Annotated in this window: 204 protein-coding genes, 1 tRNA gene and 2 pseudogenes (2 of these 207 only partly in view); 121 read left to right on the top strand and 86 right to left on the bottom strand. The window is 64.7% G+C overall.

Features of this window, described 5'->3' with window-relative positions; all coding sequences use genetic code 11:
- Both GYH26_RS08970 and GYH26_RS08965 read left to right on the top strand, forming a co-directional pair.
- Positions 1–1,095: the 3' portion of a methyl-accepting chemotaxis protein gene (locus GYH26_RS08970; protein ID WP_161541355.1), read on the top strand. Its footprint begins 834 nt before the window's first position; the window shows 1,095 of its 1,929 coding nt (coding positions 835–1,929); the start codon falls outside the window, past its left edge; its stop codon occupies positions 1,093–1,095.
- Positions 1,096–1,674: 579 nt separating this feature from the next.
- Entirely contained in the window at positions 1,675–2,430 is a 756-nt protein-coding gene (locus GYH26_RS08965; RefSeq protein ID WP_242006350.1) for a 3-keto-disaccharide hydrolase, read from the top strand.
- Positions 2,431–2,513: 83 nt separating this feature from the next.
- Here GYH26_RS08965 and GYH26_RS08960 read toward each other — a convergent pair whose 3' ends face one another.
- A complete protein-coding gene (locus GYH26_RS08960) occupies positions 2,514–3,620 on the bottom strand; it encodes a M20 family metallo-hydrolase (protein ID WP_012844119.1) in 1,107 nt (368 codons plus the stop codon).
- Between the two features lie 80 nt (positions 3,621–3,700).
- On the opposite strand from GYH26_RS08960, the gene GYH26_RS08955 reads away from it, so the two are divergent.
- The 4 genes from GYH26_RS08955 to GYH26_RS08940 all read left to right on the top strand — a co-directional run bounded on the left by GYH26_RS08955 (position 3,701) and on the right by GYH26_RS08940 (position 7,641).
- Positions 3,701–4,768, top strand: a complete 1,068-nt coding sequence (locus GYH26_RS08955; RefSeq protein WP_161541353.1) for an RluA family pseudouridine synthase — start codon at positions 3,701–3,703, stop codon at positions 4,766–4,768.
- 66 nt (positions 4,769–4,834) lie between these two features.
- Positions 4,835–5,398, top strand: coding sequence for a PTS sugar transporter subunit IIA (locus GYH26_RS08950; protein WP_049772358.1), 564 nt, complete (start codon positions 4,835–4,837; stop codon positions 5,396–5,398).
- Positions 5,395–6,705, top strand: a complete 1,311-nt coding sequence (hisS, locus tag GYH26_RS08945) for a histidine--tRNA ligase (protein ID WP_161541352.1) — start codon at positions 5,395–5,397, stop codon at positions 6,703–6,705. The genes GYH26_RS08950 and hisS overlap by 4 nt, the downstream gene beginning before the upstream one ends.
- Before the next feature lie 15 nt (positions 6,706–6,720).
- Positions 6,721–7,641, top strand: coding sequence for a prolipoprotein diacylglyceryl transferase (locus GYH26_RS08940; RefSeq protein ID WP_012844115.1), 921 nt, complete (start codon positions 6,721–6,723; stop codon positions 7,639–7,641).
- On the opposite strand, the gene GYH26_RS08935 is transcribed toward GYH26_RS08940, so the two are convergent.
- Positions 7,638–8,297, bottom strand: coding sequence for a 2OG-Fe(II) oxygenase (locus GYH26_RS08935; protein WP_012844114.1), 660 nt, complete (start codon positions 8,295–8,297; stop codon positions 7,638–7,640). The two genes, GYH26_RS08940 and GYH26_RS08935, sit on opposite strands and share 4 nt — an antisense overlap.
- A gap of 124 nt (positions 8,298–8,421) precedes the next feature.
- Between GYH26_RS08935 and GYH26_RS08930 the strand changes: the two genes are divergently transcribed.
- Both GYH26_RS08930 and GYH26_RS08925 read left to right on the top strand, forming a co-directional pair.
- On the top strand, positions 8,422–9,360 hold the full coding sequence (locus tag GYH26_RS08930) for a calcium/sodium antiporter (protein WP_161541351.1): 939 nt from the start codon (positions 8,422–8,424) through the stop codon (positions 9,358–9,360).
- Positions 9,361–9,378: 18 nt separating this feature from the next.
- On the top strand, positions 9,379–11,289 hold the full coding sequence (locus GYH26_RS08925; protein WP_161541350.1) for a putative nucleotidyltransferase substrate binding domain-containing protein: 1,911 nt from the start codon (positions 9,379–9,381) through the stop codon (positions 11,287–11,289).
- Between the two features lie 245 nt (positions 11,290–11,534).
- Here the strand turns inward: GYH26_RS08925 and GYH26_RS08920 are convergent, their stop codons facing one another.
- Positions 11,535–12,200 carry an RNA polymerase sigma factor gene (locus GYH26_RS08920; RefSeq protein ID WP_012844110.1) on the bottom strand — a complete coding sequence of 222 codons (666 nt, stop codon included), beginning with the start codon at positions 12,198–12,200 and terminating at the stop codon, positions 11,535–11,537.
- Between the two features lie 217 nt (positions 12,201–12,417).
- Here GYH26_RS08920 and GYH26_RS08915 point away from each other — a divergent pair, with 217 nt between their 5' ends.
- From GYH26_RS08915 to GYH26_RS08905, 3 genes are all read left to right on the top strand, one after another.
- Positions 12,418–13,431: an isoaspartyl peptidase/L-asparaginase family protein gene (locus tag GYH26_RS08915; protein WP_161541349.1), complete on the top strand. Its 1,014-nt coding sequence runs from the start codon at positions 12,418–12,420 to the stop codon at positions 13,429–13,431.
- A gap of 114 nt (positions 13,432–13,545) precedes the next feature.
- A complete protein-coding gene (locus GYH26_RS08910; RefSeq protein WP_161541348.1) occupies positions 13,546–14,067 on the top strand; it encodes a hypothetical protein in 522 nt (173 codons plus the stop codon).
- Between the two features lie 99 nt (positions 14,068–14,166).
- On the top strand, positions 14,167–14,721 hold the full coding sequence (locus GYH26_RS08905; protein WP_161541347.1) for a superoxide dismutase family protein: 555 nt from the start codon (positions 14,167–14,169) through the stop codon (positions 14,719–14,721).
- Between the two features lie 177 nt (positions 14,722–14,898).
- Here the strand turns inward: GYH26_RS08905 and GYH26_RS08900 are convergent, their stop codons facing one another.
- The 7 genes from GYH26_RS08900 to GYH26_RS08870 are packed head-to-tail and all read right to left on the bottom strand — an operon-like array spanning position 14,899 to position 23,017.
- Positions 14,899–15,858 (bottom strand): YbgA family protein, encoded by a 960-nt coding sequence (locus GYH26_RS08900; protein ID WP_161541346.1) that lies wholly within the window; start codon positions 15,856–15,858, stop codon positions 14,899–14,901.
- Positions 15,818–16,570 carry a lycopene cyclase domain-containing protein gene (locus GYH26_RS08895; RefSeq protein ID WP_161541345.1) on the bottom strand — a complete coding sequence of 251 codons (753 nt, stop codon included), beginning with the start codon at positions 16,568–16,570 and terminating at the stop codon, positions 15,818–15,820. The genes GYH26_RS08900 and GYH26_RS08895 overlap by 41 nt, the downstream gene beginning before the upstream one ends.
- The gene (locus GYH26_RS08890; RefSeq protein WP_161541344.1) at positions 16,567–18,099 is read right to left on the bottom strand and encodes a phytoene desaturase family protein; all 1,533 of its coding nucleotides are present in this window, start codon (positions 18,097–18,099) and stop codon (positions 16,567–16,569) included. Before GYH26_RS08890 ends, GYH26_RS08895 begins: the two co-directional genes overlap by 4 nt.
- A 4-nt stretch (positions 18,100–18,103) precedes the next feature.
- Entirely contained in the window at positions 18,104–19,552 is a 1,449-nt protein-coding gene (locus GYH26_RS08885) for an SDR family oxidoreductase (protein ID WP_161541343.1), read from the bottom strand.
- Position 19,553: 1 nt separating this feature from the next.
- Positions 19,554–20,834, bottom strand: coding sequence for a protoporphyrinogen/coproporphyrinogen oxidase (locus tag GYH26_RS08880; protein ID WP_161541342.1), 1,281 nt, complete (start codon positions 20,832–20,834; stop codon positions 19,554–19,556).
- Entirely contained in the window at positions 20,815–22,275 is a 1,461-nt protein-coding gene (locus GYH26_RS08875) for a cryptochrome/photolyase family protein (RefSeq protein ID WP_161541341.1), read from the bottom strand. Before GYH26_RS08875 ends, GYH26_RS08880 begins: the two co-directional genes overlap by 20 nt.
- Positions 22,276–22,279: 4 nt before the next feature.
- Positions 22,280–23,017 (bottom strand): SDR family NAD(P)-dependent oxidoreductase, encoded by a 738-nt coding sequence (locus tag GYH26_RS08870; RefSeq protein WP_161541340.1) that lies wholly within the window; start codon positions 23,015–23,017, stop codon positions 22,280–22,282.
- A gap of 93 nt (positions 23,018–23,110) precedes the next feature.
- On the opposite strand from GYH26_RS08870, the gene GYH26_RS08865 reads away from it, so the two are divergent.
- From GYH26_RS08865 to GYH26_RS08845, 5 genes are read left to right on the top strand one after another with little or no spacing between them, the layout of a single operon-like run.
- Positions 23,111–23,998, top strand: coding sequence for a cobalamin-dependent protein (locus GYH26_RS08865; RefSeq protein WP_161541339.1), 888 nt, complete (start codon positions 23,111–23,113; stop codon positions 23,996–23,998).
- Positions 23,962–25,722 (top strand): carotenoid biosynthesis protein, encoded by a 1,761-nt coding sequence (locus GYH26_RS08860; protein WP_161541338.1) that lies wholly within the window; start codon positions 23,962–23,964, stop codon positions 25,720–25,722. Before GYH26_RS08865 ends, GYH26_RS08860 begins: the two co-directional genes overlap by 37 nt.
- A complete protein-coding gene (locus GYH26_RS08855) occupies positions 25,719–26,276 on the top strand; it encodes a hypothetical protein (protein WP_161541337.1) in 558 nt (185 codons plus the stop codon). The genes GYH26_RS08860 and GYH26_RS08855 overlap by 4 nt, the downstream gene beginning before the upstream one ends.
- On the top strand, positions 26,273–26,974 hold the full coding sequence (locus tag GYH26_RS08850; RefSeq protein WP_161541336.1) for a lysophospholipid acyltransferase family protein: 702 nt from the start codon (positions 26,273–26,275) through the stop codon (positions 26,972–26,974). Before GYH26_RS08855 ends, GYH26_RS08850 begins: the two co-directional genes overlap by 4 nt.
- Positions 26,971–28,488: a phytoene desaturase gene (locus tag GYH26_RS08845; protein ID WP_161541335.1), complete on the top strand. Its 1,518-nt coding sequence runs from the start codon at positions 26,971–26,973 to the stop codon at positions 28,486–28,488. Before GYH26_RS08850 ends, GYH26_RS08845 begins: the two co-directional genes overlap by 4 nt.
- On the opposite strand, the gene GYH26_RS08840 is transcribed toward GYH26_RS08845, so the two are convergent.
- The 7 genes from GYH26_RS08840 to GYH26_RS08810 form a co-directional block, all read right to left on the bottom strand.
- On the bottom strand, positions 28,443–29,756 hold the full coding sequence (locus GYH26_RS08840; protein ID WP_161541334.1) for a peptidoglycan DD-metalloendopeptidase family protein: 1,314 nt from the start codon (positions 29,754–29,756) through the stop codon (positions 28,443–28,445). The two genes, GYH26_RS08845 and GYH26_RS08840, sit on opposite strands and share 46 nt — an antisense overlap.
- Before the next feature lie 86 nt (positions 29,757–29,842).
- Entirely contained in the window at positions 29,843–30,793 is a 951-nt protein-coding gene (locus GYH26_RS08835; RefSeq protein WP_161541333.1) for a formimidoylglutamase, read from the bottom strand.
- Positions 30,777–32,009 carry an imidazolonepropionase gene (hutI, locus tag GYH26_RS08830; protein WP_161541332.1) on the bottom strand — a complete coding sequence of 411 codons (1,233 nt, stop codon included), beginning with the start codon at positions 32,007–32,009 and terminating at the stop codon, positions 30,777–30,779. Before hutI ends, GYH26_RS08835 begins: the two co-directional genes overlap by 17 nt.
- Positions 32,009–33,535, bottom strand: a complete 1,527-nt coding sequence (hutH, locus tag GYH26_RS08825; RefSeq protein WP_161541331.1) for a histidine ammonia-lyase — start codon at positions 33,533–33,535, stop codon at positions 32,009–32,011. The genes hutI and hutH overlap by 1 nt, the downstream gene beginning before the upstream one ends.
- A gap of 69 nt (positions 33,536–33,604) precedes the next feature.
- The gene (gene hutU / locus GYH26_RS08820) at positions 33,605–35,269 is read right to left on the bottom strand and encodes a urocanate hydratase (RefSeq protein WP_161541330.1); all 1,665 of its coding nucleotides are present in this window, start codon (positions 35,267–35,269) and stop codon (positions 33,605–33,607) included.
- Positions 35,270–35,344: 75 nt separating this feature from the next.
- A complete protein-coding gene (locus tag GYH26_RS08815) occupies positions 35,345–35,902 on the bottom strand; it encodes a cob(I)yrinic acid a,c-diamide adenosyltransferase (protein WP_161541329.1) in 558 nt (185 codons plus the stop codon).
- Complete coding sequence (locus GYH26_RS08810; RefSeq protein WP_161541328.1) at positions 35,899–36,687, bottom strand: ABC transporter ATP-binding protein; 789 nt, start codon at positions 36,685–36,687, stop codon at positions 35,899–35,901. The genes GYH26_RS08815 and GYH26_RS08810 overlap by 4 nt, the downstream gene beginning before the upstream one ends.
- Here GYH26_RS08810 and GYH26_RS08805 point away from each other — a divergent pair.
- Entirely contained in the window at positions 36,686–37,225 is a 540-nt protein-coding gene (locus GYH26_RS08805) for a hypothetical protein (RefSeq protein ID WP_242006348.1), read from the top strand. The genes GYH26_RS08810 and GYH26_RS08805 overlap by 2 nt on opposite strands.
- A 1-nt stretch (position 37,226) precedes the next feature.
- Here GYH26_RS08805 and GYH26_RS08800 read toward each other — a convergent pair whose 3' ends face one another.
- Together GYH26_RS08800 and GYH26_RS08795 are read right to left on the bottom strand one after the other, a co-directional pair.
- Positions 37,227–37,544, bottom strand: a complete 318-nt coding sequence (locus GYH26_RS08800) for a T9SS type A sorting domain-containing protein (RefSeq protein WP_161552568.1) — start codon at positions 37,542–37,544, stop codon at positions 37,227–37,229.
- Positions 37,545–37,686: 142 nt separating this feature from the next.
- Positions 37,687–38,640, bottom strand: a complete 954-nt coding sequence (locus GYH26_RS08795) for an L-threonylcarbamoyladenylate synthase (RefSeq protein ID WP_161541326.1) — start codon at positions 38,638–38,640, stop codon at positions 37,687–37,689.
- 111 nt (positions 38,641–38,751) lie between these two features.
- Between GYH26_RS08795 and GYH26_RS08790 the strand changes: the two genes are divergently transcribed.
- From GYH26_RS08790 to rlmB, 8 genes are all read left to right on the top strand, one after another.
- A complete protein-coding gene (locus GYH26_RS08790; protein ID WP_161541325.1) occupies positions 38,752–39,819 on the top strand; it encodes a nucleotidyltransferase domain-containing protein in 1,068 nt (355 codons plus the stop codon).
- Positions 39,820–39,826: 7 nt separating this feature from the next.
- Complete coding sequence (locus tag GYH26_RS08785; protein WP_161541324.1) at positions 39,827–40,369, top strand: lasso peptide biosynthesis B2 protein; 543 nt, start codon at positions 39,827–39,829, stop codon at positions 40,367–40,369.
- Positions 40,366–41,349, top strand: a complete 984-nt coding sequence (locus GYH26_RS08780) for a serine kinase (protein WP_161541323.1) — start codon at positions 40,366–40,368, stop codon at positions 41,347–41,349. Before GYH26_RS08785 ends, GYH26_RS08780 begins: the two co-directional genes overlap by 4 nt.
- A 3-nt stretch (positions 41,350–41,352) precedes the next feature.
- The gene (locus GYH26_RS08775) at positions 41,353–41,625 is read left to right on the top strand and encodes a PqqD family protein (protein ID WP_054684645.1); all 273 of its coding nucleotides are present in this window, start codon (positions 41,353–41,355) and stop codon (positions 41,623–41,625) included.
- Positions 41,626–41,897: 272 nt separating this feature from the next.
- Positions 41,898–42,398, top strand: a complete 501-nt coding sequence (locus GYH26_RS08770) for an HNH endonuclease (protein ID WP_161541322.1) — start codon at positions 41,898–41,900, stop codon at positions 42,396–42,398.
- 92 nt (positions 42,399–42,490) lie between these two features.
- Positions 42,491–42,976, top strand: a complete 486-nt coding sequence (locus tag GYH26_RS08765) for a DUF3592 domain-containing protein (protein ID WP_161541321.1) — start codon at positions 42,491–42,493, stop codon at positions 42,974–42,976.
- Between the two features lie 8 nt (positions 42,977–42,984).
- Positions 42,985–44,382, top strand: a complete 1,398-nt coding sequence (locus GYH26_RS08760) for a pyridoxal phosphate-dependent decarboxylase family protein (protein ID WP_161541320.1) — start codon at positions 42,985–42,987, stop codon at positions 44,380–44,382.
- Complete coding sequence (gene rlmB, locus GYH26_RS08755) at positions 44,379–45,137, top strand: 23S rRNA (guanosine(2251)-2'-O)-methyltransferase RlmB (RefSeq protein ID WP_161541319.1); 759 nt, start codon at positions 44,379–44,381, stop codon at positions 45,135–45,137. Before GYH26_RS08760 ends, rlmB begins: the two co-directional genes overlap by 4 nt.
- On the opposite strand, the gene GYH26_RS08750 is transcribed toward rlmB, so the two are convergent.
- The 4 genes from GYH26_RS08750 to thpR all read right to left on the bottom strand — a co-directional run bounded on the left by GYH26_RS08750 (position 45,134) and on the right by thpR (position 47,778).
- The gene (locus tag GYH26_RS08750) at positions 45,134–45,385 is read right to left on the bottom strand and encodes a hypothetical protein (RefSeq protein ID WP_054686021.1); all 252 of its coding nucleotides are present in this window, start codon (positions 45,383–45,385) and stop codon (positions 45,134–45,136) included. The genes rlmB and GYH26_RS08750 overlap by 4 nt on opposite strands.
- A gap of 151 nt (positions 45,386–45,536) precedes the next feature.
- A complete protein-coding gene (locus GYH26_RS08745; RefSeq protein WP_161541318.1) occupies positions 45,537–46,607 on the bottom strand; it encodes a lysylphosphatidylglycerol synthase transmembrane domain-containing protein in 1,071 nt (356 codons plus the stop codon).
- A gap of 3 nt (positions 46,608–46,610) precedes the next feature.
- Positions 46,611–47,273: a LolA family protein gene (locus GYH26_RS08740; protein ID WP_161541317.1), complete on the bottom strand. Its 663-nt coding sequence runs from the start codon at positions 47,271–47,273 to the stop codon at positions 46,611–46,613.
- On the bottom strand, positions 47,239–47,778 hold the full coding sequence (gene thpR / locus GYH26_RS08735; RefSeq protein ID WP_161541316.1) for an RNA 2',3'-cyclic phosphodiesterase: 540 nt from the start codon (positions 47,776–47,778) through the stop codon (positions 47,239–47,241). Before thpR ends, GYH26_RS08740 begins: the two co-directional genes overlap by 35 nt.
- Between thpR and GYH26_RS08730 the strand changes: the two genes are divergently transcribed.
- The gene (locus tag GYH26_RS08730) at positions 47,777–48,271 is read left to right on the top strand and encodes a putative molybdenum carrier protein (RefSeq protein WP_161541315.1); all 495 of its coding nucleotides are present in this window, start codon (positions 47,777–47,779) and stop codon (positions 48,269–48,271) included. The genes thpR and GYH26_RS08730 overlap by 2 nt on opposite strands.
- Here the strand turns inward: GYH26_RS08730 and GYH26_RS08725 are convergent.
- From GYH26_RS08725 to hisB, 6 genes are read right to left on the bottom strand one after another with little or no spacing between them, the layout of a single operon-like run.
- Positions 48,217–48,543, bottom strand: a complete 327-nt coding sequence (locus tag GYH26_RS08725) for an ABC transporter permease (protein ID WP_161541314.1) — start codon at positions 48,541–48,543, stop codon at positions 48,217–48,219. The two genes, GYH26_RS08730 and GYH26_RS08725, sit on opposite strands and share 55 nt — an antisense overlap.
- Positions 48,530–49,321: an imidazole glycerol phosphate synthase subunit HisF gene (gene hisF / locus GYH26_RS08720; protein WP_161541313.1), complete on the bottom strand. Its 792-nt coding sequence runs from the start codon at positions 49,319–49,321 to the stop codon at positions 48,530–48,532. Before hisF ends, GYH26_RS08725 begins: the two co-directional genes overlap by 14 nt.
- A gap of 1 nt (position 49,322) precedes the next feature.
- The gene (gene hisA / locus GYH26_RS08715) at positions 49,323–50,123 is read right to left on the bottom strand and encodes a 1-(5-phosphoribosyl)-5-[(5-phosphoribosylamino)methylideneamino]imidazole-4-carboxamide isomerase (RefSeq protein ID WP_161541312.1); all 801 of its coding nucleotides are present in this window, start codon (positions 50,121–50,123) and stop codon (positions 49,323–49,325) included.
- A 48-nt stretch (positions 50,124–50,171) separates the two neighbouring features.
- Positions 50,172–50,798: an imidazole glycerol phosphate synthase subunit HisH gene (gene hisH, locus GYH26_RS08710; protein ID WP_161541311.1), complete on the bottom strand. Its 627-nt coding sequence runs from the start codon at positions 50,796–50,798 to the stop codon at positions 50,172–50,174.
- Between the two features lie 8 nt (positions 50,799–50,806).
- Positions 50,807–51,652: a pyrroline-5-carboxylate reductase gene (gene proC / locus GYH26_RS08705; RefSeq protein ID WP_012844068.1), complete on the bottom strand. Its 846-nt coding sequence runs from the start codon at positions 51,650–51,652 to the stop codon at positions 50,807–50,809.
- The gene (hisB, locus tag GYH26_RS08700) at positions 51,649–52,257 is read right to left on the bottom strand and encodes an imidazoleglycerol-phosphate dehydratase HisB (protein ID WP_014066828.1); all 609 of its coding nucleotides are present in this window, start codon (positions 52,255–52,257) and stop codon (positions 51,649–51,651) included. Before hisB ends, proC begins: the two co-directional genes overlap by 4 nt.
- A 139-nt stretch (positions 52,258–52,396) precedes the next feature.
- Between hisB and metG the strand changes: the two genes are divergently transcribed.
- Positions 52,397–54,496 (top strand): methionine--tRNA ligase, encoded by a 2,100-nt coding sequence (gene metG / locus GYH26_RS08695; protein ID WP_161541310.1) that lies wholly within the window; start codon positions 52,397–52,399, stop codon positions 54,494–54,496.
- Positions 54,497–54,581: 85 nt separating this feature from the next.
- On the opposite strand, the gene GYH26_RS08690 is transcribed toward metG, so the two are convergent.
- A complete protein-coding gene (locus GYH26_RS08690) occupies positions 54,582–55,892 on the bottom strand; it encodes a carboxypeptidase regulatory-like domain-containing protein (protein ID WP_161541309.1) in 1,311 nt (436 codons plus the stop codon).
- Positions 55,893–56,178: 286 nt separating this feature from the next.
- Here GYH26_RS08690 and GYH26_RS08685 point away from each other — a divergent pair, with 286 nt between their 5' ends.
- The 8 genes from GYH26_RS08685 (at position 56,179) to GYH26_RS08650 (ending at position 64,854) form a co-directional block, all read left to right on the top strand.
- Complete coding sequence (locus tag GYH26_RS08685) at positions 56,179–56,376, top strand: hypothetical protein (protein WP_242006344.1); 198 nt, start codon at positions 56,179–56,181, stop codon at positions 56,374–56,376.
- A 31-nt stretch (positions 56,377–56,407) separates the two neighbouring features.
- Positions 56,408–56,551 carry a cytochrome c oxidase subunit 2A gene (locus GYH26_RS08680; protein ID WP_012844064.1) on the top strand — a complete coding sequence of 48 codons (144 nt, stop codon included), beginning with the start codon at positions 56,408–56,410 and terminating at the stop codon, positions 56,549–56,551.
- A 4-nt stretch (positions 56,552–56,555) separates the two neighbouring features.
- Positions 56,556–57,023 (top strand): cytochrome c oxidase subunit II, encoded by a 468-nt coding sequence (locus tag GYH26_RS08675; RefSeq protein ID WP_012844063.1) that lies wholly within the window; start codon positions 56,556–56,558, stop codon positions 57,021–57,023.
- Between the two features lie 3 nt (positions 57,024–57,026).
- Positions 57,027–58,712, top strand: a complete 1,686-nt coding sequence (locus GYH26_RS08670) for a cbb3-type cytochrome c oxidase subunit I (protein WP_161541308.1) — start codon at positions 57,027–57,029, stop codon at positions 58,710–58,712.
- Between the two features lie 110 nt (positions 58,713–58,822).
- Positions 58,823–59,206, top strand: a complete 384-nt coding sequence (gene mntA, locus GYH26_RS08665) for a type VII toxin-antitoxin system MntA family adenylyltransferase antitoxin (RefSeq protein ID WP_242006343.1) — start codon at positions 58,823–58,825, stop codon at positions 59,204–59,206.
- A 22-nt stretch (positions 59,207–59,228) separates the two neighbouring features.
- On the top strand, positions 59,229–60,218 hold the full coding sequence (locus GYH26_RS08660; protein WP_161541307.1) for a 6-bladed beta-propeller: 990 nt from the start codon (positions 59,229–59,231) through the stop codon (positions 60,216–60,218).
- Positions 60,219–60,542: 324 nt separating this feature from the next.
- A complete protein-coding gene (gene alaS / locus GYH26_RS08655; RefSeq protein WP_161541306.1) occupies positions 60,543–63,404 on the top strand; it encodes an alanine--tRNA ligase in 2,862 nt (953 codons plus the stop codon).
- 13 nt (positions 63,405–63,417) lie between these two features.
- Positions 63,418–64,854 (top strand): polysaccharide deacetylase family protein, encoded by a 1,437-nt coding sequence (locus GYH26_RS08650; protein ID WP_161541305.1) that lies wholly within the window; start codon positions 63,418–63,420, stop codon positions 64,852–64,854.
- On the opposite strand, the gene GYH26_RS08645 is transcribed toward GYH26_RS08650, so the two are convergent.
- The 8 genes from GYH26_RS08645 to paaG all read right to left on the bottom strand — a co-directional run bounded on the left by GYH26_RS08645 (position 64,851) and on the right by paaG (position 72,497).
- Positions 64,851–65,270, bottom strand: a complete 420-nt coding sequence (locus GYH26_RS08645) for a YbaN family protein (protein WP_161541304.1) — start codon at positions 65,268–65,270, stop codon at positions 64,851–64,853. The two genes, GYH26_RS08650 and GYH26_RS08645, sit on opposite strands and share 4 nt — an antisense overlap.
- A 77-nt stretch (positions 65,271–65,347) precedes the next feature.
- A complete protein-coding gene (locus GYH26_RS08640; protein WP_161541303.1) occupies positions 65,348–65,902 on the bottom strand; it encodes a hypothetical protein in 555 nt (184 codons plus the stop codon).
- 140 nt (positions 65,903–66,042) lie between these two features.
- Positions 66,043–68,115, bottom strand: a complete 2,073-nt coding sequence (gene paaZ, locus GYH26_RS08635; RefSeq protein ID WP_161541302.1) for a phenylacetic acid degradation bifunctional protein PaaZ — start codon at positions 68,113–68,115, stop codon at positions 66,043–66,045.
- A 35-nt stretch (positions 68,116–68,150) separates the two neighbouring features.
- A complete protein-coding gene (locus GYH26_RS08630; RefSeq protein ID WP_161541301.1) occupies positions 68,151–68,765 on the bottom strand; it encodes a transferase hexapeptide repeat family protein in 615 nt (204 codons plus the stop codon).
- A 12-nt stretch (positions 68,766–68,777) separates the two neighbouring features.
- The gene (pcaF, locus tag GYH26_RS08625) at positions 68,778–69,986 is read right to left on the bottom strand and encodes a 3-oxoadipyl-CoA thiolase (RefSeq protein WP_161541300.1); all 1,209 of its coding nucleotides are present in this window, start codon (positions 69,984–69,986) and stop codon (positions 68,778–68,780) included.
- 51 nt (positions 69,987–70,037) lie between these two features.
- On the bottom strand, positions 70,038–70,478 hold the full coding sequence (locus GYH26_RS08620) for a PaaI family thioesterase (protein ID WP_161541299.1): 441 nt from the start codon (positions 70,476–70,478) through the stop codon (positions 70,038–70,040).
- Between the two features lie 27 nt (positions 70,479–70,505).
- The gene (locus GYH26_RS08615) at positions 70,506–71,702 is read right to left on the bottom strand and encodes a 3-hydroxyacyl-CoA dehydrogenase NAD-binding domain-containing protein (RefSeq protein ID WP_161541298.1); all 1,197 of its coding nucleotides are present in this window, start codon (positions 71,700–71,702) and stop codon (positions 70,506–70,508) included.
- Positions 71,703–71,705: 3 nt separating this feature from the next.
- Positions 71,706–72,497: a 2-(1,2-epoxy-1,2-dihydrophenyl)acetyl-CoA isomerase PaaG gene (paaG, locus tag GYH26_RS08610; protein WP_161541297.1), complete on the bottom strand. Its 792-nt coding sequence runs from the start codon at positions 72,495–72,497 to the stop codon at positions 71,706–71,708.
- 182 nt (positions 72,498–72,679) lie between these two features.
- Here paaG and GYH26_RS08605 point away from each other — a divergent pair, with 182 nt between their 5' ends.
- The 5 genes from GYH26_RS08605 (at position 72,680) to GYH26_RS08585 (ending at position 77,999) form a co-directional block, all read left to right on the top strand.
- Positions 72,680–73,459: an enoyl-CoA hydratase/isomerase family protein gene (locus tag GYH26_RS08605; RefSeq protein ID WP_242006339.1), complete on the top strand. Its 780-nt coding sequence runs from the start codon at positions 72,680–72,682 to the stop codon at positions 73,457–73,459.
- 6 nt (positions 73,460–73,465) lie between these two features.
- Entirely contained in the window at positions 73,466–75,595 is a 2,130-nt protein-coding gene (locus tag GYH26_RS08600) for an alpha-ketoacid dehydrogenase subunit alpha/beta (protein WP_174238461.1), read from the top strand.
- Between the two features lie 24 nt (positions 75,596–75,619).
- Entirely contained in the window at positions 75,620–77,302 is a 1,683-nt protein-coding gene (locus GYH26_RS08595; RefSeq protein ID WP_161541296.1) for a hypothetical protein, read from the top strand.
- A gap of 98 nt (positions 77,303–77,400) precedes the next feature.
- Positions 77,401–77,604 (top strand): DNA-binding protein, encoded by a 204-nt coding sequence (locus tag GYH26_RS08590; protein WP_014066851.1) that lies wholly within the window; start codon positions 77,401–77,403, stop codon positions 77,602–77,604.
- Positions 77,605–77,609: 5 nt separating this feature from the next.
- The gene (locus tag GYH26_RS08585; RefSeq protein WP_014066852.1) at positions 77,610–77,999 is read left to right on the top strand and encodes a type II toxin-antitoxin system death-on-curing family toxin; all 390 of its coding nucleotides are present in this window, start codon (positions 77,610–77,612) and stop codon (positions 77,997–77,999) included.
- Between the two features lie 28 nt (positions 78,000–78,027).
- On the opposite strand, the gene paaD is transcribed toward GYH26_RS08585, so the two are convergent.
- The 4 genes from paaD to paaA are packed head-to-tail and all read right to left on the bottom strand — an operon-like array spanning position 78,028 to position 80,594.
- Complete coding sequence (gene paaD / locus GYH26_RS08580) at positions 78,028–78,528, bottom strand: 1,2-phenylacetyl-CoA epoxidase subunit PaaD (protein WP_161541295.1); 501 nt, start codon at positions 78,526–78,528, stop codon at positions 78,028–78,030.
- Positions 78,529–78,550: 22 nt separating this feature from the next.
- Positions 78,551–79,333 carry a 1,2-phenylacetyl-CoA epoxidase subunit PaaC gene (gene paaC, locus GYH26_RS08575; protein WP_161541294.1) on the bottom strand — a complete coding sequence of 261 codons (783 nt, stop codon included), beginning with the start codon at positions 79,331–79,333 and terminating at the stop codon, positions 78,551–78,553.
- Between the two features lie 9 nt (positions 79,334–79,342).
- Positions 79,343–79,636 (bottom strand): 1,2-phenylacetyl-CoA epoxidase subunit PaaB, encoded by a 294-nt coding sequence (paaB, locus tag GYH26_RS08570; RefSeq protein WP_161541293.1) that lies wholly within the window; start codon positions 79,634–79,636, stop codon positions 79,343–79,345.
- Positions 79,629–80,594: a 1,2-phenylacetyl-CoA epoxidase subunit PaaA gene (gene paaA, locus GYH26_RS08565; protein WP_014066856.1), complete on the bottom strand. Its 966-nt coding sequence runs from the start codon at positions 80,592–80,594 to the stop codon at positions 79,629–79,631. Before paaA ends, paaB begins: the two co-directional genes overlap by 8 nt.
- A gap of 188 nt (positions 80,595–80,782) precedes the next feature.
- Here paaA and mutS point away from each other — a divergent pair, with 188 nt between their 5' ends.
- From mutS to GYH26_RS08545, 4 genes are read left to right on the top strand one after another with little or no spacing between them, the layout of a single operon-like run.
- Positions 80,783–83,479 (top strand): DNA mismatch repair protein MutS, encoded by a 2,697-nt coding sequence (gene mutS / locus GYH26_RS08560; protein WP_161541292.1) that lies wholly within the window; start codon positions 80,783–80,785, stop codon positions 83,477–83,479.
- Positions 83,469–84,038: a gamma carbonic anhydrase family protein gene (locus GYH26_RS08555; RefSeq protein WP_012844039.1), complete on the top strand. Its 570-nt coding sequence runs from the start codon at positions 83,469–83,471 to the stop codon at positions 84,036–84,038. The genes mutS and GYH26_RS08555 overlap by 11 nt, the downstream gene beginning before the upstream one ends.
- 42 nt (positions 84,039–84,080) lie before the next feature.
- A complete protein-coding gene (gene purD / locus GYH26_RS08550; protein ID WP_014066858.1) occupies positions 84,081–85,382 on the top strand; it encodes a phosphoribosylamine--glycine ligase in 1,302 nt (433 codons plus the stop codon).
- Positions 85,330–86,202: a hypothetical protein gene (locus tag GYH26_RS08545; RefSeq protein ID WP_161541291.1), complete on the top strand. Its 873-nt coding sequence runs from the start codon at positions 85,330–85,332 to the stop codon at positions 86,200–86,202. Before purD ends, GYH26_RS08545 begins: the two co-directional genes overlap by 53 nt.
- Here the strand turns inward: GYH26_RS08545 and GYH26_RS08540 are convergent.
- On the bottom strand, positions 86,175–86,384 hold the full coding sequence (locus GYH26_RS08540) for a hypothetical protein (RefSeq protein WP_012844036.1): 210 nt from the start codon (positions 86,382–86,384) through the stop codon (positions 86,175–86,177). The genes GYH26_RS08545 and GYH26_RS08540 overlap by 28 nt on opposite strands.
- A 226-nt stretch (positions 86,385–86,610) precedes the next feature.
- Here GYH26_RS08540 and GYH26_RS08535 point away from each other — a divergent pair, with 226 nt between their 5' ends.
- Entirely contained in the window at positions 86,611–90,081 is a 3,471-nt protein-coding gene (locus GYH26_RS08535; protein ID WP_161541290.1) for a hypothetical protein, read from the top strand.
- Between the two features lie 9 nt (positions 90,082–90,090).
- Here the strand turns inward: GYH26_RS08535 and GYH26_RS08530 are convergent, their stop codons facing one another.
- From GYH26_RS08530 to GYH26_RS15230, 4 genes are all read right to left on the bottom strand, one after another.
- Positions 90,091–91,758 (bottom strand): ABC1 kinase family protein, encoded by a 1,668-nt coding sequence (locus GYH26_RS08530; protein ID WP_161541289.1) that lies wholly within the window; start codon positions 91,756–91,758, stop codon positions 90,091–90,093.
- 84 nt (positions 91,759–91,842) lie between these two features.
- Positions 91,843–93,852: a heavy metal translocating P-type ATPase gene (locus GYH26_RS08525; protein ID WP_161541288.1), complete on the bottom strand. Its 2,010-nt coding sequence runs from the start codon at positions 93,850–93,852 to the stop codon at positions 91,843–91,845.
- 12 nt (positions 93,853–93,864) lie between these two features.
- On the bottom strand, positions 93,865–94,434 hold the full coding sequence (locus tag GYH26_RS15235) for a DUF1080 domain-containing protein (RefSeq protein ID WP_242006338.1): 570 nt from the start codon (positions 94,432–94,434) through the stop codon (positions 93,865–93,867).
- Positions 94,392–94,925, bottom strand: a complete 534-nt coding sequence (locus GYH26_RS15230; protein ID WP_242006336.1) for a DUF2231 domain-containing protein — start codon at positions 94,923–94,925, stop codon at positions 94,392–94,394. The genes GYH26_RS15235 and GYH26_RS15230 overlap by 43 nt, the downstream gene beginning before the upstream one ends.
- Before the next feature lie 178 nt (positions 94,926–95,103).
- On the opposite strand from GYH26_RS15230, the gene GYH26_RS08515 reads away from it, so the two are divergent.
- Complete coding sequence (locus GYH26_RS08515; protein ID WP_161541287.1) at positions 95,104–96,297, top strand: thiolase family protein; 1,194 nt, start codon at positions 95,104–95,106, stop codon at positions 96,295–96,297.
- Position 96,298: 1 nt separating this feature from the next.
- On the opposite strand, the gene GYH26_RS08510 is transcribed toward GYH26_RS08515, so the two are convergent.
- A complete protein-coding gene (locus GYH26_RS08510; protein WP_242006334.1) occupies positions 96,299–96,862 on the bottom strand; it encodes a tetratricopeptide repeat protein in 564 nt (187 codons plus the stop codon).
- A gap of 63 nt (positions 96,863–96,925) precedes the next feature.
- Between GYH26_RS08510 and GYH26_RS08505 the strand changes: the two genes are divergently transcribed.
- Entirely contained in the window at positions 96,926–97,552 is a 627-nt protein-coding gene (locus tag GYH26_RS08505) for a DNA-3-methyladenine glycosylase (protein WP_161541285.1), read from the top strand.
- Positions 97,553–97,773: 221 nt separating this feature from the next.
- Here the strand turns inward: GYH26_RS08505 and GYH26_RS08500 are convergent.
- From GYH26_RS08500 to GYH26_RS08490, 3 genes are all read right to left on the bottom strand, one after another.
- Positions 97,774–97,846: transfer RNA gene (locus tag GYH26_RS08500), tRNA-Phe, on the bottom strand.
- 101 nt (positions 97,847–97,947) lie between these two features.
- Positions 97,948–99,507, bottom strand: a complete 1,560-nt coding sequence (locus tag GYH26_RS08495; protein WP_161541284.1) for a tagaturonate epimerase family protein — start codon at positions 99,505–99,507, stop codon at positions 97,948–97,950.
- A 1-nt stretch (position 99,508) separates the two neighbouring features.
- Positions 99,509–100,342 carry an SDR family oxidoreductase gene (locus GYH26_RS08490; RefSeq protein WP_161541283.1) on the bottom strand — a complete coding sequence of 278 codons (834 nt, stop codon included), beginning with the start codon at positions 100,340–100,342 and terminating at the stop codon, positions 99,509–99,511.
- 191 nt (positions 100,343–100,533) lie between these two features.
- On the opposite strand from GYH26_RS08490, the gene GYH26_RS08485 reads away from it, so the two are divergent.
- On the top strand, positions 100,534–101,595 hold the full coding sequence (locus GYH26_RS08485) for a LacI family DNA-binding transcriptional regulator (protein ID WP_161541282.1): 1,062 nt from the start codon (positions 100,534–100,536) through the stop codon (positions 101,593–101,595).
- Here the strand turns inward: GYH26_RS08485 and GYH26_RS08480 are convergent.
- Together GYH26_RS08480 and GYH26_RS08475 are read right to left on the bottom strand one after the other, a co-directional pair.
- The gene (locus GYH26_RS08480; protein WP_014067158.1) at positions 101,592–102,464 is read right to left on the bottom strand and encodes an NAD(+)/NADH kinase; all 873 of its coding nucleotides are present in this window, start codon (positions 102,462–102,464) and stop codon (positions 101,592–101,594) included. The two genes, GYH26_RS08485 and GYH26_RS08480, sit on opposite strands and share 4 nt — an antisense overlap.
- Positions 102,465–102,564: 100 nt before the next feature.
- Positions 102,565–103,731 carry a hypothetical protein gene (locus tag GYH26_RS08475; protein ID WP_161541281.1) on the bottom strand — a complete coding sequence of 389 codons (1,167 nt, stop codon included), beginning with the start codon at positions 103,729–103,731 and terminating at the stop codon, positions 102,565–102,567.
- A gap of 122 nt (positions 103,732–103,853) precedes the next feature.
- Here GYH26_RS08475 and GYH26_RS08470 point away from each other — a divergent pair, with 122 nt between their 5' ends.
- Positions 103,854–105,395, top strand: coding sequence for a YifB family Mg chelatase-like AAA ATPase (locus GYH26_RS08470; RefSeq protein WP_161541280.1), 1,542 nt, complete (start codon positions 103,854–103,856; stop codon positions 105,393–105,395).
- Positions 105,396–105,398: 3 nt separating this feature from the next.
- On the opposite strand, the gene GYH26_RS08465 is transcribed toward GYH26_RS08470, so the two are convergent.
- The 6 genes from GYH26_RS08465 to GYH26_RS08440 form a co-directional block, all read right to left on the bottom strand.
- Complete coding sequence (locus tag GYH26_RS08465) at positions 105,399–105,812, bottom strand: ExbD/TolR family protein (RefSeq protein ID WP_012844020.1); 414 nt, start codon at positions 105,810–105,812, stop codon at positions 105,399–105,401.
- Positions 105,813–105,823: 11 nt separating this feature from the next.
- Positions 105,824–106,540 (bottom strand): MotA/TolQ/ExbB proton channel family protein, encoded by a 717-nt coding sequence (locus GYH26_RS08460; protein WP_161541279.1) that lies wholly within the window; start codon positions 106,538–106,540, stop codon positions 105,824–105,826.
- Between the two features lie 12 nt (positions 106,541–106,552).
- Entirely contained in the window at positions 106,553–107,656 is a 1,104-nt protein-coding gene (locus GYH26_RS08455) for an SPOR domain-containing protein (RefSeq protein WP_161541278.1), read from the bottom strand.
- A gap of 24 nt (positions 107,657–107,680) precedes the next feature.
- Positions 107,681–107,887 (bottom strand): HU family DNA-binding protein, encoded by a 207-nt coding sequence (locus tag GYH26_RS08450; protein WP_012844017.1) that lies wholly within the window; start codon positions 107,885–107,887, stop codon positions 107,681–107,683.
- Positions 107,888–107,949: 62 nt separating this feature from the next.
- On the bottom strand, positions 107,950–109,683 hold the full coding sequence (locus tag GYH26_RS08445) for a TonB-dependent receptor (RefSeq protein ID WP_161541277.1): 1,734 nt from the start codon (positions 109,681–109,683) through the stop codon (positions 107,950–107,952).
- A gap of 3 nt (positions 109,684–109,686) precedes the next feature.
- A complete protein-coding gene (locus tag GYH26_RS08440; RefSeq protein WP_161541276.1) occupies positions 109,687–112,689 on the bottom strand; it encodes a tetratricopeptide repeat protein in 3,003 nt (1,000 codons plus the stop codon).
- Positions 112,690–112,884: 195 nt separating this feature from the next.
- Between GYH26_RS08440 and GYH26_RS08435 the strand changes: the two genes are divergently transcribed.
- The 5 genes from GYH26_RS08435 to GYH26_RS08415 all read left to right on the top strand — a co-directional run bounded on the left by GYH26_RS08435 (position 112,885) and on the right by GYH26_RS08415 (position 116,216).
- Positions 112,885–113,091, top strand: a complete 207-nt coding sequence (locus GYH26_RS08435) for a hypothetical protein (RefSeq protein ID WP_161541275.1) — start codon at positions 112,885–112,887, stop codon at positions 113,089–113,091.
- A gap of 36 nt (positions 113,092–113,127) precedes the next feature.
- Positions 113,128–113,826, top strand: coding sequence for a hypothetical protein (locus GYH26_RS08430; protein ID WP_161541274.1), 699 nt, complete (start codon positions 113,128–113,130; stop codon positions 113,824–113,826).
- A 125-nt stretch (positions 113,827–113,951) separates the two neighbouring features.
- Positions 113,952–114,908 carry a PfkB family carbohydrate kinase gene (locus GYH26_RS08425; protein WP_161541273.1) on the top strand — a complete coding sequence of 319 codons (957 nt, stop codon included), beginning with the start codon at positions 113,952–113,954 and terminating at the stop codon, positions 114,906–114,908.
- The gene (gene folB, locus GYH26_RS08420) at positions 114,898–115,314 is read left to right on the top strand and encodes a dihydroneopterin aldolase (RefSeq protein WP_161541272.1); all 417 of its coding nucleotides are present in this window, start codon (positions 114,898–114,900) and stop codon (positions 115,312–115,314) included. Before GYH26_RS08425 ends, folB begins: the two co-directional genes overlap by 11 nt.
- 17 nt (positions 115,315–115,331) lie before the next feature.
- Positions 115,332–116,216, top strand: coding sequence for an HDOD domain-containing protein (locus GYH26_RS08415; protein ID WP_242006326.1), 885 nt, complete (start codon positions 115,332–115,334; stop codon positions 116,214–116,216).
- A gap of 229 nt (positions 116,217–116,445) precedes the next feature.
- Here the strand turns inward: GYH26_RS08415 and GYH26_RS08410 are convergent, their stop codons facing one another.
- The 5 genes from GYH26_RS08410 to lnt all read right to left on the bottom strand — a co-directional run bounded on the left by GYH26_RS08410 (position 116,446) and on the right by lnt (position 121,275).
- Complete coding sequence (locus tag GYH26_RS08410) at positions 116,446–117,450, bottom strand: agmatine deiminase family protein (protein WP_161542400.1); 1,005 nt, start codon at positions 117,448–117,450, stop codon at positions 116,446–116,448.
- Positions 117,451–117,478: 28 nt separating this feature from the next.
- Positions 117,479–118,378, bottom strand: a complete 900-nt coding sequence (locus tag GYH26_RS08405) for a carbon-nitrogen hydrolase (RefSeq protein ID WP_014067144.1) — start codon at positions 118,376–118,378, stop codon at positions 117,479–117,481.
- A 72-nt stretch (positions 118,379–118,450) separates the two neighbouring features.
- On the bottom strand, positions 118,451–119,176 hold the full coding sequence (locus GYH26_RS08400; RefSeq protein WP_014067143.1) for a type 1 glutamine amidotransferase: 726 nt from the start codon (positions 119,174–119,176) through the stop codon (positions 118,451–118,453).
- Positions 119,177–119,179: 3 nt separating this feature from the next.
- On the bottom strand, positions 119,180–119,773 hold the full coding sequence (locus tag GYH26_RS08395; RefSeq protein WP_014067142.1) for a Maf family protein: 594 nt from the start codon (positions 119,771–119,773) through the stop codon (positions 119,180–119,182).
- On the bottom strand, positions 119,770–121,275 hold the full coding sequence (lnt, locus tag GYH26_RS08390; RefSeq protein WP_161541270.1) for an apolipoprotein N-acyltransferase: 1,506 nt from the start codon (positions 121,273–121,275) through the stop codon (positions 119,770–119,772). The genes GYH26_RS08395 and lnt overlap by 4 nt, the downstream gene beginning before the upstream one ends.
- Positions 121,276–121,306: 31 nt before the next feature.
- Here lnt and GYH26_RS08385 point away from each other — a divergent pair, with 31 nt between their 5' ends.
- On the top strand, positions 121,307–122,131 hold the full coding sequence (locus tag GYH26_RS08385; protein WP_161541269.1) for a ParA family protein: 825 nt from the start codon (positions 121,307–121,309) through the stop codon (positions 122,129–122,131).
- On the opposite strand, the gene GYH26_RS08380 is transcribed toward GYH26_RS08385, so the two are convergent.
- A complete protein-coding gene (locus tag GYH26_RS08380) occupies positions 122,113–123,963 on the bottom strand; it encodes a 3'-5' exonuclease (RefSeq protein ID WP_161541268.1) in 1,851 nt (616 codons plus the stop codon). The two genes, GYH26_RS08385 and GYH26_RS08380, sit on opposite strands and share 19 nt — an antisense overlap.
- Positions 123,964–124,043: 80 nt before the next feature.
- Between GYH26_RS08380 and GYH26_RS08375 the strand changes: the two genes are divergently transcribed.
- The 11 genes from GYH26_RS08375 (at position 124,044) to GYH26_RS08325 (ending at position 135,992) form a co-directional block, all read left to right on the top strand.
- Positions 124,044–124,376, top strand: coding sequence for an ArsR/SmtB family transcription factor (locus GYH26_RS08375; RefSeq protein WP_012844002.1), 333 nt, complete (start codon positions 124,044–124,046; stop codon positions 124,374–124,376).
- Positions 124,373–124,579 (top strand): hypothetical protein, encoded by a 207-nt coding sequence (locus GYH26_RS08370; protein WP_012844001.1) that lies wholly within the window; start codon positions 124,373–124,375, stop codon positions 124,577–124,579. Before GYH26_RS08375 ends, GYH26_RS08370 begins: the two co-directional genes overlap by 4 nt.
- Before the next feature lie 3 nt (positions 124,580–124,582).
- Positions 124,583–127,342 (top strand): sensor histidine kinase, encoded by a 2,760-nt coding sequence (locus tag GYH26_RS08365; RefSeq protein WP_161541267.1) that lies wholly within the window; start codon positions 124,583–124,585, stop codon positions 127,340–127,342.
- A 6-nt stretch (positions 127,343–127,348) separates the two neighbouring features.
- The gene (locus GYH26_RS08360) at positions 127,349–127,747 is read left to right on the top strand and encodes a response regulator transcription factor (RefSeq protein ID WP_161541266.1); all 399 of its coding nucleotides are present in this window, start codon (positions 127,349–127,351) and stop codon (positions 127,745–127,747) included.
- A complete protein-coding gene (locus GYH26_RS08355) occupies positions 127,744–128,691 on the top strand; it encodes a PAS domain-containing protein (RefSeq protein ID WP_161541265.1) in 948 nt (315 codons plus the stop codon). The genes GYH26_RS08360 and GYH26_RS08355 overlap by 4 nt, the downstream gene beginning before the upstream one ends.
- Before the next feature lie 155 nt (positions 128,692–128,846).
- Positions 128,847–130,832 carry an acetate--CoA ligase gene (gene acs, locus GYH26_RS08350; RefSeq protein WP_161541264.1) on the top strand — a complete coding sequence of 662 codons (1,986 nt, stop codon included), beginning with the start codon at positions 128,847–128,849 and terminating at the stop codon, positions 130,830–130,832.
- Between the two features lie 181 nt (positions 130,833–131,013).
- Complete coding sequence (locus GYH26_RS08345) at positions 131,014–132,243, top strand: hypothetical protein (protein WP_161541263.1); 1,230 nt, start codon at positions 131,014–131,016, stop codon at positions 132,241–132,243.
- Between the two features lie 21 nt (positions 132,244–132,264).
- The gene (locus GYH26_RS08340; protein WP_012843995.1) at positions 132,265–132,555 is read left to right on the top strand and encodes a DUF4212 domain-containing protein; all 291 of its coding nucleotides are present in this window, start codon (positions 132,265–132,267) and stop codon (positions 132,553–132,555) included.
- Between the two features lie 36 nt (positions 132,556–132,591).
- Positions 132,592–134,268, top strand: coding sequence for a sodium:solute symporter family protein (locus GYH26_RS08335; RefSeq protein WP_161541262.1), 1,677 nt, complete (start codon positions 132,592–132,594; stop codon positions 134,266–134,268).
- A gap of 84 nt (positions 134,269–134,352) precedes the next feature.
- Positions 134,353–135,525 carry a serine hydrolase gene (locus GYH26_RS08330; RefSeq protein WP_161541261.1) on the top strand — a complete coding sequence of 391 codons (1,173 nt, stop codon included), beginning with the start codon at positions 134,353–134,355 and terminating at the stop codon, positions 135,523–135,525.
- A gap of 173 nt (positions 135,526–135,698) precedes the next feature.
- Positions 135,699–135,992, top strand: coding sequence for an isoamylase early set domain-containing protein (locus GYH26_RS08325; protein WP_012843992.1), 294 nt, complete (start codon positions 135,699–135,701; stop codon positions 135,990–135,992).
- A gap of 48 nt (positions 135,993–136,040) precedes the next feature.
- On the opposite strand, the gene GYH26_RS08320 is transcribed toward GYH26_RS08325, so the two are convergent.
- Complete coding sequence (locus tag GYH26_RS08320) at positions 136,041–137,243, bottom strand: class I SAM-dependent rRNA methyltransferase (protein WP_161541260.1); 1,203 nt, start codon at positions 137,241–137,243, stop codon at positions 136,041–136,043.
- A gap of 142 nt (positions 137,244–137,385) precedes the next feature.
- Between GYH26_RS08320 and GYH26_RS08315 the strand changes: the two genes are divergently transcribed.
- Genes GYH26_RS08315 through GYH26_RS08300 form a run of 4 tightly spaced genes read left to right on the top strand, consistent with a single transcriptional unit; the run spans position 137,386 to position 140,988 of the window.
- Positions 137,386–138,522, top strand: a complete 1,137-nt coding sequence (locus GYH26_RS08315) for a PorV/PorQ family protein (RefSeq protein ID WP_161541259.1) — start codon at positions 137,386–137,388, stop codon at positions 138,520–138,522.
- Positions 138,523–138,559: 37 nt separating this feature from the next.
- On the top strand, positions 138,560–139,618 hold the full coding sequence (mtnA, locus tag GYH26_RS08310) for an S-methyl-5-thioribose-1-phosphate isomerase (protein ID WP_161541258.1): 1,059 nt from the start codon (positions 138,560–138,562) through the stop codon (positions 139,616–139,618).
- Between the two features lie 6 nt (positions 139,619–139,624).
- Positions 139,625–140,371, top strand: a complete 747-nt coding sequence (locus tag GYH26_RS08305; RefSeq protein WP_161541257.1) for a TonB family protein — start codon at positions 139,625–139,627, stop codon at positions 140,369–140,371.
- Between the two features lie 2 nt (positions 140,372–140,373).
- Positions 140,374–140,988, top strand: coding sequence for a Uma2 family endonuclease (locus GYH26_RS08300; RefSeq protein WP_161541256.1), 615 nt, complete (start codon positions 140,374–140,376; stop codon positions 140,986–140,988).
- Here GYH26_RS08300 and GYH26_RS08295 read toward each other — a convergent pair.
- Positions 140,982–141,953 carry a radical SAM protein gene (locus GYH26_RS08295; protein WP_161541255.1) on the bottom strand — a complete coding sequence of 324 codons (972 nt, stop codon included), beginning with the start codon at positions 141,951–141,953 and terminating at the stop codon, positions 140,982–140,984. The two genes, GYH26_RS08300 and GYH26_RS08295, sit on opposite strands and share 7 nt — an antisense overlap.
- 139 nt (positions 141,954–142,092) lie before the next feature.
- Here GYH26_RS08295 and GYH26_RS08290 point away from each other — a divergent pair, with 139 nt between their 5' ends.
- The 8 genes from GYH26_RS08290 to GYH26_RS08255 all read left to right on the top strand — a co-directional run bounded on the left by GYH26_RS08290 (position 142,093) and on the right by GYH26_RS08255 (position 154,055).
- Positions 142,093–143,526, top strand: coding sequence for a sugar transferase (locus tag GYH26_RS08290; protein ID WP_161541254.1), 1,434 nt, complete (start codon positions 142,093–142,095; stop codon positions 143,524–143,526).
- 162 nt (positions 143,527–143,688) lie between these two features.
- On the top strand, positions 143,689–145,662 hold the full coding sequence (locus tag GYH26_RS08285) for an alpha-ketoacid dehydrogenase subunit alpha/beta (RefSeq protein WP_161541253.1): 1,974 nt from the start codon (positions 143,689–143,691) through the stop codon (positions 145,660–145,662).
- A 74-nt stretch (positions 145,663–145,736) separates the two neighbouring features.
- On the top strand, positions 145,737–146,213 hold the full coding sequence (gene bcp / locus GYH26_RS08280) for a thioredoxin-dependent thiol peroxidase (RefSeq protein ID WP_174238078.1): 477 nt from the start codon (positions 145,737–145,739) through the stop codon (positions 146,211–146,213).
- A gap of 168 nt (positions 146,214–146,381) precedes the next feature.
- Complete coding sequence (locus tag GYH26_RS08275) at positions 146,382–147,266, top strand: FlgD immunoglobulin-like domain containing protein (RefSeq protein WP_161541252.1); 885 nt, start codon at positions 146,382–146,384, stop codon at positions 147,264–147,266.
- 10 nt (positions 147,267–147,276) lie between these two features.
- The gene (locus tag GYH26_RS08270) at positions 147,277–147,849 is read left to right on the top strand and encodes an RNA polymerase sigma factor (protein ID WP_161541251.1); all 573 of its coding nucleotides are present in this window, start codon (positions 147,277–147,279) and stop codon (positions 147,847–147,849) included.
- Between the two features lie 35 nt (positions 147,850–147,884).
- On the top strand, positions 147,885–151,040 hold the full coding sequence (locus tag GYH26_RS08265) for a SusC/RagA family TonB-linked outer membrane protein (protein WP_161541250.1): 3,156 nt from the start codon (positions 147,885–147,887) through the stop codon (positions 151,038–151,040).
- A 37-nt stretch (positions 151,041–151,077) separates the two neighbouring features.
- Complete coding sequence (locus tag GYH26_RS08260) at positions 151,078–152,577, top strand: RagB/SusD family nutrient uptake outer membrane protein (RefSeq protein WP_161541249.1); 1,500 nt, start codon at positions 151,078–151,080, stop codon at positions 152,575–152,577.
- On the top strand, positions 152,577–154,055 hold the full coding sequence (locus GYH26_RS08255; RefSeq protein WP_161541248.1) for a glycosyl hydrolase 53 family protein: 1,479 nt from the start codon (positions 152,577–152,579) through the stop codon (positions 154,053–154,055). The genes GYH26_RS08260 and GYH26_RS08255 overlap by 1 nt, the downstream gene beginning before the upstream one ends.
- A gap of 70 nt (positions 154,056–154,125) precedes the next feature.
- Here the strand turns inward: GYH26_RS08255 and GYH26_RS08250 are convergent, their stop codons facing one another.
- Entirely contained in the window at positions 154,126–156,531 is a 2,406-nt protein-coding gene (locus GYH26_RS08250) for a beta-galactosidase (RefSeq protein ID WP_161541247.1), read from the bottom strand.
- 208 nt (positions 156,532–156,739) lie between these two features.
- Here GYH26_RS08250 and gatB point away from each other — a divergent pair, with 208 nt between their 5' ends.
- From gatB to GYH26_RS08230, 4 genes are all read left to right on the top strand, one after another.
- Positions 156,740–158,254 (top strand): Asp-tRNA(Asn)/Glu-tRNA(Gln) amidotransferase subunit GatB, encoded by a 1,515-nt coding sequence (gene gatB, locus GYH26_RS08245; RefSeq protein ID WP_161541246.1) that lies wholly within the window; start codon positions 156,740–156,742, stop codon positions 158,252–158,254.
- Positions 158,255–158,267: 13 nt separating this feature from the next.
- Entirely contained in the window at positions 158,268–159,638 is a 1,371-nt protein-coding gene (locus tag GYH26_RS08240; RefSeq protein ID WP_161541245.1) for a redoxin domain-containing protein, read from the top strand.
- 21 nt (positions 159,639–159,659) lie between these two features.
- A complete protein-coding gene (gene tpiA, locus GYH26_RS08235) occupies positions 159,660–160,409 on the top strand; it encodes a triose-phosphate isomerase (protein ID WP_161541244.1) in 750 nt (249 codons plus the stop codon).
- 269 nt (positions 160,410–160,678) lie between these two features.
- A complete protein-coding gene (locus GYH26_RS08230) occupies positions 160,679–162,073 on the top strand; it encodes a GWxTD domain-containing protein (protein WP_161541243.1) in 1,395 nt (464 codons plus the stop codon).
- Here the strand turns inward: GYH26_RS08230 and GYH26_RS08225 are convergent.
- Entirely contained in the window at positions 162,070–163,422 is a 1,353-nt protein-coding gene (locus tag GYH26_RS08225) for a phosphoglycerate dehydrogenase (RefSeq protein WP_161541242.1), read from the bottom strand. The two genes, GYH26_RS08230 and GYH26_RS08225, sit on opposite strands and share 4 nt — an antisense overlap.
- A 179-nt stretch (positions 163,423–163,601) precedes the next feature.
- Here GYH26_RS08225 and GYH26_RS08220 point away from each other — a divergent pair, with 179 nt between their 5' ends.
- The 23 genes and pseudogenes from GYH26_RS08220 (at position 163,602) to GYH26_RS08110 (ending at position 185,935) form a co-directional block, all read left to right on the top strand.
- On the top strand, positions 163,602–164,225 hold the full coding sequence (locus tag GYH26_RS08220; RefSeq protein WP_161541241.1) for a TetR/AcrR family transcriptional regulator: 624 nt from the start codon (positions 163,602–163,604) through the stop codon (positions 164,223–164,225).
- Positions 164,222–165,142, top strand: coding sequence for an MBL fold metallo-hydrolase (locus GYH26_RS08215; RefSeq protein ID WP_161541240.1), 921 nt, complete (start codon positions 164,222–164,224; stop codon positions 165,140–165,142). Before GYH26_RS08220 ends, GYH26_RS08215 begins: the two co-directional genes overlap by 4 nt.
- A gap of 24 nt (positions 165,143–165,166) precedes the next feature.
- Positions 165,167–166,171 carry a quinone oxidoreductase family protein gene (locus tag GYH26_RS08210; RefSeq protein WP_014067106.1) on the top strand — a complete coding sequence of 335 codons (1,005 nt, stop codon included), beginning with the start codon at positions 165,167–165,169 and terminating at the stop codon, positions 166,169–166,171.
- A gap of 15 nt (positions 166,172–166,186) precedes the next feature.
- Positions 166,187–167,401, top strand: a complete 1,215-nt coding sequence (locus tag GYH26_RS08205) for an acetyl-CoA C-acetyltransferase (protein ID WP_054683149.1) — start codon at positions 166,187–166,189, stop codon at positions 167,399–167,401.
- A 17-nt stretch (positions 167,402–167,418) separates the two neighbouring features.
- On the top strand, positions 167,419–169,560 hold the full coding sequence (locus GYH26_RS08200; protein ID WP_174238097.1) for a 3-hydroxyacyl-CoA dehydrogenase NAD-binding domain-containing protein: 2,142 nt from the start codon (positions 167,419–167,421) through the stop codon (positions 169,558–169,560).
- 14 nt (positions 169,561–169,574) lie between these two features.
- Positions 169,575–170,012, top strand: coding sequence for a hotdog fold thioesterase (locus tag GYH26_RS08195; RefSeq protein WP_014067103.1), 438 nt, complete (start codon positions 169,575–169,577; stop codon positions 170,010–170,012).
- A 4-nt stretch (positions 170,013–170,016) separates the two neighbouring features.
- Positions 170,017–170,307 (top strand): nucleotidyltransferase domain-containing protein, encoded by a 291-nt coding sequence (locus GYH26_RS08190; RefSeq protein WP_161541238.1) that lies wholly within the window; start codon positions 170,017–170,019, stop codon positions 170,305–170,307.
- 31 nt (positions 170,308–170,338) lie between these two features.
- Positions 170,339–171,529 carry a lactate 2-monooxygenase gene (locus tag GYH26_RS08185; RefSeq protein ID WP_161541237.1) on the top strand — a complete coding sequence of 397 codons (1,191 nt, stop codon included), beginning with the start codon at positions 170,339–170,341 and terminating at the stop codon, positions 171,527–171,529.
- Positions 171,526–172,398 (top strand): alpha/beta fold hydrolase, encoded by an 873-nt coding sequence (locus tag GYH26_RS08180; RefSeq protein WP_161541236.1) that lies wholly within the window; start codon positions 171,526–171,528, stop codon positions 172,396–172,398. Before GYH26_RS08185 ends, GYH26_RS08180 begins: the two co-directional genes overlap by 4 nt.
- A complete protein-coding gene (locus tag GYH26_RS08175; RefSeq protein WP_161541235.1) occupies positions 172,395–173,741 on the top strand; it encodes a flavin-containing monooxygenase in 1,347 nt (448 codons plus the stop codon). Before GYH26_RS08180 ends, GYH26_RS08175 begins: the two co-directional genes overlap by 4 nt.
- Before the next feature lie 24 nt (positions 173,742–173,765).
- Positions 173,766–173,993, top strand: a pseudogene (locus GYH26_RS15730) (hypothetical protein); the annotation flags it as partial.
- Positions 173,994–174,008: 15 nt separating this feature from the next.
- Positions 174,009–174,233 carry a DUF2283 domain-containing protein gene (locus GYH26_RS08165; protein WP_014067097.1) on the top strand — a complete coding sequence of 75 codons (225 nt, stop codon included), beginning with the start codon at positions 174,009–174,011 and terminating at the stop codon, positions 174,231–174,233.
- Between the two features lie 58 nt (positions 174,234–174,291).
- Positions 174,292–175,092 (top strand): SDR family NAD(P)-dependent oxidoreductase, encoded by an 801-nt coding sequence (locus tag GYH26_RS08160; protein ID WP_161541234.1) that lies wholly within the window; start codon positions 174,292–174,294, stop codon positions 175,090–175,092.
- A 43-nt stretch (positions 175,093–175,135) separates the two neighbouring features.
- Positions 175,136–175,957: a UbiA family prenyltransferase gene (locus tag GYH26_RS08155; RefSeq protein ID WP_161541233.1), complete on the top strand. Its 822-nt coding sequence runs from the start codon at positions 175,136–175,138 to the stop codon at positions 175,955–175,957.
- 81 nt (positions 175,958–176,038) lie between these two features.
- Positions 176,039–177,544, top strand: a complete 1,506-nt coding sequence (locus GYH26_RS08150) for an asparagine--tRNA ligase (RefSeq protein ID WP_161541232.1) — start codon at positions 176,039–176,041, stop codon at positions 177,542–177,544.
- 356 nt (positions 177,545–177,900) lie between these two features.
- Positions 177,901–178,629: an SIMPL domain-containing protein gene (locus GYH26_RS08145; protein ID WP_161541231.1), complete on the top strand. Its 729-nt coding sequence runs from the start codon at positions 177,901–177,903 to the stop codon at positions 178,627–178,629.
- Positions 178,630–178,913: 284 nt separating this feature from the next.
- Entirely contained in the window at positions 178,914–179,465 is a 552-nt protein-coding gene (locus GYH26_RS08140) for a hypothetical protein (RefSeq protein ID WP_161541230.1), read from the top strand.
- A gap of 98 nt (positions 179,466–179,563) precedes the next feature.
- Complete coding sequence (gene secD / locus GYH26_RS08135; RefSeq protein ID WP_161541229.1) at positions 179,564–181,432, top strand: protein translocase subunit SecD; 1,869 nt, start codon at positions 179,564–179,566, stop codon at positions 181,430–181,432.
- Positions 181,433–181,453: 21 nt separating this feature from the next.
- Positions 181,454–182,374, top strand: coding sequence for a protein translocase subunit SecF (gene secF / locus GYH26_RS08130; protein ID WP_161541228.1), 921 nt, complete (start codon positions 181,454–181,456; stop codon positions 182,372–182,374).
- Between the two features lie 19 nt (positions 182,375–182,393).
- The gene (locus GYH26_RS08125; RefSeq protein ID WP_161541227.1) at positions 182,394–182,765 is read left to right on the top strand and encodes an STAS domain-containing protein; all 372 of its coding nucleotides are present in this window, start codon (positions 182,394–182,396) and stop codon (positions 182,763–182,765) included.
- A 97-nt stretch (positions 182,766–182,862) separates the two neighbouring features.
- The gene (locus tag GYH26_RS08120; RefSeq protein WP_014067088.1) at positions 182,863–184,164 is read left to right on the top strand and encodes an adenylosuccinate synthase; all 1,302 of its coding nucleotides are present in this window, start codon (positions 182,863–182,865) and stop codon (positions 184,162–184,164) included.
- Positions 184,165–184,241: 77 nt separating this feature from the next.
- Positions 184,242–184,496 (top strand): UPF0175 family protein, encoded by a 255-nt coding sequence (locus GYH26_RS08115; protein WP_161541226.1) that lies wholly within the window; start codon positions 184,242–184,244, stop codon positions 184,494–184,496.
- 98 nt (positions 184,497–184,594) lie between these two features.
- Positions 184,595–185,935, top strand: a complete 1,341-nt coding sequence (locus GYH26_RS08110; protein ID WP_161541225.1) for a sensor histidine kinase — start codon at positions 184,595–184,597, stop codon at positions 185,933–185,935.
- Between the two features lie 6 nt (positions 185,936–185,941).
- On the opposite strand, the gene GYH26_RS08105 is transcribed toward GYH26_RS08110, so the two are convergent.
- Complete coding sequence (locus GYH26_RS08105) at positions 185,942–187,117, bottom strand: hypothetical protein (protein ID WP_161541224.1); 1,176 nt, start codon at positions 187,115–187,117, stop codon at positions 185,942–185,944.
- Positions 187,114–187,935: an SAM hydrolase/SAM-dependent halogenase family protein gene (locus GYH26_RS08100; RefSeq protein ID WP_012843946.1), complete on the bottom strand. Its 822-nt coding sequence runs from the start codon at positions 187,933–187,935 to the stop codon at positions 187,114–187,116. The genes GYH26_RS08105 and GYH26_RS08100 overlap by 4 nt, the downstream gene beginning before the upstream one ends.
- A 115-nt stretch (positions 187,936–188,050) precedes the next feature.
- On the opposite strand from GYH26_RS08100, the gene GYH26_RS08095 reads away from it, so the two are divergent.
- Positions 188,051–188,434, top strand: coding sequence for a YraN family protein (locus GYH26_RS08095; RefSeq protein WP_161541223.1), 384 nt, complete (start codon positions 188,051–188,053; stop codon positions 188,432–188,434).
- Between the two features lie 5 nt (positions 188,435–188,439).
- Here the strand turns inward: GYH26_RS08095 and nth are convergent, their stop codons facing one another.
- On the bottom strand, positions 188,440–189,093 hold the full coding sequence (gene nth / locus GYH26_RS08090) for an endonuclease III (protein WP_161541222.1): 654 nt from the start codon (positions 189,091–189,093) through the stop codon (positions 188,440–188,442).
- Positions 189,094–189,173: 80 nt separating this feature from the next.
- On the opposite strand from nth, the gene GYH26_RS08085 reads away from it, so the two are divergent.
- Entirely contained in the window at positions 189,174–190,787 is a 1,614-nt protein-coding gene (locus GYH26_RS08085; protein ID WP_161541221.1) for an FAD-dependent oxidoreductase, read from the top strand.
- A gap of 19 nt (positions 190,788–190,806) precedes the next feature.
- Positions 190,807–192,552, top strand: coding sequence for a thiamine pyrophosphate-binding protein (locus GYH26_RS08080; protein WP_161541220.1), 1,746 nt, complete (start codon positions 190,807–190,809; stop codon positions 192,550–192,552).
- A gap of 59 nt (positions 192,553–192,611) precedes the next feature.
- On the opposite strand, the gene glnA is transcribed toward GYH26_RS08080, so the two are convergent.
- From glnA to GYH26_RS08065, 3 genes are all read right to left on the bottom strand, one after another.
- Entirely contained in the window at positions 192,612–194,063 is a 1,452-nt protein-coding gene (gene glnA, locus GYH26_RS08075; RefSeq protein ID WP_161541219.1) for a type I glutamate--ammonia ligase, read from the bottom strand.
- Between the two features lie 187 nt (positions 194,064–194,250).
- Positions 194,251–195,498: an ABC transporter permease gene (locus GYH26_RS08070; RefSeq protein ID WP_161541218.1), complete on the bottom strand. Its 1,248-nt coding sequence runs from the start codon at positions 195,496–195,498 to the stop codon at positions 194,251–194,253.
- 6 nt (positions 195,499–195,504) lie between these two features.
- Positions 195,505–196,629: an efflux RND transporter periplasmic adaptor subunit gene (locus tag GYH26_RS08065; RefSeq protein ID WP_161541217.1), complete on the bottom strand. Its 1,125-nt coding sequence runs from the start codon at positions 196,627–196,629 to the stop codon at positions 195,505–195,507.
- A gap of 196 nt (positions 196,630–196,825) precedes the next feature.
- Between GYH26_RS08065 and GYH26_RS08060 the strand changes: the two genes are divergently transcribed.
- The 4 genes from GYH26_RS08060 (at position 196,826) to GYH26_RS08045 (ending at position 202,170) form a co-directional block, all read left to right on the top strand.
- A complete protein-coding gene (locus GYH26_RS08060; RefSeq protein WP_161541216.1) occupies positions 196,826–198,817 on the top strand; it encodes a multiheme c-type cytochrome in 1,992 nt (663 codons plus the stop codon).
- 5 nt (positions 198,818–198,822) lie between these two features.
- Positions 198,823–200,604 carry a CRTAC1 family protein gene (locus GYH26_RS08055; protein WP_161541215.1) on the top strand — a complete coding sequence of 594 codons (1,782 nt, stop codon included), beginning with the start codon at positions 198,823–198,825 and terminating at the stop codon, positions 200,602–200,604.
- Entirely contained in the window at positions 200,601–201,464 is an 864-nt protein-coding gene (locus GYH26_RS08050) for a tetratricopeptide repeat protein (protein WP_161541214.1), read from the top strand. Before GYH26_RS08055 ends, GYH26_RS08050 begins: the two co-directional genes overlap by 4 nt.
- Positions 201,465–201,579: 115 nt before the next feature.
- Positions 201,580–202,170 carry an apolipoprotein A1/A4/E family protein gene (locus tag GYH26_RS08045; protein WP_161541213.1) on the top strand — a complete coding sequence of 197 codons (591 nt, stop codon included), beginning with the start codon at positions 201,580–201,582 and terminating at the stop codon, positions 202,168–202,170.
- Positions 202,171–202,619: 449 nt separating this feature from the next.
- Here the strand turns inward: GYH26_RS08045 and GYH26_RS08040 are convergent, their stop codons facing one another.
- Genes GYH26_RS08040 through GYH26_RS08020 form a run of 5 tightly spaced genes read right to left on the bottom strand, consistent with a single transcriptional unit; the run spans position 202,620 to position 207,276 of the window.
- Positions 202,620–203,867, bottom strand: a complete 1,248-nt coding sequence (locus GYH26_RS08040) for an acyl-CoA dehydrogenase (RefSeq protein WP_161541212.1) — start codon at positions 203,865–203,867, stop codon at positions 202,620–202,622.
- Positions 203,868–203,897: 30 nt separating this feature from the next.
- Complete coding sequence (locus GYH26_RS08035) at positions 203,898–204,191, bottom strand: ferredoxin family protein (protein WP_012843933.1); 294 nt, start codon at positions 204,189–204,191, stop codon at positions 203,898–203,900.
- 3 nt (positions 204,192–204,194) lie between these two features.
- On the bottom strand, positions 204,195–205,523 hold the full coding sequence (locus GYH26_RS08030) for an FAD-dependent oxidoreductase (protein ID WP_161541211.1): 1,329 nt from the start codon (positions 205,521–205,523) through the stop codon (positions 204,195–204,197).
- Complete coding sequence (locus GYH26_RS08025) at positions 205,523–206,506, bottom strand: electron transfer flavoprotein subunit alpha/FixB family protein (RefSeq protein WP_161541210.1); 984 nt, start codon at positions 206,504–206,506, stop codon at positions 205,523–205,525. Before GYH26_RS08025 ends, GYH26_RS08030 begins: the two co-directional genes overlap by 1 nt.
- 2 nt (positions 206,507–206,508) lie before the next feature.
- On the bottom strand, positions 206,509–207,276 hold the full coding sequence (locus tag GYH26_RS08020) for an electron transfer flavoprotein subunit beta/FixA family protein (RefSeq protein ID WP_161541209.1): 768 nt from the start codon (positions 207,274–207,276) through the stop codon (positions 206,509–206,511).
- 306 nt (positions 207,277–207,582) lie between these two features.
- On the opposite strand from GYH26_RS08020, the gene GYH26_RS08015 reads away from it, so the two are divergent.
- The 3 genes from GYH26_RS08015 (at position 207,583) to GYH26_RS08000 (ending at position 209,496) form a co-directional block, all read left to right on the top strand.
- Positions 207,583–207,843: an AbrB/MazE/SpoVT family DNA-binding domain-containing protein gene (locus GYH26_RS08015; RefSeq protein WP_161541208.1), complete on the top strand. Its 261-nt coding sequence runs from the start codon at positions 207,583–207,585 to the stop codon at positions 207,841–207,843.
- A 222-nt stretch (positions 207,844–208,065) separates the two neighbouring features.
- Positions 208,066–209,214, top strand: coding sequence for an RNA-guided endonuclease InsQ/TnpB family protein (locus tag GYH26_RS08005; protein WP_161541207.1), 1,149 nt, complete (start codon positions 208,066–208,068; stop codon positions 209,212–209,214).
- 6 nt (positions 209,215–209,220) lie between these two features.
- Positions 209,221–209,496 (top strand): PIN domain-containing protein, encoded by a 276-nt coding sequence (locus tag GYH26_RS08000; RefSeq protein ID WP_161541206.1) that lies wholly within the window; start codon positions 209,221–209,223, stop codon positions 209,494–209,496.
- Here the strand turns inward: GYH26_RS08000 and GYH26_RS07995 are convergent.
- Both GYH26_RS07995 and GYH26_RS07990 read right to left on the bottom strand, forming a co-directional pair.
- Positions 209,493–212,912: a CRTAC1 family protein gene (locus tag GYH26_RS07995; RefSeq protein ID WP_161541205.1), complete on the bottom strand. Its 3,420-nt coding sequence runs from the start codon at positions 212,910–212,912 to the stop codon at positions 209,493–209,495. The two genes, GYH26_RS08000 and GYH26_RS07995, sit on opposite strands and share 4 nt — an antisense overlap.
- A 244-nt stretch (positions 212,913–213,156) precedes the next feature.
- Positions 213,157–215,124, bottom strand: coding sequence for an AMP-binding protein (locus GYH26_RS07990; RefSeq protein WP_161541204.1), 1,968 nt, complete (start codon positions 215,122–215,124; stop codon positions 213,157–213,159).
- Between the two features lie 191 nt (positions 215,125–215,315).
- On the opposite strand from GYH26_RS07990, the pseudogene GYH26_RS15725 reads away from it, so the two are divergent.
- Together GYH26_RS15725 and GYH26_RS15080 are read left to right on the top strand one after the other, a co-directional pair.
- Positions 215,316–215,504, top strand: a pseudogene (locus GYH26_RS15725) (helix-turn-helix domain-containing protein); the annotation flags it as partial.
- 163 nt (positions 215,505–215,667) lie between these two features.
- Positions 215,668–215,964 carry a transposase gene (locus tag GYH26_RS15080; protein ID WP_262886179.1) on the top strand — a complete coding sequence of 99 codons (297 nt, stop codon included), beginning with the start codon at positions 215,668–215,670 and terminating at the stop codon, positions 215,962–215,964.
- Between the two features lie 153 nt (positions 215,965–216,117).
- Here GYH26_RS15080 and GYH26_RS07980 read toward each other — a convergent pair whose 3' ends face one another.
- Positions 216,118–218,769: a S8 family serine peptidase gene (locus GYH26_RS07980; RefSeq protein ID WP_161541202.1), complete on the bottom strand. Its 2,652-nt coding sequence runs from the start codon at positions 218,767–218,769 to the stop codon at positions 216,118–216,120.
- Positions 218,770–218,859: 90 nt separating this feature from the next.
- On the bottom strand, positions 218,860–219,948 hold the full coding sequence (locus tag GYH26_RS07975; RefSeq protein WP_161541201.1) for a PD40 domain-containing protein: 1,089 nt from the start codon (positions 219,946–219,948) through the stop codon (positions 218,860–218,862).
- A 545-nt stretch (positions 219,949–220,493) separates the two neighbouring features.
- On the opposite strand from GYH26_RS07975, the gene msrB reads away from it, so the two are divergent.
- Positions 220,494–220,904: a peptide-methionine (R)-S-oxide reductase MsrB gene (gene msrB / locus GYH26_RS07970; protein ID WP_161541200.1), complete on the top strand. Its 411-nt coding sequence runs from the start codon at positions 220,494–220,496 to the stop codon at positions 220,902–220,904.
- On the opposite strand, the gene GYH26_RS07965 is transcribed toward msrB, so the two are convergent.
- Entirely contained in the window at positions 220,892–221,356 is a 465-nt protein-coding gene (locus GYH26_RS07965; protein WP_161541199.1) for a DoxX family protein, read from the bottom strand. The genes msrB and GYH26_RS07965 overlap by 13 nt on opposite strands.
- 160 nt (positions 221,357–221,516) lie before the next feature.
- Here GYH26_RS07965 and GYH26_RS07960 point away from each other — a divergent pair, with 160 nt between their 5' ends.
- Positions 221,517–222,083, top strand: a complete 567-nt coding sequence (locus tag GYH26_RS07960; RefSeq protein WP_161541198.1) for an NUDIX hydrolase — start codon at positions 221,517–221,519, stop codon at positions 222,081–222,083.
- A 45-nt stretch (positions 222,084–222,128) separates the two neighbouring features.
- Positions 222,129–223,253 carry a hypothetical protein gene (locus GYH26_RS07955; protein ID WP_161541197.1) on the top strand — a complete coding sequence of 375 codons (1,125 nt, stop codon included), beginning with the start codon at positions 222,129–222,131 and terminating at the stop codon, positions 223,251–223,253.
- 3 nt (positions 223,254–223,256) lie between these two features.
- On the opposite strand, the gene GYH26_RS07950 is transcribed toward GYH26_RS07955, so the two are convergent.
- A complete protein-coding gene (locus tag GYH26_RS07950) occupies positions 223,257–223,973 on the bottom strand; it encodes an energy transducer TonB (RefSeq protein WP_161541196.1) in 717 nt (238 codons plus the stop codon).
- A 152-nt stretch (positions 223,974–224,125) separates the two neighbouring features.
- On the opposite strand from GYH26_RS07950, the gene GYH26_RS07945 reads away from it, so the two are divergent.
- On the top strand, positions 224,126–224,478 hold the start of the coding sequence (locus GYH26_RS07945; RefSeq protein WP_161541195.1) for an amidohydrolase family protein. It continues 937 nt past the right edge of the window; the window shows 353 of its 1,290 coding nt (coding positions 1–353); it begins with the start codon at positions 224,126–224,128; its stop codon lies off the right edge, out of view.

The following is a 224,478-nucleotide window of genomic DNA, read 5'->3' as shown; positions in this document are numbered from 1 at the left end:
GCGAGCGTCGAACAGAAAGTGCGGGAGGCCGTGGCTGAGATAGAAGCGCAGCAGCGCTACCTGGCCGAGAGCGTTGAGCACATGCTGACCCAGATGGAGCGCTTCGCCGAGGGCGACCTGACCGTGCACTTGGAAGTCCGGAAGAACGACGAGATCGGACGCCTCTACGAAGGCTTCAACCGCGCCGTCGCCAACATTCGCCAGATGTTGGTGCGCGTGACCGAAGCGATTGCCGCAACGTCCAGTTCGGCCGCCCAGATCAGCGCCTCCAGCGAGGAGCTGGCGGCCTCGGCGCAGCAGCAGGCCGCGCAGGCCAACGAAGTGGCAGCGGCCGTCGAAGAGATGGTGCGCACCATCGTTGAAAACGCCCGCAGCGCCAGCGAGACGGCCGACGTGGCCCGTGCCAACGGCGATCGGGCCCGCGAGGGCGCCCGGGTCGTGCAGGAGACGGTCGCGAAGATCCGCCAGATCGCACAGGTGGTGGGGGAGTCGGCCCGAACCGTCGAGCGGCTCGGTGCCTCCAGCGAGCGGATCGGCGAGATCGTGCAGGTCATCAACGAAATCGCCGAGCAGACGAACCTGCTGGCGCTCAACGCCGCCATCGAGGCGGCCCGGGCTGGCGAGCATGGCCGCGGCTTTGCCGTGGTGGCCGACGAGGTGCGCAAACTGGCCGAGCGTACGGCCCAGGCCACGAAAGAAATTGCCGAAATGATCGAGGGCATTCGGAGCGAGACCCGAGAGGCGGTCAAAGCCATCCAGCGCGGTAGCCAGGAGGTGGAAGAAGGGATTGCCCTGGCCGACCAGACCGGGGCCGCCCTCACGCAGATCGTCGAGGGGGCGCAGCGTGTGCTGGACCGGGTGACGCAGATTGCCGCGGCCAGCGAAGAACAGTCCACGACGAGCGATCAGATCAGCCGCAGTGTCGAGATGATCTCCAACCTGTCGCACGAGTCGGCTCGGGGTGTCGAGCAGATCGCCCGCGCGGCCGAAAACCTCAGCCGGCTCACCGACGAATTGAACGAGATGGTGCGGCGATTCCGACTGGCGCAGCGTGAAGCGGTGCGTAGCCCCGATGAAGCCGTTTCCGTAGCCTGAGCCGCACCTCCTGGCAGGGCTCCCGGCGGAAAACCGGGAGCCCTGTTTTTTACACGAGAATTCCGGGAAATCATTGTGCATGTGAAAAAGCACGGGCGCACGCTACGGTGCGCCCCTACCGGACAAACGACAACGTTTCTACCACGTAGGGGCGGACCCCTGTGTCCGCCCGATCATACCCGCCGGATCACGTTCGCCACACGGGGTGTGATACCCTCATGCACCAGTAAATCAGCGATCTCATATAAGCCAGTGCTTTGCGCTGCGGGTCAGCAGCACGGGTTTGTAGTACGCCACGAAGGCGTCAGCCGACGTGGCGTCACCCGAGACGGCACTTCGCTTCGCTCCGTGCCTGACTACAGGCGCGCTGGTCGTGCTTCATTTACAGTTCAAAAGTGAGCTTTTTTGAAACTATTTTTCGGACGATTTCTGGATTCACGCTTGATCGAAAGCGCCCTGTATCGTAGCCTGTGCCGAAAGGGGAGGGCGCACCGGGAGGATTGGAGGGCGTGCCTGAGCGCAGAAGTGCCTGCGGTTCGTCGGCATTCGAAAAAAATCTTCAACGAAATGCAACGGGCCATGCGACGGATCATCCTGCTGGCAACGCTGTGGATCATCAACGGAGGGATCACGAAAACCATGGCGCAGATCGACACGACGTGGGCTATCCACGACATGAACCGGCCGCGGCCGCCGGTGGTGACGCCGGCCCCGTTCGATCGGCCGACGGCACCGCCCTCGGACGCCATCGTGCTGTTCGATGGCACGGACCTGTCGGCCTGGGAGCGGGTCGGCGGCGGACCGGCCGGCTGGCGTGTGGTGGACGGTTACATGGAGGTGGTGCCCGGAAGTGGCAACATTCAGACCCGTCAGGCCTTCGGCGACGTACAGCTCCATCTGGAATGGTCGGTGCCCGAGGACGTGACGGGCGAAGGGCAGGGACGCGGCAACAGCGGCGTTTTCCTGATGGGACGCTACGAGGTGCAGGTGCTCGACTCCTATCAGAACGATACGTACCCCGACGGTCAGGCGGCCGCCATCTATGGCCAGTATCCGCCGCTGGTGAACGCCATGCGACCGCCCGGCCAGTGGCAGACCTACGACATCGTGTTCCGGCGGCCCCGCTTCGATGCCGAAGGGCGGCTTCTGCAGCCGGCCCGCATGACGGTCTTCCACAACGGTGTGCTTGTGCAGGACTGCGCCGTGCTCACCGGTCCCACCGCCCATCGGGCCCGGCCGCCTTACGAGCCGCATCCGGATCGGCTGCCGCTCATGCTGCAGGATCACGGCGACCGCGTGCGGTTTCGCAACATCTGGGTGCGGCCGCTGGAATAGCGGGAAGGCTGCACGGGGCCCGGACGAGACGAAGCCGCGGGCCGCGCTGCACCGGCCTCGTGATGCCGGCCGTCGTTATCCGATCAGGCCCGGCTTTCTTCGCCGAGGGCGTAGTAGTGGCGGATGATGTCGCGATAGACCCGGACGGCCCGCACCAGTTCGTCCAGTTCGATGTGTTCGCCGCCGGTGTGCGAACGCTCGCTGGGACCCGGACCGAGTTTGACGGTGGGGATGTCGTGCAGAAAGATCCAGTCCGAGGCGGTCGGCGAGCCGAAGGGGCGGCTGCCCGGATTGGCCCGCAGGCATGCCTGCACGATGCGGGCATCGACCGGGGTGGCCACCGGAATGAAGCGGTCGCTGTGCACTTCGATCTCCGATTCGACCACGCCCGCCAGCAACTGCACGATCTCGGCGTGCGTGTAGGCCGGCGTCGTGCGAATGTCGAGCGTAAAGGTGCAGTGCTCCGGCACCACGTTGTGCGCCGTACCGCCCTGGATGGTGGTGACGGTCAGCGTGGGAGCGCCCAGGAACGGATCGGCCCGGTCGAAGCGGAACCGGCTCAGGCGCTGGATGTCGCGGGCGGCCCGCAGGATAGCGTTGTCACCCAGATGGGGCCGGGCGGCGTGGGCCGTGCGGCCGCGCGCGTGCAGTTTCAGGATCAGCAATCCTTTCTGGGCCACGCAGGGCTGCAGACAGGTGGGCTCGCCCACGATGGCGGCCTGCAGTGGAGGCAGATGGGGCCGCAAGGCCTCCAGCCCGTTGTAGCCGCCGCCGGTCTCCTCGCAGGCCGTCAGCGCCACGATGACCTGTCCGTTCGGCGGCCGCCAGCCTTCCCGCGCCAGCGACAGCAGTGCCGTGGTCATGGCCGCGCCGCTGGCCTTGGCATCGACCGTGCCCCGGCCGTACAGCTTGCCATCGACCTCCACCGGTTCGAAAGGGTCGAACGGATGGTCGGCCGAGGGCGGCACCACATCCAGATGGGAGTTCAGCAGCAGCCGATCTTCCCCTTCGCCCAGCCAGAAGTAAACGTTGTTGTCCATGCGGCGGACGGGAAGCCCGGCCTGGCGTACGTAGTGCTCGACAAAGTCGGCGATCTCGGCCTCCTGATGGCTCAGCGACGGAAACCGTACGAGCGATTTGAGCAGCTCGATAACCTCGGTGGCAACAGCCTGCGCGATCGAACCTGACATGGGCAAATCCATTAAAAAGACAGCGCCGAAGAAAATGAGTCGAACGGCCGCTTTGTTTCCGCTGAACGTTCGTTAAGTGCATGGAGCTGCAGGAAGTTTGCATTCAACTCGAAGTGCCGCCGGGTTACCGTGAAGGGGGGCGGCTGGACGCCTACCTGGCGCGCTTCCTGGCACAGGCTTCACGTACGAAGATTCAGCGCGGCATCCGGGAAGGGCGGGTGACCGTGAACGGAGTCGTCGTGCAGAAGCCGTCCTACACGGTGCAGCCCGGCGACGTGATCACGCTGCGCATCCTGCGGCCGCCGCCGGTCGAGATCGTCCCCGAGCCCATTCCGTTGGACATCGTCTACGAGGACCCGTATCTGATCGTCATCAACAAGCAGGCAGGGCTGGTGGTGCATCCGGCCCGGGGCAACCGCTCGGGCACACTGGTCAACGCGCTGCTCTACCACATCGGAAGCGGTCCGGTGCGCTTCGACGAAGAAGACGACCTGCCCGAGGACGACGAGATCGGGCTCTCGATGGTCAGCACCGGTCCGACCGAAGCAAAACTGGAAGCGCCGCGGCCCGGTATCGTGCACCGACTGGACAAGGACACGACCGGGCTCATCGTGGTGGCCAAGGACGACGTGACGCACACCGGGCTGGCCCGCCAGTTCGAGCACCGGACGATCGCCCGCACCTACCTGGCGATCGTCTGGGGTGTGCCCGATCCGCCACGGGGACGTATTGAGGCGGCCATCGGACGCGACCCGCGCGACCGGCAGCGCATGGCCGTCGTGCCCGAAGACCGGGGTAAGCGGGCGGTGACGCACTACGAGGTCGTCGAGACGTTGCCGGCCGCCGCGCTCGTACGCTTCAAGTTGGAGACGGGTCGTACGCATCAGATCCGCGTGCATGCCCGACACATCGGCCATCCGGTGCTGGGCGACCCGACCTATGGCGGCCGCACGATTCGCTACGGGCCGCATACGCCCCGGCGCAAGGCCTTCTACGATCAACTGTTTGCACGGCTGACGCGGCAGGCTCTGCACGCGCACACGCTGGGCTTCCGACACCCGCGCACCGGTGAGTGGCTCGAGTTCGAGGCACCCCTGCCGGAAGATATGGCCCGCGCGCTGGAGCAGTTGCGCCAGGATCCCCTGTAGCAGCCGAAAGAACAAGGCCCCGGCTGCTTCGTTCTACGCCGTTCAGAAAGACCGCGGTGAACAACCATGATTCGCTTTCGTAAGCACCGGCGTACAGGAGAACAGACGACCCCGGCGCCGGCCGAGGTGCGACCGGAACCTGCCATGCAGACGTCAACTTCGCAGATTCATCAATTGCTGGTCCCCGAAACGATTCGCGTGGGATTGCCGGGGCATACCAAAGAAGAGGTGCTCAACCACCTGATCGACCTGCTGCGGGGGCATCCGGCCGTGCGCGACCTGGAGGCCGTCCGGCAGGCCGTGCTGGCACGTGAACGCATGATGTCGACGGGCGTCGGCAAAGGGCTGGGCCTGCCCCATGCCAAGACGCCGGCCGTGACGACCACGGTCGCCGCTTTTGCCATCACCGCCGAGCCCGTCGAGTTCGACGCCATCGACCAGCAGCCGGTGCGGCTGCTTTTTTTGCTGGTCGGACCCGAGGCGGCCAAGTCGCAGCATATCAAGCTGCTCAGCCGCATCTCGCGCCTGATGAACCGCGACGGTTTTCGGACGCGCCTGCTGGAAGCCCGCACCCCTGAGGAGGTGCTGCACCTCTTCGAAGAAGGAGAGTCGCAACTGGTTGATCAATGAGTCTGGAACCGACGTTTCGCAACATCCGGGGAACGTTCGACATCCTGCCCCAGGACGGCCGCAGCGAAGGAGCACACGATATGCCAAGCCGGGCCTGGCAGCACGTCGAACAGGTTGTCCGGGAGGTGCTCGAACGCTTCAATTTCCGGGAGATTCGCACGCCGATTCTGGAGCCCACCGAGCTGATCGCCCGGGGGGTCGGCCAGCTGACCGACATCGTCACCAAGGAGATGTTCGCCTTCCGGCGGGGCGACACCAACTACGTGCTGCGCCCCGAGGTGACGGCGCCGGTCATGCGGGCCTATCTGCAGCACCGGCTCGATCAGCAGGGCGCCGTGCAGAAGCTCTACTACATCGGCCCCTGCTTCCGGGCCGAAAATCCTCAGAAGGGCCGCTACCGGCAGTTCCACCAGTTCGGCGTCGAGCTGATCGGCGCCGAGACACCCGAGGCCGACGCCGAGGTGATCGCGGCCATGATGGCCGTCTACGAGGCGTTCGGCCTGAAAAATCTGCGGCTGCGCATCAACACACTGGGCGACGCCGAAAGCCGGCCCCGCTACCGTGAAGCGCTGCGGGCCTACCTTCAGCCGCTGGCCGATCGGCTGACGCCCACCAGCCGGCAACGCCTCGAGACGAACCCGCTCCGCATTCTCGATACGAAAGACGAGCGCGAACGCCGCCTGCTGGAAGGTGCGCCCCGGATCATCGACTTCGTGGACGAAAAAGGCCGGGCGCATTACGAAGCGGTCAAGGCGCACCTGCAGGCGCTGGGCATCGCCTTCGAGGAAGATCCCTTCCTGGTGCGGGGCCTGGATTATTACACGCACACGACGTTCGAGCTGGAGAGCCCGGACCTGGGGGCGCAGAGCGCGCTGGCCGGCGGCGGACGCTACGACCTGCTGGCCATGGATCTGGGGCACGACGCCCCGGTGCCGGCCGTGGGCTTTGCGGCGGGTATCGAGCGGCTGTTCATCGCGTTGCAGGCACAGGGATACGCTTTCCCCGAAGAGCCGCCCCTGGATGCTTACCTGGTGTCGCTGGGTGAAGCAGCCATGCGTCGGGCGCTGGTCGAAGCGCAGGCGCTGCGCCGGGCCGGCCTGCGTGTGGACCTGGATCTGAAAGGCCGTTCGATGAAGGCGCAGATGCGCGAGGCCAACCGCCAGCAGGCCCGCTATGCCGTCATCATGGGCGATCGCGAACTGGCCGAAGGGCGAGCCGTCGTGCGCGACATGCAATCCGGCCAGCAACAGGAAGTGCCGCTGGACGAGTTGGCCGACTTTCTGAAGGGAGCCGTGCGTGTTTCATAATCCTTCCAGAGCGCCATGTATCCGCGACTGAGCGACCTGTTCAAGGATCTGCTGGGCATCGAACTCCCGTTTCCCATTTACTCGTTCGGGGCCATGGTGGCTCTGGCCGTGCTGGCGGCTACCTGGCTGACGGCCCGGGAGCTGGACCGTCGCTACCGGGCCGGCGAGATCGGTCCGGTGCGCGTGCGGGAGAAGGACGAGCGCGGGCGCGTCCGCACGCGCCAGGCCAGCCCGGCGTCGCTCATCGGCACGATGACGCTGGTGGCCGTCGGCTTCGGCTTCGTAGGCGCCAAGATTTTCCACATTCTGGAGAATCTGGACGCCTTCGCGCTGGACCCGCTGGGGATGATCTTCTCGACGGGCGGCTTCACCTTCTACGGCGGACTCATCTTCGGCGCACTGGGAGTCATCTGGTATGCGCGCAAGAAGGGCATCTCGGTACCCGTGCTGGCCGATGCGGCCGCGCCCGGCCTGATGCTGGCCTACGGGATCGGGCGCATCGGGTGTCATCTGGCGGGCGACGGCGACTGGGGCATTGCCGCCAACCTGGCCGCCAAGCCGGACTGGCTGCCCATGTGGCTCTGGGCCGAAAGCTATCCGAAGGCCATCATCGGGCCGCCTCCACAGCCCGTCTATCCGACCCCGCTTTACGAATTTGCCATGGCCGCCGTGCTGTTCGGCGTGCTCTGGGCGCTCCGGAAGCACCCGTACCGGCCCGGCTGGTTGTTTTCGCTGTATCTGATTTTCAACGGGCTGGAGCGCTTTCTGATCGAGCAGATCCGGGTCAACAATCGCTTCGACCTGCTGGGACTTTCGGTGACGCAGGCCGAAGTGATCGCCGTGCTGCTAATGGTGGTCGGCCTGGTGGGATTGATCCGGTTCTGGCACCGGACCGAACCGGCCACGGTACCGACCGCCGAAGCCCAGGCGGGTTAGCGCAGCAGCGCCAGCGGATCGAACCGCCGCAGCCAGCCGGTCAGGCTGTAGCGCGCGCGGCGGGCCGGTAGCACTTCGTGGGGGATCGTATCGCTGCGGAAGCCCACCAGCAGGCCGCCTTCAGGGAGCAGGTCGATCCCTTCGTCCGGCGCTTCGGGGTCGGGATAGATTCGGAGCTGGCCGCCGTCTTCCGGTCGCCAGTCGGGGTTCAGGTACAGCACGAGCGTGATCAGACGCAACGCGCGGCCCCGGTGCTGGTCCAGGTGGCGTCGGTAGAAGCTGCCGGGCGGATAGATGGCCAGGTGCGCTTCGGCGTCGTGCAGGCTGAGGAACAGCGTTTCGTTCAGGCGCCGGCGCAGCTGGTCAACCACCTGCCAGTAGACTTCCTGGGCCGGGGTAGGATGCTCCGGATCCAGCCAGTAGATGCGGTCGCCGCGGATGTCGCGCCGCAACGTCTGTTCGGCACCGTGTCCGATGGCGGCCGGACGAAACGCGCCGACACGGTCCAGCTCCTGCGCTTCCCGGTAGAGCGCCTGGATCTGCGCAGGGGTGAACGCTTCGGTTGTGGTGGCCCATCCCTGGCGGGCCAGGGTTTCGATGAACGGGTCGATCCAGGAAGCCATACGCCTGCGGTCGATGGGTCTGGCGCGCTCCATCGCCACCTCAGCAGAAAGGTTCCCGGCTTTTCACAGCAAGGTGCAAAACTTTGACCCGGGGTTTTTCGTGGAATCGCGCGGCAAATGACCTGAAAACTGGAAAACCAGCCGGTGAAGATAGAAGATGAGCCCTCTGCTGAGTTTGCTGTTGCTGGTTGTCGGCGGCCTGCTGCTGTATCTGGGCGCGGAGGGGCTGATCCGGGGTAGCGTGGCGCTGGCATTGCGCCTGGGGCTGACGCCTCTGGTGGTGGGACTGACCGTGGTGGCCTTCGGCACGAGCAGTCCGGAGCTGGGCGTGAGCCTGCAGGCGGCGCTGAAAGGAAGCCCGGATCTGGCGGTGGGCAACGTGGTGGGCTCGAACATTGCCAACCTGGCGCTGATTCTGGGTGTGGCGGCGGCCATTCGGCCGATCCGCATTCAGCTCCAGCTGGTGCGCTTCGACGTCCCGGTGGCCATCGGCTGCACGCTGTTGCTGCTCTGGATGCTGCATGACCACCGGATCGGACGGGCCGAGGGCGCCGTGCTTTTCGGTTTGTTGATCCTGTATCTGCTGGCCAGCTTCTGGATTGCCCGCAGGACGAACCAGACGGTGGAGCTGGACGTGCCGGCGCGCCCCTCGCGGAGCGTCTGGCTGGATCTGCTTTTCACGGTGGGCGGGCTGGCGCTGCTGCTGACGGGCGCCAACCTGTTCGTGGAAGCGGCCGTGGCGCTGGCACGGGCGCTCGAGGTGAGCGAGGCGGTCATCGGGCTGAGTGTCGTGGCCGTGGGCACGAGCCTTCCGGAGCTGGCCACCACGATCGTCGCCGCCATCCGTCAGGAGTCGGATCTGGCCGTAGGCAACGTCGTGGGCTCGAATATCTTCAACATTCTGGCCATTCTGGGCCTGACCGCGCTCGTGCATCCCATTCAGAGCGACGGCCTGCGAAATCTGGACCTGGCCGTGATGACGGGCGTGACGATGTTGATCCTTCCGCTTTTCTGGAGCCGCTTTCGCATGATGCGCTGGGAAGGGGGCTTGCTTTTGATCATCTATGCGGCGTATCTCTATACGCTGGCGCCCTGAGTCCTGACCGACAAGTGTATGGCAGGTTCAACCATCCTGGAGCGATTGCGCGGGTTGCTCCGGGCAACTCCGCCGTTTGATCAACTCTCATCGGAAGAGCTGCAGGACGTCCTGGCCGATCTGACGCTGGAATATTTCAAACCCGGGGAAATCATCATCGAGCAGGGAAGTACGGCGCACAAAGGCCTGTATGTGGTGGAATCGGGGATGGTGCGCCTGATGGACGTAACCCGGCAACGCCTGGTGGACAAATGCGGGGAGGGGGATACCTTTGGCGCATTCGGATTGATCAAAGGCGGCGCAGCGCCTTACGAAGCGCGGGCGGTGGCTCCGACGGTCTGCGCGTTGATCCGGGCCGAGCGTTTTCTGAAGCTCTACGAGCAAAACGAGGCGGTGGCCACGTACTTCGACCGCCAGATCAAACAGTATCTGAACCGCCTGGGCACCGAGGTGGATGTGACGGGGGCGCGCCAGCTTTTCGGGCGGCGTCTGGGGCAGCTGGCCTATCGGCGATTGATTACCTGTACCCCGGAAAGTACCGCGCAGGAAGTAGCCCGCCAGATGATTCGCCGAGGGGTGAGTTCCGTTTTGGTATTGCGCAACGGGCGGCTGGCCGGATTGGTTACCGGCGCCGACCTGCGGCGCCTGGTGGCGCGTGGCGGTTTGCCGAACACGCCGGTGCGGCGGTTGATGAGCGCGCCGGTGCAGACCATTGCGGCGAACGCTACGCTTTTCGACGCCATGATGCAGATGCTCTCGCACGGCGTGCACCGACTGGTGGTCGTCGATGCCGATGAGCGGCCGCTGGGCGTGCTCACGGATCGGGACGTGGCGCACTGGCGCGGGCAGGATCCACTGGCCACCGTCAACCGCATGGAAAGCGCCACCAGCGTGGCCGACCTGACCAACATTCAGGAAGAAATCCACGAGCAACTGCTCCGGCTGCAGCGCCAGGGAGCAGCCCCGGAGCAGTTGGGGCGTATGCTTTCGGTGGTGGGCGATCGGATTGCCCGCCGTGTGATCCGTCTGGTAGCACGGGAGCTGCGCACGCGTGAAGATCTGGCCCGTCCGGATGTGGACTGGGCCTGGTTGCGCCTGGGAGCCACCGGCCGGCAGGAGATGACCCTCACCACCCACCAGCAGAATGCGCTGGTGTACGCCGATCCCGGAGACGCCGAAGCGGCCGAAGCCGCCTCGTACTGGTTTCGGCGCATGGCCGAGCAGGTCAACCAGGCACTTGAAGCCTGTGGCTTTCCGGCCAGCGAAACCATTGCGCGGGAAGCACAATGGCGGCAACCACTTGCGGGATGGCGTCAGTCGATCCGTCACTGGATTCTGCAGGCCAACGCGGCCGAGCTGGAGCGCGTGCTTCCCTTTTTCGACCTGAGGCCGTTATGTGGTGAAACGTCGCTGGTGCAGACGCTCTGGCAGGAAGTGGAGGATGCGCTGAACATTCAGGAGCTGGATCGCACGCGCCAGTTTTTCCGGCTGCTGGCCGAGTTAGCCCTGCGCCAGCGGCCGTCCCTGGCACCGCTGGGACGCTGGGCGACCGAACGGTCCGGTCCCGGCCGTGGACGTATCGATCTGGAGCGGCGTGGGACCCGGCTGGTGGTCGACGCCGCGCGCATCCTGGCGCTGGAGCTTCGCTATTTCGATTCGACCAACACGTTCGATCGCCTGCGCGTGGCGGCCGAGTCCCTCTCGGAGCTGGCCTCGGTGCTCCACGATGCAATTGAGGCCTACCATTACCTGATCGATGTGCGTCTGGAGCACCAGCTGCGCCAGATGGAAGCAGGGGAGCCGCCGGACAATTTCCTGAACCCTGAAACGCTTTCCCGGGTGCAGCAGAAGCTGCTCCGCGAAGCGCTGGAGGCCGTTGGAGCCCTCCAACAGGCCCTGAAGCAGCGCTACCACGTTGCAGCGGGCTGACGCGCCTTCGGGCATTTGCGTTTTTGATGCGCCTGTCGTACGATTGTAGAAGAAACGACAGGGATCACCTGATGAGGGCCGTCCCATGGCCTGGTTGAGCCGTCGTCGCCGCCGGGAACTGTTGCTGGCGCTGGGGATTTTGCTGGGCTTTACGGCGCTGATGATCCTGATCGGGATCCTGGCCGGCTGAAACAAAAAAGCGGCGTCCCGAAGCGGAACGCCGCGCTGGCTTTCAGGGGAAGTTATCAGACTTCCTCGGGGGCGTAAATGTCCTTCAGGAGCGCCTGCAGCTTCGTGCGCCCACGGTTGATGCGGCTCTTGACCGTTCCCATAGGCAGCCCGGTGATCTGGGCGATCTCCTCGTAGGTGAGCTGCTGCACGTCGCGCAGCACGACCACTTCCCGGAAGTCGGGCGGGATGCTGCTGAGCGCCTCCTGAATGTACTTGTCCTGGATGATGCTTTCGGCGTGCTTGTCCGGCGAGAACGTCTCGTCGGGCAGCGCGATTTCGTACTCCTCGTCGTCGCGATTGACCGACTGGATGGAGTAGACGCGCCGCCGCTTGCGCTTCCGGTACTCCGAGCGGGCCAGGTTGCCGGCAATCGTGTAAAGCCAGGTCGAGAACTTGGCGATCCGCTGATAGGAGTGCCGGTTGCGGTAGACGCGCAGGAAGGTTTCCTGCAGCAGGTCCTCGCAACGACGGGCGTCGCCGAGGAAGCCGTAGAGGTAGTGCATCAGGCGCTCGGAGTAGCGTTCCACCAGGATGTTGAACGCCTCGACGGTGCCCGCCTGGAACTGCTCCATCAGGTCCTCGTCGCTCATCTGCTGAAGCAGCGCCAGACGGTCCTGCTGTTCCGCTTCCTCCGAACGCGGACGCTGGGTCTTCTTGACGATGCGGGTTCTATGCAGCACGGTCGTTTCTGGCTGGGTTTGGTTTGGCAAAATTCTACAGACTCAATAATATATACGATGCTACCGAAAAAAGGTGCGAAATATTCGTTAAATCCTTTTCGCTCTGCTTTTTAAAACAGCACTTCGTAAGTTTACACAAAACGAAACACCTGAATTGTAACGATCCTACCAGACGATTCGTATCTCACAGGCTTTTTGCAAACCAGGAAGTAACGCCATGCGAGCCTTCAAGCTGTTGATTGCCGGGATGCTCCTTTTGTCAATCAGTACCACTTCAGATGCACTACGAGCGGCACCGGCCGACACGGCGCGCGTGGTGCTGGTCGTGCACGGCGGTGCCGGCACGATCACGCGCGATCGCATGACGCCCGAGCGGGAACAGCAGTACCGGGCGGCGCTCCGCGAGGCGCTGGAGGCCGGCTACCGGGTCCTGCAGGAAGGCGGTACCAGTCTGGACGCCGTGGTGGCGGCCATCCGGATTCTGGAAGACTCGCCGCTGTTCAATGCGGGACGCGGGGCCGTGCTGACCAGCGAGGGAACGGCCGAACTGGACGCGTCGATCATGGACGGCCGCACGCTGCAGGCGGGTGCCGTGGCCGGCGTGAAGACCGTCAGGAACCCGATCCTGCTGGCGCGGCGCGTGATGGAAGCCTCGCCGCACGTGATGCTGATCGGACGCGGTGCCGAGACGTTCGCGCAGGAACAGGGGCTGGAACTGGTGCCGAACGAGTACTTCATCCTGCCGGAGCGGCGGGAGCAGTTGCGTCGGATGAAAGAGCGGGGGATGGGCGCCGTGCCCGAGCTGCAGGAACACGCCTACGGAACCGTAGGCGCCGTGGCGCTGGACCGCTACGGCAACCTGGCGGCCGGCACCTCGACCGGCGGGATTATGGGCAAGCGGTTCGGACGCGTAGGCGACTCGCCCATCATCGGAGCGGGCACCTACGCGGACAATGCCGCCTGCGCCATCTCGGCCACCGGACAGGGCGAATACTTCATCCGTGCCGCCATTGCCCATGAGATCGTGGCCCTGATGAAGTATGCCGGCCTGACGGTCGAGCAGGCCGCCGCCGCCGTCATCCACGGCACACTGACGCGCATGGGCGGCACCGGCGGCGTCATCGCGCTGGACCGCAACGGCCGGGCGGCCATGGTCTTCAACACGGAGGGCATGTACCGGGGCTACGTGGACGAACACGGCCACATCACCATTAAGATTTATCGCGACTGAACGGACGGCCGTCCACTACGCTGGACAACAGGAGCGGTAAAAATACCAGAGGGCGCCACGGTGCGCCCTTTGTGTTTTTTCTGAGTGCATTCCGCAACCCAATCCCTGTGTGTCATGCGAAAAAATCGTCTGGTGCCCGTTCTGGTCGTGCTGATCGCCGCGCTGTTGCCGATGGCCTGCGAGGGACCGGCCGGACCGCCGGGACCGCCCGGCAACGCCAACGTGATTTCTTTCTCGTTCACGCTGAATCCCGAAACGCTGCGCTACAACGGCCCCGTCGCCTCCGTCGGGTACGACGTGCCGGAAATCACTCCGAGTGTGGTCGAAGGCGGCGCCGTGCTGCTTTACTTCTACGAGCAGGGCACCTGGACGGCGCTGCCCTACACGTTCGCCTACGAGTCGGCCGATCTTCCGGCCGTGGACTTTACCGTCACGCTGGGGTATGCGTTCGAGGTGGGCTTTCTGGAGGTCTTTTACGAGGCTTCGACCGACGAGATCGACCTGCGCCAGCTGGCCCTGGTGCAGACGCCCCGGCAGCTCAAGGTGGTGATCATCGACGGCTTCCCGGTCGGCAAAGCGCCCATCGATCTGCGCGATTACGAGGCCGTGAAGGCCTACTTCGGGCTGGTGGACTGACCGGAAGGATTACCTGCCTGTTACCTCCGGCGGTGGATTTTCTGCCGGCGAATGCTTTTTTTATGCACCTGAAACCACCCACCAGACCCCGATGGAATCATGCGCCGAGAAAGTCTATTGTTTGCCTTTGCGTTGCTCTGGGCGGCCTGCCAGCAACCGGCGCCGCCTCCGGCCGAGACGCCCGCCGCGCCGGAAATTTCCCGGGCCGTCGCCGTGCTGCACCCCACGGAAGGCAATCAGGTGGAGGGCGTGGTGCATTTTACCCGGACGGCCGAGGGCATTCGCATCGAGGCGACCGTTTCGGGGCTGACGCCCGGCCGTCACGGGTTTCACATTCATGAGTGGGGTGACTGCAGCGCGCCGGATGCCACCTCGGCGGGCGGCCACTTCAACCCCACCGGTCAGCCGCACGGCGCGCCCGATAGCCCGGCGCGGCACGTGGGCGACCTGGGCAACCTGGAAGCTGGCGAAGACGGGATGGCCAGCTACAGCCGCGTCGATACGGTGGTGGCCTTCAGCGGTCCGCGTTCCATCATCGGTCGGGCCGTGATCGTACACGCGGCCGAAGACGACCTGGCCTCGCAGCCCACGGGCAATGCAGGCGGCCGGCTGGCCTGCGGCGTGATCGGTATCGCCGCGCCGGCCACGGAATAACCCGGATACTCCGGCCCGCTGTCCTGCTGAAGGCGGTCGCGCGACGCGCATCCGCTACCGGTGTGCACCCTCGACACGGTCCGAACCCCGAAGCGGGCCGTCGGGCTGCAGCCCGGCGCGCCCGCTTCGGAACGCTTCCGCGCGTTGCGCCCGCGATAGAAGAAGACCGATATCGCATCAGAAATTGCGCAGCATGAGCTCCTTAGGATAAGGCTCCAGATAGACCTGCACCTTCACCCAGGGATGAACCGGAGCGCGCCGGAGGTGGTGCCGAAGCAGAATGAGTGGTGCAATCAAAGGCACCATGCCTCGCCGATAGTCTTCGATCAGCGAATGTAGCTCGGCACGGTCTTCGGCCGAGAGGTGTTCGTGGAGGTAACCGGCCAGATGCTGCAGCACGTTTGTGTGTTTTTTGCGGGTGGCCGGACGGTTCATGGCTTCCATAAACAACCGGGCGTAGCGGTCCAGAATCTCAGGAAAAGCGTCGCTTCCGGCGCGGGCCACAAGCTGCCCCAGCCGCTTGAGGTAGGCGGGGCTGTGCGAAAGCAACGTCAGTTTATGGGCCGTGTGGAAACGGACCAGGTCGGCGGGTCTGGGCTGTGATCGGAGCAGATGGCGAAGCCGGTGATAGGCAAACAGGCGATCGACAAAGTTTTCGCGGAGAAGCGGATCGTGCAGGCGCCCCTCTTCTTCCATGGGAAGCAGAGGCAGCCGGCGGACCAGTGCGTCGGCGAAGAGTCCGCGACCTTCATTCCGAGGCACTCCGTTTTGATCGTACACCTTCACGCGAAACAGGCCACAGGTAGGGGAGCGGCTTTTCAGAATGAAGCCGTCGAGATCCATTTGCGCAATCTGCTCGGCCTGGGCTTCGCTCCAGGTGCGCATGGCGTCGGTCCAGTCGCGGCCCGAGTTTGACCCCACCAGTCGGGGACGCTCGATGTCGCCCACTAGGCGCACCGCCTCGCGGGGAACGCCCATCCCCACGGCCACTTCAGGACACATGGGCACCCACTCGACAAAAGGGCCGAGCAATTCGATCAGGGAGCGATCGCGGGCGTGACCGCCGTTGAAGCGTACGGGTTCGCCCAGCAGGCAACTACTGATGCCCACGCGCAGACGATGAGGTGTTTCGGTCATGGTGATTTTCGGGTTTAAGAAGTAAAAGAAGTCCCTGAAGTACCATCAGGTTGGTCACCAGAAAAAAGAGCGCTTCTTCCACGGGCAGGTTTCCCAGAAGCAGCCCGCTGCTGGTGGCCCGATGAATGGTCCAGATTCCGTCGGCGATGGCCAGGGCATCGGCGGCCCAGAGGTAGAGGGTGCCTGCAAGGAGCGCTTCAAGAAAGGGGCGGCGGTAGGCACGTACCAGCGAGCCGCCAATCGCCCACTGGCCCATCAGTACAGGTCCGGCCCAGCTCAGGATCAGGCCGGCGTACAGCCCCTGCGGCGTGCTCAGGGCCAACCAGCCGAGCAGGGTCAGCAGCCCGTAGAGCAGCACGCCGGCCCGGTGGCTCCGGTGCCAGCGTGGTTGCGGATGGGGTGGGGCGGGCTTCGGGATTCGGAGTAGAAAGAGACTGCCTATTAGAAGCGGTTGAAACAGGAAAAACAGATATTCTTCGATCGGTACATAGCCGATCGTAAAAAGCACCCGGTCCGGACCATAACTCCAGATGCCTCGATACACCAGATAGTTATCCCAGGGGGTGGTGTAGGCGAACGCAATGAGAGCCAGCAGCCATAGAGCGCGGTGCGGATTCCGGAAAGTTTTCAGGCTGTTGCTTCGGTAAAGCGCAAGTTGCAGTAGAAGCAGCGGCACCGCAATGAACAGCGCTAGAAACGACAGGTAGCTCATAGGCTGCGGCGTTCCAAGTCGTGCAGCAGTACGTGTGCGGCATTGCGCCCCGAGGCGCCCATGATGCCACCACCGGGATGCGTGCTGGCTCCGGTAAGATAGAGGCCGCGAATCGGCGTGCGGTAACCGGACCATCCCAAGGCAGGACGGAGGGCGAACATCTGATCCGGGCTCATTTCCAGATGCATGACGTTGCCGCGGCGCAGTCCCAGTTCACGTTCGAGCCAGACGGGCGTCTGCAGCAGTTCCCCGACAATGTGCTCACGCGTACCGGGAGCGTAGCGCTCGAATTGTCGCAGCAGGATTTCGCGCACGCGCGGCGCCTCGGTATCCCAGGAGCTTCCGTGCAGCTCGTAGGGGAAGTACTGGCCCCATAGCCAGAGCACCTCGCCCCCTGGAGGCGCCAGCGTATCGTCCACGGCGCTGAATGTCATGGCAACCAGTGGTGGATCCGAGGCCGGTTGCCCCATTCGGTAGGCACCGTAGGCGCGTTCGATCTGTGCCACCGAGCGGCAGAGCAATTGCAGACCGATGCGTGCCTCGGGATGGTTCGTGGCGCGATAACGCACGGGTGCGTTCAGCGCCAGCCGTAGCATGATGCCGAATCCGTTGCCGACGCGGAGCAGGGACCGAAGCGTCTGCAGTTCGGCAATCGGAAGCAGCCGGTCGATCACTTCCAGCAGATGCGTACCGCAGAGCACGGCGCGGGCCGTATAACGGTCGCCGTCGGCCAGCTCGACCCCGGTCACGCGGCCCTGCTCATAGAGCAGGCGGCGGACCGGCGTGTCGGTGTAAACCAGTCCCCCGTGATCCACGATGCATCGCGCCAGAGCTACCGACAGCATGCCCGATCCGCCTCGTGGCCGGGCAATGCCGCCTCGATGATAGAGGGGATGCCACAGCAGAAACGGAGCGCTGAGCGGTTCTCCCGGAGGTGGTCCTGATTGAGCCGCCATCCAGCCCAGCAGCGCCTTTACCTTTTTGGAACGAAATGATTCGTCCAGAATCTGTGCGAACGGTTTGAGAATGCGTGGAAGCGTCTGGCGCCAGTTCGGCAGACGCCGCCTGCTGAACGCACGCACCATCGACCAGGGCGTCGGCGGGCGCAGGAACGTTTCGCATACCGCTTCGGCAAACGGTAGCCAGTGATTACAGAAACGCACGTAGGCTTCCCCTTCTCCGGGAAGATGCGCTTCGAGCAGTGCGGCCGTACGCTCCAGATCGCGATAAATGAAAAGCGTCTCGCCGTCTTCGAAAGGGGCCACGAAAAGCGGGTCGATTTCAAGGTACGCGAGGCCGTAGCGCTCCAGCTCCAGTTCCTCGACGACAGGCGTCAGACGAATGAGAATGTGGGCGCTACCTCCAAGGTCGAAACGATAGCCCGGCACCAGTTCCACGGTGGAAACGGCGCCGCCCACATGGCTTCGGCGTTCGAAGACCATCACGCGCCGGCCGCTTCGGGCCAGATAGGCGGCGGCCACCAGCGCATTGTGCCCGCTTCCTACAACGATGACATCGGTGTCTGGCATGAGGCTACGTGCTGGTTTCTACCTGTTGTTTGATGGCGCGGAGCATGCCCCGAAAGACGAGGCGATGGAGCGGATAGATGCTGTACCAGTAGAGCAGACCCGCCAGACCGCGCGGCTCGAAAAGCGCCTGCTGGATCAAGCGGGTCCCTTTCCCTTCCGGTTGGACGACGAACTGGAGCCAGGCACGTCCCGGCACTTTCATTTCGGCGCGGAGCAGGAGACGACGCTCGGGCTCGAGCGCTTCGACCCGCCAGAAATCAACCGCATCGCCTGCGTACAATTCCTCCGGATGACGACGGCCGCGACGATAACCAATGCCGCCCACCAGCCGATCCAGCACGCCACGCAGGCGCCAGAGTCCGTTGGCGTAGGGCCATCCTCGGGATCCTCCCAGCCGCTTGAGGTAAGCAAAGACGGCGGAGGGCGCAGCCGCTATCCAGATGGAGTAGCTGTCGCGCAGCAGGCCTTCGCGGTCCTCTAAATGGGTGGTAAGTCGCTCCGCATCCCCCGAGGAATAGGCCCCGAACCAGATGGTTTCGACATGGCCGGCGTCGAGACGCTGAAGGGCCAGTCGCATGGCGGCTTCGGCGGAAAGCGTTGTTACTTCAGGAAAAAGCCGGCGGGCCAGATCGTCGCGGCATACCGTCGGCGCTTTAAGGCTGTCGATCAACTTGCGTGCGATGCGCGCAGGCAGGGGCGTGACCAGCCCGATCCAGTACGAGGAGAGTCGGGGCGAGAGTACTGGAACAGGAACAATCCAGCGCCGCAGACCGCGCAGCCGGGCATAAAGGCGAAACAGATCGGCGTAGGTGAGCACGTCCGGTCCCCCGATATCCACAATCCGGGAGTGCTCCGGCGGGTGTTGCAACGCCGCCACCAGATAATCCAGTACGTTGCGGATAGCGATCGGCTGTGTGGGGATTTTCACCCAGCGCGGCGTGATCATCACAGGCAGGCGTTCTGTCAGGTAACGAATCAGTTCGAAGGACAGACTTCCCGACCCCAGAATGATCCCGGCGCGCAGCTCTGTAACAGGAACCGGACCGCTTCGAAGGGCCTCGCCCGTAAGCCGGCGACTTTCCAGATGGCGCGAAACAGGCTGAGGAGGCTGTAGGCCTCCCAGATAGATGATATGGCGGACTCCGGCACGCGCAGCCGCCTCTGCAAGATTACGGGCGCCGGCCTGCTCTTTCTGCATAAAATCATCGCCGCCACCCAGCGCGTGGATCAGATAAAATACGGTATGGATGCCGCTTACGGCGTCCGGAAGTGTTTCGGGGCGTAGCACGTCGGCCTCGACGATCTCGATGCGGTCGGACCAGGGGCGTCCTTCCAGGCGGCGCCGGTCACGTGCCATGGCACGGACGTGATAACCGGCTTCGAGCAGTCTCGGGATCAACCGACCGCCCACATAACCCGTTGCGCCGGTAACCAGCACGCGCATTTCAGCCATATCAGCCATAATATTGCGCAAGAATCTGCTCGGCTACACGTTCGGCATGCCAGAGGGCTCCCTGAATGGAAGCCGGTCCAAAATAATCGCCACAGCACCATACCTTATCGCTGAGTTGATACCGGCGGGGAGGTTGCCAGCCGGCGGGCTCTGCGGGCAGAGCATGGCGGATCGGATAACAGGCCAGCGCTTGCCATCGGTTCACTGTCGGCCCGAACCAGCGGCGAAGCTGGGGAAGGGCTACTTCAAAAGCCATGGCGGGCCGATCAGGCAGGAATCCAGGCATTGTGGCAGCCAGCAGGAAGGAGCCGGCAGGCGCGTAAGAGGGCGCTATGCGGTGGAGCGCTGCGGCCGTTGCCACGGGGCCGGCGTCCGGGTCGCCTTCGAGCAGCAGCGCATCGGGTACGTCCGGCGGTTCGCTGTCGGCGGCGAAATAAACGGTCGTGCTCTGATTCCAGCGCACGTCCAGCTTCCAGTCTGGCCACAGCCAGATCATTGCGGCTGCATCGACGGCCAGCACCGTAATGCGTGGGCGTAATGTCGTGCCGTCCTGAAGCTGCACGGTGCCGTCCGGCTCGACGCGCGTCACAGTGCAGCCGGTTCGGATGGTTTCGGCCGGCAGCCGCGCGGCGAGCTGGTCGGGCAGGGCCTGCATGCCTCGGGCGGGCAACGCCGCCTCACCTTCGCGAAAAGCTTTCATCACGAAGAAAAACTTGCTGGCACGCGTCTCCAGGGTCGTTTCGAGAAAGACGCCACGCAGAAACGGTTGCCAGAAACGCCGGATGAATGCCTCGGAAAAGCCCAGTGTCTCCAGCAGGGTTCGCGTGGTGGTTCGATCGGCCTCAGCATCGTCAGATTCGGCTGTCTCCATCGAGAAGGTCTCCAGTCGGCGTCCCAGTTTTAGCAGACCAAATAGATCCCGGGCACCGAAAAGACCACTGCGCAGCGTACCCCACAGGTGCTCGGGATGGCGGAGCGGATCGAAGAAAGGCTGAAAGCACCCTTCTGTAAACACGTACGCGCCGGCCGGGAAAGGGCGAAGGTCCAGCGCTTCGTAATCGAAGGCGCGTTGCGCGGCCGGATAGGCCGTTTGCAGCACCTGAAAGCCACGATCCAGTTGGAAGCCATCGATCTGGTCGGTGCGCACGCGGCCCCCTACCTGATCCTGGCGTTCGAGCAGCAGGACATCGATCCCCTGCGCATGAAGCAGTCCGGCACAGCGCAGTCCGGCCAGTCCGGCACCGACAACGATTACTTCCGGATCATTGCGAATGGATGTCATAGCGATTTTTGATGGAAGCTTTCCAGTTTTCGTACAGGGCCAGCGCCTCTTCGCGGCTGTCCATAAGCGAAACGATGGGCGAAGGGTAGCCGATCTCGCGCAGCATCTCGGCACAGGAGGGTGCCTCCCAGGGGGCGTGGATGCAGGGAGCCGGCAGGCGATCCAGTTCCGGGAGCCAGCGACGGATGTAGCGGCCTTCCGGGTCGAATTTCTTGCTTTGTAGGACTGGATTGAAGATGCGAAAGTAAGGCGCAGCGTCGGCACCGCATCCGGCTGTCCATTGCCATCCCAGCGTGTTGTTGGCCAGGTCCGCATCGACGAGCGTATCCCAGAACCACTCGGCGCCGCGCAGCCAGTGAATGCGCAGATTTTTCGTCAGCAGCGATGCGACCAGCAGCCGCGCCCGGTTGTGCATCCAGCCACTCTGCCAGAGCTGGCGCATGGCTGCGTCGATGACCGGAATGCCGGTGCGGCCGCGTTGCCAGGCTTCGAGTTCGGGGGCCTCCGTGCGCCAGGGAAAGTCGGACCATTCAGGACGCAGCGGCCGGTGCATCGTCTCGGGAAAGTGATACAGCAAATAGTAGCCGAACTCCCGCCAGGCGAGCTGGCGACGGAAGGCCTCCACGGCCTTCGACGAAATGCCTGCGCGCTGGGCTTCGCCCACGACACGCCAGAGCAGGTGGGGGCTGAGTTCGCCGTTGGCCAGATACGGCGAAAGCTTCGAGGTGACCTCCTGGTCGAGTCGGTCGCGTGCCCGATCGTAGTGGGGAAGGCCGTACGCCAGAAACGTTCGGAGTGTGCTCCAGGCGGCTGCTTCGCCGGGCAACCAGTGCTGGGCAATAGTCTCGCTGGCCCAGTCGGGTCGGGGCAGTAACTGGAGCGATTCCAGGGTGTCCGATTCGGGCCAGAAAGAAGGGGCAGGGATGCGCGCGGGCGGTAGAAATGGGGTCGGCGGGATGTACTGTCGCCGCAACGCCTTCCAGAACGGCGTAAACACGCGATAGACGTCGCCGCTCTGCGTTCGCAGTTGCTCCGGATCGAGAAGCGTCCGGCCAACGGTTTCGATCAGACGGATGGAGCGACGGCGCAGCACCGGGGCAATGCTCGAGGCCAGGCGCCGCTCGTGAGGAAGCAACGGAAGATTCCAGCAGAGGGTGGCCACCGGCAGGGTCTCCAGAAGCTGAATGAGCGCCTCGGCCGGATCTTCAGCAACGCGCAGGATAAGCCGACTCCCTCTGCGCTGCAGCTCGGCATCGAGCGCAGCCAGGCTATGATGCAACCACCAGCGTCGGGCAGCACCGGGACGCTCGAATCCCTCACCTCGGCGCGGCCAGATGAAAAGCGGTACGATGGGATGGCCTGTGCGGAGCGCCGCATCGAGCGCCGGATTTTCGGCCAGGCGCAGGTCGCCCGGCGTAAAAAGCAGGAGGGTGATCGGCATGGCGTCAGTCCAGCACTTTAAGACTTGATAGCCCCCCATCGACGGCCAGCACCTGGCCGGTAATCCAGGAAGCATCGGGGCTCAGTAAAAAGGCAATCGCGCGGGCGATATCCTCGGGTTTGCCGAGCCGGCCAAGGGCATGGTAGCGTAGCGAACGCTCAACAGCCTGCTGGCTGGCGAAAAGCGAGGCCGTCATGGGCGTTTCGGTCAGGCCCGGGGCCACGACATTGATACGGATGCCCCGGCGCGCGTAAGAGGCGGCGGCAGCGCGCGCCAGTCCCATGACGGCCGACTTGGCCGCCGCGATGGCTTCATGGTTGGGCAGGCCCTGCATGGCCACCGCCGAAGCCGTCAGTACGATGCTCCCGCCGTCTTTCATCATGGCCCGGACGCTTTCGCGCAACACGTAGAAAGCACTCCAGAAGTTTTGTGCCAGCACCTCTTCCATTTCCTCGTCCCGCGTGGCTACCAGCGACTTGAGCAGGAGCGAGCCGACCAGGTGCGCCACGCCGGCCACACGCCCGTGGTGTTGCCGGGCTGTTTCGAAAACGCGCTGGACCGCTTCAGGCTTGCGCGCGTCGGCCACGACGGCTGTTGCCCCGTAACGGGTGGCCAGTTCGTAGAGAGGATCGGCGCGCCGTCCTACCAGCACCATGGGGCCGAGGCCGCGTCGATGCACTTCGTCTACCAGCACCCTTCCAATCCCTCCCGTCGCGCCAAAAACAACAACGCATCCGTCCATGAAACAGATCAATTGCTTTTGATGATCTTTTTTATTAAAATAAGAACCGACAATACAAAAGTCAAATTCGATCATCATGGCATAAAGATCGGAATGGAGCTTTCGTCTGTAGAAGCGGCCGAGGTGCTCGAAGTGCACGTGTCATCGATCAAGCGATGGAGTCGTGCGGGAAAGCTGAAGGCGGAGCGCACGCCGGGAGGTCATCGACGCTTTGCTCTTGAAACGCTCCTTGCCTTTGCCCGGCAGCAGCAATTAGCGATCGCATTGTTGAAGTTTGCTCCGTACGAAGCACAGGTGTGGGAAGGATTGCAGCAGCTTCGCCAGGGGGTCATCCCGGAGCATCTGATCGCTTTGATGTACCGGTGGCTGCGGGAAGGGCAAAGTGGTCGGCTGATCCGGCTTGTCGTTTTTCTGTATCGACGCGGCGTTTCGGTTGCGGCGCTGGGAGATCTGTTGCTCGGGCCACTGGTAGGACGAATCGGTGTCGACTGGGAGGCGGGGCGGGTAGGCATTGGCGAAGAACACCGCATGACCCACATGCTGATCGATGCGCTTTACGCGCTGAGGCGGCCCGAGGCCGAGCGGGAGGTGCCCTTTGCGCTGGTGGCGTGTCCGGAAAGTGCGCATCATGAGCTGGGGGCACTTCTGGTGCGGCTGATTCTGGAAGAGCTGGGCTGGCGGGTGCTCTATCTCGGGGCAGATGTCCCGCCTGAAGAGGTTGGCTGGCAACAGCAGCAATGGCGGGCTGAACTGGTGGCGCTTTCGTTCGTGCCGCCGCTGACGCGTGCCGACGTGCTGCGCACGCTGCGCGTTCTGGGGCAGCTCTACGATGAAACACGCCCCTACACGCTGGTGCTGGGAGGCAGGGGAGCTGCCGAGGTAGGGGGTCTGCACGGGCCTTTCCGCAGCATTCATATTTTTCAGAAACTGAGCGATTTTGCAAGATGGCTTCGCGACTACACGACGCATCCGCACGCATGAGCCGCTTCGATCGGCTGCTGCTTTACGGGTTGTATGGTTTCACGATCATTGCCATCGCCGGCTTCGGGATTTTCGGACGCCACCCGGAATTGCTTGCCCGCTGGCCGGAGCTTACCGCGTTCTATGCCCGGTCTTTTACGCTCTTTGCGCGGTTGCATGTGCTGCTGACGGCCCTTGTCCTGTTCGTGTACATGGGTCGTCGTACCGGCGGGCGCTGGGTGCCGGCCGGGCTGGTCGTTTACGGCGTGAGCCTGCTCAGCGAGACGCTGGGGACCACGTATGGCGTGCCTTTCGGGACCTACAGCTACACCACCCTGCTCGGAGGAAAGTGGTTCGGCCGCGTGCCCTATCTGATTCCGCTCAGCTGGTTTGTGATGGCGGTGCCCTGTTACGTGCTGGCCCGCGCCGCCTTTTCGGAGCAGCGGTGGTGGCTGGCCCGGCTGCTGCTGGCAACCTATCTGCTGGTGACCTGGGATCTGAGTCTGGATCCGGCCATGAGCTACCTGACGTCGTACTGGACCTGGGGGGAGACCGGCCCTTATTACGGGATGCCGCTGATCAATCTGGCCGGATGGGCGCTGACCGGGCTGGTGATTATGGGTGTACTGGAAGCGATGCGCGCGTTTCGCTGGACCGAAGCGTTCAGCGTGCAGTGGATGACGGTGTTCTATGGAGCGGTGTTGCTGATGCCGCTCGGTATGGTGGCTGTGGCTGGTCTCTGGGGGGCCGTCGCTGCTACGGTCGCCGCACTGGGCCTGGCGGGAAGTGTCGTCTGGCTGATCCGGCGCAGACGGCCGCGCATGGATACAACGGGCACGCTTCCCGTGCGGGATGCCTTCGAGGAAGATGGTACGCGCTTTTTCGCAGCACATGCCCGTTCGTTTTCTTTTGCCGCGCGGCTGTTTCCAAAGGACCTTCGTCAGGAAGTTGTCCTGCTCTATGGTTTCTGTCGGCTTACGGACGATCTGGTAGACGGCGCATCGACGCAGGTTGCGCCCGAGGTGCTGCAGAAGCGCCTGGATCGGTGGCAACGGCAGGTATGGATGGCCTACGAAGGACGCCCCTCCGGACTCCCCTGGCTCGATCGGCTTATGCAACGCTCGCGCCTGGCCGGATTGCGCTGGGAGGTCGTGCAGGCGCTGCTGGACGGGGTGCGCCAGGACATCGGACCGGTCCGAGTGGCTTCCTATGAGGAACTGGATCGCTATGCCTACCGCGTGGGTTCGACGGTAGGTGTCTGGATGTGCTATTTGATGGGGGTGTGCACGCCCCCATTGCTTGCGCGCGCCGAAGCGCTCGGCCGCGCCATGCAGTACACGAACATCGTGCGCGACGTGGGAGAAGATCTGCGGCGTGATCGCCTCTATCTGCCCGCGGATCGGATGGCCGCCTATGGACTGGACCTCGCGGATCTGCTACGTATGCAGCAGACCGGCGTGCTCGATCCTTCCTATGTGGCGCTGCTGGAAGAACTCATGCAGCGGGCCGAACGTGACTATGAGGCCGCCTGGGAGGCCATTCCGGCACTGCCACCGCGCGTTCGCAGTGCCATTGCCGTGGCCGCCGAGGTCTATCGGGGGATTCATGAAGTGCTTCGACAGAACCACTACGACAATCTGACGCGTCGCGCCTACACGACGCTCCCTGAAAAAATCGGTCTTTCGGTGGCTGCACTGCGTCGTCTGCGCCGGGCGGTTTTGATGACAGGTATGCAGGCCCTATGATGCTCGGTTTGTTTGTGCTGTTGCTGTGGACCGGTTCGGTTACGTGCGAAGCTGTAACCGAACCCATCGAATGCGTGCGTCGCTATTACCTGCGCAGTGCCGAAGACGAGAAGGCTATTGCGGCAGGGATGGCTTTCCTGGAAACGCAACGCGCACGTTTGCCTGAAACGCTGGCCAACGCTTACCAGGCGGCGCTGACCATTTTAAAAGCGCGCTACGCTTTCTGGCCGCAGACCAAAATGCGCTACCTCCGGGAGGGGCTTCCGGTTCTGGACAGCCTCGTGGCGGCCCATCCCGATCATATGGAAATTCGATGCCTGCGACTGCTGAGCATTTACTACCTGCCTTTTTTCTTCGGGCGCAAAGAGATGGCCCGCGAAGACATGCGCCGGCTGACGCAGCAGTTGCTGGCCGGGGAGGCATCGCTGCCGGATACCTATCGGCGCATGATGGTGGAATTCCTGCTGGCCAATGCGCCCCTCGATCAGGTGGAGCGGATGCGGTTGCAGACGTTGTATCGTGAACTCCGACGCAGCGAAGCGCGCCTGCCATGAGTCGCCCTGCTTACTGGTGCCCTTCGTTGGTAACGATTTTTTTCGGGATGTTGGCACCCTATCGGCGGTTGTGCCTGCACCGCATCCTCGTTGCAGGACCGCTCGGGTTGCCTGACGACGAACGCGCCGTGTTGCTGTGCGCGAATCACACGAGCTGGTGGGACGGCTTTCTGCTGCGTGAGGTGCACCGTCGCCAGGGAGCAGGGCGTTCCCTTTATACCGTCATGCTGGCATCGCAACGAAGGCGCTTCCCCTGGTTTCGATGGATGGGCGCCCTGGGCCTTGAACCGGGACGGCCGGCTTCCCTTCGCAGGGTGTTTCGTTTCCTGTACCAGGAGCGCCGCCGTCGGCCTTACTGGCTGGCTTTTTTCCCGCAGGGGCGGATCCGCCCGTCTTTTGCCCGGCCGCTTGACTTTCGGCCCGGTGTGCGGCTCATGGTCCGGGCCATACACCCCGGATGGATCATCCCGACGGCGATTCATCTGGAGCCCTTGCGGCATCCGGCTCCCACGGCTTTCGTGGTGATGGGCGCGCCGATCGACACGGCCTGCGATCCCTCACCCGAAGCGCTCGAAACGGCTACCACATTGCTCCTGGACCGGCTACAGGGATGGCTGAGCCGCGTCGGTGAGCATGCCGCCGAAAAATGGGAGGAGTTTTTGGCTGAACATACCGCACAGAATCAGATCCGGACATGAAAGAACATCGTGCCATTGTGATCGGAAGTGGATTCGGAGGTCTGGCCGTTGCCATTCGCCTGCAGGCCATGGGCTTCAAGACGACATTGCTGGAAAAGCGAGAAAAAGTGGGCGGCCGAGCCTATCAGCTGCGAGATCGCGGCTATACGTTCGACATGGGCCCCAGTCTCATTACAGCGCCTTCGATCCTGCGGCGTCTGTTTGCCGCGGCCGGGCGACCGCTTGAAGACTACGTCGAGCTTGTCCCGCTCGATCCTTTTTATCGGGTGTACTTTCACGACGGTACGTATCTCGACTATACGGCCGATCGGGAGCGGATGCGTGCCCAGATGGCCCGCTTCAACCCGCAGGATGCCGCCCGTTACGATCGTTTCATGGAGGCGACGCGGCCCATCTATGAAGCCGTCATCAGGGAAGGACTGGGAGCCCGGCCGTTCGATACACTGGGGAAACTGCTGGCTTTTCTGCCCCGTGCGCTTCGCCTCGGTGCGATTCAGCCCGTCGCCCGATTTGCCAGCCGCTATTTCGAAGATTTTCGCCACCATTTTCTCTACAGCTTTCATCCGCTTTTTATCGGGGGCAATCCGTTCCGGGCACCGGCCGTCTACATCATGATCCCTTATCTGGAACGGGAAGAGGGCGTCTGGTTTGCCCGGGGAGGGATGTACAGCCTGGTGGAGGCAATGGCCCGTCTGTTTATGGAAATCGGGGGGCGTATCCATACCGGTACACCGGTGCAGCGGATTGTCGTGCAGAAGGGAAAGGCGGTCGGGGTAGAGGCCGCCGACGGGTTTCATCCGGCCGAGCTGGTGGTGAGCAATGCAGATCCGGGCTACACCTACCAGTATCTGGTCGATCCGGCCTGGCGCCGGCGCTGGACCGATCGGCGCATCGCGCGACTGCATTACAGCATGAGTTGCTTTCTGCTGTATCTGGGCGTCAGGCGCACCTACCCACAACTGCTCCATCACACGTTGATGCTCTCACCGCGGTATCGCGAGCTGATCGAAGACATCTTCGAACGCAAGGTGCTGGCGCCGGATTTCAGCCTCTATCTGCATGCGCCCACGCGTACCGACCCCACGATGGCGCCACCCGGTTGTGAAAGCCTCTATGTGCTGGCACCCGTGCCGCATTTGCAGGCGTCGATCAACTGGTCTGAAGAAGCACCGCGCTATGCCGAGCGCTTACTCGAATTCCTGGAGGCCTGGGGACTGGAAGGTTTACAGGAGAATCTGGAAGTGTGCCACTACTTTACGCCCGAGGATTTTGCCCGGCATTTGAATGCGCCTTACGGTAGCGCCTTCAGTATCGAACCACGCCTTACCCAGACCGCATACTTCCGGCCGCACAACCGGAGCGAAGACATCCGGGGACTCTATCTGGTCGGAGCAGGCACGCATCCCGGCGCCGGACTGCCGGGCGTGGTGCTCTCGGCCGAGGCGACCGCCTGGGCCATCGCGCAGGATTACAATGTAACGTCGCCTTCGACTGCTGCGCTCGCCTCGGCATAAGCCGGCGGCTCGAAGAGCAGGCGGGGCATCAGACGGTCGCGCAGTGCGAAAAAGGCGTCGCGCAGCGAATCGGGCACGGGCTCGCCGGGGGGCAACTGCTCGCGCAGAGGATCCACCTGGCGGCCGTTTTTCCAGAAGCGGTAGCACACGTGCGGTCCCGTGGCCAGCCCCGTGCTGCCCACGTAGCCGATCACCTGGCCCTGGCGCACGCGCACGCCGGGCCGGATGCCCTTCGCAATGCGCGAAAAGTGCAGGTAGCCGGTCGTGTAGACCGCATTGTGCCGGATTTTGACGTAATAGCCGTTGTACTGATTGTAGCCGGCCTCGATCACCACGCCGTCACCGGTGGCATAGACGGGCGTGCCGGCCGGAGCGGCATAGTCGGTGCCCAGGTGGGGCTTGTAGCGTTTCTGAACGGGGTGGAAGCGGCGCAGGCTGTAGCGCGAGGTGATGCGGCTGTAGCGGAGCGGCGCTTTCAGGAAAGCCTTGCGCAGGTTGCGGCCGGCCTCGTCGTAGTAGTCCACGCCGCCGTCGTGCTCGAAGCGAAACGCGTAGAAGTCCTCGCCCATGTGCTGAAAGCGGGCGGCCAGCACCCGTTCGATGCCTACCGGCTCACCGTCGATCAGCGTCTCTTCGTAGAGGGCCACGAAGCGGTCGCCACGCTGAATGCGGTAAAAGTCGATCTGCCAGGCGAAAATCTCCGAAAGCCGAACGGCCAGTTCCGGATCGGCGTCGGCAGCCTGAAGCGTCTCGTACAGGGAGCTTTCGATGACGCCCTGTGCGGTGCGCAGTACGCGCTCGACGGCCCGCCGACCCGTATAGACCCGCACCGGCTCGCGCAGGTCGAACACCACGTATCGCACGGGATCGGGCTGATAGACGAACACGCGGGCGCCCGTGGAGTCGCGGTAAACGTGAAGCGGACGGCCGGCCTGCAGGCGACGCACGTTGAACACGTCGCGCGCCGCTTCGGCCAGCGCCAGCACGTCGGCATAGGGTACGTCGTAGCGCGTCAGGATGTCGGCGAACGTCTCGCCCCGCCGGATGCGGTGCGTGCTACGTTCAAAGGGTCCTTCTTCGATGCCGAAGGCGTCGTACACGATGGTGACCGGGCGAAAGGCCGCAGACCGACCAGGCCTGGAGGCGGAAGGCGGGTCGATTGGGCGGCTACGGACATACCACAGCGCCATCACCGCAGCGCCCACAAGCAACAGCAGCAGGAAAAAACGAACCGGACGTTTCACTTCGACCGTGCGACGTGTTTCCATGCGGGATACAGCTTCAGGATCAGAACCACCTGCGACGCCGGAATATACGCGAAGTTGGGCAATTCATGAAGCCGGCCATGTATTTTTCAGAAGATTCGCTCGGCCAGCCCGCGAAAGAAGGTCCAGAGCGTAAGTGCCGCCAGGCGCACGGTCTGGCGGTCGCGGTCCAGGCGTGGGTTGCATTCGACGAGGTCGATAGACCGGACGGCCGGGCAGCGGCCGGCCTCGTAGGCGGCCTGCAGCCAGTGCTCGGGATCCAGGCCGTCGATGCTCGGGGCGCTGACGCCGGGTGCGAAGGCCTGATCGACGGCGTCCAGGTCGAAGCTGACCATGAGCGGCGCGTGGGCCTGATGATAGAGATCGGTGATCCGGTCGGCGGTCAATGCGTCGCGCCAGACGTAGTGGGCGTGCTGCTCATGCAGAAAGTGCAGATGCTCGGGCGCGACGCTGTGCGGCAGTAGACCGGCCACCGTGTAGCTCCGGCACCGCTTCGAGGGATGGGTGAGCGCCTGGCGAAACGGCGAGCCCGAATGGGCCTTTCCGTCCCGGAGCGGCCGCACGTCGGCATGGGCGTCCCAGTTCAGGATGTGCACGGACTGCTCGGCGTGCACGTAGGCCAGAAAGTGGGCGTAGGCGGTTTCGTGGCCGCCGCCCAGGATGACGAGCAGCTTCCCCTCGCGCAGTAACGGGGCCATGAGCCGTCCGAAATGCTCCTGGGACGCCTCCAGCGTACGCTTCAGGCGCAGGTCGCCCAGATCGAACGTGTGCGCCAGCAGTTCGGTGAAGGCCTTTCCGGAGCGGGGATCGGGCGTGAGGCGGTAGAAGGCTTCGCGGATGGCTCGGGGCGCCTCGCGGGCACCGGGGCGGCCGCCGTTGCGGCGCACGCCCGTGTCGGACGGAAAGCCGACGAGCACGATGCGGGCCGCTTCCACGCTCCGGACGGCCCGGCCGAGGAGCTGGCCCACGCGCAGGTCCGTCGGGTCCCAGGGATCGGACGGTTCAGGTGGCGGCAGAAAGGCGTCAGGCGGTAGCGTCATGGTCTTCGAGGCGCTTTCCTCCGATGAACGTGGCCTGTACAGCATTGGGACGGAAGTGATAGAGCCAGTGATCCACGTCCTCGGCGTCGATCAGGATGAAGTCGGCTTTTTTGCCGGGTTCGAGCGATCCCAGCTCGCGGTCGCGCCCGATGGCCCGGGCAGCATAGCAGGTGGCCCCCTTCAGCGCTTCGGCCGGCGTCAGGCCGCAGAGCACGCAGGCCAGCGTCATGGCCAGCGGCAGGTGGTAGGACGGGGCGCTTCCGGGATTGAAGTCGGTGGCGACGGCCACCGGCACGCCCGCTTCGACGAAGCGGCGGGCGTCCATGGGCCGCTGGCGCAGATATAGCGTGGCGATCGGGAGCGCGACGGCCACCACGCCGGCCCGTGCCATTGCCTGAATGCCTTCGTCGGAGGCGTACTCCAGATGATCGGCCGAGACGGCCCCGACCTCGGCCGCCAGGCGGGCGCCGCCACCATCGTGCAACTGGTCGGCGTGCAGCTTCGGCCGCAGCCCGAACGCTTTGCCGCGCTCCAGAATGCGCCGGGCTTCCTCCACGGTGAAGGCGGTCTCTTCCACGAACACATCGCAGCATTCGGCCAGCCGCTCGCGGGCCACGTGGGGGATCAATTCGTCCGTAATCAACTGCAGGTAGGCTTCGCGGCGGTCTGCGTACTCCGGCGGCACGATGTGGGCGGCCAGCAGAGTGGGGATCAGTCGGACCGGCTGGGTCGCCTGCAGCCGTCGATAGACGCGCAGCAGCTTCAGTTCTTCTTCGAAGGATAGCCCGTAGCCGCTTTTGGTCTCGACGGTCGTGATGCCCAGACGGGCCATCTCGCGCAGAAAGCCCAGGCAACGATGGTACAGCGCGTCTTCCGAAGCGGCCCGCGTCTGCGCGACCGTGCGCCGGATGCCGCCGCCCTGTCGGGCAATCTCCAGATAGGAGACGCCCCGGCAGCGGAGTCGGAATTCGTCGGCGCGCCAGCCCCCGAAGGCCAGGTGCGTGTGGCAATCGACCAGGCCGGGCGCCACCAGGCAGCCGCCCGCGTCGAGGCGTGGCATTTCCCGAAAGCGGACGGGCAGCTCGGCCTCGGGCCCCACCCAGCGGATTGTGTCGCCTTCCCAGGCCAGCGCCGCCCGCTCGATGGAGTGCAGCGTCTCCTGGCCGCCTTCGGCCCGGCAGGTCAGGAGCTGGCGGATGTTCGTCAGGACCGGCATCAGTGCAACGGGCGCAGCTCGCGGGCCACCAGATCGGGCAGTTCCCGGCTCCGTATCATCTCCAGACAGCGGGCGATGTCCTGCTGGTAGAAGTAATCGGCTTCGCGATGGGGCACGTGCCGGCGCACGTAGTGGTGGACAATCTCCACGCCCCGTCCGGGCCGCAGCGGCAGCCGATAGTCGAGCGCCTGGGCGGCCGTGAACAGCTCGATGGCCAGCACGTGCTCGACGTTCTCCAGCACGGTCAGCAGCTTCAGCGCGCTGATGCTGCCCATGCTCACGTGGTCTTCCTGGCCCAGGCTGGTCGGGATCGAATCGACCGAGGCCGGGTGGCAGAGCACTTTGTTTTCGGAGACGAGTGCAGCGGCCGTGTACTGGGGGATCATGAAGCCTGAGTTGATGCCGGTGTCTTTCATCAGCAGGCGGGGCAGGCCGTCGTGCCCCTCCAGCAGCAGGTAAGTGCGGCGCTCCGAGATGCTGGCCAGCTCGGCCAGCGCCATGGCGGCCAGATCGAGCGCCAGCGCCAGCGGCTGACCGTGGAAGTTGCCGCCGCTGAGGATGTCGCCGTTTTCGAAGACGAGCGGGTTGTCGGTGGCCGAATTGATCTCGATCTCCACGACGCGGCGGGCATAGTCGAGCGCGTCGCGGCTGGCCCCGTGTACCTGCGGCACGCAGCGCAGGCAGTAGGGGTCCTGCACCTTACCGCAGTGCCGGTGGGATTCGAGGATCTCGCTATCGACAAGCAACGTGCGGATGTTTTCGGCCACAAGGGCCTGGCCGGGATGCGGACGCACGGCCTGGATGCGGGGATCGAATGGCTTGATGCTTCCCTGCAGCGCTTCGAGGCTCATGGCCGCCAGGATGTCGGCCACTTTCACCAGATGCAATGCCTTTTCGAGCACGTAGGCGCCGCAGGCGCTCATGAACTGGGTGCCGTTGATGAGCGAGAGGCCGTCTTTCGGTTGCAGGCGAATCGGCGAAAGACCCGCTTCGGCCAGCACCTCGGCGGCCGGACGCACCGCAGTGCCGTCTTCGTTCCAGAAGTAGCCGTGGCCGATGAGCGGCAATGCCAGATGAGCCAGCGGGGCCAGGTCGCCCGAGGCGCCCACGCTTCCGCGGCTGGGCACGGCCGGGATCAGGTCGCGCTCGGCAAAGTCCAGCAGCCGTTCGAAGGTCGGCACCGAGATGCCCGAGTAGCCGAGGCCCAGCGCGTGGATCTTCAGCAAGAGCATCAGCCGGCACAGTTCGCGGGGCAGCCAGGGACCCACGCCCACCGCGTGGCTGATGAGCAGGTTTTCCTGAAGTTGCGCCAGTTTGTCGTCCGGGATGCGGGTGCGGGCCAGTGCACCGAAGCCGGTGTTGATGCCGTAGTAAACGCCGCCGCTCTGCAGCGCCGCCTCGACGCGGGCCCGCGAGGCGGCTACGGCCGAATGGTCCCGCCGCAGCTCCTCGACGCGCCGCTCCAGGTCTTCGTAGAGTGAATCAATCCGAACCGAAAACTCCAGCGTGGGCAGGGGATATTCCATGGTCTTTGCAATCACGTTGGCAACAACACGTAGGGGCGTACCAGCTGTGTGCGTTCGCAACCAACGGCCTTACCCGGTGATCATGGGCAGATCGAGGCCGCGTTCGCGGGCCGTCTGGATGGCCAGTTCGTAGCCGGCGTCGGCATGGCGCATGACGCCCGTGCCGGGATCGGCCGTCAGCACGCGCTCGAGGCGGAAGTCGGCCTGCTCGGTGCCGTCGGCCACGCAGACCATGCCGGCATGGATCGAATAGCCGATGCCCACGCCGCCGCCGTGGTGGATCGAAACCCAGCTGGCGCCGCAGGCCGTGTTGAGCAGGGCGTTGAGCAGCGGCCAGTCGGCGATCGCGTCGGAGCCATCCTTCATGCCCTCGGTTTCGCGGTTGGGCGAGGCCACCGAACCGGCATCCAGATGGTCGCGGCCGATCACAATGGGCGCTTCGATTTTGCCTTTGCGCACCAGCCAGTTGAACTTCAGGCCCATTTCGGCCCGCTCGCCGTACTCGAGCCAGCAGATGCGGGCGGGCAGCCCCTGGAAGCGCACCTTTTCCCGTGCTTTCTTGATCCAGCGGACCAGGCTTTCCTTGTGCGGGAAGGTTTCGATGACGGCCTGATCGGTGACGGCGATGTCGTTCGGGTTACCCGAAAGCGCCGCCCAGCGGAATGGTCCGGCACCCCGGCAGAAGAGGGGCCGGATGAAGGCGGGCACGAAGCCCGGAATGCGGAAGGCCTCCTTCATGCCGCGATGGTCGGCCACCTGGCCGCGCAGGTTGTTGCCGTAGTCGAAGACCACGGCGCCCAGCTCCTGCAGTTTCAACATGGCCTCGACGTGCCGCTGCATGGAGTCGAGTACGGCCTCCTCGTAGCCCTTCGGATCCTTTTCGCGGAAGGCGGCCGCCGACTCCACGGTGTGGCCGGACGGAATGTAGCCGTAGCGCAGGTCATGGGCGGCCGTCTGGTCGGTGACCACATCGGGCACGATGCCCCGGCGCACCAGCTCGGGCAGTACGTCGGCGATGTTGCCCAGCAGGCCCACCGAGAGCGCCTCGCCGCGCTCCCGCGCCCGGAGGACCAGCTCCAGCGCTTCGTCGAGGTCGGTGCTCATGCGGTCGAGGTAGCCCGTGCGGATGCGGCGCTGGATGCGCTCCGGATCGACCTCGACGCCCAGGAAGGCGGCTTCGTTCATGGTGGCGGCCAGTGGCTGGGCCCCGCCCATACCACCCAGGCCCGCCGTTACCACCAGTCGGCCTTTCAGCGTGCCGCCGAAGTGCTGGCGCGCACATTCGGCGAACGTCTCGTAGGTGCCCTGCAGGATGCCCTGGGTGCCGATGTAGATCCAGGAGCCGGCCGTCATCTGGCCGTACATGGTCAGGCCCAGCGCCTCCAGCCGCCGGAATTCGTCCCAGGTGGCCCAGCGGGGGACCAGGTTGCTGTTGGCGATGAGCACGCGCGGGGCCAGTTCGTGCGTGCGGAATACGCCTACCGGCTTGCCGCTCTGCACGAGCAGCGTCTCGTCGTTTTCCAGGCGCTTGAGCGTCTCGACAATCTTGTGGAAGCAGGCCCAGTTGCGGGCGGCCTTGCCGGTGCCGCCGTAGACGATGAGTTCTTCGGGTTTCTCGGCGACTTCCGGGTCCAGATTGTTCATCAGCATGCGGAGGGCGGCCTCCTGATGCCAGCCCTTGCAGTGCAACGTGGTGCCGCGCGGGGCGCGAACGGTGATCGGCGTCGTCTCCATGGCGACCGGGTGTCTTGATCAAAAGCGCTTCCGGGGTCAATTTAACAAAGCAACGTGCCGGATAAAAGTTCGGCGTCAGGTGCGTTTTTCCGGCAGCCAGGGCGTTTCGGCCACGTGCCGCCGGTGGTTGAGCCATCGAGCCAGCACGAAAAGCAGGTCGGAGAGACGGTTCAGAAAGCGCAGCACCTCGGGATTGAGCGTCTCCTGCTGCATGGCTTTGACGACGTGCCGCTCGGCCCGGCGGCAGACCGTGCGGGCCACGTGCAGCATGGCCGCAGCCGGCGCACCGCCCGGCAGGATGAACGTCTTCAGCGGGGGCAGTTGTGCTTCGAGCCGGTCGATTTCCTGTTCGAGCGCTTCCACGTGACGGGGTTCGATGCGGACGGTGCGGGCGCGGCTGTCGAGCGGAGTGGCCAGGTCGGCGCCGGTGTCGAAGAGCATGCCCTGCAGGCGCTGGAGCAGGGCGTCGAGTTCGTTTTCTTCGGGCAGCAGGTGCGCGCGCACCAGTCCGAGCCAGGAGTTCAGCTCGTCCACCGTCCCGTAGGCGGCAATGCGCGGGTGGGATTTGGGCACGCGTCCCCCGCCGAAGAGTCCGGTCGTGCCGTCGTCGCCGGTGCGGGTGTAAATCTTCATGCGGACGTTGCGTTTTCGGTGATCGGGTGGAGGTACTGAATGCAGGGCAGGCCGTCGGGCAGGTAGTGGATACGGGCGGCCATGCGGAAGACGCGGGCGATGAGCGCTTCGGCGAGCACTTCGGCCGGGGGACCGTCGGCCACGAGGCGGCCCCGATGCAGCACGAGCAGGCGATCGGCGTAGCGGGCGGCCAGCGACAGGTCGTGAAAGACGGCCACGACCGTACGGCCTTCGGCCACCAGACCGCGCACGCGGTCGAGGAATTCGAACTGGTAGTGCACGTCGAGGTGGGCCGTGGGCTCGTCGAGCAGCAGCAGGTCGGCCTCCTGGGCCAGTGCCTGGGCCAGAAAGACGCGCTGCTGCTCGCCGCCGCTGAGCGTGTGGATCAGCCGATGGGCGGCGTCGGCCAGGTCGACGGCGGCCAGCGCTTCGCGCACGCGGGCGCGGTCGGCCGCCGTGAACGGCTCGAGCCAGCCCTTGTGTGGGGCGCGGCCCAGCAGCACGATGTCCTCGACGGTGAAGTCGAACGCCAGCGTGGGGGCCTGTCGCACGACGGCCACCTGGCGGGCCAGTGCCCGGCGCGGCCAGCTTCGCAGCGGCCGTCCCCGCAGCGACAGGTGTCCCGTGTAGGGAAGGACGCCACTGATCGTGCGGATCAGCGTGGTTTTGCCGCTGCCGTTCGGTCCCAGCAGGCCTACGAAGGAACCGGCCGGGATCTCGAAGGTGAGCCCGTCCAGAATCGTACGTCCACCTAGCGCTACCCGCAATCCATTGGCCGCAACCATGCCTTCGACGACTTGCCCGCAGGATCGACGCCCCTATGCTACGACGGCCGGCCGTCTGGTGCAAGCCGCGCTGCTGCTTCTTCTGATTTTGACGGGATGCGACAACCGCCAGCAGGAAGATTTTCTGAGCGCGGCGTTTCGGCCGCCGGAAGGCTTCACGCGCACCGACGAAAACGGCCAGGTGCTCTCGGAAGACCCGGACGACTGGCGGGTGGCACCGGCCTTCCGGGGGTATCTACGCTTCGATCCGGCCTATCCGAACCCGTACACAGGAAGCGGTGAAGTGCGCGTGCCGTTTCACGTCTTTTCGTCGCTGAGCGGCTCGCTGAGCATCTGGGCCGAGGACGTGGAAGGCCGCATGCGGCTGCTGGACGAGCACCCTTCGCTCTCGCAGCCCGGCACCTACGTGTTCATCTTCGACCCCCTCATCCTGACCCCCGACCGCAATCTGGCCCGCCTACAGGGGCTGCACCGGCTTTTCATCTACCGGGGCAACGATCTGGTCTCGTATGGCGATCTGATGATTCAGACGCCATAGCTTATCGTATGAGCATCAGACGGCGTGTAACGCTGAACGTGGCGCCCTGAATGCGATACAGGTAGAGTCCACCGGGAAGATCACCGGCTTCGATCTGAAACACGTAGGGTGTATTAGCGGAAAGTACGCCCTCATAGAGGAGACGGACCCGTTGCCCCAGCAGGTTGAACAATTCGATACGTACGGGTTGCGTGGCGCTTACGGTCAATGTAAACGAGGTGCGCGTCTGAAATGGATTGGGAGCAGCTGGTACGAGCTGGTAGGTAGGCGACGGGGGCGTCGTCTGTCCGTAAACCGGGCTCCCTGCGAAGGATAGCAAGCCCCACAGCAGAAGTAAGCTGCATGTCTGTAACAATCGCCGCATGATCGTATCGGAAAGAAAGCCGTTTCGAAGAGCGAGCAACAAAAATTGTTCGCAAGGGCTTGAAAGGGTCGGGCAAGGTGTATGTTTCGAGGAGATTTCAGGAGGCGGCGCGTTCGAGGCGATCCATGAGGGCCAGGCCGAGTCCGGTTCGGGGTACACGCTGGGCGTAGATGCGCGTGCAGCCCTGCGCGTCGCAGCGGCGGAAGAAATCGAACAGTTCGTAGGCATACGTTTCCACGTCCGGGCAGATGCAGCAGGCGCCGAACGCTTCAGGGTGGGCGGGCGGGGTCAGGCCGATGTAGGCATGGCGCGGATCGGGAACGGCTTCGTCCGGGTGATCGACCAGCACCACACGGGCCTGCGGGGCATAGTGGCGGTAGCGCGTGCCCGGGCTGCGCGCTTTGAGTGACATTTCATTGCCCACCAGGCGCGTTTCGGGCACCACTTCGCGGAGCGCCTCCAGCGGTACGGCACCGGCCCGCAGTACCACCGGCTCGGGTCCGGTACAGTCCACCACGGTCGATTCCAGTCCCATGTCGCTCCGGTCACCCTGCAGAATGCAGGCGATGCGGCCGTTCAGGTCGGCATAGACGGCCTCCCAGCGGGTCGGGCTGGGGCGGCCGGAGCGGTTGGCCGACGGAGCGGCCACCGGCGTGCCACAGGCCTCCAGGAACGCCCGCGCTACCGGGTGGCGGGGCATGCGCACGCCCACCGTGGGCAACCCGGCCGTCACCTCGTCGGGCACGTCCGGGTGGCGCGGTAGCACCAGCGTCAAGGGGCCGGGAAAGAACCGTTCCATGAAGCGCCGGGCGGCTTCCGGCACGTCGCGTACCAGGCGCGCAAGCTGATCGAGATGGGCAATGTGCACGATGAGCGGGTTGTCGAGCGGTCGGCCTTTGGCTTCGAAAATTTTCCGGACGGCCTCCGGATTGAACGCATCGGCCCCGAGCCCGTAGACCGTCTCGGTGGGGAAGGCCACCAGCTCGCCCCGGCGAATCAGGGCGGCCGCCTCGTGCACGTCGGTCGTCAGCAGGGTTTCTCTGGAAGCCATACGCGTCAATCGTCGGGGGCGGCTTGCGCCAAAAGCGGATCTCGGTCGGCGGTTGTTTTCGCGTTTTTATAACGGCACGCTTCTATCCTGCTGCATCGGCACCGTTCGGTCATGAGCAACGCTGCACAGCGCTATCTTCAGGCCTGCCTGCGGGCCTACTGGCAGGGCACGCCGATGCCCGCGCCGGCGGGTCCGGCGGATCCGGCCGAAGTGGCCCGGCTGGCCGTGCAGCAGGGCGTGGGACCGCTGCTGTACCGGGCGCTGAAGGCGGCTTCCCCGGCGAAGGTTCCCGAGGCGCTGCTGGCGGCCCTGCGGCCGCATTACCTGGCGGCGGTGGCGCAGGCCGGCCTGCAGGTCCGGGAGGTGCAGCGGCTGCACCGGGCGTTCGAAGCGACGGGCGTGCCCGTCCTGTTCTACAAAGGGGTCGTGCTGGGACGGATGGCCTACGGCGATCCGGCATTGCGTCCGGCATCCGACATCGATCTGCTGGTGGCCGAGCCTGACTTCGACCGGGCCGAGGCCGTGGTGTTCGAACTGGGGTACCATCGGGACGTGCCGCATCGGGGGATGGTACGCCGGGTGTATCTGCGGCTGCAGCGCGAGCATCCGTACCGGACGCCGGACCGCCTGCTGATGGTCGATCTGCACACGGGGGTGGCTCCCTGGCGCTTTGCGCCCCAGCCGGATATCCGGGCATTGCTGGCGGAAGCGCGGCACATCGACCTGGGCGGACAGACGGTGCGGACGCTTCCGGTCGAAGCGTTGCTGCCGCTGCTCTGCCTGCACAGCGCCAAACATCAGTGGCGCAGCCTGAAATGGATGTGCGACGTGGCCGGGTTGTTGCGGCACTTTCCGGAGTTAGACTGGGAGCGCGTCTGGCAGATAGCCCGGCAATGGCAATGCCGGCGTATGGTACGGCTGGGGTTGTGGCTGGTGCACGAGGGGCTGGGCGTTGCATTGCCGGCGGAGGCGCTTCGGATCGTCCGGCAGGACCGGCGCGTGGAACGACTGGCCCGGCACGTTCTGGACGGCATCGGGCGTTCGGACGCCTGGCGATCTTTCTGGCAACGCTTTGCTTTCCATGTGCAGTGCCGGGAGCATCCGGCCGCGCGGCTGCGCTACCTGCTGCTGACGACGCTTTTTTACACGACGCGCCCGCTGCTGGGCATTCAACATTGAGGGACGTATGCTGACCCGTTTGCGCAACCTGCAAAATCAGGGGCGCGTGCGACAGGCTCCCGCCACGCCTGACATGGTGCAGCCGCCCTCGCTCCGACGGTTGCTCCGACTGAGCTGGCGGCATCGCATCTGGCGCAAATGGCAACGGGGCGATCTGCGGTGGCTCCGACAGATCTTCCGGCTGATCGTCCGGGTCGAACGAAATCAACGACGACTTCCGCTGCCGGCCCTGCTGGCGCTGTTTGAACCCGGTCCGGAGGATGCGCCCCTTGGAGAAGATGAGCTCCGGCGCGTCGAGCGTCTGACGCTGGCGGTGCTCCGACGGCTTTACGGGCGCGACTTCTGCATGAAGCAGGCGTTGCTGCTGTATCATTTCTACCGGCGGGCCGGTAAGCCTGTGTGCATTCGCTTCGGGGTAACGCGCGAAAACGGCCAGTTGCGGGGGCACGCCTGGGTGGAATGGGAAGGACGGCCGGTGGCCGAAGCCGTCGATCCGCGGCAACAATTTGCCATTACCTACACGCACCCACCCGACGGGCACCGCGCATGAAGACGAGTTACAGCTTCGAGCGATTCGTGCTGCTGCTGGAAAGTGAGCGACCCGCACTGCAACAGCAGGCCGATCGGGTGCTCCGCTACCATCGCTTCAGGCCTGGACGGCAGAACGCCACCCCGGACTGGACGCTTCGGCTTTTTCCGGCGACCCGTGACGATCCGGCCTGGCCCGTCGTATTCGAGACGGCTTCCTGCCGGTTGCTGGCGGGGGCGTCGGGCTGGTGGCTCCGGTACGGTCCGGTGGCATTCAGGGGGCAGGGTACGGAACTGGACGGCTACGTGCCCTCCGGTGCCGAGACGCGGCCCGAGTTTGCCTTCGGGCTGGTGCTGGCCGTGAGTCTGTTATTGCGCGAGAAAGGTTGGTTCGGCCTGCATGCGGCCGGGCTGGTCTGGCGCGACAGCGGCGTGCTGCTGGTGGGGCGGAGCGATTCGGGCAAATCGACACTGGCCTACAGTCTGGTCCGGCGCGGGTGGTCCTATCTGACCGACGACGCCGTACTGGTGCATCGAAGCGGGGAGGACATCGTGGCGGTTTCCTTTCGGGAGGATTTCGGGCTCGATCCGGAGAGTGCACGCTATTTTCCCGAGGTAGCTGCCTGCCCGGATCGGCAACCCACCGATCCGGCGAAGTTGCGCGTGCGGATGGACCGGCTGCATCCCGGGCGGTTTCAGCCGCGGTGTCGTCCGGTGCTGTTGATTTTTCCAGAACGTGCCGATATTCCGGAAAGTCGGCTGGTGCCGCTTCGGCGCAGCGAGGCCTTCGGGCGACTGGTGCAGGCCAGTCTGCTGCTCGGGCGCGCGGATGATCCCGCGGAACGCCGTTTGCTTGACGTGATGGGGCGGTTGGTCCGCCAGGCACCGGCTTACCTGCTGGAGGCCGGTCCGGACCTGCTCGATCGGCCCGGGCGGCTGGAGCAAATGCTGGCGGCCGCCCTCCCGGAATCATCGGTATCGGTTCACCAGACCAGCGCGTAAGGCATGGCACGCTACGAGCCGGATCCGCGCGTGAACTTTACGCGGTTCGACGAAGGCGAAGGGGTGCTGCTGCACCTGGAGACCAAATCGTACTACACGCTGAACGCGACGGGTGTATTCATCTGGGAGCAGCTGGAAGCCGGTCGCCGGACGATCGAAGAGCTGGTGGCGGCGTTGCTGGACCACTACGAGGTGACGCAGGAGGAGGCCGAACGCCAGGTGCGGGCCTTTCTGGATGAGTTGGTGCGAGAAGGGCTGGTACAGTGCCAGGAATAGGCCCGGGAACGAAAGCAATGGGGGAACGTGTACAGCACGTTTCTGATGAGGCCAGGTTAAAGGTTTGTTATTGCGCTTGGTAGTTCGGTGTTTTTGTTGTAAATTTCTGCCGGATCCCGGGGTGTCCGGGGCGTGTAATTCCGTTATGGCAACCCTGGAAAAGCCTTCCCGTATCGCAACACGCACATAGGGCCACGGCATACGGCACGCGCCTGCGGGCACACCGTGACGGTTCGGGTCGTTCGGTGCATCTCAGTCCGTGGGTGGGTGCCATGAAAGGGCAGGTACTGGTCTTGAACCAGGATTACAGCGCGCTGACCGTCTGCAGTGTAGAGCGCGCCGTCGTACTGGTGCTGCTGCGCAAGGCCGAAGTGGTGGCGGCACGTCCCGGTCGCTTTGTGCGCTCGCCCAGCGTGCAGCTTCCCTGGCCCAGCGTGGTGCGCCTCAAGTGGTACGTCCGGGTGCCCTACAAGCACATCATGTTGAACCGACGTAACATTCTGCGCCGGGATGGCTACCGGTGCCAGTACTGCGGCAGCCGGGAAAACCTGACCGTCGACCACATCATCCCGCGCTCGCGGGGTGGTCGGGACACCTGGGAGAACCTGGTTACGGCCTGTACGCGCTGTAATAATCGGAAAGGAAACCGCACGCCCGAGGAGGCCGGCATGAAGCTGCGGAGCCGGCCGTTCCGTCCCAGCCACATCATGTTCATCCGGGAGTTTGTCGGGACGATCGACGACGCCTGGAAGCCGTATCTGTTCATGGCATAGCGGGCCTGCAAAGAATCCGCAAGGCGCAAAACCGGAACGTCACCCGGACGTTTGGTTTTCCACGCCTGGATGTCTAAACGAGAGAAATCGCCTTGCGGAAACCGTCGCTTTCGTTGTGGATCGCCCGGGTGCTCTGGTTGGCACCCGGCCTGTTGTTCGCGCTGGGGCTGTACCTGGGCTGGTCGGCCTACCGGATGCTCCGCACCTGGCAGGAGGGCATTTCGGCCATGGCCGAAATCACCGAGCTGGAGATCTCGCAGCGGGTGGACGTGACGTACGATTATGTAAACCTGCGCATTCGGTTGCCGGACGGACGGGTGCTGGAACGCAACCGGTTGAGCCTGCCGCACACGCTGGCGCCATTGCTGCGCGGACGCGACTCGGTCGAGGTGCGGGTCCGGCCGGAAAACCCGGAGGACGTGGTCATCGTGGAACTGGCCCGGGCCCAGTGGCGCATGGCCCTGATTCAGGCCGTCATGAGTCTGCTGGGCGGGGTGCTTTTTGCCGTCGGCGTGGCCTGGTGGAACCGACTGCTGCGCCGGCAGGGTGACCCGGCATGGCGCACACCGGAAACCTGACGCCTGAGATGGACCTGAAGCCTTGGCTTGCGCGCGTGGTCGATGCCATTCGGGACTGGGAAGCGTCCTGGGGGCCTTACCCGCCGCATCCGTCTCTGCAGGTTGACCCGCACGAACTGGAGGCGGCGCTGAGCCGCTACCTGGAGCGCCTGCGGGGAAACTATCCCTTCTTCCATCCTCGCTATGCCGGGCAGATGCTCAAACCGCCCCATCCGGTTGCCGTGATCGGCTATCTGGCGGCCCAGCTCATCAACCCGAACAACCATGCGCTGGACGGCGGGCCGCCCACCGGGGAAATGGAAAAAGAAGTGGTGCGGGCGCTGGCCGTCATGCTGCACCTGCCCGAGACCACGCTCGGCCACCTGACCGGCGGGGGCACCATGGCCAACCTGGAGGCGCTCTGGGTGGCGCGCTGCCTGCATCCGGACCGGGGCGTGGCGTTTTCACGGGAAGCGCACTACACCCACGGCCGCATGAGCGGCGTCCTGCAACTCGAGGCCGTGGAGGTACCCACCGATGCCGAAGGGCGCATGGACCTCGAGGCGCTTGAAGCGGTGCTGCGCACTGGGCGCATCGGAACCGTCGTGCTGACGGCCGGCACGACGGGGCGTGGCGTGGTCGATCCGATCGCCGACGCACTGCCGCTCTGTCGTCGGTATGGCTGTCGGGTGCACGTCGATGCCGCCTACGGAGGCTTTTTTGCGCTGCTGGCCCATGCCGACGCGCCGGAGCTGGCCCCGGACACCCGGCGCCACCTGAGGGCCATAGCCGACTGCGACTCGGTGGCGATCGACCCGCACAAGCACGGCCTGCAGCCGTACGGCTGCGGGGCCATTCTCTTCCGGGATCCTTCGGTAGGCCGGTTCTACCGGCACGATTCGCCCTACACCTATTTCACGTCCGACGCACTGCATCTGGGCGAGATCAGCCTGGAGTGCTCGCGGGCAGGAGCGGCCGCCGGGGCGCTCTGGCTCACGCTGCAGGTGTTGCCGCTGGCGGCCGATCGCGGACTGGGGCCGATCCTGGCTGCCTGTCTGCGGGCCGCCCGCCGCTGGGCCGCGTTGCTGGAGACCTCGGAGGTACTCCGATTGGTGCAACGGCCCGAGCTGGACATCCTGACGTTCTATCCCGTGCCATTGACTTCCACGGCCTCGGCCGTGGACGCGGCCAGTCAGCGGCTTTTTCAGGAGGCCATGGAGAATCAGGAAGATCCGGTGTTTCTCAGTGTGCTGCGGCTGCGCACCGAGGCGCTTCGGCATCGCTGGCCGACGTTGCAGGCAGACCGGCCGGAAGTCCGCGTGCTACGAAGCGTGCTGATGAAGCCGGATCATGAAACGTACGTGCCCCATCTGCACGAGCGACTCGAGCATCTAGCCCGTCGTATTCAGACTTCGACAGCGGTATGAGTGAAGCGATCGATCGGCTGGTGGGACGCAATCCGGTGCGGGAGGCGCTGGAGCAGGAGGAAACCCGCGTGGAGAAGGTGCTGCTCCAGGAGGGAGTCGGCGGGCCGGCGATCGAGGCCATCCGGCGGGCGGCACGGGCGCACGGCGTTCCCGTACAGGTCGTTCCGAAAGCCCGACTGGACCGGCTGGCCGCAGGGGCCGTGCACCAGGGCGTGGTAGCCTTCGTGGCACCGGTGCACTACCGAACGCTGGAAGAGTTGCTGGAAGCGGTAGCCCCTTCACCTGAAGCCGTTCAGGAACGCCAGCCGCTGCTGGTGGCGCTGGACCAGATCGAAGACCCGCACAATTACGGCGCTATTTTGCGGACGGCTGCGGCGGCCGGCGTGGCCGGGGTGCTGGTGCCGAGGCATCACATGGCCCCGCTGAACGCTGCCGCCCTCAAAGCCAGCGCCGGTGCAGCCCTGCGCGTGCCCATCGCCCATGTAACGAACCTGGCCCGGGCGCTGGAGACGCTCAAAGCGCACGGATTCTGGGTGGCCGGCGCCAGTCCCTCCGGCGACGTTTCTGTGTGGGAGATGGACTGGCACCGGCCGCTGGTGCTTGTGCTGGGCAACGAAGGACGCGGGCTACGCTCCGGTGTGGCCCGGGCGTGCGATCTGCTCGTCTCGATCCCGCTGCGCGGCCCCGTCGAATCGCTCAACGTCTCGGTGGCCGCCGGCATTCTGCTGTTTGCGGCCACCCGCACGCGCCCTTAGCGCGTACCGTTACCCCGATAGACGATCTTCCGAATCGTATCGAATTGCAGGTAGGGGTACTCCTCCTGGATCCGCTCGATGGCGTCGTAGGCGGGCACGTTCTGAGCGCGTAATTGCCGAAAGCGTTTGCGGATCTGATAGTCGCGGACGCTCTTGGCATCCAGCAGATTGTGCTCGACCAGCAACTGGTACACCTCGTCGCTGATCAGATCGGCCAGCGGGTTGCGGTGTTTGACAAGGGCTTCCATAGGTCCGGCTGCTGATTGTGAAAGAACCCGGGTACGTGTGGCTGCGCGACTGGTAGGAAGTCTACATGAATCCGTAGCGCTTCGCAGAAGCAACTGGGTGAACGGTCGATTTCTTGAAATCAATGGAAAGGAAGCGCTACTGATCCGTTGTTCAGGGGGACGTGGAAGGGGTTCGAAATGTGGCTGGAAGCGCTTCTAAACCGGTGTCGTCCGGCGGCCGCCAGTGACCACCCTGCAGCACCAGACAGACAAAGCCGATCAGCGTGTAGAGCACCATCTGGGCACCGTGCGTCAGCACGGCATAGGTGGCGGCCGCCGCCTGAGGGACTGTCAGCAGGTGAACCATAACCTGCACCGTGATATAGTGGTAGGAGCCCAGTCCGCCGGGCGATGGAAGGGCCACGCCTACGGCGCCCAGCACCAGCAGGATCCAGGCCTCGGCCGGTCCCAGCCCGCAGGGCCGGCTCAGGTGGAGCATGACCAGCGGTAGATAGGCCATGCCCCAGTAACAGGCCCACATCAGCAGCGTGCTGAGCGTCAGAGCCACCGGCCGATGCGTGCGATGCACGGTGAACAGTCCGTGTTTGAATGCGGCAAGCGGTCCACGTAGTCGCCGACCGATGCGCCGGAGCAGGGGCGTCCGACGTCCCAGATAGACACCGAGCCCGAGAAGCAGCAGCACAAGCAGGGCACCTACCGCCAGAAGCTGCAGGGATCCGCTCTGAAACCAGGGCGCCACGAAAAGGCGATGCAGTTCCGCCCACCGATCCAGTAGCATGACCAGCACGCTGAGCAGGGCCAGCACGAGCACCAGCAGATCCAGCAGGCGCTCGGCCACCACCGTGCCCAGCACGCTGCTGAGGCGCAGTCCGGTGGTACGGCTCAGGCTGGCCGCTCGGGCCAGCTCGCCCAGCCGGGGGGCCGCATAGTTGACCATGTAGCCGATCATGAGCGCCTGAAAAGCGCGGGCGATGGTGAGACGGCGCCGGCCGTTTGCATCGGGCAGGGCTTCCAGCAGCAGCCGCCAGCGCCAGGCCCGGATCAGGTGGCTCAGCAGCGTCAGCACCACAAGAGGGGCCAGCCAGCGATAGTCGGCCTGCTTCAGATCCTCCCAGATCACCCGGAGATCGGCGCCGCGCAGGGCCAGATAGAGCAGACCGAGGCCCAGCGCAAAACTTCCGAGACGGAAAAGCAGCGGGCGAAGCTTTTCGGTTCGGGCCATGAATCACTGGCGCAGGTCCACTACTTCGACCCCTTCCGGCGGGCGAAACGTGAACAGTTCGGGCGAGAGCGCAGGGTTCAGCACCAGATCGGACAGCAGGAACGTCATGCGCGTGTCGTTCACGTCGCGCACGTCCACGCGGGTAACGAGCAGGTCCCGGTCGCGCACCCAGAGCACCACCTCCTGAAACGGCGCTTCCGGTCGGAGCGGACGCAGGCGCAATCGGTGATACGCCGTGTTCTGATAGGTAACGGCCTCTCCGCCAAGCACCTCGTAGCGATCGCTGTAGTGGAGCAGAAATTCGTTGAGCGAAAAGCCGGTCTCGTCGGGCACGTAGTCGTTGATGAGTACCTGGCGTGTGTCGGGCAGGTAGACCCAGGTGGTGCGGCCGTCGGTGACGATCGTCTGGCGCGGGGTCTCGACGCGGTAGCGGTCGCCCTGCAGCCAGAGCCGCCCGCGCAGCGTGTCGGGTCGCTCGGCATAGGGCGTCTGCAGGATCTGCACGAACGACGCCTGCAGCGCGTCGATCTGCTGGTACCGCGCACGCAGCCGCTCCATGAGCTGGCGGGCGGCATCCTGTGCCGCGGCCGCCGTCCAGCAGCTGCAACAGAGCCCCAGAAGCAGCAGGTGGTTAAGGCTGAAGCGGAAAACGGTGGAGAATTTCATAGCGTGCCCCATCAGGATGCAGATGGCTTTCGTACAGATGAAAGGCCCGCACCGGAAACGGCGTCAGCGCAAAGTCGCGATGTCGCTGCAGGAACGACCGTACGGCGGCGGTCGGAACCTGCTTCAGCCGGGCCAGCGTGATGTGCGGCCGGAACGGCCGGTCCTCCGGGGTAAAACCCAGATCGACCACGCGCCGTTCGATTTCGGCCTGCAGCGCGTGCAGTTCCGGCACCGGATCGACGGCCGCCGCCAGCACGCGCGGACGGGTCAGGGAGGGCAGGACCATCAGGCCCCGGGGCGCCAGTTCGAAGGCCGGGGCTTCGATTTTGGCCAGCGTCCGCGTGAGCTCGGGTAGCAGGTCTTCCTCGACGGGACCCAGAAAGCGCAACGTCAGGTGAAACTGGTCCGGCGTGGCCCAGCGTGCCTTCCAGGAGGGATCGCGCAGGGCATAGAGCCGGCGGCGATGATCTTCCGGCAGGTCCAGTGCAACAAACAGACGCAACATGGAAAGCTGGCAGCTCGAACGTGTCGTTTCCGGTGGGCAGACCGGGGTGGATCGTGCGGCGCTCGACGCCGCGCGGGCGGCCGGGGTTCCCATCGGCGGCTGGTGTCCGAAGGGCCGGTGGGCCGAGGATGGACCGATTCCCGAAGACTATCCGCTCCAGGAGACGCCCTCATCGGATCCCATTGTCCGCACCACCTGGAACGTCCGTGATAGCGACGGCACGCTCATCCTGCATCCGGGCGGTCCGCTTCGGGGTGGCACGGCGCAGACCGAACTGGCCGCGCGTCGCATGGGGAAGCCCTGTCTGGTACTGACGCTGGATCGTCCCGTCGAGGAGCTGGTGCGTGAAATTCGTCGCTGGCTGGAGACCGAAAACATTCGCGTGCTCAACGTGGCCGGCCCGCGCGAAAGTCAGGCGCCGGGCATCTACCGCCGGGCCTACGAGGTGCTGGCCGCGCTGTTTCGCTCGCTGGCGGGGCGCTCGGACGGATGACGACGGTGGCGTCGGGCGTAGAGGTCCTCGCCACGTGCCACGCGGGCGGCTGCCCGCAGAAACAGAAAAATGCTGGCGCCCATGCAGACCAACACGAACACGAGCATGGGAATCCAGAGGGGCGCTTCGGCACTACCCTGGCGCGCCAGGATGTGCGGGTAGCGCACGGCTTTGTCAGCCAGCCAGAGCGCAATGCTCAGCCCCAGCACGCCGAACACCAGCGCGGCGCCGCGCAGCAGCCAGACAGTCCGGCGAACTTCAGGCGACGACATCGACAGGATCGGTCAGGCGTACGGGGATTCCGGCGCGGTGCAGGTAGGCCTTGGCCTCCTGGATCGTGTAGATGCGGAAGTGAAAGATCGACGCGGCCAGCACGGCGTCGGCCTGGCCCTCGACGAACGCCTGGCGCAGGTGCTCCAGCGTGCCGGCGCCCCCGGAGGCGATGACCGGAATCGAAACGCGCGAACTGATGGCCCGCAGCAGCTCCAGATCGTACCCGTCCTTCGTACCGTCCCGGTCCATCGAAGTCACCAGCAGCTCGCCGGCGCCGCGCGCCTCGGCCTCCTGGGCCCACTCGACGGCGTCGATACCGGTAGGACGGCGGCCGCCGTGCGTGTAGACCTCCCAGCGGGGCGGATCGTCCGACACACGTCGGGCGTCGATGGCCACCACGATGCACTGGCTTCCGAACGCCTCGGCCCCGGCCGTGATCAGCTCCGGATTGCGAATCGCGGCCGAGTTGATCGATACCTTGTCGGCACCGGCCTGCAGCATGGCCCGTATGTCTTCGAGCGTGCGCAGGCCACCTCCCACCGTCAACGGGATGAAGACCTGGTCGGCCGTGCGTCGCACCACCTCGTGCATGATGGCGCGACCTTCGTGCGTGGCCGTGATGTCCAGAAAGACCAGCTCGTCGGCGCCGGCCTGATCGTAGAAGCGGGCCTGCTCGACCGGATCACCGGCATCGACCAGATCGACAAAATTTACCCCTTTGACCACGCGCCCGCGGTCAACATCCAGGCAGGGAATAATGCGACGGGCCAGCGGCATGCTATTCGGCGGTGGGTAGTTTGATTTCGCGTTTCAGGGGAGCCGTCGAAAAGCGGGTCAGGTCCACGTTCTCCTTGTCGTGCCAGCACCAGAACTGCTGGCAGGGGAATCGGTTTTCGTAGAGCGCCCGGCCGATTATGACCGAGTCGACCCGGTAGGGCTCCAGCTCCTGCAGCCGCATCAGGTCACGGTAACCGCTAACGCCGCCCGAGGCCGTAATGCGTGCTTTTTTCAGGTGCAGGCCCAGCGTGCGGTACATCTCGACGTTGGGCCCTTCGAGCGTACCGTCGCGGCTGATGTCCGTGTAGACGAAGCGGCGCACGCCGCGCCGTTCCATGTCGAGCGCCAGTTCGACGGCATCGACGCCTGTGCCCTCGGTCCAGCCCTGCACGCGCACCTCGCCGTCGCGTGCGTCGATGCCTACCACGACGCGGCTGCAGCCGTAGCGGGCGATGGCCTCCGAGACCAGCTCCGGCTCGCGGACGGCTACCGTGCCCAGCACCACCCGGTAGACGCCGACCTGCAGCAGGGCCTCGATGTCTTCGAGCGTCCGAACACCGCCGCCCACCTGGATCGGGATGTCCACCGTGCGGCAGATGGCGCCGATCACCTCGCGGTTATGGCCCTGACCGCGCGCCGCGTCGAGATCCACGACGTGGAGCACCCGGGCGTTCTGCACCCGCCACAGGCAGGCCATCTTGACCGGATCGTCGAAATAGACCGTCTCCCGCTCGTACGACCCCTGATAGAGCCGCACGCAACGCCCGCCGCGAATGTCGATGGCCGGAATGACCAGTAGCATTGCTTCTGAAAACAATCAGGTATGTGATCTATCAGGTCTAAAGCCCGTTCATGCAGATAGATCCAAAAAATTCTTCAGGATCCGGAGGCCGTGCTGCTGGCTCTTTTCGGGGTGAAACTGCACGCCGAAGACGCGGTCGCGCCCGACGATGGCCGGGAAGGTCACATCGCCGTAGGTGGTGACGGCCAGCACGTCGTCGGGGTTTTCGGCCACGGCGTGGTAGGAGTGCACGAAGTAGAAGTAGGCGCCGTCGGGGATCCCTTCGAGCAGGGGAGAAGGACGGTGATGGGCGATCGTATTCCAGCCCATGTGGGGGACTTTCAGCCGCCGGCCGTCTGCCGTGGTCTCGGGAAAGCGCACGACGCGGCCCGGCAGCAGCCCCAGCCCTTCGTGGCGGCCATGCTCTTCGCTTTCCTCGAAAAGCAACTGCAGGCCGGCGCAGACACCCAGCAGCGGAATGCCCTGGCGGACGGCTTCGTGGATCGGCGCGATCAGCCCGCGGCGGCGCAATTCCGCCATGCAGGCTCCGAAGGCTCCGACGCCTGGCAGCACCAGGCGCTCGGCCTGCAGCAGGTCGTCGGGGCGATCGGTGCGCAGTACCTCGGCGCCGACCGCCTGGAAGGCTTTCTCCAGCGAGCGCAGGTTGCCGATCCCGTAGTCGATGATTGTGACCATGCGGCCGCTCAGTCGTGGTTGTTGAGCTGGCTCAGCTCCTGGGAGCGGCGCGTGGCCGTGGCGACGGCGTTGATCAGCATGGTGCGCAGGCCATGCGCTTCGAGTTCGGCCACGGCCGCAATGGCCGTACCGCCCGGCGTGGTGACCTCGTCGCGCAGGATGGCCGGGTGGCGACCGGTTTCCAGCACGAGCTTGGCCGCGCCGTAGACGGTCTGTGCCGCCAGCCGGAAGGCGACCGGGCGAGGCAGGCCCTGCTTGACGCCCGCGTCGGTCAGCGCTTCGATGAACATGAACACGTAGGCCGGACCGCTTCCGGAAAGGCCCGTGACGGCGTCCATCAGGTACTCGGGCACGATCTCGACCTTGCCGACCGCCTCGAAAATCTGGCGGCAGAGCTCCAGGTGTTCGGGCCGGGCATGGGCGCCGGCCGCCAGCGCCGTGGCGCCTTCATCGACGAGCGCGGGCGTGTTGGGCATGGCCCGCACGATCGGCAGCGGCCGCCCGAAAAGCCGCTCAATGGTGGCCGTCGTCAGGCCCGCCAGCACCGAGAGGATCAGCGCTTCGGGCTGCACGTGCGCCCGGATTTCCTCGATCACTTCCCGGGCGTTCTGCGGCTTGACGGCCAGCACCACCAGCGTTGCGTCGCGCACGGCCAGCAGGTTGTTCGTGGTGGTCTGGATGCCCGGAAATTCCTCCTGCAGCGCTTCGAGGGCAGCCGGATTGCGCCGCGTGGCGCGGATCTGCTCGGGAGCCAGTTCGTGGCCGCGCAGCAGGCCGCCGATCAAAGCACGGCCGATGTTGCCGGCGCCGATGATGGCAATCGTCTGATTGGCCAGTTGCAGGGCTGTGCTCATAGGACCCCTTTGGTTGAGCGTACCGAACCGAATTGCACGTCGCGCCGCACGGCCTCGCGCAGTGCGCGCGCAACGGCTTTGAAAATGGCTTCGATCTTATGGTGCGTGTTCTGGCCGTAGAGCACCTGAATATGGAGGTTACAGCGCACCTGTTCCGCAAAGGAATACCAGAAGTGCGAGACCAGCTCAGTGGCCAGATCACCGACCGTGGGCCGATCGAAGTCGGCCGCAAACACAAAGTAAAAGCGGCCGGAAAGGTCCACGACGGCCCGGGCCAGCGTCTCGTCCATCGGCACGTAGGCGTGACCGTAGCGGGCAATGTAGGCCTTGTCGCCCAGCGCTTCGGCAAAGGTCTGGCCCAGCGTGATCGCCACGTCCTCAACCGAGTGGTGCTCGTCCACGTGCAGATCGCCCTGGCAGCGGACGGCAAGGTCGAAGCCGCCGTGGTGCGCCCACAGCGTCAGCATGTGGTCCAGAAACCCGACGCCGGTCTGGCAGTCGGAGCGGCCGGTACCGTCGAGCGTGAGCGAGACCTCGACATCGGTTTCGCCGGTAGTGCGGCGACGGGAAGCCGTGCGGGGCATAAAAGTCGGCGTGGCAGCCATCGAACCGAAAGGCTGATTGGGGCGTTTCGCTACGCACTGTTTGCACGCCGCGCGTGCAGTGCAAATTTCTTAAAGTTTGAAGCGCTACGCTACGGTAGATTTCGGAATTCGGCGATTTTCTCAAAAAACGAAACTTCGTATGGACGAAACCCGATTCGACCGCATTCTGGTAACGGCGGCCCTGCCTTATGCGAACGGTCCCATTCACATCGGCCATCTGGCCGGGGCCTACCTGCCGGCCGATCTGTACTGCCGCTACCAGCGCCTCAAGGGCCGCGACGTGCTGTTCATCTGCGGATCGGACGAACTGGGCGTGGCCATCCTGATGCGGGCGCTCGAAGAGGGCACCACTCCCCAGGCCATCGTGGATCGCTATCACCCGATGATCCGCGACAGCTTCGCCCGCTTCGGGATGAGCTTCGATTACTACGGGCGCACGACTTCGCCCGTGCATTTCGAAACGAGCCAGGACTTCTTCCGGCGGCTGGACGAAAAAGGCGTTTTCAAACTGAAAACCGAAAAGCAGCTCTACGACCCGGAGGCCGGCATCTTTCTGGCCGACCGGTTCGTGCGTGGCACCTGTCCGATCTGTGGCTACGAAGACGCCTACGGCGATCAGTGCGAGCGCTGCGGTTCGTCGCTGAGCCCGACCGACCTGATCAACCCACGCAGCGTGCTCTCGAACGCCACGCCCGAGCTGCGGGAGACCACGCACTGGTACCTGCCGCTGGGCGACTTTCAGCCGAAGCTCGAGGTCTGGATCGCCACGCATCCGGAGTGGAAGCCGAACGTGCTGGGACAGGTGCGGAGCTGGCTCCAGCAGGGGCTGCGCGACCGGGCCGTCACGCGCGACATCCCCTGGGGCGTGCCGGTACCCGAAGACGTGGCCCGTCGGCATGGCGTCCCGGCCGAAGGCAAGGTGCTCTACGTCTGGTTCGACGCACCCATCGGCTACATCTCGGCCACGCGCGAGTGGGCGCAGCAGAAAGGCGACCCCGAAGCCTGGCGGCGCTACTGGCAGGACGAGCGCACGCGGCTGATTCATTTCATCGGGAAAGACAACATCGTCTTTCACTGCCTGATGTTTCCCGCCATGCTCATGGCGCATGGCGAATTCGTGCTGCCCGACAACGTGCCGGCCAACGAGTTTCTGAACCTGGAAGGGCGCAAGCTCTCGACCAGCCGCGGCTGGGCCGTCTGGCTCCACGAATACCTGGAGGAGTTTCCGCCGGACCTGCTCCGCTATGCGCTGGCAACCATGCTGCCGGAGACGCGCGACGCGGACTTCAGCTGGAAGGAGTTTCAGCAGCGCGTCAATGCGGAGCTGGCCGACATCCTGGGCAACTTCGTGCACCGCACGCTGACCTTCGCGCAGCGGTTTGCCGAAGGGCGGGTGCCGCCGCTGCGCAATCCGCGATCGGTGGACGAGGAGGTGCTCCGGGAGCTGGCCACCTTCCCGGAGCGCATCGGCTCGGCCTACGAGCAGTTCCGCTTCCGGGAAGCCGTGCAGGAGACGATGAACCTGGCCCGGCTGGGCAACAAGTACTTCAACGATACCGAACCCTGGCACACGCGCAAGACCGATCCGCAGGCCTGCGCCAACACGATCCACGTCTCGCTGCAGATCTGCGCAGCGCTCGGCATTCTGATGGAGCCGGTGTTGCCGTTTGCCGCTGCGCGGCTGCGCGAAATGCTCCGGCTGGAAGGTGTGCGGCCCAGCACGCCGGATGGGGAGGGGGCGCTGGGCTGGGACGACGCCGCCCGGCCGCTTCTGCCCGAAGGCCACGAAATCGGTCGGCCGGAGATTCTGTTTACCAAGATCGAGGATGAAGTGATCGAACGGCAGATTGCCCGTCTGGAAGCGCGGGCGCAGCAGGCGGCCGCAAAGACCGACGGGCCGCCGTACGCGCCGCTCAAGCCGGAGATCGTCTACGACGACTTCGAGCGCCTGGACCTTCGGGTAGGACGCGTCGAAAAAGCCGAGCGCGTGCCAAAATCTAAAAAGCTGCTGCGACTGGAAGTGGACCTGGGCTTTGAAAAGCGCCAGATTCTGGCCGGGGTGGCCGAGCAGATGGCGCCCGAAGACCTGGAGGGGCGACGTGTGGTGGTGGTGGCCAACCTGAAACCCCGCAAGATGATGGGGCTCGAGAGCCAGGGCATGCTGCTCATGGCCGAGGATCGAGAGGGCCGCCTGGTGCCCGTCACGGCCGAGAGCGAGCCCGGCGCCGTGGTGCGGTGAAAAAGCGGCATGCAGACCAGAGAATAGAAAAAGGGGCCGGCCTTCCTTGGCCGGCCCCTTTTGGGTAGCGTCGCTGCGCGTCGGCTCAGTTGACACTGAGCAGCGTCAGAACCGTTGCTGCCAGTCCGGCGCGGGCGTTGCCCTGCAGCGAGCTGTTGATCGTGCCTTCAGCACTGCTGTAGAAGGCAACGGAGGCTTCGGCGACTGCTGTTGCTGAGCCGGCGATGGAAAGAGCCATCTGTAGTGCGTTAACAGCGGTCTGGAGCGACGCTTTCACGTTGGCCAGCGCTTCTGTGCTGATACCCAGCGAGGCGGCCAGGGCTGCTTCGACCACGCTGCTGTACTGTGCGCGGGCCTGCTCGATGGCACTGGTGGAAGCGGCAGCCCGCAGCGAAGCCAGCCATTGCATGCGCGCCTGCCGTAGCGAATCCATACGTGCCTGCGTGGCCCCTTCGGCCTCAAAAGCGGCTTCGATGGCGGCCGAGGTAGCCAGGGCGCTCAGGATTTCGGCCTGCTTACGCAGGGCAAACCGAGCGGTGGCATTGCCGCTGGCCGCCAGGTGCGTAACGGCCAGGCGCGCCGTCTGCAGCAGTTTGGCCCGGGCTTCGGCCGAGATCCCCGCTTCCGCATAGGCCTCCACAAAAGCCTGCTCAAACGCGGTCATTGCCTCGGCTTCAGCCTGAGCGCTGCCCGCCGCATAGAGTGCCTGCTGCAGGTTGAGCCAGGCGGCCTGCTGGCGCTGCCGTGCCTGCGCCAGGGCCTCCAGGGAAGCACCCGTCCGGTTGACGAATGCCGCTTCGGCGCGCGCCGCCTGCTGCATCGCAGCGGCCACCTGGGCAGCCGTGATGCCGCCGGCCTGAAGCTGAGCCGCCAGATCGGCCGTCACGTAGACCGACACCTGCGCCGGCGTCGCATCCTCTGCGTCTTCGCGCGCATTGTCGTCCTGTTCACGCACGGCCACATACACCTCCGCTTCCGCCTTCGACTCGGCCGTCATCGGCATGGCGCGAACCGTGCCGCCGCCGGCGACATTGACTGTCACGAGCACCGCCGAACGGAAGTTGTCCTTTTCAGCGCGGAGCATCAGCACGTCGCCGGTCTGGGCGGCCACGTCCAGCGTGAAATTCCCGGAAGCATCGGTCTGTACCTGCCCATCCAGGGGCTGCAGGCTACCGTTGCCCTGAACGCGCGCGGCCGTGACGACGGCCCCTTCCACAGCTGCCTGTGGGGCCGGAGCGGCCTGCTTGGACGCCTCCTGAGCACCGCCATACCCCTGATTGTCCGTGACGCGTCCCTGCACGCGTACGGTAGCCGTGCCACTATCGCCATCGCATCCGCTCAGCGCCAGCACCAGCAACAATGCCGAAAACAATGCAATGCTTTTTTTCCACCACATAGGACTTCTTTTACCGGTTTGGTTTTGGGGTGTGATTACAGGAAAGTTGTACGTCAAAGCCCATGCCAGCCTCAGAAGGAGGCCGTTAAGGGCGTTTATACAGCAGGGGTGCGCATTTTATGCACATGGTGTAAAATCTTTTCATTGTTCGCGTCGAAATAAACAGCGCGTCGCAATTTCTTTACAAAGGGAGGCTTGCTTTTTCGGATTTAAAGCCCTTCTATTAGGAAATAAAACAAACCATGTAGTTGTTATGACAGAGATTTCAAAACCCTCTGTAGGGGGCATGATGGTGCGGATGGGGCTGGTCGTGTTGCTGGGGGTGCCCGTGGTGGCCTATCTGTGGGAGACGCTCAACCAGTTGCTGGCGCTCCATGTGAATCCGACGCGCCTGCTGATCTCGCTGCCGTTGCTGGTGGTCTTCGTTGTCTGGCTGCGGTGGTTGGGACGGCAGACGCAGCGCTGGATGGAGGCAGGGAGCTGAATCCAATCAACAACAAAATGGGACGGGAGCTATGGCCGAACAGCAACCCAAAGGGAGTCAGACTGCACCGCCGGAAGAGCCTGATGTGCGGGGCACGCTCTTTCTGACCATGATCTTTCTGGCAATGGTCGTGGGTTTCTGGGTGATCGTCTACTATCTGCTGCTAAACCGGTGAGGCTATGAAAGTACACACCTACGAACGGGCCTTTATGGCGCTGGGCGGCGTGCTGCTGGTGCTGTGTATGGCCGCGCTCGTCTATGCCACGGTGGCCATGGGCATTCACCTGCCCGGACGCGCCGGCGAGATCGAGCCCGGCAAGGTTTTCACGACGCCGCCCTTCGACAATCCGGGGGTTCACCAGACCGGACCCAACCAGTACGATGTGGTCATTATCGGTCAGGCCTGGCGCTTTCATCCTACCGAGATCCGCGTGCCGGTCGGGGCCGAGCTGAACTTCATCGCGACGACCTTCGATGTGATTCACGGCTTTCACATCGAGGGCACGCGCGTCAACATGATGCTCATCCCCGGCCAGATCTCGCGCCTGACCTACCGGTTCCGCAAGCCGGGCGAGTACCTGATCATCTGCCACGAATACTGTGGCGCCGGGCATCACAACATGTACGGAAAAATCATTGTGGAATAAGCCATGGCAGAGCACATTGCAGCCTCGACGCCGGTCGTGGCCGATCCGACCCCGTTTACGCTGCCCGAAACGCAGCGCCGCCTGCTGCGCTGGACGCTGTACGTGGGCTATGCGGCGCTGACGGCCGGCATCTTTCACGGACTGGCTCAGGCCCTCTCGTACGCGGGCATCAACATTCTGAGTTTCTTTCCGGCCCTGCGCAGCTACTACCAGGGCCTGACGGCCCACGGCGTGGCCAACGCCATCATCTTCACGTTCTCTTTTGCAAACGCCTTTCTGCCGCTCATGGTGGCGCGGGCGCTCTCGCGTCGCCTGGACGAACGGCTGCTCTGGGCCAGCTTCGGCACGCTGGTGCTGGGCAACCTGCTCGTGATCTACGCGGTGGTCACGAACAAGGCCAGCGTGCTTTACACCTCGTACGCGCCGCTGCAGGCGCACTGGACCTATTACGTGGGGCTGGTTTTCGTCGTGATCAGCACCTGGCTGGCCCTGCTGAACATGCTGCTGACCTGGCGGGGCTGGAAGCGGGAAAATCCAGGTGTGCGCATGCCGCTGCTTGCCCACATCTCGATCGTCTCCTACGTGATGTGGTTTCTGGCCTCGCTTCCCATTGCCGTTGAGTTTCTGTTTTTCCTGATTCCCTGGTCGTTCGGCTGGGTAGAGCGGACCGATCCGCTGCTGACGCGTACGCTCTTCTGGTTCACCGGCCACGCCATCGTGTACGCCTGGCTGCTGCCGGCCTACGTGTCGTGGTATGCACTGGTGCCGCGCCAGGCGGGCGGTAAGGTGGTCAGCGATTCGCTCACGCGGCTGGTGTTCATTCTCTTCCTGCTGCTGTCGATCCCGACGGGCTTTCACCACCAGTACACGGACCCCGGCATCCACGAAGGGTTCAAGTTCGTCCACGCCATCCTGACCTTCGGCGTGTTCTTCCCGAGCCTGATCACGGCCTTCAGCGTGATGGCCTCGCTGGAAATGGGCGGCCGGGCGCACGGCGGCCGGGGCCTGCTGGGCTGGATTCCGAAGCTCCCCTGGGGCGATCCGTCGCTCTCGGCCCAGTTGCTGGCCATGATCACGTTCGTCTTCGGCGGCATCACGGGCCTGATCAACGCCTCGTTCACGATGAACCAGGTCGTTCACAACACGACCTGGGTGCCCGGGCACTTCCACATGACGGTCGGAAGCGCCGTCGCCATGACGTTCATGGGCGTGGCCTACTGGATGGTGCCCTACCTGACGGGCCGCAAGCTCTGGGGACGCAAGGTGGCCTTGGCTTCGAACTGGATTTACACGATCGGCCTGCTGATCTTTGCGCGTGGGATGATCTCGGCCGGTCTGGAGGGCATGCCGCGTCGGACGTTCCTTGCGCAGGCGCCCTACATGGATCCCGACTGGCTCGTGGGCCGCATCCTGACTGGCGTGGGCGGCACGCTCATGTTCGTGGGCATCGCGCTGTTCTTCGTGGTGATTGCCATGACCGTCTGGAAGGGCAGGGCCGGCGAGGCGCCGAAGGACATTCCCTGGTCTGAAACGCTCATCGAGCCGGCCAAAAACGGCTGGGCAACCCGCCTGGACCGGATCGGCTTCTGGGTGATCGTGGCGATCATCCTGATCGTGATCGCCTACGGACCGTTCTTCCTGAGCTACCTGCCACCCAATTACGTTTCGCCGGGCTTCCGGATTTTCTGAGTTGACCCGGACTTGAAAACGGCGGGGCGGGCTTCCGGGCTCGCCCCGTTTTGTTTTGAAACAGCCTTCTATACACGGGGTAAAGCAGGTATTGCAGCGTCCGAAAAGCCATGCCGGCGGTTGATTTCGAGGCGATCGGACGGGTTCTGGCCCGCGATCCGGACGTGCTGGCCGGGTGGGTGTTCGGCTCGGCCCGGGAGGGGACGGTGCGGCCGGGCGGCGACCTGGACATCGGCGTGCTGGTGGAGGATCCCTATGCCTGGGATGCACTGGCCGAGCTGCGGGCCTGTCTGCAGGAAGCTACCGGCGTGGACGCCATCGATCTGGTGGTGCTCAACGAGGCCCATCCGTTCCTGCAGTTCGAGGCGATCTCGGGCCGGGAAGTCTGGTGCCGCGACCGCGAGCGCACACTCGACTTCGTCGTGTACGTCGCCCGCGCCTACGAAGACGCCATGATCCTGCTGCAACGGGGGCTGCGGATGGGCGCGCAGTAGCACTTGCATAAGCGGTTTGTGTATGCGCAAAAGAATTTTTGCCGGGTTACTGCTGGTCGTTCTGGCCGGCCTCGTGCTGTGGTGGGTGCGGCCAGCACGGCACGAGGCTGCCCGTTCTCTTATCGCTGTAGCACAGGATACGATCGGCTGGATCGGCCACGGCGGTGATGTGGTTCTCTATGATGCCCTGCTTTTCAAGATGTATGACCATGCGCTGTACGTGGCCGATCAAGGTGACCTGTCCATCAAAAAATTCGATTCGAACGGGAAGTTCATGAAACGTTACGGGGGTGCGCGAGGCCAGGGACCGGGTGAATTGCAATCGATCGTAGATTTCTCGATCCACGAAAACAATCTCTGGATTGCCGATGTTCGTCAGCGGCGCATTTTGCATTTTGATGTAGCGACGGGACGGTATCTTGGGGAGGTTCAGGTACCGGAGATACATCCTTTGCGGATTGTGCAGGTTGGACCCTACCTTGTTGTACTCGGATTAGGGCCCTTCGAGGAGCTGTTCGCACAATACGACACCTCCGGTCGTTTTTACCGTCGTTTCGGAATCGTGACCGACCGGCAGTATGCGAAGAAGATCGGGATGTCCGGTCAGCTTGCCAGTCTGGGCGACACCGCCTTTGTTTTTGTGCCGCTGATGGCAGGATATGCGTTCATCTTTGATACGACTGGAACGCTTCGGGGCCGATTCCCATTGCTCGACGAGCGGCCTTTGCCGGCGCCACGTGTTGAAGATCGTTCGGAAGGACGGCTTTATATCGCACCTGATTCTGACACGCTGAACCGAGACATCTTTGTCGAAAAGAACCAACTCCGTGTCCATACGGCGTACAAGCAACCCGTTCGGCGGCTTTTCATCGATACCTATCTCCTGCCAGAAGGGCAATACCTGCACTCGATAGAAGTAGCCAACGCTCCTCTTGGAGCGCTGTTAGCAGGAAATCACGTATATGTGCTGGATGACACGCTTGTCACTGTGCTTCGCCTGAGACAACGTTGAGCGGGATAAAAGCTCAACGGTGGCTGTGATACGATTTCTGGAAAATCATGGTGCATGTGAGAAAGCACGGGCGCACACAGCGGTGCGCCCCTGCAGATCCCTGACGTTTTCCCCATCCCGTAGGGACGGACCACTGTGTCCGCCCGATCATACCCGTCGGATCACGTCCGTCACATGGGGTGTGGCCCCTCATGCACCAGTAAATCAGCGATCCCATATAAGGGAAGGTTGTAAGGAGCGGTGAGACCGACGGGCACTTCGGCGGAGGATGCAGCGTTTCCTTTCGGCTTGAACAATGGCCATCAGCGCGAGGAAACGCAGCCCATGAGCACCTATAAATCGTCCGAGCAGATTCGTCAGTCGTTTCTGGATTTCTTCCGGGAGAAGGGGCACGAGATCGTCCCCAGCGCGCCGCTGGTGCCGCAGAACGACCCGACGCTGCTGTTCACCAACGCGGGGATGAACCAGTTCAAGGATGTGTTTCTGGGCATCGGCACCCGGCCTTACAAGCGGGCGGCCAATACGCAGAAGTGCCTGCGCGTTTCGGGCAAGCACAACGACCTCGAAGAGGTGGGGCACGACACCTACCACCACACCTTCTTCGAGATGCTGGGCAACTGGAGCTTCGGCGACTACTTCAAGCGGGAGGCCATCCGCTGGGCCTGGGAGCTGCTCGTCGAGCGCTGGGGACTGGACCCCGACCGGCTCTACGCGACCGTCCACGAAGGGGACGAGGCGCTGGGGCTGGAGCCCGACGTCGAGGCGGCCGAACTCTGGAAATCGGAAACGTCCATCGATCCGTCGCACATCAAGTTCTGTCCGACGAAGGACAACTTCTGGATGATGGGCGACACGGGTCCGTGCGGCCCCTGCAGCGAGATCCACATCGACCTGCGGCCCGACGAGGAGCGGCGGCGTGTGCCGGGCATCGAGCTGATCAACGCCGATGATCCACGGGTGATCGAGATCTGGAACCTCGTCTTTATTCAGTACAACGCGCTCCCGGACGGTCGCCTGGAGCCGCTCAAGGCGAAGCACGTCGATACGGGCATGGGCCTGGAGCGCATCGTGGCCGTGCTCCAGGGGAAGACCTCGAACTACGACACGGACCTGTTCGCGCCGATTCTGCAGCGGGCGGCCGAACTCTCGCCGCGCGACGAGGTGCGCGGCTACGACGACATTCGCGTTGCGGACGAGCGGGAGCGTGAGCGCATCCGTGTGGCGCTGCGCGTGGTGGCCGACCACATTCGCGCCATCGCCTTTGCCATTGCCGACGGCGTGGTGCCGGGCAATACGGGCCGCGGCTACGTCATCCGGCGCATCCTGCGGCGGGCCGTTCGCTATGGCTACCAGACGCTTGGCTTTCGCGAGCCCTTCCTGCACCGGCTGGTCGAGCCGCTGGCCCACAAGATGGGCCGCGTCTTTCCGGAGATCGAACGGCACCGCGCCTACGTGGAGCGCGTCATCAAAGCCGAGGAGGAAAGCTTCCTGGCCACGCTGGGCACCGGGCTGGCCTTCTTCGAGCGTCTGCTACCCTACCTGAAGGCGGCCGCCGAGGGACGTCCGATCGAGGCGATCCGGGCCGACCTGCTGCGCGACAGCCAGGCGCTCGACCTGCTTCAGAAGGCGTACGTGGACACGTCCGACCGTGAGGCCATCGTCGAGGCGTTCCTGAAGAGTGCGGCGGAGAAGAACGTGCCCGGCGAGGTGGCCTTCCTGCTGCACGACACCTACGGCTTCCCGATCGACCTGACGCAGCTCATGGCCCGCGAGGAGGGGCTGGGCGTCGATATGGCCCGCTACGAGGAGCTGATGCAGCGCCAGCGCGAGCGGGCCCGCGCGGCCTCGACCTTCGGCGCCGCGGTGCTGACGGCCGACGAAGAGGAGGCCGGCTGGAAGCGCGTCAGCGAAGGCGAGGACTCGGTGTTCGTGGGCTACGACACGACGCGTGTCGAGGATGCCCGCATCCGGGCCGTGCGCACGGTCCAGACGCCCGAAGGGCCCCGGCACGAGCTGGTGCTCGACCAGACGCCCTTCTACGCGGAGAGCGGTGGCCAGGTGGGCGATACTGGCGTGCTACGCGTGGGCGACGAGGAGATCCGCGTGCTCGATACGCAGAAGCTCGGCGAGCACATCGTCCATTACGTGGATCGGCTTCCGAAGGAGCTGGACGCGCCGGTCGAGGCTATCGTGGATGCGGCGCGTCGCAAGCGGATCGAAAAGCACCACACGGCCACGCACCTGCTGCATGCCGCGCTGCGCGAGATCCTGGGCACGCACGTGCAGCAGAAGGGCTCGCTCGTGGCGCCCGACCGTCTGCGCTTCGACTTCAGCCACTTCGAGCGCGTGACGCCCGAGCTACTGCGCCAGATCGAAGCCCGTGTCAACGAGGTCATCCAGCGCAACGTGCCCCGCATCGAGGAGCGCGACGTGCCTTACGAGGAGGCCATCGCCCGGGGCGCCATGGCACTCTTCGGCGAAAAGTACGGCGATCGCGTGCGCGTGATCACGTTCGACCCGAACTTCTCCATGGAGCTCTGCGGCGGCACGCACGTGGCGGCCACCGGCGAGCTGGGCGTCTTCCGGATCATCTCCGAAGGGTCGGTCGCTTCGGGCATCCGGCGCGTGGAGGCGCTGGCCGGCCAGGACGCGCTCGACTGGATCAATCGCCAGCTCACCGAGCTGGAGCAGGCGCGCACGCAGTTCAAGAGCCTGCAGCGGCCGCTGGATGAGGAGATCGCGGCGCTGCTGGAGGAACAGCGGCGGCTGGAGAAGGAGCTGGCGGCGCTCCGGCGGGAGCAGCAGAAGGCCAGGCTGGCAGAGCTCGTCGAGCAGGCGCACCGCGTGAACGGCCTGCGTGTGGTGACAGGTCAGCTGGAGGCGCTCTCGATGGACGAGCTGCGCGAGCTGGCGCAGGCGCTTCGGGACCAGCTCGGCCGCGAAGGGGTGGCCGTGCTGGGCACGACCGATCCGGAAAAGCAGAAGGTCTATCTGGCGGCGGCGGTGACCGACGATGTGGTCGCGCGCGGACTGGAAGCCGGGCGGCTGGTCGGCCAGGTGGCCCGGATCGTGGGCGGTGGCGGCGGCGGGCGTCCGACGCTGGCCACGGCGGGCGGACGTCAGCCCGAAAAGCTCCGCGAGGCGCTCGAGGCCGTGCCGCGTCTGGTGCAGCAGATGGTAGGCTGAGCGCACGTCCCGTATGGCCGGTCCCGCGCCCTTCGATCCTGCTCCGACGCTCGGCTACCTGCCCTGCTGTGTGGAAGGGCCGGCGGACTGGCTCCCGAAGGCGGCCTATGCGCTCCGGATGCTGCTGCTGCCGCTGGGCTGGGCGCCGCGCTGGGTCGATCGTCCATCGCTGAAGGCGCTGGGCACGGGCATCTACTACGGGCCGGTTGCCAAGGGATGGCCAGACGGTGTGCTGGCGCTCCCGCTTCATGAGACGATACCGGCTTATTTCGCCGCCGGCGTGCCCTATGCGGCCGCGCGCGTCCGCTGGCGGTGGAACGGCACGGAGTGCTGGCCGGCGCTGTTCGGGCACCCGGACGGCTCGGCCGACGACCCGGTCGCTTCCGTTTTTTTCTGGCTGGCAGGCTGGCAGGAACACACGAACCGGGCGCGCGACGAGCACGGCCGCGCACGCTTTGCCGATTCGCTGCAGGCCAGACTGGGCATCGCCACGCAACCGCCCGTCGAGGCCACCCGCGCGGCACTGGCCCGGATGCTGGGGCAGCGAGGGGTGCCGGTGCGGCCGCGTCGCTGGCACGGACAGCCCTGGGCGCTCTGCCCGACGATCGACATCGACTACCTCCGCAAGTGGCGGCCGGGCATCCTGTATCGGGAGTTTTTTCTGTACCCGTTCCGAAACCTTTCGCGCCAATCGCCGGGCGCCCGCCTGAAGCGGCTGCTCGGGGTGACCGGCGAAATGCTCGGGCGCCCGGATCCGTTTCGTCGGGCTTTTCGGCGCATTGTCGCGCAACTCCAGCCACTCGGAACAGGCACTTTTTTCTTCAAAGCCGGGGCCACGAGCGCCCATGACGTGGGCTATCCGCTCGGGCGAACCGCGCGCCGGTGGATCGAAGCACTGCAGGCGGCCGGAATGGAAGTCGGTCTGCATCCAAGCTACCACGCCGCCCTGCATCTCGGACACCTGAGGCGCGAGCGCGATCGTCTGGCGGCCCTGCTGGACCGTCCGCCGCTGTCGGTGCGCACGCACTATCTCCGCTGGATCGAACCGACGACGCCGCGGATCCTGGCCACGGCCGGCTTCCGGATCGACAGCACGCTGGGCTGGTCCGATCACGAAGGATTCCGGCGGGGCACCTGCCTGCCGTTTCAGCTCTTCGACGTAGCGGCCAACGCGCCGCTGCCACTCTGGGAAATGCCACTGGCCGTCATGGAGTCGGTGCTGTTCGTGCGGCGCGAGCTGGGAGCGGACGAAGCGCTCCGTGCAACCGAGACGCTGCTCGAAGCCTGTCGACGCTATGGAGGCGTGTGCGTGGCGCTCTGGCACAACACGCTCTGGGACGAGCGCGACTTTCCCGGCTGGGGTGCCCACTTCGAGCGGACGCTGCAGCAGGCCAGCGCAAAGGGCGCCTTCATCGCCGATCTGCAATCGGCGATCAAAAATTGGCGTTAGCCGGGCAGGTCGGGTAGATCGTTCGGATCGCGTCGGGCCAGCACGTCTTCGCGGGTGGGGACGCGTCGGTGGATGTACCAGATGCCGATGGCGCCGAGCGCGATCACCAGCACCCGGGCGGCCGGCACGGGCAGGCGCCAGGCGCTCAGCAGAATCGAAACGACGATGATTGCCGTCGCCCACCACTTGGTGCGGCGAGGGATGCCGAGACCGGCGCGATAGGCGCGGATCGAGGGGCCAATCCGGGGCAGATCCAGCAGCCATTGCTCGAGGCGCGGGCTGCTCCGGGCAAAAAAGTAGGCGGCCAGCAGAAAGAACGGCGTGGCCGGCAGCACAGGCAGCACGATGCCCAGAAAGCCCAGGCCGGTGCAGAGCAGTCCGCCGCCGAGTCGAAGAAGCCGCATGGCCGGATACATCGCGGAATTGAGGATCGAGAGGTCCCTACGCCCTGAACAACCCGGCGTTTCCCCTCGAAGGCGCTTTTCGTTGCCGTTTAACGGGAGGGCTGGCGCGGCGAGTCGGTCGGCACGGCCACTTCGGGCGGCAGGGGCAGCAGCGTGCGCAGATCGACGGATTCAAAAGGTCGGCCATTCAGGTAAAGGGGGCAGCCGAGATGCTCCGCGTAGTCGAGCAGCGCATGGCCGAGTGCGGAAAAATCGGCGTGCCAGTTCGGGACGAGCAGGTGCCGACCGTCGAACGTTTCCACACGCAGCCCTTCGTCGGTCAGGTTCAGACGATCGACATGCACCCAGTCGATCGTCCAGGCATGGCGACCATAGTCGTACCCGGTCATTCCGGTTTCGGAAAGCCGCAGACGCCAGACCTGATGCTGGAGGCGATAGAGCCGCAGCGCTGCCCAGGCCGTCAGGCTACCCCACACCAGGCAGAGAAGTCCGGCCACGGAGAGATCCGCGATGCGATGACGACTGAACGCGCTCAGCAGCACCAGACCGCCCACGAAGCCGACCGCGGCAACGACCACCGTCCATGCCGCCCGCCGGCGAAGATGCCGGAGCATCTGCAGGTCTTCAAAAAGGAGGTCCGTCATCGCGTCGGAAGAGCTTCCACAGAAATTTACGACGCGAATCCCTCCGGGTTCAAACGGATCTTGTTACGCAACCGTCCAGATCCGAAAAATTTACCCCCGCCATGCGGGCCCTGTAGCCGCGCATGGCGGGGGATGACCTCTCAGGCTTCCGGCTCGGGGCGGCGGGCCACCAGCGTCAGGATGTCGTAGGTGGCGACCAGCTCGTCGTCCTGGTTTGTCACATCCACGTGCCAGCGGACGACGCCACTGGGTCGCTCGCCTTCGCGGGCTTCGCGCGGGATTTTCTGCTTTACCGTCAGCCGGGCCTGGATCGTATCGCCCGGGCGGACCGGCTTCGTGAAGCGCAGGTTTTCCAGGCCGTAGTTGGCCAGCACCGGACCCGGACGCGGATCGACGAACAGGCCGGCCGCGGCCGAGAGCACGAAGTAGCCGTGCGCCACGCGTCCCTGGAAGACGTCACTTTCGCGTGCGGCCAGTTCGTCCATGTGCGCATAGAAGAAGTCGCCGCTGACGCCCGCAAAGTTGACGATGTCGGCCTCGGTGACGGTGCGTCGGGCGGTCGTGTAGGTTTCGCCGATGCGCAGCTCATCGAAGTACTTGCGGAAGGGGTGTACGTCGGCCTCCGGTCGCGAAGCGCCGGGCATCCACTGGTTGCCGATGGCCGTCAGCATGTCGGGCGAGCCCTGGATTGCGGTGCGCTGCATGTAGCGATAGAGGCCGCGGATGCCGCCCATCTCTTCGCCGCCGCCCGCGCGGCCGGGTCCACCGTGTATCAGATGGGGCAGCGGCGAGCCGTGGCCGGTGTTTTCTTTTGCGCATTCCCGGTTGAGGATCAGCAGGCGGCCGTGGTAAGGTGCCGTGCCGAACACGACCGTGCGGGCCACGTCCGGATCGGCCGTCACCAGCGAGCCGACCAGGCTTCCGCGTCCCATGCGGGCCAGCCGGATGGCTTCGTCCAGGTCTCCGTAGGGCATGACCGTGTTGACCGGCCCGAAGGCCTCCACTTCGTGCGGGGCCGTATGCTCGAAGGGGTGGGCGCAGTAAAGCAGCGTCGGCGGGAAGAAGGCGCCGCGTTCGGGATCGGCATCCACCACGGTAAAGCCGTCGCGGCCGCAGACGATCTCACCGGCCGTGGCCAGCTCCTGCAGGCGCGCCTGCACCTCGGCCACCTGATCGCGGCTCACGAGCGGTCCCATCTGGACGCGCTCGTTGGCCGGGTCGCCCACCACCACTTCGCGCAGGCGGCTGATGAGCGCTTCGAGCACGGCATCGACCCGGTCGGCCGGTACCAGCGTGCGGCGAATCGCCGTGCATCGCTGGCCCGTCTTGATCGTCATTTCCCGGACCACCTCGTTGATGAACAGCTCGAACTCCGGCATGTCGGGCGTGACGTCAGGGCCGAGCATGGAGAAGTTGAGCGAGTCGGCCTCCATGTTGAAGCGCACCGCTTCGCGCAGGATGGTGGGGTGCGACTTCAGCCGCAGACCGGTTTCGGCCGATCCCGTAAAGGTCACGACGTCCTGGCCGGTCAGGTGCTCGAACAGGTCGCCCACGCCGCCGCAGATGAGCTGGAGGGCACCTTCGGGCAGGATCCCCGATTCGAGCATGAGGCGGACGACCCGCTCGGCCACGTAGGCCGTAACCGAAGCCGGCTTGACGATGGCGGGCATGCCGGCCAGGAACGTGGGGGCCAGTTTTTCCAGCATGCCCCAGCAGGGGAAGTTGAAGGCGTTGATGTGGACGGCCACACCTTCGAGCGGCACGAGCAGATGGTGGCCCAGAAAAGTCCCACCGCGCGAGATGCGTTCGGGTTCGCCTTCGAGCAGGAAGCGTTCGTCGGGCAGCTCGCGACGGCCTTTGCTGGCATAGACGAAAAACGTTCCGATGCCGCCGTCGATGTCGAGCCAGGCGTCCTGCTTCGTGGCGCCGGTAGCCCGCGACAGTTCGTACAGCTCGGCCCTGTGTTCGTTGAGATAGAGGGCTAGTGCCTTGAGCATGCGGGCGCGTTCGTGGAAGGTCATCTGGCGGAGCCCGGGGCCGCCCACGGTGCGGGCGTAGTCCAGCATGCCTTTGAAGTCCAGCCCTTCGCTGGAGATCTCGGCGATGGGTTCGCCGGTGACCGCATGGTACACAGGGCGGCCTTCGCCCGAAGGCGTGTGCCAGCGTCCCTGTGCAAAGCTCTGCACCTTGCCGAGATAGACGGTCGTTTCCATGGCATTTCTTGCGGGTTGGTTCTGAGGGAGGCGTTTCAGCGCGCTTGCTGTTCGGCCAGCGTTTCGCGAAACGTCTTGTAGATGGCTTCCATTTTCGGGCGGTCGGGCGGCACTTCACGCAGGGGCTCGCAGGGCCGCAGGCTCCGGCGCAATTGCTCCGGAAGCTGCTGATAGAGCCGGGTGCCGGCCGTCTTCCAGGCCAGGCGCTCGTCGCTCACGTCGCCCACGATGCGGGCCGGAACGCCCACGGCGATCTTGCGCTCGGGGATTTCCATGCGCTCCGGTACCAGCGTCAGCGCCCCCACGATGCTCCCCGCGCCTACCACGGCATGGTCCATGACGACAGCATTCATGCCCACCAGCGCATTGCGGCCGATCCGGGCGCCGTGGATGATGGCGCCGTGGCCGATGTGCGCGGATTCTTCCAGGTGGACGGTCACGCCGGGAAACATGTGGATGACGCAGTTTTCCTGCACGTTGCAGCCGTCCTCGATAATGATCTCGCCCCAGTCGCCCCGGATGACGGCACCGGCGGCCACGTACACGTTGCGGCCGATGATGACGTTGCCGATCACCGTCGCGTTGGGATGAATGAAGGCACTTTCGTGGATGACGGGGCGAAAGCCTTCAAATTCGAAGATGTTGGCCATGGCAGTTTTTGGTTAAGCAATGCGTTCGATCACGGTCGCCATCCCCTGTCCGACGCCCACGCAGAGCGTACAGAGCGCGTAGCGGGCCTGTCGTTGCTCCAGCTCGACGGTGGCCGTCAGGATCAGTCGGGCGCCCGACATGCCCAGCGGGTGGCCAAGTGCAATGGCGCCGCCGTTGGGATTCAGGCGCGGGTCGTCGTCGGCCAGACCCCATTGCCGCGTGCAGGCCAGCACCTGGGCGGCAAAGGCTTCGTTGAGTTCGATGACATCCAGATCGTCTAAACTCAGGCCGGCCTGTCGGAGGGCGCGGCGGGCGGCTTCGACCGGTCCAATGCCCATGATGCGCGGCTCCACACCGACGACGGCCGCGCTAACGATGCGGGCCTTCGGCTTCAGGTTGAAGCGGCGGACGGCCTCTTCCGAGGCCAGCAGCAGCGCGCAGGCGCCGTCGTTGAGGCCGGAGGAATTGCCTGCCGTCACGGTGCCCCCTTTGCGGAAGACGGGCGGTAGCTTGGCGAGCGCTTCGAGCGTGGTGTCCGGGCGAATGTGCTCGTCGTCTTTTACCAGCCGGGGCGGGCCTTTGGGCTGGGGGGCTTCGACGGGTACGATCTCCAGCGCGAAGCGCCCTTGCTCGCGGGCAGCGGCCGCCTTTTTGTGGGAGCGGTAGGCGAACAGATCCTGATCCTCACGGGCGATGCCGTACCGTTCCACGAGGTTTTCGGCGGTGCAGCCCATGGGCTCGGCGCCGTAGCGGGCTTCCATTTTCGGATGGACGAAGCGCCAGCCCAGGCTCGTGTCGTAGAGTTCGACGTCGCGCCCGAAGGGGCGGCTGGCTTTGGAGAGCACGAAGGGCGCGCGCGTCATGTGTTCGATGCCGCCGGCCAGGTAGAGGTCGCCGTCGCCTGCCCGGATGGCGCGGGCGGCTTCCACCACGGCGCTCATGCCGGAGGCGCAGAGTCGGTTGATCGTGACCCCCGGCACACTGGGGGGCAGGTCGGCCAGCAGCAGTGCCATGCGGGCCACGTTGCGGTTGTCTTCACCGGCCTGGTTGGCGCAGCCCATGTACACGTCGTCGATGGCGGCCGGGTCGAGTTCGGGGTGGCGATCCAGCAGGGCGCGCAGCACGTGGGCGGCCAGGTCGTCGGCCCGGACGGTGGCCAGGGCGCCGCCCAGGCGGCCGATGGGCGTCCGCACGCCGTCGATGATATAGGCGTCCCGCATACAACAGGGGAGGTTTTTCGATGGAATAGAAAGCGCTTCCGAAGAAACGGATCAGGCGTGGGCCTGTTTCGTGCGGTAGACGGTGCCGCGCACGAAGGCCACGCGGGTGCCGTCGGCGCGCGTGACCACCACGTCGTAGAGCGCCACGCGGTTGCCGGCCGACACCTCCTCGGCCGTGGCCGTGAGCACGTCACCGGCGCGAACGGGCGTGGCAAAAAAGATCGAGCTTTCCAGCGTCATGGTCACCAGGCCGCAGGTGTTCGAGGCGAAGGCCAGCGCACTGTCGGCCAGGGCGAAAGCGATCCCGCCATGCGCCACGGCAAAGCCGTTGAGCATTTCCGGACGCACGGTCATGCGCACGACGGCCCGGCCCGGCGCAACCTCCAGCACTTCGATGCCCAGCCACTGGCTGAAGGCATCGTGCGCCATCATCTGATCCACAATCTGGCGGGCGCGTTGCGTGGTGGTTTCGTCGTGAGTTTCGGCAGGCATACGGCGCTTACGTTTGGTTCGATTACGTCAGGAGGAGGCTTCTTCAAAAAAACGGGCCCCTCGTTCGATCATCTGGCGAAAGAGCGGGCTGGGGCGGTAGCGATCTTCCCGATAGGTATCGTAGAGTGCTTCCATCCAGCCCAGCACGGTCTCCAGGCCCAGTTCGTCGGCCCAGTGCAGCAGGCCCTTCGGATAGTTTACGCCCAGTTGCATGGCCCGGTCAATGTCGGCCGGCGAGGCCACGCGCCAGAAGACGGCATCGACGGCTTCGTTGATCAACATGGACAGAATGCGCCGGAAGATGCGCTCGCCGAGTGCCGGATCGGTGGTGGGCTCCGGGTTGGTGGCGCCTTCCCGGTAGTCGTAGAAGCCGAGACCGGTTTTGCGGCCCAGTCGTCCCGCCTCGACCATGCGCTGTTGCGTAAACGAGGGCCGGTAGCGCGGTTCGTAGAAGAAGGCTTTCCAGAGCGTTTCGGTCACCCGGAAGTTGATGTCGTTCCCGATCAGGTCCATCAGTTCGAAGGGCCCCATCCGGAAGCCGCCGATCGTGCGCATGGCCCAGTCGATGGTGGGCACGTCGGCGATCCCTTCCTCCAGGATGCGCAGCGCCTCGCCGTAGAACGGACGCGCCACCCGGTTGACAATGAAGCCCGGCGTGTCGCGGGCGACGACCGGCGATTTGCCCCAGGTCTCCATCAGGGCGCGGGCCTGCGCGACCACTTCGGCGGCGGTGGCCACCCCGGGCACCACTTCGACGAGTGGCATCAGCGGCGCCGGGTTGAAAAAGTGCAACCCGAGCACGCGCTCCGGACGCTCACAGGCGGCGGCAATGGCCGTCACCGAGAGCGACGAGGTGTTGGTGGCCAGGATGGCTTCGGGCGCCACCAGGCGCTCCAGTTGCGCAAAAAGGGTCTGTTTCGCCGCCAGCTCCTCGATAATGGCTTCGATGATCAGCCCGCAGGAGGCCAGCGGCTGCAGTTCGTCGCGTATGAACGAAATACGGCCCAGGATTTCGGCATCCCGCCCGGGGGGCAGTTTGCCTTTCTCCACGAGCCGTCCCAGAATGCGCGTCAGGTAGGCGCGGGCGTCTTCGAGTGCCCGGGGATTGCTGTCGTGAAGCAGGACCGGGTGGCCAACGGTGGCGGCCACCTGAGCAATGCCGCGTCCCATGGTGCCGGCACCGACGACGCCGATTGGCGTGGCGGTGGTGAGCGGTTGCGTCATGGCTTATCGTCCCTGAAAGACCGGAGTGCGCTTTTCCAGAAAGGCGGCCACGCCTTCCTGATAGTCGTGGGTGCGGCCGGCTTCGGCCTGCAGCTCGGCTTCCAGTTCGAGCTGGGCATCCAGATCATTCGTGAAGGTGCGGTTCAGCGCCCGTTTGATCATGCCCAGCGCCCGGGTGGGCATTGCAGCCAGGCGACGCGCCAGCGTCATCGCCTCGTCCATCAGGCGGTCGGCCGGACATACCCGGTAGATGAGTCCCATGGTGTGCGCCTCGGTGGCCGGAAGCTTTTCGGCCAGCATCATCAGGGCCGTGGCCCGGGCCAGCCCGACCAGACGGGGCAGCAGAAAGGTGCCGCCGCTGTCGGGAATCAGTCCGATGCGCGCAAACGCCTGAATAAAGGCGGCGTTTTCGGCGGCCACCACGAAGTCGCAGGCCAGCGCAATGTTGGCACCGGCCCCGGCGGCCGCGCCGTTGACGGCGGCCACAAACGGTTTCTCGGTGTGGCGGATGAGCCGGACGATCGGGTTGTACTGGGCGCGGACGATTTCGCCGAGGTCCGGCGCCGGCTCACCTTCGCGGGGCAGCACGGCCTGCAGGTCCTGTCCCGCGCAGAAGGCCCGGCCGGCGCCTGTCAGCACGACGGCGCGGACGGCCGGATCGTCGGCGGCCCGCCGGAGCGCATCGATCGTTTCATCGGCCATGGGCCGGTGGAAGCTGTTGAGCACATCCGGCCGGTTCAGCGTCAGCGTGGCAACGCCATCCGTGACTTCGTAGCGAATGAACTGGTAGTTCATGGCAGCATTCGGTTTGAAAGCGGTTCCGAAGCAAACTTATGAAAAGGCCACCCAGAACGGAAAGTCCCTCCGGGGTTCGTGCGTGTACGAATGCCGTTCGAAAATTGCCCGGCCTCTCGGATTGGCTTGAAGAAGGTCCCGGCGGTTTGGTATAATAGAAGCGCTTCCAGATGGAGATGCCTATGACCGATTCGTTTGCCACGCTGCTGGTCGAAGAGGACGACCGGGGCATCGTATGCTGCACCTTCAACCGCCCGGAGGTGCGTAATGCGCTCAACCTGGAGATGGTGCGGGAGGTGCGCCGGTTGCTCGAGCAACTGGCCGGCCGGGACGATGTGCGCGCGTTGATCTTCACCGGAGCCGGCGGACAGGCGTTCGTCAGCGGAGCCGACATTGCCGAACTCCGGGAGCGCGGACGGGCCGAAGCGCTGCAGCGCATCAACAACAGCCTGTTTCGGGAGATCGAGCAGTTTCCGGTACCGACCATTGCGGCCGTGCGGGGGTGGGCGCTGGGCGGCGGGTGCGAGCTGGCCATGGCCTGTGATCTGCGTGTGGCCGGCGAGAGCGCCCGCTTCGGTCAGCCCGAAGTCCGGCTGGGCATCATTCCGGGCGCCGGGGCCACCTACCGGCTGCCGCGTCTGGTGGGCATGGGCAAGGCGCGCGAGCTGATTTTTACCGGACGTATCCTCGATGCTTCGGAAGCACTCGCGATTGGCCTGGTCAACTACGTGGTGCCGGACGACGAGGTGCTGGCAAAAGCACGGGCGCTGGCCGCGGAGATCGCCGAGGCAAGTCCGCTGGCCGTGCGCTTCGCCAAGATGGCGCTGAACGCCACCGCCGAGATGAGCACCGACGCCGCGCTGACCCTGGAGACGCTCATGCAGGCCGTCCTCTTCGAGGATGAAGAGAAGTACCGGCGCATGACCGCCTTCCTGGAGCGTCGGCGTGCCCGTAAATCCTGAGATGTGATGCGAGGGAAAAACCGCACTGCGACCACCCGGCGCAAAACGCGCAGGAGTTCACCGGCCGCTGCGCCGGAGGCGACCTTCGACTGGCTGCGCGTGGCCCGTCTGGTGCTGACCTCACGCTATCTCGATGAACTGGAGGAGACGCGTCTGCTGCCCGAGCGCAGGGTGCGGTATCAGTTTTCGGCGAAGGGGCACGAGCTGGCGCAGGTCCTGCTCGGGCAGCTCCTGACGCACCCGAAGGACGGCGTCAGCACCTACTACCGCTCGCGGCCGCTGATGCTGGCGCTGGGCGTCTCGCCCGAAGAAGCGCTGGCCGCCTCGCTGGGCAAGGCGGGCGCCTACAGCGACGGCCGCGACGTGGGGGTGGTCTGCAACCTTCCCGGCCGCAATGGTCCCACCGTGTTGCCCATGGCGGGCGACGTGGGCTCGCAGTACACGCCGGGCGTCGGCTGGGCGCAGGCCATCTGCTACCGGCGCGACGTGCTTCAGGAGGACGCCTACCGGGGCGCGCTGGCCGTGGTGCACGGCGGCGAGGGCTCGGTGGCGACCAACGGCTTCTGGGCCGCGCTGAACATCGCCACGACGCTCCGACTTCCCGTGCTCTTCTACATCGAGGACAACGGCTACGCCATTTCGGTCCCGCGCGAACTGCAGACGCCGGGCGGCAACATCGCGAAAAATCTGGCGGCGTTCGAGAGCCTGCAGGTGCTTGACGGCGACGGCACGCAGCCGGAGGAGGCCGCCCGGCTGCTGCACGAAGCGGTGCGCCGTGTGCGGGGCGGCGACGGACCAGTGCTGTTGCGCCTGACAATGCCCCGGCTTTCGGGCCACTCCGGCCACGACAACCAGGCCTACAAGCCGCCGGAGGTGCTGGAGGCCGAACGGGCACATGATCCCCTCCCGGCACTCCGGGCGTTTCTGGTGCCTTCGCTGCTGTCGCCCGAGGCGTGGGCCGAGCTGGAGGTGGAGGTGGCCCGCGAGGTGGAGGCAGCCCTGGAGGCGGCGCTTGCTCGTCCGGACCCGGATCCGTCCCGGGTGACCCGCTACGTCTTCGCCGAGGTGGGACCCGACGGCACGCCGGAGCTTCAGCAGGCCGGCGGTATGGCCCCGGAAGGTGTGGTGCTTCCGCAGGGCACCGACCGACCCCGGCCGGAGCCGCCGCGCATCAACATGGTGGAGGCGATTCGTCGGACGCTGGCCCACGAGCTGCGCACCAATCCGCGCGTGGTGGTCTTCGGCGAAGACGTGGGCAAAAAAGGGGGCGTGCACACGGCCACGCTCGGACTGCAGGAGGAGTTCGGCGAAGCGCGCGTGTTCGACACCAGCCTGTCCGAGGAGGGCATTGTCGGACGGGCCGTCGGCATGGCGCTGGCCGGGTTGATGCCGGTGGCCGAGATTCAGTTTCGGAAATACGCCGATCCGGCCACCGAGCAGCTCAACAACTGCGGTACGATCCGCTGGCGCACGGCCAACCGCTTTGCCGCACCGATCGTGGTGCGCATGCCCGGCGGGCTTGCCCGCGTGGGCGATCCCTGGCACAGCGTTTCCGACGAAGTGCGCTGGGTACACGCAATCGGCTGGCAGGTGGCCTATCCGTCGAATGCCGAGGACGCCGTCGGGCTGCTCCGGGCCGCCATGCGGGCGCTCGATCCCACCATCTTCTTCGAGCACCGGCTGCTGCTGGACCATCCGGCCGCCCGGCGTCCCTATCCCGGCGACGACTTCGTGTTGCCGTTCGGACGTGCCCGGATCGTCCGTTCCGGCGAGGCGCTCACCGTGGTCACCTGGGGCGCCATGGTGCATCGCTGCGAAGAAGCGGCTCGGGAAACGGGCATCGACGCCGAGATCATCGACCTGCGCACGCTGCGGCCCTGGGACCGGGCGGCCGTGCTGCATTCGGTCCAGAAGACCAATCGGTGCCTGATCGTGCACGAAGACACGCTCACGGCCGGCTTCGGCGCGGAGATTGCCGCCGTGCTGGCCCGCGACGCCTTCACCTACCTGGATGCGCCCGTCGAGCGGGTGGCCGTCCCGGACATTCCGATTCCCTACAACCCCCAGCTGCTCGATGCCACCGTGCCGGGGGTGTCGCAGATTGCCGAGGCCATGCAGGCGCTGGTCACTTTTTGAGCCGTAAACAAACGAATGACCATCATGGTGCGTGACGAAAGTTTTCTTGTGCTGGGCGGAGCCGGGCTGGTCGGCTCCCAGATCGTGCGCGAGGTGAGCCGTCAGCTTCATCCCCGCAAGGTGGTGGTGGCCAGTCTCTTTCGCGAGGAGGTCGAGGAACTGCTCTCGGAAGTGCGGCAGGAGTTTCCGGAAGTGGAATTTGTGGGCGAGTGGGGCAACGTGTTCGTGCGGGAAGAATTCCGGGAGCTGTCGCGTGAGCAGTTGCTCGGCAATCCGGCCTATCGCGAGGTGCTCTACGAGGACCTGTTCGGCGACATCGACGCCGCCTACGAACGCTCGGTGCTCGTGCGGATGATCCGCACGCATCGGCCCGACGTGATCGTGGACTGCATCAACACGGCTACCGCGCTCAGCTACCAGGAAGTCGAACCGTTGAGCCTCAAGACGCATGAGGCTTTGCAGCAGCTACAGCAGACGCCCGACGATCCGTCGGTTCGTGAGACGTTGACCACCGACGTCGAGACGCTGCTCATTTCGCAGGCGGCGCTTCAGCTCATCCGGCACATCCGCCTTCTGCATCGGGCCATGTGCGAGGTGGGCACGCGCGTCTACGTGAAGATCGGCACGACGGGCACCGGTGGCATGGGGCTGAACATCCCCTACACGCACAGCGAGGACCGGCCCAGCGTGCCGCTCATGATGAAGACGGCCATGGCCTTTGCGCATACGGGCCTGCTATTCCTGATGGCGCGCACGCCCGGCGGGCCGCTGGTCAAGGAGGTGAAGCCGGCCGCCATGATCGGCTACCGGCGCGTGGCGCTGCAGCCGGTGCGTCGGCGCGGGCGTCCGCAGTTCGTCTACGAGGGCCGCCGGGAGCCGCTGCAGGATCGCCTGGTGCTGCGAGAAGACGAGTGCCGTTACCGCAAGCAGGGCGAGCTGGTGATGGCCGGGGTCGATACCGGCGAGAACGGCTTCTTCGCCCGCGGTGAGTTCGAAACGATCACGCACATCGGGCAGATGGAATTCCTCACGCCCGAGGAGATCGCCGAACAGGTGGTGCTGGAGATCAAGGGGAGCAACACCGGGCACGACATCATCGCGGGCATCGACAGCAACGTGATGGTGCCGAGCTATCGGGCCGGCGTGTTGCGACATACGGCACTCCGGCGGTTGCGCCAGCTCGAACGGGAATCCAACGGCCACAGCGTGGCGCTCGGACAGCTCGGACCACCCGAACTCTCCAAGCTGCTCTACGAAGCGCACCTGCTCCGGCTCAACTTTAAGACGCTGAAGGCCGTCTGTCAGACGCCCGCCGAAGAAGTGGCCGACACGCTCTATCGCTACCTGGAGACGGACGCGACGCTTCGCAATCAGATCATCTCGATCGGCGTGCCCATTCTGGCACCGGACGGCCAGCAACTCATCCGGGGACCGTTCATCAACATTCCCGAAAGCATTTACGACGAGGTGCCGGTCACGCCGAAAGACATCGACCGATGGGCGCGCAAGGGCTGGGTGGACCTCCGGCCGGTGAACATGCGTCGCTGGCAGGAACGCTTCGAGCGCATGATGGCCGCCAAGCCGTACCTGCACACGCAGGGCACCGCCTCGATTACCCGCACCACTTACCTGCACGACACGATCGAGATCGGTGAGGTCGTGGCCTGGATCTTCGCGAACGAAGAAGGCGGGTATCGGATTAAGTAAATTGCTTTCGGTTTGCTTTCGGTGCCAGTTAGAAACTTTTCGCATGGCAACTGCTAAGAAAAATCCTGCTTTAAGTGAGAGGCATCAAAGAGGGATAAATGGTTCGACTCACCATTACGCTCTCGGACGCAGTGTTTGCACAGTTGGAGGAAAAGGCCCGGCGCTACCAGCTTACGCCTGAGACCTTGCTGCAGAAAAGTCTCGAAGACTGGCTGGCTCTTCCTGACGAATCCTTCGAGAGGGCGATGGCACGTGTACTGGAGAAGAACGCCGAATTGTATCGGCGGTTGGCCCAGCGCTGAAATTTATGCGCTATCTGACGCTTCCTGAGGTTCTTGAGCTGTATCATCAGATCATGGCGCAGTCGGGAGGGAAAGAGGGGATTCGCGATTTAAATGCCCTGGAGTCGGCACTGGCCCAACCTCGCCTGACTTTTGAGGGACAAGAGCTTTACCCATCGCTTGCTGGAAAAGCCGCGGCCCTTGGTTACGCGCTTATTCGGAATCATCCTTTTCTGGATGGAAACAAGCGTATCGGGCATGCGGCCATGGAAGTATTTCTGGTGCTCAATGGCTTTGAAATTCGTGCTGATATTGATGAGCAAGAGGATGTTGTGATGAAAGTGGCTTCCGGGGAGTTGAGCCGAGAGGCGCTGGCTACATGGCTTCAGGAGCACCTCGTACCGATTTCTCGCTAAGTCGTTACAGCTTTGAAGGCAAAAACGATCAGATCGCCTTGAAGTATTCGAAGGACTGGCGGCAGGCTTCGCAGAAGAAGAGGGCTTTGCAGGCGGTCGATCCGAAGGCGCTGGTCTGGCGCGTCTGCTCGGAGCCGCAGAAAGGGCAGGGGACGGCGGGGCCACGCGCTACGGAGAAGGGGAGCGGGATCAGATCGGGCGCTTCGTCCGCACGAGGCGGTGGCGGAGCGATACCGTAGGCCCGAAGCTTTTCGCGGGCCTCGTCGGTCATCCAGTCTGTGGTCCAGGGCTCCCGAAACACCTTGTGCACGACCACCTGCTGAAATCCCCGACCCCGAAGCGTCTGTACGATGGCCGCTTCGATGGTGCGCATGGCCGGGCAGCCGGTGTAGGTCGGGGTGATGTCGACGTGCACCGTCTCGCCTTCAAGGCGCACGTCGCGCACGATGCCCATCTCCACGATGTTCAGGACCGGAATCTCCGGATCCCGGACTTCGGTCAGCGCTTCGAGGATTTCAGCAGGGGTCATGGTCGACAGGTTGGTTGGATGACTACCACTGAGCGCCCGGGTAGGCCCGCTGCAGGAACTGCATCTCGGCCAGCAGGTGGCCCAGATGCTCCGTATGATGGCCGCGTCGCCCGCCTGTCGCCATGTAGGGCGGATCCTCCGGAACGGTCAGGGTAGCTTCGCGGAGGACGGCTTCGACCTGCTCCCGCCACTTCAGTTGCAGGGCGGCCATATCAGGCGCAACGCGGGCTTCGATGAGCGTGCGGAGCGTGTTGTCCACCTCGAACAGCTCGCCCGTGTACATCCACAGCTCGTCAAGAGCCGTCTGCGCGCGCCGATGGCTTTCCTCGGTGCCGTCGCCCAGGCAGCGCATCCATTCGCTGCTGTGGCGCAGGTGGTAGCGCATTTCTTTGAGCGCTTTGGCCGCGATGCCGGCCAGTGGTTCGAAGGCGCTCTGCTGCAGCGCTTCGTAGAGCAGACAGGCATAGGCGGCAAACAGAAACTGGCGCGTGATCGTGAAGGCAAAGTCGCCCCGGGGCAGCTCGACCATCTGCACGTTGCGGAAGTCGTACGCATCCCGGAGAAAGGCCAGATCGTCGGCCGTGCGGCCTTTGCCTTCGACCTCGCCGGCCAGCGTCAGCAGCGCCTCGGCATGACCCAGACAGTCGAGCGCCAGGTTGGCCAGCGCAATGTCTTCTTCGAGGTACGGGCCGTGGCCGCACCACTCCGAGAGTCGATGGCCCAGAATCAGCGCATCGTCGCCCAGGCACAACAGGTATTCGAACAGCGCCGGGCGCAGCGCCGCATCGAGCGTTTCGAGATTCATAAACAGGAATCAGATGTTTTTTACACCGTGGGGTACCTTGTAAAAGAGCGGGTGGCGATAGGGCTTGTTATCGGCCGGATCGAAGAACGGTCCTTCATCTCCGGGTCTGGTAGCGTAGATCGCGTCGGTGGGAACCACCCAGATGCTGACGACCGGACCCCGGCGGGCATATACGTCGCGGGCGTGCTGGAGGGCCATCTCGGCGTGGGTAGCCCGCACGCTTCCCGCATGCTCATGGGGGGCTCCCGTGCGCGGCTGCACGAACACCTCCCACAGCCGCATGCAGTTTTCCATTTCAGCCATGGCTTACTTCGGCAGCGGTTGAGGCAGCTTGCTGTTGACGTTTGCGGGCATAGGCCTGCACGGCCTCGCGAACCCAGGCGCCCTCTTCGTGGGCTTTGCGGCGGGCCTGCAGGCGTTCGCGGTTGCAGGGACCGTGGCCGCGGATCACCCGCCAGAACTCGTCCCAGTCGATCGGCCCGATCAGCCAGTTGCCCGTCTTTTCGTCGTAGCGCAACTCCGGATCGGGAAGCGTCATGCCCAGCGCCAGCACCTGCGGCACGGTGATGTTGATGAAGTGCTGGCGCAGCTCGTCGTTCGTCTTGCGCTTGACCTGCCAGCGCAGCAGTTCGGCGCTGTTGGGCGACTGGTCATCCGGTGGACCGAACATCATCAGCGTGGGCCACCACCAGCGGTTGATGGCGTCTTGGAGCATCCGGCGCTGTTCGGGCGTGCCCCGCGCCAGCGTCACGCAGATCTCGTAGCCCTGCCGCTTGTGGAAGGCTTCCTCCTTGCAGATGCGGATCATGGCGCGGGCGTAGGGGCCGTAGGAGCTCTTGGCCAGCATGGTCTGGTTGACGATCGCCGCGCCGTCGACGAACCACCCGATGACGCCCACGTCGGCCCAGGTGAGCGTGGGGTAGTTGAATATGTTCGAGTACTTGGCGCGGCCTTCGAGCAGGTCGCGAATGAGCTGGTAGCGATCGACCCCCAGCGTTTCGGTGGCGCTGTAGAGGTAGAGGCCGTGTCCGGCCTCGTCCTGCACTTTGGCCAGCAGGGCCATCTTGCGGCGCAGCGTGGGTGCCCGCGTGATCCAGTTGCCTTCGGGCAACATGCCCACGATTTCCGAATGGGCGTGCTGCGACATCATGCGGATGAGCTGGCGCCGATAGCGCTCCGGCATCCAGTCTTTCGGTTCGATCTTTTCGCCCGCGTCGATACGCGCCTGAAATTCGGCTTCCAGGAGAGCTTCGTCTTTCATGGTGAAAACACTGGTTGGAAACGCTTCCGATTCAAACTAAAAAAACGATTGCCTGCGTTTCAAGCAATCCTCAAAAACAACCGACCGGCTGGTATCAGTGTTCCTGGAAGGCGTCGTTGCATGAGGAGGTCTGGTGTTGGTACCTTTAGCAAAATAAAGGATGCCGAACCGAACCGGCTGAAGATCCTATGGCTTCCAGGGAAGCGGAGAAACAGGTGGGGCAGACGCCGCTCATGCGGCAGTACTACAAGATCAAGTCCCGCTATCCGAACGCCATCCTGTTGTTTCGGATGGGGGACTTCTATGAGACCTTCGATGAAGACGCGCACATCGTCAGCCGGGTGCTGGGCATCACGCTGACGAAGCGGTCCAACGGCCAGGCGGCCGACGTGCCGCTGGCGGGCTTTCCGCACCACGCACTGGACAACTACCTGCCGAAGCTGGTGCGGGCCGGCTACCGGGTGGCCATCTGCGAGCAACTCGAAGATCCCAAATTCGCCCGCAAGGTCGTCAAGCGCGACGTCGTCGAGGTCGTCACGCCGGGCGTCTCGTTCCACGAACACCTGCTCGATCCCAAGCGGGCCAACTACCTGGCCGCCGTGGTCTGGGGCACCGAACGGGGCGAGCGCGACCGCATCGGCTTTGCCTTTCTGGACGCCTCGACGGGCGAGTTTTCGGTCACGGAGGCGCCGGCCCATCGCCTGGAAGATCTGCTGCAGACGATTCAGCCGGCCGAGGTGCTCGTCGATAAACGCCAGCGTGACCGGCTGCAGGGCGTGCGGGGCCTTTCGTTTGTCGTCACACCCCAGGAGGACTGGGTCTTCAACTTCGACTACGCCTACGAAGTGCTGCTCCGGCACTTCAAGACGCATTCGCTCAAGGGCTTTGGCGTCGATGACCTGCGGCTGGGGCTCCGGGCGGCCGGGGCGGCACTGCACTACCTGGGCGAGACGCAGAAAGGTCGGCTGCCCCACGTGCGTCGGTTGACGCGCTACGTCACCGACGAATACATGGTGCTCGATCCGCAGACGAAGCGCAACCTGGAGCTGGTCGCCTCGCTGCAGGACGGCACGCAGGAAGGCTCGCTCGTGCAGATCCTCGACGAGACGCTCACGCCGATGGGCGGCCGACTGCTCCGGCGCTGGCTGCTGCGGCCGCTCAAGAACGTACGCCAGATCGAAAAGCGCCTGGAGGCCGTCGAGGCGCTTGTGCGCGATCGCCGGCTCCGTGAGCGCCTGCGCGAGGAACTGCGCCAGGTGGGCGACCTGGAGCGACTGGCCGCCCGCGTCTGCACCGGACGCGCCACGCCGCGCGATCTGATGCACCTGCGACTGACGCTCGAACAGATCCCGCCCATCAAGCAGGCACTGGCCGACGTGTCCTGCGACACGCTGCGCCGACTGGCCGAACAGCTCACGCTCTGCACGCAGGTGGTCGAGCGCATCCGCCAGGCGCTCGTCGACGATCCGCCAGCCTCGCTGAGCGACGGCGGCGTGATTCGCGACGGCTTCAGCGCCGAGCTGGATGAACTGCGCGAGATCGCCCGCTCCGGTAAGGACTTCATCGCTCGCCTGCAGCAGAAAGAGATCGAGCGCACGGGCATCCCGTCGCTCAAGGTGGGCTTCAACAAGGTGTTCGGCTATTACATCGAAGTCACCAACGCCCACCGCAACAAAATCCCGCCGCATTACATCCGCAAGCAGACGCTGGTCAATGCCGAGCGCTACATCACGCCGGAGCTGAAAGAGTACGAGGAAAAAATTCTCTCGGCCGAGGAGAAGATCGCCAGCCTGGAGGCCGAGTTGTTCAACCGGTTGCGTCTGGAGGTGGCCGAGGCGACGGCCGAGCTGCAGCTCAACGCGTCGCTGCTGGCCATGCTCGATGTGTTCTGCAGCCTGGCCGAAGTGGCCGATCGTTACGGCTACACGCGACCGGAACTGCACGAGGGCACCGAGCTGCTCATCGAAGAAGGCCGCCATCCGGTGGTCGAGCGTACGCTACCGCCCGGCGAGCCGTTCATCCCGAACGACATCTACCTCGACACGCACGCGCAGCAGATCCTGATCATCACGGGACCGAACATGGCCGGCAAGAGCGTGGTGCTGCGCCAGACCGGCCTGATCGTACTGCTGGCGCAGATCGGTTCGTTCGTGCCGGCCCGCCGCGCCCGCATCGGGATCGTCGATCGCATCTTCACGCGTGTGGGCGCTTCGGACAACCTGGCCGCCGGCGAGAGTACGTTTCTCGTCGAAATGAACGAGACGGCCAACATTCTCAACAATGCCACGCCGCGCTCGCTGATCCTGCTCGACGAGGTGGGGCGGGGTACTTCGACGTTCGACGGGCTGTCGATCGCCTGGGCGCTTGTCGAGTACCTGCACGAGACGCCCTCGGTGGCCGCGCGCACGCTGTTCGCCACGCACTACCACGAACTGAACGAACTGGCCGAACGCTTCCCGCGCGTGAAGAACTTCCGCGTGCAGGTCGAGGAGCACGACGGCCGGGTGATCTTTCTGCACAAACTGGTGCCGGGCGGGGCCGACCATTCCTACGGCATCGAGGTGGCCCGCATGGCCGGATTGCCCGAGCCGGTCATTGCGCGCGCCCGTGAGATCCTGCGCCATCTGGAGGCGCAGCACCTTGTGGTCGAAGCACCGGCCGGCGACGGCGAGCCCGTGCGTCCCGTGCGGGCACGACGGGCCGAACGCATTCCCGCCGACACGTCGGCCTTCCAGCTTTCGCTCTTTGCGCAACCCGAGCCCGATCCGGTTGCCGAGGAGCTCAAAGAGCGGCTGCGCCGGATCGATCCCAACCGCATGACGCCCATCGAGGCCCTGCTCCTGCTCGACGAACTCAAGCGGCTTGTGGAACGCCATGATTCGTGATTTTCTGGGCGCCTACCCCCGATTCGACGCCACCAACTTCATCGCGCCGAACGCCGTGGTCATTGGCGACGTGACGCTGGAGCCCTACGCCAGCATCTGGTACGGCGCCGTCGTCCGGGCCGACGTGAACTGGATCCGGATCGGCGAGGCCTCGAACATCCAGGACGGCGCGATCATCCACGTAACGCGCGGGACGGCCCCTACGCTGATCGGGCCGCGCGTGACGGTGGGGCACGGCGCCGTGCTGCACGGCTGTACCGTGGAGGAAAATGTACTGATTGGAATCGGCGCCGTGGTGCTCGACGGCGCCGTCATCGGACGCGATACGATCATTGGAGCGCGGGCGCTCGTGCCGCCCGGCATGAAGGTGCCGCCGCGCTCGCTGGTGCTGGGCGTGCCGGGACGTGTGGTGCGCACGCTCACCGACGAGGAGGTGGCCGGCATCGCCCGCTACGCGCAGAACTACCTGGAATACAGCGCCATCTATCGTGGCGAGGTGCAGCCCGAGCGCAACCCGTTCTACGATCCATCGGAAACCCCCGACGGCCACTCGGGTTAGCGCCGGGCCCTGCCAGACCATCAACCCGCGAAAAAAGAAGCCATGCGAATTTTAGTGCTCGGAAGTGGCGGACGGGAGCATGCGATCACCTGGGCGCTGGCGCAGAGCCCGCAGCGTCCGGATCTGTTCATTGCGCCGGGCAACCCCGGCACGGCTGCGCTGGGCCGAAACGTCCCGATTGCGGCCAACGACGCGGCGAACCTGCGCAAGCTGGTGCGTGACGAAGGCATCGAGCTGGTCGTGGTCGGACCGGAGCAGCCGCTGGTCGAAGGGGTGGCCGACGCGCTCCGTGCCGAAGGCGCGCGCGTGGTGGGACCGTCGGCGGCCGCCGCTCGCCTGGAAGGAAGCAAGGCGTTCGCCAAAGCCTTCATGCAGCGCCACGGCATCCCGACGGCCGCCTACCGGACGTTCGCAGCCGAGCAACTGGACGAGGCGCTGGCCTACATCGACCGGCACCCGGAGCCGCTGGTCGTCAAGGCCAGCGGACTGGCGGCCGGCAAGGGCGCCGTCGTGTGCGCCACGCGGGAGGAGGCCCGCCGAACGTTGCGCTGGATGATGGAAGAAGGAGGCCTGGGTAAGGCCGGCCATGAGGTCGTAATTGAGGAGTTCATGGAGGGCGAAGAGGCCAGCGTCTTTGCGCTGACCGACGGCCGCGATTACGTGCTGCTGGCTCCGGCGCAGGACCACAAACGCATCGGGGAGGGCGACACGGGCCCCAATACGGGCGGTATGGGCGCCTACGCGCCGGCCCCGGTGGTGACCGAGGCCGTGCTGGAGCGAGTGGCCCGCGAGATCGTCGAGCCCGTGCTGGCCGGCATGGCCGATGAAGGGCATCCCTACCAGGGCGTGCTCTACTGCGGCCTGATGATCACCGACGAAGGGCCGAAGGTGGTCGAGTTCAACTGTCGCCTGGGCGATCCGGAGGCGCAGGTGGTGCTGCCGGTGGCTGAGGTGGACTGGGTGGAGGTATTCGATCGCGTGGCGTCCGGTCAGGTGGCTGGCTTTTCGGTGCCGCCCGCCCGTCGTGCGGCCGCCTGTGTGGTGCTGGCCTCCGAGGGCTACCCGGGCAGCTACCGGAAGGGGCTGCCGATCGAAGGGCTGGAGGCGGCCGAGGCCCTGCCGGACGTGATCGTCTTCCAGGCCGGCACGCGGCGTGCGGACGACGGACGGCTGGTGACGGCCGGCGGTCGCGTGCTGGGCGTGACAGCCGTGGCCGAATCGCTGGCGGCGGCCATTCGCCGCGCCTACGAGGGCGTCGAGGTCATTCAGTTCGAGGGGAAATACTTCCGTCGTGACATCGGGCAGAAAGGGCTGGCGCGACTGGCGACGGCCGGCTCGGTGTAGCCGGTGGATCTGCTGGCTGCTCGGGGCTTCGCTGGCCGCCGCGCAGACGCCCGACACGCTGCACCTGGAGCCGCGGGCGGCCTTCGTCGAAGGCCGGGCGCTGGACGTCGATCCCACCGGACGTCTCTACGTGGCCGACGCGGCCCGGCATGTGGTGGTCCGGCTGACGCCCGAGGGGCACGTCGAAGAGGAACTGGGCGGTCCGGGCGGCGCGCCGGGACGCTTCGACACGCCGGTAGCCGTCGATGCCCGGGCCGGTCTGTCGTTCTGGGTGGCCGAGGCCGGAAACCGACGCCTGCAACGGCTCACCCGGCAGGGCATGTCCCTGGAAATTGCCGCCCTTCCGGACGGCGTCAGCCCGATTGCCGTGCGCTGGCTCGGCCGGTGGCTTTTCGTGCTGGATGTGGCAGGGGGACGGCTCTGGCGACGTGGACCGGACGGAAACTGGCAGGTGGTCGGCGGCACCGGCATCGACGAACCGCTGCAGGCTCCGGTGGCGCTGGCGGTCGGCCCCGGCGATCGGCTGCTGGTCGCCGATGCGGCGCGACGCGTGGTGCTTGCCTACGACCGGCGGGGCACCTTCGAGCGGATCTGGACGCCCACGCTACCCGGCACACCCCGCGCGCTGGCCGCACAGGGCGATACGCTCTGGATGGTGCTCGATCGCAAGCTCGTGCGCTATCTGCCCGACGGACGCCTGGAAACCGTGGGCCAGCTTTCGTTCGACGTGGTGGGACTGGTATGGGAGGGCCGGCGCGGGTGGCTGCTGTCGCGGCAACGACTCTACCGCGCTCAGTTGTCGGCGCCCGGACGCAGGTAGGCCGTGGTGCTCAGGATCTCGGCCACGATCTTGTACTTGCGACGCGGCGTCAGTAGGTTGGCCTTGCGCAGCGCCCGCATGCGATCCTTCAGGCTGCGAACGTGCGCCTGGAGAAACCGGAGGTTTTCCTGAATGTGCTGCTCGGCCGCCTTCAGGGCCTGTTCACCAACATCGATCCTCATCGCGGAAAATACGGCTTTGAAGGTTCAGGGAGGTAGCCTTTCCGAAGGACAACAGGATGTGCCGACAACATGCATGCCGACCGGCACGGCTTTCAGAGTTGCTTGAAGGATCCCTTTGTAAATTACGATATTCCGCGTAAGCAGCCGCCTGAACCGACCGCCGCGTACATGGGCGCAGGGTTACGAGAAGGGTAAACCACCATTCCTGAACGAACCGGAAGTCGCCGTGCGCCGTTGGCCAGGGCTGGTCGGCTGGGTGTTGCTGCTGGGAACGATCGCACCGGCTCGCGGGCAAACTTTTCCGGGGACGGTCGCCTGGCAGGATACGCTGCAGGTGGGCACCACGCGGGTCTTCGTGCTCCGGCCCTTCATGCTGCTGCGCACGGTGCAGGTCTGGCTCGACGATCAGCCGCTCGACAGCACCGCCTATCGACTGGATGCCGCGCAGGGGGTGCTCGTGCTGGCCGACAGCCTGCAGGGCGATCGCCTTGTGGTAGCCTATCGCACGCTTCCGCTGGATGTGCCGCCCGTCTACCAGCTGTACCGGGCCCGGTCGCTGCCTCCCACCGCCGCGATCCCGGCCGATCCACCCCGCCGGAACACTTCGGCAAGCGATCCGCCGTTCGCTTCCGGACTGCAGCCGCGCGGGCGCATCACGCGCGGCATTGTGACGGGCAACCGCCAGGACGTATCCATCGCGTCGGCGCTGCAGCTTGAACTCAGCGGCGAGGTGGCCGAAGGCGTGACGCTGGAGGCGCTGCTCAGCGACGCCGACGTGCCGCTCAGTCCCGAAGGGACTACGCAACGCCTGCGGGAATTCGATCGGATCTACGTGCGCCTGCAGACCCGAAGCGGCCACGTGCAACTGGGCGACTACGACCTGAAGCTGGGCGAAGAGACGCTTTTCGGCGTGCAACGCAAGCTGCAGGGGGCGCTGCTGGCGGCGCAACTGCCGGGCGCGGGGCCGGTCCGGCGCCTGACGATCCAGGCTTCGGGCGCCGTCTCGAAGGGCATCTACCGGCGACAGACGATCGTGCCTGTCGAGGGCGTGCAGGGACCCTACCGGCTTACGGGCGCGGCCGGCGAACCGTTCGTGCTGGTGCTGCCGGGCAGCGAACGCGTCTACCTGGACGGTCGGTTGCTCGACCGCGGCACCGACTACGTGATCGATTACGCGACGGGTGAGCTGACCTTCACGCCGCGCCATCTGATCACGGCCGAGCGTCGCATTAGCGTGGAGTTCGAGTACACGACGGGCAACGGTACGCGTTCGCTGCTCGCCTCGCAGGCGCATCTGGAGCTGGGGCGTAGCCGTCCGGTGGCGTTTCTGGAAGTGGCCGCGCTCCGGGAAGCCGACGGACGGCGCTTCGGCGAGACGTTCGGCCTGACACGCGCCGACTCGCTGGCGCTCCGGCAAGCCGGCGACGGGCTGGCCGTTCGCTCCGGCGCCGAACAGGTACCCTTCGACCCGGAAGCGCCGTACGTGCTCTACACGCGCGAAGTGCGGATGCTGCCCGACGGCACGACCGACACGGTCTACGTGGCGCTGACGAGCGCGCCGCCGCCCGGCACGCCGGTCTACCGCGTCACGTTCAGCCGGGTGGGACCGGGACGCGGGCGCTACGTGCGGGCCGGGCAGACCGTCAACGGCATCGTGTATGTCTATCGGGGCCCCGGACAGGGCGACTACGAGCCCGTACGCCTGCTGCCCACGCCGGTGCGGCACGACCTGGTCGGACTGCGGGCTGGCATACACCCGCGACCGGGCTGGACGCTCGGCGGCGAATGGGCCCGCTCCCGCTACGACGCCAACCGCCTTTCGCCGCTGGACGCCGCCGACGACCTGGCCGGCGCCTATCGACTGTTCCTCCGGATCGATTCGCTCACGCTGCCGGTCGGACGCCTTGCCGCCTCGCTCCGGCGTCAGCACCTCGATGCCCACTTCGCGGCGTTTGACCGCCTGCAACCCGTCGAGTTCGCTCGTCGCTGGAACCTGAACGTGCGCGATCTGGCCGAAAACAGCGGCGCCTTCGTGCAGCCCGTGGCGGAGACGGCCGACGAAGCCGACCTGACGTGGCGGGCTGGCCGGTCCGGGGCAATCGACCTGGAACTGGGGCGCCTGCGGCGACCCGGGCAATTCCAGGGCGAGCGGCAGGCGCTCGGCCTGACGCTGGGCCGCGAAACCTCCGCGCAGCTTCGCTACGATGGCGAGCTGATTCGCAGTCGCCACGAAACGACTGGAGAGCGCGGCCGGTGGCTCCGTCAGGAAGGTCGCCTGACCGTGCCGCTTGGTGCGGGACTGACGCCCTACGTCGCGGCGCTGCACGAAGACCGCCGGCAGCAGGCGCTGCATGCCGACAGCCTGCACGCCGATTCGCCGGCCTATCTGGAAGTGCGGCCGGGTCTTGTCTGGCAACGTTCGGCACTGCAGGCCGACGTGTCGCTGGCCTGGCGGCGGGAGGCCGACGTGTGGCAGGGGCGGCGCCTGCCTTCCGGGCGTATCTGGACGCTCCAGGGGCGGCTGCAGTACACGCCCGGTCCGCATTTCGGCACGACGACCGAACTGGGCTACCGGCGGCGCCGCACGCCGCCACGCTTTGCCGCCCGATACCCCCTCGATCAGACACTGGCCCTGCACTGGGACGGCTTTTTCCGCAGTCCGGGACGACTGCTGGGCCTGAACTGGCGCTACGGCGTGCAGAGCGAGCGGGCCCCGGTGCTGCAGGAGGTGTATGTGCGCACCGGTCCCGAATTCGGGCAGTACGTCTGGGAGGATTTCAACGGCGACGGCCTGCCGCAGGTGGACGAATTCGTGCCCGAGACGTTGCCGGACGAAGGCGTCTACGAGCGGGTGCTGGTACCTTCCGACTCGCTTACGGCGGCGACCTCTGTCGAAGCGCGGCTGCAACTGGAGCTGACGCCGGGCCATCGCTGGGAGGCGCTCCGGCCGCTTTCGCTGCGCACGACCGTCACGCTGCGCGACCGCACGCAGGATCCTGCGCTCGGCCGTCTGCTGGGGCTCGATCCGGCCCACCTGCTCACCACCGCCACGCTGGACGGTCAGCTGCGCGTGACGCAGGACCTCTACCTGTGGCGGGGACATCCGGACCACAGCCTGACGCTCTCGCTGGTCGGCGTGCGCACGCTGGCCCGACGGGCCACCGGACGCGAGACGCGACGCATGCAGCAGGGGCATCTGGCCGTCCGTTACCGGGTGGCCGATCCCTGGGTGCTGGACCTGCAGGCCGAGGTGCAGCGCGACCACCAGACGAGCGAAGGGTTGAGCGGCCGCACCTACCGGCTTCGCCGGTACCGGACGCGCCTGGGCCTGGAGCGGGCGATCGGTTCTGGACGGGCGGGCGGGGCGGTGGAGGTGGCGCATGGCCGAACCGTGCCGCAGCCGTTGCGGCTATGGACGATTCGCCTGCCACTCGAAGCCGAGCTGGCACGTCCGGGCCGCGAGCGGATGCGCCTGCGCTTCGAGCCGGCGCACGTCTGGCAGCAGGGGACCGGCGGCGGCCTGGCCGCCTATCTGCTTACCGAAGGACTGTCGCCCGGATGGAACGCCACCTGGGGCGTCGAGCTGGAGCGGACGCTCTCGGGCAACCTGGAGCTGACGCTGGGCTACCACGGCCGCCTGCGCACGGCCGCGCCTTTTCGCCACACGCTGCGCGCGGAGCTGAGCGCCGTGTTCTGAACGTGCGATTCAGATTCGTCCGGAGCGCAGAATCACCCAGATCAGGTAGGCGGCCAGCAGGGCGGTCAGCAGAAAGCCCAGCCCGAAAAGGGGGCCGATCAGGGGCTCGATGCCGGGCAGGCGAAACGCCGTCATCAGCACGGCCAGGCCCACGATAAAGGCGGCCGTGATCATACCCAGCACCAGTCGGTTGGTCAGTCGCTCCAGTCGTGCGATGAGCGGCTCGAAGCCTTCGGGTCGCATGCCCAGCTGCAGGCTGCCCTGCTCCAGCGCGTGCAGCAGGCGTCGGAGCTGGCGAGGAAGCTCCAATCCGAATTCGGCCGCCTCAAGGCCTGTCCAGCTCAACCGCCGAATCCACCGCAGCGGCAGGTAGCGGTGAAGCAGCAGGCGACGAACGTAGCCGGGCAATAGCGTGGCCACCTGAAAGTCGGGGGCCAGCCGGGCCGCCAGCCCTTCGGCCATCATGACGGTTTTTGCCAGCAGCACCAGGTTGGTGGGCAGGTGCAGGTGGTGGCGGCGGACGATGGCCAGCGCTTCCTTCAGCAGCGGCTCCAGGCGCAGTTCACGCAGCGGGCGGTCGTAGTAGGACAGCACGAAATGGCGCAGGTCCTCGCGCAGGGCCAGGCGATCCACGTAGCGCCGCGCCACGCCCAGTTCCAGAAAGGCGTCCACCAGCCGATCCGGATCCTGCTGCGCGAGCGCTAGCAGCAGTTGCGCCAGTCGGTCCTGCGTGGGAGCATCCACGACACCGACCATCCCGAAGTCGATCAATCCGATGGTGCCGTCAGACTCGACGAAAAAGTTGCCGGGGTGCGGATCGGCATGAAAGAAGCCGTCCTCAAAGACCATCTGCATCAGGATGCGCGCCACGCGTTCGGCCAGTTCGGTGCGGTCGAAGCCAGCGGCGTCGAGAGCGGTCAGGTTGTCGATCTTGATGCCCCGGATGCGCTCCAGCGTGAGCACGCGCGAGGTGGTGTACTCCCAGAACACGCGAGGGATATGGACGGCCGGGTTGCCGGCGAAGTTATGGGCGAAGCGCTCGGCGTTGCGGCCTTCGCGCAGGTAGTCCAGTTCGGCCCGGAGCGTCAGCGCGAATTCCTGCACGATGCCCACGATGTCGTAGGTTTCGGCCAGCTCCCAGTGGCGGCTGGCGGTGTGAGCCAGGGTCAGCAGCAGCTCCAGGTCCTGCTCGACCTGTTCGACGACCCCAGGGCGTCGCACTTTGACGACCACCTCGGTGCCGTCGGGCAGGGTGGCCGCGTGGGCCTGGCCGATCGAGGCGGCGGCCAGTGGTTCGGGCTCGAAGCGGGCGAACAGCTCGGAGACCGGGCGTCCCAGTTCGGCCTCGATGACGGCCTGGATTTGCGCGCCCGGGACGGGGGCGGCGGCATCCTGCAGACGGGCCAGTTCGCGCTGGTAGGAAGGGGGAAGCAGGTCGGCACGGGTGGCCAGAAACTGGCCGAGCTTGATCCAGGCGGCGCCCAGCTCTTCGAGCGCCATGCGCAGGTGCTCGGGCGCGGCATAGGGTTCGGGGCGGCGCGGATGGCCCAGCAGACCCCGGTGCAGCGGTACAAACCGCTCCAGACCGAAGATGCTGACCAGGTAGCCCAGGCCGTGGCGGAGCAGCACTTCGGCGATCTGACGGGCCCGCCGCGCCCGTGTGGCAGTAGGGGGCATGGTTTCAGACACTCAGGTTCGCCCCGCATACTACAATGCCTCCCCGCGCAATTGCAAGCCAGACGAAGCGAAGCGCGTCCGTGGTTATACGATGTTGAGAAAACGTGCATTGATGGCAACGATGACGGTACTCAGGCTCATAAGGGCGGCGCCAGCAGCCGGACTTAATAGCAGGCCCAGTTTGTAGAGTACACCGGCGGCCAGCGGGATGGCGACGATGTTGTAGCCGGCCGCCCACCAGAGATTCTGCACCATCTTGCGATAGGTAGCACGGCTCAGGCGCAGGATCGACACCACGTCGCGCGGGTCGTTGCGCACAAGCACGATGTCGGCCGTCTCGATGGCCACGTCGGTGCCGGCGCCAATGGCAATGCCGACATCGGCCTGCGTCAGCGCCGGGGCGTCGTTGATACCGTCGCCTACCATGGCCACCCGCAGGCCGCGCTGCTGCACTTCTTTCACTTTGGCGGCTTTCTGGTCGGGCAATACCTCGGCGAAATAGTCGTCCAGGCCGATTTCGCGAGCGACCCAGGCGGCCACGCGGCGGTTGTCGCCGGTGAGCATCATCACCTGCAGGCCCATTGCTTTGAGCTGGCGCACGGCTTCCTTCGATTCGGGACGGATCACGTCGGCCAGGGCAATCGCGCCGACTACCCGGCCGTCGCGCACGACAAACACCACCGTTTTGCCCTGTTCGGCCAGTCGGTCTACGCGATCGTCCTGCACCTCCAGTCCGTGCTCGCGCAGGTAGCCCGGACTGACCACGCGGACCTCCTCGCCATTGACGCGGGCCCGGGCTCCTTTGCCCGGGATGGCTTCGAAATCCTCGGCGGCCGGGGGATGCGCCACCGCCTCGACGATGCCCCGGGCAATCGGGTGCTCGGAATGCTGCTCGACGGCCGCTGCCAGTTTTAGCAGTTCTTCTTCAGAGAGCCCGTCCTGAAAAACCAGCGTGTCGGTCACACCGAAGCGTCCTTCGGTGAGCGTGCCCGTCTTGTCGAAGATCACCGCCTGCAGATTGCGCGCGTTTTCAAAGGCCGTGCGGTCACGGATCAGCAGCCCGTGCTGTGCGGACAGGGCGGTCGAGACGGCCACCACCAGCGGCACAGCCAATCCCAGAGCGTGCGGGCAGGCGATCACCATGACGGTCACCATGCGCTCCAGCGCAAAGTCGAACGGCTGGCCCATGACCAGCGTCCAGACCGCCAGCGTCAGCGCGCCGCCTCCCAGTGCCACGACGGTAAGCCAGCGGGCGGTCCGGTTGGCCAGGTCCTGCGTTCGGGACTTTGTCTCCTGCGCCTGCCGGACCAGCTCGATGACTTGCGACAGGTAGCTTTCGGCGCCGGTTTTCTGCACCTCCACGACGAGCGACCCTTCGCCGTTGATGGCGCCGCCGATCACCGTGTCGCCAACCTTTTTCTCGACCGGTGCCGATTCGCCGGTGAGCAGCGCCTCGTTGACCGTGGTATGGCCTTCGACGATCACACCGTCGGCCGGAATTTTTTCGCCGGGGCGGACCAGCACGCGGTCGCCTGGCTGAAGCTGATCAAGCGGCACATCCTGGATTGAGCCGTCCGGCATCACTCTGTGGGCCTCGGTCGGCATCAGGCGGGCCAGCTCTTCCAGCGCCCGCGATGCCCCCAGTACCGAACGCATCTCGATCCAGTGCCCCAGCAGCATCACATCGATCAGCGTGGCCAGCTCCCAGAAAAAGATTTTTCCGGCCAGCCCGAAAACCACTGCGCTCGAGTAGAGATAGGCCACGCTGATGGCGATGGCGATCAGGGTCATCATGCCGGGATTGCGCTGGCGCAGCTCCTCGGCAATGCCTTTCAGGAACGGCCAGCCTCCGTAGAAGAACACGGCGGACGACAGCGCCCAGAGTACCCACAGATCCCCCGGAAAACGCAGTGCTTCGCCCAGCCCCAGAAAAGCCTGGATCATGGGCGAAAGCGCCAGAATCGGCACCGTCAGCGCCAGGGAAATCCAGAAGCGCCGCCGGAAATCCTCCACCATGTGCGCATGATGCGCGTGGTGATCGTGTTTGTGCGTGGAATGCTCGTGCTGGTTATGATGAGCGTCGTGATGAGTCATGGCCCTTTTCGTTCATGCGACAGGTTGGACGGTTATGGATTGAAGCAGTAGCACGCCCGGTCCCTGCAGATGCACTCCGGCCGGTCCGGGGCGGGCGGCCGGGCCGTGTCCGTGGGTTACAAGGCGGCCGTTCACGTAGCCCCGGAGGTGCGTGCCGTGGGCAACGATCCGCACGTCGAGCCAGCCGCTCGTTGCAAGCGGCGTCTCGTCGAAGATCCGCACCCGGCCATCTTCGAGCCGTCCCTGGCGCACCCGGTCCCGGGAAAGCTCCAGAAAGTCATAGTTCCGGGGATCCTGGACGTGGTAGACCAGACGAACGCTTCCCGCCAGGCTGTCGAGCCGCAGGCGGGCGCGCAGCTCCGTACCGGAAAGCGTGCCGGGGCCGACCAGCAGCACCGGCGTCTCGGAAAGCGTCAACCGGAGACCTTCCGGGCCCGACGCCCATGTGATGGCCGAAAGCGTGCCATCCAGCACCGTGAACGTGTCGGTCAGGGTCGGTTCGGCTCCGGGACCGGGCGTCCAGCGCCAGCCCCCTTCGGTCAGGCGTTCGAACTGTGCGGCCGCCTGCTGACGTTGCAGCACCTGTGCCAGCGAGTCGTGTTCGGCTGAAGCGTACGCACCGGCGCCACGCCCAGCCCGTGTGCATAGACCAGCTCGGCGCCGTGCTCGCCGGTTTCGTACAGCAGCCACAGGCCTCCGGCACCCAGCAAAAGCAGCAGCCCCTGCAGCCAGGCGGCACGGGCCAGCGGACGGCGCCACCAGGCCAGCGCCAGTCGAATCAGGGCAAAGATGCCGAAGAACCAGACGGTACGTTCGGCCCAGTCGGCGTGTGCGGTGACGGCCGGAATGACCGCCGTGGGCAGGTCCAGGCTGTCGGCCGCTGCCCGTCCGGTCAGAAACGCCACCAGCGCCGAAAGCGCCCCCAGTGCGTAAAGCACGGCCGTTATCCGGACCAGGGCCACCGGCCGGCGCAGCAGCCAGGTGACCAGGTCGAATCCGACGGCCAGAAAAAGCAGCGCGATGGGGAAATGCACCACCAGCGGGTGCAGGTTCGGTGCCCAGTCGGGAAGCATGGGAAGTTCAGGTTGGTTTACAGTCTGTCTGTAATCAACAGGACGGTCGCCCCGAAAATCCTGTACGCAGCCTTAAAATTCGTTAAGCTCTCGCAAAGGTGCGGGCAGGGCGAAACCCGCTTTCCGGCGGGGTCGTTTCGAGCACATCGAAACCGCTTCCAATCAATCCGAACGCACCATGCAGGACGTCTATATCGTTACCGCCGTACGCACGCCCATCGGCAAATTCGGCGGCGCGCTGAAGGACTACAGTCCGGTCGATCTGGCCGCGCATGCGATGAAGGCCGCCCTGGAGCGGGCCGGGGTGGAAGGGAAAGATCTGGACGGCTATATCTTTGGCAACGTGCTGCGTGGGGGGCATGGTCAGCTTATTCCGCGTCAGGCCGCACTGAAGGCCGGTATCCCCAAAGAGGTGGACGGGCTGGCCGTCGACATGGTCTGCTCTTCGGGCATGATCAGCGTGATGACGGCGGCCACCATGATTCGTGCTGGCGAGGCCGATCTGCTGCTGGCCGGTGGCGTCGAGTCGATGTCGCAGGCCGGGTTTTACCTGTCGGCGCGGGCGCGCTGGGGCTACAAATTCCTGCTGGGGGCGCCGGAGCAGCTTGTCGATCTATTGCTCTATGACGGCCTGACCGATCCCATGAGTGGCGAGGCGATGGGTGAGCAGACCGAACGCCTGGCCGCCGAACATGGTATCACGCGCGAAGAACTCGACGAAATCGCGCTGATGTCGCATCGTCGGGCAGCCGAGGCCACCGAGCGCTGCTACTTTGCCGACGAGATCGTACCGATCACCTACCGGGAGCGGCGTGAGACGAAAACGCTGGATCGAGACGAAGGCATCCGACCCGATACGACGCGCGAGGCGCTGGCCGCCCTGAAGCCTGCTTTCAGGAAAGACGGGGTGCTGACGGCCGGCAACAGCAGCCAGATCAGCGATGGGGCGGCCGCGCTCCTGCTGGCCAGCCGGGCGGCCGTCGAGCGTTACGGGCTCCGGCCCATCGCCCGACTTCTGGGCGGTGCCTGGGCGGCCGGCGAGCCGTGGCGGTTTCCGGAGGCGCCGGTGCCGGCCGTGCGTCGGCTACTGGATCGGCTGGACCGCCGCATCGAAGACTTCGACCTGTTCGAGAACAACGAGGCCTTTGCCATCAACAGCATCCTGTTTCACCGCATGCTGGGCGTGCCCTACGAGAAGCTGAACGTGCACGGTGGCGCCATTGCGCTGGGGCATCCGATCGGCTGCTCGGGCGCGCGGATCATCGTAACGCTCGTGCACGCGCTGCGTCGGCACAACGGCACACTGGGTTTGGCCGCCATCTGTCACGGTACGGGCGGCGGTACGGCCGTCGCGGTGGAACGCCTCGCGTAAATTACCGCTGCGCCTTTGGCGGAGGCGGAAGCTGGGCGGCCCGCGCCGCGTAGCGTCGGGCTTCGTCCGGGCGGTTCATGGCCTGATAGGCCTCGGCGAGCAGTTCCAGCGTATAGCGCAGACGGTGACTTTCGGGCCCGTAGGCCTGCTCGAAGCGGGCCAGCGCCTCCTGGAGTACCGACACCGCCTGTTCCGGCCGGCCGCGGTCCAGGTACAGACGGCCAAGGTTGTTCAGCACGCCGGCGCTCTCCGGCGACTGCGCGCCAAACCATCTGTGGTAGATGTCCAGCGCCCGTTTCAGGAACGCCTCCGCTTCGTCGTATTTTCCTTCCGCCGTGTAAAGCTGGCCCAGCAGGTTCAGCGCCAGCCCCACGCTCCGATTTTCGGGACCGTACTGCGCCTGGGCCAGCGCGAGCGCCTGCTCGGCCAGCGGAATGGCCTGGGCGTACTGCCCGGCTTCCTTCAACCGCATGGCACGCACGAAGAGCGTGGACCAGTCCGAGGGCTGGGCTTCCACCGCAAGCGCCAGCACGCTGCCGAGCAGAAGAACTGTGAACCGTCGCATGCGCATTCCTGTTGGCTTCGCTGGAGGACCCCTACAGTTTAGGGCAACGTCTTCGTTTAGTCAATGGATTTGAATAATCTCGTTCCCCTGCCGCCATCGTTTTTCGACCGGCCTACGCTGGAGGTGGCGCGTGATCTGCTGGGGCGGTGGCTGGTGCATGAGCACCCCAGCGGGGTGCGTCTGGTGGGACGCATTGTCGAAACCGAAGCCTATCGCCAGGACGATCCCGCCTTTCATGGCTGGCGGTTGGTCGATCCGGCCACCGGAAAGGTGCGCCCCGAAGGGCGCGCCTACGACCTGTTTGCGCCGCCTGGTACGGCCTACGTGTATCTGAACTACGGCATGTACTGGCTATTGAACGTGGTGACCGAGCCGGAAGGCGTGGGCGGAGCCGTGCTCATCCGAGCGGTGGAGCCGATTGCCGGGCTCGACTTTCTGCGGGCGCGTCGCCCGAAGGCTCGCCGGCCCTGCGAACTGACCGGCGGACCGGGACGGCTCACCATGGCCTTCGACATCGACGGTCGTTACCATCGAAAGCCACTCACAGCGCCGCCGCTTTACTTTGCACCCGGGAAGCCGGTGTCGGACGCCGAAGTCGCCACCTCACCCCGAATCGGCCTTTCCCGCGGAACCGACCGCCTCTGGCGCTTCTTCGTGCGCGACAATCCCTACGTGTCCCCGGGGCCGTAAGGGGAAAGGGGGGCGTGGATGATAAGCGAGCCGCAGCCCGTGTGTCTGTGTGTCTCTCGGCTTTCTGGTGGAGCAGCAACCGGAAGCGCGGAAAGGGTGGGTAGCGGTCCTGTAGAACACACAACTCGGCGTGCAGCGGAGTTTATTTACCCGTGTCGTACACGCTAATAAATAAAACCCCGCGATTCCGAGCCGAATCGCGGGGTTTTTTGATGCCTCAGTGGTCAGGGGCGGAATCGAACCGCCGACACCGGGATTTTCAGTCCCGTGCTCTACCAACTGAGCTACCTGACCATCCGCAGCGCTCAAATATACACCGATTGCGCTGCCAGAGGCAACAAACGTCGCGCCGTCGGGCGGGTTTCATGAAGGATTGAAGGTGCGGGTTGCACCGCTCAAGCTGCGTCGAACGGGGCCAGGTGGCGGTCGAAGTGCGCTTCCAGCAGTCGGTAGTAGGTCTCTTCGTTTTCCTGAAGGACTGCCAGCAGTCGGTCCCGGAAGCGCGGGCGGCCGTCTGCGTCGGTGGCCGTCAGGACCGAACCGAAGGTGACGTGCAGCACCTGCCGGGCATCGAACTGCTCCAGCAGTGCCGGCAAGGCGTCGTCGGGCACGTCGGAAGCCTTCGGGACCCGCTCCAGCAGCGCCGATACGTGGTAGGTGGCGCGGTCGGTTTCGTAGCGGGCCCGGGCAAAGTCCAGAATCTCCCGAAACAGCGGCGGATCCAGCTCGGCCACAGCCCGCAGCGCCTCCAGATAGGAAGTGCCGGCCGTCTTCAGGTGGAAGAGTTCGCCTGCATGGCGGGCAAACAGCGGATAGAGCGCAAACTTGTCGGATCCGGAATGCAGGCTCAGCTTATAGGGGCCCAGGGTGCGGGCGATCGCCACGTGGAGCTTCAGGTGGGCCTCGAACTCTTCCAGATCACCGATGTAATCGACGCCCTTTTCCAGGCGCCCCACGAAGCGGGGCGCCAGGCTGATCCAGCGTACGCCCAGCCGCTGTAGCTCGCGCGCCACGAAGAAGTGCTCCGCCGGGGAGGTGGGCACTTCGGTTTCGTCGACGGACATTTCCAGTTCGAAGGGGCGGTTGCCCATGCGGTTGGCAATATGGCGATACATGCGGGCCGTGTGGGCGATGGCGCCGCCGTACTTGGCCAGCGCCTGCATCAGCGTGCGCTCCTCGAACGACAGTTCGTAGGGACCCACCTGGAAATGCTGGCCGAGGTAGGCCCGGCGCAGATCGGCGAGCGTCGTTTCGAGGGACTCCCAGGGGAGGGCGGCCACTTTGGCTTCGAGCGTGGCCGCATCGGCCGTGTCCACCTCGTTATCGACGAAGGCGCTCGGGTCGATCGTGAAGAAGGTGAAGCCGGCCTCGATGCAGCGATCGGCGTCTTCTTCGGTCTTCAGGTGGTCGGCGTCGGCGCCGTAGCCCTGGCGCCAGCCTTCCTGGAAGACGCCCCACATGGCCTCGTCGAGCACCTGCTGGGGGGTGCGGCCGGTGCGCGTCATTTCGCGAATGGACTGCTGAGCGAAGACAGGGGCCAGCTTATGCTTGCGCACGGCCCGTACATGGCCCGGGGTGGCCAGGCCCAGGCGATCGCCGCAGCCCACCGAGGCGCGTAGCCCGAGCGGACGAGGTGCCGTCCAGGGAATGTGCCGACGCAGTGCCCGGGCATTGGCGGCCGTAAGCGGACACGACTGAAAGATCAGTGTGCGGCCGTCGAGCGAGAGCTGGTGCCGCACGCCCTCGAAATCGTGCAGGCCCGCTTCCGAGAGAATGCCCAGACGCTTTTCCCGGCCATCGCGGGCCAGGAAAAACACACCCTCCGAGGTAGGCTCCAGAGAAGTCGGATACACCTGCTGGCGAATCACGTCGGTCAGGAAGCGCGCCAGCGACGTACGGTCGATTTCGGCCAGAGGCCGAGGGCGCTGCAGGAGCGTTTGCAGTACCGTTACCATCTCAGATCCCGGTAAAGATGGAAAATCCTCCGTCAACAGGAACCACGACGCCCGTCACGAAGCGCGAAGCGTCGCTGCACAGCCAGACGAGTGTGCCGATCAGATCGTCGGCCTCGCCGAAGCGTCCCATAGGGGTATGCGCGATGATCGCCTGGCCACGCTCGGTCAGCGATCCATCCTCGCGTAGCAGCAGATGCCGGTTCTGCTCGCCCAGAAAGAAGCCCGGCGCGATCGCGTTGACACGGAGCCCTTCGCCGTAGGTACGGGCCAGTTCCACGGCCATCCAGCGCGTGAAATTCTCCACGGCGGCTTTGGCTGCACTGTAGCCCACCACGCGGGTGAGGATGCGGGTGGCGGCCATGGACGAGACGTTGACGATCACGCCGCGTCGCTGCCGGGCCATCACCTCCCCGAAGATCAGGGTGGGAAGGATGGTGCCCATCAGGTTCAGGTCGATGACCTTGCGGAAGGCCTCCTCGGTCAGCTCGAAGACGGCGTGGCCGGGTTCGAGCGTGGCTTCCCGGACGTTGCCGCCGGCGCCGTTGACCAGGATGTCGAGCCGATCCCAGCGGCGCAGCAGCGTTTCCCGGGCCTTTTCGAGCGAAGCGCGATCCAGCACGTCGCCCGGAAGGGCCAGTGCTTCACCGCCGAGTTGCTTGATTTCGGCCACGGCTTCCTGCAGGCGCTCCGGTCGGCGGGCCAGCAGGGCCACCCGGGCACCGGCCATGGCCAGGCCGCGCGCCATGGCGCGCCCGAGCGCGCCGCTTCCGCCGGTGACGAGCGCCACCCGGCCGCTCAGATCGAACTGCTGCACGAGGTCTGCATGCATGCTCATGACTCAAAAGATCGGAAAAAGTTAACGGTTACGCAACCGAGTAAAACAAAATAATCACGCCGCGCAAAACCTGCATCAGGACGAACGCGTAAGCAACACGCAATCTGCATAAAATTTTTGAACGAGAACAGGCACGGATGTTGTGTTTGCCGTAATTTTGCAAAATCTGGAGGATTAACCGGCTGAGGCTCATGGCAAAGAAACGGGTGCGACTGGCCGACATTGCCGAGCGGCTGAATCTGAGCAAGGTCAGCGTCTCGAAAGCACTCCGCGATCACCCGGACATTTCCAAGGAAACACGCGAGCTGGTCAAGAAGACGGCCGCCGAGATGGGCTACCTGCCCAATCTACTGGCCCGTTCGCTTTCGTCCCGGCGTTCCTACACGCTGGGTGTGGTCGTGCCGAAGATCGCGCACGCGTTCATGGCCACGGTGGTCGATGCCATTCAGGAGACGGCCACGCAGCGAGGCTACGGCATTGTGCTGGCCGTCTCGCAGGAGCGGGCCGATCTGGAACGGCAGCACATCGAACGACTGCTGGCCATGCGCGTCGATGGACTCCTCGTGTCCGTCTCGCAGCAGGAGCCTCATCTCGAAGTGTACGAGCGGGTGCGGCAGATGGGCGTGCCGCTCGTGTTTTTTGACCGTGCGATCGAGGGGCTGGGCTTCAGCAGTGTGATCGTGGATGACCGGGAAGGGGCCTACCGGGCCATCGAATACGTGATCCGCAAGGGGTACCGGAAGATTGCACACGTGGCGGGCACTTCGGAGGTGCTTATCGGCCGTGAGCGGCGGGCCGGCTACGAAGCCGCCCTCCGGGATGCCGGTATCCCGATCCGGCCGGAGTGGATCATCGAAGGCGGATTCGATGAATGGCATGGTTACTATGCCTTCAAGCGCCTGCTGCAGGGCAAAGAATTGCCTGAGGTGATCTTTGCCGTTACGTTTCCGGTCGAGCTGGGCATTCGCGCAGCCATGCGCGAGACCGATCCGTCACTGCTGGAGCGCATTCAGCTCATTTCGTTCAGCGAAGGCGGTCTGAACGAATTCTACGTCTACCCGCACATCTGCGTCCGGCAGCCGGCCCGAGAGATCGGCCGTCGGGCTGTGGAAATGCTGATCGAAGAGATTGAACGCGAGGATGGCATTCAGCCGCGCCAGGTCGTGCTCAAGACCGAGTTGATCACGCCGGAAGACTACCTCCGACGATTCGCCGTGCGGATGGCCACCGAGCGCTCGCTGGCGGCCGACTAACGAACGCCCCACATCAGCTTGGAGCGCAGCGTCTGGAAATAATGCTGGCCGGGCAGTTTGACGAGGTTGACCGTATGCTCGGCCCGACGGATGGTGATGCGCTGGCCTTCGCGATGGATGAGCTGGCTGCGGCCGTCGGCCGCCAGCACATAGGGCTGGCCGCCTGTGTAGACGCGGGCTTCGATTTCGACGGAAGCAGGCAGCACGATGGGACGCAGCGTCAGCGTGTGCGGAGCGATGGGGGTCAGGATTACCACCTCGCATTCGGGCGAGACGATCGGGCCGCCGGCCGATAGCGAATAGGCCGTGGAGCCGGTCGGTGTGGAGAAGATGAGCCCGTCGGCCCAGTAGCGGGTCAGCGATACGCCGTCGACCGTCACATCGATCGTGATCAGACCAGCCAGCCCGCTGCGGTCGATCACGAACTCGTTCAGGGCCCAGGGCAACTCCGGCACGGGCCCGTCTTCCAGTTCGGCCTCGAGCACCATGCGGGCTTCGAGGTGGTAGTCGCCCGCTTCGATCGTGCGGATCGCCTCGCGCACCTGTTCCACTTCCACATCGGCCAGAAAGCCCATACGGCCGATGTTGACCCCCAGCACAGGGGTACCCCGGCGACCGGCCAGGTGGGCACTCTGCAGGAGTGTGCCGTCGCCCCCGAATGAAAGCAGCAGGTCCACTTCGGCCGCCAGATCGTGCGCCGTGAGCGCGGCCGCCTCGTCTTCCGAAAGCAGGCCGCGGGCGACCAGGCCCCGTGCTACGTCCGGGTGCAGACGCACTTCCAGTCCCTGACGGGCCATCCAGCGAATCAGTTCGCTGACCGGCTCCCAGAGTTGCTCCTTCTGCGTGTTGCCCGTGATGCCGTAGATCATGACCGGATACCGATGCGCCCTGTCTTCGGAAAAGTACGATACAGGCGGCGCGAAAAAGCGGCAACTACTGCTTTTCGGGACTTTTTGAAGAAACGGCCGCTTATCGATCGGTCGTTGTGAAATGCAACGTGGCCGCATGGCGGCCGTCGAAGGCCTCCCCCGCCAGAAACGTAGCATGCAGCGCACCCAGCGGCAGCAGCATGATTCCAAGGGTGCGGCCGTCGATCAACCGCTGGAGTACAGGACGCGAGATGGTGGCAAAGACCTTTCCGCCGCGCCGCTCGGTCACGTCTACGTCGATGATCATCTGGGTGTTGAAAACTTCCTCCAGAGGCTGGCCCTGGCAGAGTGTCTGGAACGTAACGGTCTGTTGATCCCAGTTCGGATCACCTCCCAGGATTTCGACAATCCGGAGCTTTCCGAATTCCTCCAGGTCGGTATCCTGGCGTTCCACGCTCCAGGTGGTCAGTTCCAGCAGGCCGTGGTCGGCCACGCGCCGTCCGGCAAACGCCCGCAGATCCCAGCGCAGAATCGCGTACTGTGAGGCGCCAACGGCCAGGACCGGCACGCGCATGGTGTCGGTGACGGCATACCAGCCGTTGAAGTTCAGTTCGGGATAGGCCAGATCGATGGTGGCGTCGTGCGCGACCGACACGTGGTGGGCAAAAGCTGAAACCGGCGGAATGGGCGGGTGATAAGACACGGCTTCGCCCTGATCGGGGCCGGCCGTCGGAACGTGTACCACCGAAACCTTGAAATAGTCGATATCGACGCGATAGACACCCAGCCCCCAGTCCATCAGCGCCAGCTGACCGTAGACGGTATCGCCGGGTACGGCATCGAAGCCCCGGGTGGTCATGCTGATCGTATGCCAGTTCGTCGTGTCGGGGATGTCGAACTCCATCAGGTGGGTGTGAAAGTCGGTGGTGCGCTGCGTGTTCAGGTGCAGGTTGACCCGGCGGGGCGCATGGCTGACGCGGATGCGTGCTTCGATGCGGAGTTCGTAGTCGGGATGCTGTAGCAACGCCAGATCCAGGCCGGAGGTCACGTCGCGTTTGATCAGCGCCCACCAGATGTTGCGCCGGTCCTGGCGCGCATCGACGTAGATGGTGGCGTAGCCGGGGCCCGGACGGAACTCCATGTGGGCGTTGCCATCGCCGGTGAAATAGATCCAGCCGTCCAGGTCGGAATGATCAAATGTATCGATAAACTGAGCATGGAGGCCCATCGGTTGGAGCAGGAGCACAAAGAACAGCAGGCGGCGCATCTTTCAGCGAGGGTTATCCGGTCAAAACGGTAGATCAAATCAGCTCCGGAAAAATACGAACGCGTGTTGCAGGTTACACCGGGAACGCTTCGGTGTCTTTTTCAGAAAAAACGTTCCCGTCCATGCTGAGCCGGGTCTGGAGCAGCACGACGCTGGGCATCGAGGCCATTCCGGTGGAGATCGAGACGCACATCGAATCGGGCATGCCGCGCTACACGGTGGTCGGGTTGCCCGACGGGGCCGTGCGCGAAAGCCGCGATCGCATCTGGGCGGCGCTGCGCAACAGCGGGTTGCCGTTACCGCGCGGGGCCATCACGGTGAACCTGGCGCCGGCCGATCTGCGCAAGGAGGGCGCAGCGTTCGATCTGCCCATGGCGCTGGGATTGCTGGCCGCCAGCGAAGGAAGTCCGAGTCCGGAGGCGCTGGCGCCGTTCGTCATCGTGGGGGAGCTGGCGCTCGACGGCAAGGTGCGGCCGGTGCGGGGCGTGCTGCCCATTGCCATTCAGGCGCGACGCGACGGGCGCAAAGGGGTGATCGTGCCGCTGGACAATGCGGAGGAGGCCGCGCTGGTGGAGGGGTTGGAGGTGTACCCTGTGGCGTCGTTGCAGGAAGCGGTAGGGTTATTGACGGGTGCAGTGTCGCGTGAGCCGTTCCGGCGGGATCTCAAAGCGCTTTTTGCCGAGGCGCAGACCTACGACGTGGATTTTGCCGACGTGCGCGGGCAGGAGAACGTCAAACGGGCGCTGGAGGTGGCGGCCGCCGGCGGACACAACGTGCTGATGGTAGGACCGCCCGGGGCCGGCAAGACGATGCTGGCCCGGCGACTTCCCACGATTCTGCCGCCGCTGACGCCCGAGGAGGCGCTGGAGACTACCAAGATTCATTCGGTGGGGGGCAAGCTGAACGGGGTCGGATTGATCGCGCGGCGGCCTTTCCGGGCGCCGCATCACACGATCTCGGATGCCGGACTCTGCGGAGGGGGTGCGCATCCCATGCCCGGCGAGATCTCGCTGGCGCACAATGGCGTGCTGTTTCTGGACGAGCTTCCGGAGTTCAAGCGGCAGGTGCTCGAGGTGCTACGGCAGCCGCTCGAGTCGGGCCGCATCACGATCAGTCGGGCGCGTTTTTCCATCGAATATCCGGCGCGCTTCATGCTGGTGGCCAGCATGAACCCCTGTCCGTGCGGACATCTGAACGATCCACGGCGCACGTGTGTGTGCACGCCGCCGCAGGTGCAGCGTTACCTGTCGAAGATCAGCGGGCCGTTGCTGGACCGGATCGATCTGCATATCGAGGTGACGCCGGTGCCTTTCGAGGAATTGAGCCGCAGGCAGGAGGGCGAGCCGTCGGCGGCGATTCGGGCGCGGGTGGTGGCGGCGCGGGAGCGACAGGCCGAGCGGTTTCGGGACGTGCCGGGCGTCTACTGTAATGCGCAGATGCCGGCGCGCCTGGTACGCCGTTATTGCACACTGGACGCCGAGGGACAGCAGCTCATGAAACTGGCCATTCACCGACTGGGGCTGAGTGCCCGTGCCTATGATCGGATCCTGAAGGTGGCGCGCACGATTGCCGATCTGGCAGGCAGTGAGGAGATCCGGCCCGAGCACCTTTCGGAGGCGATCCAGTATCGCTCGCTGGACCGAGAGTCCTGGTTCCTGCGCTGAGACTCAGCGCCGCGGGCTCACATCGGCGCGCTCGGTGGCCATCAGGATCGTCATACCGAGCGCTTTGGCCGCGCTGGCCACGTAGGCGAACTGATCAACGGTCGCCTTGCGGTCGGCGCGAAGCACGAGCGTATTCCGGTCGCCCCTGACGGCCCGCAGCGTGCTGAGCAGGTCCTCACGGGCCACCTGCTGCTGCTCGACATAAAAGCGGCCGTCCTCGGTGATCACGACGGTGACATATCGGGCCTGCGTGGGCGCTCCGGCTTCGACGCGCGGCAGGTTGACGCGAATGCCGAACTGGGGAATGAAGCTGGAGGTGAGCAGGAAGAAAATCAGCAGCAACAGCACGATGTCGGCCAGTCCGGCCAGCGCGAACGTGGTCAGCGGCTTGCGCGAGGTGGAAAAATTCAGCGGCATGGCTTCCAGTGTCAGAGCAGGGTTTCAGGTTGACGGCGCGGGCGCGGCACCGGCTCCTGGAGCAGGTCGATGAAGTCCGTGGCGGACCGCTCCATGTCGTTGACGAGCCGGTTGATGCGCGTCAGTAGAAAGTTGTGCCCGAACAACGCCAGGATACCCACCACCAGACCGAATGCCGTGGTGAGCAGCGCCTCCCAGATGCCGCCGGCCAGCACGCTGGGATTTACGTTGCCCTGCAGGTTCTGGATCTGCTGGAAAGCTTCGATCATCCCGGTTACCGTACCGAGAAACCCCAGCATGGGAGCAATGCCCGCGATGCTGGCCAGGATGTCCATGCGCTTTTCCAGTTCGAATGCCTCGTACTTGCCGGCCGCCTCGACGGCATCGCGGATCTCTGCGATCGGGCGACCCAGCCGCTCCAGGCCCCGGCGGAGGATGCGCGTGATGGGCTTGTCCTGCGCCTCGCAGTAGGCCAGCGCGCCCCGGATGTCGCCGGCCTCCACGTAGTCGCGCACGCGGTCCATGATCTGACGGGGATCGATTTTGGCGCGCTGCACGGTGATGAGGCGCTCGACGATCAGGTAGATGGTAAGCAGCGAGAGCAGCCCGATGGGAATCATGATCCACCCGCCCTGCACCAGGATGTCGAGCAGCGACATGGAAGTGGCGGGCGGCGCCATTGCGCTCAACGTGTCGGTCGGCAACGAGACGGCTTGCAGCAGCACCATGTCGGGGTCAGATTATTGCGTGGTGGAAGGTACCCGAAACACCCAGGCATCCGGAGGCAGCACGTTGCCGAGTTGGCGTTTGGCGGCCAGCGCTTCCTCCGGTGAACCATACCGTCCAACCGCCACCCGGTATCGGGTGGTTCCGCCTGTCGTGGTGGCTACGATAGTGACCGGCAGGCCCCGTTCGGCCAGCGCGCGGCGAAAACGCTCCGCAATGCGCTCGGCGGCCGTCTGGCTGGTCACTGAGCCGACAATCAGCGCATAGTCGCCGGGAGCCGGCGGAGCAGGCGGTGGTGGGGCTTCAGCGGTCGGGGTGGACGTTTCGACAGCGGTATCGGCGGCAGGTGGGGCGGCGGCAGCGGTCGTTTCCGGCGGGGTGGTCGGCTGCACTTCGGCCTGAGACGGTGCAGGAGGAACGACCTCCGGCTCCGAGGGACGCGAAAACAGCAGGAACCAGACGGCCACGGCGCCGAGCACCACAATAAGTAATGCAGCCGGAACCCAGACGGGCAACCCGCGACGCCGCTCCTCTTCGACGCGAAAACGAGGAGGCCGTGGGGGTCTCAGCGAGGGTTCTGGCGAGGGCGGTGGCGTTGGCTCTTCCGACTCGGCCGGGGCTTCCGGTTCCGGCTCAGGTTCGGGTTCGGGAGTCGGCGCTGCCGGCGCTTCTTCCACGGCCGATGCCGCCTCTTCGACTTCTTCCGGGCTTTCTGCTTCAGGAGGAGGCACCTCGACACGGGGCGTCTCAGGCTCCACCTCGTAGAAAGGGGAGGTGGAGACCTCTTCCGCTGTTTCTAGTTCTTTGCTTGCTTCCGTTTCCTCACCCTCCGGAGGAACAACTTCCGTTTTGCGATACGCCTGCGCCGAGGGCGGCTCTACAACGACAGGCTCCAGGCCGGCGAAGCGATGGTTGACGGCTTGCACCAGGGATGCGTCCGGCTCGAACCGCAGACCTTCTTCGCTGCGGACCAGATGGCCCAGGCCGGGCAGACTGGCCCGACCCTCCCGTTCCAGTTGCTCCTGGAGGCTGGCAACGTACGCGCGAAACGCCGCCTCGGCGGCTTCAGGGGTACAGCCGAGTCGTTCGGCCAGCTGTTGAATCAGCGACGCGGGCATGCGACAGTTCCGGTTGGTGGCGGGTCAGGAAGCTTCCGGCGTAAAGGCGGGGAGATCGCGGGGCGGGTGTAGCACCACGCGGCCGTCCGGCAGCCGTTCGGTCGTGCTGCCGCGGTGGTCCACGTAGAACGTCCCGAGACCGGGCACGTGCACCGACTCGCCACGCATCAGGGCCTCCTGCACCAGTTCGGCCAGTGCCTGGGCTACCTGTTCAGGAGTGGGCGTTTCCATGGGGCCTCCGTGTTAACGGCAGGTTACCTAAAACTACAACGAAAAATGAATAGAATCCAAGCCTACCAGCGAATTCTCATGCCCGCGCCGAAGATGGCCGAAGGCTCCGGGTAATAAAGCCAGCGGGTGCGGTAACGGGCCGGTGCCAGGTTCTCCAGCCGAGCAACTACGCCGATGGCCTGTGTGAGCTGATAGGTGGCCTGCAGGTCCAGGTCCAGATAAGGCGATAGTCGATACTGGCGGTTGAACGCGGCATAGCGGACGCCCTCGTAGCGGCCCAGTAACTGAACAAAGCCGCGCTGCTGCGCAAACCGATAGCTCAGCAGCAGGTGGGCCAGCCAGGTCGGCTCGTAGGGAACGCGTTGATTGGTCTCCTGAAGATTGACCTGCTGGAACGTCAGGCCCAGCGTGCCCTGCAGGCCGGCGGACAGGGTCAGCGTGGCCTCGGTGCGAAGGTACAGACGGCGCTGCTCGGCATAGTTCAGGCGGGTGACCGAGACGACCGGCGGGAAGGACCGGCGGATCTGGTAGCGATAGCGTTCTAAGGGGGCCTGCGTGAAGCCCGCGGCCGTCTGCAGACGAAGCGCCCCCAGGAAGAAGTCTCCGCCGGCTTCCAGATCGACGCTACGCAGCGCAGGCTGAGGAATGAGCGGCTGGTCCAGCACGGGCGTTTCCTGCAGGAGCTCGTCGAGCCGGTAGGCCTCAAGCGATGGCTGCTGGCGCACGTACAGCCGCGTGCCGGAAGCCGGAAACAGCGCCAGTTCCAGCACGGGCGACAGGTAAAGCGCCCGCGTATTCGTAGGCGCGGCCTTCAGGCCCAGCAGGCGGCCGCCTACCGTCAGTTGCAGCGTGGGTCCGAAGGCAAATTGCCAGGTGGCCCCGACGGCCAGTGAGCGCACGTCGGACTCCAGAAAAGCCTGTGGATCGATGCCGGCCACGTGCCCCTGCACGTCGAACGAAAGCGTGCCGGCGGCAAACGGATAGCTGAGCGCTCCGCTCAGGTCCAGCCGACGCTCCAACAGGGCCCGTTCTACAGGGTTCTGGCTGCCGAAGAAACCGGCCGGGTAGGTGGTCGCATAGCGAATAGAGCTCAGCCGTACCTGAAAGAAGCCTTCCAGATCGTCCTGGGCCGAAGGGGCTACCCGGAGTTGCACGTAACCGCCCTGACCTTCGCGGCGCGGCGCGCTGTAGGTCAGGTCACGCACCAGGCTGTAGAGGCGGTAGCGGTGGGCAAAGCCTCCCAGCTCCAGACCCGCCTGCAGGCGGCCGGAGTAGGCCAGGCCGGTTCGGGCGTCGAGCAGATCGTACGGGGCTTCCAGGTCGGAGCGGTCAGCAAACGGCTGAAAGCCGCTGCTTCCCGTGTAGATGAGCGCGGCATAGGGCGTGAGGCCTCCGGCCAGCGGATACTCCAGATAGCCGTTGAACGAGCGGGTCAGGTAGCGCCCCAGGGTGCTTTCGAACAGGCCGTTGGCCGGGTTGCCGCGGCCGATCGTGGCAATCGCAGGCGGTTCCGGCCGCTTCAGGGAAACCGGTGCCAGAGTGGCGGCCGCCTGGCGATAGGGTTCCACGTACGGCTGGCGATCCGGAGGAATCTGGGGCACCAGCGGCGGCGGATTGAAGCCGATGAGCGGCTGGCGCTGCAACGAAGGAAACGAAATCTCCAGCGTGCCCCGGATCTCCACCTCACGGGGGGCCAGGTCCGGCAGGATGACCTGCGCCGTATCGCGCACCTGAGCCAGTGCCGGAACGGCGATCGCCCAGCTCAGAAGCAGAAAAATCCTGAAAAATCGCGGCATGGCTTACAACCGGGCTTTTTCCTGGGCGGCAATGCGTGCAAACGACGTGTTGGGAAATTCACTGATGACCAGATCGTAGAGGCGGGTAGCTTCGCCGCGCTGTCCGAGCGCAAGGAAGGCCCGCGCCTGGGCCAGATAGCCACGGGCCAGCCATTCCGGATAGCCCGGGAAGAGGGTGGGCAGGCGGCTCAGCTCTTCGATGGCCCGATGCGGGTCGCCCCGGCGCAGCAGTAGTTCCCCGAGGCGATAGAGCGCCTCGGCGCCGGCTTCGTCCTGGGCGCGGCCGACCACCGCCCGGTAGAGGCGCTCCGCTTCGTCCGGACGGCCCTCGGCTTCGGCCAGCCGTGCCTGACCGAGCAGCAGGATGGCGGGCTGACCGTCTTCTGGAAAGCGGCTCCGGGCCTGCGCCAGCGTTTGTCGCGCCTCGGAGAAGCGGCCCAGCTCCAGCAGCGCGACGCTCTGGCCGTAAAGGGCGCGGGCCAGCAGATCGGAGCGCTCCGACGCCAGCGAGGCCAGCCGTCGAAAGCTCACCAGCGCGGCTTCGTAGCGCTCCTGCTTCAATTGCACATTGCCCAGCAGGAGCAGCGCCTCGGGCACCCTTCGATGCTCGGCATAGGCGGCCAGCAGCTGTTGCAGCGTACGCTCGGCCTCGTCGTACCGCTCCTGTTCCGCGTAGAGCGTGGCCAGGTAGTAGAGCGCCTCGCCCATCAGGTCCGGCGCATGGCTTCCGCGCACGAAGGCTTCAAGCGTCCGGATGGCCTCCTCGGAGCGGCCGCTGCGGTAGAGCGCCTCGGCCCGCCGGAAGCGCAGTTCGTCGACGATACGCGAATCCGGGTAGGCCGTGGCGAACGAATCGATCAGCGCCTGGGCGCGCGCTTCGTTGCCGGCGGCGATCAGCGCGAAGTGGATGCTGGTGGCGGCGTCGGCCACGAACGGACTCTGCGGATAACGTTCCAGCACGCGTTTGTAGGCGTTGACGGCCGCTTCCAGTCGTCCCGCGTTGAAGAGTGCATCGCCGATCCCGTACTGCGCCTTGGCGGCCAGCGGATCGTTCGGGGCCAGTTCGAGCAGCCGTCGGTAGGCCGCAATGGCCTGATCGTATTCCTGGTTCAGAAAATGGATGTAGCCGATCTGGTAAAGCGCCTCCTCGCGCCAGGTGCTTTCGGGGTGTTCGTCCAGCAATCGGTTGAAGGTGCGCAGGGCTTCCTCGTAGTTGCCCGCGTTGTAGTAGGCCTGGCCGATCTGGTAGAGCGCATAGTCGCTTTCGCCTTCGGCGGCCGCCTGGCGATAGTAGCGGATGGCTTCGGGATAGCGCTTGAGCGCGTAGTAGCTGTCGGCCAGCCGGAGCAGCGCGTCGAGCCGGTAGGGGACGGCCTCTTCCGTGCGGCGATAGGCTCGCAAAAACTGCTGGAAGGCCTGAATGGCTGCTTCGTAGCGCTGCTGGCGGAAGTAGACCCAGCCCAGCGCGTAGTGGGCGGCTTCGACGTGGGCGCCGTCAGGAAAACTTCGAAGGTAGTCGCGGAAGAGCGCTTCGGCGCGGTCGAGCCGGCCCAGCTGGTAGAAGCTTTCGGCCGCCCAGAAAAGGGCATCGCCGGCTTTAGGGCCTCGGGGATCCTGACGGTACAGTTCCAGAAAGGCCTCGCTGGCGGCGGCGTAGTTCTGCTGGCGGTACTGAAGCCAGGCTTTCTGAAAAGCAATCTCGGTGCGGAGTTGCGGCGAGGCGGCCTGCAGGGCAACGGCTCGGTCGAAGCTCTCGTAGGCTTCATCGAAGCGACCGAGCGCGATGGCCGTGTAGCCGCGCATCCGGAGCGCGTCACCGAGCAGCTCGCTGTCGGGGTAGGTGCGCACGAGAAAGTCGAACGCGTCGTGTGCTTCCTCCCACCGGCGCATCTCGTAGAGCAGCAGGGCCAACTCATACTGCGCATGTGGCGCCAGCGGACTGTCGGGCCATTCGAGCACGACGGTTCGGAACAGCTCCAGCGCCTGTTGTGGCTCGCGGGCCAGCTTGCGACAGACCGCCTCGTAGTAGGTGGCCTTCATGGCGAGCGTGTCGCGCCGGCCTTCGCGCACCTGGCGGAAGTGGTCGGCCGCCCACTGGTAAACGCCCTCGAAGTAGTAATTCCAGGCCAGACCGTAGAGCGCCCGGCGGTAGTAGGGGCTGTCGGGGTCTTCCAGCACGCGGCGGTAGTAGACGATGGCGTTTTCGCTGTCGCGGAGCTGGTTGTAGGACTCGGCCAGCAGCAGCCAGGCCTGTTGCTGCGCCTCGCCTTTCAGGTCGGGCAGGCGGCGTTGTACTTCGTCGATGGCGCGGCGGTAATCGCCCAGCTCGTAGTAAACCTGTGCCAGTGCCAGGCCCAGCCCTCGGGCTTCCGGTGCATTGGGATAGCGTGCAGCCAGCACCTCGAAAGTGCGGACGGCCTCGTCGTAGGCGCCGATCTCCACCTGCGTGTAGGCCATTGCCAGCAGCGCCTGCGGGGCCAGCCGCGTGTTCGGGTACGTGTCGGCCAGCCGTCGATAGTACCCGATGGCCTCGGCCGGACGTCCCAGCCGCTGTGCCGACTCGGCCATCCAGAACAACGCCCGGGCAGCCTGTGCGGCGGGCACGCCGGGGCGCAGGGCCTGGCTGAAGGCCTGGCGGGCTTCCTCATAGCGGCCCGTGTCGAAAAAGTACTTGCCCAGGGCAAGCTGAGCCTCGTAGACCAGCGGATGGGTCGGGTAGCGGGCGGCGAAGACGCGGAGCAGGGCGGCCGCCTCGTCGGTCTGTCCCAGGGCCAGCCGCGCCTCGGCTTCGTAAAACAGCGCTTCGGGGACCCGCGGATCGTCCGGGTACGTGCTCCGAAACTGCGCGAACGTCTGGGCCGAGAGCGTGTAGAACCCGTCGCTGTGCAGCGCCAGGGCATGGGCGAACGAAACGGCCGGACCCGGCGGCGCAGGCTGCGCCTGCAGCGCCACGGGGCCGAGGAACAGCATACTCAGCGTGCAGAGCCGCCCGATGATGCGCAGCATGGTAAGTCCGGTTGGTGGCAGGGACGATTAGCAAACGCAGCACGTGCCTTCGAAATTATGCTTCCGGGCAAACGCGCCACTGTTAACAATGTTGTAATTGTCGCGGGAGCCGCGGAACGTACGGTCCAGCTCGCCGGAAAAATACAGCAAAGCGGCTATAAAAACTCAATTCAACCCCTAAAATCGGAGGAAGCAATGGTGGAACCGGCCGACAAGGTGCAGGAGCCTGAAACGAAAGCGTCGGGCGCTGCGCAGGAGCAGCCCACTCCGCTGGAAACGCTGGAGCAGACGACCGCTTCCGGACTGGAATCGGTGAAGACGTGGGTGCGGGAGAATCAGGTGGTGGCCATGGTGGCCGCCTTTGCGGTGGGGGTGTTCCTGGGAGCACTCTGGCGGCGATAATCGGAAGCATTGAACGCCAAAACCGGAGGAGTAGCCGTGGCAGAAGAGAAAAAACAAACGCAGGAAGCGCAGACCGAAGCGACGGGTGGCGGGTTGGGCGATACGTATGAAAAGGCGCGTCAGGAGCTGGTCGATGCCTACGAGAAGACGCGCCAGGAGCTGAACGAGGCGCTGCAGCGGTTGCGGGAGCAACTGGCGCGTCTGGATGCGCGGGCGGCCGCGCAGCGGGCCCGCGACTGGGTGAGCGAGAACCCCACGCTGGCGCTGCTGCTGGCGCTGGGGGCCGGCGTGCTGGCCGGGCGCCTGGTGGCTATGGCGCTGCAGCCTTCGCCGCCACCGCTGACCGAGCGGGCGCGGCGCCAGGCCGAGCGGCTGGCCCGCCAGGCCCGTAAGCAGGCACGCCGTCTCAGCCGCGAACTCGCCGAGCAGGTGGATGAACTGGGCGAAACGGTGGCCGAGCGGGCACGCGCGTTGCGGAAAGAATTGCCCGAACAGGCGGCCGAACTGAGCGAGCGCATCCGGGCGCAGGCCGAGGCGCTCAGCAAGATGCTGGCCGAGCAGGCCTCGGAAGCCGCCGAATCGCTTGAAGAAACCGCCCGCCACACGTCGAAACGCGTCAAACGGGAGGCGCGCCGCGGACTGGACGCGGCCGAGACGCTGCTGGGGGCCGCGGCAACGGCCGTGGCCGCCGCGACGCTCAAGAAGCTGAACGACTGGATGCGGCGCCTTCGCTAATTTGCCGAAAAAATCGGTCCGGTGTGCGTGCCACCGGCACAATTACTGTATCTTTGCGTAGCGTGCGAGGACAACCGACGCGTTGTCCTCGCATGCTTTTGTCGCACGCAGCTACTGGTGAAACGGTGAGCATTCTGGTCGTCGGAACCGTCGCGCTCGATTCGGTCGAAACGCCCTTTGGCGCCGCACACCGATTGCTGGGCGGAAGCGCCACGTATCTGGCGCTGGCCGCGCGCTACTTCTGGCCTGAGGTGCGCCTGGTGGCCGTCGTCGGCCGCGATTTCCCCGAAGCCTACCGGCAGGTGCTCCAGCAGGCCGGGGTCGATCTGGAAGGGCTTGTCGTCAATGCGCAGGAAGACACCTTTGCCTGGGGCGGACGCTATCATTACGATCTGAACGAACGCGACACGCTCTACACGCACCTGAACGCACTGGCCACGTTCGATCCCGTTTTGCCCGATTCTTATCGTGATAGCCAGATCGTCTGCCTGGGCAATCTCGATCCGCGGCTGCAGCAGCGCGTGCTCGATCAGGTCAAAGCGCCCGCGTTTGTGATCTGTGATACGATGAATTACTGGATCGAGCATACGCCCGAGGCGCTTCGGGCCGTGCTGCGTCGCGTCGATTGCCTGGTGGTCAACGACGCCGAGGCGCGCCAGCTGGCTGCCGAGCCCAACCTGATCCGGGCCGCCCGCAAGATCCAGGCGATGGGCCCGCGGATTGTCATTATCAAAAAAGGTGAGCACGGCGCGCTTTTGTTTTTCGAAGAAGAAATCTTCAGCGCGCCGGCCTATCCGCTCGAAGACGTGTTCGATCCCACCGGAGCAGGGGATACGTTCGCCGGAGCGATGGCGGGCTTTCTGGCCACGCAGCAGTGTTTCGACGAGGCGGCGTTGCGGCAGGCGGTTATCTACGGAAGCGCGCTGGCCTCGTTCGTCGTCGAACGCTTCGGACCGGAACGATTGCTGGCGCTCACACCGGAGGAGATCGCCCGGCGCGTGACGGCCTTCCGACGGCTTACCATGTTTCCGGAAGTGGACCTGCAGACGCTTGCGTTGCCGGGACTGAACCATGCAACCTGACCAGGCTTCGACTTCCATCATACCGGTAGCGCCGGGCCAGTCGCGCGGTATTGTGCGCCTGGTCAACGCCGTTTTCTACGCGCACCACGGGGTCACGCAAGAAGAGCACCGCATCGGCGGGCGCTACGAGGTGGATGTGGCCATGGAGTTGAACGTGGAGGAGGCGGCCCGGACCGATGCGCTGGAGAAGACCGTAGACTACGAGGGCGTCTATCGCTTAGTGCGCGAGGTGGTTACCGGGAACAAGTTCTATCTGATCGAACGGTTGGCCTACAGGATTGCGCATCAGATCCTGGAGGCCTACCCGATCGTCGAGGCCGTCGAGGTGACGGTGCGCAAGCCGAACCCCCCGGTCGGCGGGGCCTGCGATCGGGCCGAAGTGACCTACAGTTGTCGGCGGGCCTGATCCGAAAAATTATGACCATGGAAACGACGTTGACGCTGGAAGGACAACGGGCGCTGGATGTGGCGGAGACCGAGGCGTTGCTGCGCAGCGTGTTGATCCCGCCGCGTCCGACGCTGCTGGTGGCCGTGCTGGAAGAGCAGGGCAAGCCGGATCCCGACCTGGATCGCATTGCCGAACTGATCAGTGAAGACGTGGCGCTGGCCGCCAGCACGCTCAAGCTGGTGAATTCGCCGCTTTTCGGGCTGGCGCGTCCGGTAGTGGACATCCGGCACGCCGTGCGGATGCTCGGCCTGAAGAATATCTCCGGTCTGATCACCGGCCTGCTGCTGCATCAGGCGTTTCGCAACCTGCGGGGTGCCTTCATGGAACGTTTCTGGCGCCGGGCCGAAGTCATGGCCCGCACCACCGCGCTGATTGCGCGCTGGTGCCCCCGCGTCCCCCGCGAGGAAGCCTATGCGCTGGGGCTTTTCTGTGACTGTGGTGTGCCGCTCTTGCTGCAGCAATTTCCGGCCTATCCGGGCGTCTATGAAGCGGCCGAACGGGAGGCCCACCTGCGGCCGTTTATCGAGCTCGAACACGAGCGCCTGCGCACCGATCATGCGGCGGCCGGCTTTCTGCTGGCGCGTACCTGGAAGCTCCCCGCCGATCTCTGTCAGGCCATTCTGCGCCACCACGACGCGCTCGACTATTACCGGCGCGAGGAGCCTGATCCGACCGTCGATAAACTCGCCCTGCTGCTGACGGCGCAGCACGTGCTGCGGCTTTACGCCGAGCAGCCGCCCGCAGCCGAATGGCAGGCCGTGGGACAATCGGTGCTGGCCTATCTGGGACTGGAGGAAGCCACGCTGTTTCAACTGGTTCGGGATCTTCGCGAACTGAACGAGAAGGCATTCGAAAAATAATTTCCAGGGAGTTCGCGATTTCGATCTTGCATGGCGTTTCGCTGAGCTTTGAGGCACAACCAACGCGCTCGTAGTCAGGCACGGAGCGAAGCGAAGTGCCGTCTCGGGTAACGCCACTTCGGCTGGCGCCTGCGTGGCTTACTACAAACACGTGCTTCTGACACGCAGCGCGAAGCGCCGGCTTACCAGACCTCCCTTTGTTTTCCGGATAAGTTCGAGCAGGCTTGAGTCAGACAAGTGGTACCTGCTGCGTCAGACAGTGCAGGGCGCCCAGCCCACGGATAATGGCGCGGCAGTCCACGGGCACGACCGTCCGCTCCGGAAAACACCGCTGCAGGATCTCCCGGGCCGTTTCGTCGCGGGCATCGCCGTAGGCCGGCATGAGTATCAGGCCGTTGGCGATGTAGAAGTTCGCATAGGTGGCCGGCACGCGCTCGCCGGCAATCTCCAGCGGCTCCGGCATGGGCAATTCAATGATCTGCAGCGGACGGCCGTCCGGGAGCCGAAACGCCCGCAGGCGCTCCAGATTTTCCTGCAGCACGTCGTAGTTCGGGTCGTGCGGGTTCGTTTCGACGGCGGTGACCACCACGTCTTCGGCCACGAAGCGCGTCAGATCGTCCACGTGCCCGTCGGTATCGTCGCCTTCCAGGCCGCGTCCCAGCCAGAGCACCTGGCGGACGCCGAGAAAGTCCTTGAGCCGCTGCTCGATGGCCGCGCGGTCGAGATGGGGGTTGCGATTGGGGTTGAGCAGGCACTGCTCGGTGGTCAGCAGTGTGCCGGCGCCGTTCGTGTCGATGGATCCCCCTTCGAGGATCATGCCGCCGTCGAAGATCGGCACCTGAAGGGCTTCGGCCATACGCCGGGCCACCTGCGCATCCCGATCCCAGGGGGGGTATTTGCCGCCCCAGCTGTTGAAGCCCCACACGGTGGCCGCCAGCACACGCCGCTGCGGGTGCACCACGAAGATGGCGCCGTGGTCGCGGATCCAGGCGTCATCGGTCGGAATGTGAAAGAAACGCACCGGGCCGCTCACGCCGGCCTCGTCGAGCAATTGCCGGACGTGCCGCTCGTGCGCCGCGTCGTTGACGTTGATGTAAACCGCTTCGCTGTGGCTGAGCAGGCGCACGACCTCGGCCATGGTGCGCTCGACCTGCGCCAGTTCGTCGGGCCACGTTTCCCGGTTGTGCGGCCAGGAAAGCCAGGTGGCCCGGTGTGGGGCCCACTCCGGCGGCATGCGAAAGCCCTGTGCGGCGGGTACCACCTCAGTCGCGGGCGTCGAGGAAGCGGCGGGTAAGCTCGGCATAGGCGTCGATGCGTCGATCCCGGAAAAACGGCCAGGTGGTGCGGAAGCGGTCGATGAACGACAGATCCAGTTCGACCACGAGCACGGCCTCCTCGTCGACGGGGGCGCGGGCCAGTACGGTCCCGTCCGGCGCGGCCACGAAGCTCTGTCCCCAGAAACGGATGCCCCGGTAGGCCGCGCCCGGCGGCGCCGGCTCGAAGCCTGTCCGATTGACGGCCACCACATAGCAGCCGTTCGTGATGGCGTGCGCCCGCTGTACCAGCTCCCAGGCCTCGTGCTGGGCGGCGCCTTCGGACGCTTCTTCCTCGGGCAGCCAGCCGATGGCCGTGGGGTAGAAGAGAATCTGTGCGCCCTGCAGGGCCGTCAGGCGGGCCGCTTCGGGAAACCACTGATCCCAGCAGATGAGCGTGCCGATGCGCACGCCGGCCGTGTCGAACACACGGAAGCCCAGATCACCGGGCGCGAAATAGTACTTTTCTTCGAAGAGGGGATCGTGCGGGATGTGCATTTTGCGGTATTTGCCCAGGTAGCCCCGCTCTGGGTCGAGGACGGCCAGCGTGTTGTGGTAGAGTCCGTCGGCGCGTTTCTCGAACAGACTGGCCAGAATCGAGACGTTCAGTTCGGCGGCCAGCCGGGCCAGTTCTTCGGTAGTCGGACCCGGCACGGGTTCGGCCAGCTGAAAGTGGCGCGGGTCTTCGTGCTTGCAGAAATAAGGGGTGCGAAACAGCTCGGGCAGGCAGACGATCCGGGCGCCCTGGCGGGCCGCTTCGCGAATGCCCGCGACGGCCCGCTCCAGGTTCCGGGCGGGATCGTCGCCACAGCGCATCTGAACGAGTCCGACCTTCAGCGTTTCCGGCATGGTGCGACCGACGGGTGAGCGTGCGGGCTGCTCAATGCCAGATCGGGCCTGGAGTTTCGTTCTGCAGCATTTTCATCGATGGGCGGTGTAGGTGCACAGGAAGCGATAGACCAGTTCGTCGGCCTCGGGCGTGGTCGCCGCCTGCATGGCCTGGCGAAAACCTTCCGGGCCCAGCACATCGATGTAGAGATCCCGGTAGGCCTGCAGGCGCTCGCGCAGGCGACGGGCGTTCAGTTCGCTGTGAAACTGCGTGCCGTAGATCGGGCGATCGGCCAGCCGGAAGGCCTGAAAGGGCTGGGCGTTGCGGGCCAGTTCGATGCCACCGGGCGGCAGGGCCACGACGCGGTCGCGATGGCCCATGTTGACGCGGAAGCGGGCGGGCAGGTATCGAAAGACGGGATCGTGACGACCGGCTTCGGTCAGCGTCACTTCACCGGAGCCGAATTCGGCCTGGTCCGGGTCGCGTCGCACTTCGCTGCCGAAGGTGACGGCCAACGTTTGATGGCCCCAGCAGGAGCCGAACATCGGCAGGTTGCGATCGGCCGCTCCCAGAAGGAGCGTCTGAAGCGATTCGGTCCAGGGATAGCGCTCGGTGGCGGAAAACTCGCCGGAGCCGCCGAGCAGCACCGCGTCGATGCCGTCGAGCAAATTCGGCTGGAGCGCGTCGCGCGTGACGTTCACGCAGCGGAGCTGGTCGGGGCGCAGGCGGCCGCATTCCAGAAAGCATTGCTGTTCTTGCCGCTCGATTTCCGGAAGGCGGCGGGCCTGAATCAGAAGCACCCGGATCGCTGAGGGCATGTGTCAGTCCTCGATCAGGTCGGCAAAATGGTTGCGAAGCATGCGGTAGAGGCGGTGCAGCGGGAGCCCCACCACGTTGTAGTAGTCGCCCTCGATGCGGCGGATGAAGACAGCGCCGTAGTCGTCCTGGATGCCGTAGGCGCCGGCCTTGTCGAGCGGTGAGCCGGTGGCGACGTAGGCGTCGATTTCGGCGTCGGTCAGCGGGGCGAAGGTGACCTGCGTGGCCTCGTAGTCGACGACTTCGCGCTGGCTGGCCGGATGCACCAGCGCCACGCCGGTGTAGACCGTGTGCGTGCGGCCGCTCAGGCGGCGCAGCATGGCGCGGGCTTCGGCTTCGTCGGCGGGTTTATTGAGCACGTCGCCGTCGAGCACGACAATCGTATCGGCGCCCAGCGTGAGCGCCTCGGGAAAGCGGGCGGCCACGGCGCGTGCCTTTTCCAGCGCCAGTTGCTCGACCAGTTGCTCCGGCAACCGGTGGTTCGTGGCGTTCTCGTCGAGATCGCTCGGATGCACTTCGAAGTCCAGCCCGAGCTGCGCCAGCAGCTTGCGGCGCCGGGGCGAGCGGGAGGCCAGAATCAGCGGTACGCGCAGTTTCATCGTTTCAGGAAGGTCCAGCCCAGCAGCAGGAGAAGACTCAGCAGGACGGTGGGTGTCAGGAGGTCGCCGAGCCGCACGGCGGGCGTAGGCGCTTCGTGTAACGGTGCCAGGAACAGGCGCATCGCGGCCCGCCGGGGCGGCAGCTCCTGAGCGATCCGTCCGGAGGGCAGCACCAGGGCCGACAGTCCGTCGGCGCCGACCTGCACGACGGCGCGGCCCGTTTCGATGGCGCGCAGACGCGCGGCCTGCAGGTGCTGTCGATAGACCGGGCCGCGTCCCCACCAGCCGTCCTGCGTGAGCACCACCAGCAGGTTCGCCCCTTCTTCGGCCGAGCGTCGGGCCAGGTTCCCGAAAAAGCTCTCGAAGCAGATGAGTACGCCGGGGCGCAGGGGGCCGACCGCAAAGCGGGCGGGGGTTCGGCCGGAGCGGTAGCCGGCCACCCCTCCGGCCGGTACGGCCAGCACCTGCAGCGCCGGAAAAGTCTCGACGAGCGGGACCTGTTCGGCAAAGGGCACCAGCCGTTGCTTGTCGTATCGGCCGAGGGGACGGTCCGGTTGCAGCAGCAATGCACTGTTCGTGTAGGCAAAGCGCGTAGATCCCGGACCGTCGGCGGGTACGACGGCTCCCGTCAGCAGGGGAATCCGCCGGTGAGCGACCCACGCGCGGAGGCGAAAAAGCACCGAGGTGTCGGGCAGGGCCGTTTCGGGCCATAGGATCAGGGCTGGGCGCAGACGGGCCGTGTCCAGCGCCGTCTCGGTCAACGTCAACAGGTGCGCGAGGCGCTCCAGGCCGTCCATGCGGTCCCACGTGGCGGCCGGTACGCCATGTTGCACGACCAGCACGGGTACTGTGCGGAGTTCTGGATCTGATGCCGGTTCGGGAAAGCCGAGCGGTAGCAACAGCCAGCTCGCCAGCAGCAGGCTTGTCATTAGATTGCGCTGGCGGAGTAGCGCATAGGTCAGTACGTTGGTGCCCAGCACCCAGAGCGAGAGGCCCGGTGCGCCCAGCGTAGCGATCAGTCCCCGAAAGAACGACAGCGGCAGCGTAGCATAGCCGAGTTGCAACCAGGGAAAGGGGAGCGGGCCGTAGGTGAGCAGCGCTTCGAGTGCCATCCAGCTCAGCACAAACGCGGCCAGCGCGGCTGCCCGTCCCCGGCGAAGCTGCACCGCCCTGGCGATGACCGCCGGCACCGCCATGAGCAGCGTCAGGCACAGCAGGCCCACCGACGAGGCAAAAGCTGCCGTGGGCACCGCGTGGCGCAGCGCCCAGTGCAGCGTCAGCCCGACCCAGAGCAGCGTGGCCGCCACGCCGGCCAGCAGGGCCTGCAGCGGGGTGTGCGTCTGCTCCAGCGCAAGCAACAGGGGCACCAGCGCGGTCAGAACCAGCCCCGGTAGCGGCACCGGTGGAAAGCTCAGGCCCAGCAGCAGGCCGCTCAGCACGGCCGGCGTCCAGAAATGGTGGCGCAGGATTTGACAGGGGCGGGCCTGCAAGCTAACTTGCATACCTTAAACGAGGTCAGCAAACCGGTTGCGCATGATTACTCTGACCGTCTGCAACCACAAGGGCGGCACCGGTAAGACCACGACGGCCATCCACATCGCAGCGGCACTCGGGCTCAGTGGCCACCGGGTGCTGGTTATCGATCTGGATCCGCAGGGGTTTCTGACCCGGGTTATGGGCGTGCCCGAGCCCCCTGAGGAGCATTCGGTGCTGGCCCTGTTCGATCCAGCGCGTTCGCTGCGCGAGGTACGCCGGCATACAGTGGGGGGATTCGATCTGCTGCCTTCCTCGACGGCGATGACGCGTGTGATGCGCCAGCTCAATCGCCCCACGGATGTGCTCTGGGCCAAGGAGGCGCTCGAGCAGAGCGGGCTGGACTATGACGTGGTTATTTTCGATACAGCCGCCGCCATTACCGTCTACAGTCTGAATGCGCTGGTGGCCAGCCAACACGTGCTCGTGCCCGTGACGCCCGAGTATCAGCCGGTGCTCGGTGCCGAGCAGACGGCCCAGACGGTGCACCTAGTACGTGAGAAACTCAACCCGACGCTTTTCCCCCCGCTTTTCCTGTTTACCCAGGTGGATGCCCGCAAACGTGCCCATCAGCTCTACCGTCGTTACATGCGCCGCCGTTATGGCGATCGCGTCCTGGAAGCGGTCATCCGCACCAGCGCCTCGCTGGCCCGCTCCTACGAGGACGGGTCCACCGTATTCACGCGCGAACCCTACTCACGTGGAGCCCGGGACTACGCAAACGTCACGGATGAACTGATGCGCCGCATTTTGCAGGATCGGGAAGCGGGCGCGGTGCCGAACTGGAGCGCACCGGCCCCGCCGCTTCAGGAGATGCGCCCGTAGCGGTTGCGGGCCGGTCGGGACTGCTGGATCGCCTCGCGGGCCTGGCGCAGGGTGTGGATGCCGCGCTGCTCAAGCAGGGGCAGCAGACGCAGGAGCAGCTCGGCCGTAATCAGCGCGTCGCCCAGGGCCGAGTGTCGCCCCACCGGTTCGATTCCGAAAGCCGCAGCCAGCTCATCCAATCCGTAATGCTGACGTTCCGGATCGACCACGGCCGCCAGCAACATCGTATCGAGCACCGGCTGGTCGAAGTGCAGGCCCAGTGCTTTTTCTTTTTGACGGATGAATTTCAGATCGAAAGCCACGTTGTGGCCCACCAGCACGGTATCCCGGGCAAAGCGATAGAAGCGCGGGAGCACTTCTTCGATCGGTGGCTTGTCCTGAAGCAGGACGGGCTGAATGCCGTGCACGCGCACCGAATCGAGCGAGATCGGTCGACGAGGATTGACGAGTTGGTCGAAGGTTTCCTCGGGGCGGATGCGGCCGCCGACGATGCGGACGGCACCGATGGCGATGATTTCGTCGCCCTGCTCAGGATGCAGGCCGGTGGTTTCGGTATCGAAGACCGTGTAGATCAGGCTGCGCAGCGGGCGATCGTCGAGCGGCGTGGCCTCGGAGGTTTCCAGCAGGGATAGATCGGCATAAATCGGACGACGCGCGGCCGAGGGTCCGGGCAGAAAGGCCCGCGCGGCACCCGAGTGCGGGGGCGGCGAGGCCGGAAGCGTCAGGCGCAGGGCCTCGCCGTCGAGCTGCAGGGTGGCCTGATGTTCCTGAAGGAGCGCCTGCAGAGAGGGTTCCTGCACATAGGGTTGCAGCCGTTCGAGTGCTTGCGGGTGACCATCGAGCGGACGAAGCCACAGATGCACGCGGCCATTTTCCGAGGTGGTGCGAGCCAGTAGTTGCGTGCAGGAAGTTTCCTGACGTAACTCGAAGGCCAGTCGCCGGAGCGCTTCGAAGGCCTCAGGCAGGCGAACCCGGAGCCAGAGGGTGCCCGTGACGCCTTCGAGCTGGAGCGAAACGCCAGCTTCCCGGAGCTGCAGGTCCAGGGCCTGCAGCAGATCGGCCCCTCGGATGATCTCGAACGGTTCGGCTTCTGAGCGGAGCGGCTGCAGGAGCAGCATGAAGGTTTCCAGGCGGTCCGCTTCGTCGCGGATCGGGGCGGCCTGCACGCGCACAAGTTGCCCTGAAGGCAGGCAGGTGGCGAAATGGACGGTGGGACGGGGATGTTGCTGGCGCAACCGATAGGCCAGTTCGTCCAGGGCGAAGACGATCAGGTCCCGATCCAGGCTGTGAAAGATGGAGCGGCCCAGGCCAATGGCGCCCGGATGCTCGGGCGTCTCGAGCAGGCGGCGGGCCGTTTCGTTATAGAGCAGGATCTGGCCGGAGGTTCGACATACGAGCACGGCTTCGGGCAACTCGCCCAGCAGCGTGGCCAGCAGGTTGCGCTCGCGATGAAGGGGAGCGGCAGCCGGGGTTATGGACTGGAGGCGATGGCGGCGGGCCAGTTCGGTCACCGCTTCCTGCAGTTTTCGGAGTTCGCGGGTGCTGGCCTGCGGGAGGGGCGGCAGCGTGTGGCCATCCAGTACCTGATGGATCGCATCGGTGAGCTGAGCGATCGGGCGCACGTGCGTCTGGTACACATGCAGCCAGAGCGCATAGATGCCGCCCAGCACCAGCACGATGAGCACCAGCAGAAACGGATAGCGTGCCAGCAGCCAGGCCCGTTCCGAGGGCGAAGCGCTCAGCCACCAGATCAGGTTGGGCGCGGCCAGCAGCAGCAGGCCCAGCAGCGCCAGCACGGCGTAGGTTTTCCAGAAGCGAGCCGACAGCGGCATAAAGCCGTGGGCATTTGATTTTCGGCGCGTTACGCTGTAAGATAGAAACAAAACAGCAGAATCCTGAAAGGCAATCCGGGATGGGCGTGGTCGAACAGGCACCGCTGGTGCCCGAAACCCTGCTGGAACCGGCCGCACGCCGGTTACGGGTGCTGGGCGATCCGGTACGGTTGCGACTGCTGAATCTGCTGCGCACGCACGGCGAGCTGAGCGTCCAGGAGATGGTCGATGCGCTGGGCCTGCGGCAGCCGAACGTGAGCAAGCACCTGAACCAGCTGGCCCGCGAAGGACTGGTGCAGCGGCGCCGTGACGGAGTGCATGTGCGCTACCGGCTGGCCGATCCTTCGCTGGCCGGACTGTTCCTGCTGCTGTGCCGGAGCCTGGAAGCTCCACCGGACGGAACACCGCCATGACACGCGCGCGCCTCGTGGCCCTCTTTGTGCTGGGCCTGCTGCTGATGAACTTTCCGCTGCTGTCCCTCTTCAGCCGGGAGCGTCTGCTGCTGGGGATGCCCGTGCTGTACGTGTACCTTTACGGCGTGTGGGCCCTGGTGATCGGCCTGCTCATCTGGCTGATGGAGCGACGTCGGACGACCCCGCCGGAGGAAAATCCCTGAGCCATGCTCCAGGGCGGCTTCATCTTCCTCATCGCGCTGCTGTACATCGGCCTGCTGTTCGCCATTGCCACGTATGGCGATCGGCGGGCCGAGCAGGGCCGAAGCATCATCAGCAGCCCGTACATCTATGCGCTCTCGCTGGCCGTCTACTGCACGGCATGGACGTTTTACGGGAGCGTGGGACGGGCGGCCAGCAGTGGTGTGGGGTATCTGCCCATCTATCTGGGGCCCACGCTGACGGCCGTGCTCTGGTGGATGGTGCTGCGAAAGATGATCCGGATCAGCAAGGTGTACCGGATCACTTCGATCGCCGACTTTGTGGCCTCGCGCTACGGCAAAAGCAGCGGTCTGGCCGCCCTGGTGACCGTGATCGCCGTCACCGGCGGCGTGCCCTACATCGCGCTTCAGCTCAAGGCCATTTCCGTCAGCTTTCAAGTGCTCAGCGGGCGTCCCACCCCGACTCCGACCGAAAGCCTGCTGGACGACACGGCACTGTACGTGACGCTGGCGCTGGCCTTGTTTTCGATTCTGTTCGGGACGCGCCATCTGGACGCCACCGAGCGTCACGAAGGGCTGGTAGCGGCCATCGCCTTCGAGTCGCTGGTGAAGCTCCCGGCATTTGTGGCGGTCGGTCTGTTTGTGACGTTCGGGCTCTACGACGGACCGGCCGATCTGTTTGGCCGCGCGCTGGCCCGCCCGGAGTTCCGCCGGCTGCTGACCATGGAAGAGGCGCTCGGGCCGGGCGCCTACGGTCAGTGGTTCTGGATGACGCTGCTGGCCATGCTGGCCATTCTATTTCTGCCCCGCCAGTTCCAGGTGGCCGTCGTCGAGAACGTGGACGAGCGCCACCTGCGCAAGGCGATCTGGCTGTTCCCGCTGTATCTGTGGCTGATCAACCTGTTCGTGTTGCCCATTGCGCTGGCCGGATTGATGGCCTTTCCGGGCGGTCAGGTCGATGCCGACATGTTCGTGCTGGCGATTCCCCTGGCGCACGGGCAGGAGCTGCTGGCGCTGCTGGCCTTCATCGGCGGCTTTTCGGCGGCCACCAGCATGGTCATCGTGGCCACCGTGGCGCTCAGCACTATGATCAGCAACGATCTGATCATGCCCATCCTGCTGCGCATTCGCTTTCTGAGGCTGGCGCAACGTGGACGGCTCACCGGGCTGCTGCTGGGCATTCGTCGGGGAGGGATAGTCCTGGTGCTGTTGCTGAGCTATCTGTACTTCCACGCCATTGCGCATGCCTATGCGCTGGTTTCGATCGGGCTGATTTCCTTTGCCGCGGTCGCGCAGTTTGCGCCGGCGATACTGGGAGGGATGTACTGGCGGCGTGGCACGCGGGCCGGCGCGCTCTGCGGGCTGATCGCCGGCTTTTTGATCTGGGGCTACACGCTCCCGCTGCCGTCGCTGGTCGACGCCGGCCTGTTGCCGGTCTCGTTCATCGAAAACGGTCCATGGGGCGTCGGCTGGCTGCGTCCGTACCAATTGTTCGGACTGGAAGGCTTCGATCCGATCTCGCATGCGCTCTTCTGGAGCCTGCTGTTCAATGCGGGGCTGTACGTGGGCGTGTCGCTGTTCACGCAGCAGCGCGTGGAGGAGCTGCTGCAGGCGCGGGCGTTCGTGGACGTGTTTCGCCTGTCGGGGCGGCCGGGCGAGGCCACCTGGCGCGGGACCGCCTACGTGTCGGATCTGCAACAGCTGTTGCGGCGGTTTCTGGGCAAAAAGCAGGCGGACGAAGCGCTGCGTCCGGTACTGGCGCAGGGTGGGGGTACGGTGACCGCAACGGCCGAGGTGGTGCAGCACGCCGAGCGACTACTGGCCGGTGCCATCGGATCGGCCTCGGCCCGGGTGCTGATCGCTTCGGTGGTCAAGGAGGAGCCGCTGAGCCTGCGTGAGGTCATGGACATTCTAGACGAGACGCAGCAGGTGATCGCCTACAGCCACGAACTGGAACGGAAGTCGGCCGAGCTGGAACGGGCCACGCGCGAGCTGCAGGCGGCCAACGAGCGCCTCAAAGAACTGGACCGGCTCAAAGACGAGTTCATCTCGACGATCACCCACGAGCTGCGCACGCCGCTGACTTCGATCCGGGCTTTCAGCGAGATCATGCACGCCAATCCGAATCTGCCCGAAGCGCAACGCCAGGAGTTTCTGGGCATCATCATCAAAGAGGCCGAGCGGTTGACCCGGCTGATCAACCAGGTACTGACGCTCCAGAAGCTGGAGTCGGGCACCGTGGAATTGAACCTGGAGCCGGTGCGCATGCAGGAAGTGATCGAAGAGGCCGTCGAGGCCATTCAGCCGCATGTTCAGTTCAACGAAATCACGCTGACGGTTTCTGTCCCCGAGACGCCCTGCTACGTGCTGGGCGACCGCGATCAGCTGGTGCAGGTGCTGTTGAACCTGCTCTCGAACGCCGTCAAGTTCTGCAACCCGGAGGACGGGCGCATTGCCGTGCGGCTGCTGGTGGAGCCCGACCGGGTGCGTGTGGACGTGGAGGACAACGGTCCGGGCATTGCCCCCGAGGATCAGGCTACGATTTTCGATAAATTCCGGCAGGTGCACACGAGCACTGGCAGGCGGCCGCCGGGCACCGGGCTGGGACTGGCCATCGCCCAGCGCATCGTGCAGCATCACCACGGCCGTATCTGGGTCGAGAGCGATCCCGGTCACGGGGCTACCTTTTCGTTCACGCTGCCACGCCTGCCGGCGTCTGATGGTATGCCCCAACCTATGCGCGACACTTCACGGCTGAATCTGTAAAATGCAATGACCGGCCAGACACCCCGCGTATTGATCGTTGAAGACGAACCCAGTATTGCGCTGTCGCTGCGCTTTCTGATGGAGCAGGAGGGATATGAAGCCCATGTTGTGGAAGACGGCGAGGCGGCGCTGGAGGCCTGCCGGAATGTGCCGCCCGACCTGGTCTTGCTCGACGTCATGCTGCCGGGAATGAGCGGGTTTGAGGTGTGCCGGCAGCTCAAGGCGGGTCCGGACGGACAGGCCATCAAGGTGGTGCTGGTGACGGCGCGCGGGCGGGAGACCGACCTGGAAAAAGGCCGGGCCGTCGGGGCCGACGCCTACATCGTCAAGCCGTTTGCCATTCGCGAAGTGATGGAGACCGTGCGCACTCTGCTGAACCGGTCTGGAGAAGCGGAGCAGCCTTGAAGACGCCGAACGCAAGTAAACTGGCGGCCGCACTGGAGGTGCTGCCGGACGGAGTGATCCTCTGCGATGCGGCAGGACGTGTCCTGTGGGCCAATCGGCGGGCCCGGAAGTGGCTGGCGCTGCCCGCCGACGAAGGGACCGAAGCCAGATTGCCGGCCGTTTTGCCCGGATTGCCCTGGCCGCCGACGGAAGCCACCGGCCATGTGCGCAGCCCGGAAGGCCGACTGCTGTCGGTGCAGGCCTGGCCGCTGGCCGGTGGGGAGGAGTTCGTGCTGCAGGTTCGGCCGGCTTCCAGCCGATCCGACGAGTGGCAGCCGCTGCTGTTACAGCAGTTGCTGGAAGGGCTGCGGCGGCCGGTCGCCAACATCCGGGCCGCGATCGAGACGCTCGCCTCCTATCCCGATATGGCGCCAGACCTGGCGGCGCAGTTTCGGCACATCATTCTGGACCAGACGGAAGCGCTGGCCCGGCTGCTGGAGCAAACGGTTTCGGCCTACACCCGGTACCTGCAGGCTCACTGGCCGCTGGAGCGTATGCCGGCCGCCGCGTTGCTGCAACTGATGGCCGCGGCGCTGCAGCAGGACGCCCGGCGCGTGCGGATAGCGGCCGCGTGTCCCGCCGGTATCGTGCAGGCAGACCGGCGGCTCTGGTCCCGGCTCTGGGAGCTACTGGGGCGGCAACTTCACCAGGCGTTACCCCGGGGCAGAGAATGGGTGCTGCTGGCCGAAAGCGACGAAAGGCTGCTCTGGATCGATCTGTGCTGGCAGGGGCGGGGACTGCCTCCGGAGCGCCTGCAGCGCTGGCTGACGCAGACGCTGACGCTGGATGAACAGGGGCTGTCGCTGACGCTTTCGGAAGTGCTGGCCTGGCACGAAGCCGATCTCTGGGTGCAGCGTGACGCCCGGGGCGCACGCTTGCGTCTGGTACTGCCAATCTTTTCCTGAGAAAAAGATATTCCTGTACAGGAATATTATAATCCCCTCTTGCATCTCTTGCGAAAATTTTTTATAACATTAAATAAATCTTTCACAGGTAAAAAAGCGGAGCGGAAAGCCAGAGAATCAACTTATTCTTAAGTAGGAATAAATAAAGAGGAGCCATGGGTGTTCAGGAAACGATCAGAGAAACGGCGGCCTTCTCGGGACGCGGACTGGTCTTCGATCCTCCGGAAGCGTTTCGCAAAAGGGCTTTCATTAGCTCGATGGAGCAATATCGTGAGCTCTACGAGCGCTCCATCAAAGATCCGGAAGGCTTCTGGCGCGAGCAGGCCCAGCGCATCACCTGGTTCGAGCCGTTCCATACGGTTAAAAACACGTCGTACGACCCCTCGAAGCTCTACATCCGCTGGTTCGAGGGCGGCAAACTGAACGCGGCCTACAACTGCATCGACCGCCATCTGGCAAAGCGGGCCGACCAGGTGGCCTTCTACTGGGAGCCGGACGATCCGAACGAAGAGAGCAAGGCGATCACCTACCGCCAGCTCTACGAAGAGGTCTGCCGGCTGGCCAATGTGCTCAAAAAGCACGGCGTGAAGAAAGGCGACCGGGTGACGATCTACCTGCCCATGATCCCGGAAGCCATCTACGCCATGCTGGCCTGCGCACGGATCGGGGCGATCCACTCGGTGGTCTTTGCGGGCTTTTCGCCCGACTCGCTGGCCGATCGTATTCTGGACGGCGAGGCGACCTACCTGATCACGGCCGACGAGGGGCTCCGGGCCGGGCGTCGCGTGCCGCTCAAACGGAATGCCGATAAGGCGCTCGAACGTTGCCCGGACGTGAAGACCGTGCTGGTCGTGCGTCGCACGGGCGGCGACATCCCGTGGGTGGAAGGCCGCGACCGCTGGTATCATGAGGAAATCCAGACCGTTTCGGCCGAGTGCCCGCCCGAGGTGATGGATGCCGAAGATCCGCTCTTTTTCCTCTACACTTCGGGCTCGACCGGCAAGCCCAAGGGCGTGGTGCATACGACCGGCGGCTATCTGGTCTACACCTCGCTCACGCACCAGCTCGTCTTCGACTATCACGACGGCGACGTCTACTGGTGCGCGGCCGACATCGGCTGGGTGACAGGCCACAGCTACATCGTCTACGGGCCGCTGGCCAACGGCGTGACCGAAGTGCTTTTCGAGGGCACACCGAACTACCCGGATCCGTCGCGTATCTGGCAGGTGGTCGACAAATACCAGGTGAATATCCTGTACACCTCACCCACGGCCATTCGGGCGTTGATGCGCGAAGGCGACGAGTGGGTGAAGAAGACGAGCCGCAAGTCGCTCCGGCTGCTGGGCACGGTCGGGGAGCCGATCAATCCGGAAGCCTGGCTCTGGTACTACCGGGTGGTGGGCGAAGAACGCTGCCCGATCGTGGACACCTGGTGGCAGACCGAAACGGGCGGTATCATGATTACGCCGCTGCCGGGCGCCACGCCGCTCAAGCCGGGCTCGGCCACGCTGCCGTTCTTCGGCATCCAGCCGGCCATCGTGGACAACGACGGGAACATCCTGGAAGGGCCGGCCGACGGCATGCTGGTCATTCTCGATTCGTGGCCCGGCCAGATGCGCACGGTCTACAAGGCGCATGATCGCTTCGTAGAGACCTACTTCACCCGTTTTCCGGGCAAGTACTTCACCGGGGACGGCGCGCGTCGGGACGAGGACGGCTATTACTGGATCGTGGGCCGCGTCGACGACGTGATCAACGTCTCCGGTCACCGTCTGGGCACGGCCGAAATCGAAAGCGCGCTGGTGCAGCATGAGGCGGTGGCCGAGGCGGCCGTGGTGGGCTATCCGCACGAGATCAAAGGGCAGGGCATCTACGCCTTCGTGACGCTGAAGGCGGGCTTCGAGCCCAGCGACGAACTCCGCAAGGAATTGATCCAGCACGTGCGAAACTTGCTGGGGCCGATCTTCACGATCGACCTGTTGCAGTTTACGCCGGCGCTGCCCAAGACGCGTTCTGGCAAGATCATGCGCCGCATTCTGCGCAAGATCGCGGCCAACGAATATCAGGACCTGGGGGATATTTCGACGCTGGCCGATCCGTCGGTCGTCGAAGAGCTGGTGCAGAACCGACTCAACCGCTGACACCGCACACAAAACGGCGCCCGGTTGCGAGGCCGCCAACCATCGAACCGGGCGCCGTCTGGTGGGTGCACGGTCTCCGCATCCGGGTGGCCGCCCTGTGGGGGAGGGGGGCGGCCACCTGCGGAGCCCCGTGCCTTTTGGAGAGTCCCTCCCCGGGTGAACCAAACCAAGGAGGTGACTCATGAAGCACACGTTACGTCGTACGCCGGGTATGGGCCGGGGTTTCGGCCTGCTGCTGCTCTTCCTGGCTGCGCCGCTGACGCTCTGGGCTCAGTCGTTCAAGGTCAGCGGCTTCATCAAAGCAGAGTACCTGTACGACACGCGCCAGGTTGCCGCTGCACGCGACGGGGAGTTTCACCTGTTCCCGTTGCCCAAATCTGAAGCCACGGAGACGGATAACCTCGGGGCGTTTGTGTTCTTCTCGCGGCTGAGCCTGACGATCGGCGATCTGCCGGAGGCCCTCGGGGCGCAGGTGACAGGGTATTTTGAATCAGACTTCTTCGGGCCGCAGAATGGCCTGGAGAGCAGCTTCCGCCTGCGGCGCGCTTTTGTGCGGCTGATCTGGGATCAGGCCGAATTGCTCTTCGGTCAGGAGTGGTCGCCGCTGTTTACCCTGGCGGCTTTTCCGCGTACCGTAGCGACGACGACCGGTGCGCCGTTCCAGCCGTTTGCCCGCCAGCCGCAAATTCGCGCCACGCTGAAAGGCCAGGGCGTCCGTTTCATCGGAGCGCTGGCCTGGCAGCGCGACGCCTTTCAGGACATCAGCTTCAACGGTGTTTCGGGGATCAAGCAACAACAACTTTCGGCGCTTCCGGCGCTGCACACGCACCTGCAGCTCTTCAGCCAGGGCGGTAGCGTAGTAGGGGCCGGGGCCTATCTGAAGTCGCTGCGACCGGTGGTCACGGGCGACCGTTTCTTTGCCTGGGCCGTGCAGGGCTACTTCACGCTGGCCGGCAAGGGCGCGACGCTGCGGGGTAAGGTCACCTACGGCGGGGATCTGACCGATCACCTGATGACGGGCGGCTACGTCTATGCGCCCAGCGCCGATCGCCAGGGGGACTACTACGCCGGGGCCTTCAAGCCACTGCAACTGCTTTCCGGCTGGGTGGACATCGACGGCGCGGGGCGCGTGGCTCCCGGTCTGTTTGTGGGCTACCTGGTCAACCAGGGGGCCAGCGGCGACCTGGACGGGCCGGTCGTGGCCACGGCCGCCCGCGCACCGAACATCAAGCAGCTCTGGCGGCTGGCACCGCGCCTGAATCTGAACCACGGACCGGTTCGCTTCGCCTTCGAACTGGAAGTGACCTCGGCGGCCTATGCCAGCCGCTTCGACGACCGCTACAAACCGATCGGCGACACGGAGACGGCCACCAACGTTCGGGGGAATTTCACCGTGTTTCTGTTTTTCTAACAACCATCTATGGAGGAAGCCATGGCGCAAATGGACCGCAAAACGTACTGGCGGGAAGTGCGCAAGCGTACCGCCTGGCTGCTGGTCATCTGGTTCATCGTCGGGTACGTGCTGAGCATCTTTCTGGTCGAACCGCTCAACACGCTGAAGATCGCCGGCGTCCCGATGGGGTTCTGGATGGCCCAGCAGGGCAGCATTATGATCTTCATCCTGCTGATTCTGGCTTACGCCATCATGATGGGTAAGCTGGACCGGGCGGCCGGTGTCGAGGAAGACGCCGGCACGACGGCACCCCCCTCGCAGGCGCACTGAGGAGGCTCCCGTTGAACCAATCTGGAGGCACGAGCCATGAGCATCATTGGTTGGACTTTCTTCTGGGTGGCGATTACGTTCGCCGTCTACATCGGAATCGCCATCTGGAGTCGCGTGAAGGACACGGCCGGGTTCTACGTGGCCGGGCAGGGCATTCCGAGCGTTGCCAACGGCGCGGCCGTGGCCGCCGACTGGATGAGTGCGGCCAGCTTCATCTCGATGGCGGGGCTGATCTCTTTCATGGGCTATGACGGGGCCGTCTACCTGATGGGATGGACGGGCGGTTACGTGCTGCTGGCCGTGCTGCTGGCGCCGTTCCTGCGCAAGTTCGGGAAGTTCACGGTGCCCGACTTTGTGGGCGAACGCTACTACTCCAATGCGGCCCGTGTGGTGGCGGCCATCGCGGCCCTGTTCGTCTCCTTTACCTACGTGGCCGGGCAGATGCGCGGCGTGGGCGTCGTCTTCAGCCGCTTTCTACAGGTGGACATCGTCTGGGGCGTGATCATCGGTATGGCGATCGTCTCGCTCTACGCCGTGCTGGGCGGTATGAAAGGGATCACCTGGACGCAGGTGGCCCAGTACACCGTGCTGATCATCGCCTACCTGATCCCGGCCTTCGCCATTGCCTACACGCTGACGGGTATTCCGCTGCCGCAGCTGGCGCTGGGCAAAGTGCTGCCGCGGCTGGACCAGCTTCAGTACGAGCTGCTGGGCAACTTCTACAGCCAGCCCTTCAAGGGGAGCTGGGACATGTTGAACGTCTTCTGCGTGACGTTCGCCCTGATGGCCGGAACGGCCGGCCTGCCGCACGTGATCGTGCGCTTCTACACGGTGCGGCGCGTGGTGGATGCCCGCTGGTCGGCCTTCTGGGCGCTGTTCTTCATCGGATTGCTGTACCTGACGGCGCCGGCTGTGGCCATGTTCGCCCGCTACTATATCCTGAACGCGTTCAGTGAGCTGGGGCCGACGGGCATGCTCGATCTGAGCTGGGTCCAGAACTGGGCGCAGACCGGCCTGATCCGCACGAGCGAGTGGAGCGAGGGCATGACGGCGGCTGCGTTGCTCAGCACGATCGACCGCGACATTATCGTGCTGGCCACGCCGGAGATCGCCAACCTGTCGGCCTGGGTGGTCGGGCTGGTGGCGGCCGGTGGTCTGGCCGCAGCGCTATCGACGGCCTCGGGCCTGCTGCTGGTGATCGGCTCGGCCATGGCGCACGACATCTACGGCCAGATCATCAACCCGAGCGCCCCCGATCATGTGAAGCTGACGGTGGCCCGCGTGATGATTTTCCTTGGTGTGATCATTGCCGGGTTGCTGGGCATCTTCCCGCCGGGCTTCGTGGCTGAGGTGGTGGCCTTTGCCTTCGGCCTGGCCTGCTCCAGCTTCTTCCCGGTCATCGTACTGGGCGTGTTCTGGAAGCGGTGCACCAAGGAAGGGGCCATCGCCGGCATGCTGACCGGCCTGCTCTTTACGTTTACGCTGATCGTGCTGATGCGGGCCGACCGCGTGCTCGGCCTCGAGGAGCCGATCCTGAGCAGCTTCCTGGGCATCAACGCGCAGGGCGTGGGCACGATCGGTATGATCCTGAACTTCATCGTGACGATTCTGGTCTCGCTCCGCACGCCGCCGCCTCCGAAGGAGGTGCAGACGCTCGTGGAGCAGATCCGTTATCCGCGCGTGCTGCGCGCCGAAGAGCTGGAGTCGGCCTGATCGGGACCCCCGGGGCGGCGGTGCCTTCGGGTGCCGCCGCCCTTTTTTATTTTGTGAGCAAAAAACTACGGAGCGGTTGCAACCATGGCGGGGATCAACCTGAAACGCCATCTGCTGATCGCCACCGGATTGCTGGTAGTGGCGATCGTGGTCGTCGTCCTGCGCTATCGGGACACCTTCGGCGTGATGCTGGACAACCTGCGGGCCATGCGAGAGGGTCGTGCGCTGGCCGAAACGTTGCGCAGCCCGCAGGACCTGCTCGCCTATCTGCTGGATCACCCGAGGCAGGCTTCGCTGGTGGTCTTTGACGTCACGGCGCCGGACTCCGGGCTCTACTTCCAGCCGGAGGTGGCGCGGCCGGTGGCCGGACTGCCCCGACTGCTGCTGCTGGCCGGCTATGCCGAAGCGGTTGCGCAGGGCAGGCTGAACCCGGACGAACCAATCGCCCGCCAGACGCTCGACCGGTACGTGTTGCCATCGCTGGGCGCGCAGGTGCACACGCATGCCCTCTCGCTGCTGCCGGACACCGGCGATACGCTCCCCCTGCGGCAGGTCGTGCAGCTCCTGCTGGAAGGCAACGATCCGGCCGCGCACGACTACCTGCTGCTGCGCCTGGGGCAGGCTTCAGTGGCCACGCTGCCGGAGCGACTCGGTGTCCCGTTGCTGGAATCGCCGCGGCCGCTCCTGGGGCTTTTTCTGAGCTGGCATGCCATCCCGGCGCTGGAGGGTCGCCGTACCGAACCTTTTGCACTGACGCAGGCCGTCGTGCGCGATGCACGTTTGCATGACGCGCTGGCAACCCATCTGGAGCAGCAGGGCTCTGGCCTGAGTCTGTGGGACCAGCGCGATCGGGCGCAGGCTACCTACCCCCGTGGTACGGCGCAGGGCTATGCCGCATTGCTCCGGCGTATTGCGACCGACAGCTCGGCCTGGGGACGCACCATGCGTGGCTACCTGGAGCGTACGCTACCCGACACGTTGCAGACCAGCCTGAAGGTGCTGGCCGTCGAAAGCGGGTTGTTTCCGGGGCTGGTCAGTGTGGCCGCCTATGCCCGACGGCACGATCGGCCCGGGGTGCGCGTGGCGGTGCTGTTGATGGACGCCGTGCCCATGGCCGTGCTCTACCACCTGGCCCAGACACGCCTCGAACAGGGACTGGTGCTGCAACTGCTGGGGGACGACGCTTTCTTCGAACAGGCCCGTGGACGCCTGCACACGACAGCACCCCTTGCGCAGGCTACCGGGATGGGCAGGTAAATAGAAAGCGCTTTCTCAAAATCAAAGCAAGCGCTGCTTTTTTAGCTTTTCATTAGAAAAGCGCTTGTCGCGGCAGGGATAGTTGTTTTTTCAACAGTTGCCGGGCAACTTTTGCGTGCGTTTCCAATTCATGCGAAGGCGATCCCTGTTCACCAATCCCTGTTCGAGGCCCTATGATCGAGAAGAAAAAGACGAGTCGGGGTATCAGTGTTACCTTCAAGTTGCCGGCCGACGTGGCGCATGAAAGCGTGTCCGTCGTGGGCGACTTCAACAACTGGGATCCGTCGGCCCATCCCATGCGCCTCTACAAAAACAAAGGCTACTGGAGCAAGTCGATCGTGCTCAAGCCCGGTACCTATCAGTTCCGCTACTTTGTCGATGGTGAGCGCTGGGTGAACGACGATCAGGCCGACGGCTACACCGCCAGCCCGTTCTTCAGCGAGAACTGCCTGCTGCACGTGGAATGATCCCGTGCAAAAGCGGCGTCCCTCGTAGGCGCCGTTTTTTATGGATGATCACTGCCGGACCGGTGGCACTTCGTCGGCCATCTTCTGGAAGAGGAAGAACTTGAGGTAATGCGTTTCGGGCATGGCTTCGAGAACGGGATGATCGGGCGGCTGGGTGCCCCGGTAGAGCAGGCGCAGGCCGCACCCGACACGGCGGGCGCTGTAGTGAATGATTTTCAGAAACTCGTCTTCGTCGAGCGCCTGCGAGCACGAAGCCGTGGCCAGCAGGCCACCGGGCGGTAGCAGGCGCAGCGCGCTGATGTTGATGCGCTGGTAGGCCCGGCGCGCGTCGTCCAGATGCCGCTTGCTTTTGGCGAAGGCGGGCGGATCGAGCACGATCAGGTCGTACGTGGCGCCCTGCGCAACGAGTTCGCCGAGGCGGTCGAGGGCATTCGCTACGTCGAAGGTCAGGCGCGACAGGTCGAGGCCGTTCAGGCGGGCGTTTTCGCGGGCGCGTTGCATGGCCGGCTCGGAGATGTCGAGCAGGTGCACGTGGGCGGCGCCGTATGCTGCGGCCATCAGGCCGAAGCCACCATCGGCCGAAAACACATCGAGCACGCGACGGTCGCGCGCCAGGCGGGCCACCACGGGCCGGTGCAATCGCTGATCCAGAAAGAAGCCCGTCTTGAGTCCTTCGAGCACGTCCACGCGGAAACGCACGCCATCCTCGACGATCTCCACCGGTCCGTCGTAGCGGCCGCGCAGGATGCCCCGTTGCTGAGGGAGGCCGTCCTTCTCGCGGAGGTTGTTGTCGTTGCGCTCGACGATCGCGCGGGGATGCAGCAGTTCCTCCAGCAGGTCGAGGATCAGGTCCCGGCGCTGCTCCATCCCGTAGCAGAGGCAAGTCCAGGTGAGCACCTCGCCGTAGCGGTCGATGATCGTGCCGGGCAGGCCGTCGCTTTCGCTGAAGACCAGGCGGTAGTGCGTGCTGTCGCCAAAGGCGGCCTTGCGGAGTGCCAGCGCCCGCTCCAGTCGACGGCGGAAGAATTCGGCGTCGATGGTGGCTTCCGGATCGGGCGTGAGAAAGCGCACGGCAATCTGGGAGCGCTCGTGATAGAAGCCGAGTCCATAGACGGTGCCGTCGGCCGCGGCGATCTCGACCACGTCGCCGGTCTGCGGGCGTCCTTCGATGCGGTGAATCTGATTGGCGAACACCCACGGATAGCCGCGACGCAGCAGTTTGTCTTTGCCGGGTTTGAGGACAACACGCATGGTCTGGTACGAGGCAGGTCAGGGGAACGGGCCGGGCGCCTGCCGGTTGGAGTCTCGTCCCTGTAAACCAGCCGGCCGGCGCCACGAGCGTTTGCTACGCGATCTTTCGTTGCGAGCCAGAATCAACGCGAAGCGATTGCGCATGTTCGTTTCGAGAAAAAAGGCGGCCCTCTGGCTGCTGATCGGGTGGAGCGGGCTGGCCCTACCGGTCGCCGGACAACGGGTGGCCAAGTACGGCGCCGACTTTCTGGCTGGCGGCGTGGGCGGTCGGGCGCTCGGCATGGGCGGCGCCTACGTGGCGCTGGCGGCCGACGTGGACGCCACCTACTGGAATCCGGCCGGTTTGAGCCTGCTGGCCTACCCGGAGGTCGCCTACATGCACGCCGAACGCTTTGCCGGGATCGTTTCGTTCGACTACGCGGCGCTGGCCTGGCCGATCAGTGCGACCTCGACGCTGGGCATTGCATTTTTCAGAAGCGGCGTCAACGACATCAAAAACACGCTGAACGCCTGGGACCCGGTGCGCAACCGCCCGAAGCCGCACGCCGAGGAGTTCATCGAGACGTTCTCGGCGGCCGACTACGCGTTCTACTTCAGCTATGCCCGCCTGCTGGGCGAGAACCTGGCCGTGGGACTTTCGGCCAAGGTGGTGCGCCGGGCGATCGGGGACTTCGCCGAAGCCTGGGGCTACAGCGTGGACGCAGGCGCCCGTTATCGGCTGGGACGCTTCTGGCTGGGCGTGAACGTGCAGGACCTTTCGACGATGCTCCAGAGCTGGAGCATCAACCCGGATGCGTTCGCGCTGGAGACGATCAACCCGGAGACCGGTCGGCCCTACACCTTCGAGGAAGCCTTTGGACAGGAACTGCCGGAGGGGGGCACCTACCTGGTGCTGCCGGTGCTCCGGCTGGGCTCGGCCTACGAGCAGCCGCTGGGCATGCACCGGCTCGTGGTGGCCGCCGACGTGGACGTGGCCTTCGACGGCCAGCGCGCCTATGCGGTCAACGTGGGCGACGTCTCGCTGCACCCCCGGCTGGGGGCCGAGTTCTGGTACCGGGACGTGGTGGCACTGCGGGCGGGCGTCAACCGCCTGGCCTACTCCGACCGCTTCGGACTCGAACTGACGCCCACGGTGGGCGCGGGCGTGCGGCTCCGGCATCTGACCGTCGATTACAGCTTCGGCGATTTTGCCGGACTGGCCTCCGAGCTGGGCTTTGCCCACCGGCTGGCCGTGCGCTTCGTGCTGGCCCGGGAAAACTGGCACCGCCCGGACGTTTGATTCCCCGATAAAACTAACCTGAAACTAATCCCTGCCCATGATTCCACCGCTGTACTGGAACGACGAAGCCTTTCGCGTGGACCTGCTGGACCAGACGCTCCTGCCCGTCGAGGAGCGCTGGATCCCGATCGAAACGCCCGAGCAGATGGCCGAGGCCATCCGGAAGCTCCGGGTGCGCGGGGCTCCGGCCATCGGGATTGCGGCGGCCTACGGCGTGGTGCTGGCGCTCCGCGAGCCGGACAGTGGTCCGGAAGACGTGCTGCGGGCCATCGAGCTGCTGCGCGGGACGCGCCCCACGGCCGTGAACCTGTTCGGGGCGCTCCGGCGCATGAAGGCCGTGCTGGAAGCCTACCGGCACGCCGACCGCAAAACGCTCCGGGCGCGGCTTCTGGCCGAAGCCCGGGCCATCGAGGAAGAAGACCGGGAGGCCGGCCGGCGTCTGGGTGCCTACGGACTGGAGCTGCTCAAAGACGGCATGCGCGTGCTCACGCACTGCCACACGGGCGGCGTGGCGACCTCGGGCTACGGTACGGCGCTGGCGCCGTTCATTCTGGGCAAGGAGCGGGGCGTCCGGCTGGAGGCCTGGGTGGACGAGACGCGTCCGCTCCTGCAGGGAAGCCGGATCACGGCCTGGGAGCTGCTCAAGGCGGGCGTCCCGGCCACACTGATCACCGACTCGATGGCCGCGCACGTGATGCAGCAGGGCTGGGTCGATGCCGTGATCGTCGGCGCCGACCGCATTGCAGCCAACGGCGACGTGGCCAACAAGATCGGCACCTACGGGCTGGCCGTGCTGGCCCGTGCGCACGGCATCCCGTTCTACGTGTCGGCACCCGTCTCCACGATCGACTTTGAAACACCTTCCGGCAAAGAAATTGTCATTGAAGAGCGGGATCCGCGCGAGATCACGCATGGGTTCGGGCGGCAGACGGCGCCCGAGGGCATCCGCGTTTACAACCCGGCGTTCGATGTGACCCCGGCCGAGCTGATTACGGCGATCATCACGGATCGAGGCATTCTTCGTCCACCGTATCCCGAAGCGCTGGCTGCTCTTCGGGAGCAACTGGAAGCGGAGACCACGCCGAGCGCAACCTGAGCGGCCATGAAACGCAACGACTGGATCGGACTGCTGACCAGCCTGGTCATCCACGCACTGGTGCTGCTGTTGCTGGCCTTCAAGCACGTGCAGCTGACGCAGGTGCCCCCGCTGGGCTTCATCGAAGTGGAGCTGGGCCCCTGGGCCGAAGGGCGTCCCGTGCAGCAGTCCGAGCAGCCGCGGCCGAACGAGGCGGCTCCGGAGCCGCAACCGGAAACCCCACAGGAAGAGACGGCGGCCCTGCCGGAAAAGACGCGTCCGGTGGAGCTGCCCGAGACGCCGCCGGTTCAGGAAGAGGAGCGGATCAACGAGCCCGAAGAAACGCGTGTGGCGCCGGAGCCGCAGAACAACCCGGCCGAGGTCAAAAAGCCCGAGCCCGACGAAGCTGCACAACCCGTTCGGCCGCAGGGTGGCGGACAGGCCGAGGGGACGGCCGGAGCCGCTACCGGAAATGAAGGAGAAGGCCAGGAGGATCAGCGCAGCGCACCCTATCTGATCGAGGGGCTGGATCGCACGCTGGTGCAGGCGCCGCTGCCCGTCTATGCCGAGAAGGTCAACGCCATCATCCGCGTGCGCATCGTGGTCGATCCGCAGGGGCGTGTGGTGCAGGCCATTCCGCTGATCAAAGGCAACCCGGCGCTGGAGCGTGCCGTGCTGGAGGCCCTGCGGCGCTGGCGCTTCAATCCACTGCCGCCCGGCGTTCCGCCGGAAAACCAGACCGGCATCATCACCTTCCGCTTCCGGCTGGAGTGATCATGGCGACTGCTGAACAGCACGGTCATCGGCTGGCACCGGTGGCGGAGTTGTTTCCGCCGCAGGGGCACTGGACCGAGGCGGATTATTTTGCCCTGCCGGAGACAAACCGCTACGTGGAGCTTTCGGAAGGCTGTCTTGTTATGCCTCCGCATCCTACCTATACGCATCAGTCGGTATTGCAGCGGCTATTTCTGCGGCTGCAGGCGTTCGTCGAAGCCAATGGTCTGGGAATCGTACGCTTTGCGCCGTTGCCTGTGCGCCTTTGGCCGGGGAAGATTCGGGAGCCAGATCTGTTCTTTATCGACCGTGCGCATGCCGATCGGATCGGAGAGCAGGTCTGCGGCGTGCCGGATCTTGTGGCGGAAGTGCTTTCGCCCGACACGCGCGAAGTGGATCGGGGCGAGAAATTCTTTGAATACGCTCGGGCCGGCGTACGGGAATACTGGATCGTCGATCCGGAAAGTCGCGCCATTGAGGTGTATGTGCTACGAGGGCACGTCTACGAGCCACTGGGCAAATTCGGGCCGGAGGAGACGGCCCGCTCGGCATTGTTGCCGGGTTTTGAGGTGCCGGTGAATGACATTTTCGCCGAGATAAATCCGAAAGGTCAATAGAACCAGGGGCTTTTCATGAGCAGGCGGGGGTGGGGGCGGCGGCGGTCCAGCCGATGCAGGCCTAGCTCGGCGGCGATGTGCAGTGCCTCGGCGTACTCGTCAGGGCTCAGGCGACGGTTGAGTTCGGGGAAGGTCATGCCATTGACGCGTCCGGCCGGGTAGTACTGGTCCATCAGGTTGATGTAGGTGTTGGGGCCCAGCTCGCGGGCAATCCACTCCAGAATGGCCCGCGTTTCGTCCAGGCAGCCGGGCATGACCAGGTGCCGGATGAGCAGGCCGCGGCGTGCCAGTCCTTCGTCGTCCAGTTCCAGATCGCCCACCTGCCGATGCATTTCCTTGATGGCGGTGCGGGCATGCTCGGGATAGTCGGCCGCCTTCATGTAGCGTCGGCTGCGTTCCGCGCTCCAGAACTTGAAGTCCGGCATGTAGATGTCCACGATGCCTTCGAGCAGGCGCAGGCTTTCGAGGCGGTCGTAGGCGCTGGTGTTGTAAACGATGGGCAGGCGCAGGCCGTGCTCGACGGCAATTGCCAGCGCCTCGACGATCTGAGGGACGACGTGCTCGGGCGTGACCAGGTTGATGTTGTGGCAACCGAGTTCCTGCAGCTCCAGCATCATGGCTGCAATGGCTTCGGGCGGATGCCCCGGCGGCGCTTTATGCGGTTTGATGGCCTGGCTGATGTCATAGTTCTGGCAGAAGACGCAGCGCAGGTTGCAATGGGCAAAGAAGATCGTGCCCGAGCCGTTCCAGCCTCGCAGACAGTCTTCTTCGCCGAAGTGCGGAAAGTAGCTGCTCACGAGTGCATAGCGGCCCGTCTTGCAGGCGGCGTAGCGGTCTTCCAGCCGGTTGACACCGCAGTCGCGGGGACATGCCCGGCAGTCGGCCAGCATCGCGCGGGCCTGTTCAACGCGGCGCCGCCATTCTTCACGGCTCAGTGCCAGGTAGGACGGCCAGGGACGCGCCATGGTGCTGGATTTTTGCCGCGGCTTTTGTATATTGAAAACGGGAACGAACCTGAGACGAAACCGAAACGAAGCCTCTCGACGGCGCGCAGTTTGCTACCACCTCTTTTTGAATCAATGGTTTAAACCATAGCGCGTTCCCGTGTCGCGCCGCATCGAACTGATCGCCCTGCTGGCGATCGACGCCCTGATGTTCAGCCTGGCCTATGCGCTGCTGTATCTGGCCCGGTTCGAGTGGCAGTGGTTCGGGCAGCCGAAGCTGTACCCGATGATGTTCTGGCTGCCCATGCTGCTGATGACGGCCTACTGGGTGTTGCTGTTCGCCTTTTCGGGCATGTACCGGGAGCGGTACGCCGAAAGCCGTTTCGACGAGCTGGTTTCGCTGTTCAAGGTGGTCACGGTCGGCGTGCTGATCCTGGTGTTTGCCATTTTCATCGACACGCTGGAGCCCAGTTCGAGCCGGGAGGCCATCTTTTTCTACTGGGCATCGGTCTATGGCCTGGTCTCGGTGGGCCGGCTGGGCGTGCGCACCGTGCAGAAGGCATTGCTGGTGCGGGGTTATGGTGTGCACAAGGCGCTGATCGTGGGTTGGAGCGACAAAGTGGAGCAGCTCTATGACGAAGTGGCACGCTATCCGGAGGCGGGCCTGAAGATCGTGGGCGCCATTCGGCTGGCCCGGCCGGGCGAGCAGCCCCGCGTGTCCGAAAGCGAAGGGGATGGCGCCGCCGTCGCCGTTGCGCAGGTCGGCACGTCGGCCTATACGATCGAAGCGTTGCCGCGGCTGATCGACGAACTCGGCGTGCAGGATGTGCTGATCGCACTGGACGGGCGCGACCACGACGCACTGCTCGAAGTGCTCCGTCTGTGCGACGGCAAGCCGGTCAAGCTCAAGCTGGTGCCCGACTTCTACACGCTCATCGGCGGCATGGCCCGCACCGAGCACATGTACGGGCTGCCGCTCATTGAAGTGCTGCCCGAGCCCATGCCGGCCTGGGAGCAGAGCATGAAGCGGGTTATGGACGTGACCGTTTCGCTGCTGGTGCTGGTGCTGGGCATGCCACTCTGGCTCGCCATCGGCCTGCTGATCCGGCTTACGTCGCCCGGCCCGGCCATCTACAAACAGCAGCGGGTGGGACAGCACGGCCGCATCTTTACGCTGTACAAATTCCGCACGATGTACGTCGATGCCGAGGCGCGTACCGGGCCCGTCTGGGCCACGAAAGACGATCCGCGTGTGACCCCTATCGGCCGCTGGCTTCGTCGCTGGCGCCTGGACGAAGTGCCGCAGTTCTGGAACGTGCTCAAAGGCGACATGAGCCTGGTGGGGCCGCGACCCGAACGGCCCTACTTTGTCGAAAGATTCTCCCGCGAAATCCCGCTCTACAACCGCCGCCATCGTGTCAAACCCGGCATTACCGGCTGGGCGCAGGTGCGCTGGAAATACGACAGCAGCCTCGACGACGTGCGCCAGAAGGTCAAGTTCGACCTGTTCTACATCGAGAACATGAGCCTGCGCATGGACCTGAAGATCATCTTCCGGACCATCTACACCATGCTGGCCGGCAAGGGTCAGTAACGGCCTGTTCCGTGTCGTTCACAGCGGCACATGTGCTCCTTCGACGCTGTCGTAAGCCGCGAATCCCGGCGTGGCTCTTCCATGTAGCGTCCTGCTGCATTTGCATGGATGGGATTCGTAGTTTGAGGCTGTATGGACCTGGAGCAACCATCGGCGACATGTATGGGCGTTGCGGCGACGACGGATCTGAAGGCGCTCTACCGGGCGCTGTTGCTGCCCCGGGTGATCGAAGAACGTATGCTACGGCTGATTCGCCAGGGGCGCCTTTCCAAGTGGTTCAGCGGCTACGGGCAGGAAGCGATTGCCGTAGGATGCACCTGGGCGCTGGAAGAGCGCGACTACATCCTGCCCATGCACCGCAATCTGGGGGTGTGGACCACGCGGGGCGTGCCGCTGCGGCCGCTTTTCTGCCAGCTTATGGGACGGGCCGGCGGCTTCACGAAGGGGCGCGATCGCACCTTCCACTTTGGTCTGCCCGAGCGTCGCATCATCGGCATGATCTCGCACATGGCCGCCATGCTGCCCGTGGCCTGCGGGCTGGGCCTGGCCGCCCGGCTCAAGCGCGAGGACTTCGTCGTGCTGGCGTTTTCGGGTGAAGGCGGGACCCGTGAGGGCGACTTCCACGAGGCGTTGAACCTGGCGGCCGTCTGGAAGCTGCCCGTGATCTTCGTGGTGGAAAACAACGGCTACGGGCTTTCGACACCGGCGCACGAGGCGATTCCCGTCGAGGATGTGGCCGACGCGGCCGTCGGCTACGGCATGCCGGGGGAGGTCGTGGACGGCAACGACGTGCTGGCGGTGATCGACGCGGTGCGACGGGCGGCCGAGCGGGCCCGGGCCGGCGAGGGACCCACGCTGCTGGAGATGAAGACCTTCCGCATGCGGGGCCACGAAGAAGCCTCGGGCACGAAGTACGTGCCGAAAGAATTGTTCGAATACTGGCGCAAACGCGATCCTGTCGATCGCTTCGAGGCCTACCTGGAGCGTGAGGGCGTACTTTCGGCAGCAGAAAGAAAGGCCATTCAGGCGGAACTGGAGGCCGAGGTGCGGGAGGCCACCGAATACGCGCTGGCCCAGCCGGAGGTCGAGAGCACGCCCGAAGCCGAGCGGGCCGATCTGTTTGCGCCGCCCTTCCTCGCGCTGCGTGCGCCGAAGCCCACCCGGCGGGAGCTGCGCTTCGTGGACGCCATCTCCGAGGCGCTCCGGCTGGCCATGGAGCAGGACGAGCGCGTGCTGCTTATGGGCCAGGACATTGCCGAATACGGTGGCGTGTTCAAGGTGACCGAGGGGTTCGTCGAACGCTTCGGCAAAGAACGGGTGCGCAACACACCGATCATCGAGAGCGGAGCGGTGGGGGCCGCGCTGGGGCTGGCCATCGAAGGCTTCAAACCGGTGGTGGAAATCCAGTACGCGGATTTTATCTCCTGCGCCTTCAACCAGATCGTAAACAACCTGGCCACGACGCATTACCGCTGGGGCCAGCCCGTCAACGTGACGATCCGGGCGCCGTTCGGGGGCGGACTGGGCGCCGGACCGTTCCATTCCCAGTCGAAAGAAGCCTGGTTCTGTCACGTGCCCGGGCTGAAGATCGTAGTGCCCGCCACGCCGGAAGACGCCAAAGGATTGCTGCTGACGGCCATCGAGGAGCCCAACCCCGTGCTTTTCTTCGAGCACAAGCTGCTCTACCGTTCCGTACGGGGACCGGTCCCCGAGGGCATCTACCATGTGCCGCTGGGAAAGGCACGCGTCGCCCGCGCTGGCACCGACGCGACGATCGTCACCTACGGCGTGGGCGTGCACTGGGCGCTGGAGGAGGCGGCCTGGTGGGCCGAGCGAGGCGTCTCGCTGGAGGTGATCGACCTGCGCACGCTGATTCCGTGGGATCGGGAAGCCGTGCTGGCTTCGGTGCAGAAGACGAACCGGCTGCTCGTGCTGCACGAAGCGACCCGGACGGCCGGCTTCGGGGCCGAGATTGCCGCCGAGATCGCCGAGGTGGCCTTCGAGTGGCTCGATGCGCCCCCGGTGCGCGTGGCGGCCGAAGACCTGCCCGTACCGTTCGCACGCACGCTCGAAGAAAAGATCTTTTCGGCCCGGCCGCGTCTGCGCCCCGCCTTGGTGCGCCTGCTTCGTTTTTGAGGTTTTTCGATTGCCCGAGCGGCATCGGTCCGGTATCTTGCCGTCGCTTTCCTGTAACCAGTGTCAAAAGAGCGATGAGTGAGAACGCCATGCCCGAGGTGGGGCAGGAAGCCCCGGACTTTGAAGGAATCGACCAGCACGGGCGCACGATCCGCCTGCGTGACTTTCGCGGCCGGAAAGTGGCGCTCTACTTTTATCCGAAGGACGACACGCCGGGCTGCACGAAGCAGGCCTGCAGCCTGCGCGATGGCTATGCTCGGTTGCAGGAGGCCGGCATCGTGGTGCTGGGCGTGTCGGCCGACGACGCGAACAGCCACCGGCGCTTTGCCGAAAAGTATGGCCTGCCCTTTCCCCTCATTGCCGATCCCGAGGCGAAGATCTGCCAGGCCTATGGCGTCTGGGGCGAGCGCACGCTCTACGGCCGTAAGTTCATGGGCATCCGGCGCACGACGTTTCTGATCGACGAAGACGGCCGGATCCGCCAGGTCATCCGCCGCCCGAAGGTCGAGCAGCATGCCGACGAAGTGCTGAAGGGGTTCGGTCTGTCATAGCGCACATCTGTTCACCTTTATTTCACAGGCCGGAGCCATTGATTTTTGTTCAAGATCGTTGTATTCTGTTGTTGAACCGGTTTATAAGGTTTTTGCGTGAAGGAAATCGGTGTGCTATCGAATATATCCGAATTGAATCCACCATCACCATAGCAACCAGGAGGAGCGATGCGACAGCCGCTACGATTCGGAATCCTGACGCTGGCCCTGTTGCTGGCCGGCGCTGCCCCGCTTTTTGCACAGGAAGCGATTCCGCTGGAAAATCCGAGTTTCGAGCAGGCGCCGGACGGCAGCACGCCCTGCATTCGATTGACCGACTGGGACCAGATTCCGGGCTGGAACATGGACGCGCCGGCGCAGGACTCGGGCGTCTCGGAAAATGGTAATGCCACGGACGGCACCTGTGCCGCCTGGCTGGCCAGTCAGGATCCGGCCATCTGGCAGCTTACGGATTACGTGCTGCAGGAAAACGACGTGATCACGATGTACGTCGATCTGCGCAATAGCTGGATGGCCTATCAGGTTCAGATCGCCATTATCTACGAATATGACGGGGAGCGCCGGATTGCGGCGGCTGACACGGTGGAAGTGGCCGATCTGATGACGGAGTTCTCAGTCAGCTTCACGGCGAGCGACGTGCCGGAGGCGATCGGTCGGCGTGTGGGTGTTTCGATTGACAACATCGGGGATGATGGTACCTACATCGAGATCGACAACGTGCGCCTGTTCCGCTCGACGGCCACGGCGCGGGAGGAAGGCGCACGCCTTCCCGAGGCGCTGACGCTGGCGCCTGCTTATCCGAACCCGTTCCGGGACTTTACGCGGATGCAGTACACGTTGCGACAGGCGGGGCCTGTCGAACTGGTGCTGTATGATCTGCTGGGGCGTCCGGTGCGGACGCTGGTCCGGTCGTTCCAGGCGGCCGGAACTTACGTGGTGCAATGGGACGGTCGGGATGAAGGTGGACGGTTGCTCCCGGCCGGTGTGTACTTCGCCCGCCTGTCGGGGCCCGGCGCATCCGTGCAGGCGCGTCCGATCGTGCTCCGGCGCTGAAGCAAAGCGAATGGAAACCGAGACGTCCTGGATTGTGGCCATGCAACGCGGGTGCCCGCGGGCTTTCAGTCTGCTGTACCGGGCTTATTACGAGCGGTTGCTCGGAGTGGCCGCGCGCCGGCTGGGCGAAGAGGCGGCGGCGCAGGATGTCGTGCAGGACGTGTTTCTGAAACTCTGGGAGCGGCGCGCCCACTGGAAGGTGTACGGGAACGTCGAGGCCTACCTGCACCAGGCCGTCTGCAACCGGGTGCGCGACTATCAGCGCCGGGCGCGGTTGCGGAAGGGGCTGGAAGTGCCGCTGGAACCCCGGCATGACGTGATGGGGCGAAGCAGTCCGGAAAGCCGGTTGCTCCTCCGGGAACGCTACCGGCTGCTCGAAGCCGAGCTGGCACGCATGCCCCGGCGCATGCGGACGGCTTTTGTGCTTTCGCGCTGGTACGGGTATCGTCATCCGGAGATTGCCCGCCTGATGCACATCTCCCCGCGAACGGTCGAGGTGCATGTGCGGCGGGCACTTCGTCGCCTGCAACGGGCCTTGCAGGAAGATCATGAGGCGACTGGGGCGCACGCTCCGGTCGGCTAACGAACGTACGTCATCCATCTAAACAGAGGTAGGTCATGGGTCGTCAACGATTGATGGAACGTGTCCGGCAAGCGGCCGTCGTTGCCCGGCCGGGCACGATTGTGCTGGTTTTGTTGGGACTGCTCTGGCTGGGGACTGTCGGGAGTGTCTATGCCCAGGTGGTCGTGTCCGGCCAGGTAACCTCGGCCGAGGACGGCCAGCCGTTGCCCGGTGTCAACATCGTGGTGAAAGGCACAGCCATTGGCACGGCTACCGATCTGGACGGGCGCTATTCGTTGGCGGTGCCTTCGCCCAACGATACGCTGGTCTTCTCGTTTGTGGGCTTCGAGACCGTCAGCATTCCGGTAGCCGGACGCTCGGTGATCGACGTGCAACTGCAACCGGCCGTGATCACCGGCGAAGAGGTGGTGGTGATCGGCTACGGAACGGTGCGGCAGCGGGAGGTCTCCGGGGCCGTCACCACGGTCAGCGCAGAGGAACTGAATCCGCTGGCCACGCTCTCGATCAACCAGATGGTGCAGGGGAAGGTGCCGGGATTGAGCATGCAGGTGCGTACCACGCAGCCCGGCGGCGGCGTCTCGGTCAACGTGCGCGGCGCCATCTCGCCACGCGGCAACAACACGCCGCTCTACGTGATCGACGGTGTGCCCATCACCGAGTACCGCCAGTCGGATCCGGGGCTCTATGACCGGGACCTCGGGTTCTACGGGGGCGTGGATCGCGATCCACTGGCATTTCTGAATCCTGCCGACATCGAATCGATTACCGTGCTGAAGGACGCCGCGGCGGCAGCTATCTACGGTTCGGCGGCTGCCAACGGCGTGGTGCTGATCACGACGAAATCCGGGCGGGCTGGCGCCGTGCGCGTCGACTATCGCGGCAGCTACTCGGCGCAGCTCATGCAGGACTACTTCCCGCTGCTGAACGCCCGCCAGTTCATGGAGGAGCAGCGGCGGCTTTCGTACGACCGCTACCTTTTTGAAAACGGGCTCCCGCCCTACGGCACGCGCGATCCCGGTAGTGTGACGCCCTACACGCCGCTCTTTACCGACGCGGACATTCAGGCGGCCGGTAAAGGCACCGACTGGATCGACCTGATTTCCGAAAACGGGCGCATTATCGAACACAATATCGCTGTGCGTGGAGGCTCGCCCGGTACGCAATTCTACACGTCCTTCAACGTGCAGCTCAACGACGCCGTCCTGAAGAACTCCACACTCAACCGCTACAGTCTTCGGGTAAACGTCGACCAGACAATCTCTTCCCGCGTACGGCTCAAACTCCGCACGCAGGCCACGCGGCTGGAAGGCAACAACGCCTCGACGGGTGCTAATGCCGGAGGACCGGAGAAATTCAACATGATTCAGAACGCCATGACGTTCGCGCCCACGGTGCCCGTCTATGACGAGAATGGCAACTTTACGAAGTCCTACTATCGCATCCAGATGAACCCGGCCGCCTTTCTCATCATCGACGACGACAGCCGGGTAACCTCGCTGTTTGCTGCGCCCACGCTGGAGGTGGATCTGACCGACCAGTTGCAGCTTACCGTCGTCGGTCAGGTTCAGGAGGAGACCACGCTGCGTGGCTTCTATCTGCCGCGTCGGGCTGACCACGACGTGTTGCCCGAGGGCATGGCGCAGAAAAGCACGAACAGCGTTCAGAACTACAGCGCCGAGTCGTACCTGACCTACACGGGACGGCTGGGCCCGGGCGACCTGACGGCCGTCGCCGGCGCCGGCTACTACCGCGGCGGGACGGAAGGCAGCTTCATGCAGGGCGTGGGCTTTTTCACGGACGCCTTCAGCTACCACAACCTGGAGGTCAGCAGCGACCGACTGCGCAACATCGTAGACTCCTGGAAAAGCTCGCGCACGAAGCTCTCGCAGTTTGCCCGCGTGAACTATTCGCTCTATGACCGCTACGTACTGACGCTGGTAGCCCGTCGCGACGGCTCGAGCATTTTCTCCGAAAACCACAAGTGGGGCTTTTTCCCGGGTGTTTCGGCCGCCTGGCTGATTTCGGAAGAGCCCTTCATGCAGAACGTGAGCGGTCTGTCGCAGCTCAAGTTGCGCGTCAGCTACGGCGAAGCCGGCAACGAAAGCGTGCTCAGCGGCAACACGCTGCAGCTCTATAGCGCAGGCTATCCGTTCCTGATCGGCGCGACCGAATACAACGGCGTGGCCGTCTCGCAGGTGGCCAACCCGAATCTGAAGTGGGAGACGGTCCAGACCTTCAACGTCGGGCTGGACTTCGCCTTCTGGCAGTATCGGGTGCGGGGCTCGCTGGACTTCTTCGTGAAGACGGCACGGGACCTGCTGGATTTCAACCCATTGCCTGCGAACAATCCGGTGGGGCGCGTGGCCGACAATGTGGGCTCCACGCGCAGCCGGGGCTTCGAGCTGGCGCTGCACACCGACAACCTGACGGGCTCTCGCTTCCGCTGGAATACCGACCTGACGCTCTCCTACTACAAGAGCTACTGGGTGGAGCGGAACCCGCAGGTGCCGCTGCCACCTTACGTGGGCGAGCACGATCCGCTGGACGTCATCTACGGCTGGGAGACGGCCGGGATCATTCGCAGAGAGGCGGATCGTCCCGACTATATGCCCAATGCCAACCTGGGCAACCTGATCTTCGTCGACCAGAACGGCGATGGCGTGCTGGATGCGCAGGATGTGGTCATCCTGGGGAACACCACGCCGCGCTGGCAACTGGGCCTGAATAACACGATCTCGATCGGAAATTTCGATCTGAACGTGTTCGTCTACGGCTACCTGGGCTTCAAGCGGTACAACAACTTCGCGCCCAATGTCGATGCGATCTCGCAGCTTACCACGCCAATGAACACGACGATCTACGCCCGGGAGATCTGGTCGACGGACCGGCCGGACGGCACGCGGCCGGGGGTGGCGGCCAACCCCTACGCCACGAACAACCCGACGGGCAATACGGATTTCGACCTGCACGATGCCAGTTTCCTCCGGCTGAAGAGCATTACGCTGGGCTACACGATCCCCCGGCGCTGGCTGGGCGGCGTGGCTTCTACCGTGCAGCGCGCCCGGCTGTTTGTGGATCTGCAGAATCTGGGCGTGCTGACCGACTATCCGGGGTTCGATCCGGAATACACCGAGCCCAATCCCTACCCCAAATACACCACCGTGACCGTCGGGGTGGAACTGGGATTCTGAAGGGACACGCTAACGCGAAAACAACGAGTTGATCGCCATGAAACGCTTTCGTCTATCGACCGCCTGGCTCGTGGCATGGATCGGACTGACCGGCACGCTGCTGGTCGGCTGCTCCGATATGCTCGAGCCGGAAGTGTACAGCGAACTGACACCGGAGACCTTCTTCTCGTCGGAAGCCGACTTCAACAGCGCGGTCGTCGCCATCTACAATGCTTTTTCGACCGACTGGGGTACGACAGACCTGGGCGACGGCCAGTGGTATGCGGCGCTCTACAACCACGACCGCAAAACCTACTGGGCCCGCAGCGAAATCACTACCGACGAGTACGCCACCGGCTGGGACCCGACCTTCACCACGTTCTCCTGGGGACCGGCCACGTTCTCCGGCGTGGAAGCCTCCAATTACATGAAGATTCGCTACGTGGCCCGCGCTACGGACGTCATCGACAAGATCGAAAAATCCACGGCGCCGGTACCGGAGCACATCAAGGCCCGCTACATCGCCGAGGCCAAGGTGCTCCGGGCCTGGCTGATGTACATCCTGTACGACTTTTTCGGGCCGGTCAACGTCAAACTGGATCCCGCCACGCTCTACAGCACGGAAATCACGCCGCGTCCTTCCCGCGAAGAATACGTGGCGGCCATCGAGCGGGATCTCCAGGAGGCCATCCCGAACCTGCCGGACAAATACAACGACGATCCCGCCAACTGGGGACGGGTGAGCAAGGGCGTGGCCCGCATGCTGTTGCTTCGGCTTTACATGCACGAGAAACGCTGGGCCGAGGCGGAAAACGTGGCCCGTGAGCTCATGAACATGGGCTATACGCTGATGCCCGAGTACACGCAGATCTGTGAGGAGCGCAATCCCGAGCTGATCTACGCGGTGCCGGCCGACGCCTCGTCGCCCAACTGGTACTGGATGGAAATCCTCCCCAACGATTTCGCCTCGGCACAGGTCGGCGATCAGACGATCACCGGGCCGCAGGGGTGGGGTGGTTTCTGGATGCCCTGGGACTTCTACGATCAGTATGAAGCCGGCGATAAGCGACTGTATACGATCCTCGACAGTTACACGAACGTGCGCGGGCAGCTCATCACGCGCCAGCGGATGCGCGGTGCGATTCCACTCAAGTGCATTGGCGATCTGGGCACCTCGGCCGGAGCTGAGATCGACTGGCCGGTCTTCCGCTATGCCGAGGTGTTGCTGTCGCTGGCCGAGGCGATCAACGAGCAGCGCGGCCCCACAGCCGAGGCCCTTCAGTACGTGAACATGGTCCGGGAGCGGGCCGGCGTGGCGCCCTGGACGCCCGATCAGTTTACCTCGAAAGAACAATTGCGCGACTCGCTGCTGGTCGAGCGCGGCCGTGAACTCTACAGCGAGGGAGTCCGTCGCCAGGACCTGATCCGCCACGGCAAGTTCATCGAGTACGCGCAGCGTCGCGGCATCAACGCGCAGCCGCACCACGTGCTCTTCCCGATCCCGCAGTTTGTGATCGACCAGAGCGGCGGCGTCATCGAACAGAACCCGGGTTACTGATGCAGCGGCCTCGTCGTACGTGGCTGGCGCTCGGGCTGGTGTCGGTGCTGCTTGTGGGGCACGGCACCGCCCGGGCGCAGGCCTTTTATTTCGGACACGACCTCTCCTACGCGAACCAGATGGAGGATTGCGGGGCCACGTTCAAAGAAGGGGGCGTCGAAAAAGACATCTATCGGATTTTCGCCGATCACGGCACGAACCTGGTCCGGCTCCGCCTCTGGGTCGACCCCACCTGGCAGCAGCAGTTGCAGCAGCCGCCGGGCGTCAAGCCGCAGTACAGCGATCTGGCCGACGTGCGGGAGGCCATCGCCCGCGCGAAAGCGGCAGGTATGCAGGTGCTGCTGGACTTTCACTACTCCGACTTCTGGGCCGATCCCGGCCGACAGGTCATTCCAGCCCGCTGGCGCTCGGTAGCCCATAACCTGGAGGCGCTGAAAGACTCGGTCTATGCCTACACCTACGCGGTGCTGACCACACTGGACCGGGAAGGACTCATGCCCGAGATCGTCCAGGTCGGCAACGAAAACAACAGCGGAATTCTGATTCACGCCGACATGGACGAAAATTACAACGGGATTAATCCCGTTGACTGGCGCTGGTCACGCCACGCGCAGCTTTTCAATGCGGCCATTCGGGCCGTGCGCGATGCCGGGGCCGCGGGCTCGGTGATGCCAAAGATCGCACTCCACTACGCCGGCCTGAACGGCAGCGTGCAGCACTTCCAGCGGCTGATCAGTCTGGGCGTGACCGACTTCGACATCATGGGGCTTTCGTACTATTACGCCTTCCACGGCGGGAGCATTGCCGAGCTGGGCGCTACGATTCGGGAGCTGGTCGACCGCTTCCCGGATTACCAGATCATGGTGCTGGAGACCGCCTACCCCTGGACCTCGCGCAACTATGACGCACTGGGCAATCTGCTCAACACGCCGGATCCCGACTACTATCCGTTTTCGCCCGAGATGCAGCGCACCTATATGGTGGACCTGACGCGCACGGTCATCCAGGCAGGTGGGAGAGGAGTGGTATTCTGGGAACCGGACTGGGTCTCGACGCCGTGCCGCACGCCCTGGGGGCAGGGCTCTTCCTTCGAGCACGTGGCCTTCTTCGAGCCGGGCACCTACAACCTGATCGCCAACGGTGGGATCGGCTGGACGCACCGCGAGTGGTACGCCGATCTGCTGAACACCGGCGAGGCCATCACGCCCGAGACGCCGGTGCTGCTGGAAGCCGTCTATCCCGTACCCTTTCGAAATCGCCTCACCGTAACGTATCGGCTGGTCCGACCGCAGCAGGTTACCGTACAGGTGCTCGATGTACTGGGACGCATTGTAGCCACGTTGAGCACGGGGCGGCAACCGGCCGGCCTGCACCGCCTTTTCTGGCAACCCGCAGCGCTCCCGACCGGACGCTACCTGCTCCGCGTGCAGACGTCGGACCGTACGGAAAGCCGCTGGCTGTTTTACATCCCCGAATAGCCGCACCTTCCGGACGTGCACACGCGGTCCCTCCCCGTCGGTCGACGAGGAGGGACCGCGCGTTTTTGCTTCAGAAAGCCACGTAAGTTCGAAAGACCGGCACGATGCGGATGGCCCGGATCTGCAGCGTCTGCTCGGGATCGCGCAGGTTATCCGGGATGGCCTCGGGCGGTAGATCGTCCAGGAAGGGCGCGTCGGGGTACAGCGGTCGGAAGTAACAGTACATTTCGTGGCGGATAAGCCGGCTCCAGAATCGCTTCAGCCCGATACGCCAGGGCCGGCCGTAGTAGAAGTGGTCGTCCACGAGCTGGCCGTCGATGAAGGCCATGCCCGTGTCGCCTACGTAGTCGATGTCGACGAACACTTCGTGCAGCGGCTCCGGCAGGCGCTCCTGTCCGACGCGCAGCACAAGGCGATCGCGACGCACGCGCTCCACCTGCACCTCGGGGCGCACGGCCGGCACCGTGACCCGGTAGGCCGAAAGGGCCGGATGGGGCGGTGCCGTCACCGAAACGGTGCCCGGTCGCACCCGGGGCGGCCGCAGCCGCTTCGGGTACAGTGCCAGCGTGACGGCCGACGTGTCTTCAAGTTGCAGTTCGTGCAGCGCGTCGTGCGCCAGCACGGCAGCTTCCGAAAAGGCCAGGTACGAGCCGTCGTCCAGCGTGAGCCGCCAGGCGCTGAGCGCCATCTGTTTTGGAAACAGCGCGAAAACGATGGGGCGGCCGCTCCGATCGATAGCGGTGAAGGTGGCCGGACGGTCGGCCGGGCAGTGCACATAGACCGTTCCGGGTGTCGTATCGAGCCGGCAGTCGCCGGCGTTCAGCTCCTGGAGCGTGGCCTGTGCAAAGGCGAATTCGGGTGGAATGCCCTCCAGGGCGACAAAAGCGTGGTGCAGCGTGTCGCGCACGTGCAGCACGGCCAGCGGCTGGGCCGTGGCATACCGCAGCCAGAGATCACCGATCGGGAGGTTGAAAGGCAGAATGGCCGAGGCTTCCGCCTTCAGCGTGAACGTGCCCGCTCGGGGAATGACGAGCGTGTCGCGCCGGGTGTAGACGATCAGACGCAGGTCGGTCAGGTCGTGCATGGCGACGTGATCCTGAAAGTTGTGCATGAAGAGAAAGCCGCCGGTGCCATCCGAGCGGGCCGCATAGCGCAGCGTGTCGGTGGTCGTCGGACGCAGTTGCGTGGCCGTTTCGGGAAGGACGACGGCCATCGGCGCCAGCCGCGCACCGTAGTCCTGCAGAAAGAAGTGTAGCAATTTGAGATAATGGAAGGAAGGACGTAGCTGGCCGTACTGGCCGATCGGCGCCTGGAAATCGTAGTTGATGCGTGGTACGCCGATCGCTTCGTCGCTGAAGTAGAAAAAGCGGCCGCGCGGGGTGGCGCCGCCGTGGTACATGTAGTAGCCGATGCCGTTGGCACCGCTACCGAGCTGTCGTACGATCTGAGCCTCCAGGCTTCGAGGTGGAATGGTAGGGCGTCGGGTGTAGGTTACCTGAATGCCCCCGAACAGCTCGGCACCGAGCACCGGGTACAGCGAAGGATCGTAGCTGACCGGTGCATAGTCGGGCGTCTGCTGCAGGTTACGAAACAGATACAACGGCGAAGGCTGAATCGGCGCCCAGGTGGGATAGGGGTAGGCCGAATTGACGGGCAGCGTCTCCAGCGGAGCAATGGCGGCGTTGCCCCATCCCGTGGCCGTGTAGAGCGGTACGTCCATGCCGGCCTCCCGGGCCAGTTGTTTCAGCCGAAGCATGTGCTCCGAACCCGGCACGCCGGGATCGGAAGCCGAGGCGGTCCATTCGGGCGGCTGGCCCGGATACGAGAAAGCCCAGGGCGCCGCCGAATGCTCGTATTCGTTTTCGAGCTGGATGGCGATGATCGGACCACCGTCCTTGAAGTACAGCCCCTCGAGCTGACGAGCGACCTCCCGGTAGTAGCGGGCCACATAGGCCAGATATTCCGGATCGTTCGAACGCACCCGGAAAGGCCGGCCGTAGAGCCAGTCGGGAAGGCCGCCGTTGCGGATTTCCGCGTGGATGAACGGTCCCACCCGCACGATGGCCCACAGGCCGTTTTTCGCCACCAGCTCCAGAAAATGACGCAGGTTGCGGTTGCCCGTCCAGTCGAAATGCCCTTCGGTCTCCTCATGGATGATCCAGAACACGTAGGTGGCCACAACCTGAATGCCTCCGGCTTTCATCTTGCGCAGTTCCTCGTCCCACGACGCGGACGGGTAGCGGACGTAGTGGAACTCGCCGACCAGCGGAAACCACGGGCGTCCGTTGTATTCCAGGTAGAAACTGTTGACGCCGATCGTGTCGCCCCGTGGACTGGAGCCGCCCATGTGCAAATGGCCGCGGCGGATATCCACATGAGCCGGACGCACGTCCAGCGTGTAGATCTGTTGCGCACTGGCCGTACTGGCAACAGACAACAGGAACGAAATGACCGGCAGACAGAAAGCGTGACGCATGACTGCTCCGGACGGTTGATGGTGCGCAGGATGTTCACCAGTAAAGACGGACGACCGGCGCCTTTCCCGTACGGCCTTTCGCAAAAGATCGAAAAGAATGCACCGTCGGCTGGCACGGGGCGCGTCGGATGGGTTAACTTTGAAGGATCTTGCACGGAGGATTGTTCGTTTCGGCAACATCCGACGCGGACCGGAGCCATCGAAAACCATGCGGCACGACTACGAAGCGGTTATCGGCCTGGAAGTGCACTGTCAGCTCCTGACGGCCTCCAAAGCGTTCAGCCCGGAGTCCACCCAGTTCGGGGATCCGCCCAACACGAACGTCGATCCGATCAGCCTGGGACATCCGGGCACGCTCCCCGTGCTGAACGCACGCATGGTGGAATACACGATCCGCATGGGGCTGGCCACGAACTGCAAGATCGCCGAGCGCTCCATCTTTGCTCGTAAACATTACTTCTATCCGGACCTGCCCAAGGGCTATCAGATTTCACAGTACGAGACGCCCATCTGCTACGACGGCTGGGTCGAGATCGAACTGGAGCCAGAAGGCGACGGACAGGAGCCCGTGCGCAAGCGGATCGGAATCATTCGAATCCACATGGAAGAAGATGCGGGCAAGTCGCTGCACGACCAGGACCCGTACCACACGCTGCTGGACTTCAACCGCTGCGGTGTGCCGCTGATCGAGATCGTCTCGGCGCCCGACATCCGCTCGCCCCGCGAGGCGGCGCTCTACATGCAGAAGATCCGCCAGATCGTACGCTACCTGGGCATTTCCGACGGCAACATGGAGGAAGGCTCGCTGCGCTGCGACGCGAACGTGTCGGTGCGGCGACGGGGCGAGACGAAACTGGGCACGAAGACCGAGATCAAGAACCTGAACTCGTTCCGCAACGTCGAGCGGGCGCTTGAATACGAAATCCGACGCCAGATCGCCATTCTGGAGCGGGGCGGGGAGGTGGTGCAGGAAACGCGTCTCTGGGACGCCGTGCGCCAGGAGACGCGTCCCATGCGCACCAAGGAGGAGGCGCACGACTACCGCTACTTCCCGGACCCGGACCTGGTGCCCGTCGTAGTGACGGCCGACATGCTCGAGCGCATCCGGGCCGAAATGCCCGAGATGCCCGAGGTGCGGCGGCAGCGTTTCATGGAGGAGCTGAGCCTGCCGGCCTACGACGCGGGCGTGCTGACCGAAGAACGCGGCGTGGCCGACTACTACGAGGCGACGCTGGCCGCGCTGGCCCGTCTGATGCCCGAGGGCGACCGGAAGGTGCAGGCCAAGGCCGTCTCGAACTTCGTGATGACCGAGGTGCTCCGGGTGCTGAACGAGCGCTCGATCGACATCCGCGAATTTCCCATCGAGCCGGAACGCCTGGCCGAGCTGGTCCGGCTACGACTGGAAGACCGCGTCAGCTCGAGCGGCGCCCAGGAGATTTTCAACACGATGCTCGAAGACCCGCGTCGGCCTGAGGAAATCGCCGAGGCGCACAACCTGCTACAGGTCTCCGACGAAAGCGCCCTGATTCCGGTAGTGGAGGCCGTGCTGGCCGAAAATCCGGACAAGGTGCAGACCTATCTGAACGGCAAGACCGGCCTGCTGGGCTTCTTTATCGGGCAGGTCATGCGGCGCTTCGAGGGAGCGCCGGATCCCAAGCTGGTGCGGCGACTGCTGGAAGAACGGCTGGAGGCGGCCCGTGCGGCCGGCCAGGAAACGAAATAACCGGAACGGCGCAATGAAGTACCGCGCAGGTTTGCTGGCGGCCCTCGGGTTGAGTCTGCTGCTGGGTTGCCGCACCCGTACGCCGGAGCCGATGGTGCAGAGCGTGCTGACGGGGCGGCTGACCGTCCGGGCCGAGGTGGATTCCATCCCGGACTACCGTGACTTTGAGGTGCTGGTTTACCGTCAGGTGGCCGGCGAGCCCGACACGCTGGGACTGGCCGTGACCGACAGTACGGGCCACTTCGCCATGACCATCCGGGCGCCGGCACCCGGTCTCTATCCGCTCCGTATCAGCCGGCGAGGCGCGGCGCTGGCCAGCAGCGTGCTGGTAGTGGCCGACGGCGACTCGGCCACGCTCCGGGCCGAATTCCCGCTGGAAGGGCGACGCTTGCTGGTGCGCTCCCGCGAAAATGCCGCCTGGCTCGCCTACCAGAACGCCATTGCGCAGCACAATCAGGACCTGCTCCGGCAACTCCAGACGGCGCCCGACTCGGCCGCGCTGGCGCAGATCGTCGAACGCACGCTGGCACTGCTCGAAAGCGTGGAACGCACTTACCCGAACACGCTCGGGGCGCAATGGGCGGCGGCCGAGGCCGTCCGGCTCCTGGCCGGGTGGAACGACACGCTGGCGCTGGCCCGCTTCGACAGCCTTTCGCCCGACAACCCGCGCTATCTGGAGGCCGTGCAGGCCATCCGGCAGGCACTGGCACGCCGTGACGGCCAGCAGGCCACCGTGCGCTGGCTGACGGCGCTTCGCGAGCGGTTGCGCAGACCCGAACTGCGGGTGGCCGTGCAGGCCGAGCTGGTGCAGGCCTACATGGACAGCCTCCAGGACGAGGCAGCCCGCGCCGCGCTCGACGAGCTGGCGCGCATGACGGCCGACAGCACCTGGCTGCGCTGGGCCGAGCGCGTCCGCTACGAACTGGACCACCTGCGGCCGGGCATGGAAGCACCGTTTTTTGTGGTTACCACGACGGCCGGGCGCACCATTACGCTCGACGACCTGCGGGGGAGCTACGTGCTGCTCGAATTCTTCTGGCCGGAGGATCCGACCTACCTGAACGAACTGGCCTATCGCAACGCCCTGGCCGAAACCTACCGCGCGTTGCCGCTGAACGTGCTGGCCTTCTCGGTGCAGCCCGACACGACCGTCAACGAAGCCTTCCACGAGCGCTTCGTGCAGGCCGGGCAGGCGGTCATCCTTCCCGGGGGTCTCCGGGATCCGATCGCCGAGCGCTACAACGTCACGACGCTTCCCGTGCGCTGGCTGATCGGGCCGGACGGACGCATTCTGGGACGCTTCGAAGGCGCCGGAGCGCTGGCCCGCCTGCAGCAGACGCTGGCCCGGTTGCAGAGCGGAACCCACGAATCCTCGCCTTCCTGACAAACCCTCGACAGAAAAACCATGCTGGTAGCCGGTAACTGGAAAATGCACACGGATCGGGAGGAAGCCATTCGGCTGGCCGAAGCCGTCGTCGCCGAAGTGGGCGATCCCGGTCCGGTACAGGTGGCCGTCTGTCCGCCGTTTGTCAACCTGGAAGTGGTGCGGCAGGTCATCGAAGGCACGCCGATCCGACTGGGCGCGCAGAACATGCACTACGAGGAGGTGGGCGCCTACACGGGCGAGGTGTCGGCACCCATGCTGAAGTCGGTAGGGTGCCGGTACGTGATTCTCGGCCACTCGGAGCGGCGCCAGTACTTCGGCGAGACCGACGAAGGCGTCAACCGCAAGATCAAACGGGCCCTTCAGTACGAGTTGATTCCGATCGTCTGTGTGGGGGAGACGCTGGAAGAACGACAGGCCGGCCAGGCGGCAGCCGTGGTGGAGCGTCAGGTGCGGGCCGCGCTCGACGGCGTTACGCTGACCTCGGCCGAGGCGCTGGTGATCGCCTACGAGCCGGTCTGGGCTATCGGAACGGGCCACACGGCCACGCCGGAGCAGGCGCAGGAGATGCACGCGCTGATTCGTCGCCTGCTGATCGACCGGTACGGCGAGGCCATCGGCCGTGCACTGCACATCCTGTACGGGGGGAGCGTCAAACCGGGCAATGCGGCCGATCTGTTCGCGCAGCCGGACGTCGATGGTGGGCTGATCGGTGGCGCCAGCCTGAAGGCCGCCGACTTCGCGGCAATCGTGCGGGCTGCCCACGGCTGAGTAGACGTTGGCGCACGGCCTGTAACCGGATGGGATCCTTCCGGGCTACGCCGGTCTTTTTATTGCAGATCCGGGAGAGATTGTCGGGTCATGTATGCCGTGAGGACGCGTTCGGAAACGGTAGCCGGAGCGGCTTCCGTTGCCTGATACGAACGCGAAGGCGTTTGTAGTGCCTCGCGAAGGTATCAGTCGGGATCGTGAAAGACACCGGCCCGGACGCCAGTTACCTCTTTTGGATCAGAAAAGACGCGAATGCCGGGGCTGCAGGTATGCCCGTGCAACGACAGACGGCCTGGCTCGGATGGATCGGGGTATTGATCCTGGTAGGGGTAGGCACAGGATGCGGAAGCGCTCGTCCGGTCGCGGTGGAAGGGTACGAGGAAGGGGGACCTTCGTTTGTGCTGGAGGCCATTCCGGTGTTGCGCGACACGCAGCCGGGACTTGAACTGTACCTGGGGCTTCGGCCGCGCACGCTCGTCTTTACGCATGTCGATACGGCCTATCAGGCCGTCTACGAAGTGCTGGTGCGGTTGCTGGACGAAAAGGGCCGTGTGCGTTACGAGCAGGCCTTCGACGACACGCTACGGGTACCGACCTTTGCCGCCACGCGCGCGCATGCGCTGCACCTGTGGCATCGGTTCGTGCCGTACCGGTCGGGGCGGTACCGGCTGGAGGTGACGGTGACCGATCGGCACAGCCGGCATTACACGACGCGGCGCCGCCGGGTCTATCTGCCGGATCCGGCCGGCCGTGGGCCGTTGCTGAGTCCGGTCTGGCTGGAGCGGCGCGTGGCGAACGGGCGCTACGAGGTCCATCCGGGGCTTCATGTGGCGGCCGGTGTCGATTCGCTGCGGGCGGCCGTCGAGCTGTTCAAGCTGGTGCCGCGGCATCGGGTGCGGGTCCAGTTGCTGTTACTGCAATTTCCGACAGATACCAGCGCGGCACGCCCACCATACGACCTGATGCCGGCGCCCGGCTCGCTGGCATACCGGGGCGTCCGGTACGACCGCCCGGAGACGCTCCAGGTGTCCACGCGTCAGGTGGAGGGACTCAGCGGCTCGGTTCGGATCGATTTCATGCTGCCGCCGCTGGTCGAGCGCGGCGTCTATCGGGTGGAGGTGACGGCTCAGGTCGAAGGACAGAAGCAGCCCGCCGTCAGCCGCCGCGAACTGGCCGTACATGGTCCGACCTTTCCGCAGGTGGAAACGCTGGACCAGATGGCCGAGGCGCTGGTGTACCTGACCTACCCGGACGAATGGGAGCAGCTTCGAGCTGCCCGCACGTCCGCGGAATTACGCGCCCGATTCGATGCCTTCTGGGGGCGTCTGGTGGGCGACCGGCGCAAGGCGGCCCGCCTGCTGCGTCTGTACTACGAGCGCGTCGAGCAGGCCAACCTGCAGTTTTCCACCTTCAAAGAGGGGTGGCGAACCGACCGCGGCATGGTGTACATCATGCTGGGACCGCCTTACGTCGTCGAGGATCGCATCGACGAACAGATCTGGTACTACACCTACAGCGAGCAGGACCCCCGCTATACGTTCGTGTTCGAGCGGGTGCGCTGGCCCGGCTCACCGTTCGTCAACTACGTGCTTCGCCGCCAGCCGTACTACTACGACATGTGGCACCGGGCGCTGACGTACTGGCGCACCGGCCAGGTGCTTTAGTCATCGTTGCCGTTGGCCGGCACGTAGAACTGGCGGATGGCCCGGATGGCCGTCGGATCGCCCGAAATGCGCCGTGCCGTCTCGACAATGTGCAGCAGTTGCTCCTGAGAAAGCGGCCTGTCGATGGCGCTCACCTCGTAGGCGAACCCGTAGCGGCTGAAGTCCCGGTGGCTCGACTGCAGGTTGCTGGCGCCGGCCTCGTAGATGGCGTCGCTGATGGCCTTCTTCGTACCGCGGGCGTCGCTGTGCACGACGCTGAGCACCCAGTAGGGCGGCTCGGCATCGACGCCGATCACCTGACCGGGACTGAACACTGTGTCGCGCACGGTGCCGTACCGGTTGAATAGATGGGCGGTACCGGCCACATGAGCGGCGATGCGGGGCTGGGCTTCCTCGGTAGCCGCGCCGATGTGTGGCGTGCAGACGATCTCCGGAATGCCGGCGTACGGGTTGTGCCAGGGTTCGTCCTTGCTGGCCGGTTCTTCAGGGTAGACGTCCACGGCGGCCGCCTGCACGTGCCCTTCGCGTACGGCCCGGATCAGGTCTTCCGGCTCGTGGATGAATCCGCGGGCTGCATTGATGAAAATGCGCGGGCTGTTGGGACCACGGTCCGCGCCGAGCTGGGCGAAGTGTTCGTAGGTGATCAGGTTGCGGTTCGAGCGGCCCCGGTGGTCTTCGGCCGAGACGTGCACCGTCACGAAGTCGGCCACGCGGAACGCCTCGGTCAGCGTCCGGCACGCCTTCCAGCCCAGCGTCACGCCCACCTCGCGGGCCACTTCGCGGTTGTCGTAGAAGTAAACCTCCATGCCGAACTTCTCGGCCATCTGGGCCACCTGCTTGCCGATGTTGCCCAGCCCGATGATGGAGATCGTCTTGCCCAGCAGTTCGTAGCGCTTGCGGTTGTCCTTGGTCCAGATGTGCCGGTGGGCGGCCTCGTTGGCCTGAAAGACGCGGCGCGCCAGGCAGATCATCTCGCCGAAGACCAGCTCGACCACCGAGCGGGCATTGCTAATGGGGTCGTTCATCACCATGACCCCTTCGCGCGCGCAGGCCTCCTTGTCGACCGAGTCGTCGCCGATGCAGCAGAGGATCACGGCGGCCAGGTTCTCCGAGGCCCGGAGCACGCGCTCGTCCACAATGAAACGACTACGCTTGAAGAGCAGGTCGTGCCGCCCTTCTTTCAGCCGCGCGATCACCGCCTCGGGGTTCTGCACCACCGAATCGGGCAGCCGCTCCGGCTCGATCCCCTGGGCGCGCAGGTAGTCGTCCAGACTCGGGTCCGGATTCTCCAGAATAAGGGCCTTTTTAAACTGCTCGTTCAGAAAACGGACACCGTCGATCTTGGGCATGGGACCGTGATCCGGAATCGCATGAAGCAGAACGCCTGGCTCTTCAACGCAGAGAATGTAGGAAGGGTGCGCGATGATATGTAGCGGCCGACGGACGGGAAGCGCTTCTTTTCTTGATTTATCATCCGGTTCGGTTTATTTTTGATGAACGATCGTTCAATCTTTCATGCAGTACCACCTTGAGCCGTCACGACCTGCAGGAAGCCATCCTGGAAGCCGCCCAGTACCTGCTGATCCGCGAAGGCTACGGCAGCCTGACGATGCGGCGCATTGCGCAGCGGGCCGGTTGCAGTGTAGGAAGCCTTTATCTCTACTTCGACAGCAAAGAAGGGCTGCTCTTTGCCCTGCTGGATCGGGCACAGGAGCGGCTGGCCGAGCGCTTTTTCGATCCCCAGATTCAGGCGATCGACGATCCCCGCGAGCGATTGCAGGCGCTGGCGCGGGCTTACGTGGACTTCGGGCTGACCTATCCCGAATCCTACGAAATTCTGTTCATGCTGCACCCGCGCGAGCTGGCCTCGTACCCCGAGGAGCGCTTGCAGCGGGCCTACCGGCTGCTGGATCCCATCGTGGAGGCGATCGAGGACTACGTGCGCCGGCACGATCTGGAAATGCCCGATATCCGCGTGGCGGCCGTGTCGTTCTGGAGTGCGCTGCACGGGATCGTCAGCCTGCTGCTGGCCGGACGCCTGGCCCGGCTCCGGCTCGAGGTGGATCATGAAGCGCTGATCGAGCACGCCGTCCGCCAGGCCATCGGCGGACTCTGTCGGCTGATGCGGCGCAAGGACAATCGGGAAGCATGATCGCACTGGATCACGGCGCACGTTACCTGGACCTGAACTATCTGGGCACGGATCGGCTGATTGCCTGTGCCGTGCTGGAGGCGCCCGAGGGGTTGCTGCTGGTGGATCCGGGACCGACCTCGGCGCTGGACAACCTGAAGGCCGCGCTCCGTGAGGCGGGCGCTTCGCTGGCCGACGTGCGGGCGCTGCTGCTGACGCACATTCACCTGGACCATGCCGGCGCGGCCGGCACCATTGCGGCCGAGGCGCCGCACGTGCAGGTGTACGTCCACCGTATCGGAGCGCCCCACCTGGTGGATCCGAGCCGCCTGCTGGCCAGCGCCCGTCGCCTCTACGGCGAGCTGATGGAGCCGCTCTGGGGGGCCGTGTTGCCGGTGCCCGAACGCCAGATCGTGGCGCTTGAAGGGGGCGAGACGATCCGTCCGGGCGGTCGCACGCTGGAAGTGGCCTACACGCCGGGCCATGCCGTGCATCACGTCAGCTTCTTCGACCCGGACACCGGCATGGCCTTCGTGGGCGATACGGCCGGCATGCAGATCACCGGCACGCGTTGCGTGCTGCCCGTGGCGCCGCCGCCCGATATTCAGGTGGAAGCCTGGCACGAAAGCCTCGAGCGCATTGCCCGCTGGCAACCGCGAAGGCTTTTTGTCACGCACTTCGGCCCCTCGGACGATCCCGAGACGCACCTGGCGCAGATGGCCCGCCGGCTCGACGCGATGGCCGAAGCCGTCCGGAACTCGCTCGACACCGAAGACGACGATGCGCAACGGGCCGAAGCCTTCCACGAGCAGGTCATGGCCGAACTCCGGGAATGTCTGCAGGACGAGGCACTGGTGTCGCGCTATGAGCAGTTCGGCCAGCCGCGGGCGAGCTGGTTTGGCCTGGCCCGCTACTGGCGCCGCAAGCTGCAGGATTAGAAAAAACGGTCGTTTAGGTCGAATATGCTGTTACCGAAAACCTATCGCAAGCTGGTGGCCCGGCGGCTGTCGCCGCACTTCCGGGAGGCCGCCGAGATCGTCGAGGTGCCGACGCCACGACCCGGCCCCGGCGAACTGCTGATCCGCAATCGATTTGCCGGGGTGAACGCGACCGACGTCAACATCACGGCCGGCCGGTACCGTCCGGCGATGACGCCGCCGTTCGATCTGGGCGCCGAGGCGGTGGGCGAGGTGGTGGCCGTGGGGGAGGGCGTCCGAGACTTCCGGCCGGGTGATCCGGTGGGGACGATCAAGCTGGGCGGCGGCTATGCCGAGTACCAGATCGTGCCGGCCAAGCACGCGATTCCGGTACCGGAGGTGTCGGCCGAGGTGGTGAGTCTGCTGGTCAGCGGCCTGACGGCTTCGATCTCGCTGCAGGAGGTGGCCCGCATTCGCGCCGGAGAGAAGGTGCTGGTGACGGCCGCCGCGGGCGGAACCGGCCAGTACGCGGTGCAACTGGCCCGTATGGCCGGCTGCACGGTGATCGGCACCTGTGGCTCGGAAGAGAAAGCCGCGCTGCTCCGGGAGCTGGGGTGCGACCGGGTGATCAATTACCGGGAGGAAGATGTGGCCCGCGTGCTTCGGGAGGAATTTCCGGACGGGGTGGATGTGGTCTATGAAAGCGTGGGCGGTGAGCTGTTCGACCTGTGCCTGGAGGCGCTGGCGCGGCATGGCCGGCTGCTCTGCATCGGATTCATCAGCGAGTACCTGACCGGCCCGCAGCCCGTGGCCCGCCCGCGCATTTACGCCCGGCTGATTCCGAAGTCGGCTTCGGTGCACGGCTTCTTCCTGCCGCATTTTGTGGCCCATTTTCGCACGCACCTGCCCCGGCTTTTCCAGCTCTACCGAAGTGGAAAGTTGCGGGTGGCCGTCGATCCCACGCCTTTTGAGGGACTGGAGTCGGTGGCGGACGCCGTCGAGCACCTGCATGCCGGACGCAACGTCGGAAAAGTGGTGGTGCGACTGTAAAAGATTCGGATGATCATGGCCCGCGATGCCTACGTTTTCGATGCGATCCGCACGCCCCGTGGACGGGGCAAAACGACCGGTTCGCTCTACGAGGTCAAGCCCATCGACCTGCTCACCACGCTCTTTGCCGAGCTCAAGCGGCGCCACGAGCTGGATACGTCGCAGGTGGACGACGTCATCCTGGGATGCGTGACGCCCATCGGCGAGCAGGGCGGCAACATCGCCAAGACGGCCGCGCTCTACGCCGGCTGGGACCTGTCGGTGCCGGGCGTGCAGATCAATCGTTTCTGTGCGTCCGGCCTCGACGCGGTCAACCTGGCCGCCATGAAGGTGCGCTCCGGCTGGGAAGATCTGGTGGTAGCCGGTGGCGTCGAGTCGATGTCGCGTGTGCCGATGGGCTCGGACGGCGGTCCCATGATGCTGGACCCGGCCGTCAGCATGAAGATCGGCTTTGTGCCGCAGGGGATCGGCGCGGACCTGATCGCAACGATCGAGGGCTTTACGCGCGAGGACGTCGATCGCTACGCGCTCTGCTCGCAGCAACGGGCCGCCCATGCCCGGGCCAACGGCTACTTCAAGTCGATCGTGCCCGTACGGGACCAGAACGGCCTGGTGGTGCTGGCCGAGGACGAACACATCCGGCCCGACACGACGCTCGAGGCGCTGGCCGCACTGCCGCCGGCCTTCGAGATGATGGGTGCCATGGGCTTCGACGACGTGGCGCTCCAGAAGTACGTCACCGTCGAGCGCATCAATCACGTGCACACGGCGGGCAATTCGTCGGGCATTGTCGACGGGGCCGCGCTGGTGCTGATCGGCTCGAAGGAAAAGGGCGAGGCACTGGGGCTGAAGCCGCGGGCGCGCATCGTCTCGGCCGCGCTGGTGGGCACCGAGCCCACGATCATGCTGACCGGACCGGCGCCGGCCTCGAAAAAGGCGCTCCGGAAGGCGGGTATGACGCTCGACGACATCGATTTGATCGAGGTCAACGAGGCCTTCGCCGCGGTGGTGCTCAAGTTCATGCGCGACATGGGGCTGGAAGACGAAGGACCCGAGCGCGTGAACGTGAACGGCGGCGCCATCGCGATGGGCCATCCGCTGGGCGCCACGGGCGCCATGCTGCTGGGCACGGCGCTCGACGAGCTGGAGCGCCGCGACCTTTCGACCGCCCTGATCACGCTGTGCGTGGGCGGTGGTATGGGCATCGCCACGATCATCGAACGGGTGTGACGACCATGACCGAACAGATGCAACCGGCCATTCGCTACGAGCGCGACGCCGACGGGATCGTCACGCTGACGATGGACATGCCGGGGCGCTCGGCGAACGTGATCAACGAGGCGCTGGCCGAAGCGCTGGCGGCCGCGCTCGATCGGCTGGAACAGGAGAAAGAGGCCATCAGCGGCGTGATTCTGACTTCGGCCAAACCAACGTTTCTGGCCGGGGCCGATCTGGAAGGGCTGCTGGCGTTGCGTGATCCGGCCGAGGCGTTCCGTCGTGCCGAGCAGTTCAAGGCGCTGCTCCGGCGTCTGGAAACGCTGGGACGGCCCGTGGTGGCCGCCATCAACGGGACGGCGCTCGGCGGCGGCATGGAGCTGGCGCTGGCCTGCCACCGGCGCATCGTGCGCGACGATCCGTCCATCCGGCTGGGTTTTCCTGAAGTGACGCTTGGCCTGATTCCCGGAGGCGGCGGCGTCACGCGGCTGGTTCGGCTGCTGGGGCTGGAGGCCGCGCATCCCTACCTGATCGAAGGCCGCCAGGTGTCGCCTCGCGAGGCGCTTGCAGCGGGTCTGGTGCACGAGCTGGCCGAAAGCAACGACACGCTGCTGGAAAAGGCCCGCGCCTGGATTCTTTCACGTCCGGATCCCACGCAGCCCTGGGACCGGCCGGACTACCGGATGCCGGGCGGCGACCCCCGCCATCCGCGCATGATGCAGATGCTGGCCGTGGCACCGGCCATGCTCCGCAAGCAGACCTGGGGCAACTATCCGGCGCCCGAGACCATCCTGAGCGCCGCCGTCGAAGGCGCGCTTGTGACGTTCGACACGGCCAGCCGCATCGAGTCGCGCTACTTCGCCCGCGTGGCCACCGGCCAGGTGGCGAAGAATATGATCCAGACGTTCTGGTTTCAGCTCAACGAGATCAACAGGGGGCGCAGCCGTCCTTCTGGAATCCCGCCCACCGATACGAAGAAAGTCGGTGTGCTCGGGGCCGGTCTGATGGGCCACGGTATCGCCTACGTGACGGCCCTGGCGGGCATGGAGGTGGTGCTGAAGGACCTGACGCTGGAAAAGGCCGAGGCCGGCAAGGCCCGCATCGCGAAGCTGCTCGACGAACGCGTGGCGAAGGGACGCCTCTCGCCCGAAGAGAAGCAGGCTGTGCTCGACCGCATCCGCGCGACCGACCGCGTCGAGGACCTGGCCGGGTGCGATCTGGTGATCGAGGCGGTTTTCGAGAATCGGGACATCAAGGCGCAGGTCATCCGCGAAACCGAAGCAGTGCTGCCCGAAGACGCCGTCTTCGGCTCGAACACCTCGACGATCCCCATTACGAGCCTGGCCGCCTATTCGAAGCGCCCGCATCGGTTCGTGGGCATCCACTTCTTCTCGCCGGTGCACCGCATGCGGCTTGTCGAGCTGATCCGCGGGCGCCAGACCTCGGACAAGGCGCTGGCGAAGGCGTTCGACTACGTACGCAAAATTGGCAAGACGCCGATCGTGGTGAACGATAGCCGCGGCTTCTACACGTCGCGCGTCTTCGGCACCTACCTGAACGAAGGGCTGGCGCTGCTGGCCGAAGGTCAGCATCCGCGGGCCATTGAGGTGGCGGGCCGCCAGGCCGGCATGCCCATCGGACCGCTGGCTGTGGCCGACGAGGTGAGCCTGCAGCTCATGCAACACATCCGCGAGCAGACCGAAAAAGACCTGGCCGCCGAGGGCAAGACGCTCCCGCCGCATCCGGCCTATCGGGTGCTCGACGTGATGGTGCGCGAGCATGGCCGGCTCGGCAAGGCGCATGGTGCGGGCTTCTACGAGTATCCGAAAGACGGTCCCAAACACCTGTGGCCGGAGTTGCGACGGCTCTTCCCGCCGCAGAGCGAGCCGCTGCCGCAGCAGGAGATGATCGATCGCCTGCTGTTTGTGCAGGCGCTGGAGACCGTGCGCTGCCTCGACGAAGGCGTGCTGACCTCGGTGGCCGACGCCAACATCGGGAGCGTCTTCGGCTGGGGCTTTGCGCCGTTTCACGGGGGCACGTTGCAGTTCATCAATGCCTACGGTCTGGAGCGCTTCGTGGCACGCGCCGAAGCGCTGGCCGAGCGCTACGGCGAGCGGTTCGTGCCGCCGGAGCGCCTTCGTGACATGGCCCGACGGGGTGAAGTGTTTGTCTGAAATCCTGCAAAAACATGGCAACCACGACGATCTGGAAGCAACCGGCCACGCTGGACGACCTGAACCGGATGACCGAGGGCAACATGCTGGGGCATCTGGGCATCCGGTTCGTGGAGATCGGCGACGACTACCTGGTGGCCACGATGCCCGTCGATCACCGCACGCAGCAGCCGTTCGGATTGCTGCACGGCGGCGCCTCGGTGGCGCTGGCCGAGTCGATGGGAAGCGTCGGCTCGCACCTGTGCATCGACGTGGCACGCTACTACTGTGTGGGGCTGGAGATCAACGCAAACCACATCCGCGCGGTGCGTTCCGGTCAGGTGAAGGGGGTGGCGCGGCCGCTCCATATCGGCCGTCGGACGCAGGTGTGGGACATCCGCATTTACGACGAACAGGAACGGCTCGTGTGCGTCAGCCGTCTGACGCTGGCCGTCTTGCCCTATCAGGAATAAGGCCATGCGGCTTCGGGCACAGGACAGGGAACGCATCAAGCAGATTGCCCGCGAGGTGTTCGGCCCCGGCACGCGGGTGTTTCTGTTCGGAAGCCGCGTCGATCCCCATCGAAAGGGCGGCGACGTGGACCTTTACGTGATCCCGGCCGTGCGCGAGAATCTTTTTGACCGCAAACTGACCTTTCTGGCCCGCCTGAAGCTGCAGCTCGGCGATCGAAAAATCGACGTAGTTCTGGCCGAAGATCCGTCCCGACCCATCGAACAGGCGGCCCTGCAGGAGGGCCTCGAACTGTAAAGCGTGCAATAGAACTACTCGGAACGAGACCATGATGCAGGATGCCTCGTTGCCCGGGGCTTCGCCCGGTATGCAGCGCCAGCTGCAGATCTACCTGAGCGGGCTGGCCGGCGAAAAGCCGCCGTTTCCGATTGCCATCGAGGCGCTGGAGGCGCGGGCGCGCGAGGTGTTGCGGCCTGAGGCCGCGGCCTACCTGTTCGGCGGGGCCGGCGGCGAAGAGACGGTGCGGGCCAATCGGGAGGCGTTCCGCCGCTGGCGGCTGGTGCCGCGCATGCTTCGGGGCGTGGGAACGCGCGACCTGAGCGTGGAATTACTGGGCCGTCGGCTTCCGGCGCCCGTGTTGCTGGCGCCCATCGGCGTGCAGGGTATGCTGCACCCGGAGGGCGAGCTGGCCGTGGCGCGGGCGGCCGCCGCCGTGGGCGTGCCGTTCGTGCTGAGTACGGTCTCGTCGCAGCCGCTCGAAGCGGTGGCCGAGGCCATGGGGGCGGCCCCGCGCTGGTTTCAGCTCTACTGGGGGCGGGATCCGGAGCTGACCGTCAGCCTGATCCGCCGTGCCGAGGCGGCCGGCTACGAGGCGCTCGTCGTGACGCTCGACACAACGCTGCTGGCCTGGCGCGAGCAGGACCTGGCGCACGCCTACCTGCCGTTCCTGCAGGGCGAGGGGCTGGCGAACTATTTCACCGATCCGGTCTTCCGCAGCCGGCTTGACGAGCCGCCCGAGGCCAATCCGACGGCCGCCATTCTGGCGTTCGCCCGTGTGTTTTCCAACCCGGACCTGACCTGGGACGATCTGGCTTTTTTGCAGGAGAACACCCGGCTGCCGATCCTGCTGAAGGGCATCCTGCACCCGGACGATGCCCGGCGGGCGGCCGAGGCGGGCGTGGCCGGGGTGATCGTCTCGAACCACGGCGGCCGCCAGGTGGACGGCGCGATTGCCGCACTCGAGGCGCTGCCGGCCGTGGTGGAGGCGGTGGGGGACCGGCTGACCGTGCTGTTCGACAGCGGCATCCGTCGCGCGGCCGACGTGCTCAAGGCGATGGCGCTGGGCGCCCGGGCCGTGCTGCTGGGGCGACCCTACGCGTGCGGGCTGGCCGTGGGCGGCGAGGCCGGCGTGCGCTTCGTGCTGGAGAACCTGCTGGCCGAACTCGACCTGGCGCTGGGCCTGCTCGGCTGCCGGAACTGGGACGAGGTGGACCGCTCGGTGTTGCACGGAAGCTCATGATCACCTATCGCATTGCGACGGAGCTGGGGCCAGTGCGGGTGGTGACGGACGGGATTTACCGGCCGGGACCGCCCATCATCTGGCTGCACGGCTGGACGCTTTCGCCATGGGGATGGGTGGCACTGATGCCACCGGCTCTGCGCACCCGGCGCCGCTGGTATGCGCTGTCGCTGCCCGGCCACCTGCCGGAGGCGAACGACTCGCTTCCGTCACTGCTCACGCCGGAACGACTGGCCCAGGCGCTGGCACAGGCACTTCAGGAGCTGTGCGGCGAGACGCCCGTGCAGGTGGTGGGACATTCGCTGGGAGGCTTCTGGGGACTGTGCCTGGCCGTACACCGGCCGACCTGCCTGGAGCGGTTGGTGCTGGTGAGCAGCTTCGCCCGGGGACGTCTTTCAGGAGCGCTGGCGCGTGTGCAGCGGCTGGCCGAGCATGGCGTCGGCCGTGCGCTTTTCCGCCTCGGCTATCGCTGGCTGACGGCGCGTCCCGAACGCTGGCGCCGGTTGCTGGTCCGGCTGAGCGGGCGACCGGAGGCCTGGCAGGAAACGGCCGGTCAGGTGTTTTTCGAGGGCGTCTATCCCGACGCGAAACGCTACCGCCCGGACGCCCTGCTGCAACTGGCCGCGGCCGTGGCGCATATGGACCTGACCGAGCAGCTGGCCTCGGTGCAGTGCCCGGTGCTGATGATCGCTGGAGAAAAGGATCCGGTGGTGCCGGTGGCGCATGTGCGCGCGATGGCCAAGCGCCTGCCAGAGGCCGAACAAAAGCTGCTGCCGGACGCGGGCCATTTTCCCATGGTGGAAGCGTCGGAAGTCGTAAGCGCGTTGCTCGAGCAATTTCTTTCCGCCGAAAAGCCGCTGTCCGTATGAAAGCCTGCATCATCGGAGCAGGACCTTCGGGCCTGGTCACGGCCAAAGTATTCTACCAGCGCGGCCTGCCGTTCGACTGCTTCGAGAAGGGCTCCGACATCGGCGGACTCTGGCGCTACGAGAACGACAGCGGGCTTTCGCCGGCTTACGCCTCGCTGCACACGAACACCTCGAAGACGAAGACGGCCTTTTCGGACTTTCCAATGCCGGACGATTACCCGGACTTCCCCTCGCATGCGCAACTGCTGGCCTACTTCGAGCGCTACGTGGAGCATTTCGGCTTCCGGCACACGATCACATTCCGGACCGAGGTGGTGCGCGTCGAACCGGCCGCAGGCGGCACCTACGACGTAACGGTGCGTCACCGAGACAGCGGAGCCACGCGCACCGAACGTTACGGTGCGGTCATCGTGGCCAGTGGTCACCACTGGTGTCCGAACTGGCCCGAAGTGCCGGGTACGTTTGAAGGCGAGGTCATGCACGCCCGCGACTACCGGACGCCCGACGTGCTCTGGGGCAAACGGGTGCTCGTGGTAGGGGCCGGCAACTCGGCCTGCGACATCGCCTGCGAGGCGGTTCACCATGCCCGGGCCGTCCTGCTCTCGACGCGCCGCGGGGCGCACGTCATCCCGAAGTACCTGCTGGGGCGGCCGCTCGACCTGTGGCTGACGCCGTTTACCTCCCGGCTACCGCTCGTCGTGCAGCGGGCGCTCTTCCGACTGCTCGTCTATCTGGCGCGCGGCAACCAGCGGCGCTACGGCTTCCCGGTGCCCGACTATCCGCTCGGGGCCGAGCATCCGACGATCTCCACCGAACTGCTGCCGCTCATCGGGCACGGTCGCATTCGGGTCAAACCCGACCTGCGCCGGCTCGAAGGGCGACAGGTGCACTTTGCGGACGGCACGACGGAGACGATCGACCTGATCATCTACGCGACCGGCTATCGGGTGGCCTTTCCGTTTTTCGATCCGGCCTTCCTGGAAGTGCGCGACAATTATCTGCCGCGCTACCTGCACGTGGTGCCGCCCGACCATCCCAACCTGTATTTCATCGGACTGGTGCAGCCACTGGGCTCCATCATGCCGCTGGCCGAAGTGCAGGCCGAATGGGTGGCGGATCTGCTGGAAGGACGGGCCGGGTTGCCGTCGCGTGAAGCCATGTGGCGCTGGATTCGCCGCGAGGATGCCTGGCGCCAACGGCGTTTTGTCCCCACAAAACGCCACGCCCTGGAGGTGGATTTCTACCGCTACCTGCGCCAGCTTCGCCGCGAACGCCGTCGCGGCCGGCGTCGGCCTCCACGACAGGTACTTGGAAAGGGCCTGAAAGAAGTGTCTGTCGAATGAAACGTATTCGCTTTTCAAGACCATGCCTACGAGCGCCTTCAGGACCGCGGAGCTACGGTTGAAGAGGTTGTCGAGACGATTCGAACGGCCGATTGGACACCTGTGGCATCAGGAAGATGGAGTTGTCAGAAAGATTTTCGCTTTGAAAGTGTCTGGAACGGAAAGTTTTATGCAATGAAACAGGTGCGCCCCATATTTGTTGAGGAACCCGAAGAAATTGTTGTGGTCACGGTCTACGTGTATTATTTCTGACCGACTGTTTGCGAGATGCAGATAACCTACGACAGAGAAGTTGATGCCCTTTACATTCGCTTCCTAAAGGCGACGGTAACCACCCGCGAAGTGGCTGAAGGGATTGCTGTGGATTATGCCGCCGACGGACGTGTCGCCGGCATCGAAATTCTGGACGCCAGCAAGCGCCTGAAAGATCTGGAGGTTTTGCGCCACGTGGTGTTCGAGGAGACAGGTCCGGATACCTCCACGCCCACGTAACCTCTGTGTTTTGCTCCATCCGGAAGGGCCGTCTCTATCTTTTTTCGGATTCTCAGGCATGACGCTGAAAGATCAGACCGTGCTGCTGACCGGTGCGGCCCGGGGCATTGGCCAGGCCACGGCCGTGGCGTTGGCCGAACGGGGTGCGCACGTGATCGGCGTGGATCTACGCGCCGGGGACATGGCCGAAACGGCCCGTCGGGTGGAAGCGCTGGGCCGGCGTTTCGTCGCGCTCGAAGCGGACGTGGCCGACCGAGAAGCCGTGCGACGCGTGGTGGACGAGGCCGTAGCGGCCGGGGGCTTCTCGGTGCTGGTGAACAACGCGGGCGTGCTGCCAAGCGGGCCGTTTGCCGAGGTCGACTTTTCGGTCTGGGCCCGGACGATCGAGGTGGACCTGACCGGGCTCATGGCACTTACGCACGCAGCGCTCCCGCATCTGCTGGCGCAACCCCGGGCGCATATCGTGAACATCGCCAGCATTGCCGGGAAGTTCGGGGCCTCGGGACTGGCCGCCTACTGCGCGGCCAAGCACGGCGTGGTGGGATTTTCCGAGGCGTTGCGTTTCGAGCTGCGCCATACGCGGGTGGGCGTGAGCTGCGTCTGTCCGACCATGGTCACCACGCGGCTGATCGAAGGCGTCCGGCGCTCTCCGCTGGTGCCGCTGGCCCGCCCCGAAGATGTAGCCCGGGCCGTCGTGCGGGCGATCGAGCACGATCTGCCCGAGGCGTTCGTGCCCCGCTACATGCGGCTCCTGGTGGAGGTGTTGCCGGCCGTGGCCCCGCCGCTTTTCCGCTGGCTGGTGCACCGCGACACCGCCGCCGACGGCTGGCTCGAAGCGCGCCGACCGCTGCCGGAATGAACCTGCACGGCGGCGTGGCGTAGGCCCGAAAAAAATCGGAGCCGTGCCGATTCCCTTCTGGCACAGGCTGTTCTGGAGCGGGTTGCACATTCCACTGCTGGCCGTTGCCCTGCTGGCGGGAAATGCCGCCCTGCTGCAGCTTTCCCTTTCGAAGCCACTCGTCGTGCTGGAGGCGTCCGGAGCCTGGATGGTGTACCTGCTGGATCGTTCGCTGGCGGTCGGGCCGGAGGACTACCTGAATCGACCGGAACGTGTGTCCTGGTGGCGTGTGCACCGGACGTTGCAACGCGGTGGGCTGGCATTCGGAGCGCTACTTGCCGGATGGGCCACGCTGCATCTGCAACCGGTCACGCTGATGGCCGGGGCCGGACTTGGCCTGGTAGGGTTGCTCTACGTGCTGCCGGGCGTGCGATTGAAACAGTGGGGCTTGCTCAAGCCGCTGTTGATCGCCGGCGCCTGGAGTCTGGGCACCACGCTGCTACCGGTTCTGGAAGCTGGACGAACGCCCGGCGCCGACCTGTGGCTGCTGACAGCCTATCGGCTGCTGTGGTTGCTGCCCAATCCGCTGCTGGCCGACTGGCCGGATCGCGTCGGCGATCTGGCTTCGGGGGTGCGCACGCCCGCCGTGCGCTGGTCTTACGGCACGCTGCGCCGCGTGGCGCTGAACCTGCTGCTCGGGGCGCTGGCCGTCGGCCTGATTTTCATGGCACATCTGAAACGACCGGAGGCCGCCGTTGACCTGCTCGGCGTGCTGCTTGTCGGCATGGTGCTCGGCGTCGCCCGCCACGGCATCACCGACGGCCATCTCGCCCTGCTCGATCTGCTGGTAGCCTGGCCGTTCGTGACGGCGTGGATGCTCGGCTGAGAGAACCCTTCGGGCCTTGCGCGTATAAGCTCGGGCGCTTTCGATAGCCCGGAAATCTGCTCACCAGCAACCTTCAGGACGATGGAACTGCCGTTTCAATACATTGAGGAATTGCCTCGCTATGTGGGCCAGACCGTCACGCTCAAAGGCTGGCTGTACAACAAGCGAAGCTCGAAGGGGCTGCATTTTCTGATGTTGCGCGATGGTACGGGGCTTGTGCAGTGCGTGGTGGCGCAGGACAGGGTGGACGCCGACACCTGGCAGGTGGCCGAGGAGGCCACGCAGGAGTGCTCGCTGGAGGTGGTGGGTACCGTCGTGCGCGACGAGCGCCAGATCGGCGGCCACGAGGTGCACGTCGAACGCCTGCAGCGCATCGGCCCTTCCGAAAACTACCCGATCACGCCCAAGCCGCACGGGATCGAGTTTCTGATGGATCACCGACACCTGTGGCTGCGCAGCCGCCGGCCGTGGGCCATCATGCGCATCCGCAACCGGGTGATCCGGGCCATCCACGACTTTTTCCAGGAGCGCGGCTTTCTGCAGCTCGACGCGCCGATCCTGACGGGCAACGCCGTCGAAGGCACCACGACGCTGTTCGAGATCGACTACTTCGGCGACAAAGCCTACCTGAGTCAGAGTGGCCAGCTCTACGCCGAGGCCATGGCCATGGCCTTCGGGAAGGTGTACACGTTCGGCCCGACGTTCCGCGCCGAAAAGTCCAAAACGCGCCGGCACCTGACCGAATTCTGGATGATCGAGCCGGAAATGGCGTTCTGCGATCTGGAAATGAACATGGCGCTGGCCGAGGAGCTGGTGGTGCACATCGTGCAGGAGGTGCTGCGCCACTGCCGGACCGAACTGGAGGTGCTCGGCCGTGACATTGCGGCGCTGGAACGCGTCCAGCCGCCGTTCCCGCGCCTGACCTACTCGGAAGCTGTCGAGCTACTCCGAAGCGATGAGACGGCCCGCATGATCGATGCCCGCATCGAAGCGCTGAAAGAAGAGCAACGGCAACTCGAAACCGAACGGGCCGAAAACCGGCGACGCTACGGGCAGGCCAAAAAGGCCGAAAAGCGGCGCATCGACGCCCGCGAGATCGAAATCAACCAGCGCCTGGACGAAATCGAAAAAGAACTGGAAAACCTGCCGCTCTGGAAGGAGTCGGCCCGGAATTTCCAGTGGGGCAACGACTTCGGCAACAGCGACGAGACGGTGCTGACCTGGCACTTCGACCGGCCGATCATCGTCCATCGCTTTCCGGCCGCCATCAAAGCCTTCTATATGAAGCGCGACCCGGAAGACGACCGCCTGGCGCTCGGCATGGACGTGCTCGCGCCGGAAGGCTACGGCGAGATCATCGGGGGTGGCCAGCGGGCCGACGACCTGGCCTTTCTGGAGGCCCAGATCGAGGCGCACGGACTACCCCGTGAGGCGTTCGAGTGGTACCTGGATCTGCGCCGCTACGGCTCGGTACCGCACAGCGGGTTCGGGCTCGGACTCGAACGGACGCTGGCCTGGATCTGCGGCGTGCACCACGTGCGGGAGGTGATCCCCTTCCCGCGACTGCTCGGCCGCCTGACACCGTGAATGTTCAAAAGTGGCTTGACATCAGGGAAAACAGGAACCGGTTAAAGCGCAGAGATCAGCGCAACCGTTCAGTACCAGCAGGGCCAGCAGGCTCAGGCCGAGCACGAGGCGAAACGAAAGGCGTCGCATGAGAGACTCCGTCTGGTGGCGGATGGATTTTCAGCCAAAGACGGTTCGCATTGCAATTGGTGCGTATAGTTCGGGCGTTAGATGCCCGGAGGAATCGGTTTGTGTGCCTTGATCCTGACGGTGGGCGCGTAAGGCGATCTCGGTCGGTATGGTGTAAGTCCGTGCGAATGATCCGGGGTGCTTCGTTCATACAGGAGAGTTGCCTGTCAATCAAACGGAGGGTTATTATGCGTTTGCTGCTGGTCGGTCTGGTGATGGCCTGGACGGGGTGTCTGGCGGCCCGCGCGCAGGTGATACGGATGGGAACGGAGACGCCCGCCGTCCCGACGATTACCGTGCAGGGCGAAGGGGTGGTGCGCGTGCAGCCGGATCGGGCGACGCTGCGTTTTGCGGTGGTCACGCGCGATCTGGATCCGGAGCAGGCCCGTCGGCGCAATGCCGAGGCGTCGCGCCGGGCGCTCAACGCCGTGCGGGCACTGGGCGTTGAAGAACGCTGGTTGCACCTGGAAGCGCTGACGCTGCACCCGGTGCGGGAATACAATCCAGACCTGCGTCGGTGGGAAGAAAAAGGCTACGAGGTGCAGCGCGTACTGCGCGTAGAACTGGACGATCTGGATCGCCTTCCAGAGGTGGTAGCCCGCGTGGTGCAGCAGGGGGCCAATCGGCTGCAGGGCATTCAGTACGACGTCTCGAACCAGGAGGCGGTGCGGCTGGCGGCGCTGCAGGCGGCCGTCCGAAATGCCCGCGAGAAAGCCCGACAGATGCTGGCCGAATTGAATCGAGAAGTGGGCGATCCGATCCGGATCACCGAGCAGGCGCTGGAATTTCCGCGGCCGCTCTGGCGGGCCGATATGGCCGCCCTGCGTACGGCCGAAGCGGCGCCCGAGCCCGAAGCCTACGCCGCCGGCGAGATCGAGGTGCAGGCGCGCGTGGAGATCACCTTTGCCATCCGTTGAGTGACCGGGCGGAGACGCTCGGAGGTCTGCGTCCGGGCCACCTGTGGCGAAGTTGCTTCGCCGGCGGCCCGGAGATATTCCAGCACTTCCGGTAAGATCTCGGAAATGTGGCGGGGACGGTCGCTCATAGCCTCATCGGGTCTGTTCGGGTGTGTTGTGCCGGCATAATAGGTGGCCGGAGGTGACAACTATATGTCACCGCTGTTTTCGCCGAACGCTCAAGCCCGGCCGTTGACCCCGGCTATGCCGGACCGTAAATTAGGCGGCGGTTGCAACGTGCAGCGATGAAGCGCTTGCGGCATATCGGCGTATTGCGCAGCGTGAGCCTGGGGCTCGCGCTGGCGCTGCTGGTCGGTGCGGTGCGTCCGCTCTGGCCGGTCTCCGGCGCTTCGTATGCCGCCTGGCTGCGCGTGCAGCTGCGGGGCGTGCTGGCCGAATCGGTGCTGGAGGAGGGCCTTCAGGAAGCGCTGGCCGATCGACCCGCCACGCCGGAAGCGTTCGTGCGGGCATTCCTGCGGGCCTGTGTGCAGAAAGAAGGGAAAGCGGCCATCCGGGCGGCGCTGGGGCTTCCGGCCGAGGTTTCGGACGAGACCGTGGTGGCCTGGCTGCTGGGGCTGGTGCCTCGTCTGGTGGCCGAGCCGATCCTGACGCCGCTGCTGCAGGCAAGCGGTGGAGCGCTTCTGGCGGGTCTGCAGCGGGTCGTTATGGCGGTTTTTGCCGCCAATCCTGATCTCCGGGAGTACCCTCCGGCGCTGATCCTGCCGGTTGCGCTCGATGTGCCGGTCTCTGCGACGGCGACCCTTCTGTTCGGTGCCGTTCTTCCGATGGGTCCGTAGGGGCCACCGGCCTTTTTATTTACCTGCTTACGGTAGAGCGCACGAGCGCGCTGTGCTCCTTTTGACGGATCCTGTTGATCACCATCATCACAGAGGACATGAAACGCAACGGTTTTAAAATAGGTGTTACGCTGGCGCTGCTGTTGCTCTGCGGGTACTACCTGTACCCGACGGTTCGATATGCCCTGCTGCAGCGCAAGCTCAACCGCATGTCGGAAGAGGAGCGGGCGGCCTTCATCGAGGCTAATTACGGAACGATTCAGAGCCTGCGGGAGCGTGCCCTGAAGCTGGGACTCGACCTGCAGGGCGGTATGCACGTGACGCTCGAGGTGCGGGTGGACGCGCTGATCCGGGAGCTGGCCACCGACGTGGACGAAACGTTCGAGGAGGTGCTGGCAGCCGCCCGTGAGCGTGCCCGCTCCGGCGACGTGTCGCTGATCGACGCCTTCGTGGAGGAGTTCGAGCGGCGCGATCCCAATGCGCGGCTGTCGCGCTACTTCCGAAATCCGGACGCCGGCATCACGCGGCGTTCGTCGAACGAAGAGGTGGCCGCCTACCTGCGCCAGCAGGCCGAGGAGGCGGTCAACCGCGCCATCGAGATCATCCGCGACCGCGTGGACCGTTACGGCGTGACGGAGCCGGTCATCCAGAAGCAGGGAACCCGCCGCATTGTGGTCGAGCTGCCGGGCGTGGACGATCCCGAGCGCGTGCGGCGGCTGCTGCGGGGTACGGCCCGGCTGGAGTTCCGCCTGATGGCCGATCCGGAACTGCTGCAGGCGGCCCTTCAGGACATCATTGCCTACTATGAACCCGACACGACGGCTGCGTCCGATACGCTGGCGGCCGCCGATACGGCCACGGCCGACACCTCGCTGGCCTCGCTGCTGGGCGAGCAGCCGTCGCCGGAGCGTCCGCGCAACCCGCTGCTGGCCGTCATGCAGCCGGTGGGGCAGGGCGTAGTGTTCGGCATCGTGGCCGGACCCGACACGGCCCAGGTCAACCGCCTGCTCAGGAATCCCGAAGTGCAGGCCCTGCTGCCGCCCGGGATCGAGCTGCTCTACACGGCCAATCCGGTGGGCACCGACGAGCAGGGGCGGCCGCTCTACTACCTGCTGGGCGTGCGCAAAGAGGTGGAACTGACCGGTGAGGTGATCACGGACGCCCGCGTCGAGTTCGACGAGCTGAACCGACCCCAGGTGTCGATGACCATGAACTCGGAGGGCGCCCGCATCTGGGCCCGCCTGACCGGGGCCAACGTGGGCAAGCACATTGCCATCGTGCTCGATAACGTGGTCTACTCCTATCCCGTGGTCAACGAGCGCATCCCGAGCGGCCGCTCGTCGATCACCGGACTGGACTCGCGGGAGGAGGCCCAGGACATCGTGACCGTGCTCAAGTCCGGCGCGTTGCCGGCACCGGTGGACATCATCGAAGAGCGAACGGTCGGGCCCAGCCTGGGTGAGGCGTCGATTCGAGCCGGACTTCGCTCGGTGCTGACCGGCCTGCTGCTCGTGGCGCTGTTCATGATCTTCTACTATCGTACGGGCGGCATGATTGCCGACCTGGCCCTCGTGCTCAACATCATCTTCATTCTGGGCATTCTGGCTGCTTTTAACGCAACGCTGACGCTGCCGGGCATTGCCGGTATCGTGCTGACCATCGGTATGGCGGTTGACGCGAACGTGCTCATCTTCGAGCGAATCCGTGAGGAACAGGCCACGGGCAAGACGTTGCGGGCGGCCATCGATCTGGGCTATTCGAAGGCCTTCAGCGCCATCTTCGATGCGAACATCACCACGTTCTTCACCGGCGCGATCCTGTACTCGTTCGGCGTCGGGCCCATTCAGGGCTTTGCCGTGACGCTGATGGCCGGTATCGCCGCTTCCATGTTCAGCGCTATCGTCATCACGCGGATCATTTTCGACTACCTGGTGCTGGAGCGGAAACTGATGGTCAGTGTGGGCTAACCAAACCGGGAGATAACGACCATGCGAATCTTTGAAAATGCCAATTACCCGTTCGTGCAGAACCGGAAGAAGGCTTACGTCTTCTCCGGCGTGCTCCTGCTGTTGAGCCTGGTGTCGCTGGTCACGCGTGGATTGGAGCTGGGCATCGACTTCAAAGGCGGTATGGAGTTCATTGTGAGCGGGGCAACAGAGCCCGGCGCTACCGCCATCCGTGAGGCGCTGACGCCCGTGCTTGGCGCCGAGCCCGAAGTGAAGACGTATGGCGAGGACATTCTGATCCGGGTGGCGGCCGAAGGCGACATCAACGAAGTGCAGCGGCAGATCGTCGAAACGATCCGCCAGCGCTTTCCGGAAACGCAACCCGAGGTGGTGCAGACGAACATCGTCGGGCCACGCTTTGCCGAGGATCTCAAGCGTGGCGCCATTTACTCGATCCTGGGCTCATTGCTCGTCATCTTCGTGTACATCCTGATCCGCTTCGAGTGGCGTTTTAGTCTGGGAGCCGTGGTGGCACTCTTCCACGACGTGCTCATCACGCTTGGGTTGTTTTCCTTTTTGCACGGCTGGTTGCCGTTTTCGCTGGAGATCGATCAGACAATTATCGCCGCATTTCTTACCATCGTGGGGTACTCCCTCAACGATACGGTGATCGTTTTTGATCGAATTCGGGAGTATACGAACCTCTTTAAGACCAAGCCGTTTGAGGAGGTGGTGAATCTCTCAGTTAATGCTACGCTGAGCCGTACGATCATCACCTCGGGCACGACCTTGCTGGTCGTCGTGATCCTCTTTATATTCGGAGGAGAGGTGTTGCGGGGCTTTTCGTTCGCACTGATTGTGGGTATCGTGATCGGTACGTATTCGTCGATCTTTGTGGCCTCGCCCGTGGTCATCGAGCTGCGGGCGCGGGCCTCGGTCCGACGACTGGCAACGGCTCGTTAATTCAAACCGGTAAGCAGCAATGAATTTCTCCATCGAAGAACGCTACAATGCGGTCGTCATCACGCTGAAGGGCAACGTGATGGGCGGCCCGGACGGCGTCAAACTCCACGAAAAAATTCATGAACTGATCCGGGAAGGGAAGAAAAATGTGGTGGTGGATCTGTCGAAAGTGAAGTTCATGAACTCCAGCGGGCTGGGCATGCTCATCAGCGCGTTGACCTCGCTGCGCAATGCCGGCGGGGACCTGCGCCTGGCGAACGTAGCCGACCGCATTCAGTCGCTGTTGATGATCACGAAACTGATCACCGTCTTCAAGCATTACGACTCGGTGGAGGAAGCGGTCAAAAGCTTTGAGAACGATCCGCCGGTTCCGGTGGAGCAGGCCACCTGAACTTCATGGCGAACCTCCCTTACGGCCCAAAGGCGACGGTAGAAAGCCGTCGCCTTTGCCATGTTTGCCTTGATTGCATAACAAAAAGCATCCAGCAATGCCGGTAACGGTTGTCATCGGAAGCCAGTGGGGCGACGAAGGAAAAGGTAAGATCGTCGATCTGCTCAGCCAGGACGTGGACATCGTCGCCCGCTACCAGGGGGGCGCCAATGCAGGTCATACGATCTGCTGGGGCGACAAAACCTTCGTGCTGCATCTGGTGCCCAGCGGCATCTTTCACGAAGGCGTCACCTGCGTGATCGGCAACGGCGTCGTGCTCGATCCGGTGGCGCTGCTCGAAGAAATCCGCATGATTCGCTCGCTGGGCTACGAGGTGGAGGGGCGGCTGTTGATCTCGCACAACGCCCACCTGATCATGCCCTACCACCGCAAGCTGGAAGAGGCGCGCGAGCGCTTCCGCGACGCCGACGCCATCGGCACGACCGGCCGCGGCATCGGTCCCGCCTACATGGACAAGTTCGCCCGCACGGGCATCCGGGTGGTGGACCTGCTCGACCGGGACGTGCTCCGCAAGAAGCTCAAGCAGGCCATCGAGGAGAAGAATGCCATCCTGCGCGAGGTCTACAAGGCCGAAGCGCTCGACGTGGACGCGATCATCGAGGAATACGTCGAGTTTGACAAGCTCATCGACCCGTACGTCACCGATACGGCCGAGTATCTGAATCGGGCGCTGCGCGAGGGCAAGCACATCCTGGCCGAGGGCGCTCAGGGCTCGCTGCTCGACGTGGACTTCGGCACCTATCCGTACGTGACCTCCAGCCACCCGACCGTCGGGGGCTGCTGCACGGGGCTGGGCATTCCGCCCACGGCCATCACGCGCATCATCGGGATCGTCAAGGCCTACTGCACCCGCGTGGGCAACGGACCGTTCCCGACCGAGCAGGACAACGAGATCGGTGAACGGCTACGCGAAGTCGGGCACGAGTACGGGGCCACGACCGGGCGGCCACGTCGCTGCGGCTGGCTCGACCTGGTGGCCCTCCGCTATTCGTCGATGATCAACGGCTTCACGGAGCTGGCCATCACGAAGCTGGATGTGCTGACGGGCTTCGAGGAGCTGCCCGTCTGCACCCGCTACCGGTACGACGGCAAGGTCAGCCAGCGCTTCCCGAGCGAGGCCCAGACGCTCGAAAAAGTCGAGCCCCTCTACGAGGTGCTGCCCGGCTGGCACGAAGACATCACGGGCGCCAGCCGGCTGGAGGATCTGCCCGAGGCGGCCCGACGCTACCTGGAATTCATTGCCCGCTTTACCGGCGTGGACATCAGTCTGATCTCGACCGGCCCCAAGCGGGAACAGACCATCTGGAACGGCCGCGCCGTCATCCCGGCCTCGGCGTGAAGGCTGCCGGAACCTGAGGTGCGCCTGAGGGATGTGTATGCAAGCGCATAGATCCCTCAGGCGTTGCTTTTTCTGAAATGAAAACGGTGCAGCTCGAACTACCCGAGGAGCTTCTGCAGGCGACCCGCATGACGCTTGAAGAATTGCGGCTTGAGCTGGCCATTCATCTGTTTGAGCAGGGGCGCCTTTCGCTGGACAAGGCCGCCGAACTGGCGAACGTACCGGTCTGGCAATTCCAGCAGACACTGGCCGGACGTGGCATTCCCATGCATTATGACGTGCGTGCATACGAAGAAGATCTGGAAACGCTCAGAAGGCTCGGGCGTCTGTGACGGCTGATGTTTGAACCCGCTTCCGATTGCTCGGTTGGAAACAGGCGCCTGCACGCGGCGCCTGTTTTGTTTTTCAGGTAGCGTGATCCGCGAAGCGTATGAAGGCCTATCGCCTTTCGGTCAATCTGAAGCTGGGGCTGGTGGTGGCCGCCGTGGCGATTGCGGTGGCTTCGGTGGCCTACACGAACTGGCTGGCCAACCGGCTGCGCGAGCGTGAGGAGTTTCTGGTGCGGCTCTGGGCGGCCGCTCAGGAGCAGCTGGCCACGACCGAGCACGTCAACCCGTACATCGACGTGTTTCAGGAGCTGGAAGCGCGGCTCGACCGCCTCGGAGGTGTGAACACGCCAGAAGAGCTGGCCCGCTACCGGGCGGCGCTGGCCTGGGCGCGTACCATGCCGCCCACGTCCGATGTGACGCTTGCCAGTGAGATCGTGCTCGAAGGGGCCTTCGACATTCCCGCCATCATCACCGATTCGACCGGCCTGCAGCCGCTTTTCTGGCGGAACGTGCCCGTGCCCGACTCGCTCTCAGGCCTGACACCCGCCGACTCGGCCCGGGCCATCACCCGCCTGCGCGAACTGGTGGCCGAAATGGATCGGGTGCACCGACCCATCCCCATCCGGATCCGCTTCGACGATACCGAACTGGTTCAGTACGTGCATTACGGCGAGTCGCGGCTGATCCGCCAGCTCCGGGTGTTTCCCTACGTGCAGCTCTTCGTGATGGGGCTGTTCATTCTGGTGGGGTATTTGGGCTTTTCGTACGTGCGGCGTAGCGAGCAGCGAAGCCTCTGGGTGGGCATGGCCAAGGAGGCGGCGCATCAGCTCGGGACGCCGCTTTCCAGCCTGATGGGCTGGGTGGAGCTGCTCCGGACCGACAGCCTTTCGCCCGAGCAGCAGCGCGAGGCGCTCGACGAGATCGAAAAAGACATCGCACGGCTGAAGCGGGTGGCCCAGCGCTTCTCGGAGATCGGATCACTGCCCCGGCTCGAAGTGCAGCCGCTGGCCCCGGTCGTTCAGAACACGGCCGACTACATCCGGCGCCGTATGCCCAGTCTGGGCAAGCAGGTAACGCTCTCGGTGGACGTGCCCGAGGACATCCGGCTGCCGCTCAACGCCGAACTGTTCGAGTGGGTGATCGAGAACCTGCTCAAAAATGCGCTGGACGCCATCGAGGGGCCGGACGGCCGCATCGACGTGCGCGCCCGCGTGCAGGGCGACGTGGTGCAGATCGAGGTGCAGGACACCGGGCGGGGCATCGACCGACGCCAGTGGAAAAACATCTTTCGGCCGGGCTACAGCACGAAAAAGCGGGGCTGGGGACTGGGGCTCAGCCTGGCCAAGCGCATCGTGGAGGACTACCACGGCGGTACCATCGCCCTGGTGCAGTCGCGACCCGGTCAGGGCTCGACGTTCCGCATCACGCTGCCGCTGCGGTGAGGCGCTTTATGACGGGAAGGCGATCCGCTCGCGGAGTGCGGCGGCATCACCTTCGGTGACGGCCACGTAGATGTCGTCCCGGTAGCGCCAGACGAGCACCTGCTGGCGGCCGAGCACGTGCAGATCGAAGTGCTGCTCTTCCTCGATCTGGCGGAGCACGTCCGGGTTGAGCGTCAGCCGATCCCGGTAGCGATCCAGCAGCGCATAACTGTAGAGATAAACGGCCAGCATGCGGCCGCTGGTGCGGTCTTCAAAGAGCAGTACGGGTACGCTCAGGTCCGGAAGTACTGGCGCCTGCGCCAGGCCGACGAGCCGGGCATCGGCGATGTCGGGGACGACCACGCGCCAGCCCTGCCGGGCCAGGTAGCGCTCGGCTTCGGCGGGGCGCGTCAGCGGTTGCTCGACGGTCAGCGAGGCGGCCAGTTCGACGGAGCGGCGGATCAGATCGGACGGCCGGGCGGGGGAAGGTGAACTGGCGGGACGCGTACCCTGCCAGGCCAGCCATCCCAGCAGGCCGGCCAGCAGCACGATCAGCACAGCCACGAGCATGCGTGTGGCCGGATGGCGCGCGACGGAGCGGGTCCGCACTTCGGAAACCGTCACTTCTTCGCCACCGCCCAGGTTCAGCAGCTCCGTGCGCAACGAGCCCGGCGGCGGTTGCAGCAGACGGCTCAGGGCCTGCTGCAGGTGCGTGCGGATCTGCTCTTCGGACAATCCGAACTCCAGCAGGGCGAACTGACCGGGCGTCAGGTATCGCCGGAGGGCCGTGCGAAGCGCCGCGTGGGCCCGTTCGTATCCTTCCGGTGTATCTTCCAGCAGCGTGGCGGCCGTCTCGGGCGCCAGCGTCAACACGTCGCACAGGTAGAGCCAGAGCCGGTCGCGCGCCGAAAGCAGCGCTACGGCGGCCGGGAGCACCCGGCTTAGCATGCTTTCGGCCAGCTCCCGGCGGGCGGCCAGTACGGGCTCGTCGGTGCTTTCGGCGAGCCGGGCGCGGTGGAGCAGGCGTGCCACCAGCCAGGTCCGGGCCTGATCGGCCGGTGGCGGCGACGCCAGCGCTTCCCGGTACACGTCACGAACCAGCCGGGCGGCCGCCTCAGCGTCTGACGTCAGCAGTTGCGCCAGCCGGTAGAGTTCGTCCAGATGGGCAAGCAACGCCCGCGGTGTGGCCTTCGGGGAATTCATGAACGCGAAGGTTTCTGCTCAAAAATAATGTGGACGGGTGTGCCCTGGCGAATGCCGAGCAGCTCGGCGGCATTGCCGCCATTGACGGCAATCTCCAGAAAGTCGCTGCTGCCGAACAGGAGCAGCGCTTCGCCCTGGGCGACCGCTCCGTAGGTAGGCTGCACCTGCGTGAAGGGGGTGCTGCCCACGTAGCATTTGAACGGGCGACCCGCCCGGTAGCGCTCGAACAGCTCTCGCGAAACGTTTGTGATGCAGTTGCCGAAGCGATCCACATGGACCACCCAGCCGTGAATGCTTTCGTTGCTGGCCGACGGCTCCATCCAGCGGAGCGTGGTCAATTGCTCCAGCGGCGTGCCGATCTCCTGAAGCGAGCGTCCGGCGGCCAGATGTCCGGCGGCCGGCGCAAAGATGTCGCGTCCGTGAAAAGTCTGGCTGGGTGTGGGGGTGCGCCAGAATTCGGGTCGGTTGAGTTCGACGAGTTCGTCGGGGCGCTCGGTGCCCAGCACCAGCGTGAACAGACCATTGTCGGGGCCCACGAACCAGTGCGCACCATGCCGAAGGGCGACGGCACGCCGTGCGGTGCCCACGCCCGGATCGACAACGACCAGGTGAATGGTGCCCGGCGGAAAGTACGGCACGGCTTCGCGGAGGACAAACGCCGCCTCCATCACATCCTGTGGTCGGATCTCGTGGGTGATGTCCACGAGCCGGGCCTGCGGGGCCAGGCTCAGCAGCACGCCCTTCATGGCCGCCACGTAGGCGTCGCGCGTGCCGAAGTCGGTGGTCAGTGTGATGAGTGGTATCGGTTGGTCCGCCATGCCGTACGGGCTATTTTTCAGCGTAAACTACGAACAGCACGCATCGAATGCGCATGCGGGAAACGGGATCCCGTGCGCTTTCGTTCACGCGCTGAGACCAGATCATCGACGACGCATGGATACACGCACGATCGGCACCCGGGGCGAAGACCTGGCCGCGACCTATCTGGAACAGCAGGGCTATCGGATTCTGGCGCGTCAGTACCGCTTCGAGCGCGCGGAGATCGACCTGGTCTGCTTCGAACCGGCCCCGCGTCCCGAGGACGGGGGCGAGATCGTCTTCGTCGAAGTGAAGACCCGGCGCGGGCTGGGTTTCGGGCGTCCGGAGGAGGCCGTTACGCCCGAAAAGCAACGTCACCTGATCCGTGCCGCCCGGGCCTACCTCTACGAGCACCACCTGCAGCGCGCCCGCTGTCGCTTCGACGTGATCGCCATCGTGCTGCACGACGACCGTCCGCCGGAAATCGAACATTTCAAAGACGCTTTCTGGGCCGGATAGACAGTTCAGGCGGCCACGGTCACGCCGATACGCGGGCACATGTCGGCCAGCACGCACTGGCTGCAGCGCGGGCGACGTGCCAGGCACACGTAGCGGCCGTGCAGTACCAGGGCGTGCCCGAACCACGTCCAGTCCTCGCGCGGCACCAGCGCCATCAGGTCCTGCTCGATTTTGTCGGGTGTCTTATGGGTGGTCAACCCCAGGCGCTGCGACACGCGGCTGACGTGTGTATCGACGGCGATGCCCTCGCGAATCCCGAAGGCGGTACCCAGCACGATGGCGGCCGTCTTGCGGCCCACGCCCGGCAATGCTGTCAGCGCTTCCATGCTGCGTGGCACCTCGCCGCCGTGACGTTCGACGAGCTGGCGGGCCAGGTTGACGATGGTCCGGGCCTTCTGGCGGTAGTAGCCCAGCGGACGGAGGAGCGGTTCGAGTTCTTCAGGGTTGGCCTGCGCCAGCGCTTCGGCCGTCGGATAGCGCCGAAATAGTTCCGGCGATACTTCGTTGACCTTTTTGTCGGTGGTCTGCGCCGAAAGTACGGTCACGATGAGCAATTCGAACGGGTTGGACCAGCGAAGTTCGGTGATGGCATTCGGATACGCTTCGCGAAGGCGCTCCAGAATGGCGCCGATGCGCCGGCGTGCGTCTTCGGTGGGCATAGGCCATTGTGAAGGTTCGTTGCAAAGGTAGAATCGCGGCGGTAAATTCCGGCAAATCCTGCATTCCCGCAAGCGTTCCGATGCAATCGCTTCGTTACGAAGCCGACGTGGTGATCGTGGGGGGCGGGCTGGCCGGGCTGGTGACCGCCCTGGAACTGCTCGAAAAGAACCGTCGCGTGGTGTTGCTGGATCGCGACGAACCCGCGCGGCTGGGCGGGCTGGCCCGCGAATCGTTCGGCGGCGTCTTTCTGGTAGATACGCCGCACCAGCGGCGGCTGCGCATTCAGGACAGTCCGGAGCTGGCCTGGAGCGACTGGCAACGCTGCGCCCGCTTCGGTCCCGAGGATCACTGGCCACGCCGCTGGGCACAGCTTTATTGCGAGCGTTCCATCCCGCTCATCTTCGAGTTTCTGGATCGGCTGGGCGTGCGCTTTCTCCCGCTGGTGAACTGGCCGGAGCGGGGGCTCTACGAACCGCTCAACTCGGTACCGCGCTGGCACATCGCCTGGGGCACGGGCTACGAGATCGCCACTCGGGTAATCGCGGCGCTGGAAGCGCATCCGAACCGACATCGGTTTGCGCTGCACTTCCGGCACGCCGTGACGGACTTTGTGGAAGAGGGGGGACGCGTGGTGGGCATTGTGGGACACGTGGAGCCGGATGGGCCTGACTTCGAAGCCCGGGGCGAAGCCGTGGTGGTGGCTTCGGGGGGCATCTGCGGGGGCGATCTGAGCAAGCTCCGCGCGCACTGGTACCGTCCCTGGGGCGAGCCGCCCCGCAAGCTGCTGAACGGGGCTCATCGCTACGCCGACGGCCTGCTGCACGACCGGGCGGCCGCACTCGGCGCGCACCTGACGCACCTGGACCTGCAGTGGCACTACGCGGCCGGGGTGCACCATCCGGCGCGGCGCCGCCCCGATGATGGCCTGAGCCTGGTGCCGCCGCGCTCGGCGCTCTGGTGCAACGCACACGGCCGACGTATCGGGCCCCCGCCGCTGGTGGGGTACACCGACACCCGATGGCTCGTCGAGCAGGTGCTCCGCCAGCCCGGCCAGTACAGCTGGCTGGTGCTCAACTACAAAATTGCCGTGCGGGAACTGGCCGTCTCGGGCTGCGACTACATGGAGGCCTTCCGCTACAAGAAACGCCTGCGCATGCTCTGGGAGCTGGTGCGCGGTAACCACCGACTCGTGCGGCGGCTCATCGACGAGTGCCCGGACGACTTCGTTGTGGCCGACACGCCCGAGGCCCTCATCGACGGCATGAATGCCCGGAGCCTGTTCGGCCTCCAGATCGACGGCGAGGGCATGCTGCGCGACATTCAGGAGTACGACGCGATGATCGCCCGCGGCCCGGCCTTCTTCAACGACGAGCAGCTCCGGCGGCTGATGAACTTCCGCACCTACCGGGCCGACCGGCTCCGGCTGTGTCGTTTTCAGCCGATTCTCGACCCGAAAGCCCGCCCGCTGATTGCGATTCGCTGTTTTATCCTGACGCGCAAGAGCCTGGGCGGACTCAAGACCGACCTGGAAGGCCGGGTGCTGCGGCCCAACGACACGCCGATTCCCGGCCTGTACGCCGTGGGCGAAGCGGCCGGCTTCGGGGGCGGCGGCATTCACGGCCGGGGCTCACTGGAAGGGACGTTCCTGGGCGGGTGCATCCTCACGGCACGCACCACCGCCCGCCATCTCTAACCTGACCGAGGAAAACGCCATGCCGAAGAAAAGCGGAGCCTGGTTGATTCGATACGCCCTGGAGCAGTTGCCCGTGCCGTTCACGTTCGGCATTCCGGGCGTGCACGTGACGGAGCTGTACGACGAGCTGGGCCGGAGCGAGCGCGTGCGGCCCGTGCTGGTCACGCACGAAGGCGGCGGGGCTTTCATGGCCGACGCCGTCAGCCGGGTGGCACCCGACCGCATCGGAGCGCTTGCCATCGTACCGGCGGCCGGTGCGGCGCTGGCCATGGGCGGCATGGGCGAGGCCTATCTGGCGGGCGTGCCGATGCTGGTCGTCTCGGGCGGGATCCGGACGGATATTCCGTTTCATTTTCAACTGCACGAAATCGACCAGGAGAAGCTGGTGAGCGCCGTCACGAAAGGCTTCTGGCGCGTGACGCGGCACGCGGAGATCGTCCCGACCATCTTCGAGGCGTACCGGACGGCCGTATCGGGCGTGCCCGGCCCCGTCTTTGTCGAAGTGCCCGTCAACGTACAGCTCTTTCAGGGCGAGGTGCCGACGTTGCCTGCCTTCACGCCGCCTCCGCCGTCGGAAGCACCGGACGACGCGCTGATCGAGGAGGCCGCCCGGGTGCTGGCCGAAGCCGAGCGGCCGGGCATTTTCGTCGGCTGGGGTGCCGTCGATGCCACCGAGCCGCTCATCGAGATCGCCGAGCGGCTGGGGGCGCCGGTAGCGACCACGCTGCAGGGATTGAGCGCTTTCCCGGGCAACCATCCACTGCATGCCGGCATGGGCTTTTCGCGGGCGGCCGTGCCAGCGGCCGAACGGGCCTTTGAAGATTGCGACGCGCTGCTGGCCGTGGGGACGCGCTTTGCGGAGATTCCCACCGGGAGCTTTGGCGTGCGCGTGCCCGAGGCGCTCGTGCATATCGACCTGGACCCCGGTGTGCTCGGAGTTAACTACCCGGCCTGCGTGGCCATCGCGGGCGACAGCCGCGTGGTGCTGCCGCGTCTGCTGGAGGCGCTCCGGGCCATGGGCGTCGATCGCCGGGAGCGGCGGGAAGCCGTCGCCCGCCAGATCCGGGCCGACAAGCAGGCCTATCGGGACGAATGGTACCGGCACGACAGCGGCGCGCGCGTCAATCCCGTCCGGTTCTTCGATGCGCTGCGGGCCGTGTTGCCCGACGAGGCCATCGTGACGGTGGACGACGGCAACCACACCTACCTGACGGCCGAGCTGTTCGAAGTGCGGCGGCCGCGCACGCTCATCGTGCCGACCGACTTCAACTGCATGGGATACGCCGTTCCGGCGGCCGTGGGCGCGAAGCTGGCGCACCCCGACCGGCCGGTGGTGGCCGTCGTGGGCGACGGGGCGTTCCTGATGACCGGCCTGGAGTTGCTCACGGCCCGGCGCATGGGCGTCGGCGTGGTCTGCTGCGTCTTTCACGACGGCGAGCTGAGCCAGATCTCCCAGGGCCAGGAGATCCCCTACAACCGAAAGACCTGCACCGTGATCGGCGAGGTGCGGCTCGACGGGATCGCCCGGGCGGTGGACGCCCGGTATGTCCGACTGCAGGGCGAGCCGGCCGTGCTGGAGCGGACGCTGCGCGAGGCGCTCGCGTGGGCGCAGGGCGGCGACGTCGTGGTGGTGGACGTGCCCATCGACTACAGCCGCCGCACGCGCTTCACCCGGGGCGTGGTGAAGACCGTGCTCGCGCGCTTCCCGACGGGCGACCGGCTGCGCTTCGTGGGCCGCGCCCTCTGGCGCCGGCTGCGGGGATAAGAAAAAAACGGGCGGCCACCGAAGCGCGACCGCCCGTTCTATCGTCGCGGCATTGTCGCTCACACGTCGAAGTACAGCGAGAACTCGTACGGATGCGGGCGCATCCGGAGTTGCTGCACCTCGTTGTCGTACTTGTACTGGATCCAGGCCTCGATCACGTCCTCGGTGAAGACGCCGCCCTGCAGCAGGAATTCGTGGTCCTTTTCGAGCGCCTCGAGCGCCTCTTCGAGCGACCTGGGCGCCTGGGGCAGGGCGGCCTGCTCTTCGGGCGACAGGTGGTAGATGTCCTTGTCGACCGGCTGGCCCGGATCGATCTGGTTACGGATGCCGTCCAGCCCGGCCAGCAGCAGCGCCGAGAAGGCGAGGTACGGGTTGCAGGACGGGTCCGGGAAGCGGGCCTCGATCCGCTTGGCTTTGGGGCTGTCCGAGTAGACCGGGATGCGGATGGCGGCGCTCCGGTTGCGGGCCGAGTAGACCAGGTTCACCGGTGCCTCGAAGCCCGGCACCAGCCGTCGGAAGGAGTTCGTCGTCGGGTTCGTGAAGGCAATGACGGCCGGCGCGTGATGCAGGATGCCGCCAATGAACCAGAGCGCCTCCTGGCTCAGCCCGGCGTATCTGTCGCCGAAGAACAGCGGCTGCTCATCCTTCCAGAGCGAAATGTGCGTGTGCATGCCCGAGCCGTTGTCGCCGAAGATCGGCTTGGGCATGAAGGTGACCGTCTTGCCGTACTTCCAGGCCGTGTTCTTGACGATGTACTTGTAGTTCATCAGGAAATCGGCGCACTTCAACAGCGGCTGGAAGCGGAAGTCGATCTCGCACTGGCCGCCGGAGGCCACCTCGTGGTGCTGGCACTCCACCGGAATGCCGATGGCCTCCATGAGCAGCGCCATCTCGGCGCGCAGGTTCTGCAGCGAGTCGGTCGGCGGCACCGGGAAGTAGCCGCCCTTCGTGGTGGGCTTGTAACCCAGGCTGTCGTGCCGGCCCCGGTTCCAGGCGCCTTCGTCCGAGTCGATCTTGTAGAAGGCATGGTTGGGCCCTTCATCGAACGAGGCGTGATCGAAGACGAAGAACTCGGCCTCCGGCCCGAAGTAGGCCACGTCGGCAATGCCCGACTGCTTCAGGAACTGCTCGGCGCGGCGGGCGATGCCTCGCGGACAGCGCTGAAAGGGCTCCAGCGTACCGGGCTCGTGGATTTCGCCGATGAGCACGACCGTCCTGTGCTGGAAGAACGGATCGATGAAGGCGGTCGTCGGATCCGGGATCACCAGCATGTCCGACTCGTGAATGCTCTTCCAGCCCCGGATCGACGAGCCGTCGAAGCCCACGCCCTCATCGAAGTGATCAGGCTCGAACTGATCGGCCGGGATCGAAAAGTGCTGCTGCTGACCCAGAAAGTCGACAAAGCGAATGTCGACCATCTGCGCCCCTTCCTTTTCGATCAGCTCGAACACCTTTCGGATGGCTTCCTGCCGGGTCTCCACCGGCATCTCCGTGATCAGTGGCGGCGCCATACGTACGCTTGGGTTTGGTTTTAAGAATATTGGTTTAAAGGGAGTTATGGCTTACTTAGTAAGGCCTTCTGGAATATAGACCGGATTTATTTAGATGTCAACAGGCTTTATGTGATTTTTAAAGGGAAAATATTGAGTTGTCTCAAAAAGAAAGGTAAACAGGATTGTTGTTTAAGCGAAAAGGGGGTTATTCGTAGCGAAGTGCCTCAACGGGATCGACCAGGGCGGCGCGGCGGGCCGGGAAGAATCCCGCCGCCAGACCGATCAGCGTCAGCAGGGCGACGGTCAGCAGCGCGATGGGCGAGGAGAGCACCGGGTTGGCCAGAAATTCCAGCGCGCCCTCTTTGTTCGGGATGTGTCGCACGGCTTCGACGAGCAGCCAGGAAATGAGCAGGCCGACGGCGCCGCCCGTGAGTGCAATCAGCAGTGCCTCGAAGATCACCTGTAGCTGAATCGTGCCCCGACGCGCCCCCAGTGCTCGCTTAATGCCGATCTCCCGGGTGCGTTCCTGCACCACGACGTACATGATGTTGGCCACGCCGATCCCGCCCACGGTCAGCGTGAAACTGCCGATCAGCCCCATGAACAGGTTGAACCCCAGGAAGAAGTACTTGACGAAACGATCCATTTCGTTCGTGTCCCAGACGCCCAGCGCGTCCTCGTCGGCGGGGTCGAAGCGGTAGCGGCGTCCCAGCGTGACGTAAACCGCCCGCTTTACCCGATCGCTGAGGTCCGGATCGACGGGGCGGTAGACTAGGTTGTTCACGTAGCGATCACCGAAAAGCACGCGGAAGGTCGAGGCCGGGATGAAGATGCGATCGGCGTCGCGGGCATAGTAGGAGCTGTTCTGGGTTTTGGGCTGCATGACACCGACGACCAGAAACGGCGTCTGTCCGATGTAGACCTGTTGCCCGACGGATTCTTCGTCGCCGAACAGGAGCTTTTTGATCTGATCGCCGAGTACGACCACGCGGCGGCGCAGCTTCAGGTCCTGCTCGTTCAGAAAGCGTCCGCCCGGCTCCGGGATGATATTGCGCAGGCGTCCGTAGACGGGATAGACGCCCGTGATGGCGGGGTTGGTGACGGCACGGCCGCGCCGGACGGGCGTCTGGCGGTTGATATACTCGGGGCTGATGGCTTCGATGGCCGGAATCTCGCGCTGGAGCAGCCGGGCGTCTTCTTCACGGAGGCGGATGGGGCGGCCGTCCGGATAACCCTGAAACGGTCGGGTGGTCGTGCCGCCGAAAAGCACCACGATCCCGTCGCCCATGCCGTGCATGTTCTTGCGCGTCTGGCGTTCGAAGCCCACGCCGAAGGCCAGCAGTACCACGACGGCCACCGTACCCCAGGTGATGCCCAGGATCGTCAGCGTCGTGCGCAGCCGCTGCGCCTTCAGGTCGTGCAGAAACTGCTCCAGCGTGGTCAGCCAGCGCATGGCCCTTTACTGAATCTGTGGCAGGGGTTTTTCCTGCACCTTCATGCCTTCCTCCAGACCCGAAACGACCTCCACGTGCAGCGCGTCGCTGAGGCCGGTCTGAATGATCCGCTCCTCGGTCGTGCCGTCTGGCAGGACCACCGTCACGCGGGCCGTGTCGTCGCTGTAGGTGACGACGCGCTCCGGAATGAGCAGGACGTTTTCGCGCTTTTCGATGATGATCTCGGCATTGGCCGAGTAGCCGGCCCGGAGCACCAGTGGCCGGGGCGGCGCCTCCGGATCGCGCGGGTCGCGCATGACCGCCTCGACGATCTCGATCTCCACCGGAAAGACGGTCGCGTTTTCCTCTTTTTTCGCCTTGAGCCAGATTTTCGAAAGGCGACCGGTCACCTGTGCCTGCGGCAGGGCCCCGATTTTGATCTGCGCCGTCATGCCTTCCTGAAGACGCCCCACGTCGATTTCGTCCACGGTGCCCCGGAAGACCAGATCGCTCATGTCGGCCATGGTCATCAGCACGGTGCCCTCCTGATAGGAGGTGAGTGGCACGACCGGATCGCCCACTTCGATCATCTTTTCCAGCACGTAGCCGCTGATGGGGGCGCGGACGACCGTCTCGAAGCGACCCGACTCGGTCTGCACCCGACCTTCCCGCAGCAGCGCCAGCTGCTCGCGGGCGGCCTGAAGCTGCAGGCGGGCTTCTTCGTAGGCCCGGCGGGCGCGTTCGTACTCCTGCTCGGAGATCAGCCGGCGATCGAAGAGCTGCTGCTGCCGCTCGAACTCCCGGCGCAGGTTGTCCACTTCGAGCTGGCGCAGCTCGATCCGCCGCTCGGCGTCGATCAGTTCCTGAGGGGTAGGATTGGGCTGGATTTCCAGCAGCGGCGTGCCCGCTTCCACGTAGTCGCCCGCGTCCACGAACAGCCGCCGCACCACACCGGCCACCTGAGATTTGACGCTGATCTCGACACGAGGCTCGATGGTCCCGACCGCCAGCGCTTTGTCCACAATGTCGCCGCGCGTGACCGTGACGGTGGGTAGCGTTTCGGCCGCCTGACCGTTGTCGGAGGAAAGCAGCAGCAGGATCACCACGGCCATTACGGCCAGCCCGGCTGTCACCCAGAGCACACGTTTCATGGAGCTCAAGAGTTTTTCACAGACAATTACCCTGAAACGACGCTCTGGCTTTACGAAAACATTGCGGCCGGGTTACACCTGCGCTGTGGAGACGCGACAAGCCCTTGACATGGGTAAAGCAGGCTGTTACCTTCAATTTAAGACAAAGGATGATTAAATGCATTTTTGTACTTCAATCCAAAAAAGGCCCGGCGCCATGCAGCCCGATCATCCCCGTGTCCGTGAATGGCGGCACCGCCTGCTGTGGTGTGTGGGCGGTCTGCTGCTGTTTGAAACGCTGAGTGGCCTGGGTATTTACCTGCTGCCGTTCAGCGTGCCCGCTCAGTTCATCGTGCTGCTCCACACCGTCGGGGGGCTGGCATTTCTGCTCCCTTATCTGTGGTATCAGGTGCGGCACTGGTGGATTTACCGGCGCATGCCGTGGAATCACATTGTAGTGCTCGGCTATGTGGGGATGGTCGCCACGCTGGTGGCGATTGTGTCGGGACTGGTGCTGACGGTGCAGGCGCTCTGGGACACGCGCATCCACTACGGCTGGAGCCGGGTGCACCTCTGGTCCACGTTCGCGCTGATCGCCACGGTTGTGCCGCACGTGGTCTGGATCATGGTGCGCGACCACCGCGCCCGCAAGCGTGAGGCGATTCGGCCGGTGCTGGTGGCGCAACGGCATTTTTCGGCGGCGGTGACGGCGTTGACGCTGGGACTTTTCGTCGTGGTGGTGGCGCTGGCCTATGTCTACCGGGCGCCGGCGCGCTACGTCGATTTTCCGCCGGACTACAGCTACCTCTACGGCCCCGATCGCCCCTTTGCGCCGAGTCTGGCCCGCACCGAGAACAACAAGGCCATTCCGGCCGAGATGCTGGGTGGGTCGGCTTCGTGCGGGCGCTCGGGCTGCCACGAGCAGATCTACGAAGAATGGCTGCCCAGCGCGCACCGCTATTCGGCGGCCGACCCGCTGTTTCGACGGGTGCAGCATGTGATGGGCACGCAGAACGGGGCCGAATCGACCCGCTACTGTGGCGGTTGCCACGACCCGATCTCGCTCTTCAGCGCTGCGAAGAACCTGTTTCGCGACGACCTGACCAATCCTGTGGGGCTGCATGAGGGCGTCTCGTGCGTGACCTGCCATGCGATCCAGGAAGTGGACGTGCGGGGCAATGCGGACTACGTGATCCACGCGCCGGAGCCCTATCTGTTCGAGCGCGACACGAGCGGTCTCGGTGTACTGATCAGCAACTTCCTGATTCGCTCCTATCCGAAGCACCACGTTTCGAGCCTGAGCCGCCGCATGTTCAAGAGCCCGGAGTTCTGTGGCGCCTGCCACAAGCAGTTCGTGGATGAGGAGATCAACAACGTGGGCTGGGTGCAGCTCCAGAACCAGTACGACAACTGGCGCAAGAGCCGCTGGAATCATCCGGGCGATCCCGCGAAGACGATCGAATGCCGGGAGTGCCACATGCCGCTGGTCGATTCGTTCGATCCGGCCCGTGGCGATGCGCTCGACTACAACCGATCGCCCGACGACGGCAAGCACCGCAGCCACCGTTTTCTTGGGGCCAATCAGTTCATTCCGGCCCACCTGGAGCTGCCGGGCGGCAAAGAACATGCACGGCTCGTCGAAAAGTGGCTTCGCGGCGAGATCGAAGTGCCGGAGATTGCCGACAAGTGGCGCAACGGGCCGGTCATTCCCATCCAGGTGCTGGCCCCGGAACGCGCCCGTTCCGGTGAAACGGTCACCGTCGAAGTGGCCATGCTGAACAACAAGGCCGGGCACGACTTCCCCACCGGGCCACTGGACATCATCCAGGCCTGGGTCGAGTTTGTGGTGACCGACGAGCAGGGTCGGGAGGTGTTCGCCAGCGGACGGCTCGACGACCGCTACTTCATCGAGCCCGGCTCCTTCGTCTTCAAGGCGGAGCCGGTGGACCGCTACGGCAACCTGATCGACCGGCACAACCTCTGGGAGATGGTGGGCGTGCGCTACAAGCGGGCCATGTTTCCGGGCTATGCCGATCAGGCCCGCTACACGTTCACCGTGCCGCGCGACGCCCGTCGCCTGCACGTGAAGGCCCGACTCTGCTACCGCAAGGTGAACCAGTTCCTGCTCAACTTCCTGTTCCCCGACACCACGCTGACCGCACCGGTGACGGAGCTGTCGGCCGATTCCACGGTGATTCAGGTGATGTAAGCACGATGGGACGACTTTCGCGAAGAAAGCGCCAGGCGCTGTGGGCGCTGGGAGTGGCGCTGGTCGGTAGCCTGGGCGGCGGCGTGCTGGTCTGGAGCATGACCGACACGGACGAAGCGCCGTACCGCCCGGGCGAACAGGTCGAAGGGGTGGTGGCCCGCCTGGAGCGGACGCTCCCGCCGGACTATCCCCGCGTGACGTTCGCGGATGTGACGGAGGCGGCCGGCATTCGCTTTCGCCACTTTGCAGGCCGGCGCACAAGCCAGATCCCGGAAGACATGGGCTCGGGGGCAGCCTGGGGCGACTACGACCGGGATGGCTGGCTCGACCTCTACGTGGTCAGTACGATCGGCCCGCTTTCGATGACGCCCGAAGAAGGGCGCCGGGCCGGTACCTGCAACCGCCTGTTCCATAACAACGGCGACGGCACCTTCACCGATGTGACCGAGGCGGCCGGGGTGGGCTTCTGTGGATGGGGTATGGGCGCGGCCTGGGGCGACTACGACAACGACGGCTGGCCTGACCTGGTGGTGACCGCCTTCGGACAGAACGTGCTCTATCACAACAACGGCGACGGCACCTTCACCGACGTAACCCGCAGGGCCGGACTGGCCGGGCCGCAGGGCTTCTGGACAGGTGCCTCCTGGGGCGACTACGACAACGACGGCGACCTCGACCTCTACATCACCGGCTACGTCCGCTACGTGCCCGTCAGCAATGATCCCTCGGCGCTGGGCTTCGACATCGAAAATCCGCCGGGCATCAATCCCTCGACCTTCGAGCCCGAGCGCAACCTGTTCTATCGCAACAACGGCGACGGCACCTTCACCGAAATCGCCGTCCGGGCCGGCGTGGCTGACCCCGAAGGCAAAGGGCTCAGCGCGGCCTGGGCGGATCTGGACGAGGACGGCTGGCTCGACCTCTACGTGGCCAACGACGTCTCGGACAACACCTTCTTCCGCAACCGGGGCGATGGCACCTTCGAAGACCTGAGCTATCCCGCGCTGGTGGCCGATTACCGGAGTTCGATGGGCATTGCCGTGGGCGACTGGGACGGCGACACCGACCTGGATCTGTTCCTGACGCACTGGGTGGCCCAGGAAAACGCCCTTTACACGAACCTCTTGCGGGAGCAGGGCAAGCTGCTGTTTCGTGACGAGGCCGACATGTACGGGCTCGGGCAGATTTCGCTTGACTACGTGGGGTGGGGGACTTCGTTTTTCGACTACGATAACGACGGGCGGCTTGACCTGTTTGTGACGAATGGCAGCACGCTCCAGCAGCGCGACCGCCCGCACCTGCTCGTACCCCAGAAAGACCTGCTTTTCTGGAATCGTGGCAGCGACGGGTTCTACGACGTGTCGGCCGTCAGCGGCAGCTTCTTCGATTCGCTCTATGTGGGGCGCGGGGCGGCTTTTGGCGACTACGACAACGACGGCGATGTGGACATTTTCGTGGTGAATCACGGCGGCCGGGGCGTGTTGCTCCGCAACGAAGGGGGCAGCCGGAACAGCTGGCTGGAGGTGGCGCTCGAAAGCCGTTCCTGCAACCGGATGGCACTGGGGGCACGGGTGCGCGTGGTGGCGGGCGGACAGGTGCAGGTTCGCCAGATCGGTGCGCAGAGCTCCTACCTGTCGCAGAACAGCCCCGTGGCCCACTTCGGACTGGGGAAGGCCACCCGCGTCGATACGGTCGAGGTTATCTGGCCGTGCAACGGCCGCCGTCAGGTGCTTACCGACGTACCGGCCCGGCAGATCGTACGTATCGTCGAAGACGTGGGCACATGAAACGCGCAGGACTCATATCGAAACACCTGCTCGTCGGCGGACTGCTTGGGCTATTGCTGCTGGCCGGATGCGCCTCCCGCACGGCCTCGCAGGAGTCGACCGACGCCTCCGAGGCCGAACGGGCCCGCGTGGTGCAGTTCTGGAAGCTGTACCGCGAGGCCACGCAGCGGCGCCTGAGTGGCGAGCTGGAAGCCGCCGCCGAACTGTATCGACAGGCGCTGGCGCTCGACAGTCTGCACGAAAACGCACTCTACTACCTGGGCAACACCTATCTGGAGCTGGGACGCCTGGAGGACGCCTACCGGGTCTGGCAGCGGCTGGCCGCCGCCTACCCCCGGAGCAACCGGGTCTTCATGCAGCTCGGTCGCCTGCAGATGTGCTACCCCGAAAGCCCCCTGTTCGACCTGGAGGCCGCGCGTGCTTCGTTCGAGCGGGCGCTGGCGCTGAACAAAGACAGCGGCCCGGTGCTGCACCTCGGCGAAGTGGCCCTGCTGGAGGGGTGTTTCGAGGAAGCCGCCGCGCTCTTCGACAAGGTGCTGGCGATGAACTTCCGCAGCGTGCCGGCCTATGTGCTGAAGGCCTATCTGGCGTGGCAGGCAGGCGATCGGAAGACCGCCGCTGCGTTGCTGGCACAGGCCCGGCCTTATGCCCGGGCGCGAACCGACGCGGCGCGCCTCCAGCTCGAAGAAGGCAACACGCGCACAGGGCGGGCGCTGGTGTCGGAAGAGGCCACTACGTGCCCGCTGCTGGACTTCAACGAAACCGCCCTGGCCGACACGACCAACCTACTCGACCCTGACCAGTTCCTTCGCCCGCTGGCCGATCGGCTGGAGCGAGTGCTTCCCGGAAAGTCGAGCTGAGCCTGTCCGGACCATCTACGGCACAACGATCGACGAACAATTCAGAAGCCCGAGGAACTTTCCTGTAAATCTGTAAATTTTTCTGCTGCTGAAAGGCACCTGCATTTGCAGATTCATGGCGATTCTGACCGTCCCAAAGGTTTTGCGTGAGAAACTCGGCGACGACGGCGTCGAGGCGCTCATCACGCTTCTGAATGAAGCAGCCCATCATGAGCGCAATAATCTGCTGGGTATTCTGGAAGAACGTTTTGAGCGACGCGTGACCGACGAAGGCAAACGCCTGGAGGTGCAGATTGCCGAGACGGAAAAACGTCTGGAAGTGAAGATTGTCGAGGTGGAAAAGCGGCTGGAAGCGCAGATTGCCGAGACGGAAAAACGTCTGGAAGTGAAGATTGCCGAGGTGGAAAAGCGGCTGGAAGTGAAGATTGCCGAGGTGGAAAAGCGGCTGGAAGCGCAGATTGCCGAGGTGGAAAAGCGGCTGGACCATCGGATTACAGAGGAGACCGCAAAACTGGACAAGCGGATTACCGAGGAAGTGGCCCGTCTGGAGCAGCGCTTCACGGAGGTAGAGTCGAAACTGGACAACCGCATTGCAGAGGTGAAGGTAGCGCTCAGCGAGCGGTATGCGAGCTTGGTGCGCTGGATGTTCATTTTCTGGGCAGGGCAGATCGGAGTGATTGTGGCGCTGTTTGCCCTGTTTCGATAAAGAGCAGAAACCGTATGAAAGTGGCGGGTCGGGTATTTTGCTTGATCGCTTCTTTGTCCGAAAAACAAGGGGAAATCTGGTAAGCCAACGCTTCGCGCTGCATGTCAGAAGCACATGTTTGTAGTACGCCACGAAGGCGTCAGTCGCAGTGGCGCTTCCCGAGACGGCACTTCGCTTCGCTCCGTGCCTGACTACAAGCGCGTTGGTCGGTGCTGCAAACGGCAGGCTATAACGGTTTGCAGGTCGAAATCGTGATCTTCTCCCGCACTATTTTTCGGATGACCTCCAGGTAGATTGGGCCCGGGAAACCTTCGCATGTCTTTGCATGCGCCCGGGCTTCGTTCGGGTGCACGTCTGCACGCCCAAAGACGGCGATCCACCACTACATCCGACGAAGCCTCCGGGTGTCCGATGCCGGATGTTGACCGGATAGCGATTGCCGCGGGTCTTTACGAAGCCGTAGCCGGAGCGGGCTTTTTCTTCGGGGGCAGGTCGTTGCCGCGCGGCACGAAGGCCTGGATGCCCGTGATCTCGCGGCCGAGGATCAGGCCGTGGATGTCGTAGGTGCCCTCGTAGGTGTTGACGCTTTCGAGGTTTACCATGTGATGGATGACCCGATACTCACCTACGATACCATTGGCGCCGTGCATGTCGCGCGCCATGCGGGCAATCTCCAGCGCCTTGCCGGCGTTGTTACGCTTGGCCAGCGAGATCTGGGCGGGCGTCACCCTGCCCTCGTCGGCCAGTTGCCCCAGCCGGAAGGCCAGCAACTGCATCTGGGTGATCTCGGTGAGCATGTTGGCGAGCTTCGTCTGGATGAGCTGCATGGCCGCCAGCGGGTAGCCGAACTGGGTGCGCTCCATCACGTAACGCCGCGTGCGCTGGTAGCAGTCCTCGGCCGCACCCACCGTGCCCCAGGCGATCCCGTAGCGGGCGTTGCTCAGGCACGAGAACGGTCCTCGTAGCCCGCGCACGCCCGGCAATACGTTCGCATCGGGCACGAACACATCTTCCATCACGATCTCGCCGGTCGAAGAGGCCCGCAGCGACATCTTGTTTTTGGTCTCCGGCGTCGAGAGGCCCGGCATGTCGCGCTCCAGAATGAAGCCCATGATTTCGCCCTCGTCGTCCGGATGCTCTTTAGCGCGGGCCCAGACCACCGCAATGTCGGCAATGGGGGCGTTCGTGATCCAGGCTTTCGTACCGTTGAGGATCCAGCCGCCGTCGACGCGCCGGGCCGTCGTCTCCATCGAGCCGGGATCGGAGCCGTGGTCGGGCTCGGTCAGGCCAAAGCAGCCGATCAGCTCGCCGGTGGCCAGCTTCGGCAGGTATTTGCGCTTTTGCTCCTCGGTACCGTACTTCTCGATGGGGAACATCACCAGCGACGACTGCACCGACATGAACGAGCGGTAGGCCGAGTCGACGCGCTCCAGCTCACGGGCGATCAGTCCGTAGGCCGTGTAACTGGCGCCTCCGCCGCCGTACTTCGGGTCGATCGTCACGCCCAGCAGGCCCAGCTCGCCCATCTCGCGGGGAATCTCCATGTGAAAGATGCCCTGCTGGTTGCCTTCGAGCGCGCGGGGTTCCAGGCAGCTCTGGGCGTACTCGCGCGCCGTCTCCATGATCAGGCGATCCTCCTCCTTCAGCATCGATTCGAAGAGGAACGCATCGTCCGGGTTGAAGGGAAACGAGCCCATGGTCTATCCAATTTTTTGTGATCGCAGCACTTATCCGTAATTCCAGTTCACGCCGCGGCCCTGCTCGGGATCCGGGTAGTGCCAGCTGACGGCCCCCTGATCGCAGGCGTACATGCAGGTGCCGCACTCGATGCAGTCTTCGAACTGAAAGTGCACGTGGCCCTGCTCGTCGAGCGTGTAGCAGTTGGCCGGACACACGTAGGTGGTGGCCTTGTGCGGGCAACGCGTATTGCAGATGTTCGTGTCGACCAGAATATGCGGCCGGGCGTCCCGGCGCTCCTGGTTGCGGTAGTTGACGGTTCCGAGGCGTTCGGCGATCGTCATGGCTCAGAGGGCTTTCCAGGCCCGGTAGGTGAGTTTGAGCAGTTCCAGCGGCGAGCTGTGGCGGCGCACCACCTCGCGTAGAATCTGGCGCAGTTTCGGGGCCGGACGGTTTTCCACGCGGAAGAACTCACGGCCCAGGTCGCACGCCAGGCGCGGCATGCGTTCGTACATCACCGGTTCGTGGAGCAAACGAACGGCCGCCTGGAAGTTCCGCATGTTCTGGAGCACGTAGCTCTGCTCCAGGCGCTCGCGGTAGCGGCGGAGCGTGGCGGCCGAGAAGTCGCCGACGCGTCGGGCTTCGAGCACGGTTTCGGCGGCCAGGATGCCCGAATGCATGGCGAAGTCCATGCCCTGAATCGCCTTGCCCGCATTCAGCAGCAGGTTGGCCGCCTCGCCGGCCACGAGCACGCCGTCGGCGTAGAGTTCGCGCGGCATGGCCCGCATGTCGCCCGTCGAGACCACGTGCGCCGAGTACTCGACGACCTCGCCCCCCCGGATCATGTCGGCCACCACGGGATGCGCCTTGAAGCGGTCCAGCAGTTCGTAGGGCTTTTTGCGCTTGCGGCGCAGGTCGGCCATGCCGAGCACCAGCCCGATCGACACGGTGGTGCGGTTCGTGTAGAGGAAGCCGCCGCCTTCGACGCCGTCGGTGATGGCGCCGATGAACTCGTTGGCCAAGCCGCTGCGCTCGGAGAGCTGGAAGCGGTCTTCGAGCACCCGACGGTCGAAGCGGAGCACTTCTTTGACGCCGACGGCCATGTGGTCGGCGGGCACGTACTCGGCCTGCAGGCCGATCTGGCGCGTGAGCAGGTTGTAGACGCCTTCGGCCAGGATCACGCAGTCGGCATAGAAACGCTCACCGCCGGCCTCGACGCCCACGACGCGGCCGTCTTCGACGAGCAGGCGTTCGACGAGCACGTCGAAGGCCAGAAAGGACGCGTCGGCACAGGCGCTCCGATCGATGGCTTCCTGCACTTTGTCGGCCAGCCAGCGGTCAAAAATGGCCCGCAGCACGGTCACGCCCATGTAGGGCGGCGTGTCGTAGTGGGACGATTTGAAGTCGATCGAGAAGGCCGACTGCTCGTCGAGGAAGGTCAGCCGCCGGTGGTTGATGAAGCGCTCGAAGCCGGCGTTCGGATCGTTCCAGTACTCGGGCACGAGGCGGGCCAGGTCGGTGCCCCAGAGCACGCCGCCCGAGACGTTCTTGGCGCCGCTGTAGGCGCCGCGCTCGATGAGCAGAAAGGGCACCTCGTGGCGGGCCAGCACCATGGCCGCGCTCAGTCCGGCGATACCACCGCCGACGATGATGCACCCGAAGCGTTCGGCTTCCATCAGCTTTCGGCCTTGATCCGGCGGATTTCTTCGAGGAGCAGGGGCAGGATCTGGTACAGGTCGCCCACGATGCCGTAGGTGGCGATGTTGAAGATCGGGGCGTCCGGGTCTTTGTTGATCGCCACGATCACCTTGCTTCCGGCCATGCCGGCCACGTGCTGGATGGCCCCGGAGATGCCGACGGCGATGTAGAGCGTGGGCGAAACCACCTTGCCGGTCTGGCCGATCTGGAGCGAAGCCGGAAAGAGACCGGCCTCGATGGCGGCACGCGAGGCCCCGATGGCGGCGCCCAGCTCGCGGGCCAGTTCTTCGACGAGCTGTTTGCCGGCTTCGTCGCGCACGCCGCGTCCGGCCGCCACGATGATGTCGGCCTCCGAAAGGTCCACCTGACCGGTCGTGCCGGTGATCACCTCGCGGAGCGTGGCCCGCAGCGTGGCCGTGTCGAAGTCGAGCGGTACCTCCACGACTTCGGGCTCGGTGGGGCTTTCGGCCGGTTGTGCGGTATAGGTGCCGGCCCGCACCGAGACAAGCACGGGTTGTGTGGTGGCTTCGGTGTCGGCCAGCACACGGGCGGCCATGACCGGACGCGTGGCCGTCACGGACGCGCCGATGTCGAACGCCGACACGTCGGGCAGGGCGGCGGCTCCGACGCGGGCGGCCAGCGCCCCCAGCACGTCCTTGACGGACTCGGTGGACGGCAGCGCCATCAGCGTCGGTTGTGCCGCGCGAAAGACGGCCGCCAGCGCAGTCAGCACCGGCGCGTTCAGGTGCCGGTCCAGTGCGGGGTGTTTCACCAGATAGACCTGATCCACCCCGTAGAGCTTCAGCGCTTCGACGAAGCGATCCGCCTCGGGGTGCAGCACACAGGCGGCCAGTCGGGCCCCATCACGGCGGGCCAGCGTGCGCACGTGCGTCAGCACTTCCAGCGCCGCACGGGTGGGGCGCTCCTGTTGCGTGGGAATATGGCAGAGGTAGGTGCTCATGGTTACAACACGCGGGCTTCTTCGCGGAGCAGACGAACGAGTTCACGAACCACCTCGGCCGGTTCGCCTTCGAGCTTGCGGCCGGACGCACGGGGCGGAATCGGTCGGTAGCCGGTCACGCGCGTGCGGGGCCGGAGCTGCTCGGGCGACAGCCCCAGGTCCGACAGCGTGAGCGCCTCGATGGGCTTTCGGCGGGCCTGCATGATGCCCCGAATCGATGGAATGCGCGGGTCGTTCATGTCGTTGGAGATCGTCACCAGACCCGGCAGCGCCAGTTCGATGATTTCCCGGCCGGCGTCGCCCTGGCGCGTGACGATCAGGCGTCCGTTTTCGTAGGCCAGCCCCACCGCGTTGCTCACGTAGGGGAGCCCCAGCAGCTCGGCCAGCATGGTGCCGGTCAGGCCCGCGTCGGTGTCCTGGGCCTGTTTGCCGGTGAAGATGGCATCGTAGCTCCGGTCCCGGAAAAAGGCGGCCAGGACCGTCGCCACGGTGGCCGAGTCCCAGTCGGACGGATCCGCTTCGATGTGATAGGCGCGCTCGGCGCCCATGGCCAGCGCCTTGCGGATCGATTCCGAGACCGAGGCCGGTCCGATGGCGACGACCTCGACCGTACCGCCGTGCTGCTCGACGAGCTGCAGCGCCCCTTCGACGGCCGAGGCATCGTAGGCGTTCAGGACATAGCGCTCGACGTCAAATTGCAGGCGCCCGTCCACGATCCGAAAGGGCGCCTGAATGTCCGGTACCTGTTTGATGCAGACGCAGATGTTCATAGTCCTTCGAGAAGGATACAACCTGGCTTCAGTTTACGAAATTTTGAGCTTCAAAGCGGAAGCGCTTTTTGGATTCTCTGCAGAAGTTGACGTTCACGCTGTCAAAATAAGCGATCCGGCCGACTTTTTACCTGTTGACCTGCTGCAGTCGTGAAGATCGCCGTCGGCCCGCGCATTATCGCCGCTCGCACGCACGACCGAACCCGCGTGCTGCTCTTCCGACGACCGGCTGCAACAGGTTTGAACCTTGAAGAAGTGAGTGTCTGTAGTTATGCTCTCCAAAGCAAAGTATAACTACTTTTGCCCATGACTTACAGGATTGGACCAAAGGGGCAAGTCGTTATTGCCAAGAAGATTCGGGATAAACTGGGTATCGGGCCTGGCTGGGAAGTTGTTCAATTGCTGGTCGAAGATCATGTTGAACTGTATTTTGTACCCCCTGTGCATCGACGTTCCCTGAAGGGTATGCTGGCCCCGCACATCAAGCGTCAGCCGGAAACGGACGACTGGACCGCCCTTCGTGAGCAGGCATGGAAAGCCATCAGCCAGGAAAAAGAAAACCGATAGGTGCATTGGTCGATACCAGCGTGCTGGTGCGCTATCTGACCGGAACGCCCGAGGAGATGGCCGCTCGTGCTGCAGCTATTCTGGATGGTGATGAAGTGCTGGGCGTTTCACGATGACTTGGGCAATTCCTCCCACGGCTGAAGCCGTGGGAGGAATTGCCCCATACCCGTGACATACTGCTGACACCGCCGCATCATATCCTTCCCACAAACACTCCCCGCCATGCAGACGTTGACGCTCCGCACACGGCTCGATCCCACGCCCGAGCAGGCAGACGCCCTCCAGGAAACCCTCGAGCGCTTCGCGCAGGCGTGCAATCTGACGCTGGAGGTGGCCAGGGCCTGCAAGACCTTCAGCAAGTTCAAGCTTCAGCGACTCGTCTACGGCCAGCTCCGCGCGCTGGGCCTGTCGGCCAACCTGGCCATTCGGGCCATCGCCCGCGCGGGCCATCGTAAAGGCCATCGCGCAAAGCACTACCGCCCCACCTCCTGCGACTACGACCAGCGCACGCTCTCGCTGCGCGGCGAACGCGTCAGCCTTTCGACCACGCGTGGGCGGCTGCGCATTCCCATGCGGCTGAGTCCATACCATCGCTACTGGCTTGCTCGGGCGCGCAGCGTGCAGGGTGGGAGGCTGCTTCGCGACCGACGCGGGCACTGGTATGTCCACCTGACCGTTCGCATTGAGACGCCGGAGGCCGCACAGACCGGCCGGGTGGTGGGCGTCGATCTGGGCCAGCGCCTGCTGGCGGCGCTTTCGACGGGCGCGCGTTTTTCTGGAGGTGCGCTCAAGACGAAGCGGCTCCACTACCGCGCCAAACGCGCCGAGATCCGCTCGAAGCTGGATCGCCCTTCCGAACGCACCCGGTCGCTGAGGCGACTGTGGGCACGGCTTTCGGGAAGGGAGCGGCGCTTTGTGCGGCAGGTGTTGCATGAGGCGAGCCGCCGCATTGTGGACGGCCTTGCGCCCGGTGACGTGCTGGCGATCGAAGACCTTCGGGGTCTTCGCGGACGCACAAGGCGAAAGGGCAAAGCGGCGCGCCACCTGCACCAGTTGTGGCCGTACGGTTTGTTTCGGCACCTGCTGGAATATAAGGCGCGGCTCAAGGGGGTGCGGGTGGTGGTGGTTGACCCGAGGTATACGAGCCGGACGTGTCCGCGTTGTGGACACCTCGATCGGCGCAATCGTCGGAGTGGGCGGCTGTTTCGGTGCCGGGCGTGTGGATTTCAGCACAATGCGGACGTGGTGGCGGCGCTGAACCTTGCCCGAAGAGCGGGCTCTGAGGGCACGGGCCGTTGTCAGCCGGCCCTTAGTGCTATCCCGGCCGGTGGTCGGGAGGGCAAGCCCACAACTTCAGTCGTGGGTAGCTGACTGCTTGTGCTTGCAGAGACGGCGTATGTGCTGCTGTCCGTTTATGGCGTTCCGCGTCGGCAGGTCGTTGAAAGTCTGATCTGGCTTCTGCAAAAAGAAAATCTGCAACCAATTGGTTGTACGAAGTCGCTCGTTTTGCAGGCGCTGATGCGCTGTTTGCCATCCGGGCGCGTTTCCATCGCCGATGCTCTGTTATGGGCGGAAGCCCATCACAGGGGCGTACGCCAGGTTTTCACGTTTGACCGGCGTTTCCCTGACCAGGGGCTGACGTTGCGGGCTTAATCGGGCGATGTCAGCGCCAGCTTCCGGTCGAAGCGGTCCGGTGCCACGTAGCGCGTGTGGAAGCGCAGCCAGTCTTCGGGAAAACGGCGGTAGACCGGGTCGTCCCACAGGCGACCGGGCGGTGTGTCATAGCCGGGCATGTCGTGATAGGGCAGGGGCCGCACGGTGCGGGAGAACGTCGTGTTGTAGTCGCCGTCCTTGACCCAGCCGTCGCCGATGAGCACGAAGTCGCGCGTCCAGCCTTCAGGCGGATCGGGCAGGGCGGGGAAGTGGAAGACGAGTTCGTCCCCGGCATTCATGATCACGTAGCGGTCGTCGATCTCAGCCAGCAGCTCGCGCACGTCGCCGAAACGGGTGTAGTAGCCTTCCAGATCGCGCCAGCGCTGGGCCGTGCCGGCCAGCGAATCGTAGATCGGGACTTCCGGCGCGGAGCGTTCGGGTTGCACGGTGGCCGAGTAGCCCCGGTAACGTAGCAGCGCCAGCTCGGGCGCCAGGCGCGTGGTGCGAAGCGGAGCGTCCGGACGCGCTTCGGCCCAGCCGATCCAGTCCCAGTAGATCTCCAGGTTCGTGTGCAGCCGCACGCGATACGGACCACCCTCCGGGAGCTGGCCGGTCAGGTCGATCACGATCGTCTTCAACCGGCCGGCCGGAAAGCCCAGGTCCGGGTAGGCCACGCGCCAGCCGCCCTGGCCGTCGGGCACTTCGACGCGCAGACCCCGCGGCCGGGGATGGCGACCCTGACTGATCGCCACGTTGATCGAGCTGTCGGTCGGACGCAACCAGCCGTAGGCGATCAGGTAGAGCGGTCGGTCGGCCGGTACGCTTTTGCCCAGATCCAGCTCGATGAAGTGGGGTTCGGCGATGCCCTGGTACGCACCGGGGGCGAACGTGTCGAAATAGCGGCCGTCGCGACGCCGAACTTTATCCGTCACGTCCCGATTCCGGTGATCGCGGGCGCGGGCAATGGGCTGCACCGGACCCGTGGGGTAGAGTCGAAGCTGACGCGGCGGAAACGCGAAGCGTTCGTCCACCCAGACCTCGGTTCCTTCCGGATGATCGACCACCATGAGAGCCACGTGGTCGAAGAAGTGCGTCTCCCACAGCTCGGCCGTGATGCGCACGTCGTAGATGCCGTCGCGTGGGCGGAGCTGGTCGCCGCGGATCTTGATCCAGTCCTCGGTCTGGGCGATGTCGCCGGTCTCCTGGGCGTTGATGCGCAGGCCCAGCGGCGAACCCCAGATGAAGTCGGTCACGAAGACCATGCGTTCGCCGTCGAACGTGAAGACCCAGGGACAGGAGCCCTTCAGGCGTTGTGTGGCCTGGACGGTTTCGTTGGCGGCCAGATTGAATTCGGCCTGCACGTTGCCGTTGGGCCAGACGATGCGGGCCAGTGGCACGCGCGATTCCAGTCCGAGCCCGAAATGCACCACGGGCGCCTGAATGACCTGCTTCTGATAGATCGTGCCGGCGCGGATCTCGACGACGCCGCCGATGCCGAAGCTGTTGACGCGCTGGTCGCCCACGACGACGGCCTGGGGATGGAGCAGCGTCCAGGCGTACGGCGCGTCGCTCTGATTGCGGAGGCGGACGGGTGTCCCGTCGGGTTGCGCGGCGGTGAGGTCCAGGCGGCCGTCGCCGTCGAGGTCGGCGGCGTCGAAGGCCTGCACTTCGAGCGTGAGCGGTTCGGGGCGCAGGCGGCCGCGGGCGTCAACGAGCCAGATCCAGGTCTGGCCGGGGATTGAGGCGATCAGGTCCTGGGCGCCGTTGTTGTCGAGGTCGGCGGTGAAGAGATGGGCCAGGCGGCAGGCGGTTTCGTCGAGTGCGGGGGTTCGGACGGGCAGCGGACGGGTTTCCCAGGAGCGGGTGCGTGGCGTGTAGGCGAGTCGGTGGAGCGAGCCGTCCGGGCGCCACAGCGTCAGTCCGAGCAGGCCGTCGTGGTCGAGGTCGGCGGAGGTGAGCGTGCAGCCGGAGCCGGCGGGCATGGTCGCGTCTTTCAGGAAAAGGCCCTGGCGTTCGTTGCGCCAGAGGTGGAGCGCGCCGTTGAGGTCCAGCGCGGCCAGGTCGGGATCGCCGTCGCCGTCGAGATCGCTCCAGGCAAGCTGGCGGGGGGCGATGTCGAAGACACGTCGGATCTGGAAGGTCTGGTCTCCGTTATTGCTAATCAAAAAAACGGATGCGGTGCCAAGGAGCAGGTCGAGGTCGCCTTCCAGGTCGAAATCGGCCACCCAGAGGCCGGTGATCCCGTCGGCCGGAGGTGCGGGCAGGGCGACTTCGGTGAAGGTGCCATTGGCTTCCTGGTGGTAGAGCCGGACGCCTTCGCTGCCCACCAGTGCCACATCCATACGAAAGTCGTTGTCGAAGTCGACCAGGGCGACGCTGTGGGCGGGCGTGGCCGTTGGTGGTAACGGACCCGGACGCCGCAGCACGGTGCCGTCGTCGAACATGACGTCGCGCGTGCGCACCAGCAGTACCGACGGGTCGGCGTCGGCGGTCTTCCAGATCACGCGCGAGGCCGGTGCCGGACCGCCTGGCAGCGGCTCGGACTGGAACGTCATCAGCGTGTCGGGCAGGGCGAAGGTGGCCCGGGGAGGCTCCAGACGCAGCGGCTCGGTAAGCGGGGGGCTCAGCACTTCCGGCGGGGGTTGCAGTTCGGCCAGATCGGCCCGAAAGGCCGGATGCTGGAGCAACGTGTTGCGCAGGAAGGCGACCTGCGTACGTAGCGCCGTCCAGTTGGCCTCGCGGGCCAGTGCGAGCAGCTCCTGCCAGACCGTCCGCGCCTCGTCGGGCCAGGTATCGATGAGCGTCTGGAGATGGGCGATCGTCTCCTGAAGCGTCCGGGCATCCTGGGTGGCGACGGCCCGGCGCAGGCGCTCCAGCCAGAGCGCCTGGTTGTCGGGGCGGTGGCGTAACATCCGGGCCAGCACCGTGTCGGCTGTCAGCGTGTCGCCAGGCGCCGGGTGGGTCTCAAGGAGCTGGAAGAGGAGGTAGGCTGCTTCAAGGTCGGCGGGATCGTGCTGCAGAGCGGCCAGCAGGTGACGACGGGCCGCCTCCGGTTGTTCTTCAGCCAGGGCCAGACGGGCCAGCAGCACCTGAATGCGGACGCTTTCGGGCGCAAGGCGGGCGGCCTCGTTCAGGTAGCGGTGGGCGGCCTCCAGGTCGTTGCGGCGCAGCGCGAGCAGGCCCAGGTTGGCCCAGGCGGCCGGTTCGCCGGGCGCCAGCTCGGTCACCCGCTCCAGCAGCGTACGGGCGCCCCGATCCTCACCGGCCTGCAGGGCGGCCAGTCCCGTGTAAAAAGCCGTGACGGTCTCCTGGTAGGCGTCGGTACCGGGCTCCGGGACCGAAGGAGCGCGGCGGCAGGCGGCCGCGCCCAGCATCAACAAAATATACAGCGTAACGGTTACGGCAGGGCGTGGCATGGTTACTCTCGGCAGGATGGCGACACGTCCTGCAAGTTAGCGCCGTCGGGAGATCCGGGCAAGGCCTGAGCACAATATGCGGAAGGCCCCGTTCCTCCTGTAGTCGGCACGAAGCAATAGCGTCTAACGGCACTTCGCTTACGCTTCGTGCCTGACTGCGAACGTGTTTGTAGTGCGCCACGAAGGCCCAGCCGGACGACGCAAAAAAGTGGGCAAAATGTGTTGCGGGAAACGGCCGCGGCCGTCAGACGGCCTGGCGGATGGCCTCGACGGCGGCCGGATCTTCGAGGCTGCTCAGGTCGCCCGGATCCTGGCCGAGATACGCAGCCCGGATCACGCGGCGCATAATCTTGGCGTTGCGCGTCTTGGGCAGGGCCGTGGTGAACCGGATCTCGCGGGGCTTCAGGGGCTTGCCCAGTGCCGCCACCACGCGCTCCATCAGTTCCCGGCGGAGTTCTTCAGAGGGTGAAACGCCGGGCTTCAGGACGACGAAGGCCACCACTTCTTCGCCCTTGACTTCGTGCGGGACGCCGATTGCCGCACTTTCGGCCACGGCTTCGTGGGCGTTCAGGATGGCCTCGACTTCGGCCGGACCCAGGCGCTTGCCGGCCACCTTGATCGTGTCGTCCGAGCGGCCCAGGATGTACCAGAGGCCGTCGCGGTCGATGGCGGCAAAGTCGCCGTGCACCCAGAGTCCTTCGATGCGACGCCAGTAGGTATCGAGGTAGCGTTCGCGGTCGCGCCAGAAGCCGCGCGTCATGCCGATCCAGGGCTTGCGGATGACCAGCTCGCCGACGGCCTCGCGCACGGGGCGTCCCTGCTCGTCCACCACGTCGGCGGCCATACCGGGTACCGGACCCGAGAACGCGCAGGGTTTGAGCGGACGGAAAAAGTTGCCGCAGAGAATCCCGCCGGAGATCTCCGTGCCGCCCGAGTAGTTGAGAATGGGCTTTTCGCGGCCGAGCACGTGCTCGAAGCACCAGAGCCAGGATTCCGGGTCCCAGGGGCTGCCGGTCGAACCCACCGCCCGGAGGCTCGACAGATCGTGGCGGCGAATGGGCTCCGGACCATGCGGCCGCAGCGCCCGGATCAGCGTGGGCGAGATGCCCAGATGCGTTACCCGGTGCTGTTCGACCAGTCCCCAGAGCCGATCGACGTCCGGGTAGTCGGGCGCGCCGTCGTAGAGCACCATCGTGGCCCCGATGAGCAGCGTGCCGAAAACCAGCCAGGGGCCCATCATCCAGCCCATGTCGGTCACCCAGTACATGGTTTCGCCCGGCTTGAGGTCCATGCACTGGTACATGTCCTGGGCGGCCTTGACCGGAAAGCCGCAGTGCGTGTGGACGGCCCCTTTCGGGCGGCCCGTGGTGCCGCTCGTGTAGATGACCATGAGCACGTCTTCGGCGTCGGTGCGGACCGTCTCGGCCTCGGCCGGTTGCGGCCAGACCAGCTCGTGCCACCAGTGGTCGCGGCCCGGGTGCATGGGCACCGGTACGTTGTCGGCCTCCATGCGGCGGTAGACGATCACGTGCTGCACGCTCGGGCAGTCGGCCAGCGCTTCGTCGGCCACGGGCTTCAGGTAGACCGGCCGGCCGCGCCGGTAGAAACCGTCGGCCGTGAACAGAAAGCGCGCTTCGGCGTCCTGGATGCGGGTGCGGACGGCCTCGGCGCCGTAGCCGCTGAATAGCGGCAGCACGATCCCGCCCAGCTTGATCACGGCCAGGAAGGCGATGACCAGCTCGGGCGTCATGGGCATGAAAAGGGCGGCCACGTCGCCTTTCTGGAAGCCCAGCGACTGCAGGGCGCGGGCGCAGCGGCACACCTCGGCGTGCAGGCCCGCGTAGGTCAGCGTGCGCAGCGTACCTTCTTCGCCTTCCCAGCGCAGCGCGATACGTTCGGCCGCGTCCGTCTCCTGCCATTTGTCCAGCAGGTTGTGGACGATGTTGAGCTGGCCGCCCACGCACCAGCGCGGAAAGGCCGGACCTTCGCTCAGGTCCAGAATGCGCGTGTAAGGTCGGTAGAAGCGAATGTCCAGATCTTCCAGCACGGCCGGCCAGAACCACTCCGGGTTGTCGACCGAGCGGGCTTGCAGCTCGTCGAGCGAACCGATGCCGTGGCGGTTCATGAACCGCTGCAGGTTGCTGGCCGCGATCCACTCCGGCCGCGGCTCCCAGACCACGGGCTGGTTGAAGGGAAAGGTGGAGCTCTCCATAAAGCCAAATTTTCCGTTATTGCGTTTTAGTTCAGAAAACCTGAAAATTTCTGAAAATCAACCGGCCGTTCGTGTTGGCATGTTTGCCACTCGTAGTAAACGACAGAGACGGTCCTTCTGGCTATGTAGCTATCCTGAACTCGCACTTACTGATCCAAACTTAATTACCTAAAGGTGGTTGTGATCCCACTATGGCAAACGACGCCCCTAACAACTGGCGCGAGGCCCGACGCCTGCGTGCCTTCGAACTCAGCCAGGAAGGCTGGACCGGAGTAGCCATCGCCATGGCCCTCGGCGTCACCGAGGGCGTCGTCAGCCAATGGCTTCGTCGCGCCCGCGAAGGTGGCAAGGGAGCCCTACGCACCCGCAAAGGCACGGGACGCCCTCCCAGACTGGCCCAGGATAAACTTGAACGACTAGCCGGACTCCTGGTCCAGGGCCCTGAGCACTCTGGCTTTCGCGGCCAGGTCTGGACCCGGGCCCGTGTGCGCGAGGTCATCCGAGGCCAGGAGGTAGTGCGTTTTCTGCGCCACGTGCAGCGTCATGTTGGAGAGCGCCTGTTGGTGGTCTGGGACCGGACTCCCGGCGCATCGAGGAAAGCACGTTCGGGCGTTTTTGAGCGAGGAGCAGGGGCGGATTCATGTGGAGCGATTGCCGGGCTATGCCCCGGAGCTGAATCCGAAGGAGGGCATCTTCAAGCATCTGAAGCGGGTCGAACTGAAGAACCTTTGCTGCGCCCACCTGGAGGCGTTGACGTTGGAACTGCGCCGTGCGAAGGAACGGCTGCGGCACAAGCGCTCGGTGATCGAAGGCTGCTTCAGGCAAGTCGGCCTCCTTTAGCTCTTTTTGTCCGGATCAGTAAGAATACGCCGGAAGCGCTATTCGGTGCAAGTTGTGGTGAATCCGGGATGAATCTGGGGGGAAGGTTATAAAAAATCCGGGCGGACATTTTCGTCCGCCCGGATTAGTAGCAGCAGAGTGGATAGCCGGCCTTTACCGGAGCAAGAGCATGTGCCGGGTTGCCTGGAACGTGCCGGCCTCAAACCGACACACATACACGCCACTGGGCAGATGCGTGGCATTCCAGACGATTCGATGATAGCCTGCGCTCATTTCGCCATCGACCAGACGGGCTACTTCACGTCCCAGCACATCGTAGATTACAACACGCACCCGCGTTGCTTCCGGCAAATCAAACCGCAGTTCGGTCTGTTCCTGGAACGGATTGGGGGTGTTCGTGTGCAACGCAAACGCCCGGGGGACCGGCGGTGCGTTCGTCTTGCCCGGAGCGTCGGTGCACGTCGTAGCCGTGTTCGATGGGTCAGATTCCCCGCCCGTGTTGTAAGCTGTTACGTAATAGTGGGTGATCTCATCGCCACCACCCAGACATCCGCTTCCAATGTACTTGGACTGATCGATGTACGAAGTGGCCGTTGTCGAGGCAATACGAGAAAATGACGAGCAGGTGTAGTAGAGGTTCGAGCATCGGTAGATGTAATAGCCGGTGGCACCGCTGCTGGCGGTCCAGTTCAACTGCGGATGGGAACCCACCGGACCAGTGGTGACCGTCAGATTCGTCGGTGGGGCAGGAGGCGGAGGGGGTGCTTCCGGCTTTCCAAGAACCGAATAGGCAAACACTACATTGCTGGCGGTAGTCGGAAACCAACCCTTATAATATCCAGCCTCGTCCCAGACCTGGTAAATGTATGTCCGTAGGGTTGCGGAGGTGTACGACGAAGTAACTACCTGTACAAAACCGGTCTGGTAGTTGGGGGCTTCCGGACCCCATCCTATGGTTATGCCGGGACCACGTCCAAATACATAGGGCTTCTCCTGGTAGGTCTTTGGGAATTGTACAGTGGTTCGTACTTCATGACGTCTCACGAAATAAATACCAGAAGGTAACCCACCGCCTGTGTTGAAAATGATGATCGGATACACACCTGTGCTGCTAACGATCGTTCCTCCTCGCGCTGTATAGCGATCCAACTCCCAGGGTGGCCGTAACATCTCTAGGGCTCTGCGCGCATCAACAATACCGTAGCCGGTTTCTTCGTCATATCCTGGAGTTTGTATATCTCTGGCAGAAGCTTGAATGATTCCTTCTATCTCCTGAGGGTGGAGGGTGCTGTTTTCTGAAAGCAACAACGCTGCGACACCCGAGACGTGCGGTGCCGCCATCGACGTACCACTAATGGGTGGTCCGGTTTCGGGATTCCCTGCTCCCGCATAGTTTGGAGGCAAACCTGAAGCTATCATATCCGCAGTTCTATACGTAGGCATGGTAGATAAAATAGCCGTTCCAGGTGCCATTACATCAATTCCGTTACCGTAGTTACTGCCGTAGTACGGCCAAGGCCAACCAGGATCACCGGGCGAAGCTCTACCTCCGGATTTATTCGTGGCGCCTACCGAAATCACCCAGTCTTGGTCGTAATCAGAGGGATAATGGCGTTGCGTGGTATTATCATTGCCCTTAGCAGCCACAAAAACACGGCGCAACCGAGCGGCATAATTTATCGCGCCGCGGATTGTCTCGTCATACTGATACCCTCCCCAGCTATTGTTAAGCACATGGCAATTGTACTGGTTTGGACTGGCACAACTTACAATTGCCTGGGCGGCGTTTTCAGTAGTAATGCCGGTTGGTCCGGAAATTTTTAGTGCAATTAATTGAGCCCCCTTATTACCGCTACCGTTACGTGCATCATAGCCCCAGCCGCCGGCTACGCCGGCAATTCCTTCTCGCTGGCCGCCGCTATTCAGGTTATGCGTAAAAGCAGCAGCAATACCAGCTACGTGGGTACCATGCCAGTAATCATCAAGGGGATCTGCATCGCCATAGCCATAATCATATCCGCCTGTTACTTTAACTCCAAAGCTCCCTCCCAGGTCAGGGTGCGTGTAATCAATGCCTGAGTCTATAATGCCGATTCGGACGTTCCAGCTACCGGTCTGAATATCCCAGGCCTGTTCGGCATTGATACCGGGCGGCGGTTTCAGGGCCCATTGACTGGTAAAGTACGGGTCCGCGGGTGTGCGTGGTGGCAGAGGCTGAGGGTTCGAAAGTGGCACAGGTGCCGAGGTCCCTGAAAGCTGATATGCCAATTGATAAATGTGGTTGGGCTCTGCATAGATGACCTCAGGCAATGTTTCAAGCCGAGATATAAGCGCAGGCACGTCTACAGGAGCCGGAAACGTAAGAACGAACGTCTGCGAAAGGTCTGCTACTTGGATCTGTTCACCGGTTACCAGTAGCTGGAGTGTGTCGGCTGGTGTGAAGGCGGGGAACACTTTGCGTATCTGCTGCACCCCCATATTCCGCAATTGACGCATAACGCTCTGTGGCGCCCGAATCTGTTCTATAGAAGTTTGAGCCTGTTGTATTGGCAATCGAAGTGTTCCTGTTTTAAAATGCACAATGATCTCATTCGGTACGTATTTTCCTGCAACCCCTTCAGGAGAGGGAACTGAAATACCTCTACGGTCAATCCGCACAGGCCTTTCCTTACGCAATCGTTCCAAGAGGTCGGCTGGCAGTCTGGTTGCCGCTTCTTTCTGGGCATACGCGGTTCCAACAATCAGCCATAGGAGCAGGCCCAGAATCTTTACGCGCTGTGGCGCATTACATGTGAAGCTACGCATAACTGGTCCTCCCGTGTTTATAGTTTGGGCTGGTTATTGCGGGCACTTCCCTGCGCCTGCTCCCCTACAGCAGGCGCAGGTTTTTTATTTTCAGTTGTCATGCCATGGCAACACCTCCGGGCAGTAGGCTACCGGTCGTCCGGGCTGGTAGTCTTCCGGCCGGGTAAGAGGGTGCCGGTTAGAGCCATCGGCATTCATGATCCAGATCGTCCCGCTGTTCTCACCGTAGGGCCCATCATAGACAATCTGCCGGCCGTCGGGGCTCCAGGAAGCATGTGCGCCTTGTACCAGAAAGCGTCGGCGCTTTGAGATAGTATGAATCATCCAGAGACCATTCGTAGGATCAACGCCTTCAGCAATAGACCTGTAAATGATCCACATGCCGTCTGGCGACCAACTCGGGTAATCTTCCTGGCGTATGTCGAAGGTAAGGCGCCTCACGTGCTGCCCACTGGTGTCCATTATGACCAGCTCATCCACATGTCCGCGACTTGTATCTTCAAAAAAGGTTACGTAGGCGATGCTCGAGCCATCGGGTGACCAGCTAGGGGTCTGGCCCCGGGTAATTTTTCGCTTATTGCTTCCGTCGGCATTCATCACCCAGATTTCATAATAGTATCCCCCTCTATCGTAAAGAATGCGTTTCCCATCAGGCGACCAGGAGGGATTGAAACTTGCGCCTTCGGTAGTCAGCTCGGTAACCTCCCCGGAGAGCACCTCGACTACATAGAGGTTGGCCGCCTCATAAGCTCCGTAAATAAAAGCGATTCGCCGACCATCCGGGCTCCAGGCCGGTTTCCATCCCAGCGTCAGAAAACATCGACGACCTGTTTCGATGTCCAGCAGCCAGATTTGATCACCCCGGCCGAAGGCTGCTTCTTCGGGGGTCTGAGGCCGGTGAGTATAAGCAATGGTGCGGCTGTCGGGGCCCCAGGCAGGGTACATGTCGATGGTGAAGTCGAACACAGGTTTGATAGGGATGATGAATTCCTCCTTTTCCGAACGCAACAGGTCGCAGCCGCCGCTCATCCAGAGCATCAACATCAACAGGGACAAAGGCCCGGTCCTTCGGAGTTGCGGAAACACCCGGCCGGACAACCTCTCAGGAAAGCCTCTCGCAACGCTGTGTGATGTCTCGGCTTGTCCGGGAACTCCGAGCGTCTGGGCGGTCCGTCTCATGGTGTTTCAGTGCCAGATTATGCTGCGGGGATCTTCCTGGGTAACCGGTGTGTGTGTGTTTGCCTTTGTCGCAGGCAATCCCGGGCGATTTCAACGTGTCGGCCAGATAGCCTTCCGTGCAGGTCCGCCGCTGCACCAGATGTCTGACGACCGACATAGGGTACAGCGTCAACAGATGCCAAGCGGGCACGTACCTCGCCAGAACAATCCGGCGGCCATCCGGAATCCAGCCGTCCGACCTCAAGGCGACTGACCAGAAAGGATCCGGTGGCTTCGGGTTGAAGTCACAGTCCCCCGAGAGCCATCCCGGGAGTCCGATGAGCAGCAATCGAAGGCGCATGGTTTGCTTCCTGGCCGAAAAGTTTACTACTGCCCGAGCGTCCGATCTTACAGGAACGGCCCGGCTGAAGACCGGCTGCTACGACGGGCATCAAGACATTGCTACCCTCATTTTGCGAAAAAAAAAGAGATTACGCAAGTGGTTTGATTGTAAAGAAATAATGAATGGATAGGACAGGGTCCTTAAGAACGACCGGTTTCGGACAATGGCCGTTCAGAAGATCACGCGCACCGAAGAAGAATGGCGGCGGCTTTTGACGCCGGAGCAGTACCGCATTCTGCGGGAGCATGGCACCGAGCCGGCCTTCACCGGCGCATACTGGAATCATAAGGAGCCGGGCATGTACCGGTGTGCCGGGTGCGGATTGCCGCTCTTCTCGTCGGAAGCGAAGTACGACTCCGGCACCGGCTGGCCGAGCTTTTACGCACCGATCGATCCGGCCCACGTGGAGACGTCGGACGACTACAGCCTGGGCATGCACCGCATCGAAGTGCACTGTGCCGCCTGTGGCGGGCACCTCGGGCATGTGTTCCCCGACGGCCCGCCGCCCACGGGCCTGCGCTACTGCATCAACTCGGCGGCGCTGGTCTTCGAACCGGCCGATCAGGCGCCCTGAGCCTCCAGTCGTTGCGCCGGCGTTCGCGCCAGCATCCGGGCGTCGAGTGAGTAGGGCCCGGCGCCGAAGACGCTGTAGACCACCAGCAGAAACAGCACCAGCGCCGACAGCTCCAGCGACTGGCTGGTTGAGAGCAATCCTTCCTGCAGGTGCAGGAAGAAGGTCGCCACGAACAGAATGGGCACCTGCGCCAGCGCCGCCAGGCGCGTGAGCAACCCGACGGCCAGCATCAGCCCGCCGGCCAGATGGGCCAGCGCCACGTAGTGGACGGCCGCCATGGGCAGGAACCAGTCCAGGTTCTGGCCCTCGACGAAGGCCATGATGCGCGAGGAGTCGGCCACGAACAGCCAGCCGCGCACGAAAAGCGCCACGCCCAGGTACATGCGAATCAGATCGTAGCCCAGCAGCCGATGTGCGTCGAGCCAGCCGCGAAGATCGTCCAGGCTTCTCATAACCGGCCTCTGTTTGTTAAGATTTCTTAAAGAAGAGATATGCCGGTTGATGGAAAGCGTTCCGCCGCGTGGCATCTTTTTGTTCCAACGGGCGTTATGGCCCGACGGTATGCCGTTTGATACCCGTTTTACAGCAGCGAGACCGATCTGACGTTTATAGATGAAGCGCTGGCAAATTCTCAAGCAGGAGTATCTGCTCCGCCGCTGGTGGATGAACCTCCGGGTCGATCGCGTGCGGCTGCCCAGCGGGGAAGAAATCGAGGAGTTTCACGTGATCGAGTATCCCGACTGGGTGTGCGTGTTGTGTCTGACGGAGGACGAGCAGCTCGTGATGGTGGAGCAGTACCGGCACGGGCTGGGTGTGGTAAGCCTGGAGTTGCCGGCCGGGGGCATCGAGCCGGGGGAAGATCCACTGGAAGCGGCCCGGCGCGAGCTGCTGGAAGAAACCGGCTACGCGGCGGAGGTCTGGGAGCCGCTGGGGCGCTGCGCTCCGGAGCCCAGCAAACACACGAACCTGGCGCATATCTTTGTGGCGCGCGGGGCGCGACAGGTAGCGGCGCCGCGGCTGGACCCGGGCGAAGACATGGAGGTACGCCTGATCCGTCCCGTCGAAGCGCTGCGGCTGGCCGACGAAGGCCGGATCGTGCACGGCATCCACGCGGCCGCGCTGTTCTGGGCGCACTTCCGCGGCATTCTACCCGACGGACATGCGAACCGGGCGGCCTGAGTCGTTTTTCAGGCAACCGGCTCGTAAAGTCGCAGACATGGCGCTATGCCCTTGAAAAAGGTGGCCGGTCCTGTTGGAGTCCTGCTGCTGGCGGCTTTCCTTGTGGGAGGCTGTCAGCTCCGGGAATCCTATCGCGTGGCCCAGTTGCTGGTGCACCGGCAGGGATGGGATTCGGTTCGGGTCGACGTGCAGTTCCAGAAGCGTCGATGGCTCTCTTCGGCCGAACCTGTCGTGCCCGATTCGATTCAGGTCCTGTTGCTCAACGCACAATACGACACGCTGTACCTGGGAAACGCGACGGCGATCCCGATCCCGGATGCCCGGCTGGGCGATCGTGAGCGCCTGCTGCTGGAAGTGTGTGGCTGGTTCGGGCGACGTTCGGTGTGTGACCAGCTCGGCCTGAATGCTTCTCCGAAGCGGGTGGTGGTCGCGCCCGAGATCGTCTATCCCTATCAGGGAACGACCGCCCGGCTTTACTACCGGCTGCATCCTCGTCTGGAGCGTCGGCGCTACGACGACGAAGGCTGGGAGCCACTTCCGGTGCGGCGCGTGCTTCAGGGCTATCTGCTGATGGGTACCGAAGCCGATCCCCGCAGTCGGCTCCGGGTGCCGCTGCAGGCCTGGGAAGGGGTGGTCGAACTGGCCTCGTTGCCGGATTTTCCGGATTTCCGCTATACGCTGCAGCAGCAGTTCCGAGCGGGACGTCCGGCCGTCGTGACGTTCGAGGTGTACGGAGGCATGGAACAACCCGAGTTGCTGGCTTCCCTCAGCAAACGGTTGCGGCCCAAGACCGAAGCCGAGCGCAAGGAAGAGGTGGCCCACTTCGTGAGCGAAGCGCTCCGCCAGGTGGTCGAACTGCTCAGCGGTCGCCCGTATCCGGTCTGGCTCCGTGTGGAGAGCTGGAGCTTCAACCCGCTGACGTTGCAATACGTGGCGGAGGTGTCGGCCCGCTGGCGCGAGGGGGGCTGGTTCCGGCCTTCCTGTGAGCTTTTCGGCGTGCTCACGGTAAACGAAGACGGTACCGGCGCCACGTTCCGCTGGGTGTCGGGCAATCGGAGGGCGGAGGAACGCTGGCGACAGCAGGTCGGTCAGGAAATACTGCACCTTTCGGATCTGCCTCCTCCTGAAATTCCGAAAACCGAGGAAGAAACGGTCGTCTCCGGGTGGTAATGGTTACCGCCCGCTTCCGTTGTCGTTGTTGGCCTGAACGGGACTGGAAAGCAGACGAAACCGCACAGGTAGTTGCATGCGGACGCGCACCGGCTGGCCGTTCTGTTTGCCCGGAATGAAACGGACGCGCTTCAGGGCCACCACCGCGGCCGAGTCCAGCAGCGGGTGCAGCGGTTGGATTACCCGGATGTTTGAGGGTCGCCCGTCGGTCTCCACCACGAAGCGCAGCACCAGCCGCCCTTCGATGCCGGCCCGGATGGCTTCTTCAGGATACTCGATGTGGATGTAGTAGGCACCCAGGCCGCCGATGATCTGGGGCGGCTGTTCGGGATGCTCAAAAATGACCTCACGCGCCTGCAGACGGGCCGGAGGCTCCAGCCGCCTGCGCAGCTGAAGCGCCTTCAGTTCGGACGTGTCGCGTCCTTCCTTTTTCTCTTCCGGCTCGGGAGGCGCAAAGCGCGTGATGGGAACGCCCGCGTCTTCTCGGGCTCGGGCTTCGAGCTGCGTGGCCAGCAACGCCAGGCGTCGATCTTCATCGACCAGTTGCCACCCGATAGGCCGCGGTTTCGGATACCAGGGCAAACGGGTCAACAGCAGGCACAGCAACAGCGCAAAAGCAAGACCGATCAGAACACGAAGCGAATAGGCACGCTCCCGCGCTTCCAGCCGCTCGGAGAGTCGGCTCCGGGAGCGCAGCGAGTCTGTAGGCCCACGCCGCATGACCACCTCACCCAGTGCAAAGCCTCTGTGAAAAAACTATGGCTTCGATGAAAAGTTGCTGTCTGAACAAACGACGCGCGTCTTTTCCAAAATTTGCCTAACTTCAGGGCATGCTCAGACCGAGATTCGTTCCACACAATCCAGGCAGGCGTATGCGGGTTCATCTGACGTTGTTGATCGCGCTCATTCCGCTGGCGCTTTACGGGCAGGAGCAGCCCCTGGTCTTTCGGGGCGCGCGGCTCTATCCGATCAGCCAGCCGCCCATTGAACGGGGCGTGCTGGTGGTGCAGCATGGCAAGATCGTGGCGGTGGGGCCGGAAGGTGAGGTATCGATTCCAGACCAGGCCACCGTCTACGACGTGACGGGCAAGGTGATCATGCCGGGGCTGGTCGATACGCACTCGCACATCGGACGCGTGGAGGGAGGCGACCGCTCGGCGCCCATGCATCCGGCCGTGCGCACGCTGGATGCCATCGACGTGCGGCATAGCTCGGTGCAGCGGGC

The organism is Rhodothermus marinus (assembly GCF_009936275.1).
GTDB lineage: Bacteria > Bacteroidota > Rhodothermia > Rhodothermales > Rhodothermaceae > Rhodothermus > Rhodothermus marinus_A.
The sequence above is the reverse complement of the archived record's forward strand: the minus strand, read 5'-3'. Positions and strand labels throughout refer to the sequence as shown.

Excerpts from the sequence above, each read along its gene's own strand:
- GYH26_RS08965 (WP_242006350.1), top strand. The coding sequence starts at position 1,675 with ATGCGACGGATCATCCTGCTGGCAACGCTGTGGATCATCAACGGAGGG.
- GYH26_RS08960 (WP_012844119.1), bottom strand. The coding sequence starts at position 3,620 with ATGTCAGGTTCGATCGCGCAGGCTGTTGCCACCGAGGTTATCGAGCTG.
- GYH26_RS08955 (WP_161541353.1), top strand. The coding sequence starts at position 3,701 with ATGGAGCTGCAGGAAGTTTGCATTCAACTCGAAGTGCCGCCGGGTTAC.
- GYH26_RS08950 (WP_049772358.1), top strand. The coding sequence starts at position 4,835 with ATGATTCGCTTTCGTAAGCACCGGCGTACAGGAGAACAGACGACCCCG.
- hisS (WP_161541352.1), top strand. The coding sequence starts at position 5,395 with ATGAGTCTGGAACCGACGTTTCGCAACATCCGGGGAACGTTCGACATC.
- GYH26_RS08940 (WP_012844115.1), top strand. The coding sequence starts at position 6,721 with ATGTATCCGCGACTGAGCGACCTGTTCAAGGATCTGCTGGGCATCGAA.
- GYH26_RS08935 (WP_012844114.1), bottom strand. The coding sequence starts at position 8,297 with ATGGAGCGCGCCAGACCCATCGACCGCAGGCGTATGGCTTCCTGGATC.
- GYH26_RS08930 (WP_161541351.1), top strand. The coding sequence starts at position 8,422 with ATGAGCCCTCTGCTGAGTTTGCTGTTGCTGGTTGTCGGCGGCCTGCTG.
- GYH26_RS08925 (WP_161541350.1), top strand. The coding sequence starts at position 9,379 with ATGGCAGGTTCAACCATCCTGGAGCGATTGCGCGGGTTGCTCCGGGCA.
- GYH26_RS08915 (WP_161541349.1), top strand. The coding sequence starts at position 12,418 with ATGCGAGCCTTCAAGCTGTTGATTGCCGGGATGCTCCTTTTGTCAATC.
- GYH26_RS08910 (WP_161541348.1), top strand. The coding sequence starts at position 13,546 with ATGCGAAAAAATCGTCTGGTGCCCGTTCTGGTCGTGCTGATCGCCGCG.
- GYH26_RS08905 (WP_161541347.1), top strand. The coding sequence starts at position 14,167 with ATGCGCCGAGAAAGTCTATTGTTTGCCTTTGCGTTGCTCTGGGCGGCC.
- GYH26_RS08900 (WP_161541346.1), bottom strand. The coding sequence starts at position 15,858 with ATGACCGAAACACCTCATCGTCTGCGCGTGGGCATCAGTAGTTGCCTG.
- GYH26_RS08895 (WP_161541345.1), bottom strand. The coding sequence starts at position 16,570 with ATGAGCTACCTGTCGTTTCTAGCGCTGTTCATTGCGGTGCCGCTGCTT.
- GYH26_RS08890 (WP_161541344.1), bottom strand. The coding sequence starts at position 18,099 with ATGCCAGACACCGATGTCATCGTTGTAGGAAGCGGGCACAATGCGCTG.
- GYH26_RS08885 (WP_161541343.1), bottom strand. The coding sequence starts at position 19,552 with ATGGCTGAAATGCGCGTGCTGGTTACCGGCGCAACGGGTTATGTGGGC.
- GYH26_RS08880 (WP_161541342.1), bottom strand. The coding sequence starts at position 20,834 with ATGACATCCATTCGCAATGATCCGGAAGTAATCGTTGTCGGTGCCGGA.
- GYH26_RS08875 (WP_161541341.1), bottom strand. The coding sequence starts at position 22,275 with ATGCCGATCACCCTCCTGCTTTTTACGCCGGGCGACCTGCGCCTGGCC.
- GYH26_RS08870 (WP_161541340.1), bottom strand. The coding sequence starts at position 23,017 with ATGGACGGATGCGTTGTTGTTTTTGGCGCGACGGGAGGGATTGGAAGG.
- GYH26_RS08865 (WP_161541339.1), top strand. The coding sequence starts at position 23,111 with ATGGAGCTTTCGTCTGTAGAAGCGGCCGAGGTGCTCGAAGTGCACGTG.
- GYH26_RS08860 (WP_161541338.1), top strand. The coding sequence starts at position 23,962 with ATGGCTTCGCGACTACACGACGCATCCGCACGCATGAGCCGCTTCGAT.
- GYH26_RS08855 (WP_161541337.1), top strand. The coding sequence starts at position 25,719 with ATGATGCTCGGTTTGTTTGTGCTGTTGCTGTGGACCGGTTCGGTTACG.
- GYH26_RS08850 (WP_161541336.1), top strand. The coding sequence starts at position 26,273 with ATGAGTCGCCCTGCTTACTGGTGCCCTTCGTTGGTAACGATTTTTTTC.
- GYH26_RS08845 (WP_161541335.1), top strand. The coding sequence starts at position 26,971 with ATGAAAGAACATCGTGCCATTGTGATCGGAAGTGGATTCGGAGGTCTG.
- GYH26_RS08840 (WP_161541334.1), bottom strand. The coding sequence starts at position 29,756 with ATGGAAACACGTCGCACGGTCGAAGTGAAACGTCCGGTTCGTTTTTTC.
- GYH26_RS08835 (WP_161541333.1), bottom strand. The coding sequence starts at position 30,793 with ATGACGCTACCGCCTGACGCCTTTCTGCCGCCACCTGAACCGTCCGAT.
- hutI (WP_161541332.1), bottom strand. The coding sequence starts at position 32,009 with ATGCCGGTCCTGACGAACATCCGCCAGCTCCTGACCTGCCGGGCCGAA.
- hutH (WP_161541331.1), bottom strand. The coding sequence starts at position 33,535 with ATGGAATATCCCCTGCCCACGCTGGAGTTTTCGGTTCGGATTGATTCA.
- hutU (WP_161541330.1), bottom strand. The coding sequence starts at position 35,269 with ATGGAGACGACGCCGATCACCGTTCGCGCCCCGCGCGGCACCACGTTG.
- GYH26_RS08815 (WP_161541329.1), bottom strand. The coding sequence starts at position 35,902 with ATGAAGATTTACACCCGCACCGGCGACGACGGCACGACCGGACTCTTC.
- GYH26_RS08805 (WP_242006348.1), top strand. The coding sequence starts at position 36,686 with ATGCCTTCGACGACTTGCCCGCAGGATCGACGCCCCTATGCTACGACG.
- GYH26_RS08810 (WP_161541328.1), bottom strand. The coding sequence starts at position 36,687 with ATGGTTGCGGCCAATGGATTGCGGGTAGCGCTAGGTGGACGTACGATT.
- GYH26_RS08795 (WP_161541326.1), bottom strand. The coding sequence starts at position 38,640 with ATGGCTTCCAGAGAAACCCTGCTGACGACCGACGTGCACGAGGCGGCC.
- GYH26_RS08790 (WP_161541325.1), top strand. The coding sequence starts at position 38,752 with ATGAGCAACGCTGCACAGCGCTATCTTCAGGCCTGCCTGCGGGCCTAC.
- GYH26_RS08785 (WP_161541324.1), top strand. The coding sequence starts at position 39,827 with ATGCTGACCCGTTTGCGCAACCTGCAAAATCAGGGGCGCGTGCGACAG.
- GYH26_RS08780 (WP_161541323.1), top strand. The coding sequence starts at position 40,366 with ATGAAGACGAGTTACAGCTTCGAGCGATTCGTGCTGCTGCTGGAAAGT.
- GYH26_RS08775 (WP_054684645.1), top strand. The coding sequence starts at position 41,353 with ATGGCACGCTACGAGCCGGATCCGCGCGTGAACTTTACGCGGTTCGAC.
- GYH26_RS08770 (WP_161541322.1), top strand. The coding sequence starts at position 41,898 with ATGAAAGGGCAGGTACTGGTCTTGAACCAGGATTACAGCGCGCTGACC.
- GYH26_RS08760 (WP_161541320.1), top strand. The coding sequence starts at position 42,985 with ATGGACCTGAAGCCTTGGCTTGCGCGCGTGGTCGATGCCATTCGGGAC.
- rlmB (WP_161541319.1), top strand. The coding sequence starts at position 44,379 with ATGAGTGAAGCGATCGATCGGCTGGTGGGACGCAATCCGGTGCGGGAG.
- GYH26_RS08750 (WP_054686021.1), bottom strand. The coding sequence starts at position 45,385 with ATGGAAGCCCTTGTCAAACACCGCAACCCGCTGGCCGATCTGATCAGC.
- GYH26_RS08745 (WP_161541318.1), bottom strand. The coding sequence starts at position 46,607 with ATGGCCCGAACCGAAAAGCTTCGCCCGCTGCTTTTCCGTCTCGGAAGT.
- GYH26_RS08740 (WP_161541317.1), bottom strand. The coding sequence starts at position 47,273 with ATGAAATTCTCCACCGTTTTCCGCTTCAGCCTTAACCACCTGCTGCTT.
- GYH26_RS08730 (WP_161541315.1), top strand. The coding sequence starts at position 47,777 with ATGGAAAGCTGGCAGCTCGAACGTGTCGTTTCCGGTGGGCAGACCGGG.
- thpR (WP_161541316.1), bottom strand. The coding sequence starts at position 47,778 with ATGTTGCGTCTGTTTGTTGCACTGGACCTGCCGGAAGATCATCGCCGC.
- GYH26_RS08725 (WP_161541314.1), bottom strand. The coding sequence starts at position 48,543 with ATGTCGTCGCCTGAAGTTCGCCGGACTGTCTGGCTGCTGCGCGGCGCC.
- hisF (WP_161541313.1), bottom strand. The coding sequence starts at position 49,321 with ATGCCGCTGGCCCGTCGCATTATTCCCTGCCTGGATGTTGACCGCGGG.
- hisA (WP_161541312.1), bottom strand. The coding sequence starts at position 50,123 with ATGCTACTGGTCATTCCGGCCATCGACATTCGCGGCGGGCGTTGCGTG.
- hisH (WP_161541311.1), bottom strand. The coding sequence starts at position 50,798 with ATGGTCACAATCATCGACTACGGGATCGGCAACCTGCGCTCGCTGGAG.
- proC (WP_012844068.1), bottom strand. The coding sequence starts at position 51,652 with ATGAGCACAGCCCTGCAACTGGCCAATCAGACGATTGCCATCATCGGC.
- hisB (WP_014066828.1), bottom strand. The coding sequence starts at position 52,257 with ATGGCTGCCACGCCGACTTTTATGCCCCGCACGGCTTCCCGTCGCCGC.
- metG (WP_161541310.1), top strand. The coding sequence starts at position 52,397 with ATGGACGAAACCCGATTCGACCGCATTCTGGTAACGGCGGCCCTGCCT.
- GYH26_RS08690 (WP_161541309.1), bottom strand. The coding sequence starts at position 55,892 with ATGTGGTGGAAAAAAAGCATTGCATTGTTTTCGGCATTGTTGCTGGTG.
- GYH26_RS08685 (WP_242006344.1), top strand. The coding sequence starts at position 56,179 with ATGATGGTGCGGATGGGGCTGGTCGTGTTGCTGGGGGTGCCCGTGGTG.
- GYH26_RS08680 (WP_012844064.1), top strand. The coding sequence starts at position 56,408 with ATGGCCGAACAGCAACCCAAAGGGAGTCAGACTGCACCGCCGGAAGAG.
- GYH26_RS08675 (WP_012844063.1), top strand. The coding sequence starts at position 56,556 with ATGAAAGTACACACCTACGAACGGGCCTTTATGGCGCTGGGCGGCGTG.
- GYH26_RS08670 (WP_161541308.1), top strand. The coding sequence starts at position 57,027 with ATGGCAGAGCACATTGCAGCCTCGACGCCGGTCGTGGCCGATCCGACC.
- mntA (WP_242006343.1), top strand. The coding sequence starts at position 58,823 with ATGCCGGCGGTTGATTTCGAGGCGATCGGACGGGTTCTGGCCCGCGAT.
- GYH26_RS08660 (WP_161541307.1), top strand. The coding sequence starts at position 59,229 with ATGCGCAAAAGAATTTTTGCCGGGTTACTGCTGGTCGTTCTGGCCGGC.
- alaS (WP_161541306.1), top strand. The coding sequence starts at position 60,543 with ATGAGCACCTATAAATCGTCCGAGCAGATTCGTCAGTCGTTTCTGGAT.
- GYH26_RS08650 (WP_161541305.1), top strand. The coding sequence starts at position 63,418 with ATGGCCGGTCCCGCGCCCTTCGATCCTGCTCCGACGCTCGGCTACCTG.
- GYH26_RS08645 (WP_161541304.1), bottom strand. The coding sequence starts at position 65,270 with ATGTATCCGGCCATGCGGCTTCTTCGACTCGGCGGCGGACTGCTCTGC.
- GYH26_RS08640 (WP_161541303.1), bottom strand. The coding sequence starts at position 65,902 with ATGACGGACCTCCTTTTTGAAGACCTGCAGATGCTCCGGCATCTTCGC.
- paaZ (WP_161541302.1), bottom strand. The coding sequence starts at position 68,115 with ATGGAAACGACCGTCTATCTCGGCAAGGTGCAGAGCTTTGCACAGGGA.
- GYH26_RS08630 (WP_161541301.1), bottom strand. The coding sequence starts at position 68,765 with ATGGCCAACATCTTCGAATTTGAAGGCTTTCGCCCCGTCATCCACGAA.
- pcaF (WP_161541300.1), bottom strand. The coding sequence starts at position 69,986 with ATGCGGGACGCCTATATCATCGACGGCGTGCGGACGCCCATCGGCCGC.
- GYH26_RS08620 (WP_161541299.1), bottom strand. The coding sequence starts at position 70,478 with ATGCCTGCCGAAACTCACGACGAAACCACCACGCAACGCGCCCGCCAG.
- GYH26_RS08615 (WP_161541298.1), bottom strand. The coding sequence starts at position 71,702 with ATGACGCAACCGCTCACCACCGCCACGCCAATCGGCGTCGTCGGTGCC.
- paaG (WP_161541297.1), bottom strand. The coding sequence starts at position 72,497 with ATGAACTACCAGTTCATTCGCTACGAAGTCACGGATGGCGTTGCCACG.
- GYH26_RS08605 (WP_242006339.1), top strand. The coding sequence starts at position 72,680 with ATGACCGATTCGTTTGCCACGCTGCTGGTCGAAGAGGACGACCGGGGC.
- GYH26_RS08600 (WP_174238461.1), top strand. The coding sequence starts at position 73,466 with ATGCGAGGGAAAAACCGCACTGCGACCACCCGGCGCAAAACGCGCAGG.
- GYH26_RS08595 (WP_161541296.1), top strand. The coding sequence starts at position 75,620 with ATGGTGCGTGACGAAAGTTTTCTTGTGCTGGGCGGAGCCGGGCTGGTC.
- GYH26_RS08590 (WP_014066851.1), top strand. The coding sequence starts at position 77,401 with ATGGTTCGACTCACCATTACGCTCTCGGACGCAGTGTTTGCACAGTTG.
- GYH26_RS08585 (WP_014066852.1), top strand. The coding sequence starts at position 77,610 with ATGCGCTATCTGACGCTTCCTGAGGTTCTTGAGCTGTATCATCAGATC.
- paaD (WP_161541295.1), bottom strand. The coding sequence starts at position 78,528 with ATGACCCCTGCTGAAATCCTCGAAGCGCTGACCGAAGTCCGGGATCCG.
- paaC (WP_161541294.1), bottom strand. The coding sequence starts at position 79,333 with ATGAATCTCGAAACGCTCGATGCGGCGCTGCGCCCGGCGCTGTTCGAA.
- paaB (WP_161541293.1), bottom strand. The coding sequence starts at position 79,636 with ATGGCTGAAATGGAAAACTGCATGCGGCTGTGGGAGGTGTTCGTGCAG.
- paaA (WP_014066856.1), bottom strand. The coding sequence starts at position 80,594 with ATGAAAGACGAAGCTCTCCTGGAAGCCGAATTTCAGGCGCGTATCGAC.
- mutS (WP_161541292.1), top strand. The coding sequence starts at position 80,783 with ATGGCTTCCAGGGAAGCGGAGAAACAGGTGGGGCAGACGCCGCTCATG.
- GYH26_RS08555 (WP_012844039.1), top strand. The coding sequence starts at position 83,469 with ATGATTCGTGATTTTCTGGGCGCCTACCCCCGATTCGACGCCACCAAC.
- purD (WP_014066858.1), top strand. The coding sequence starts at position 84,081 with ATGCGAATTTTAGTGCTCGGAAGTGGCGGACGGGAGCATGCGATCACC.
- GYH26_RS08540 (WP_012844036.1), bottom strand. The coding sequence starts at position 86,384 with ATGAGGATCGATGTTGGTGAACAGGCCCTGAAGGCGGCCGAGCAGCAC.
- GYH26_RS08530 (WP_161541289.1), bottom strand. The coding sequence starts at position 91,758 with ATGCCCCCTACTGCCACACGGGCGCGGCGGGCCCGTCAGATCGCCGAA.
- GYH26_RS08525 (WP_161541288.1), bottom strand. The coding sequence starts at position 93,852 with ATGACTCATCACGACGCTCATCATAACCAGCACGAGCATTCCACGCAC.
- GYH26_RS15230 (WP_242006336.1), bottom strand. The coding sequence starts at position 94,925 with ATGCTTCCCGACTGGGCACCGAACCTGCACCCGCTGGTGGTGCATTTC.
- GYH26_RS08515 (WP_161541287.1), top strand. The coding sequence starts at position 95,104 with ATGCAGGACGTCTATATCGTTACCGCCGTACGCACGCCCATCGGCAAA.
- GYH26_RS08510 (WP_242006334.1), bottom strand. The coding sequence starts at position 96,862 with ATGCGACGGTTCACAGTTCTTCTGCTCGGCAGCGTGCTGGCGCTTGCG.
- GYH26_RS08505 (WP_161541285.1), top strand. The coding sequence starts at position 96,926 with ATGGATTTGAATAATCTCGTTCCCCTGCCGCCATCGTTTTTCGACCGG.
- GYH26_RS08495 (WP_161541284.1), bottom strand. The coding sequence starts at position 99,507 with ATGGTAACGGTACTGCAAACGCTCCTGCAGCGCCCTCGGCCTCTGGCC.
- GYH26_RS08490 (WP_161541283.1), bottom strand. The coding sequence starts at position 100,342 with ATGAGCATGCATGCAGACCTCGTGCAGCAGTTCGATCTGAGCGGCCGG.
- GYH26_RS08485 (WP_161541282.1), top strand. The coding sequence starts at position 100,534 with ATGGCAAAGAAACGGGTGCGACTGGCCGACATTGCCGAGCGGCTGAAT.
- GYH26_RS08480 (WP_014067158.1), bottom strand. The coding sequence starts at position 102,464 with ATGATCTACGGCATCACGGGCAACACGCAGAAGGAGCAACTCTGGGAG.
- GYH26_RS08475 (WP_161541281.1), bottom strand. The coding sequence starts at position 103,731 with ATGCGCCGCCTGCTGTTCTTTGTGCTCCTGCTCCAACCGATGGGCCTC.
- GYH26_RS08470 (WP_161541280.1), top strand. The coding sequence starts at position 103,854 with ATGCTGAGCCGGGTCTGGAGCAGCACGACGCTGGGCATCGAGGCCATT.
- GYH26_RS08465 (WP_012844020.1), bottom strand. The coding sequence starts at position 105,812 with ATGCCGCTGAATTTTTCCACCTCGCGCAAGCCGCTGACCACGTTCGCG.
- GYH26_RS08460 (WP_161541279.1), bottom strand. The coding sequence starts at position 106,540 with ATGGTGCTGCTGCAAGCCGTCTCGTTGCCGACCGACACGTTGAGCGCA.
- GYH26_RS08455 (WP_161541278.1), bottom strand. The coding sequence starts at position 107,656 with ATGCCCGCGTCGCTGATTCAACAGCTGGCCGAACGACTCGGCTGTACC.
- GYH26_RS08450 (WP_012844017.1), bottom strand. The coding sequence starts at position 107,887 with ATGGAAACGCCCACTCCTGAACAGGTAGCCCAGGCACTGGCCGAACTG.
- GYH26_RS08445 (WP_161541277.1), bottom strand. The coding sequence starts at position 109,683 with ATGCCGCGATTTTTCAGGATTTTTCTGCTTCTGAGCTGGGCGATCGCC.
- GYH26_RS08440 (WP_161541276.1), bottom strand. The coding sequence starts at position 112,689 with ATGCTGCGCATCATCGGGCGGCTCTGCACGCTGAGTATGCTGTTCCTC.
- GYH26_RS08435 (WP_161541275.1), top strand. The coding sequence starts at position 112,885 with ATGGTGGAACCGGCCGACAAGGTGCAGGAGCCTGAAACGAAAGCGTCG.
- folB (WP_161541272.1), top strand. The coding sequence starts at position 114,898 with ATGCAACCTGACCAGGCTTCGACTTCCATCATACCGGTAGCGCCGGGC.
- GYH26_RS08415 (WP_242006326.1), top strand. The coding sequence starts at position 115,332 with ATGGAAACGACGTTGACGCTGGAAGGACAACGGGCGCTGGATGTGGCG.
- GYH26_RS08410 (WP_161542400.1), bottom strand. The coding sequence starts at position 117,450 with ATGCCGCCGGAGTGGGCCCCACACCGGGCCACCTGGCTTTCCTGGCCG.
- GYH26_RS08405 (WP_014067144.1), bottom strand. The coding sequence starts at position 118,378 with ATGCCGGAAACGCTGAAGGTCGGACTCGTTCAGATGCGCTGTGGCGAC.
- GYH26_RS08400 (WP_014067143.1), bottom strand. The coding sequence starts at position 119,176 with ATGCCCTCAGCGATCCGGGTGCTTCTGATTCAGGCCCGCCGCCTTCCG.
- GYH26_RS08395 (WP_014067142.1), bottom strand. The coding sequence starts at position 119,773 with ATGAAACTGCGCGTACCGCTGATTCTGGCCTCCCGCTCGCCCCGGCGC.
- lnt (WP_161541270.1), bottom strand. The coding sequence starts at position 121,275 with ATGCAAGTTAGCTTGCAGGCCCGCCCCTGTCAAATCCTGCGCCACCAT.
- GYH26_RS08385 (WP_161541269.1), top strand. The coding sequence starts at position 121,307 with ATGATTACTCTGACCGTCTGCAACCACAAGGGCGGCACCGGTAAGACC.
- GYH26_RS08380 (WP_161541268.1), bottom strand. The coding sequence starts at position 123,963 with ATGCCGCTGTCGGCTCGCTTCTGGAAAACCTACGCCGTGCTGGCGCTG.
- GYH26_RS08375 (WP_012844002.1), top strand. The coding sequence starts at position 124,044 with ATGGGCGTGGTCGAACAGGCACCGCTGGTGCCCGAAACCCTGCTGGAA.
- GYH26_RS08370 (WP_012844001.1), top strand. The coding sequence starts at position 124,373 with ATGACACGCGCGCGCCTCGTGGCCCTCTTTGTGCTGGGCCTGCTGCTG.
- GYH26_RS08365 (WP_161541267.1), top strand. The coding sequence starts at position 124,583 with ATGCTCCAGGGCGGCTTCATCTTCCTCATCGCGCTGCTGTACATCGGC.
- GYH26_RS08360 (WP_161541266.1), top strand. The coding sequence starts at position 127,349 with ATGACCGGCCAGACACCCCGCGTATTGATCGTTGAAGACGAACCCAGT.
- acs (WP_161541264.1), top strand. The coding sequence starts at position 128,847 with ATGGGTGTTCAGGAAACGATCAGAGAAACGGCGGCCTTCTCGGGACGC.
- GYH26_RS08345 (WP_161541263.1), top strand. The coding sequence starts at position 131,014 with ATGAAGCACACGTTACGTCGTACGCCGGGTATGGGCCGGGGTTTCGGC.
- GYH26_RS08340 (WP_012843995.1), top strand. The coding sequence starts at position 132,265 with ATGGCGCAAATGGACCGCAAAACGTACTGGCGGGAAGTGCGCAAGCGT.
- GYH26_RS08335 (WP_161541262.1), top strand. The coding sequence starts at position 132,592 with ATGAGCATCATTGGTTGGACTTTCTTCTGGGTGGCGATTACGTTCGCC.
- GYH26_RS08330 (WP_161541261.1), top strand. The coding sequence starts at position 134,353 with ATGGCGGGGATCAACCTGAAACGCCATCTGCTGATCGCCACCGGATTG.
- GYH26_RS08325 (WP_012843992.1), top strand. The coding sequence starts at position 135,699 with ATGATCGAGAAGAAAAAGACGAGTCGGGGTATCAGTGTTACCTTCAAG.
- GYH26_RS08320 (WP_161541260.1), bottom strand. The coding sequence starts at position 137,243 with ATGCGTGTTGTCCTCAAACCCGGCAAAGACAAACTGCTGCGTCGCGGC.
- GYH26_RS08315 (WP_161541259.1), top strand. The coding sequence starts at position 137,386 with ATGTTCGTTTCGAGAAAAAAGGCGGCCCTCTGGCTGCTGATCGGGTGG.
- mtnA (WP_161541258.1), top strand. The coding sequence starts at position 138,560 with ATGATTCCACCGCTGTACTGGAACGACGAAGCCTTTCGCGTGGACCTG.
- GYH26_RS08305 (WP_161541257.1), top strand. The coding sequence starts at position 139,625 with ATGAAACGCAACGACTGGATCGGACTGCTGACCAGCCTGGTCATCCAC.
- GYH26_RS08300 (WP_161541256.1), top strand. The coding sequence starts at position 140,374 with ATGGCGACTGCTGAACAGCACGGTCATCGGCTGGCACCGGTGGCGGAG.
- GYH26_RS08295 (WP_161541255.1), bottom strand. The coding sequence starts at position 141,953 with ATGGCGCGTCCCTGGCCGTCCTACCTGGCACTGAGCCGTGAAGAATGG.
- GYH26_RS08285 (WP_161541253.1), top strand. The coding sequence starts at position 143,689 with ATGGGCGTTGCGGCGACGACGGATCTGAAGGCGCTCTACCGGGCGCTG.
- bcp (WP_174238078.1), top strand. The coding sequence starts at position 145,737 with ATGAGTGAGAACGCCATGCCCGAGGTGGGGCAGGAAGCCCCGGACTTT.
- GYH26_RS08275 (WP_161541252.1), top strand. The coding sequence starts at position 146,382 with ATGCGACAGCCGCTACGATTCGGAATCCTGACGCTGGCCCTGTTGCTG.
- GYH26_RS08270 (WP_161541251.1), top strand. The coding sequence starts at position 147,277 with ATGGAAACCGAGACGTCCTGGATTGTGGCCATGCAACGCGGGTGCCCG.
- GYH26_RS08265 (WP_161541250.1), top strand. The coding sequence starts at position 147,885 with ATGGGTCGTCAACGATTGATGGAACGTGTCCGGCAAGCGGCCGTCGTT.
- GYH26_RS08260 (WP_161541249.1), top strand. The coding sequence starts at position 151,078 with ATGAAACGCTTTCGTCTATCGACCGCCTGGCTCGTGGCATGGATCGGA.
- GYH26_RS08255 (WP_161541248.1), top strand. The coding sequence starts at position 152,577 with ATGCAGCGGCCTCGTCGTACGTGGCTGGCGCTCGGGCTGGTGTCGGTG.
- GYH26_RS08250 (WP_161541247.1), bottom strand. The coding sequence starts at position 156,531 with ATGCGTCACGCTTTCTGTCTGCCGGTCATTTCGTTCCTGTTGTCTGTT.
- gatB (WP_161541246.1), top strand. The coding sequence starts at position 156,740 with ATGCGGCACGACTACGAAGCGGTTATCGGCCTGGAAGTGCACTGTCAG.
- GYH26_RS08240 (WP_161541245.1), top strand. The coding sequence starts at position 158,268 with ATGAAGTACCGCGCAGGTTTGCTGGCGGCCCTCGGGTTGAGTCTGCTG.
- tpiA (WP_161541244.1), top strand. The coding sequence starts at position 159,660 with ATGCTGGTAGCCGGTAACTGGAAAATGCACACGGATCGGGAGGAAGCC.
- GYH26_RS08230 (WP_161541243.1), top strand. The coding sequence starts at position 160,679 with ATGCCCGTGCAACGACAGACGGCCTGGCTCGGATGGATCGGGGTATTG.
- GYH26_RS08225 (WP_161541242.1), bottom strand. The coding sequence starts at position 163,422 with ATGCCCAAGATCGACGGTGTCCGTTTTCTGAACGAGCAGTTTAAAAAG.
- GYH26_RS08215 (WP_161541240.1), top strand. The coding sequence starts at position 164,222 with ATGATCGCACTGGATCACGGCGCACGTTACCTGGACCTGAACTATCTG.
- GYH26_RS08210 (WP_014067106.1), top strand. The coding sequence starts at position 165,167 with ATGCTGTTACCGAAAACCTATCGCAAGCTGGTGGCCCGGCGGCTGTCG.
- GYH26_RS08205 (WP_054683149.1), top strand. The coding sequence starts at position 166,187 with ATGGCCCGCGATGCCTACGTTTTCGATGCGATCCGCACGCCCCGTGGA.
- GYH26_RS08200 (WP_174238097.1), top strand. The coding sequence starts at position 167,419 with ATGCAACCGGCCATTCGCTACGAGCGCGACGCCGACGGGATCGTCACG.
- GYH26_RS08195 (WP_014067103.1), top strand. The coding sequence starts at position 169,575 with ATGGCAACCACGACGATCTGGAAGCAACCGGCCACGCTGGACGACCTG.
- GYH26_RS08190 (WP_161541238.1), top strand. The coding sequence starts at position 170,017 with ATGCGGCTTCGGGCACAGGACAGGGAACGCATCAAGCAGATTGCCCGC.
- GYH26_RS08185 (WP_161541237.1), top strand. The coding sequence starts at position 170,339 with ATGATGCAGGATGCCTCGTTGCCCGGGGCTTCGCCCGGTATGCAGCGC.
- GYH26_RS08180 (WP_161541236.1), top strand. The coding sequence starts at position 171,526 with ATGATCACCTATCGCATTGCGACGGAGCTGGGGCCAGTGCGGGTGGTG.
- GYH26_RS08175 (WP_161541235.1), top strand. The coding sequence starts at position 172,395 with ATGAAAGCCTGCATCATCGGAGCAGGACCTTCGGGCCTGGTCACGGCC.
- GYH26_RS08165 (WP_014067097.1), top strand. The coding sequence starts at position 174,009 with ATGCAGATAACCTACGACAGAGAAGTTGATGCCCTTTACATTCGCTTC.
- GYH26_RS08160 (WP_161541234.1), top strand. The coding sequence starts at position 174,292 with ATGACGCTGAAAGATCAGACCGTGCTGCTGACCGGTGCGGCCCGGGGC.
- GYH26_RS08150 (WP_161541232.1), top strand. The coding sequence starts at position 176,039 with ATGGAACTGCCGTTTCAATACATTGAGGAATTGCCTCGCTATGTGGGC.
- GYH26_RS08145 (WP_161541231.1), top strand. The coding sequence starts at position 177,901 with ATGCGTTTGCTGCTGGTCGGTCTGGTGATGGCCTGGACGGGGTGTCTG.
- GYH26_RS08140 (WP_161541230.1), top strand. The coding sequence starts at position 178,914 with ATGAAGCGCTTGCGGCATATCGGCGTATTGCGCAGCGTGAGCCTGGGG.
- secD (WP_161541229.1), top strand. The coding sequence starts at position 179,564 with ATGAAACGCAACGGTTTTAAAATAGGTGTTACGCTGGCGCTGCTGTTG.
- secF (WP_161541228.1), top strand. The coding sequence starts at position 181,454 with ATGCGAATCTTTGAAAATGCCAATTACCCGTTCGTGCAGAACCGGAAG.
- GYH26_RS08125 (WP_161541227.1), top strand. The coding sequence starts at position 182,394 with ATGAATTTCTCCATCGAAGAACGCTACAATGCGGTCGTCATCACGCTG.
- GYH26_RS08120 (WP_014067088.1), top strand. The coding sequence starts at position 182,863 with ATGCCGGTAACGGTTGTCATCGGAAGCCAGTGGGGCGACGAAGGAAAA.
- GYH26_RS08115 (WP_161541226.1), top strand. The coding sequence starts at position 184,242 with ATGAAAACGGTGCAGCTCGAACTACCCGAGGAGCTTCTGCAGGCGACC.
- GYH26_RS08110 (WP_161541225.1), top strand. The coding sequence starts at position 184,595 with ATGAAGGCCTATCGCCTTTCGGTCAATCTGAAGCTGGGGCTGGTGGTG.
- GYH26_RS08105 (WP_161541224.1), bottom strand. The coding sequence starts at position 187,117 with ATGAATTCCCCGAAGGCCACACCGCGGGCGTTGCTTGCCCATCTGGAC.
- GYH26_RS08100 (WP_012843946.1), bottom strand. The coding sequence starts at position 187,935 with ATGGCGGACCAACCGATACCACTCATCACACTGACCACCGACTTCGGC.
- GYH26_RS08095 (WP_161541223.1), top strand. The coding sequence starts at position 188,051 with ATGGATACACGCACGATCGGCACCCGGGGCGAAGACCTGGCCGCGACC.
- nth (WP_161541222.1), bottom strand. The coding sequence starts at position 189,093 with ATGCCCACCGAAGACGCACGCCGGCGCATCGGCGCCATTCTGGAGCGC.
- GYH26_RS08085 (WP_161541221.1), top strand. The coding sequence starts at position 189,174 with ATGCAATCGCTTCGTTACGAAGCCGACGTGGTGATCGTGGGGGGCGGG.
- GYH26_RS08080 (WP_161541220.1), top strand. The coding sequence starts at position 190,807 with ATGCCGAAGAAAAGCGGAGCCTGGTTGATTCGATACGCCCTGGAGCAG.
- glnA (WP_161541219.1), bottom strand. The coding sequence starts at position 194,063 with ATGGCGCCGCCACTGATCACGGAGATGCCGGTGGAGACCCGGCAGGAA.
- GYH26_RS08070 (WP_161541218.1), bottom strand. The coding sequence starts at position 195,498 with ATGCGCTGGCTGACCACGCTGGAGCAGTTTCTGCACGACCTGAAGGCG.
- GYH26_RS08065 (WP_161541217.1), bottom strand. The coding sequence starts at position 196,629 with ATGAAACGTGTGCTCTGGGTGACAGCCGGGCTGGCCGTAATGGCCGTG.
- GYH26_RS08060 (WP_161541216.1), top strand. The coding sequence starts at position 196,826 with ATGCAGCCCGATCATCCCCGTGTCCGTGAATGGCGGCACCGCCTGCTG.
- GYH26_RS08055 (WP_161541215.1), top strand. The coding sequence starts at position 198,823 with ATGGGACGACTTTCGCGAAGAAAGCGCCAGGCGCTGTGGGCGCTGGGA.
- GYH26_RS08050 (WP_161541214.1), top strand. The coding sequence starts at position 200,601 with ATGAAACGCGCAGGACTCATATCGAAACACCTGCTCGTCGGCGGACTG.
- GYH26_RS08045 (WP_161541213.1), top strand. The coding sequence starts at position 201,580 with ATGGCGATTCTGACCGTCCCAAAGGTTTTGCGTGAGAAACTCGGCGAC.
- GYH26_RS08040 (WP_161541212.1), bottom strand. The coding sequence starts at position 203,867 with ATGGGCTCGTTTCCCTTCAACCCGGACGATGCGTTCCTCTTCGAATCG.
- GYH26_RS08035 (WP_012843933.1), bottom strand. The coding sequence starts at position 204,191 with ATGACGATCGCCGAACGCCTCGGAACCGTCAACTACCGCAACCAGGAG.
- GYH26_RS08030 (WP_161541211.1), bottom strand. The coding sequence starts at position 205,523 with ATGGAAGCCGAACGCTTCGGGTGCATCATCGTCGGCGGTGGTATCGCC.
- GYH26_RS08025 (WP_161541210.1), bottom strand. The coding sequence starts at position 206,506 with ATGAGCACCTACCTCTGCCATATTCCCACGCAACAGGAGCGCCCCACC.
- GYH26_RS08020 (WP_161541209.1), bottom strand. The coding sequence starts at position 207,276 with ATGAACATCTGCGTCTGCATCAAACAGGTACCGGACATTCAGGCGCCC.
- GYH26_RS08015 (WP_161541208.1), top strand. The coding sequence starts at position 207,583 with ATGACTTACAGGATTGGACCAAAGGGGCAAGTCGTTATTGCCAAGAAG.
- GYH26_RS08005 (WP_161541207.1), top strand. The coding sequence starts at position 208,066 with ATGCAGACGTTGACGCTCCGCACACGGCTCGATCCCACGCCCGAGCAG.
- GYH26_RS07995 (WP_161541205.1), bottom strand. The coding sequence starts at position 212,912 with ATGCCACGCCCTGCCGTAACCGTTACGCTGTATATTTTGTTGATGCTG.
- GYH26_RS07990 (WP_161541204.1), bottom strand. The coding sequence starts at position 215,124 with ATGGAGAGCTCCACCTTTCCCTTCAACCAGCCCGTGGTCTGGGAGCCG.
- GYH26_RS15080 (WP_262886179.1), top strand. The coding sequence starts at position 215,668 with ATGTTGGAGAGCGCCTGTTGGTGGTCTGGGACCGGACTCCCGGCGCAT.
- GYH26_RS07980 (WP_161541202.1), bottom strand. The coding sequence starts at position 218,769 with ATGCGTAGCTTCACATGTAATGCGCCACAGCGCGTAAAGATTCTGGGC.
- GYH26_RS07975 (WP_161541201.1), bottom strand. The coding sequence starts at position 219,948 with ATGAGACGGACCGCCCAGACGCTCGGAGTTCCCGGACAAGCCGAGACA.
- msrB (WP_161541200.1), top strand. The coding sequence starts at position 220,494 with ATGGCCGTTCAGAAGATCACGCGCACCGAAGAAGAATGGCGGCGGCTT.
- GYH26_RS07965 (WP_161541199.1), bottom strand. The coding sequence starts at position 221,356 with ATGAGAAGCCTGGACGATCTTCGCGGCTGGCTCGACGCACATCGGCTG.
- GYH26_RS07960 (WP_161541198.1), top strand. The coding sequence starts at position 221,517 with ATGAAGCGCTGGCAAATTCTCAAGCAGGAGTATCTGCTCCGCCGCTGG.
- GYH26_RS07955 (WP_161541197.1), top strand. The coding sequence starts at position 222,129 with ATGCCCTTGAAAAAGGTGGCCGGTCCTGTTGGAGTCCTGCTGCTGGCG.
- GYH26_RS07950 (WP_161541196.1), bottom strand. The coding sequence starts at position 223,973 with ATGCGGCGTGGGCCTACAGACTCGCTGCGCTCCCGGAGCCGACTCTCC.